Annotated in this window: 161 protein-coding genes and 1 other RNA gene (1 of these 162 cut by a window edge); 65 read left to right on the top strand and 97 right to left on the bottom strand. The window is 63.7% G+C overall.

Features of this window, described 5'->3' with window-relative positions:
• Positions 1 to 129 precede the first annotated feature (129 nt).
• The 9 genes from ACIP02_RS05820 to ACIP02_RS05780 form a co-directional block, all read right to left on the bottom strand.
• Positions 130 to 738 (bottom strand): START domain-containing protein, encoded by a 609-nt coding sequence (locus ACIP02_RS05820; protein WP_400614134.1) that lies wholly within the window; start codon positions 736 to 738, stop codon positions 130 to 132.
• 30 nt (positions 739 to 768) lie between these two features.
• Entirely contained in the window at positions 769 to 1,023 is a 255-nt protein-coding gene (locus ACIP02_RS05815; RefSeq protein ID WP_400614131.1) for a YkgJ family cysteine cluster protein, read from the bottom strand.
• 129 nt (positions 1,024 to 1,152) lie between these two features.
• Entirely contained in the window at positions 1,153 to 1,635 is a 483-nt protein-coding gene (locus ACIP02_RS05810) for a hypothetical protein (protein WP_400614129.1), read from the bottom strand.
• A 64-nt stretch (positions 1,636 to 1,699) separates the two neighbouring features.
• On the bottom strand, positions 1,700 to 3,142 hold the full coding sequence (locus ACIP02_RS05805; protein WP_012273358.1) for a PLP-dependent aminotransferase family protein: 1,443 nt from the start codon (positions 3,140 to 3,142) through the stop codon (positions 1,700 to 1,702).
• Between the two features lie 480 nt (positions 3,143 to 3,622).
• Complete coding sequence (locus ACIP02_RS05800; protein WP_400614127.1) at positions 3,623 to 4,435, bottom strand: OmpA family protein; 813 nt, start codon at positions 4,433 to 4,435, stop codon at positions 3,623 to 3,625.
• Positions 4,432 to 4,785, bottom strand: a complete 354-nt coding sequence (locus ACIP02_RS05795) for a DUF4398 domain-containing protein (RefSeq protein WP_400614124.1) — start codon at positions 4,783 to 4,785, stop codon at positions 4,432 to 4,434. Before ACIP02_RS05795 ends, ACIP02_RS05800 begins: the two co-directional genes overlap by 4 nt.
• Before the next feature lie 9 nt (positions 4,786 to 4,794).
• On the bottom strand, positions 4,795 to 5,616 hold the full coding sequence (locus tag ACIP02_RS05790) for a substrate-binding periplasmic protein (RefSeq protein WP_400614122.1): 822 nt from the start codon (positions 5,614 to 5,616) through the stop codon (positions 4,795 to 4,797).
• Between the two features lie 75 nt (positions 5,617 to 5,691).
• Complete coding sequence (locus ACIP02_RS05785; protein WP_400614120.1) at positions 5,692 to 6,621, bottom strand: electron transfer flavoprotein subunit alpha/FixB family protein; 930 nt, start codon at positions 6,619 to 6,621, stop codon at positions 5,692 to 5,694.
• On the bottom strand, positions 6,622 to 7,371 hold the full coding sequence (locus tag ACIP02_RS05780) for an electron transfer flavoprotein subunit beta/FixA family protein (protein WP_400614117.1): 750 nt from the start codon (positions 7,369 to 7,371) through the stop codon (positions 6,622 to 6,624).
• A 532-nt stretch (positions 7,372 to 7,903) separates the two neighbouring features.
• Between ACIP02_RS05780 and ACIP02_RS05775 the strand changes: the two genes are divergently transcribed.
• The gene (locus ACIP02_RS05775; protein ID WP_400614114.1) at positions 7,904 to 9,586 is read left to right on the top strand and encodes an electron transfer flavoprotein-ubiquinone oxidoreductase; all 1,683 of its coding nucleotides are present in this window, start codon (positions 7,904 to 7,906) and stop codon (positions 9,584 to 9,586) included.
• Positions 9,587 to 9,805: 219 nt separating this feature from the next.
• Here the strand turns inward: ACIP02_RS05775 and ACIP02_RS05770 are convergent, their stop codons facing one another.
• The 3 genes from ACIP02_RS05770 to ACIP02_RS05760 all read right to left on the bottom strand — a co-directional run bounded on the left by ACIP02_RS05770 (position 9,806) and on the right by ACIP02_RS05760 (position 12,343).
• A complete protein-coding gene (locus tag ACIP02_RS05770) occupies positions 9,806 to 11,131 on the bottom strand; it encodes an MFS transporter (protein ID WP_400614112.1) in 1,326 nt (441 codons plus the stop codon).
• An 88-nt stretch (positions 11,132 to 11,219) separates the two neighbouring features.
• On the bottom strand, positions 11,220 to 11,699 hold the full coding sequence (locus tag ACIP02_RS05765; RefSeq protein WP_400614110.1) for a histidine kinase: 480 nt from the start codon (positions 11,697 to 11,699) through the stop codon (positions 11,220 to 11,222).
• 167 nt (positions 11,700 to 11,866) lie between these two features.
• Complete coding sequence (locus ACIP02_RS05760; protein ID WP_400614108.1) at positions 11,867 to 12,343, bottom strand: sigma-70 family RNA polymerase sigma factor; 477 nt, start codon at positions 12,341 to 12,343, stop codon at positions 11,867 to 11,869.
• A 307-nt stretch (positions 12,344 to 12,650) separates the two neighbouring features.
• Between ACIP02_RS05760 and ACIP02_RS05755 the strand changes: the two genes are divergently transcribed.
• The 3 genes from ACIP02_RS05755 to ACIP02_RS05745 are packed head-to-tail and all read left to right on the top strand — an operon-like array spanning position 12,651 to position 17,195.
• Positions 12,651 to 13,823 (top strand): efflux RND transporter periplasmic adaptor subunit, encoded by a 1,173-nt coding sequence (locus ACIP02_RS05755; protein WP_400614106.1) that lies wholly within the window; start codon positions 12,651 to 12,653, stop codon positions 13,821 to 13,823.
• Entirely contained in the window at positions 13,824 to 15,788 is a 1,965-nt protein-coding gene (locus ACIP02_RS05750; protein WP_400614104.1) for a MacB family efflux pump subunit, read from the top strand.
• A 3-nt stretch (positions 15,789 to 15,791) separates the two neighbouring features.
• Positions 15,792 to 17,195 (top strand): efflux transporter outer membrane subunit, encoded by a 1,404-nt coding sequence (locus tag ACIP02_RS05745; RefSeq protein ID WP_400614102.1) that lies wholly within the window; start codon positions 15,792 to 15,794, stop codon positions 17,193 to 17,195.
• Between the two features lie 136 nt (positions 17,196 to 17,331).
• Here the strand turns inward: ACIP02_RS05745 and ACIP02_RS05740 are convergent, their stop codons facing one another.
• Positions 17,332 to 18,951, bottom strand: a complete 1,620-nt coding sequence (locus tag ACIP02_RS05740) for a PvdJ/PvdD/PvdP-like protein (RefSeq protein WP_400614100.1) — start codon at positions 18,949 to 18,951, stop codon at positions 17,332 to 17,334.
• A gap of 310 nt (positions 18,952 to 19,261) precedes the next feature.
• Between ACIP02_RS05740 and ACIP02_RS05735 the strand changes: the two genes are divergently transcribed.
• Together ACIP02_RS05735 and ACIP02_RS05730 are read left to right on the top strand one after the other, a co-directional pair.
• The gene (locus tag ACIP02_RS05735) at positions 19,262 to 20,608 is read left to right on the top strand and encodes a dipeptidase (protein WP_400614098.1); all 1,347 of its coding nucleotides are present in this window, start codon (positions 19,262 to 19,264) and stop codon (positions 20,606 to 20,608) included.
• 18 nt (positions 20,609 to 20,626) lie between these two features.
• Entirely contained in the window at positions 20,627 to 21,919 is a 1,293-nt protein-coding gene (locus ACIP02_RS05730; protein ID WP_400614096.1) for an aminotransferase class V-fold PLP-dependent enzyme, read from the top strand.
• Positions 21,920 to 22,042: 123 nt separating this feature from the next.
• On the opposite strand, the gene ACIP02_RS05725 is transcribed toward ACIP02_RS05730, so the two are convergent.
• Positions 22,043 to 23,011: an alpha/beta hydrolase gene (locus ACIP02_RS05725; protein ID WP_400614094.1), complete on the bottom strand. Its 969-nt coding sequence runs from the start codon at positions 23,009 to 23,011 to the stop codon at positions 22,043 to 22,045.
• A gap of 140 nt (positions 23,012 to 23,151) precedes the next feature.
• Between ACIP02_RS05725 and ACIP02_RS05720 the strand changes: the two genes are divergently transcribed.
• Entirely contained in the window at positions 23,152 to 24,273 is a 1,122-nt protein-coding gene (locus ACIP02_RS05720) for a cupin-like domain-containing protein (protein WP_400614092.1), read from the top strand.
• A gap of 57 nt (positions 24,274 to 24,330) precedes the next feature.
• Here the strand turns inward: ACIP02_RS05720 and ACIP02_RS05715 are convergent, their stop codons facing one another.
• The 8 genes from ACIP02_RS05715 to ACIP02_RS05680 form a co-directional block, all read right to left on the bottom strand.
• Positions 24,331 to 25,722, bottom strand: coding sequence for an aspartate aminotransferase family protein (locus tag ACIP02_RS05715; protein WP_400614089.1), 1,392 nt, complete (start codon positions 25,720 to 25,722; stop codon positions 24,331 to 24,333).
• Between the two features lie 205 nt (positions 25,723 to 25,927).
• The gene (locus tag ACIP02_RS05710; protein ID WP_400614086.1) at positions 25,928 to 27,250 is read right to left on the bottom strand and encodes an ATP-binding protein; all 1,323 of its coding nucleotides are present in this window, start codon (positions 27,248 to 27,250) and stop codon (positions 25,928 to 25,930) included.
• Positions 27,247 to 27,930, bottom strand: a complete 684-nt coding sequence (locus ACIP02_RS05705) for a response regulator (protein WP_400614084.1) — start codon at positions 27,928 to 27,930, stop codon at positions 27,247 to 27,249. Before ACIP02_RS05705 ends, ACIP02_RS05710 begins: the two co-directional genes overlap by 4 nt.
• A 533-nt stretch (positions 27,931 to 28,463) precedes the next feature.
• Positions 28,464 to 29,027, bottom strand: coding sequence for an NTP transferase domain-containing protein (locus tag ACIP02_RS05700; RefSeq protein ID WP_400614081.1), 564 nt, complete (start codon positions 29,025 to 29,027; stop codon positions 28,464 to 28,466).
• Positions 29,024 to 29,995 carry an XdhC family protein gene (locus tag ACIP02_RS05695; RefSeq protein ID WP_400614078.1) on the bottom strand — a complete coding sequence of 324 codons (972 nt, stop codon included), beginning with the start codon at positions 29,993 to 29,995 and terminating at the stop codon, positions 29,024 to 29,026. The genes ACIP02_RS05700 and ACIP02_RS05695 overlap by 4 nt, the downstream gene beginning before the upstream one ends.
• Positions 29,996 to 29,998: 3 nt before the next feature.
• A complete protein-coding gene (locus ACIP02_RS05690; protein WP_400614075.1) occupies positions 29,999 to 31,210 on the bottom strand; it encodes a cytochrome c in 1,212 nt (403 codons plus the stop codon).
• Positions 31,211 to 31,212: 2 nt separating this feature from the next.
• Positions 31,213 to 31,749, bottom strand: a complete 537-nt coding sequence (locus ACIP02_RS05685) for a (2Fe-2S)-binding protein (protein WP_400614072.1) — start codon at positions 31,747 to 31,749, stop codon at positions 31,213 to 31,215.
• Entirely contained in the window at positions 31,742 to 34,573 is a 2,832-nt protein-coding gene (locus ACIP02_RS05680; RefSeq protein WP_400614069.1) for a xanthine dehydrogenase family protein molybdopterin-binding subunit, read from the bottom strand. The genes ACIP02_RS05685 and ACIP02_RS05680 overlap by 8 nt, the downstream gene beginning before the upstream one ends.
• A gap of 618 nt (positions 34,574 to 35,191) precedes the next feature.
• On the opposite strand from ACIP02_RS05680, the gene dsbD reads away from it, so the two are divergent.
• Genes dsbD through dsbG form a run of 3 tightly spaced genes read left to right on the top strand, consistent with a single transcriptional unit; the run spans position 35,192 to position 38,503 of the window.
• The gene (gene dsbD / locus ACIP02_RS05675) at positions 35,192 to 36,907 is read left to right on the top strand and encodes a protein-disulfide reductase DsbD (protein WP_400614066.1); all 1,716 of its coding nucleotides are present in this window, start codon (positions 35,192 to 35,194) and stop codon (positions 36,905 to 36,907) included.
• Positions 36,907 to 37,743, top strand: coding sequence for a prolipoprotein diacylglyceryl transferase family protein (locus ACIP02_RS05670; protein WP_400614063.1), 837 nt, complete (start codon positions 36,907 to 36,909; stop codon positions 37,741 to 37,743). Before dsbD ends, ACIP02_RS05670 begins: the two co-directional genes overlap by 1 nt.
• A 1-nt stretch (position 37,744) precedes the next feature.
• Positions 37,745 to 38,503 carry a thiol:disulfide interchange protein DsbG gene (gene dsbG / locus ACIP02_RS05665; protein ID WP_400614060.1) on the top strand — a complete coding sequence of 253 codons (759 nt, stop codon included), beginning with the start codon at positions 37,745 to 37,747 and terminating at the stop codon, positions 38,501 to 38,503.
• Between the two features lie 316 nt (positions 38,504 to 38,819).
• Here dsbG and ACIP02_RS05660 read toward each other — a convergent pair whose 3' ends face one another.
• Positions 38,820 to 51,773 (bottom strand): non-ribosomal peptide synthetase, encoded by a 12,954-nt coding sequence (locus ACIP02_RS05660; protein ID WP_400614058.1) that lies wholly within the window; start codon positions 51,771 to 51,773, stop codon positions 38,820 to 38,822.
• A gap of 769 nt (positions 51,774 to 52,542) precedes the next feature.
• Between ACIP02_RS05660 and ACIP02_RS05655 the strand changes: the two genes are divergently transcribed.
• Positions 52,543 to 53,073, top strand: coding sequence for an RNA polymerase factor sigma-70 (locus ACIP02_RS05655; protein WP_400614056.1), 531 nt, complete (start codon positions 52,543 to 52,545; stop codon positions 53,071 to 53,073).
• 103 nt (positions 53,074 to 53,176) lie between these two features.
• On the opposite strand, the gene ACIP02_RS05650 is transcribed toward ACIP02_RS05655, so the two are convergent.
• Entirely contained in the window at positions 53,177 to 54,190 is a 1,014-nt protein-coding gene (locus tag ACIP02_RS05650) for a GNAT family N-acetyltransferase (protein ID WP_400614050.1), read from the bottom strand.
• Positions 54,191 to 54,253: 63 nt separating this feature from the next.
• Entirely contained in the window at positions 54,254 to 55,054 is an 801-nt protein-coding gene (locus ACIP02_RS05645; RefSeq protein WP_400614156.1) for a substrate-binding periplasmic protein, read from the bottom strand.
• Between the two features lie 171 nt (positions 55,055 to 55,225).
• Here ACIP02_RS05645 and ACIP02_RS05640 point away from each other — a divergent pair, with 171 nt between their 5' ends.
• A complete protein-coding gene (locus ACIP02_RS05640; protein ID WP_400614048.1) occupies positions 55,226 to 55,777 on the top strand; it encodes an exonuclease domain-containing protein in 552 nt (183 codons plus the stop codon).
• 73 nt (positions 55,778 to 55,850) lie between these two features.
• The gene (locus ACIP02_RS05635) at positions 55,851 to 56,135 is read left to right on the top strand and encodes a pyrimidine/purine nucleoside phosphorylase (protein ID WP_054894773.1); all 285 of its coding nucleotides are present in this window, start codon (positions 55,851 to 55,853) and stop codon (positions 56,133 to 56,135) included.
• A gap of 127 nt (positions 56,136 to 56,262) precedes the next feature.
• Here ACIP02_RS05635 and ACIP02_RS05630 read toward each other — a convergent pair whose 3' ends face one another.
• The gene (locus tag ACIP02_RS05630) at positions 56,263 to 56,955 is read right to left on the bottom strand and encodes an alpha/beta family hydrolase (RefSeq protein WP_400614046.1); all 693 of its coding nucleotides are present in this window, start codon (positions 56,953 to 56,955) and stop codon (positions 56,263 to 56,265) included.
• 50 nt (positions 56,956 to 57,005) lie between these two features.
• Here ACIP02_RS05630 and ccoN (ACIP02_RS05625) point away from each other — a divergent pair, with 50 nt between their 5' ends.
• From ccoN (ACIP02_RS05625) to ACIP02_RS05550, 16 genes are all read left to right on the top strand, one after another.
• Complete coding sequence (gene ccoN / locus ACIP02_RS05625; RefSeq protein ID WP_400614044.1) at positions 57,006 to 58,430, top strand: cytochrome-c oxidase, cbb3-type subunit I; 1,425 nt, start codon at positions 57,006 to 57,008, stop codon at positions 58,428 to 58,430.
• Positions 58,431 to 58,443: 13 nt separating this feature from the next.
• The gene (gene ccoO / locus ACIP02_RS05620; RefSeq protein ID WP_400614042.1) at positions 58,444 to 59,052 is read left to right on the top strand and encodes a cytochrome-c oxidase, cbb3-type subunit II; all 609 of its coding nucleotides are present in this window, start codon (positions 58,444 to 58,446) and stop codon (positions 59,050 to 59,052) included.
• 5 nt (positions 59,053 to 59,057) lie between these two features.
• Positions 59,058 to 59,252 (top strand): cbb3-type cytochrome oxidase subunit 3, encoded by a 195-nt coding sequence (locus ACIP02_RS05615; protein WP_400614040.1) that lies wholly within the window; start codon positions 59,058 to 59,060, stop codon positions 59,250 to 59,252.
• Positions 59,249 to 60,190: a cytochrome-c oxidase, cbb3-type subunit III gene (ccoP, locus tag ACIP02_RS05610; protein ID WP_400614038.1), complete on the top strand. Its 942-nt coding sequence runs from the start codon at positions 59,249 to 59,251 to the stop codon at positions 60,188 to 60,190. The genes ACIP02_RS05615 and ccoP (ACIP02_RS05610) overlap by 4 nt, the downstream gene beginning before the upstream one ends.
• A gap of 654 nt (positions 60,191 to 60,844) precedes the next feature.
• The gene (ccoN, locus tag ACIP02_RS05605) at positions 60,845 to 62,287 is read left to right on the top strand and encodes a cytochrome-c oxidase, cbb3-type subunit I (RefSeq protein WP_400614036.1); all 1,443 of its coding nucleotides are present in this window, start codon (positions 60,845 to 60,847) and stop codon (positions 62,285 to 62,287) included.
• The gene (gene ccoO, locus ACIP02_RS05600) at positions 62,287 to 62,895 is read left to right on the top strand and encodes a cytochrome-c oxidase, cbb3-type subunit II (RefSeq protein ID WP_264312282.1); all 609 of its coding nucleotides are present in this window, start codon (positions 62,287 to 62,289) and stop codon (positions 62,893 to 62,895) included. Before ccoN (ACIP02_RS05605) ends, ccoO (ACIP02_RS05600) begins: the two co-directional genes overlap by 1 nt.
• A 5-nt stretch (positions 62,896 to 62,900) precedes the next feature.
• The gene (locus ACIP02_RS05595; RefSeq protein WP_400614154.1) at positions 62,901 to 63,098 is read left to right on the top strand and encodes a cbb3-type cytochrome oxidase subunit 3; all 198 of its coding nucleotides are present in this window, start codon (positions 62,901 to 62,903) and stop codon (positions 63,096 to 63,098) included.
• Positions 63,095 to 64,075: a cytochrome-c oxidase, cbb3-type subunit III gene (gene ccoP, locus ACIP02_RS05590; RefSeq protein ID WP_400614033.1), complete on the top strand. Its 981-nt coding sequence runs from the start codon at positions 63,095 to 63,097 to the stop codon at positions 64,073 to 64,075. Before ACIP02_RS05595 ends, ccoP (ACIP02_RS05590) begins: the two co-directional genes overlap by 4 nt.
• 301 nt (positions 64,076 to 64,376) lie before the next feature.
• The gene (ccoG, locus tag ACIP02_RS05585; RefSeq protein WP_400614031.1) at positions 64,377 to 65,792 is read left to right on the top strand and encodes a cytochrome c oxidase accessory protein CcoG; all 1,416 of its coding nucleotides are present in this window, start codon (positions 64,377 to 64,379) and stop codon (positions 65,790 to 65,792) included.
• 15 nt (positions 65,793 to 65,807) lie between these two features.
• Positions 65,808 to 66,332, top strand: coding sequence for a FixH family protein (locus tag ACIP02_RS05580; RefSeq protein WP_400614029.1), 525 nt, complete (start codon positions 65,808 to 65,810; stop codon positions 66,330 to 66,332).
• A gap of 155 nt (positions 66,333 to 66,487) precedes the next feature.
• Positions 66,488 to 68,962: a heavy metal translocating P-type ATPase gene (locus ACIP02_RS05575; RefSeq protein ID WP_400614027.1), complete on the top strand. Its 2,475-nt coding sequence runs from the start codon at positions 66,488 to 66,490 to the stop codon at positions 68,960 to 68,962.
• Complete coding sequence (ccoS, locus tag ACIP02_RS05570; RefSeq protein ID WP_400614025.1) at positions 68,941 to 69,156, top strand: cbb3-type cytochrome oxidase assembly protein CcoS; 216 nt, start codon at positions 68,941 to 68,943, stop codon at positions 69,154 to 69,156. The genes ACIP02_RS05575 and ccoS overlap by 22 nt, the downstream gene beginning before the upstream one ends.
• Positions 69,149 to 69,832 (top strand): sulfite exporter TauE/SafE family protein, encoded by a 684-nt coding sequence (locus ACIP02_RS05565; RefSeq protein ID WP_400614023.1) that lies wholly within the window; start codon positions 69,149 to 69,151, stop codon positions 69,830 to 69,832. Before ccoS ends, ACIP02_RS05565 begins: the two co-directional genes overlap by 8 nt.
• Before the next feature lie 191 nt (positions 69,833 to 70,023).
• Complete coding sequence (gene hemN / locus ACIP02_RS05560; RefSeq protein ID WP_400614021.1) at positions 70,024 to 71,406, top strand: oxygen-independent coproporphyrinogen III oxidase; 1,383 nt, start codon at positions 70,024 to 70,026, stop codon at positions 71,404 to 71,406.
• Positions 71,407 to 71,592: 186 nt separating this feature from the next.
• On the top strand, positions 71,593 to 72,327 hold the full coding sequence (gene fnrA, locus ACIP02_RS05555) for a Crp/Fnr family transcriptional regulator FnrA (protein WP_400614019.1): 735 nt from the start codon (positions 71,593 to 71,595) through the stop codon (positions 72,325 to 72,327).
• Between the two features lie 55 nt (positions 72,328 to 72,382).
• Positions 72,383 to 72,931: an adenine phosphoribosyltransferase gene (locus ACIP02_RS05550; RefSeq protein ID WP_400614017.1), complete on the top strand. Its 549-nt coding sequence runs from the start codon at positions 72,383 to 72,385 to the stop codon at positions 72,929 to 72,931.
• Positions 72,932 to 73,064: 133 nt separating this feature from the next.
• Here the strand turns inward: ACIP02_RS05550 and recR are convergent, their stop codons facing one another.
• The 3 genes from recR to dnaX form a co-directional block, all read right to left on the bottom strand.
• Positions 73,065 to 73,667, bottom strand: coding sequence for a recombination mediator RecR (gene recR, locus ACIP02_RS05545; protein WP_400614015.1), 603 nt, complete (start codon positions 73,665 to 73,667; stop codon positions 73,065 to 73,067).
• 301 nt (positions 73,668 to 73,968) lie between these two features.
• A complete protein-coding gene (locus ACIP02_RS05540) occupies positions 73,969 to 74,304 on the bottom strand; it encodes a YbaB/EbfC family nucleoid-associated protein (protein ID WP_012315418.1) in 336 nt (111 codons plus the stop codon).
• A gap of 63 nt (positions 74,305 to 74,367) precedes the next feature.
• Positions 74,368 to 76,443 carry a DNA polymerase III subunit gamma/tau gene (gene dnaX, locus ACIP02_RS05535; RefSeq protein WP_400614013.1) on the bottom strand — a complete coding sequence of 692 codons (2,076 nt, stop codon included), beginning with the start codon at positions 76,441 to 76,443 and terminating at the stop codon, positions 74,368 to 74,370.
• A 123-nt stretch (positions 76,444 to 76,566) separates the two neighbouring features.
• Here dnaX and ACIP02_RS05530 point away from each other — a divergent pair, with 123 nt between their 5' ends.
• Positions 76,567 to 77,322, top strand: coding sequence for a substrate-binding periplasmic protein (locus tag ACIP02_RS05530; RefSeq protein ID WP_400614010.1), 756 nt, complete (start codon positions 76,567 to 76,569; stop codon positions 77,320 to 77,322).
• 157 nt (positions 77,323 to 77,479) lie between these two features.
• Here ACIP02_RS05530 and ACIP02_RS05525 read toward each other — a convergent pair whose 3' ends face one another.
• Positions 77,480 to 77,749: a hypothetical protein gene (locus ACIP02_RS05525; protein WP_400614008.1), complete on the bottom strand. Its 270-nt coding sequence runs from the start codon at positions 77,747 to 77,749 to the stop codon at positions 77,480 to 77,482.
• A gap of 454 nt (positions 77,750 to 78,203) precedes the next feature.
• Here ACIP02_RS05525 and ACIP02_RS05520 point away from each other — a divergent pair, with 454 nt between their 5' ends.
• Positions 78,204 to 78,398, top strand: coding sequence for a hypothetical protein (locus ACIP02_RS05520; protein WP_400614006.1), 195 nt, complete (start codon positions 78,204 to 78,206; stop codon positions 78,396 to 78,398).
• Between the two features lie 228 nt (positions 78,399 to 78,626).
• Here the strand turns inward: ACIP02_RS05520 and ACIP02_RS05515 are convergent, their stop codons facing one another.
• Entirely contained in the window at positions 78,627 to 79,115 is a 489-nt protein-coding gene (locus ACIP02_RS05515; RefSeq protein ID WP_400614003.1) for a DUF2938 domain-containing protein, read from the bottom strand.
• Between the two features lie 82 nt (positions 79,116 to 79,197).
• Here ACIP02_RS05515 and ACIP02_RS05510 point away from each other — a divergent pair, with 82 nt between their 5' ends.
• The 3 genes from ACIP02_RS05510 to ACIP02_RS05500 all read left to right on the top strand — a co-directional run bounded on the left by ACIP02_RS05510 (position 79,198) and on the right by ACIP02_RS05500 (position 80,368).
• The gene (locus ACIP02_RS05510; protein ID WP_400614000.1) at positions 79,198 to 79,644 is read left to right on the top strand and encodes a helix-turn-helix domain-containing protein; all 447 of its coding nucleotides are present in this window, start codon (positions 79,198 to 79,200) and stop codon (positions 79,642 to 79,644) included.
• 195 nt (positions 79,645 to 79,839) lie between these two features.
• Positions 79,840 to 80,073 carry a type II toxin-antitoxin system Phd/YefM family antitoxin gene (locus tag ACIP02_RS05505; RefSeq protein ID WP_400614152.1) on the top strand — a complete coding sequence of 78 codons (234 nt, stop codon included), beginning with the start codon at positions 79,840 to 79,842 and terminating at the stop codon, positions 80,071 to 80,073.
• Positions 80,074 to 80,083: 10 nt separating this feature from the next.
• Complete coding sequence (locus tag ACIP02_RS05500; protein WP_400613998.1) at positions 80,084 to 80,368, top strand: type II toxin-antitoxin system RelE/ParE family toxin; 285 nt, start codon at positions 80,084 to 80,086, stop codon at positions 80,366 to 80,368.
• Positions 80,369 to 80,468: 100 nt separating this feature from the next.
• Here ACIP02_RS05500 and ffs read toward each other — a convergent pair.
• From ffs to ACIP02_RS05475, 5 genes are all read right to left on the bottom strand, one after another.
• Positions 80,469 to 80,565, bottom strand: an RNA gene (gene ffs, locus ACIP02_RS05495) — signal recognition particle sRNA small type.
• A 176-nt stretch (positions 80,566 to 80,741) separates the two neighbouring features.
• The gene (ligA, locus tag ACIP02_RS05490) at positions 80,742 to 83,072 is read right to left on the bottom strand and encodes an NAD-dependent DNA ligase LigA (protein WP_400613996.1); all 2,331 of its coding nucleotides are present in this window, start codon (positions 83,070 to 83,072) and stop codon (positions 80,742 to 80,744) included.
• A 223-nt stretch (positions 83,073 to 83,295) separates the two neighbouring features.
• Complete coding sequence (gene zipA, locus ACIP02_RS05485; protein WP_400613993.1) at positions 83,296 to 84,189, bottom strand: cell division protein ZipA; 894 nt, start codon at positions 84,187 to 84,189, stop codon at positions 83,296 to 83,298.
• A 204-nt stretch (positions 84,190 to 84,393) separates the two neighbouring features.
• Positions 84,394 to 87,879 carry a chromosome segregation protein SMC gene (gene smc / locus ACIP02_RS05480; protein ID WP_400613990.1) on the bottom strand — a complete coding sequence of 1,162 codons (3,486 nt, stop codon included), beginning with the start codon at positions 87,877 to 87,879 and terminating at the stop codon, positions 84,394 to 84,396.
• 3 nt (positions 87,880 to 87,882) lie between these two features.
• Positions 87,883 to 88,542 (bottom strand): GntR family transcriptional regulator, encoded by a 660-nt coding sequence (locus ACIP02_RS05475; RefSeq protein WP_400613988.1) that lies wholly within the window; start codon positions 88,540 to 88,542, stop codon positions 87,883 to 87,885.
• Between the two features lie 268 nt (positions 88,543 to 88,810).
• Here ACIP02_RS05475 and xdhA point away from each other — a divergent pair, with 268 nt between their 5' ends.
• The 4 genes from xdhA to guaD all read left to right on the top strand — a co-directional run bounded on the left by xdhA (position 88,811) and on the right by guaD (position 94,979).
• Positions 88,811 to 90,265, top strand: coding sequence for a xanthine dehydrogenase small subunit (xdhA, locus tag ACIP02_RS05470; protein ID WP_400613986.1), 1,455 nt, complete (start codon positions 88,811 to 88,813; stop codon positions 90,263 to 90,265).
• A complete protein-coding gene (gene xdhB / locus ACIP02_RS05465) occupies positions 90,258 to 92,657 on the top strand; it encodes a xanthine dehydrogenase molybdopterin binding subunit (protein ID WP_400613984.1) in 2,400 nt (799 codons plus the stop codon). The genes xdhA and xdhB overlap by 8 nt, the downstream gene beginning before the upstream one ends.
• A gap of 161 nt (positions 92,658 to 92,818) precedes the next feature.
• Positions 92,819 to 93,664, top strand: coding sequence for a xanthine dehydrogenase accessory protein XdhC (xdhC, locus tag ACIP02_RS05460; protein ID WP_400613981.1), 846 nt, complete (start codon positions 92,819 to 92,821; stop codon positions 93,662 to 93,664).
• A 10-nt stretch (positions 93,665 to 93,674) separates the two neighbouring features.
• Positions 93,675 to 94,979 (top strand): guanine deaminase, encoded by a 1,305-nt coding sequence (gene guaD, locus ACIP02_RS05455; RefSeq protein ID WP_400613978.1) that lies wholly within the window; start codon positions 93,675 to 93,677, stop codon positions 94,977 to 94,979.
• Here the strand turns inward: guaD and aqpZ are convergent.
• Complete coding sequence (gene aqpZ / locus ACIP02_RS05450) at positions 94,976 to 95,674, bottom strand: aquaporin Z (protein ID WP_400613976.1); 699 nt, start codon at positions 95,672 to 95,674, stop codon at positions 94,976 to 94,978. The two genes, guaD and aqpZ, sit on opposite strands and share 4 nt — an antisense overlap.
• Before the next feature lie 310 nt (positions 95,675 to 95,984).
• Positions 95,985 to 96,740 carry a GntR family transcriptional regulator gene (locus ACIP02_RS05445; protein ID WP_201199125.1) on the bottom strand — a complete coding sequence of 252 codons (756 nt, stop codon included), beginning with the start codon at positions 96,738 to 96,740 and terminating at the stop codon, positions 95,985 to 95,987.
• Between the two features lie 282 nt (positions 96,741 to 97,022).
• Between ACIP02_RS05445 and ACIP02_RS05440 the strand changes: the two genes are divergently transcribed.
• Complete coding sequence (locus ACIP02_RS05440; RefSeq protein ID WP_400613974.1) at positions 97,023 to 98,372, top strand: NCS2 family permease; 1,350 nt, start codon at positions 97,023 to 97,025, stop codon at positions 98,370 to 98,372.
• A gap of 244 nt (positions 98,373 to 98,616) precedes the next feature.
• On the opposite strand, the gene uraH is transcribed toward ACIP02_RS05440, so the two are convergent.
• Positions 98,617 to 98,970: a hydroxyisourate hydrolase gene (uraH, locus tag ACIP02_RS05435; protein ID WP_008091641.1), complete on the bottom strand. Its 354-nt coding sequence runs from the start codon at positions 98,968 to 98,970 to the stop codon at positions 98,617 to 98,619.
• A 398-nt stretch (positions 98,971 to 99,368) separates the two neighbouring features.
• Here uraH and puuE point away from each other — a divergent pair, with 398 nt between their 5' ends.
• From puuE to ACIP02_RS05400, 7 genes are all read left to right on the top strand, one after another.
• The gene (gene puuE / locus ACIP02_RS05430; protein ID WP_400613971.1) at positions 99,369 to 100,295 is read left to right on the top strand and encodes an allantoinase PuuE; all 927 of its coding nucleotides are present in this window, start codon (positions 99,369 to 99,371) and stop codon (positions 100,293 to 100,295) included.
• Positions 100,295 to 100,810 (top strand): 2-oxo-4-hydroxy-4-carboxy-5-ureidoimidazoline decarboxylase, encoded by a 516-nt coding sequence (gene uraD / locus ACIP02_RS05425; protein WP_400613969.1) that lies wholly within the window; start codon positions 100,295 to 100,297, stop codon positions 100,808 to 100,810. The genes puuE and uraD overlap by 1 nt, the downstream gene beginning before the upstream one ends.
• Before the next feature lie 49 nt (positions 100,811 to 100,859).
• Positions 100,860 to 101,363, top strand: a complete 504-nt coding sequence (locus tag ACIP02_RS05420; RefSeq protein ID WP_400613966.1) for an ureidoglycolate lyase — start codon at positions 100,860 to 100,862, stop codon at positions 101,361 to 101,363.
• A 45-nt stretch (positions 101,364 to 101,408) separates the two neighbouring features.
• The gene (locus ACIP02_RS05415) at positions 101,409 to 102,722 is read left to right on the top strand and encodes a urate hydroxylase PuuD (protein ID WP_400613964.1); all 1,314 of its coding nucleotides are present in this window, start codon (positions 101,409 to 101,411) and stop codon (positions 102,720 to 102,722) included.
• A 209-nt stretch (positions 102,723 to 102,931) separates the two neighbouring features.
• Entirely contained in the window at positions 102,932 to 104,287 is a 1,356-nt protein-coding gene (locus tag ACIP02_RS05410) for a nucleobase:cation symporter-2 family protein (RefSeq protein WP_400613961.1), read from the top strand.
• Positions 104,288 to 104,424: 137 nt separating this feature from the next.
• Positions 104,425 to 105,210, top strand: a complete 786-nt coding sequence (locus ACIP02_RS05405; protein ID WP_400613959.1) for an outer membrane protein OmpK — start codon at positions 104,425 to 104,427, stop codon at positions 105,208 to 105,210.
• 352 nt (positions 105,211 to 105,562) lie between these two features.
• Positions 105,563 to 106,345 (top strand): outer membrane protein OmpK, encoded by a 783-nt coding sequence (locus tag ACIP02_RS05400; RefSeq protein ID WP_400613957.1) that lies wholly within the window; start codon positions 105,563 to 105,565, stop codon positions 106,343 to 106,345.
• Between the two features lie 126 nt (positions 106,346 to 106,471).
• Here ACIP02_RS05400 and ACIP02_RS05395 read toward each other — a convergent pair whose 3' ends face one another.
• Positions 106,472 to 107,386 carry a DUF808 domain-containing protein gene (locus ACIP02_RS05395; RefSeq protein WP_400613955.1) on the bottom strand — a complete coding sequence of 305 codons (915 nt, stop codon included), beginning with the start codon at positions 107,384 to 107,386 and terminating at the stop codon, positions 106,472 to 106,474.
• 132 nt (positions 107,387 to 107,518) lie between these two features.
• On the opposite strand from ACIP02_RS05395, the gene ACIP02_RS05390 reads away from it, so the two are divergent.
• Positions 107,519 to 108,130: a TetR/AcrR family transcriptional regulator gene (locus ACIP02_RS05390; protein WP_010955036.1), complete on the top strand. Its 612-nt coding sequence runs from the start codon at positions 107,519 to 107,521 to the stop codon at positions 108,128 to 108,130.
• Between the two features lie 143 nt (positions 108,131 to 108,273).
• On the opposite strand, the gene ACIP02_RS05385 is transcribed toward ACIP02_RS05390, so the two are convergent.
• The gene (locus ACIP02_RS05385; protein WP_400613952.1) at positions 108,274 to 108,714 is read right to left on the bottom strand and encodes a heme-binding protein; all 441 of its coding nucleotides are present in this window, start codon (positions 108,712 to 108,714) and stop codon (positions 108,274 to 108,276) included.
• Positions 108,715 to 108,971: 257 nt separating this feature from the next.
• Between ACIP02_RS05385 and gcl the strand changes: the two genes are divergently transcribed.
• From gcl to ACIP02_RS05335, 10 genes are all read left to right on the top strand, one after another.
• Positions 108,972 to 110,747: a glyoxylate carboligase gene (gene gcl, locus ACIP02_RS05380; protein WP_400613950.1), complete on the top strand. Its 1,776-nt coding sequence runs from the start codon at positions 108,972 to 108,974 to the stop codon at positions 110,745 to 110,747.
• Between the two features lie 54 nt (positions 110,748 to 110,801).
• Positions 110,802 to 111,626 carry a hydroxypyruvate isomerase gene (gene hyi / locus ACIP02_RS05375; RefSeq protein WP_400613947.1) on the top strand — a complete coding sequence of 275 codons (825 nt, stop codon included), beginning with the start codon at positions 110,802 to 110,804 and terminating at the stop codon, positions 111,624 to 111,626.
• Positions 111,627 to 111,713: 87 nt separating this feature from the next.
• Entirely contained in the window at positions 111,714 to 112,607 is an 894-nt protein-coding gene (locus ACIP02_RS05370; RefSeq protein WP_400613945.1) for a 2-hydroxy-3-oxopropionate reductase, read from the top strand.
• Positions 112,608 to 112,866: 259 nt separating this feature from the next.
• Entirely contained in the window at positions 112,867 to 114,141 is a 1,275-nt protein-coding gene (locus ACIP02_RS05365) for a glycerate kinase (protein ID WP_400613943.1), read from the top strand.
• Positions 114,138 to 115,553: a pyruvate kinase gene (gene pyk, locus ACIP02_RS05360; protein ID WP_201202117.1), complete on the top strand. Its 1,416-nt coding sequence runs from the start codon at positions 114,138 to 114,140 to the stop codon at positions 115,551 to 115,553. Before ACIP02_RS05365 ends, pyk begins: the two co-directional genes overlap by 4 nt.
• A 207-nt stretch (positions 115,554 to 115,760) precedes the next feature.
• Positions 115,761 to 116,633: an urea transporter gene (locus ACIP02_RS05355; protein WP_400613941.1), complete on the top strand. Its 873-nt coding sequence runs from the start codon at positions 115,761 to 115,763 to the stop codon at positions 116,631 to 116,633.
• 44 nt (positions 116,634 to 116,677) lie between these two features.
• A complete protein-coding gene (locus ACIP02_RS05350) occupies positions 116,678 to 117,499 on the top strand; it encodes an ion transporter (protein ID WP_400613939.1) in 822 nt (273 codons plus the stop codon).
• A gap of 206 nt (positions 117,500 to 117,705) precedes the next feature.
• Positions 117,706 to 118,704, top strand: a complete 999-nt coding sequence (locus tag ACIP02_RS05345; RefSeq protein ID WP_400613937.1) for a sulfate ABC transporter substrate-binding protein — start codon at positions 117,706 to 117,708, stop codon at positions 118,702 to 118,704.
• 405 nt (positions 118,705 to 119,109) lie between these two features.
• Positions 119,110 to 119,739 (top strand): DUF1062 domain-containing protein, encoded by a 630-nt coding sequence (locus ACIP02_RS05340; protein ID WP_400613934.1) that lies wholly within the window; start codon positions 119,110 to 119,112, stop codon positions 119,737 to 119,739.
• A gap of 33 nt (positions 119,740 to 119,772) precedes the next feature.
• Positions 119,773 to 120,525, top strand: a complete 753-nt coding sequence (locus ACIP02_RS05335) for a thioesterase II family protein (protein ID WP_400613932.1) — start codon at positions 119,773 to 119,775, stop codon at positions 120,523 to 120,525.
• A gap of 37 nt (positions 120,526 to 120,562) precedes the next feature.
• On the opposite strand, the gene ACIP02_RS05330 is transcribed toward ACIP02_RS05335, so the two are convergent.
• The 11 genes from ACIP02_RS05330 to ACIP02_RS05280 all read right to left on the bottom strand — a co-directional run bounded on the left by ACIP02_RS05330 (position 120,563) and on the right by ACIP02_RS05280 (position 145,810).
• Positions 120,563 to 121,318, bottom strand: a complete 756-nt coding sequence (locus tag ACIP02_RS05330) for a creatininase family protein (protein ID WP_400613930.1) — start codon at positions 121,316 to 121,318, stop codon at positions 120,563 to 120,565.
• On the bottom strand, positions 121,315 to 122,196 hold the full coding sequence (locus ACIP02_RS05325) for a hypothetical protein (protein ID WP_400613927.1): 882 nt from the start codon (positions 122,194 to 122,196) through the stop codon (positions 121,315 to 121,317). Before ACIP02_RS05325 ends, ACIP02_RS05330 begins: the two co-directional genes overlap by 4 nt.
• 49 nt (positions 122,197 to 122,245) lie before the next feature.
• Positions 122,246 to 122,755 (bottom strand): nucleoside 2-deoxyribosyltransferase, encoded by a 510-nt coding sequence (locus ACIP02_RS05320; RefSeq protein WP_400613925.1) that lies wholly within the window; start codon positions 122,753 to 122,755, stop codon positions 122,246 to 122,248.
• A gap of 66 nt (positions 122,756 to 122,821) precedes the next feature.
• Positions 122,822 to 124,477 (bottom strand): aminotransferase class III-fold pyridoxal phosphate-dependent enzyme, encoded by a 1,656-nt coding sequence (locus ACIP02_RS05315; protein WP_400613923.1) that lies wholly within the window; start codon positions 124,475 to 124,477, stop codon positions 122,822 to 122,824.
• A 38-nt stretch (positions 124,478 to 124,515) separates the two neighbouring features.
• Positions 124,516 to 125,808, bottom strand: coding sequence for a polyketide synthase (locus ACIP02_RS05310; RefSeq protein WP_400613921.1), 1,293 nt, complete (start codon positions 125,806 to 125,808; stop codon positions 124,516 to 124,518).
• On the bottom strand, positions 125,780 to 129,403 hold the full coding sequence (locus tag ACIP02_RS05305) for a beta-ketoacyl synthase N-terminal-like domain-containing protein (RefSeq protein ID WP_400613919.1): 3,624 nt from the start codon (positions 129,401 to 129,403) through the stop codon (positions 125,780 to 125,782). Before ACIP02_RS05305 ends, ACIP02_RS05310 begins: the two co-directional genes overlap by 29 nt.
• On the bottom strand, positions 129,396 to 132,647 hold the full coding sequence (locus tag ACIP02_RS05300) for an amino acid adenylation domain-containing protein (protein WP_400613917.1): 3,252 nt from the start codon (positions 132,645 to 132,647) through the stop codon (positions 129,396 to 129,398). Before ACIP02_RS05300 ends, ACIP02_RS05305 begins: the two co-directional genes overlap by 8 nt.
• A 37-nt stretch (positions 132,648 to 132,684) precedes the next feature.
• The gene (locus ACIP02_RS05295) at positions 132,685 to 137,835 is read right to left on the bottom strand and encodes an SDR family NAD(P)-dependent oxidoreductase (RefSeq protein ID WP_400613915.1); all 5,151 of its coding nucleotides are present in this window, start codon (positions 137,833 to 137,835) and stop codon (positions 132,685 to 132,687) included.
• Complete coding sequence (locus tag ACIP02_RS05290; RefSeq protein ID WP_400613913.1) at positions 137,832 to 142,871, bottom strand: SDR family NAD(P)-dependent oxidoreductase; 5,040 nt, start codon at positions 142,869 to 142,871, stop codon at positions 137,832 to 137,834. The genes ACIP02_RS05295 and ACIP02_RS05290 overlap by 4 nt, the downstream gene beginning before the upstream one ends.
• Positions 142,872 to 142,928: 57 nt before the next feature.
• Complete coding sequence (locus ACIP02_RS05285; protein WP_400613911.1) at positions 142,929 to 144,212, bottom strand: condensation domain-containing protein; 1,284 nt, start codon at positions 144,210 to 144,212, stop codon at positions 142,929 to 142,931.
• Positions 144,213 to 144,298: 86 nt separating this feature from the next.
• Positions 144,299 to 145,810 carry an MFS transporter gene (locus tag ACIP02_RS05280; protein ID WP_400613908.1) on the bottom strand — a complete coding sequence of 504 codons (1,512 nt, stop codon included), beginning with the start codon at positions 145,808 to 145,810 and terminating at the stop codon, positions 144,299 to 144,301.
• A 306-nt stretch (positions 145,811 to 146,116) separates the two neighbouring features.
• Here ACIP02_RS05280 and ACIP02_RS05275 point away from each other — a divergent pair, with 306 nt between their 5' ends.
• On the top strand, positions 146,117 to 148,141 hold the full coding sequence (locus ACIP02_RS05275; protein WP_400613906.1) for a mechanosensitive ion channel family protein: 2,025 nt from the start codon (positions 146,117 to 146,119) through the stop codon (positions 148,139 to 148,141).
• 123 nt (positions 148,142 to 148,264) lie between these two features.
• Here the strand turns inward: ACIP02_RS05275 and ACIP02_RS05270 are convergent, their stop codons facing one another.
• Complete coding sequence (locus ACIP02_RS05270; protein WP_400613904.1) at positions 148,265 to 149,191, bottom strand: class I SAM-dependent methyltransferase; 927 nt, start codon at positions 149,189 to 149,191, stop codon at positions 148,265 to 148,267.
• Positions 149,192 to 149,336: 145 nt separating this feature from the next.
• Entirely contained in the window at positions 149,337 to 150,233 is an 897-nt protein-coding gene (locus ACIP02_RS05265) for a DMT family transporter (protein ID WP_400613902.1), read from the bottom strand.
• A 133-nt stretch (positions 150,234 to 150,366) separates the two neighbouring features.
• On the opposite strand from ACIP02_RS05265, the gene ACIP02_RS05260 reads away from it, so the two are divergent.
• The 3 genes from ACIP02_RS05260 (at position 150,367) to ACIP02_RS05250 (ending at position 153,623) form a co-directional block, all read left to right on the top strand.
• Positions 150,367 to 150,804 (top strand): Lrp/AsnC family transcriptional regulator, encoded by a 438-nt coding sequence (locus tag ACIP02_RS05260; protein WP_400613900.1) that lies wholly within the window; start codon positions 150,367 to 150,369, stop codon positions 150,802 to 150,804.
• A gap of 541 nt (positions 150,805 to 151,345) precedes the next feature.
• Positions 151,346 to 152,878, top strand: coding sequence for an NCS1 family nucleobase:cation symporter-1 (locus ACIP02_RS05255; protein WP_400613898.1), 1,533 nt, complete (start codon positions 151,346 to 151,348; stop codon positions 152,876 to 152,878).
• Positions 152,879 to 152,894: 16 nt separating this feature from the next.
• The gene (locus ACIP02_RS05250) at positions 152,895 to 153,623 is read left to right on the top strand and encodes an aspartate/glutamate racemase family protein (protein WP_400613896.1); all 729 of its coding nucleotides are present in this window, start codon (positions 152,895 to 152,897) and stop codon (positions 153,621 to 153,623) included.
• Positions 153,624 to 153,743: 120 nt separating this feature from the next.
• Here the strand turns inward: ACIP02_RS05250 and ACIP02_RS05245 are convergent, their stop codons facing one another.
• The 18 genes from ACIP02_RS05245 to ccmA all read right to left on the bottom strand — a co-directional run bounded on the left by ACIP02_RS05245 (position 153,744) and on the right by ccmA (position 167,049).
• The gene (locus ACIP02_RS05245) at positions 153,744 to 154,937 is read right to left on the bottom strand and encodes a D-amino acid dehydrogenase (RefSeq protein WP_400613894.1); all 1,194 of its coding nucleotides are present in this window, start codon (positions 154,935 to 154,937) and stop codon (positions 153,744 to 153,746) included.
• A 44-nt stretch (positions 154,938 to 154,981) separates the two neighbouring features.
• Positions 154,982 to 155,644 carry a histidine phosphatase family protein gene (locus ACIP02_RS05240; RefSeq protein WP_400613892.1) on the bottom strand — a complete coding sequence of 221 codons (663 nt, stop codon included), beginning with the start codon at positions 155,642 to 155,644 and terminating at the stop codon, positions 154,982 to 154,984.
• Positions 155,645 to 156,081: 437 nt separating this feature from the next.
• Positions 156,082 to 156,369: a hypothetical protein gene (locus tag ACIP02_RS05235; RefSeq protein ID WP_400613890.1), complete on the bottom strand. Its 288-nt coding sequence runs from the start codon at positions 156,367 to 156,369 to the stop codon at positions 156,082 to 156,084.
• Positions 156,370 to 156,376: 7 nt separating this feature from the next.
• On the bottom strand, positions 156,377 to 156,559 hold the full coding sequence (locus tag ACIP02_RS05230) for a hypothetical protein (RefSeq protein ID WP_400613888.1): 183 nt from the start codon (positions 156,557 to 156,559) through the stop codon (positions 156,377 to 156,379).
• A gap of 100 nt (positions 156,560 to 156,659) precedes the next feature.
• Positions 156,660 to 156,998, bottom strand: coding sequence for an FKBP-type peptidyl-prolyl cis-trans isomerase (locus ACIP02_RS05225; protein ID WP_400613886.1), 339 nt, complete (start codon positions 156,996 to 156,998; stop codon positions 156,660 to 156,662).
• A 103-nt stretch (positions 156,999 to 157,101) separates the two neighbouring features.
• Positions 157,102 to 157,515, bottom strand: coding sequence for a GFA family protein (locus tag ACIP02_RS05220; RefSeq protein ID WP_400613884.1), 414 nt, complete (start codon positions 157,513 to 157,515; stop codon positions 157,102 to 157,104).
• Between the two features lie 184 nt (positions 157,516 to 157,699).
• The gene (locus ACIP02_RS05215) at positions 157,700 to 158,488 is read right to left on the bottom strand and encodes a PhzF family phenazine biosynthesis protein (RefSeq protein ID WP_400613882.1); all 789 of its coding nucleotides are present in this window, start codon (positions 158,486 to 158,488) and stop codon (positions 157,700 to 157,702) included.
• Between the two features lie 50 nt (positions 158,489 to 158,538).
• A complete protein-coding gene (locus ACIP02_RS05210) occupies positions 158,539 to 159,477 on the bottom strand; it encodes a 2-hydroxyacid dehydrogenase (RefSeq protein ID WP_400613880.1) in 939 nt (312 codons plus the stop codon).
• Between the two features lie 226 nt (positions 159,478 to 159,703).
• Complete coding sequence (locus ACIP02_RS05205; RefSeq protein WP_400613878.1) at positions 159,704 to 160,120, bottom strand: hypothetical protein; 417 nt, start codon at positions 160,118 to 160,120, stop codon at positions 159,704 to 159,706.
• Positions 160,121 to 160,132: 12 nt separating this feature from the next.
• Entirely contained in the window at positions 160,133 to 161,329 is a 1,197-nt protein-coding gene (gene ccmI, locus ACIP02_RS05200) for a c-type cytochrome biogenesis protein CcmI (protein WP_400613875.1), read from the bottom strand.
• A complete protein-coding gene (locus ACIP02_RS05195; RefSeq protein WP_400613873.1) occupies positions 161,322 to 161,798 on the bottom strand; it encodes a cytochrome c-type biogenesis protein CcmH in 477 nt (158 codons plus the stop codon). Before ACIP02_RS05195 ends, ccmI begins: the two co-directional genes overlap by 8 nt.
• Complete coding sequence (locus ACIP02_RS05190) at positions 161,795 to 162,331, bottom strand: DsbE family thiol:disulfide interchange protein (protein WP_201206476.1); 537 nt, start codon at positions 162,329 to 162,331, stop codon at positions 161,795 to 161,797. The genes ACIP02_RS05195 and ACIP02_RS05190 overlap by 4 nt, the downstream gene beginning before the upstream one ends.
• Positions 162,328 to 164,316 (bottom strand): heme lyase CcmF/NrfE family subunit, encoded by a 1,989-nt coding sequence (locus tag ACIP02_RS05185; RefSeq protein ID WP_400613871.1) that lies wholly within the window; start codon positions 164,314 to 164,316, stop codon positions 162,328 to 162,330. The genes ACIP02_RS05190 and ACIP02_RS05185 overlap by 4 nt, the downstream gene beginning before the upstream one ends.
• Positions 164,313 to 164,768, bottom strand: a complete 456-nt coding sequence (gene ccmE, locus ACIP02_RS05180; protein ID WP_400613869.1) for a cytochrome c maturation protein CcmE — start codon at positions 164,766 to 164,768, stop codon at positions 164,313 to 164,315. The genes ACIP02_RS05185 and ccmE overlap by 4 nt, the downstream gene beginning before the upstream one ends.
• Entirely contained in the window at positions 164,765 to 164,941 is a 177-nt protein-coding gene (gene ccmD, locus ACIP02_RS05175) for a heme exporter protein CcmD (RefSeq protein WP_012273475.1), read from the bottom strand. Before ccmD ends, ccmE begins: the two co-directional genes overlap by 4 nt.
• Positions 164,938 to 165,705 carry a heme ABC transporter permease gene (locus ACIP02_RS05170; RefSeq protein WP_400613866.1) on the bottom strand — a complete coding sequence of 256 codons (768 nt, stop codon included), beginning with the start codon at positions 165,703 to 165,705 and terminating at the stop codon, positions 164,938 to 164,940. The genes ccmD and ACIP02_RS05170 overlap by 4 nt, the downstream gene beginning before the upstream one ends.
• A gap of 46 nt (positions 165,706 to 165,751) precedes the next feature.
• Complete coding sequence (gene ccmB / locus ACIP02_RS05165; RefSeq protein WP_012051653.1) at positions 165,752 to 166,420, bottom strand: heme exporter protein CcmB; 669 nt, start codon at positions 166,418 to 166,420, stop codon at positions 165,752 to 165,754.
• Positions 166,417 to 167,049: a cytochrome c biogenesis heme-transporting ATPase CcmA gene (gene ccmA, locus ACIP02_RS05160; protein WP_400613864.1), complete on the bottom strand. Its 633-nt coding sequence runs from the start codon at positions 167,047 to 167,049 to the stop codon at positions 166,417 to 166,419. The genes ccmB and ccmA overlap by 4 nt, the downstream gene beginning before the upstream one ends.
• A gap of 266 nt (positions 167,050 to 167,315) precedes the next feature.
• Here ccmA and ACIP02_RS05155 point away from each other — a divergent pair, with 266 nt between their 5' ends.
• The 4 genes from ACIP02_RS05155 to ACIP02_RS05140 all read left to right on the top strand — a co-directional run bounded on the left by ACIP02_RS05155 (position 167,316) and on the right by ACIP02_RS05140 (position 174,920).
• The gene (locus tag ACIP02_RS05155) at positions 167,316 to 168,872 is read left to right on the top strand and encodes a flagellar hook-length control protein FliK (RefSeq protein ID WP_400613862.1); all 1,557 of its coding nucleotides are present in this window, start codon (positions 167,316 to 167,318) and stop codon (positions 168,870 to 168,872) included.
• Positions 168,869 to 169,210: an EscU/YscU/HrcU family type III secretion system export apparatus switch protein gene (locus ACIP02_RS05150; protein ID WP_400613860.1), complete on the top strand. Its 342-nt coding sequence runs from the start codon at positions 168,869 to 168,871 to the stop codon at positions 169,208 to 169,210. The genes ACIP02_RS05155 and ACIP02_RS05150 overlap by 4 nt, the downstream gene beginning before the upstream one ends.
• Before the next feature lie 69 nt (positions 169,211 to 169,279).
• On the top strand, positions 169,280 to 171,988 hold the full coding sequence (locus ACIP02_RS05145) for a dermonecrotic toxin domain-containing protein (protein ID WP_400613857.1): 2,709 nt from the start codon (positions 169,280 to 169,282) through the stop codon (positions 171,986 to 171,988).
• Positions 171,989 to 172,235: 247 nt separating this feature from the next.
• The gene (locus ACIP02_RS05140) at positions 172,236 to 174,920 is read left to right on the top strand and encodes a dermonecrotic toxin domain-containing protein (protein WP_400613855.1); all 2,685 of its coding nucleotides are present in this window, start codon (positions 172,236 to 172,238) and stop codon (positions 174,918 to 174,920) included.
• Positions 174,921 to 174,952: 32 nt separating this feature from the next.
• Here the strand turns inward: ACIP02_RS05140 and ACIP02_RS05135 are convergent, their stop codons facing one another.
• The 25 genes from ACIP02_RS05135 to ACIP02_RS05015 all read right to left on the bottom strand — a co-directional run.
• Positions 174,953 to 175,348 (bottom strand): DUF2802 domain-containing protein, encoded by a 396-nt coding sequence (locus ACIP02_RS05135; protein ID WP_300031043.1) that lies wholly within the window; start codon positions 175,346 to 175,348, stop codon positions 174,953 to 174,955.
• A 1-nt stretch (position 175,349) separates the two neighbouring features.
• Positions 175,350 to 175,829 carry a chemotaxis protein CheW gene (locus tag ACIP02_RS05130; protein ID WP_400613852.1) on the bottom strand — a complete coding sequence of 160 codons (480 nt, stop codon included), beginning with the start codon at positions 175,827 to 175,829 and terminating at the stop codon, positions 175,350 to 175,352.
• Positions 175,830 to 175,873: 44 nt separating this feature from the next.
• Entirely contained in the window at positions 175,874 to 176,767 is an 894-nt protein-coding gene (locus tag ACIP02_RS05125; RefSeq protein ID WP_400613850.1) for a chemotaxis protein CheW, read from the bottom strand.
• Complete coding sequence (locus ACIP02_RS05120; RefSeq protein ID WP_400613848.1) at positions 176,767 to 177,555, bottom strand: ParA family protein; 789 nt, start codon at positions 177,553 to 177,555, stop codon at positions 176,767 to 176,769. The genes ACIP02_RS05125 and ACIP02_RS05120 overlap by 1 nt, the downstream gene beginning before the upstream one ends.
• A 205-nt stretch (positions 177,556 to 177,760) precedes the next feature.
• Complete coding sequence (gene motD / locus ACIP02_RS05115) at positions 177,761 to 178,618, bottom strand: flagellar motor protein MotD (RefSeq protein ID WP_400613845.1); 858 nt, start codon at positions 178,616 to 178,618, stop codon at positions 177,761 to 177,763.
• A gap of 3 nt (positions 178,619 to 178,621) precedes the next feature.
• The gene (locus ACIP02_RS05110) at positions 178,622 to 179,362 is read right to left on the bottom strand and encodes a flagellar motor protein (protein ID WP_201206453.1); all 741 of its coding nucleotides are present in this window, start codon (positions 179,360 to 179,362) and stop codon (positions 178,622 to 178,624) included.
• Positions 179,362 to 180,492: a chemotaxis response regulator protein-glutamate methylesterase gene (locus ACIP02_RS05105; protein WP_400613843.1), complete on the bottom strand. Its 1,131-nt coding sequence runs from the start codon at positions 180,490 to 180,492 to the stop codon at positions 179,362 to 179,364. The genes ACIP02_RS05110 and ACIP02_RS05105 overlap by 1 nt, the downstream gene beginning before the upstream one ends.
• A 46-nt stretch (positions 180,493 to 180,538) precedes the next feature.
• On the bottom strand, positions 180,539 to 182,779 hold the full coding sequence (locus ACIP02_RS05100) for a chemotaxis protein CheA (RefSeq protein ID WP_400613841.1): 2,241 nt from the start codon (positions 182,777 to 182,779) through the stop codon (positions 180,539 to 180,541).
• Between the two features lie 12 nt (positions 182,780 to 182,791).
• A complete protein-coding gene (locus ACIP02_RS05095; RefSeq protein WP_400613839.1) occupies positions 182,792 to 183,580 on the bottom strand; it encodes a protein phosphatase CheZ in 789 nt (262 codons plus the stop codon).
• Between the two features lie 20 nt (positions 183,581 to 183,600).
• Positions 183,601 to 183,975: a chemotaxis response regulator CheY gene (locus tag ACIP02_RS05090; protein ID WP_010955070.1), complete on the bottom strand. Its 375-nt coding sequence runs from the start codon at positions 183,973 to 183,975 to the stop codon at positions 183,601 to 183,603.
• A 132-nt stretch (positions 183,976 to 184,107) separates the two neighbouring features.
• The gene (gene fliA / locus ACIP02_RS05085) at positions 184,108 to 184,848 is read right to left on the bottom strand and encodes an RNA polymerase sigma factor FliA (RefSeq protein WP_400613835.1); all 741 of its coding nucleotides are present in this window, start codon (positions 184,846 to 184,848) and stop codon (positions 184,108 to 184,110) included.
• Positions 184,845 to 185,687, bottom strand: coding sequence for a flagellar synthesis regulator FleN (fleN, locus tag ACIP02_RS05080; RefSeq protein ID WP_201206484.1), 843 nt, complete (start codon positions 185,685 to 185,687; stop codon positions 184,845 to 184,847). The genes fliA and fleN overlap by 4 nt, the downstream gene beginning before the upstream one ends.
• A gap of 84 nt (positions 185,688 to 185,771) precedes the next feature.
• Entirely contained in the window at positions 185,772 to 187,079 is a 1,308-nt protein-coding gene (flhF, locus tag ACIP02_RS05075; protein ID WP_400613833.1) for a flagellar biosynthesis protein FlhF, read from the bottom strand.
• Between the two features lie 11 nt (positions 187,080 to 187,090).
• On the bottom strand, positions 187,091 to 189,220 hold the full coding sequence (gene flhA / locus ACIP02_RS05070; protein ID WP_400613831.1) for a flagellar biosynthesis protein FlhA: 2,130 nt from the start codon (positions 189,218 to 189,220) through the stop codon (positions 187,091 to 187,093).
• A 528-nt stretch (positions 189,221 to 189,748) separates the two neighbouring features.
• The gene (gene flhB / locus ACIP02_RS05065; protein WP_400613829.1) at positions 189,749 to 190,891 is read right to left on the bottom strand and encodes a flagellar biosynthesis protein FlhB; all 1,143 of its coding nucleotides are present in this window, start codon (positions 190,889 to 190,891) and stop codon (positions 189,749 to 189,751) included.
• A gap of 2 nt (positions 190,892 to 190,893) precedes the next feature.
• Entirely contained in the window at positions 190,894 to 191,670 is a 777-nt protein-coding gene (fliR, locus tag ACIP02_RS05060) for a flagellar biosynthetic protein FliR (RefSeq protein ID WP_400613827.1), read from the bottom strand.
• Positions 191,671 to 191,677: 7 nt separating this feature from the next.
• Positions 191,678 to 191,947 (bottom strand): flagellar biosynthesis protein FliQ, encoded by a 270-nt coding sequence (gene fliQ / locus ACIP02_RS05055; protein WP_400613824.1) that lies wholly within the window; start codon positions 191,945 to 191,947, stop codon positions 191,678 to 191,680.
• Positions 191,948 to 191,968: 21 nt separating this feature from the next.
• Entirely contained in the window at positions 191,969 to 192,736 is a 768-nt protein-coding gene (gene fliP / locus ACIP02_RS05050; RefSeq protein WP_400613821.1) for a flagellar type III secretion system pore protein FliP, read from the bottom strand.
• On the bottom strand, positions 192,736 to 193,170 hold the full coding sequence (gene fliO, locus ACIP02_RS05045; protein WP_201203016.1) for a flagellar biosynthetic protein FliO: 435 nt from the start codon (positions 193,168 to 193,170) through the stop codon (positions 192,736 to 192,738). The genes fliP and fliO overlap by 1 nt, the downstream gene beginning before the upstream one ends.
• 12 nt (positions 193,171 to 193,182) lie before the next feature.
• Entirely contained in the window at positions 193,183 to 193,650 is a 468-nt protein-coding gene (gene fliN / locus ACIP02_RS05040; RefSeq protein WP_400613818.1) for a flagellar motor switch protein FliN, read from the bottom strand.
• Positions 193,651 to 193,697: 47 nt separating this feature from the next.
• Positions 193,698 to 194,666, bottom strand: coding sequence for a flagellar motor switch protein FliM (fliM, locus tag ACIP02_RS05035; RefSeq protein ID WP_003254418.1), 969 nt, complete (start codon positions 194,664 to 194,666; stop codon positions 193,698 to 193,700).
• A gap of 9 nt (positions 194,667 to 194,675) precedes the next feature.
• The gene (gene fliL, locus ACIP02_RS05030) at positions 194,676 to 195,173 is read right to left on the bottom strand and encodes a flagellar basal body-associated protein FliL (protein WP_400613816.1); all 498 of its coding nucleotides are present in this window, start codon (positions 195,171 to 195,173) and stop codon (positions 194,676 to 194,678) included.
• A 418-nt stretch (positions 195,174 to 195,591) separates the two neighbouring features.
• A complete protein-coding gene (locus tag ACIP02_RS05025) occupies positions 195,592 to 196,851 on the bottom strand; it encodes a flagellar hook-length control protein FliK (RefSeq protein WP_400613814.1) in 1,260 nt (419 codons plus the stop codon).
• A gap of 72 nt (positions 196,852 to 196,923) precedes the next feature.
• Entirely contained in the window at positions 196,924 to 197,271 is a 348-nt protein-coding gene (locus ACIP02_RS05020; protein WP_400613812.1) for an Hpt domain-containing protein, read from the bottom strand.
• 48 nt (positions 197,272 to 197,319) lie between these two features.
• A protein-coding gene (locus ACIP02_RS05015; RefSeq protein ID WP_400613810.1) for a SpoIIE family protein phosphatase crosses the window boundary here: on the bottom strand, positions 197,320 to 197,363 show its final stretch. 1,648 nt of this gene lie beyond the right edge of the window; the window shows 44 of its 1,692 coding nt (coding positions 1,649-1,692); the start codon falls outside the window, past its right edge; its stop codon occupies positions 197,320 to 197,322.

The following is a 197,363-nucleotide window of genomic DNA, read 5'->3' as shown; positions in this document are numbered from 1 at the left end:
CCCCCCCCCCCCCCCCCCCGCCCCCCCCCCCCCCCCCCCCCCCCCCCCCCCCCCCCCCCCCCCCCCCCCCCCCCCCCCCCCCCCCCCCCCCCCCCGCTCCTACAGGGGCAGCATTCCATCAGGCGACGCTCAGTTTTTTTCGGCTCGCTCCCGCAACCCTTTCAGAGTATTGAACGGCGCATCCACCACAAACTTGTTGGCCACCATCGCCGGCACGCTGCCACCTGGCTCGGTGTGCACCTGGTAGGTCACTTCAGTGCTGTCACCCTTGGGCACCAGCTTCCAGAAGCCTTCGACTTTCGCCACCCGCACAAAGCCTTTTTCCTCCGGCAGATAAGTCGGCTCTTCTTTCAAGTTACGGGTCAGGCTGCCATCTGCCTCCTTGACGGTGGTGATATGCAGCACGGAATCACGCGGCGTCACCGGCCATGGCGTATTGAACTGGGTATAGGTCCAGCTTTGGTCACCGTCATGCTTGAGCAGCTTCTGCGACTTGCATTCGTGAATCCATGCACAGGCCCCGGATACGTCTTCCTGCAGCGCCTCGACCTTGGCCAGCGGCGCCTTGATTACGGTCACACCGCGATAGGCCTTGTACTTGGACCCGGCCACTTCGCTGAGGGATACCTTGATCCCCTCCTCGTCCTTGGCCACTTGCCAGTTTTCGGCCCAGGCCGCAGGCGACAGCAGAACACCCACGCCACACAGCAGTGCAATACGCTTGAACGATCTCATCATGTTTATCCTTGTTGTCGAAGATCCAGCCGATTACGCCGCCGTCATCTGCTCCCACCAGCCAAGAATCCTGATCGCCTCGTCACGGTCACTGCCGCACACCTCGGCATCCGCCTTGAACCCGCCACACACTGCCGGCCGCTCAGGCTTGCCGAACAGGTCGCAGAGGTTGGCTGCAGTCAGGTGCAGGCAGCGCTCGCCCGCCGGCTTGCCATTGGGCATGCGCGGCATGGCAGAGGTGATGGACGGGGCAATGCAGCAGGCACCGCAGCCCTCACGGCAGTTCATGGCTATTCACCAAAATCAGGACTCCCTGGAACAAAACGGGACGAACGTCCCTGGATAGTAACCGCTCAAACAGGCGTTTGAAATTGCTGGCACGATGAAATGTGCCGTGACCCTGCAGTCAGTTTGCGCCTACTGGCGATACTCGAAATCGATGGCCGCCCCTTCCACGTCATGACGGCTATCATTGCGCAACTGCAGCTGCATTTCGTTGTTGATAAGCCGACCATTGAGCTGGAACGGGCTGTCGCTGGTCTCTGGCTTATCGGCAAACATTGGAGGCAGCAAAGGTTTGCGACGCTGGATGGGCGAAGGTGTACCTACATTCGGCTCAAGGTTGTCGACCATATCGGTTGGCAGGCTGAGGTCGAGCTTTGCCTTGGGCAATGGCTTGGCAACTGCCTTGCTGACCGGCTTGTGCGCAGGCTTGGCCTTGCTCTTGACGGCCGGCTTTGCCGCCGGTTTCTGCACAGGCTTGGCTGCCGGTTTTTTCTGCACCGGCTTGCCCTGGGCTGGCTGCGCCTGGCTGGCCGGCGGCGCAGCCAAGGCCGCGCCGCCCGCATAGCAGAACGGCGCAAGGCACAGGATCAGAACAATACGGCGTAAGGCATTCATGGCAAATGGACAGACTGACAGGAAAGGTGCGTATGCTCTCTGTTCCACAGGCTGCTGGCAAGCCTTACAAAAGTGTGAGTGCAGGCTCCCGGCACAACTGTTGTGCCAGCAAACCCAGCGTAATCACAGCGCGCTCGGCCTCTTTGTTCCACGGAATGCCGCAATTAAGGCGGATACAGTGGTTGAACTGCTCTGTGTTACTGAATATGAGCCCCGGTGCAATGCTGATGCCCTGCTCCAACGCGCGCACATGCAGCTCTTGCGTATTGACCCGCCCGGGCAGGCTCACCCAAAGGATGAAACCGCCGGTTGGCCGGGTCATCTGGGTACCTTCGGGGAAGTGTTGCTGCACCGCCAGCTGATAGGCACTGAGGTTCTTGCGATACTCCTGGCGTATGTAGCGCAGGTGCCGGTCGTAGCCGCCGTTTTCCAGATAGGCCGCCACGCCCATCTGCGTCACGCTGCAGGCCGAGTGGGTAGTGAAGGTTTGCAGGCGCTGGATCTCGTCCTGATATCGACCGGCAATCATCCAGCCCACCCGCACACCGGGAGACAGGGTCTTGGAGAAGCTCGAGCAGTAGATCACCCGGTCGAGCCGGTCGAAGGCCTTGAGCGCCTTGGTCTTGCCCTGCTCGAACATCAGCTCGCCGTAGATGTCGTCTTCGATGATCTGGATATCGAAGTCCGATGCCAGGCGCAGCAGCTGTTTCTGCCGCTCCTCAGGCACCGTGCCTCCCAGCGGATTACTCAGGCGCGCCGTCAGCACCAGGGCCTTGATCGACCACTGGTTGGCCGCCAGCTGCAAGGCTTCGAGGCTGATGCCGGTGGACGGGTCGCTGGGGATCTCGATCACTTTCAGGCCCAGCAAGTCCGCCAACTGCAGCAAGCCATAGTAGGTGGGCGACTCGGCGGCAATCAGGTCGCCGGGGCGGGTCAGCACGCGCAGCGACATCTGCAGCGCATCGACACAGCCATGGGTCACGATCACTTCACGCGGGTCGACCAGCACGCCAGCGTCGCGCATGCGAATGGCGATCTGCCGGCGTAGCGGCTCGAAGCCTGGGCTAAACATGTAGCTGAAGGCACGCGGGCTATGGAAGCGCGTCACTTTGGCAATCTGCTGGTGCAGGGCGCGCACTGGCAGGTAATCGACATGCGGTACTGCGGCACCGAACGGGAATACGCCGTCGCGGCGTGCTTCAGTCAACACCTGCTGGATGATGCTGGCCCGCGTTACCAGGCCAGGGCGCTCCACCCTGGCGATGTCCGGGGTTTGCGCGGTCAGGGCCGGGGTCTGGTGTACGTAGTAGCCCGACTGCGGTCGCGCCCGGATCAGCCCTTGGTCTTCGAGGTTGGCATAGGCCTGCAACACCGTGGCATGGCTGACATTGAGCTGGGCGCTCATCTTGCGCACGGAGGGTACCCGCTCGCCTGGCTGGTAGACACCGCGACGGATGTCATCGGCCAGTTGCTGGGCGATACGCTGGTACAGCAGCAGGTTGGTCATGGCTGGATCTCGACGCGCGGACGGGCTCGTTATTCTTGTGCGACTCACTGACGGTAGAGGATACCGTAACAGTTGCAAAGTGTACTGGGACAGATGGCAGGGTCGCCACAACATCTTAGGCGCCTGTGAGATCGAGCGCCGCGGGTGTTCGCCGAAACATTTTCTGCGCCTATGAGATCGAGCGCCGTCCGCGCGGCGCTTCGCGGCTAAAGCCGCTCCTACGTTTGTTTCTGGCCAGTATCGCCTGTGCCAGGCGCGCGCGACCGCCTTGTTCGTACGACGCGATATCGAGGCATGCGCCAAGGCGTTCGCGCGCAAATCCCACAGGAATGATTGGCCCGAAACAAACGTAGGAGCGGCTTTAGCCGCGAAGCGCCGCGCGGGCGGCGCTCGATCTCATAGGCGCAGAAAATGTTTCGGCGAACACCTGGCGGCGCTCGATTTCACAGGCGCTGATGGAGTCGAGGCGAGCCCCCACCCTCAGCGCGCGGGCGCGAGCTTGCCTTTTTCATCGGAAAACACAATCTCGACCCGGCGGTTCTGCGCCCTGCCCCGCTCCGAAGCATTGGCCTCGATCGGGTACTGGTCGCCATAACCTTCCACCTGCAGGCGCTTTTCGTCGATGCCCAGGTCCACCAGCATATCGGCCACGGACTGGGCCCGATCGCGCGACAGCTTGACGTTGTCCTCGGGGGCGCCGGTACTGTCGGTATAGCCCTCGATACGCACCACCCGGCGCGGGTTCAGTTGCAGGAACTGCACCAGCTTGAGCACGGTCCGGCTGGCAGAGTTCTTAAGGTCGGCACTGCCAGTGTCGAACAGCACGTCACCCAGGGTCATTACCAGGCCACGGTCGGCCTGTTCCGAGGCCAGCGCAGCAATCTGCGACTCGACCCACTTGCCCTGCTGCTGCACGCTGGCCAACTTGGCCTCGCGCAATGCCAACTGCAGGCGCTGACGCTCCAGATCGAGCTTGGCCTGGCGCTCCTGGCTCAGCGCCAGCTTGGCATGCTCGCTGGCAATTTCACTGTAGCGCTGGCTGAGGTAAGCGTAATGGCGCACATCGGAGCCGGTGCCGATGTAGCTGGACAGGCGCTCGGCGCGGGCCAGCGACTCACCCGCACGAATCACGTCACGCGGCGCACTGCGCAACACGTCAGAATCATCCTTGACCTTCTGGAAGGCGGCAGTGGCATCATCCAGTGCAGCGCTGCTGCGCTGGCTGGCGCAACCTTGCAAGCCCGCCGCCAGCATCAGCAAGGCCATTACGGCCAATGGCGAACGGCGGCTCATGGCTGCACCTCCAGCTGCTTGCGCAAACGCTTGACCCGCGACTGCAGCAACTGCAATTGCTCTTCGCTCTTCTGGTTCAGCACTTGGGCTTCGGCCAGGCGTGCATCCAGCTCGGCCTGCTCGGCGCGCATGCGCGCATCGCGGTAGTCTTCAGTCAGCATGTTGCTCTTGGCCCGGGCCAGCTTGTCTTCCGCCAGCTTCAGCGTTTCGACCTGCTCGGTGGCGCCAACGGCCCTGGCCTGCTCAAGCGCCTGCTCGGAAATGCGCATCTGCTCGACAGGGGCCGGGTCATTGGCGCAGCCAGCCAGGCCGAGCACGGCCAGGGCAAGGATTAGTGGTTGGGTTCTCACGCAATCTTCCTAGTGTTTGGGGGCGTCCGCCGGTACCTGCAACTGCGATTTCCAGCGCTCGACATTACGTTGCAGCACCGCCTCTGACGCACCGGAGATCGGCAATTCTGTCAGTTTTTTCGCCAATTGCCCACGCAACCAGCTGTCATTGCAGGCGGAATTGTGCGACAGCGCCAGGTACAGCCCCGGGCGATCCACCGGCAGGCCGCGGGCGATCAGGTCATCGCTCATGCCCAGGCTCTGCGCCATGGCCATGCCGGAGTAGCGGCCTGCCAGCACATAATCCACCTGGCCGAGCACCAGCTTCTGGAACGCCTGGGTCAGGTTTTGCGCCGGCACCAGCTTGAGCTGGGCCTTGGCGAAAGCGGTAAACGCCGGGGTCAACCGCGCGCGCTCGGACAAGCTGCCCTGGTAGCGGGCCAGATCGGCCGGGCCGTCGAAGGTCAGTTCGGCATCGTGGCGGGTCCACACCAGGTACTCGTTGAGCTGCAATGGCGGGTGGATGTAATCCAGCGCAGTCAGTTGCTCCACCTGCATGGGGGTGTCCAGCAGCAGGTCCATGCGCCCGCTGCGCACTTCTTCCAGTGCCTGGTCGCGGCGGCCGGCATTCAGCACCTCAACCTTTACGCCCAGCTCCCCAGCCACCTGGCGCAACAGGTCGACGTTGGCGCCGATCAAGTGTTTCGGGTCTTTTGGGTCTTGCCACGAATAGGGCGGCGCATCCGGGCTGCCGGTCGCCACCAGGCGCTCGCACTTGCCTGCTGCCGTAGCCAGCGGTGACATCAACGCCGCCATGCATGCCAGCACCCTGCCCGCTCCGTGCAACGTCATTCCTCACTCCTTAGCCCATAAAAAAACCCGCCCCTCAAAACGAGGGCCGGGTTCTTTATAAGTGAAGCAGCCGGATCAGACCAGCTTTTCCAGCTCCGGAACCGCTTCGAACAGGTCAGCGACCAGACCGTAGTCGGCCACCTGGAAGATCGGCGCTTCTTCGTCCTTGTTGATCGCAACGATCACCTTGGAGTCCTTCATGCCGGCCAGGTGCTGGATCGCGCCGGAGATACCGACGGCGATGTACAGCTGTGGCGCAACGATCTTGCCGGTCTGGCCGACCTGCATGTCGTTCGGCACAAAACCGGCGTCGACGGCGGCACGCGAGGCACCCACGGCAGCACCGAGCTTGTCGGCCAGGCTGTACAGGTGCTTGAAGTTGTCACCGTTGCCCATGCCACGGCCGCCAGACACGACGATCTTGGCAGCGGTCAGCTCTGGGCGGTCGGACTTGGCCAGTTCTTCGCCGACGAAGGCCGAAATGCCGGCGTTGTGGGCAGCGCCAACAGCTTCAACGGCAGCCGAACCACCTTCGGCAGCGACCGGGTCGAAACCGGTGGTACGCACGGTGATGACCTTGACCGCAGCGCTCGATTGCACGGTGGCAATGGCGTTACCGGCATAGATCGGGCGCTTGAAGGTGTCGGCGGACTCGACCGAGATGATCTCGGAGATCTGGTCCACGTCCAGCTGCGCGGCAACGCGCGGCAGGATGTTCTTGCCGTTGGTGGTGGCCGGGGCCAGCACGTGGCTGTAACCAGCAGCCAGCTCGACGATCAGCGGCGCGACGTTTTCCGGCAGCACATGGGCGTAGGCAGCATTATCGGCAACCAGCACCTTGGCCACGCCAGCGATCTTGGCGGCGGATTCGGCAACGCCACCGACGTTCTGGCCAGCGACCAGTACGTGCACATCACCACCGATCTTGGCGGCAGCGGCGACAGTGTTCAGGGTGGCCGGGGCTACGGCACCGTTCTCGTATTCAGCGACAACCAGGATAGTCATTTAGATTACCTTCGCTTCGTTCTTCAGCTTCTCGACCAGTTCGGCCACCGATTTGACCTTGATGCCAGCGCTGCGGGCAGCCGGCGCTTCAACTTTGACGGTCTTGTTGGTCGAAACGAGAGAAACGCCCAGATCGTCAGGCTTGACGGTCTCCAGCGGCTTCTTCTTGGCCTTCATGATGTTCGGCAGCGACGCATAGCGTGGCTCGTTCAGGCGCAGGTCGGTGGTGACGATGGCCGGCAGGTTCAGTGCCACCGTCTGCAGGCCGCCGTCGATTTCACGGGTGACGTTCAGCTTGTCGCCGGCGACTTCGACCTTGGAGGCGAAGGTGCCCTGGGCATAGCCAGTCAGCGCAGCCAGCATCTGGCCGGTCTGGTTGTTGTCGCTGTCGATGGCCTGTTTGCCGAGGATGACCAGCTGAGGCTGCTCCTTGTCGACAACGGCTTTCAGCGCCTTGGCCACGGCCAGGGAGTTCAGTTCATCGGCAGCTTCGACCAGGATGGCACGGTCGGCGCCCAGGGCCAGGGCGGTACGCAGTTGCTCCTGGGCAGTGGTCGGGCCGACGGAAACCACGACGATCTCGGTGGCCACGCCTTTTTCCTTCAGGCGCACGGCTTCCTCGACGGCGATTTCGCAGAAGGGGTTCATGGACATCTTGACGTTAGCAAGGTCGACGCCGGAGTTGTCCGCTTTGACGCGAACCTTGACGTTGTAGTCGACCACTCGTTTGACAGCTACAAGAACCTTCATGGATTCCTCGTTACTCTCCGGTGAATAGATAGTCGCCTGGGGCAGAGCCCAGCGATGCGCGTGGGTACAAGGGCACCTCTAAAAACGTACCGGGAGGCAGTATCTTCACTGTGACCGAACAGTCTTGTCCGGACTCTTGCGACAAATACTCACGGGTCATTTCCTGTCGTGGCGTGTAAACTCCACTACAAACCGGCCTAAGCCCGCAAAACCCTGCTCCACACCTGGTCTTTAGAGGTGTACCTGCGCCCGGCTGCAAGCCTACGGCGAACGTAAAACCGCTCGTATCTTGACCGTAACACCCAATCCGGTCAATACGGCAAATCGGTCACCCTCCAGCCGCGTTCCTGTGATTTTACTGGCCTGCGGCAAATTCAAACAAACGTTTGTATTGGACCCGCCAAGTGGTGTAGATATAATGCGCGGCCAAGACAAAACGGTGTAGTCCGTCATTTGCGCAGCTACAGTTTCGCTCCCGTGATGAGCCACTGCGCGCAAGCACCCATAAGACAAAGCAACAGCACGAGCCTTGATGAGTAGGAGAGAACCTGTGGAACGCGAATACATGGAATTCGACGTGGTCATCGTCGGCGCCGGCCCGGCGGGCCTGTCCGCCGCCTGCCGCCTGAAGCAGAAGGCCGCCGAAACCGGTAGCGAAATCAGCGTCTGCGTGGTGGAAAAAGGCTCTGAAGTCGGCGCTCACATCCTCTCCGGCGCGGTGTTCGAACCGCGCGCGCTGAACGAGCTGTTCCCCGACTGGAAGGCGCTCGGCGCCCCGCTGAACACCGAAGTGAAGCGCGACGACATCTACGTGCTCAAGGATGCCGGCAGCGCCACCAAGGTGCCTGACCTGTTCGTGCCCAAGACCATGCACAACCATGGCAACTACATCATTTCGCTGGGCAACCTGTGCCGCTGGCTGGCCCAGCAGGCCGAAAACCTCGGCGTGGAAATCTACCCGGGCTTCGCTGCCCAGGAAGCGCTGTTCGATGACAACGGCGTCGTCCGCGGCATCGTGACCGGCGACCTGGGTGTCGACCGTGAAGGCAACCCGAAGGACGGCCTGTACACCCCAGGCATGGAACTGCGCGCCAAGTACACGCTGTTCGCCGAAGGCTGCCGCGGCCATATCGGCAAGCAGCTGATCAAGCGCTTCAACCTGGACAACGAGTCCGACGTCCAGCATTACGGCATCGGCCTGAAGGAAATCTGGGAAATCGACCCGGCCAAGCACGAGCAGGGCCTGGTGGTGCACACCGCTGGCTGGCCGCTCGACGTAATGGCCAAGGACAACACCGGTGGTTCGTTCCTCTACCACCTGGAAAACAACCAGGTGGTGGTCGGCCTGATCGTCGACCTGTCCTATGCCAACCCGTACCTGTCGCCGTTCGACGAGTTCCAACGCCTCAAGCACCACCCGGTGATCAGCCAGTACCTCGAAGGCGGCAAGCGCATCAGCTACGGTGCCCGTGCAATTGCCAAAGGTGGCCTGAACTCGCTGCCGAAAATGGTCTTCGACGGCGGCGCGCTGATCGGTTGCGACCTGGGCACCCTGAACTTCTCGAAGATCAAAGGCAGCCATACCGCCATGAAGTCCGGCATGCTCGCCGCCGAGGCCGTCGCCGACGCACTGGCTGCCGGCAGCGAAGGCGGCGACAAGCTGAACGGCTATGTCAGCGCATTCAAGGCCAGCTGGTTGCATGAAGAGCTGTTTGCCAGCCGTAACTTTGGCGCGGCCATCCACAAGTTCGGCCCACTGCTCGGTGGTGCGTTCAACTATGTTGACCAGAACTGGTTCGGCGGCAAACTGCCGTTCACCCTGCACGACACCAAGCCGGACTACGCCTGCCTGAAGCTGGCGGCCGATTCGCAGAAGATCGACTACCCGAAACCGGACGGCAAGCTCAGCTTCGACAAGCTCAGCTCGGTATTCCTCTCCAGCACCAACCACGAAGAGGAACAACCCTGCCACCTGAAGCTGACCGACCCGAATGTGCCGATCGCCAGCAACCTGCCGCTGTACGACGAGCCGGCCCAACGTTACTGCCCGGCGGGCGTGTACGAAGTGGTCACCCAGGAAGACGGCAACAAGCGCTTCCAGATCAACGCGCAGAACTGCGTGCACTGCAAGACCTGCGACATCAAGGACCCGGCCCAGAACATCACCTGGGTTACCCCTGAAGGCGCTGGCGGGCCGAACTACCCGAACATGTAAGGCCCCCTGCCCTTGCGCTAACAAAAAGCCCCCGGTTCTCACGAGACGGGGGCTTTTTGTTGGCCCGTGTAGGAGCGGCCTCGTGTCGCGATCGGGCCGCATAGCGGCCCCAGCAATTTGTGCCGAGGCCGAGATCATGGGGCTGCTGCGCAGCCCGATCGCGACACAAGGCCGCTCCTACAAAGGCGGCGTAGTGCGGAAATCGGGACCGCTACATGTTCATTTGTCACCACACATGACCGGCATCGGCTCCGCCGCAAACACCAATGGCTCACGACGCCCGAAATACAAGGCCGTCAGCAGCCCCACCGCCCCCATGATCAGACAAAATCCGACACACACCCATGGGCTCCACGGCATCAGCGCAATCAGCGCCAGCGGCGTGGTACTGGCCCACAATGCGTAGGCCACGTTATAGGTGAAGGAAATGCCCGACACGCGAATTTCCGCAGGGAACAGGCCGACCATCACCGACGGCACCACCCCCACCACGCCACAGCTCAACCCCGCCAGCGCATAGGCCAGCCAGGTCATGCCCCACTGCCCCACCAGGCTGGCATACAACGCGCCGATACCTAGCGGTAGTAGCAGGCTGTAGAGCATCAGCGCACGCCAGGCGCCTACCCGGTCGACCAGCAGCCCGGCCAGCACACAGCCAATATTGAGGAAGACGATACCCACGCTGCTGAGGGCGAAGGTGTGCCCGGCAGTCATGCCGAAGCGCTGTTGCATCACTGTCGGGGTGATCACCACCAGCACCACCACGGCCGAAGTCAGCACGCAGGTCAGCAGCGCGGCCGGGATCAATGCCCGGCGGTGCTCGCCGAGCACACGCCGTAATGGAAACGTCACGGGTTGCGCCTGGCGCGCGCGCAGGGCCAGGAACACCGGTGTTTCGCTCAGCCAGCGACGCAACCACACACCCATCACACCAAACAGCCCGCCCAGCAGGAACGGATAGCGCCAGGCGTAGTCGAGGATTTCCTGTGGGCTGAACAGCTGCGCCAGCAGGGTCGCGGTCAACGCCCCCAGCAGATAGCCGAAAGTCAGCCCGGCCTGCAGAAAGCCAAGGGCATAGCCGCGCCGCCCGTTTGGCGCATGCTCGGCGACGAAGGTCCAGGCGCTTGGCACTTCACCGCCCACGGCGGCGCCCTGAAGGATACGCAGGGCCAGCAGGATCAGCGGCGCGGCGTAGCCAATGTCGGCGTAGGTCGGCATCACCCCGATCAGCAGGCACGGCAGGGCCATCATCAGGATGCTCAGGCTGAACACCCGCTTGCGCCCCAGGTGGTCGGCAAAGTGCGCCATCAGGATCCCGCCCAGTGGCCGCGCCAGGTAACCGGTGACGAAAATGCCGAAGCTTTGCAGCAAGCGCAGCCATTCGGGCATTTCGGGCGGGAAGAATAGCTGGCTGAGGGTTAGCGCAAAGAATACGAAAATGATGAAGTCGTAAATTTCCAGCGCGCCGCCCAACGCCGCCAGGCCCAAGGTCCGGTGGTCGCCGCGGCTGAACCGGGGCAGGCGAGCGGTATCGATGGCAGTCATGGCAGGGTCCGCAAATCGGCAAAGGGCAAAAGCATATCAAATAGCTGCCCTGTTGCACCCAATGCCAATCAGTCAGCACATTGGGGCGCTAGCGGTTGAACACCGTATGGGCGAAGTTGGCCCGTGGCCGCGGTCGCGCAGCATTGGCCGACAGGGTGCCCGGCAGCGGCAACTTGCCGACCAGCAGCGGCGCGTCAATGATCGCCATGAATGACTCGAGCGCCTCGCTATCGGGCGCCTGGGGCAGGCTCAGGCTGACCGCCTGGCGCTCGGCCTGCGACACCGCGGGCACTTTCAACTGGGCTGAGTGGTAAAGCAGGGCGTGCTGGATCTGCGAACTGACACGGCAAAAGCGCTCAAGGTCGACCCCGGCGTGGCTGGCCAGCTCGATATTGCCCAGCAACAGGTGGAAAGGCTGCAAGGCGCACTGCACCAGGCGCTGCAACTCCTCGAAGCTGTCCACGGGGGCTATCCGGTAATAGCCCAGGCCATTGAGCAGCCGCTCCAGCTGCAGGCGCTGGCACGGGTGTGCGTCGGCGATGAGGATGCGCAGGGTCTTGTTTGCCATGGACGGACCTGGGCAGTTGGGTAATGGGTGCATTCCATGACCTACTGCGCCAGTAACGGCTACTGCCAAGGCCACGCCTGGCAGCGGTCTTCTTTGATAGAAGTCGGGAAATACGCAGAAATCAAGTAATTGAGTGACGGAATTTGCAATCGTCTTTAATTCGCCACTCAGGAATCCCACTCACGCATGCGTACCCGGCAGTGCTTCATGGCATTGACGATGTGCTTTTCTACCAGGCTGCGCGAGATGCCCAGGTGCTGGGCAATCTGCTGGTGCGACAGGCCATCTAGCTTGCGCAGCAGAAAGCACTCGCGGCAGACCTTGCTCAGCTCGTTCAGCGCACGCTGCATCAGCGCCAGGCGCTGGTCAAGCTGCAAGGCGTGGGCAGGCGCGGCTGTGTGCCAGCGCTCATCACTGTCCAGCACCTCCAGTGGCTCGGCCTGACGCACCAGATGGCGCCGGTGGCGGTCGACCACCAGGTTGAGTGCGGTACGGTAGAGGAAGGCGCGAGGGTGCTCGATGCGCTCGGCGTCAGTGCGCTCCAGCACCCGCAGGTAAGCATCGTGCGCCACGTCCTCGGCGGCCTGGCGACTACCCAGACGCGCGGAAAGGAAGCCCACCAGTTCGCGATAGTAATGTTCCACGACGTTACCTGAGATCGTCCTGCCGGGACCGAGTGATGTCAACGTGCGATCTTACAAATTATAATTATTCTCAGCAAGAAGGACCAAGGTAGTTGCGATCCCTGTAGGAGCGGCCTTGCCGGGACGCCGGACCGGTCGGAAAGGGGTGCGAAGCGCCCCCGGGATTTTCGCAACACTGCACAATTGCCGGGGCCGCTTTGCGGCCCGATCGCGACACAAGGCCGCTCCTACACACGGACGCGCACCGTTTTCTAAATCCCTCCCCGCCACTTACGTCTATCTGGCACCCCCTTGGCTGGATGTCAGCATGAGACCTTTAACCACCACCCGTCGCCGTGCCCTACTCACTGGCCTTGGCCTGCTGAGCTTGGGCAGCCTGCTGGCTTGGAAGACCCTGCCCTACGGCGCCCAGCCGCTGAGCACGGTTGCCGTGACCCGCGCCGATATCGAAAGCAGTGTGACCGCCCTGGGCACCTTGCAACCGCGGCGCTATGTGGATGTCGGCGCGCAGGCATCCGGGCAGATCCACAAGCTGCACGTCGAAGTCGGCGACACGGTGAGCAAGGGTGAGTTGCTGGTCGAGATCGACCCCTCAACCCAGCAGGCGCGGCTGGATGCCGGGCGTTTCTCGATCGACAACCTCAAGGCCCAGCTGGCCGAGCAGCGTGCGCAATACCTGCTGGCCCAGCAGCAGCTCAAGCGCCAGCGCGACCTGGCCGCCGCCGGTGCCACCCGCGACGAGGACGTGCAAACTGCCGCGGCGCAGCTGAACGTCACCCAGGCACGCATCGACATGTTCCAGGCGCAGATCCGCCAGGCCCAGGCCAGCCTGCGCAGTGACGAAGCCGAACTGGGCTACACGCGCATCTACGCCCCCATGGACGGTACCGTGGTGGCCGTGGATGCCCGCGAAGGGCAAACCCTTAATGCCCAGCAGCAAACCCCGCTGATCCTGCGTATCGCCAGGCTTTCGCCGATGACCGTGTGGGCGCAGGTGTCGGAAGCCGACATCGGCAAGGTCCAGCCAGGCATGAGCGCTTATTTCACCACCTTGGCCGGCGGCAAGCGCCGCTGGGCCAGCACCGTACGCCAAGTACTGCCGATCCCGCCCAAGCCGCTGGAGCAGGCCAGCCAGGGTGGCGGCAGCCCGGCCAGCGTCAGCAATGGCAGCGCCGGTAGCCAGGTGGTGCAGTACAGCGTACTGCTGGATGTCGACAACCCGGACGGCGCGTTGATGGCCGAAATGACCACGCAAGTGTTCTTCGTCGCCGGCCAGGCCAGCCAGGTGCTGACCGTGCCGCTGGCCGCGCTGGAAGACGGTGACGGCCTGCGCCTGGCGCATGTCCTGACCGGTGACGGCAAGGTGGAACCGCGCAAGGTGCGTACCGGCCTCAGCGACCGCCTGCGGGTGCAGGTGCTGGACGGCCTCAGCGAAGGTGAACGCCTGGTCATCGGCGCCCCTGCCGTGAGTGGAGGCTGAATGAGCACACCCCTGATCGAACTGGTCGACATCCGCAAATCGTACGGCGGCGTCGACACCCCCAGGGTCGACATCCTCCACGGCATCAGCCTTGCCATCCACCCCGGCGAGTTCGTCGCCATCGTCGGCGCCTCCGGCTCCGGCAAGTCGACGTTGATGAACATCCTCGGCTGCCTCGACCGCCCCAGCGCCGGCAGCTACCGCTTTGCCGGCAAGGACGTGGCCGACCTGAACAGCGACGAGCTGGCCTGGTTGCGCCGTGAAGCGTTTGGCTTCGTGTTCCAGGGCTATCACCTGATCCCCTCGGGCTCGGCCCAGGAAAACGTCGAAATGCCGGCCATCTATGCCGGCATCGATGCCAGCGAGCGCCACGCCCGGGCCAGCGCCCTGCTCCGCCGCCTGGGCCTGGCCAGCCGCACCGGCAACCGCCCGCACCAGCTGTCGGGTGGCCAGCAGCAGCGGGTATCGATTGCCCGCGCCTTGATGAACGGCGGCCATATCATTCTTGCCGACGAACCCACCGGCGCCCTCGACAGCCACAGCGGCACCGAGGTGATGGCGTTGCTCGACGAACTGGCCAGCCAGGGGCACGTGATCATTCTGATCACTCACGACCGCGAAGTGGCGGCGCGGGCGCAGCGGGTGATCGAGATACGCGACGGCCTGATCATCAGTGACTCGGCTGCCGGGCATGCCCCGGCCAACAGCACACAAGGCCCGCAAGCCGACCAGCTGCGCCAGCGCCTGGACCGCGGCGCCACCCTGCGTGGCGCCTGGAAAGGCGAATTGCTCGAAGCCCTGCAGGCTGCCTGGCGGGTGATGTGGGTCAACCGCTTTCGCACCGCCCTGACCTTGCTGGGTATCGTCATCGGTGTGGCTTCGGTGGTAGTGATGCTGGCCGTGGGCGAAGGCAGCAAGCGCCAGGTCATGGCGCAGATGGCAGCCTTTGGTTCGAACATCCTCTACCTCAACGGCAAGCCGGCGACACTGGGCCAACCCGCCGGCACCATCACCCTGGACGATGTGGCGGCCATTGGCCAACTGCCGCAGGTCAAGCACGTGATGCCGGTGATCGGCGAAAAGCTGATGGTGCGCCATGGCAACAACAGCCAGAAGTTCTACGTAGGCGGCAACAACACCGACTTCCCGGAAATCTTCAACTGGCCGGCGGTGCAAGGCAGCTTCTACAGCGAAAGCGACGAAGCCAATGCCGCCGCCGTGGCAGTAATCGGCCAGAAAGTCCGGGAAAAAATGCTCGACCCCGGGCGCGACCCACTGGGGCAATACCTGCTGATCGGCAACGTGCCGTTCCAGGTGGTCGGCATCCTCGCCGGCAAAGGCGCCAGCTCCGGTGACCAGGACAGCGACGGGCGCATCGCCGTGCCCTACTCCGCCGCCGCAATACGCCTGTTCGGCCAGCGCGACCCTGACTACATCGCCGTCGCCGCCCTCGATTCCACCCGGGTCAACCAGGCCGAAGCCGCCATCGACCAGCTGTTGCGCCAACGCCACAACGGCCGCCAGGACTACGAACTGACCAATGACGCGGCGCTGATTCAGGCCGAAGCGCGCACACAGAACAGCCTGTCGCTGATGCTTGGCGCCATTGCCGCGATCTCGCTGCTGGTGGGCGGCATTGGTGTGATGAACATCATGCTGATGACCGTGCGCGAACGCACCCGCGAAATCGGCATCCGCATGGCCACCGGTGCGCGCCAGCGCGACATCCTGCGCCAGTTCCTCAGTGAGGCGGTGATGTTGTCGATGGTCGGCGGCCTGGCAGGCATTGTTCTGGCCCTGGCCATCGGCGGCGGCCTGATGCTGGCCGAGGTGGCCGTGGCGTTTGCCCTGCCTGCCATGCTCGGCGCCTTCGCCTGCGCCGTCGTCACCGGCATCGTGTTCGGCTTCATGCCCGCGCGCAAGGCCGCCCGCCTCGACCCGGTCAAAGCCCTTACCAGCGAATAACCCATGACATTGCCTAGCCGCATCAGCCTGTTGACCCTGTGCATTGGCCTTGCAGCCTGCAGCACGCCGCCCCCTCCCGCCAGCGGCATCGCCGCGCCCCCTACCTGGCAAGGCGAAGTTGCCGCGGCCTCGGCACACTCGCCAACGGCCCAGTGGTGGCACGCCTTTGCCAGCCGTGAGCTTGATCGCCTGGTGCAGCACGCGCTGCACAACGCCCACGACCTGGCCGCCGCCACCGCACGCGTACGCCAGGCCCAGGCCCGCGCGGTCATCGCCGGTGCCCCCTTGCTGCCCGAGCTGCAATTGGGCCTGAACGGTAGCCGGCAGCGCTTGTTGCATGGCGATGGCAATGACCAGCTCGACGTCAGCCGCAGCCAACCCACCAGCACCTCGTTCGACATGCAGCTCAGCGCCAGCTACGAGATCGACTTCTGGGGCGGCCTGCGCGCAACCCGCGACAACGCCCTGCGCAGCCTCGACGCCAGCCGTTTCGACCGCCAGACCGTGGAGCTGACCCTGGTCAGTGCGGTGGCTGACAGTTACCTGCAGGGCCTGGCCGTGGAAGAGCAGTTGCGTATCGCCCGCCTCAACCTGCGCAATGCCCAGGACGTGCTGGGCCTGGTCGAGGCACGCCAGCGCAGCGGCTCGGCCACGCGCCTGGAGCTGGCCCAGCAGCGCAGCCTGGTCGCCACCCAGCAACGCCAGCTACCGCTGCTGGAGCAGAAGTGGCAAGACACCCGGGTCACCCTGGCGACCCTGCTCGGCGACCCCGTGCAGTTGTTGCCGGCCAGTCAGGAAACGATCGCAGCCCTGCAATGGCCAGCCATTGGCAGCGGCGTCCCCAGCGCGCTGCTCACCCGTCGCCCGGACATTGCCGCAGCAGAAGCGCGGCTGGCCGCGGCCAGTGCCAACGTACAGGTCGCCCGTGCTGCCATGCTGCCCAAGCTGACCCTGGGGGCCAACCTGGGGGCGGGTGCCAACGCCTTTGCCCATTTGTTCGACAGCGCCTATTACACCCTCACCAGCGGCCTGGTCGCACCGATCTTCAATAACGGCCGGCTGCGTGCTGCCCGCGAGCTGGCCGAGGCGGAACAGGCGGAGTTGCTGGAGACTTACCGCAGCAGCATCCTGGCCGGCTTTGCCGATGTCGAGAAAGCACTGAACGCCATCCAAGGCGTGGACCGCCAACGGCAGTGGCAGGATGAAGAAGTCCAGCAGGCGCGACTGGCCGCCGACCTGGCACAGCAGCGATATGGCGCGGGGGCCGAGACCTTGTTGAGCGTGCTGGAGACCCAGCGCACCTTGTATGTGGCGCAGGACCAGCAGGCACAATTGCGCCTCGCCCGGTTGCAAGGCAGCGTGGCGTTGTACAAGGCTTTGGGTGGGGGGTGGCAAGTCAGGCAGTAGACCGCGTTGACTTCTGGGGCTGCTGCGCAGCCCATCGCGACGCAAGGCCGCTCCCACATTAACCGCGCTACTCTCACGCATGTGCGGATCTGTGAGAGCGGCCTTGTGTCGCGATAGGGGCGCAAAGCGCCCCCTCTCAACGTGAACGCTGTGCCACCTTGAGATTACGCGCATACCACGGCCGCTGCGGCACCTTGGGCCGCAGCTTGTCGAACAGGTCTTCATCGCTGTAGATAATGCGCAACGCAAGTTTCATGGTTTCCGGGTCCATCTCCACGCTGCGCCCGGGCCGCAGCCCGGGCACCGTCGAGCAGCCATGGGTGTCCGGCCCCAGCCACGGGTCGGCCACTTCCACCCAGCGCCCCGGAGCAAACCACGGCACGCCGTTGACCTCCAGGCGACGCACCTCACCCGGGTGCAGCCGCTCATGGGCATGAAACCAGTCCTCGATGCGGTCGTCGATCCAGCCATGGAAGTGCCAGAACACCGGGTTTACATGGGAGGAAAACGGGTCGCCGAGGAAATCGTTCTGCGCCGCAAACCAGCGCTCGGCAAAGTCGTCCGGTGTGCGCGCCGTCGGCACCGGCATGCCGTTGGAGGGGTCACGCGGCACCGATGCCCAGCGCATGTGCAACCAGTCGTGCAGGCCCAGCTCCACCTCCGAACCGAACTGGCCCAGGGTCAGAGTGCTCAGGTAGTCCGGGTCGGTATAACGCGATTCCCACACCTGGAAGTTGCCGTGAAACGTCTCCGGTGTCTTGATGTCGCGCACCCACTGGGTGTACTCGTCGTCGCCGCTGGCCAGCCAGGTGGGTGGCAGGGCATTGCCGTCGTGGTTGTCGAAGTAGCGGGCAAAACCTGCGCGGTCACGCTCAAGCTCGGGCTGCGGCAGCGGGAAGCGCGGCCAGGAAGGCAGGTCCTGCAGGGCACGGGCACTGCCCAGCATGTGCCGGTGCATGAAGAAAAAATCCTCGCCCGAACCGTTGCGGTCCTTGTGCCGCCCACGCGCGTCACGCTCGCGGTCACGTGGCCCCGGTTGCCAGCCCAGACCACGCAGGGCGCCCTGCTTGCGCTTGTCCAGCTTGTGCCATTTGTCCCGTGACGAATGCCACAGCTGGTGGAACAGACGATGCTCCGGGGCGATCAGCCAAGCCAGCAGCTGCGGGTTCAGCGGGGTGCGCTCGCGCGCCTCGGGAAAGGTGCGTTTCAAGGCCAGGAAGCGGTTGTCTTCCACGGGCAAGCTCAGCGCGCGGTCCATGCGTGCCAGGCTGCCATTGAGGGTTGCAGGCCCGGCATTGCCGAAGCGGCCCCAGACCTCATCAAGCACGATATGGCACTCATAGCGCGCCTGCCCGGAGAATAGCCGCCAGCGCAAGGTGCCCGGCTTGTCGGCCAACAGGTCGCCGACCACACGGTAGCGCGGTTCAGCGTCACCGCGCAGGCCCGCCGGGGTGTCCAGATAACCGCGCAACGCGCGACCGCTGGCGGCCACATCGAGAAACAGCTCCAACTCGCCGCTGGGCAAACCATCCAACCCGGCATCCTTGCCCTGCAAGGTGAAGCGCCAGATGCCGCGTAGGGTGTCGCCGAACTGCTGCAGGCGGGTATCGGCCAGCTCGACCACGGCTTCGCCTGGCGTTTCCGGGAACTCCTCGGCCTCCCGCTGGCGCTTCACATACAGCGCACCCAGGGCGCCAGGTACCACCACACCCGTCAATGCCACACCGGCGATGAAACCGCGTCGGGAAATCGTCATTGCATACCTGTGCATTCATTGCGGCCATGGAGCACGGCCCGTCCAAGGCTAGAACGTTGCACGGCAAGCGAAATTTAACGGCGCACCGACTGCATATGGGGGCATGTCTCAACATTTTTATCGCCTGTGAGATCGAGCGCCGCGCGGGCGGCGCTCGATCTGTGCATCAACCAAAATCCCAAGACATGCACTTGGAAGCCCTCACCCACTTTCCCGTGAAGAACCTAAATTCCCAAGGTGCAAACTCGTTCACTGCAGGTAGCGGCGGCCTCTGTGCCCATCCCTCGACGGTGAACCTACTGAGACCAAGATGACGACTCCACGCTGGAAGAAAGCCCTGTTTATCAGCCTGGCCGCGGCGGTTGCCGCCGGCGCCGGGTTTGCCGCCTGGCACTATTTCGCTACCCCTGCCGGCTACTCGCGTGAGGTGACCCGCCAGGCCAACGACCTGCAAGAGCGCATCATTTCGTTCGACAGCCACATCACCCTGCCATTGACCTTCGGCACCGAAGGCAGCGAGGCAGACAAGGATGGCAATGGCCGCTTCGACCTGGCCAAGGCCGCCAGCGGGCGCTTGTCGGGTGCTGCCCTGACCATCTTCGCCTGGCCCGAATCCTGGACCGGCAACCAGGGGCCGCACCGCCCTACCCCTGGTTTCGTCGAGGCCGCCCGGCACACCCAGGAAGTCCGCTACAACGCCATCAGCGCCATGGTCCGCGACTTCCCGCAACAGGTCGGCATCGCCTATACCCCACACGACATGCGGCGCCTGCATGGCGAAGGCAAGTTCGCAGTGTTCCTCAGCATGCTCAACGCCTATGCGCTGGGTGACGACATCGACCAGCTCGACCGCTGGGCCGCGCGCGGCGTACGCATGTTCGGCTTCAGCTATGTGGGCAACAACAGCTGGGCCGACTCCTCGCGCCCGCTGCCGTTCTTCAATGACACCGCCGATGCCCTCGACGGCCTGTCCCCTGTCGGCAAGCGCGCGGTGCAGCGGCTGAACGAATTGGGCGTGATCATCGATGTGTCGCAGATGTCGAGCAAGGCGCTGGCCCAGGTGGTCGCCCTCAGCCACGCGCCGGTGGTGGCTTCGCACTCGGCGCCACGCGCCATGGTCGACATCAACCGCAACCTTTCCGACAAGGAACTGCAACTGATCAAGGACAGCGGCGGGGTGATCCAGCTGGTGGCTTTTTCCACCTACCTGAAACCGCTGAGCAGCAAGACCCAGGACAAGCTCAATACCCTCCGCGCCCAGTACGACCTGCCACCGCTGGCCAACCTCAACTATGCGCTGATGCCCGGCGACCCGGTGATCGCCGGCTGGCCTGAACAGAAGGTCGGCCAGTACGCCAACGCGCTGTACGGCATTCTCGATGAAGAGCCGCCCGCTACGCTCAAGGACTATGGCGATGCCATCGACTACACGGTGCGCAAGGTCGGCATCGACCACGTCGGGCTCAGCTCGGACTTCAACGAGGGCGGTGGCATCGACGGCTGGCAGAACACCAGCCAAGCGCGCAACGTCACTGCCGAGCTGATCAGCCGCGGCTACTCCGAAGCGGATATTGCCAAGCTCTGGGGCGGCAACTTTCTGCGGGTGTGGGAGCAGGTACAACGCGCCGCGCAGCCTGTCGCCACGTCATCTCCCTGACCCCTTTCGAGCACCTCGATGAACGACCGTCGCACGTTTCTCAAGCAGGCCGGCTTGCTGGCCGCTGCCTTGCCCTTTACCAGCCCCGGCCCGCTGTTGCCCAGCGCCCAGGCTGCGCCGGCGAAACCCGCCTCGGCCAACGACTGGGCCGCTTTTCGCGACCTGTTCGAGCTGGACCCGAGCTACGCGCACTTCGCCAACTTCCTGATTACCTCGCACCCACGGCCGGTGCGTGAAGCCATCGAGGCCCTGCGCGCACGCTTCGACCGCCAGCCCGCACACATGGTCGACTGGGACAGCCAGTCAGAGTGGAAACACGAAGCCGCCGTGCGCGAATGGGCCGCGCGCTACCTGGAAGTGACACCGCGGCAGATCGCCCTGACCGGCAGCACCACCGAAGGCCTGGGGCTGATCTATGGCGGCCTGAAGATCGCCCCGGGGCAGGAAATTCTAACCACCGTGCACGAGCATTCGGCCGCGCGCCACACCCTGGGCTTTCGCACCGCGCGTGACGGCACGGCGGTACGCCGCCTGCGCCTGTTCGAAGACCCAGCCAAGGTCAGTACCGACCAGGTCCTGACAACGATTGCGGCGGCCATCAGGCCGAAAACCCGGGTGCTGGGTATGACCTGGGTACATTCGGGCAGTGGCGTGAAACTGCCCGTGGGCGAAATCGGCACACTGGTGCGCGAGGTCAACCGGCAGCGTGACGAGCAGGACCGGATCATCTACGTGATCGACGGTGTGCATGGCTTTGGCGTCGAGGACATGCGCTTCGCCGACTTCAACTGCGACTACTTCATTTCCGGCACCCACAAGTGGATGTTCGGGCCGCGAGGGACCGGGATCATCTGCGCGGCGTCGACCGAGATGAAGCAACTCACCCCGACCATTGCCACCTTCTCGGAGAACGAAGACTTCGCCACGGTAATGACGCCAGGCGGCTACCACGCGTTCGAGCACCGCTGGGCATTGGGCAAGGCCTTCGAACTGCACCTGCAGCTGGGCAAGGCGGCGGTGCAGGCGCGCATCCATGGGCTGAACGAGCAACTCAAGCAACGGCTTGAGGCAATGCCTGGGGTTGAACTGGTGACGCCGCGCAGTGCGCACTATTCGGCGGGGTTCAGCTTTTTCAGGGTCAAGGGGCAGGATGCCGATGAGGTAGCCAAGTACCTTAACCGCCAGCGTATCGTGGTGGATGCGGTGTCACGGGACGCGGGGCCGGTGGTGCGCACGGCGCCCGGGTTGCTGAACACCGAGGCAGAGATCGAGCGGTTGGTGGAGGTGTTAAGCAAACGCGTTCGCGGGTAAGGCCCTGGGGGCCGCTTTGCGCCCCTATCGCGACGCAAGGCCGCTCCTACAAGGGATCGTGGTCTCCTGTAGGAGCGGCCTTGTGTCGCGAAAGGGGCGCAAAGCGCCCCCGGCAATTTCAGGTCAGGACTGGCCACCAACCCGCGCCAACCATTCCCCGACATCCCGATAAATCCCCTCTACCTGCCCAACAATCCCCGACATGCGCAAAAAGTCATGGGTCAGCCCCTCCACCCGCGCAAATGTCACCGGCGTCCCCCCGGCCAGCAACCAGTCCCGGTAGGCAATGCCTTCGTCATGCAGCGGGTCGTACTCGGCCACCCACAGGTACGCCGGTGCCAACGGCTCACGCAACGTCGACAGCAACGGCGAAACCCGCCAGTCCAGGCGCTGCTCGGGCTGCGGTGCATAGTGCTGGTAGAACCACTCCAGGGTCGGCGTCTCCAGCAGGTACCCCTCGGCATGCTCACGGTGCGAATCGCGCTGGCAGGAAATATCGGTCACCGGGTAGAACAGCAATTGCGCGAGCGGCTTGAACGCCAGCGCTTCGGGCTGCTCCACCGCCATGATCGCCAACACCGCCGCCAGGCTGGCACCTACGCTGTCCCCTGCCAACACCACCCGGCGGTTGTCCAGGCCCAGCGCTGCCGCCTGCTCGGCCAGCCAGTTGGCAACATCCAGCACATCGTGCAGTGCCACCGGGAACTGCTGCTCCGGCGCCAGCCGATAGTCCGCCGCCAGCACTGCGTACTCGCCCAGTGCCGCCAGGCGGCGGCATACCGAATCGTGCGAGTCGAGGCTGCCCACCACATAGCCACCGCCATGCAGGTAGAAGATCACCGGCTGCAAGGCCGCACCGGCGTCGCCCTGGCGGTACAGGCGCGCCGCCAGGCTGGCGCCGTCACGCGCGGTAGCCTGCAATTCGCTGACCGTGACGCTGCCCGGTGGGCTTGGGTCGAGCACCTGCGAACTAGCGGCGAACTCGGCCCGCGCCTGGGCCACGTCCATCGCGTGCATGGGCAGGTTCCTGCCCGTCAGCCGGCCAAATTCGACCAGTTCCAGAAAAGCCGCCAGATCGGGGTGCAATGCCATGTGGGTTCCTTGGGTAAACAATGTGCTCAAAACATCCCTACGGGACGTAGCAGCAGCGCTGAAAATTACCACCACACGGCTAAATCGTTGGCGCGGGCACTCGTTATCCCTGCACAACGAAAGACCGCCAGAGGCACACCGTGGACCTTCAGAGCATCCTCAGCAAACTGTTCGCCAACGCCCATGCCGTCGGCATCGAAGGCGTATTCCAGTTCGTCTTCGGCCACGACCGGGCCTTCTGGTCGGAGGTACGCGAAAGCAGCCGTACCGGCGTCGGCCAGCACAGCACGCCGGACGTCACCATCGAAGTGGCCGAGCACGACTTCCTCGGCATCATGGCGGGCACCGCCAACGTCGAGGAACTGTTCGCCAGTGCCCGGCTGAAGATCACCGGCAACATGGGCCTGGCCACGCTGCTGCCGCAAATCATCAGCAACGCCCGTCGCGGCGCCACGGCGGCCAAGGTGTCGATGAACCAGCGCTACCCGACCCCCACGCGCCTCAGCGAACGGGTGTCGGCTGCGCAGCCGGTGCAGCGCGAAGTGGCAAGGGTTGCCCGTGCCGACATGCCGCTGGCGCGTTTTCAGCGCGAGTTCCTGGAGCACGGTACGCCCGTGGTCATCAGCGATGCGCTGCAGGACTGGCCACTGTTCACCATGGGCCGCCAGGCCTCGCTGGAGCATTTCGCCGAATTGCAGGGCATTACCCGGCACGGCGATTACGTGAAGAAGACCTTTTCCACTGACCGCGATTTCCGCTCCACCTCGATGGCCGAGTTCATCGCCTCGCTGGATACCCCGGCCAAACCCGGGGAAACCCCGGCCTACATGGGCAACAACATCGTGCCGGAAAAGCTGCTGACGCTGATCCGCCACCCGCAGTACTTCTGCCGCGACAAGTTCATTGCGCCACGTATCTGGATCGGCCCCAAGGGCACCCTGACGCCACTGCACCGCGACGATACCGACAACCTGTTCGCCCAGGTCTGGGGGCAAAAGTCGTTCATCCTCGCTGCACCGCATCACCGCCCGGCGCTGGGCACCTGGTCGACCAGCCCCAAGGGCGGCCTCGACGGTTGCGACTTCAACCCCGACGCACCGGACTACCAGCGCTTTCCAGCCGCACGCGAGGTACCGTTCCTGCGCGTGGTGCTGCAGGCGGGCGACTTGCTGTTCCTGCCGGAGGGCTGGTTCCACCAGGTGGAGTCGGTATCCACGTCGCTATCGGTGAACTTCTGGGTGAATTCCGGGCGCGGTTGGTAGCCAGGACTGGGGGCGCTGTGCGCCCCTATCCGACCGGTCCGGCGACCCGGCCAGGGTTCAGACTGCCGCGATCAACGCCTCGGCAAAGCGCTGCGCCACTTCATCGACCTGCTCGCCGCTGATGATCAACGGCGGCAAGAAGCGCACCACGGCGCCATGCCGCCCGCCCAGCTCCAGAATCAACCCGCGTTTCAGGCATTCACGCTGCACCTTGGCCGCCAGCTCTCGGTTGGCAACCGGGTGGCCCAAGGCATCCAGCTTGCCCTGCGGATCCACCAACTCCACCCCCAGCATCAACCCGCGCCCCCGCACATCACCCAACTGCGGATAATCGCGCTGCAACTGCAAGAGGTGCTGGCGCAGGCGCTGCCCCATGGCCTCGGCATGTTCAGCCAAACGGTGTTCGACCAGATAATTGATTACCGCCGAACCCGCCGCCATAGCCATCTGGTTGCCACGGAAGGTGCCGGCATGCGCACCTGGCTTCCAGGTGTCCAGCCAGTCGCGGTACACCACCACCGCCAGTGGCAGGCTGCCGCCAATGGCCTTGGACAGGGTGACCACGTCAGGCACGATGCCGGCATGCTCGAAGGCGAACATCCGCCCGGTGCGGGCAAAGCCGCTCTGGATTTCGTCGATGATCAAGGCCACGCCGGCCTGCTCGGTGATGCGTCGCACCCCCTTGAGCCATTCGATGTCCGCCGGAATCACCCCGCCCTCGCCCTGCACCACCTCCAGGATTACCGCCGCCGGTAGCGGCACACCGCTTTCCGGGTCGAGCAGCAGGTTTTCCAGGTAATGCAGGTTGGCCTTGACCCCGGCTTCGCCGCCCAGGCCAAACGGGCAACGGTAGTCGTACGGGTACGGCATGAACTGCACGCCATTACCCAGCAAGGCGCCCAGTGGCTGCTTCGGCCCATGGCTGCCCATCAGGCTCAACGCGCCCTGGCTCATGCCATGGTAGGCGCCGTGAAAGGCCAGCACGGTGCTGCGGCCCGTGGCACTGCGTACCAGTTTCAGCGCTGCTTCCACGGCGTCGGTGCCGGTCGGGCCGCAGAACTGCACCTTGGCTTCACGGCGCAACGCCTCGGGCAGGATGCCGAACAGGTCTTGCACAAAGCGGTCTTTGACCGGGGTGGTCAGGTCCAGCGTGTGCAGTGGCAGCTCATCGGCCAGCACGCGCTGGATCGCCTCGACCACCACCGGGTGGTTATGGCCCAGCGCCAGGGTGCCGGCACCGGCCAGGCAGTCGATGAACTGGCGGCCCTCGACATCTTCCACATGGAGGCCGCGGGCGCGCTTGAGCGCCAGCGGGATGCGCCGTGGGTAGCTGCGGGCGTTGGATTCCTGTTGCTGCTGACGTTGCAGCAACGGCGAGTCGGTGAATTCGTACAAGGCGTGCGGCACGCTGGCCGGCGGCAGCTGGGCAAGGCTGGAAGCGGTGGACATGGGTGAATCCTCGCAAGCAAGCGAATGGGCGGTTATCGCTTGGGAAACGCTTGAGTGCGGGGAGGATTTAGCGGTTGTTGTGGGATTTTCATTGGCCTGTGCTGGCCTCTTCGCGGGTAAACCCGCTCCTACACAGGTTTCGCGTACGGCGCGGACCTTGTAGGAGCGGGTTCACCCGCGAAGAGGCCAGCACAGGCGATAAAGATCAATGCCCAGGGCGCGCCGGCACCTGCAACAACACCCGCAACCCGTCGCTACGGCTGTCAAACCTCAGGCTCCCGGCACAGCGCTGCACGATCGCCTGCACAATCGCCAACCCCAACCCGCAGCCGCCGCTCTGACCATTGCGCCAGAAGCGCTCGGTCAAATGCTCAAGGTCGGCCTCTGCAATCCCCGGCCCATGGTCGCGCACCATGAACCCCACCTGCCCGTTGGCCATCTGCACTTCCAGTTCCACTGCCTCATCGCCGCCATGGCGCAAGGCGTTGTCCAGCAGGTTGCGTAACGCTGCCACTGCCAGCGGCGCCGGCATGCCCAGGTAGATCTGCGTCGCCTCTTCGGGCAAGCGCAGCACAATGCGCCGGTTGTCGCCGCCACCGGCATCCTGCACTGCCTGGCGGGCCACCTGCTCGGCGCTGCACTGCACACCGTCCTCGAACGACAGGCTGCCTTCGACCCGCGCCAGCATCAGCAATTGTTCCAGCGTGCGGTGCATGCGGTCGGCGCCCTGCTCGGCATGCTCCAGCGCCTGCTCGCGTACGGCGCCATCGGTCATGCGCGCGACCTGCAAGTGGGTCTTGATCGCGGTCAGCGGGCTGCGCAGCTCGTGCGCGGCATCGTCGGTCAGGCGCCGCTCGCGCTCGATGGTCTGGGCAATGCGCAGGAACAGCTGGTTCTGGGTGTCGAGCAACGGCTGCAGCTCGCTGGGCAGGCCTGCCACCTGCAGCGGCTCGACACTGTCCGCGCGCCTGCGGCGCAAGGCATCACGCATGCGGTTCAGCGGTTCCAGGCCTTTGCCCAGGCCGATCCACAACAGCCCCAGGCTGCCCAGCAGGGCCATCAGCACCGGCGCCGAAGCGGCCAGCAGAATCGACTGGTTCAGCGCCTCGCGCTCCATGTGCCGGTCGGCCGTGGTGATGCGCACATCGCCATGGTTGTAGGTGAAGGTGCGCCACAGGGCATCGTCGATGGTCTGGTCGCGGAAACCACTGCGCTCGTCGTCCATGGCACCATCGTGCTTGTGGTTGCTGGCGAGGATCTCGCCACGCAGCGAGCTGACCTGGCAGGCCATGCCATCCGGTACGCTGAACTGGTCGGCGGAAAAGTGCGCCTCGCCGTCCTTGGCAGTCAGCGGCTGCGGCAGCTGGTCGATCAGCCCGGCGACCATGCGCGCCGAAGCCACCAGGCGCTGGTCGAGGGAAAACATCATCTGCTGGCGCAGGTCACGCAGCATCCACGCGGCAGCCAGCACCCAAATAATCACGAAGGCACTGCCAAGGATCAGGCTCAGGCGTACCCGCAGGCTCATGATGCGGCCTCTTCCGGTGCCTGCGCCGGGCCCAGGCGGTAGCCCAGGCCGCGCACGGTCTCGACGATACTGTTGCCGAGCTTGCGCCGCAGGTGGTGGATATGCACGTTCAGGGCGTTGCTTTCGACTTCGTCGCTAAAGCCGTACACGCAGTCTTTCAGTTGCTCGCTGGACAGCACCCGCCCGGGGTTTTGCAGCAGCGCCTGCAGCAGCGCCTGTTCACGGCGGGACAGGTCGACGTGCTGGCCGGCCAGGGTGGCCTCGCAGCTGCTCGGGTCATAGCGCAGCAGGCCGTGCTCGATCACGTTCACCGCCCGCCCGGCCACCCGCCGCAGCAGGGTATGCAGCCGCGCAGCCAGTTCGCGCAGGTCGAAGGGTTTGAGCAGGTAGTCGTCGGCACCGGCCTGCAGGCCATCGACACGGTCGGTGACGGCGTCGCGGGCGGTGAGCACCAGCACCGGCAAGGTCTCGCCTTTTTCGCGCAGACGGCGCAGCAGCTTGAGGCCGTCTTCGTCAGGCAGGCCAAGGTCGAGGATCATCACGTCGAACTGCGCAGCCTGCAGCATCGCCCGCGCAGCCGCGGCGTTGCCCACCCGGTCCACGGTCAGGCCCTGGGCGGTAAGGCCGGCGCAGATGCCGGCGGCGATCAGGTCGTCGTCCTCGCAGAGCAGAACGTGCATGGTGGGGCTCCCGGAGTGGTGTGGCTGGCATTGCACCTTGGGCGGATTAAGGGGGGATTATGGACCTTTTGTGGGGGGGTGGGGGGTTCGCCTTGGGGGTGGTGATGGGCCGGGTATTCGCCATAACATTTTCTGCGCTGCGGAGGGTGTCCGCCACCACATTTTCTGAGCCTGTGGAGGGTGTCCGCCATCACATTTTCTGCGCCTGTGAGATCGAGCGCCGCCCGCGCGGCGCTTCGCGGGGCAAGCCCGCTCCCACATTTGTTTCGGGCCTGTTACTCCTGTGCCTTTTGCGCGCGCACCTTGGGTGCATGGCTGGAAATCGATAGAAAGCAGCGACACCTTCAATATCAAATGGAACAAACAAGGCGGATAGAGGTGATCTCACAGGAATAATTGGCCCGAAACAAATGTGGGAGCGGGCTTGCCCCGCGAAGCGCCGCGCGGGCGGCGCTCGATCTCACAGGCGCAGAAAATGGGGTGGCGGACACCCTCCACAGGCGCAAACGATGTTGTGGCGAACTCCCTGGGCCCTACACCAACCCCTGCGGCGTATCCACATCCCGCAACACCCCAACATCCGCCACCTCAATCACCACACAACAATCCCGCTGCGCCCGCACCACCGCCCGCGCCCCTTCATCCCCAGACAACTGCCCCAGCGCCGGCCAGAAATCGCGCCCGAAAATCACCGGATGCCCCTGCTGCCCCGCATGGCGCGGCAATACGATGTTCGAAGCACTGCAAGCCTCGACCAGGCGCCGCAAGGTTGCCGATTCGATCCACGGCATATCACCCAGCAAGATCGCCACCGCCTGCGCCTGGCTATCGCCTAATGACTGGGCACCGGCAGCCAGGCTATGCCCCATCCCCAGCGCCGCATCCGGGCTGTCGATGATCCGGCAGTCCGCAGGCAAACCAAAATCTTCGCCCCGCTCCCCCTCACGAAGCACGACGCGCACATCATCGAACACCGCCCTCGCCCGCTGCACGCTATGCGCCAGCATGCTGCGGCCATCAGCCAGGGTCGCCCGGCGCTTGTCAGCGCCGAAACGCGTGCCGCGCCCGGCCGCCAACAGCAGCGCGACCACACTCACAGCGCGGCCCGCCCGATGCCGTTGCGCAGGCGCAAGATATCGGCCAGCACCGCCAGGGCGATTTCGGCCGGGGTCTTGCTGCCCAGGTTGAGGCCGATCGGGGCATGGATGCGGCCCAGGTCGACCTTATCCAGACCACCAATGCGCTGCAAGCGTTCGCGGCGCTTGTCCGAGGTGGCCTTCGAGCCCATCACGCCAATGTAGAACGCTTCGGTACGCACCGCTTCAAGCATGGCCAGGTCATCGATTTTCGGATCATGGGTCAATGCAACCACCGCCGTGTCGGCATGGCAACCGCCATTGGCGATAAATTCCGACGGCAGCTCGCGGCGCACTTCGATGCCGTCCAGCCGCACGCCGTCGAGCACTTCGGCACGCGGTTCGCAGAGGATGACTTCAAAGCCCATGCCTTTACCGAACTCGGCGCAGAAATGCGCCACGCTGGAATAGCCGGCCAGCAACAGGCGCTGGGCGGCGCCGACACGCAGGCGCACCCGGTCACTTTGCCGCTCCACCCGCGGCCCCTGGCTAGGGTCGTCGGCCAGCTGCCGAGTGCCCTCGGGCAGGCACACTTCACGCAGCACCCGGCGCTGGCCCAGCAGCGCGCTTTCCAGGGCCCGCAGGTGCGCCTGCACTTCACACTCGGCCGCCAGGTTTTCCACCAGCACTTCAAGCACGCCGCCACACGGCAGGCGAATGCTCGAACGCGCGTCGCTGCCATCGCCGTACCGCACGATGGCGACCGGATCGGGGAATTCCCCCAGGGCCACGCGCTCGAGGAAGTCATCTTCGACACAGCCACCCGACAGCGAACCCAGCCATTGGCCGCTGGCGTTCACCACCAGCAGCGCGCCCGGCGCACGCGGCGCCGAGCCATAAGTGGCGAGCACGGTGCACAACCACACCCGCTGGCCGCTGCCCGACCACTGCAAGGCCTGGCGGATCACCTGAAGATCGAGATGTTGCACGGGTTACTCCGCCTTCAGCTCGGCGAGCTGCTGTACGTTCAGGTCGCCAGGCAATCCACCCCAGGCCTGGCGCAGGTAGTTGACCATGTCCGTCACTTGCTGGTCATCGAGCTTGCCGGCAAAGCCTGGCATCGGCTGCATGCGCTCGAAGCCGGTGAACTGCTGTTCACGGATGCCTTCGAGGGTGACCTTGACCAGGTTACGCGAGTCGGTCTGGCGCAGCACGGTGTTGCCGCGCATGGCCACGGCGATGTGCGGTTTGCCCTCGCCGTCAACCCCGTGGCAACCGGCGCAGACGTTCAGGTACTGCTGGTGGCCACGCTTGGCGCTGTCACTCATCTGCGCCAGGGCAACAGGCTGGATGGCCTTGGCCGGCGGCGGCTGGTCACCCAGCAAATAGGTGGCCATGGCCGCCAGGTCGGCGTCTTCAAGATGCCGGGTGCTGTGGTGCACCACCGGGAACATCTCGTTGAACATGCTGCCTTGTGCACTGATGCCGTGCTTGAGGAAGGTGGTCAGGTCTGGCTGGGTCCAGCCGCGCTCGGCCAGGTCCTGGGCCAGCAGGCTTGGCGCCAGGTAACCCGCCAGCAGGCCGCCGCGCAGGCGCTGGTCCTGCTGCAGCGCGCCGATCGGGTTGCGCGGGGTATGGCACTCACCGCAATGGCCCATGACCTCGACCATGTACTGGCCGCGCTGCCAGGCCGGGCTTTTGCCCTCGGTGGGCTGCAACTGCACGCGCTTGCCATACAGCATGTTCCAGCCGCTCAGCCCCATGCGCACGTTGAACGGAAAGCGCAGTGCGGTCTGTGGCGCCGGGCGGTTGATCGGCGGGATGGTCATCAGGTAGGCGAGGATCGCATCCGAATCCTCGCGCTTGATCAGGTGGTACGAGGTGTACGGCATGGCCGGGTAAAGGTTGGCGCCGTCCTTGCGCTTGCCCTCGGTGACCGCGGCGAAGAACTCATCGGCACTGTAGTTGCCGATGCCGTACTGCTTGTCCGGGGTGATGTTGCTGCCATATATGGTGCCGAACGGCGAATGAATCGGCAGGCCGCCGGCAAACGGTGCGCCGCCTTCGGCGGTGTGGCAGGCCATGCAGTCGGCCGCACGGGCCAGGTATTCACCGCGCTTGACCTGCGCCTCGTCGGCAGCCAGGGCAGCCGAACTGAAAGCAACGCCGAGGGCCAGCGCCAGTGCGCTACGTACGAAGCCCATGCTCAACCCTCCTTGACCAGGCCGAGGTCGTTGAGCACCGTGCGGGTGGCGTCGTAGTAACGCACATAGCCGGTGCAGCGGCAGATGTGGTGACCAAGGCTGGCCTCGATGCGGTCTTCCACCTCGCTCTTTTTCAGCGGCTGACGCTGGGCGGTCTCCACCAGCACAGTGGCGGCGTTGACGAAGCCCGGGGCGCAGTAGCTGCACTGGAAGGCGAACAGGTCGACGAACTTCTGCTGGATCGGGTTCAGCGTCAGGTTACCGGCCTCGTCCTTTTTGGCATGGCCTTCGATGGTGCGGACTTGCTTGCCTTCGAAGTAATGGGCACCGGTGATGCAGGTGCGCACTTCTTCGCAGGTACCATCGGGGTTGTCGACGATCACCACGCAGGCGTGGCAGATACCCTGGCCGCAGCCCAGCCGCGAGCCGGTGAGGTTCTGGTGTTCGTGCAGGTAGTCGAGCATTGCCAGGTCGTCGGGGACCTCGACCGGGCCGACCGGTTGACCGTTGAGGGTCAGTTGCAGTGGGCGGTTAGCCATTGAGGGCCTCCTTGATACGGGCTGGGGTGATAGGGAGATCGCGCACGCGCTTGCCAATGGCATGCGCGACGGCATTGCCGATGGCACCGACGACCGGGATCATCACCACTTCGGCGATGCCTTTGGACGGGTCGGTCGGTGACAGCGGCGGGAGGATTTCGCTGGTCTGCTGCCACACCGCCACATCGCGCGCATGCGGCAGGCGGTAGCGGTTGAAGTTCCAGTCGCCCTCCCCGGGCCCGCCCTCGTACAGCGGCATTTCTTCGGTCAGTGCGTGGCCGATACCCATGGCGATACCGCCTTCGAGCTGGCCCTTGACCAGCTCCGGCACCAGCACCCGGCCACACTCGACCCAGCTGTGGTGGTTGAGCACCTGAACTTCATGGGTGCCCTTGTTGACCTTGACTTCGACGAGGGTCGCCACCGGGCTGTAGTAGGTGACCATGGCGTTGTTCAGCTGGGTGTCGGGGTAGGCAGCGTTTTGCCGGTCAAGCAGGTGGTAGCCGTGGCTGCTCATCTGCGCTTTCTTGGCGTTTACTGCACCATCGCCGTATTTCACCGCCACGGCGTCGAGCGGGAAACGCTCGCGCACGCCGTCGATGACGAAATCAGCCTCGGCCCAGCTCCAGCGGTTGAAGCCGTGCACGCTGACGCCGGTGACCAGGCCCATGTCGTGGGCCTTCTGCGCCAGCTGGGCGAACGGGATCGGTGCCAGGCCGTTGCCGGTCAGTTCACCGTTGACCCACACCGCGTTCTCGCGGCGCACCACCAGCGGGTTGGCCTGCCCGCCGTGCGGCCCCTGGCTCCAGATGGCCATGGCCGCCGGCCACAGGCCATGATTGAACAGCACGCGTGCCGCTTCGCGGGTGGCATGGCTGAAGTAGAACGCCGAGTTGGTCGCCGACGACGGCGAGGCCAGCTTGCCGACCCAGCGCGGGTTACGCAGCGCGGCGTCCTGCTCGGCCTGGCTGATCAGGTATGGGTTGCCGCTGGTGCTCAGTTGCAGCTCCGGCCATTCGGTGACCGCCGTGCGTACCTCGTCGGCCGAGCGGCCAAGGAAGTCGCTGACCACCAACGCCTGCGAGGTGGACATGCCGGTGCCCAGTTCGGTGCCAATGTGGCGCAGGCTGATGCGCCCGTCACGGCTGAACTCGATGCTGGCCATCGGTGCTTCGGAGCCAGTGCCGAAGTCCTTCTGGCAGATGGCAAAGCCGACGCCGTACCAGTGGTCCGGGTCTTGCGCGTCCATCTGCTGCTTGCGCGCATCGCGGTTGCGCCACCCTTCATGCACGGCGGCCTTGTCGAGGATTTCGTACAGGCGCAGGGCACCGGCCGGGACTGCACCCTGGGTATTCTTCATGCCCGACTTCAGCGCGTTGGCACGGCGCAGGTCGATGGCATCGACACCCAGGCGACCGGCGATTTCGTCGACCATCATCTCGGTGGCGGCCATGGTCTGCAGGGTGCCGTAGCCGCGCATGGAGCCGGCCTCAACGCCACGTGAGTAATAGGCGGTCACCGACAGGTCGTTCTGCGGCATGTAGTAGATCGACTGCGCCGCAGTCGCCCCCACTGCGGCCACCGACGGGCTGTAGTTGATGCGCCCGCCGCCGTCGCAGCTCAGGTCGGCGCGGAAGATCTTGAAGCTGTTGTCCTGCTTGTCCACCGCCAGCTGGTAGCGAATGTCGAAGGCATGGCGCTTGATGCCGCTCTGGAACTGCTCGTAGCGGTCGTTGGCCAGGCGGATCGGCACCCCGCCGCCATACAGCGCGGCCACGGCGGCATAGAAGACAAAGATATTGTTGTCTTTCGAGCCGTAGCCGACGGTGTAGCCGGGGTGCATGTTCAGCGTGTGCAGGGCGAAGCGCGACGGTTTGATCATGTGCACGCATTCCTGCGCCACTTCAAACGGGCACTGGGTGGCAACCACGAAGTGCAGCGTGCCGGTGGCCGGGTCGTACCAGCCGTTGCCGTTGTCCGGCTCCAGTGCGGCGGGCTCGATGGACGGCGTTTTGTAGCGCTCGTCGAACACCAGCCAGCCTTCGGGCGGGTTGTCCAGCTGCTCGCCCATGCGCTTGGCGTAGAACAGCCCCTGTTCGGTCAGGTCACCGTGCTGGTTGGGTTCCTTGGACCACACCGGTTTGCGGTTGAGGATGGTCGGGAACAGCATGGAATTCTTCAGGCTGGAGAATTCATCGTCGTCGAACGGCGTGGCACCGCCCACCCGCACGAAGCGGAAGCTGCCATAAGGGTCGCGCTGGTACAGCGGTGCCTGGGCACCGTAACGGATCGCCTGGTCGTTGAACTGCAGCTTGCGCTTGGCCTGGCGGAAGCGCTCGAAGTCGTGCCAGATCAGGATCGCCACCGGGTGGCCGATGAACATCGGCACCTTGCCGGGCGGCAGCAGTGGGTCGGGCGAATGGGCCTCGGGCCAGGCGATACCGTCCTGCTCCAGGTCGGCGGCAGTGACGATGCGGTCCGGTTGCAGCTCGGCACCGAGCAGGCTCAGGTCGTGGCCGGCATAGATGCGGTCAGCCTTGGTCGCTTTGAGCAGCAGCGCATGGCCTTGCTGCGTGGGCCAGCCGGGCATGTCCTTGGCGCGGATGTCGCGGGCGAATACCTTGTCGCCGCAGACCTTGGACAAGGCATCGTTACGGAAACGCGCCTTGCCGTCGTGGTTCATCCACTTTTGCGGCGAGGTGGTGACGCGTTCCTCCATCAGCGCGGCGAACGCCTGGCTGCCAAGTGGCGCCATGGTTACGCCGACACCAGCAATCAGGCCGCCTTGCAGGAAGGCGCGCCGGGAAATATCACGGTTGGACATGCTTGATCCTCTGGGCAGCAGGGGGTCTGCCCATTTTTTTGATTCTTGTGCGGGGGACTCGGAAGGGTGAGAACCTTGTCGCACGAGTCAGAAAAATCTGACCTGTGCGTCAACTTTACAACAAGAATATGGGCATACGCAAAGTCAAGTCGACAATATGTCGCGGTGTGTCTGGGGTGACGGGTGGGGTTGCGTCGGGGCTGATAGGTGTTCGTCTTTGGGTTTTCAGCGCCTATGAGATCGAGCGCCGCCCGCGCGGCGCTTCGCGGGGCAAGCCCGCTCCCACATTTGTTTCGGGCCAGTTATTCCTGTGCCAGAGGTGCGCGCACCCTCGGTGCATGACAGGAAATCGAAAAAAAGCAGCGACACCCTCAATTTCGAATGGAACCAACAAGGCGGACAGAGGTGACCTCACAGGATTAACTGGCCCGAAACAAATGTGGGAGCGGGCTTGCCCCGCGAAGCGCCGCGCGGGCGGCGCTCGATCTCCCAGGCGCTAAAAAACCCCCGACAAACACCTGCAAGCCCTAACGCGCCCCCCCAAAAAACCACCGTTAACCTTCATTTAATCAACCCCATCCAGCATGGCCCCATTCCTGGATCTGCCAAGGCGAAGACATGCGCGTCCTCCTGCTCTTCCTCACATTACTTCTGGTCGGCCCGTTGCAGGCCAACCCGTTCGACGTAAAACCCGACTTCCTGCCGGTGAACCAGGCCTTCGTGCTGACCCACGAGCGCCAGGCCGATGGCCAGATGCGCCTGTACTTCCAGATCAAGCCGGGCTACTACCTGTACCAGAAGCGCCTGAAATTCGACGGGCTGCCGCCCGAGCAGCACCCGCAACTGCCCCCGGCGCTCAACCACCACGACGCGTTCTTCGGTGACAGCGCGGTGTACCGCGAGCAGCTCGAACTGCTGCTGCCGGCCAACGCCCAGGGCCAGTTGCGCCTGGGCTGGCAGGGCTGTGCCGATGCCGGCCTGTGCTACCCGCCGCAAACCACCGCGATCGACCTGGGCGGCAGCGTAGCGCCGGCGGCCGAGCAAGCCAGCGACCAGGCCTTGGCCAGCGGCCTGCAACAGGGCCACCTGGCCTGGAGCCTGTTGGCATTCTTCGGCCTGGGCCTGCTGCTGGCCTTTACCCCGTGCTCGCTGCCGATGCTGCCGATCCTTGCCGGGCTGGTGCTGGGCAACGGCGCCAGCGCCCGCCGTGGCTGGCTGCTGGCCGGGGTCTATGTGCTGAGCATGGCCCTGGTGTACGCCGCCCTCGGTGTGGTTGCCGCACTGCTGGGTGCCAGCCTGCAGGCATGGCTGCAGCAACCCTGGCTGCTGGGCAGCCTGGCGGGGCTGTTCGTGCTACTGGCACTGCCCATGTTCGGCGCCTTCGAACTGCAACTGCCTGCCGCCCTGCGCGACCGCCTGGACCGCGCCGGGCAAGGTACCCGTGGCGGCAACCTGTATGGCGCGGCGCTGCTCGGCGCGTTGTCCGGCCTGCTGATGGGGCCGTGCATGACCGCGCCGTTGGCCGGCGCGCTGCTGTACATCGCCCAGAGCGGCGACGTGGTGCAAGGTGCGCTGGTCCTGTTCACGCTCGGCCTTGGCATGGGCGTGCCGCTGCTGTTGCTGGTCACCCTGGGCAACCGCTACCTGCCACGCCCGGGCGCCTGGATGAACCGGGTCAAGGCTGTATTCGGCTTCGTGTTCCTGGCCATGGCGCTGTACACCCTGCGCAGCCTGCTGCCCGCCGCGCTGCTGCTCGCGCTAAGCGGCGCCTGGTTGATCGCCCTCGCCTGGGCGTCCTGGCCGGCCCTGCAACGGCTGCCGGCGCTGCGTGCAGTGCCACTGCTCGGCGCGCTGTGGGGTGGCTTGTTGCTGGTCGGTGCGGCCGCCGGGGGCGACGACCTGTGGCAGCCGCTGCGCCCATTTGCCGGTGGCGCCGGCACGCCGGTCGCCAGCCAGCACGCCGAAGACAGTTTCGTCACCGTCAGCCGCCCCGAAGACCTGCAACGTGAGCTGGATGCAGCCAAGGCCCGTGGCCAGTGGGTGATGCTCGACTACTATGCGGACTGGTGCGTGTCGTGCAAGGTCATGGAAAAACAGGTATTCGCCCGCAGCGACGTGCAAGCCGGCCTGGCCGGCGTGCACCTGCTACGCCTGGACGTGACCGCCGACAGCCCGGCCAGCAAGGCCCTGCTGCAGCGCTACCAGGTACCCGGGCCGCCGAGCATCATCTGGATCGGCCCGGAAGGCGAAGAACGCCGCGCGCGGCGCATCACGGGTGAAGTGGATGCGGCCGCGTTCCAGCAACACTGGGCCCAGACCAGGAGCCAAGGCTGATGCTCACCGTAACCCTCGGACCCCTGACCATGGCCCTCAACCACTTGTTGATGCTCACCGCCCTGGTGATCGCCAGCGTGGTCGGCTGGTGGGTCGCCCGGCGTGGCGGCGAAAGCCCGGAATCGGCACTGTTCAACCTGTTCCTGATCGGCCTGCTGTGCGCCCGCGCAGGCTTCGTGCTGGCCTACTGGCCGATGTACCAGGGCGACCCGCTGCAGATCATCGATATCCGCGATGGCGGCTTTCTGTTCTGGTCGGGCCTGGCGGGCATCGTGCTCGCTGCCCTGTGGCAAGGCTGGCGCCAGCCCGGCCTGCGCCGCCCGCTGGGCTGGGCGTTGTTCAGTGGTGCGCTGTTTTGGGGCCTGGCCAGCTTTGCCGGGCACCTGTACAGCAAGGGCACCGAGCTGCCCGAACTGAGCCTGCGCAATGTCGGCGGCCAACCGGTGGCGCTGCACAGCTACCGCGGCAAGCCGCTGGTGATCAACATCTGGGCCACCTGGTGCCCGCCGTGCCGCCGCGAAATGCCGGTGCTGCAACAGGCGCAGAGCGATTACCCGCACGTGACCTTCCTGTTCGTCAACCAGGGCGAGACCCCGGAAAACGTCAGCACCTTCCTCGCCACCACCGGCTTGAGCCTGACCCACGTGCTATTCGACGGCACCGGCCTGCTGGCCCAGCGCGTCGGCTCCATGGCCCTGCCTACCACACTGTTCTACGACGCTGACGGGCGGCTGGTCGGTAGCCACCTCGGCGAGCTGTCCCGGGCCAGCCTGCGCCACGCCCTGGAACCTTTCGACCGGGCCATCGCGCCCGCCCCTGCCGCACAAGGAAACTGACATGCGATTGACTGCACTGCTGCCCCTGTCCCTGGCCTTGCTGGCCGCCCCTGCCCTGCAAGCCGAAGAGCTGCCCAAGGCGGTTCAGCAACTGCAAGCCAAGGGTGCCGTGATCAAGGGTAGCTTCGACGCGCCCGACGGCCTGCGCGGTTATGCCGCCGAGTACCAGAACAACGCCCTGGCCCTGTACCTGACCCCCGACGGCAAGCACGTGCTGGTCGGCAGCCTGTTCGATGAACAGGGCAAGGATCTGAGCGCCGAGCCGCTGGAAAAGCTGGTGTATGCGCCGATGAGCAAGGAGATCTGGGCGAAGATGGAGAAAACCGCGTGGATCGCCGACGGCAAGGATGACGCGCCGCGCAAGGTGTACCTGTTCAGCGACCCGAACTGCCCGTACTGCAACATGTTCTGGGAACAGGCGCGGCCGTGGGTGGAGTCGGGCAAGGTGCAGTTGCGCCATATCATGGTCGGCATCATCCGCGAGGACAGCCCGGGTAAGTCGGCAGCGCTGCTGGCGGCGAAAGACCCGGCCAAGGCCTTGCAGCAACATGAAAAGGCCGGCAAGGCCAGTACCCTGAAGCCGCTGGACAAGGTGCCGGACGCCGTGCAGCAGAAGCTGGCGGCGAACATGGCATTGATGGAAGAGATGGGCTTGCAGGCCACCCCGGCGATTTTCTACCAGGATGAGCAAGGCCAGCTGCAGAGCCAGCAGGGGGCTCCGCGGCCGGAGATGTTGGGTAAGATTCTCGGCAAGCGCTAGCGCATGTCGTGAGTGTTGCAGTGATGCAGAAATCGAGCGCCGCCCGCGCGGCGCTTCGCGGGGCAAGCCCGCTCCCACTGTCTGTTTCGGGCCAGTCCATCCTGTGAGGTCACCGCTGTCCGCCTTGTTTGTTCCCCTCGATATCGGCTGCGCCGCTGCTGTTCTCAATCTCCAGCCATGCACCCAGGGAGCGAGTGCGCAGGTGGCAGGAGTAACTGGCCCGAAACAGATGTGGGAGCGGCCTTGTGCCGCGAAGCGCCGCGCGGGCGGCGCTCGATTTCCGCCACCCTGCAACCCTCAAGCCGAACCCTACCCCCTACAACCCCTCCAGCTCGGCCATCAGGTCACTCAGCCGGTCGACCTTGTCGTCATCCAGCGCACTGCCCTGTAACCCCTGCACATACGCGGCCAGTTCCTCCACCGTGCTGCACTCGAACATCGCCCGCAGCGGCACATTCAGCTGCAATTGCTTCTGCACCCGCGAGGCGATCTGCGTGGCCAGCAACGAATGCCCGCCCAGCTCGAAGAAGTTGTCGTGCACGCCGACCCGCTCAGCCTTGAGCACATCGGCCCAGATACCCGCCAATACCTCTTCCAGCGCGTTGCGTGGCGCCTGGTAGGCCTGACTGTGCTGGCCGCCAATGTCGATGGCCGGCAGGGCCTTGCGGTCGAGCTTGCCGTTGGCGTTGTGCGGCAGGCTGTCGAACCAGCCCCAGTGCAGCGGCACCATGTACTCCGGCAATTCGGCACGCAGCCGCTGCTTGATCTGCTCCAGCAATGCCGCATCGGCACTGGCGCCCTGGTGCGCCACCAGATAACCGACCAGGTGCTTGCCGTTGACGCCCTCTTGCACGCCCACGGCGGCATCGCGAATTTCCGCCTGCTCGTGCAGACGGGCTTCGATCTCACCCAGCTCGATGCGGTAACCGCGAATCTTCACCTGGTGGTCGATGCGCCCGACGTACTCCAGCACGCCGTCCGGGCGCTGCCGCGCCAGGTCACCGGTGCGGTACAGGCGCTCGCCCGGCGCACCGTATGGGTGCGGGATGAACGCCAGCGCCGTGCGCACCGGGTCGCCGACATAACCACGGCCAACCCCCGTGCCAGCGACGCACAACTCACCCACCGCACCCAGCGGCACCAGCATCTGCTGCTCGTCGAACAGGTACAGGCGGTTGTTGTCGGTCGGCGTGCCGATCGGCAGGTAGCTGCCTTGGGTCGAGGCAGCATCGACGCGGAAGAACGCCACGTCATCCGAACACTCGGCCGGGCCGTAGGCATTGACCAGGCCGATCTGCGGGTAGCGCTGCAGCCACTGCGCCGCCAGCTCCGGCGGCATGGCCTCGCCCGTCGGCAGCATCCAGCGCAGGCCATCGAGGGCCTGATGGTCGTTGGCCAGCATGCCCTGGATCAGCGACGGCACGCTTTCCAGCACGGTAATGCCGGTGGCCTGCACATGCGCCAGCAGGCCCTGCGGATCGTGGGCGATGGCATTCGGCACGATCTCGAGGCTGGCCCCGAACAGCGGCGCAGCAAGGAATTGCCACACGGAAATGTCGAAGCTCTGCGATGCAGTCTGGGCGATCACGTCCTGCTCGCTGAGCGCCAGGTACGGCACCTTGCTCAGCTGGTTGTTGAGCATGCCGCGCTGCTCGACCATCACCCCTTTCGGCAGGCCAGTGGAGCCTGAGGTGTAGATCACATAGGCAAGGTTATCCGGCCCGCTGTGGATGCCGGGATTGTGGCTGGCAACGGCGCTGGCCTGGATGCCTTCCCAAACCAGCAGCTGCGGCCGTGCCGCCAGTTCCAGCTCACCCAGCAACTGCCGCCCTTGCTCAGCACAGGCCGCACTGCACACCAGCACCGGCGTGCAGCTGAGCTGGATGATGCTTTGCAGGCGCGCTGCCGGCAGGCCCGGGTCCAGCGGCAGGTAGCCGGCGCCGGCCTTGAAGCTGCCGACGATCATGCCCAGCAGCGGCAAGCCGCGCTCGGCCAACAGCGCCACTGGTTGATCCACGCATACACCCGCCGCAATCAGCGCATGGCCCAGTCGGTTGGCCGCCAGGTTCAGGCCGGCATAGTCATAGGCGGCTTCCAGGCAGCGGGCCACGGTGCGCTGCGGATGCGCGGCAACCTGCGCCTCGAACTGCGCGACGTAGCTTTGCTCCAGTGGGTAAGCCCGCGCGGTGCGGTTGCAATCTTCCAGCAGAAAGCGCTGTTCTTCCGCGCCGAGCAACGGCAGGTCGCCCACTTCGCCATCAAAGCCCTGCACCAATGCCAGCAGCAGGCGCTTGAACTCGGCCAGCAGGCGCTCAACGGTCGGGTAGTCGAAGTAGCGTTGGTCGAACGACAGGTGCAGGCCCAGGTCATCGCCCGGGTAGCACACCGCGGTCAGCGGGAAGTTGGTGTGGGTACGGCCGGAATCCGAGCTGGCGTTCAGGTGCTGGGCATGGTCGAGCACGGCGGTTTCCACCGGTGCGTTCTCGAACACGAACAGGCTGTCGAACAGCGGCTGGCCCTTGGGCAGCTCGCTGCATTCCTGAATCGCCACCAGCGGCAGGTACTCGTACTCGCGCAATTCCATGTTGCTTTGCAGCAGGCCTTGCAGCCACTGGCGCACGCTGCTGCGCTCACCGGCCACCGGCAACTGCACGCGCAGGGCGACGCTGTTAATGAACAGGCCAACGGTACGCTGCATCTGCGGCATGCTCACCGGGCGCCCGGCCACGGTCACGCCAAAGGCCACGTCGCGGTCGCCACTGTAGCGCGCCAGCACCAGCGCCCAGGCCGCCTGGGCAAAGGTGTTGACGGTCAACTGGTGGGCCTGGGCCAGTTCGCGCAGGCGCACGCCTTCGCTGACCTCCAGGCGCGTGTAGCAATCGCCGACGACCATGCCGCTGCCGGCGTGGTCATGCCGCAATGGGCGGTCGCTGGGGAGCGCCGTGGCGCGTTCGAACCCGGCCAGGTTGGCCTGCCACCAGGCACGCGCATCGTCCAGGCCCTGGCGTTGCAGCCAGCCAATGTAGTCGCGGTAGCGCGGCGGTACCGGCAACTGCGCCTGGCGCCCTTCGCCGAGCGCCTGGTAGACCTCGAAGAAGTCGTTCATCAGCAGCGAGCGGCACCAGGCATCGATCAGGATGTGGTGGTTGCTCATCATGAACCAGTAGCGCTCGTTTGCCACGCGCACCAGGCGCAGGTGGAACGGTGCCTCGCTGAGCAAGGCAAAGCCGGCCTCGCGCTCCTGCTTGTGCAGGGCTTGCAGGCGCTGCTCCTGAGCATCGGCGTCAAGCTCGCGCCAGTCCTGGTAGTCGACCGCCAGGTTGCCCGGTTTGTGGATGATCTGCAGCATCGCTTCGCCGCTGTTCCAGCTGAACGAGGCGCGCAGTGCTTCGTGGCGCGCCACCACCGCTTGCCAGGCCAGGGCGAAGCGCTCGGGGTCGAGCGCGCTGTTGATGCGGTAGCGGTCCTGCATGTAGTACAGGCCGGTGCCCGGCTCCAGCAGGGTGTGCAGCAGCATGCCCTCCTGCATCGGGGTTAGCGGGTAGACATCCTCGATCTGCGCAGCCGGTACCGGCAGTGCGTCAATCTGCTCCTGGGTCAGGTGCGCCAGCGGGAAGTCCGACGGGGTGAAGCTGCCGTTGCCCTCGGCCAGGCAATGCGCGACCAGCGCCAGCAGCTCCTGCCGGTAGGCTTCGGCCAGGTTGGCGATGGTCTGCTCGTCATAGCGTTCGGCGCTGAAGGTCCAGCGCAGTTGCAGGGCACCGCCATACACCTGGCCATCGACGCTCAGCCAGTTGGGCAGCGGTGCATCACGGTCATGGGCCAGGCCGGCCGGGGCATCCAGCGGCTGGAACAAGGCCGCGCTGTCGAACTGCTGATCGAACTGGCCCAGGTAGTTGAAGGTGATGCGTGCCTGCGGCAAGGCCGCCATCTGCTCGCGCCCGGCATCATCGGCCAGATAGCGCAGTACGCCGTAACTCAGGCCTTTGTGCGGCACCTGGCGCAGGTGTTCCTTGATGTGCTTGAGCGAACCGCCCCGTGCCGCATCGTCATCCCCTGGCAACGGGCGCAGGCTCAGTGGATAGGCATTGGTGAACCAGCCAACGCTGCGGGTCAGGTCCATGTCTTCGAACAACCCGTCGCGACCGTGGCCTTCAAGCTGCACCAGCACGGCTTCGTCACCGCTCCAGCGGCACACGGCCCGCGCCAGCGCAGTCAGCAGCAGGTCGTTGACCTGGGTGTGGTAGGCCGCCGGGGCCTGTTGCAGCAACTGCCGGGTCTGCTCTGTGTCCAGGCCGATGGCCAGGGTGCGGGCATGGCGGTGCAGGTTGCCGCCCTGCGGGTGGTCGCACGGCAGTTCGCGGCGCACACCCCCCAACTGGCCCTGCCACCAGCCCAATTCGTCGCGCAGCGAATCACTGCCGGCATAGCTGGCCAGGCGCGCAGCCCAGTCACCCATGGCGTGGGTCTTGGCCGGCAGCGGCTGGCCACGGTACAGCGCTTGCAGGTCTTCCAGCAGTACTCGCCACGACACGCCATCGACCACCAGGTGGTGAATCGCCAGCAACAAACGCTGGCTGCCCTGCCCGTCAGCCACCAGCAAGGCACGCAACAGCGGGCCCTGGTGCAGGTCGAGGCTGCGTTGCACATCGCTGTACAGCGCCTGGCAATCGGCAAAATCGGCGACCGTGGCGGTCCACAGCAGTTGTTCGACGCCGGGCGGGGCATACTCGGCCTGCCGGCGGCCAGCCGCCTCGGCAAAGCGCAGGCGCAGGCTGTCGTGGTGTTGCACCAGCGCCGCCAAGGCGTGTTCAAGCAGCGCTTCATCCAGCGGCTGGCGCGCCTCCAGCAGGACCGCCTGGTTCCAGTGTTGCGGCTGTGGCACTTCGCTGTCGAAGAACCAATGCTGGATCGGCGTCAGGCCAATCTCGCCCCGGCGCAGGCCCTGGTCGATGCTGCTGGCGGCCTCGCTGTGCCGTACCACGGCGGCCAAGGTCTGAATGGTCTGGTGCTGGAACAGGTCACGCGGGGTGAACTGCAAGCCGGCCTGACGGGCGCGGCTGACCACCTGGATCGACAGGATCGAGTCGCCGCCCAGCTCGAAGAAATTGTCCTGCACACCGACTTGGGCAACGTTGAGCACGTCGCGCCAGATCTGCGCCAACTGTGCTTCCACCTCATTGCCCGGTGCCTGGTATTGCTGGCGTGCCTGCTCAAGGTCCGGCAGCGGCAGTGCGCGGCGGTCGAGCTTGCCGTTGCCCATCAGCGGCAGGCTGTCGAGCAGCACCAGATGCGCAGGCACCATGTAGTCCGGCAAGTGCTGGCGGGCATCGGCTTTCACCGCCTCGCGCAACAGGCTTTGCGCCGCATTGTCGGCAGTGGCCTGCTTGCACACCAGGTAGCCCACCAGTTGCTTGCCACCGGGCAGATCAAGGGCAAGTACCACGGCTTCGTCGACATCGGCATGCGCCTGCAGGCGGCTTTCGATTTCGCCCAGCTCAATGCGAAAACCTCGAATCTTCACTTGCTGGTCGGCACGGCCAACGTACTCGACCAGGCCATCCGTGCCCAAGCGCACCAGGTCGCCGGTGCGATACAAGCGCCCGCCTTCGCGGCTGAACGGGTCGGCGACGAAACGCTCCGCGCTGAGGCCCGGGCGATCGTGGTAGCCCTGCGCCAGGCCGGCACCCCCTACATACAGTTCGCCAATGCCACCCTGCGGCAACAAGGCCAGGTCTTCATCGAGGATGTAGGCCGTTCGGCTGCCGATGACGCGGCCGATCGGCACGCTGCCAAGTTCCGCCGGGAGCACTTCAGGCGCCAGACAGGCCAGCGGCATGACCACGGTCTCGGTCGGCCCATAAGCGTTGAAGAACTGCTGCGGGGCAAAGGCCTGGCGAATGCGCTGCAGGTGCTCGCCGGTCAATGCTTCACCACCGGTGATCACCAGGCGCACCGGCAGTTGCTCACCCTGCCCGCCCAGGTACTGCGCCAGCTGGCTGCCGTAGCTTGGGGTGAAGCCGAGGATGCTCACCTGCTGCTCGCGCACCAGTTGGCAGATTTCTTCGGCACCCCACTGCCCTTGGGCGCGCAGCACCACGCGGGCACCGCACAGCAGCGGTACCCACAGGCGCTCGCTGGCTGCGTCAAAGTTGATCGAATAGAAGTGCAGTTCGCAGTCATCGCTGCGCATGCCGAATTCGGCGATCACCGTCTGGCAGTGCATGGCGAACTCGCCATGGCTGACCACCACGCCCTTTGGCTTGCCGGTGGAGCCTGAGGTGTAGATCAGGTACGCCTGGTGTTGCGGCAGGTTGAGGTTATCCAGCGGCGCATCGCTGTAGGCCGACAGGCTGGCAGCGTCGTCTTCCAGGCTCCAGCGCGCCACGCCCTCGGGCAGCTCGCCCAGGGTTTGCAGCAACGCGCGCTGGCTCAGCAGCAGGCCGATGCGGCTGTCTTCGATCATGTAGCGCAAGCGGTCGAGCGGGTACTCAGGGTCCAGCGGTACATAGGCGCCGCCAGCCTTGAGGATGGCCAGCAGGCCGACGACCATTTCCAGCGAACGCTCCAGCGCCAGGCCTACCCGCACCTGCGGGCCGACACCGCGCTCGCGCAGGGCACGGGCCAGGCGGTTGGCCTGCTGGTCGAGTTCGGCGTAGGTCATGTGCTGGCCGGCAAAGGTCAGCGCCCCCGCCTGCGGCGTGCGTGCGGCCTGGGCCGCGAACAGGCCGTGCAGGGTCTGGTCGAGGTCGAAATCGTGCTCGCCCTGCAACTGGCCGACCAGCACCTGCTGCTCGGCGCTGCCCAGCATCGGCAGCTCACACAGGCGCTGTTGCGGGTTGTCGAGCAGGCCGACCAGCAATTGCTGCCAGTGCTCGGCCATGCGTGCGATGCGCGGCTCGTCGAACAGGTCGCGGCTGTAGGTCAGGCAGCAGCCCAGGCGGCCATCAAGGTCGGTCACCTCCAGGTACAGGTCGAACTTGGTGGCACTGGCGTCGTTGACCAGGTAATCCACGTGCATGCCGGCCAGCGTGCGGCTTTGTTGGAAGGCCCAGCGCTGCACGTTGCACATCACCTGGAACAGTGGGTTGTAGGCGCTGCTGCGTGGCGGCTGCAGGGCCTCCACCAGTTGGTCGAACGGCAGGTCCTGGTGCGACTGGCCTTCGATCGCGGCCTGGCGCATCTGCTCCAGCAGCGCGCTGGCGGTCATTTGCCCGTCCAGCTCGCAGCGCAGCACCTGGGTGTTGAGGAAGGCGCCGATCAGGCCTTCGCTTTCCGGGCGAATGCGGTTGGCCACCGGCGCGCCGATGCGCAGGTCGCGCTGGCCGCTGTAGCGGTGCAGCAAGGCGGCCAGGGTGGCAGTCATGGTCATGAACAAGGTCAGGCCACGCTGGCTGTTGAAGGCATGCACGCGCTTGACCAGCGCCGGGTCCAGCTCGAAGCGGTACAGCTCGCCTCGGTGGCTCTGTACTGCCGGCCGCGGGCGGTCGGCGGGCAAGGCCAATACCGGGTGTTCATCACCCAGGCGGCCTTGCCAGTAGGCCAGCTGGCGAGCGCCCTCGCCGCTTTCCAGCCATTGCCGTTGCCACACGCTGTAGTCCAAGTACTGCACCGGCAGCGGCGCCAGCGGCGATTCGCGGTCATCGACGAAGGCTTCGTACAGCTCGCCCAGTTCGCGGGCGAAAATGTCCATGGCCCAGCCTTCGGTGACAATATGGTGCAGGGTGAGGACGAAGACGTGCTCGCGCTCCTCGGCCTTGACCAGGCAGGCACGCAGCAGCGGGCCGCGCTCCAGGTCGAACGGCTGGTGCGCCTGGTCGTCGGCCAGCTGTTGCAAGCGTTGCTGGCGGGCATCGGCAGGCAATGCACTGAAGTCCTGCCAGTCCAGGTGCAGGCCGCTGTCTGCGGCTACACATTGGTACGGCACACCGTCGATGCTGGGGAAGGTGGTGCGCAGGGTTTCATGGCGCACGATCAGCGCCTGCAACGCGCGCTCGAACGCGTCCACATGCAGGGTACCGCGCAGGCGCGCCATGCCGCCGACGTTATAGGCCGGGCTGTCCGGTTCCATTTGCCAGAGGAACCACATGCGCTGCTGCGAGTACGACAGCGACACCGCCTGGCGCCGGTCGACGCGGGTGATTTCGCCTTGCAGGTTGTGTTCGCCGGCAGCGCGGATACGCGCGATCTCGGCACAGAAGGCGCCCAGCTCGCTGGCTTCGAACAGCGCCTTGAGCGGCAACTCGACGTCGCAGGCCTGGCGGCTGCGGGAAACGATCTGGGTGGCCAGCAGCGAGTGGCCGCCGAGGGCGAAGAAGTCGTCCTGCAGGCCGACGCGCGGCAGGTTCAGCACTTCGCGCCAGATGGCGGCGACCTGCTGTTGCAGTTCGCTTTGCGGCTCAACGTGTTCACGCTGCTGCCACACCGGCGCCGGCAGCGCCTTGCGGTCGACCTTGCCGCTAGGGCCCAGTGGCATGTGTGCCAGCGGGATGAGTTGCGCCGGCACCATGTACGTCGGCAACTGTTCACCCAGCGCCGCCAACAAGGCTTCGGGCTGGGCACTGCCGCTGTAGTAGCCGACCAGTTGCGCGCCAACGGCGTCCATGTGGATCAGCACCAGTGCCTGTTCGACACCGGCCTGCGCCAGCAGGCACGCCTGCACCTCTTCGGGTTCGACGCGGAAGCCCCGCACCTTCACCTGCTGGTCAAGGCGGCCGAGGTACTCCAGCGCCTCCAGCTGTACCTGCCAACGGGCACGGTCGCCGCTGCGGTACAGGCGCTGGCCATTGCCGTCGGCCTGGGGCACGAAACGCTCGGCGGTAAGGCCAGGGCGGCCCAGGTAGCCACGGGCCAGGCCTGCACCACCAAGGTACAGCTCGCCCGGCACGCCTGGGGCAGTGAGTTCAAGCTCGTCGTCAAGCACGCGGCACAACACATTGCCCAGCGGGCGGCCGATGGGCGAGCGTTCACCGTCCGTGGCCTGGCAGTGCCAGTGGGTGACGTTGATGGCGGTTTCGGTCGGGCCGTAGCGGTTGTGCAGTAGCACCTGCGGCAGCAGTTGCAGTACGCGGTCGCGCAGCGCAGCAGACAACGCTTCGCCACCCGAGAACACCCGGCGCAGGCTGCTACAGGCAGCCGCCTGCGGCTCCTGGACGAACACCTGCAACAGCGGCGGCACGAAGTGCAGCGTGGTCACAGCATGGGCCTGGACCAGTTCGGCGATACGCTGCGGGTCGCGGTGTTCGCCAGGGCCGGCCAGCACCAGTTTGCAGCCGGTGACCAATGGCCAGAAGCACTCCCACACCGACACGTCGAAGCTGATCGGCGCCTTCTGCATCAATACGTCACTGTCGTTCAGCGCATAGGTGGCCTGCATCCACTGCAGGCGCTCGGCCAGCGCCGCGTGGGTATTGCCCACGCCTTTGGGTTGGCCGGTGGAGCCGGAGGTGTAGATCACATAGGCCAGGCTGTCACCGTGCAGGTGCAGGCCAGGGGCATGGCTGGGCCAGCTGTCCAGGTGCAACTGGTCGAGGGCAATGGCGCTGACGCCGTCGACCTGGGGCAGCTTGCCCAGCAGGCTGCTGTGGCTCAGCAGCAGGCCGGCATTGCAGTCGGCAAGCATGTAGGCCAGGCGTTCGGCGGGGTAATCGACGTCCAGCGGCACATAGGCACCACCGGCCTTGAGAATGGCCAGCAGGCCGACCAGCAACTGCGGCGAGCGCTCGATGGCAATCGCTACACAGGTGTCGGGGCCGACGCCTTTGTCGCGCAGGTAGTGGGCCAGGCGGTTGGCTTGCTGGTGCAGCTCGGCGTAATCCAGGCTGCCGCCCTCCCACGCCAGCGCGGTGCGCTGCGGGGTCAGGCGTGCCTGCTCATTGAGTTGCTCGACCAGCAGCTGCTGTGGCGCAGCGGTCGCTGCCTGGCCCCAACCCAGCAGCTGGGCGCGGCCCGCCTCGTCGAGCAATTGCACTTCGCCCAGCGCCCGTTGCGGCGCAGCGCACACCTGCTCCAGCAGCGCCAGCAAATGCCCGGCCAGGCGCTTGATGGTGCTGGCGTCGAACAGTTCGCTGGCATAATCAAAGGCCAGGCTCAGGCGGCCCTGGTGGTCTTCTTCGCTGTGCAGCTGCAAGTCGAACTTGGCTTCGCGGCTGTGCCACGGCAGTTCCACGGCCAGCAGGCCCGGCAGGCGGCGCAGCGTCGACAGGTCGCGCTGCTGGTGGTTGAACATGACCTGGAACAGGCCCTGTTCGCGGGCTTCGGGCAGGGCTTCGACCAGTTGTTCAAACGGCAGGTCCTGGTTGGCCTGGGCCTGCAGGGTGGCCTGGCGCACCTGGGCCAGCAACTGGGTGAACGGCAAGCGGCCATCGAGCTGCGCACGCAGTACCTGGGTGTTGATGAAGAAACCGACCATGCCTTGGGTTTCCAGGCGCGGGCGGTTGGCGTTGGGCACGCCGACGCGGATGTCGGCCTGGCCGCTGTAGCGTTGCAGCAATGCCTGCCAACCGGCCAGCAGGACCATGAACAGGCTGGCCTGCTGCTCGCGGGCCAGGCCCTTGAGCGCGTCGCCGAGCTTGGCGGGCACCTTCAGGTTGAAACGCGCAGCGCTGTGCTCGCGCTGGCTGGCACGTGGGTGGTCGGTACACAGGTCGAGTACCGGCAGTTCATCGCCCAGCTGAGCCTTCCAGTAGTCCAGTTGGCGCTCGGCTTCGCCGTCGGCCAGCCACTGGCGCTGCCACTGGCCATAGTCGGCGTAACCCAGGGGCAGCGGTGCCAGGTTCGCCTGCAGGCCTTGGCAGTGGGCCGCGTACAGTTTGGCGAACTCGTCGAGCAGGATGTTCAGCGACCAGCCATCGGCAACGATATGGTGCAAGGTCACCCACAGCTGATGGTCTTCCTCGTCCAGTCGAACCAGGGTCACCCGCAGCAAAGGGCCTTGAGTCAGGTCGAACGGCTGGCGGGCCTCGGCTTCACGTTGGGCGGTGACCTGTTCGGGCGCCTGGCCTTCGAAGTTCAGGCGGGCCAGGTTGAAAGGCTGCTGCGCCAGCACGTGCTGCAGCGCCTGGCCGCCCTCTTCACTGAACACGGTACGCAGTGATTCGTGGCGCGCCACCAATGCCTGGAACGCAGCTTCCAGGGCAGTTTCATCCAGCTCGCCACGCAGGTGCAGGCCGGCCGGAATGTTGTAGGCCGCCGATTGCGGTTGCAGTTGCCACAGCAACCACAGGCGGTTTTGCGCCAGCGACTGGGGCAGCGCCTGGCCGCGTTCAAGGCTGGCGATAGCTGCCGCCTGTGCACCGCCTTCGGCGAGTATCGCGGCCACGGCATTGCTGTAGTCGGCCAGCACCGGTGCTTCGAACAAGGTGCGCAGGCTAAGGTTGATGCCCAGCTCATCGGCCAGCCGCGCAGTGGCCTGGGTGGCCGCGATGGAGTTGCCACCCATCAGCAGGAAGTGGTCGTCTGCCGCCACTGCGCTGACCTTGAGGATGTCGCGCCACACGGCGGCGATGCGCGCCGGCAATTCATCACTTGCTGCCTCAGCGGCAACGGCCTCGCTTGCGTCAGGGAAACGGGCATAGCAATCCAGGCTGCCATCGTCCATGCGCAGGCGGCAGGCCGAGCGTTGCAGCTTGCCGCTGGAGGTCTTCGGCAGCGCGCCCGGGTTCAGCAGCAGGACCACCGCCGGCGCCTGGCGGCAGGCGTCGGCGATCACCTGGCGCAGGGTCTTGATCAGCGCCTGGGGCTTGATGGCTTTCTGCACGTTGCGGCTGATCTCCACCGCCACGCCGATGCCCTCCTCGCCCTGGTGCTCCACGGCAAACACCGCCACCCGGCCTTTGCGCAGCACCTCCACTTCGCGTTCGAGGGTTTTTTCCAGGTCCTGCGGGTAGAGGTTCTGCCCGCGTACGATCAGCATGTCTTTCAGGCGCCCGGTGACGAACACCTCGCCGTCACGCATGAAGCCCAGGTCGCCGGTGCGCAGCCAGGTCTGGCCGTCCATCTCGACGAAGGTACGGGCACTGGCTTCAGGGTTACGCCAGTAGCCCAGGGCGATGCTCGGGCCACCGGCCCAAATTTCGCCGACCTGGTTGTCGCCCAGCGCGTGCAGCTGTTGCGGCTCGACAATGCGTACCGCATGCTCCGGTTGCGGGTAGCCACAGCTCATCAGCACGCTGCCTTTGCCGGGCTCGGCGCGGTTGGCGGCGAAGGCTTCGGCATCCAGCTCCAGCGCCGGGATGCCCTGGCCACGGCGGCTGCCGCTGACGAACAGGGTGGCTTCGGCCAGGCCGTAGCTGGCGAAGAAACTTTGCGGGTCGAAACCGCAGGCCTGGAACTTGTCGGCGAAGGTGGCCAGGCTGTCCTGGCGGATCGGCTCGGAGCCGGAGTAGGCCACGCGCCAGCGACTCAGGTCGAGCCCGGCCAGCGAAGCTTCGCTGACCCGCTCGCTGCACAAACGGTAGGCGAAGTCAGGGCCGCCGCTGATGGTACCGCCGTACTCGCTGATGGCCTGCAACCAGCGCAGCGGCCGGGCCAGGAAGTAACCCGGCGACATCAGCACGCAGGGCACGCCGCTGAAGATCGGCTGCAGCAGGCCACCGATCAGGCCCATGTCGTGGTACAACGGCAACCAGCTGACGATCACGTCGTCGGGGTTGAGGTCGATGCCGAAGCCACAGCGAATCAGTTGCTCGTTGGCCACCAGGTTGCCATGGCTGACCTGCACGCCTTTGGGCAGTGCGGTGGAGCCGGAGGTGTACTGCAGGAAGGCGATGTCTTCGCCCTTGAGTGCCGGTTCACGCCAATTCGCGGCCAGCATCGGGTCCAAGCCGTCCACGGCCAACAGCTCGGGCGCGTTGTCCGCTGCCAGGGCTGCCAGGCCCTGCAGGTTGTCGTGCAACGCCGCCACGGTCAGCAGCAGGCGCGGCTCGGCGTCGGCGATGATCGACAGCAAACGCTCCTGGTGGTGCTGGCGTGCGGACTCTGGCGGGTAGGCCGGCACCGCGATCACGCCCGCATACAGGCAGCCAAAGAACGCCGCTACGTAGTCTGGCCCGCTGGGGAACAGCAACACGGCACGGTCACCAAAGCTGGCGCGCGCCTGCAAGGCCGCGGCGATGGTGCGCGCACGCTGGTCGAGGTCCCGGTAGCTGAGCACGGCCTGCTCGCCGGGGGCGTCGGCGAGAAAGCGCAGGGCGATCTTGTCCGGGGTCTGCGCGGCGCGTTGCGCCAGGGCCTGGACCAGCGAGAGCGGGAGTTCGAAGGCGTCCGTCATGGGGTGTTCCTGCCAGTGTCTGTTGGGGCGTGCCGGCTGCGCCGCGAACGTGGGCGGGCAGCGGTTGGCGGCCGGGATGTACACAGGGGAACGGATGGGCGGGGGGAGAAATTAGCGGGGTTGGAAAGTGCCTGTCTTGAGAGAGTGTCAGGGCGATAGAGTGCCTGCCTTGCAGAGAGCGCCAGGTTGAAGGTGCCTGCCATGAGGGAGTATCAGGGCAACACGGTGCCTGCCATGAGAGGTGTGCCGCCTGTGAGATCGAGCGCCGCCCGCGCGGCGCTTCGCGGGGCAAGCCCGCTCCCACATCTGTTTCGGGCCAGTTATTCCTGTGCCAGAGGTGCGCGCACCCTTGGTGCATGACAGGAAATCGAAGAAAAGCAGCGCCGCAGTCGATATCCAAGGGAACACACAAGGCGGACAGAGGTGGCCCCCACAGGAGGGACTGGCCCGAAACAGATGTGGGAGCGGGCTTGCCCCGCGAAGCGCCGCGCGGGCGGCGCTCGATCTCACAGGCGGCACACCCCTCATGGCAGGCACCTTGTTGCCCTGACAATCTCTCAAGACAGGCACCCTATCGCCCTGAAATCCCCTCAAGGCAAATACCCTCCAGCCCCACCCCCACCACCCAGAACCCTTAGAACCGAAAGATACAGATACTAATTACATTTCGCATTTGACAATCATTATCATTCTGAATAGCTTGTCGCACGTCGTAGGAAGCTTCCCAGCCCTGGGTGCCTCCTTTCCCCTCTGTGACAAGGTGATTTCCATGGCGGAACAACTATCCACAAGTAAGTGCGATTCACCATTACTGCAGGCCTTCGTCGACAACCGCAGCATCCTGGTCAAGATCGCTGCCCGCATTACCGGCTGCCGTTCTCGCGCCGAAGATGTGGTGCAGGACGCCTTCTTCCGGCTCAGCGCCGCGCCGCAGATCACCTCGTCGTTCAAGGCGCAGTTGAGCTACCTGTTCCAGATCGTGCGCAACCTGGCGATCGACCATTACCGCAAACAGGCGATGGAGCTGAAGTACTCCGGCAGCGAGGAGGAAGGCCTGAATGTGGTCATCCAGAACGCCTCGCCCGAAGCCACTCACATCAACCTGGCGGCGCTGGACGACATTGCACAGGCGCTGAACGAGCTGCCGCAGCGTACCCGCTATGCCTTCGAGATGTACCGCCTGCATGGCGTGCCGCAGAAGGACATTGCCAAGGAGCTGGGCGTGTCGCCGACCTTGGTCAACTTCATGATCCGCGATGCGCTGGTGCATTGCCGCAAGACCGCCAACCGGCAGGTCTGAAGATAGCTGCAAGCTGCAAGCTGCAAGCAAAAACCAATCGCGTTCTGCCCTTGCTTTTTCTTGTAGCTTGTAGCTTGTAGCTTGCAGCTTGCAGCTCTCGCCATCAGGCGAGCTTGCATCTATCGAAAAACCGCTCCCGCCCCAGAATCATCAGCGCCGCCCGTTTGTGCGGGAAATCGAATTCCTTGTCGCAATGGAAACACTGGTCGTGCATGTAGCCGATCATCTTGCCGTTGTCGGCACGCGGCTCAGCCACCACCCGCTGGGTGCGTGGGTCATCCAGGAACAGGTAATGCACCAGCGCCGATAGCCAGCTGGCCACCTTGTGCGGCCCGCGATGGCTCTGCTCGCCTACCAGCATGTGGATGCCGCGGTCGTAGTCATCGGCCGGGTAGAACGGCGCAATGCGGTCTTCCTTGGCCCAGTACGCCTCGAAGTAGGCAAACGGCTGGTCATCAAAGCAACCGATCAAGGTCAGGGTATGCGGGTCGGCTTCAAGCTTGGCCAGGTACTCGCGGTGCTGCGCCAGCGTGCCGCCCTCCTGCCAGAACGCTTCTACCCGTGGGTTGTTCTGCCAGCGGTTGAAGCGCTCCAGGTCATGCTCGATTTCCAGGGTGCGCAGCGACACCCAGCTCCCCAGGCGCGCATCGAAACGCCGGTACACCTCGCCCCGGGGCTTGGGCGCGCGGCGCGGGTGGCGCTTGCCGTTGCTGATCTGCATCTGCTGTGGGTACGCCGCAGCCACTGCACCGCCCAACCACGGCAGCGGCAATTGCCAGAACAGCGCCCGCTCGCACAGGTATTGGCCAGGCTGTTCAGCCACCAGCAAAAGGCCGCTGGCCAACGCTTGCGGCAGCGCCTCGGGCAAATGCCAGGCCAGGCGCTGGCAGGCCGTGTCGCGCGACAGCAGCCAATAGCAGGCAGCCCACAAGGCCTGGTAGGGGCGCTCGGGGCAGAGGCTTTCAAGGTGAACCTGCAAGGTGGCACCCGCCTCCAGGCGCACCTGGATCAGCGGGCGGCCCTCAAGGGTCAGGCTCAGCCAGCTGTCGCCCTCCTCGGCACTGAGACTGCGCCAGCGTGGCGGTGACTGTGGCTGCGAAGCGGCATCGAAGGGCATTGGCTTGTCTCGCGAAAATGAAGAATAGGCTCACTGTCGAGAACGATGCCGTCAGGTACGAATTTAGTCCTTGGGCACACTGACGGTGATGCGGTAAGGCTCGAATATGCGCGCCAGCTCACCACTGTCACGCAGGCCGCGCAGCAGGTCGGCAAATGACTGCTCGCCGATGGGGGCATCGGGGCGCAACAACGCATAGTGGTGGTAAACCTGATCGATACGCTGCGAAGGCACCAACTGCGGGCGGCTGGCCGGATTACGCGCCAAGAAATCGCTGAGGTAGGACCGCGTGACCAGGGCGATGTCGGCACGACCTGCCTGCACCATCAGCAGGTTGCTGTCGTGCGAATAGGTCAGCGTCGCGCTGTAGGCCTTGCGCAGGTAGCCCGGGTCGGAATTGAAGCCCGCGAACGCATAATGGTAGCCATTGAACAGCGCCAGGCGCTTGTCCTTCAGGTCGTCGAAGTAATGCGGGTCACGCCCGTTGGCCTGACGGGCGACAAACACTTCGGCGTCTTCCAGGCCCATGTCCACGCTCTGGTGGGCAATCTGCTGCCAGCCCCATTGCGGGTTTTCGAAAATGGCCATGTCGGTACGGCCCTGCTGGAAATCACCAAAGCGCCGCTGGATGGACGTGGGCACCAGCACGAAGTGGTAAGCCTGCTGCATGCGGTTGAGTGCGTCGATCAGTTGCGGCAGCAGACCGGTGTCGGCGCCCTGCTCGGGGCGCACGGTATACGGCGGAAAATGCGCAGCGCCAACCCTGACTTCGATCGCGTCGGCAGCCCATGCCGGCACCGCCAGCCAGTACACGGCCAGCAGCATCAGGGTGGACAGGGCCTTGAGGCCGGGCGCTGGAGTCAAGACGGACACTCATCACGGTTCATGCCTGGGTCCGCTTAAGCTAGGCGTTTTCCGGGGGCGGCACAACTGCTGGCGCCTGCTCTTTGCGCCAAAGCAGGCGGCAAAATGCCATGGGGTGCCGGATGCCCCGACTTTGGCTACGCTCTAGCAGGATCTGCAAGGGAGCCTGGTATGGGCCATTGGTTGGTGATCGACCTGGAAGCCACGACCGATGAGGGTGGGTGGCCGGTCACAGAGATGGAAGTCATTGAAATCGGTGCCAGCCTGGCCACCCGCGAGGGCCGTGAGGTCGACCATTTCCAGCGTTTCGTGCGGCCACGGCGGCGACCGCAACTGACCCCGTTCTGCCGCGAGCTGACCCACATCAGCCAGGCCGACGTTGACAGCGCCGCGCCGTTTCGCGAGGTGTGGGCAAGCTTCGAGCGCTGGCTCGGGTACCACCGCGAGCACCTGCAAGCCTGGGTCAGCTGGGGCGACTACGACCGCCAGCAATTGCACCAGGAGTGGCAACAGCACGGGCTCGACAGCCTGCTGCGAACCCTGCCGCACATCAACCTCAAGCAACGCTTCGCCAAGGCCCGCCACCTGCAGCGCCCTGCCGGCCTGAACGGCGCCTTGCAGCTGGCCGGCATGCACTTTTGCGGGCAGCAGCACCGAGCCCTGGAAGATGCGCGCAATACGGCGCGGCTGTTGCCCTTGAGCCTGCCCGCCGACAGTGCCTGAAAGCAGATGACGGGGCTTGTGGGCTTGGGCATACTGGCCAGCCCTTTTTCATCCCCTTTTTCAGGAGTCGCCCATGTTCCAGGTCAACGAGTACTTCAACGGCACCGTCAAGTCGATCGCGTTCGCGGGCGAAGAAGGCCCGGCCACTGTCGGCGTGATGGCACCGGGCGAATACGAGTTCGGCACTGCCAAGCGTGAAATCATGCACGTGGTGTCGGGTGCGTTGATCGTAAAGCTGCCAGGTAGCGACAACTGGGAAACCTTCAATGCCGGCGACAAGTTCAATGTGCCGGCGGACAGCAAGTTCCAGCTGCAGGTGAAGGTGGATACCGCTTACCTGTGCGAGTACCGCGACTAAGCGTCAGCCTGTTCCGGCCTCTTCGCGGGTGAACCCGCTCCTACATTGGCTTGTATCCCCCTGACAGGGCGCGGTTAATGTAGGAGCGGGTTCATCGAGGCGTCGAACCGCCGCGAAGAAACCAGCACTAATCCTTCAGGAATGCGGCAACCCTTTCAGCCGCCGCCTGCAAATGCTGCGCATGGCTGAACCCTGAAGCCTTCAGCGGCTTCAGGTCATGGTCCCCCGCCACTAGCCAGCTCACCTCGATCGCCGGCGACAACGTATAACCCGCCACCGCCTCGCGGTTACCCAGCGCATCGCGCTCACCCTGCACGATCAACGTCGACGTCTTCAATTCAGCCAGGTGCTCGACCCGCGGCTTCTCCGGCTTGCCCGCCGCATAGAACGGATAACCCAGGCACACCAGCGCGTCCGCGCCCAGTTCGTCGGCCAGCAGGCTGGCCATGCGCCCGCCCATGGACTTGCCGCCCACCGCCAACTTGCCCGCGACCAAAGGTCGCACCTGCCGGTACACCTCGCGCCAGCACTCCAGCAATACCTTCTGCGGGTTCGGCGGCCGCCTGCCGCCGCCAACCCTGCGCTCGGCCATGTACGGGAACTCGAAGCGCACCACCGCGACCCCAAGTGCCGCAAGCCTTTGCGCCATTTCGTCCATGAACCCGCTGTCCATCGGCGCCCCTGCGCCATGGGCCAGGATCAGGCAGCCCTTGTAGCCGTCCTTACCTTCAACCTGCGGAAGATCGCAGCGCAAGCCTGGGACATTTCCGACCTTCGCCCATTGATCCCCGTCAATACCGGCACTTTGCCCATTAATCATGCTTGCCTCGCTGTAAAGCCTGCCAAATAACCGTGGATGGGAACCCATACATGAACACAACCAGCAGTACCGCCTATAACTACAAGGTGGTCCGCCAATTCGCCATCATGACGGTGGTGTGGGGAATCGTCGGGATGGGGCTCGGCGTCTTCATTGCCGCCCAGCTCGCCTGGCCTTCCCTCAACTTCGACCTCCCCTGGACCAGCTTCGGCCGCCTGCGCCCCCTGCATACCAATGCGGTGATCTTCGCGTTCGGCGGCTGCGCACTGTTTGCCACCTCCTATTATTCGGTGCAACGCACCTGCCAGACCACCCTGTTCGCGCCCAAGCTGGCCGCGTTCAGCTTCTGGGGCTGGCAACTGGTGATCGTACTGGCGGCCATCAGCCTGCCGCTGGGCTACACCAGCTCCAAGGAATACGCCGAACTGGAATGGCCGATCGATATCCTGATCACCATTGTCTGGGTGAGCTACGCCATCGTGTTCTTCGGCACGCTGATGAAACGCAACACCAAGCACATCTACGTGGGTAACTGGTTCTTCGGTGCTTTCATCCTGACCGTGGCAATGCTGCACATCGTCAACAACCTGGAACTGCCGGTCAGCCTGACCAAGTCGTACTCGGTGTACGCCGGCGCCACTGACGCCATGGTGCAGTGGTGGTACGGCCACAACGCGGTGGGCTTCTTCCTGACCGCAGGCTTCCTGGGGATGATGTACTACTACGTGCCCAAGCAGGCTGAACGCCCGGTGTATTCCTATCGCCTGTCGATCGTGCACTTCTGGGCGCTGATTACCCTGTACATCTGGGCCGGCCCGCACCACCTGCACTACACCGCACTGCCTGACTGGGCGCAGTCGCTGGGCATGGTGATGTCGCTGATCCTGCTGGCGCCAAGCTGGGGCGGCATGATCAACGGCATGATGACCCTGTCGGGGGCCTGGCACAAACTGCGCAGCGACCCGATCCTGCGCTTTTTGGTGGTGTCGCTGGCGTTCTACGGCATGTCCACCTTCGAAGGCCCGATGATGGCCATCAAGACCGTCAACGCCCTGTCCCACTACACCGACTGGACCATTGGCCACGTACACGCTGGGGCCCTCGGCTGGGTCGCCATGATCTCGATCGGCGCGCTGTACCACACCATCCCCAAAGTGTTCGGCAAGGCGCGCATGTACAGCATCGGCCTGATCAACGCGCACTTCTGGCTGGCCACCATCGGCACCGTGCTGTACATCGCCTCGATGTGGGTCAACGGCATTGCCCAAGGCCTGATGTGGCGTGCGGTCAACAGCGACGGCACGCTCACCTACTCGTTCGTGGAAACCCTGGTGGCCAGCCACCCAGGCTTCATCGTGCGCTTCGTCGGTGGTGCGATCTTCCTCAGCGGCATGTTCCTGATGGCCTGGAACACCTGGCGCACCGTGCGTTCGCCGGCGCTTGATGTCGCCCCTGCGAACGCCCAGCTGGCTTGAGGAGACCTGCCTGATGAAACATGAAGTCATCGAGAAAAACGTCGGCCTGCTGGCCTTGCTGATGGTGTTTGCCGTCAGCATCGGCGGCCTGACCCAGATCGTCCCGCTGTTCTTCCAGGACGTCACCAACAAGCCGGTCGAAGGCATGAAGCCCTACACCGCGCTGCAGCTGGAAGGTCGCGATATCTACATCCGCGAAGGTTGCGTGGGCTGCCACTCGCAGATGATCCGCCCGTTCCGCGCCGAAACCGAGCGCTACGGCCACTACTCGGTCGCCGGTGAAAGCGTGTGGGACCACCCGTTCCTGTGGGGTTCCAAGCGTACCGGCCCGGACCTGGCCAGGGTGGGCGGGCGCTACTCGGACGACTGGCACCGCGCACACCTGTACAACCCGCGCAACGTGGTACCGGAGTCGAAGATGCCATCGTACCCGTGGCTGGTCGCCGAACAGGTGGACAACAGCCATACCGACGTGAAGATGCGCACCCTGCGCACCCTCGGCGTGCCGTACACCGACGAAGACATTGCCGGTGCCCGCGACGCGGTCAAGGGCAAGACCGAGATGGACGCGCTGGTCGCCTACCTGCAGGTGCTCGGCACCGCGATCAAGAACAAGAGGTGAGTGCGATGGAAATCGACATCGGCATGATCCGCGGCCTGGGCACCCTGGTGGTGGTGATCGCCTTCATCGGCCTCTCCCTGTGGGTGTTCAACCGCCGCCGCGACCGTGATTTCGCCGAAGCGCGCCTGCTGCCCTTCGACGACGACCGCCTGCCCACCGCCGGGCAGGAACCTGCTGCAAAAAGGAGTAACGGGCAATGACCACCTTCTGGAGTACGTACATCTGCGTACTGACCATCGGTAGCCTGATTGGCTTGACCTGGCTGTTGCTCGCCACCCGCAAGGGCCAGAGCCACAACACCACCGACCAGACCATGGGCCACAGCTTCGACGGCATCGAGGAGTACGACAACCCGCTGCCCAAGTGGTGGTTCTGGCTGTTCGTCGGCACCCTGGTGTTCTCGGTCGGCTACCTGATCCTCTACCCGGGCCTGGGCAACTGGAAAGGCATCCTGCCGGGCTATGAAAATGGCTGGACCGGGGTCAATGAATGGCAGAAGGAAATGGACAAGGCCGATGCCAAGTTCGGGCCGATCTTCGCCAAATACGCCGCCATGCCGGTGGAGGAAGTGGCCAAGGACCCGCAGGCGCTGAAAATGGGCGGTCGCCTGTTTGCCTCCAACTGCTCGGTGTGCCACGGCTCGGACGCCAAGGGCTCGTTCGGCTTCCCCAACCTTACCGACAAGGACTGGCGCTGGGGCGGTGAAGCGGAAACCATCAAGGCATCGATCATGAACGGCCGCCACGGCGTGATGCCGGCGTGGGCCGAGGTGATCGGCGAGCAGGGCGTGGCCGATGTGGCCGCGTTCGTGCTGACCAGCATGGAAGGCCGCGAACTGCCGGAAGGCGCCAAGGCCGATCCGGCCAAGGGCAAGGAGCTCTTTGCCGGCAACTGCGTGGCCTGCCACGGGCCGGAAGGCAAAGGCACCCCGGCCATGGGCGCGCCCGACCTGACCCACCCACAGGCGTTCATCTACGGCTCGAGCTTTGCCCAGTTGCAGCAGACCATTCGTTACGGTCGCCAAGGGCAGATGCCGGCGCAGGCTGAGATTCAGGGTAATGACAAGGTGCACTTGCTGGCGGCGTATGTGTATAGCCTGTCGCAGGATGGCACGGCTGAAACGGTGACTGCCCAGTGAGTTCGCCGGGAGAGATGCAGCGCCTGTGAGATCGAGCGCCGCCCGCGCGGCGCTTCGCGGGACAAGCCCGCTCCCACATCTGTTTCGGGCCAGTTACTCCTGTGGCAGGTTCGCGCGCCCCCTTGGCGCATGGCTCGATATCGAGTCATACAAACAAGGCGGACAGAGGTGACCTGACAGGCAGAACTGGCCCGAAACAGATGTGGGAGCGGGCTTGTCCCGCGAAGCGCCGCGCGGGCGGCGCTCGATATCCGCCCCACCACAACCCTCAAACCGTACACCCCGCCACACCACAACACTCCCCCCCAACACTCAAACCTCCCCGCCCCCCCCCTCCCTTGCACCCCCTCCGAACAGAACTAAGCTTGTTGCCTCAGCGGGCATCGCTACGAAAGGACCGATGCAGACGCGGCGCATGGCCTGTCGCCGTCCCGATAAAAAGCTTGACCGATCGATCAGAAAAAGGTGAAAAACGGTACACATTACAAATATTTATTTGTGTACAATCGTTCGGACCCGATCACTGCGGGACATCAGTGAACGGGCCCGGACACGGGTCGGCGTACCAAAGTTGCGTTGCGGTAACCCGAGCGGTTATCAATACTGGCGCCGATTTTTCGACCAACAAGAACATCAAAACCGTGGAACCTTAGAATGAGCACAGCAATCAGTCCGACTGCTTATAACTATAAGGTCGTCCGCCAGTTCGCCATCATGACGGTGGTCTGGGGGATCCTTGGCATGGGCCTCGGCGTCTTCATCGCCTCGCAGCTGGTGTGGCCGCAACTGAACCTGGACCTGCCCTGGACCAGCTTCGGCCGCCTGCGCCCGCTGCACACCAACCTGGTGATCTTCGCCTTCGGGGGCTGTGCGCTGTTCGGCACCAGCTACTACGTGGTGCAGCGCACCTGCCAGACCCGGCTGATCTCCGACAGCATGGCCGCCTTCACCTTCTGGGGATGGCAGGCGGTGATCGTCGGCGCGCTGATCACCCTGCCGATGGGCTACACCACCACCAAGGAATACGCCGAGCTCGAGTGGCCGCTGGCAATCCTGCTGGCCATCGTCTGGGTCACCTACGGGCTGGTGTTCTTCGGCACCATCGTCAAGCGCAAGACCAAGCACATCTACGTCGGCAACTGGTTCTACGGCGCCTTCATCGTAGTGACCGCGATGCTGCACATCGTCAACCACATCTCGCTGCCGGTCAGCCTGTTCAAGTCGTACTCGGCCTACGCCGGTGCCACCGACGCGATGATCCAGTGGTGGTACGGCCACAATGCCGTGGGCTTCTTCCTCACCACCGGTTTCCTGGGGATGATGTACTACTTCGTGCCCAAGCAGGCCGAGCGGCCAATCTACTCGTATCGCCTGTCGATCGTGCACTTCTGGGCGCTGATCACCCTGTACATCTGGGCCGGCCCGCACCACCTGCACTACACCGCACTGCCTGACTGGGCGCAGTCGCTGGGCATGGTGATGTCGATCATCCTCCTGGCTCCCAGCTGGGGCGGCATGATCAACGGCATGATGACCCTGTCCGGTGCCTGGCACAAACTGCGCACCGACCCTATCCTGCGCTTCCTGGTGGTGTCGCTGGCGTTCTACGGCATGTCCACCTTCGAAGGCCCGATGATGGCCATCAAGACCGTCAACTCGCTGTCGCACTACACCGACTGGACCATCGGCCACGTTCACGCCGGTGCCCTCGGCTGGGTAGCGATGATCTCGATCGGTGCGGTGTACCACATGATCCCGCGCCTGTATGGCCGCGAGCAGATGCACAGCGTCGGCCTGATCAACGCGCACTTCTGGCTGGCCACCATCGGTACCGTGCTGTACATCGCCTCGATGTGGGTCAACGGCATTACCCAGGGCCTGATGTGGCGCGCCATCAACGATGACGGCACCCTCACCTACTCGTTCGTCGAAGCCCTGCAAGCCAGCCACCCTGGCTATATCGTCCGCGCCCTGGGCGGTGCGTTCTTCGCCAGCGGCATGCTGCTGATGGCCTACAACGTGTTCCGTACCGTACGTGCCGCCAACCCGGCACAGGCTGAGGAAGCCGCCAAGATCGTCGTTGTGGGAGCGCACTGATGAAGCATGAAGCCGTCGAGAAGAACATAGGCCTGCTGGCCTTCTTCATGGTCATCGCCGTAAGCATTGGTGGCCTTACCCAGATCGTCCCGCTGTTTTTCCAGGACGTCACCAACAAGCCGGTCGAAGGCATGAAGCCGCGCACCGCACTGGAGCTGGAAGGCCGCGATATCTACATCCGCGAAGGCTGCGTAGGCTGCCACTCGCAGATGATCCGCCCGTTCCGCGCCGAGACCGAGCGCTATGGCCATTACTCGGTGGCCGGCGAGAGCGTGTGGGACCACCCGTTCCTGTGGGGCTCCAAGCGCACCGGGCCGGACCTGGCCCGCGTCGGTGGCCGCTACTCCGATGACTGGCACCGTGCGCACCTGTACAACCCGCGCAACGTGGTACCTGAATCGAAGATGCCGTCCTACCCATGGCTGGTCGAGAACAAGCTCGACGGCAAGGACACCGCGAAGAAGATGGAAGTGTTGCGCACACTCGGCACGCCGTACACCGACGCCGACATCGCCGGCGCCCGTGACGCGGTCAAGGGCAAGACCGAAATGGACGCCATCGTCGCGTACCTGCAGGGTCTTGGCACCATCATCAAGAGCAAACGGTGACGCTGATGGATATCGGGATGATTCGCGGCCTGGGCACCGTCGTGGTGATGGTGGCCTTCGTGGGCCTGGCGCTGTGGGTGTTCAACCCACGGCGTAAAAAGGACTTCGACGAAGCGACCCAACTGCCCTTCGCGGATGATCCCGAGGCCAGCCGCCACGTCGAGCACGAGCACGCAAAAGCTTCTGGGAGCAAAAAACAATGACAACCTTCTGGAGTCTGTACGTTACCGTCCTGACCCTGGGCACTATCTTCTCGTTGACCTGGCTGCTGCTGTCGACCCGCAAGGGCCAGCGCGAAGAGGTCACCGACGAAACCGTCGGGCATGCCTTCGATGGTATCGAGGAATACGACAACCCACTGCCGAAATGGTGGTTCTGGCTGTTTGTCGGCACCATCGTCTTCGCCCTCGGCTACCTGGTGTTGTACCCGGGCCTGGGCAACTGGAAAGGCATTCTGCCAGGCTATTCGTACCTGGATAACGACAAGCAGACCGAGTTTTCCAACGGCCAGCCGGGCTGGACCGGCGTGCACGAATGGGAAAAGGAAATGGCCAAGGCCGACGCCCGCTTCGGGCCGATCTTCGCCAAGTTCGCCGCCATGCCTATCGAAGAAGTGGCCAAGGACCCGCAAGCCCTGAAAATGGGCGCGCGGCTGTTCGCCTCGAACTGCTCGGTGTGCCACGGCTCCGACGCCAAGGGTGCGTTCGGCTTCCCCAACCTGACCGACAACGACTGGCGCTGGGGCGGCGAGCCGGACACCATCAAGACCACCATCATGGGCGGCCGCCATGGCGTGATGCCGGCCTGGGCCGAGGTCATCGGTGACCAGGGTGTGGCTGACGTGGCGGCGTTCGTGGTCAGCAAGCTGGAAGGCCGCACGCTGCCGGAAGGCGCCAAGGCCGATGCCGAAAACGGGCAGAAGATCTTCGCCGCCAACTGCGTGGCCTGCCATGGGCCGGAAGGCAAAGGCACGCCGGCCATGGGCGCGCCGAACCTGACCCACCCGCAGGCGTTCATCTACGGCTCGAGCTTTGCCCAGTTGCAGCAGACCATCCGTTATGGCCGCCAGGGGCAGATGCCGGCCCAGGAACAGCTGCAGGGTAATGACAAGGTGCACTTGCTGGCGGCTTATGTTTATAGCCTGTCGCATCAGGAACAGGCGCCGGCCAAGGCTGAGTAAGGCAGGCCTGGCCTCTTCGCGGCTAAAGCCGCTCCTACAACGATCGCGGTCAATTGTAGGAGCGGCTTCAGCCGCGAAGAGGCCGGTACATCACTGCATTTCTTGCAGGCTGATGACCTGGATCAATTGACACCCGCCATAACACGTTTCACACCCCAAACCCAACGCGACTAAAAGTCGCAGTGCAGCCCCATCCCGCCAACAGCGGCGTATCATGGACCGCAGCGCGCTAGCAGATTGCGCGAGACCGCGGCCGGCACGCACTGGCCGCGGCGTTTCTCCACTGCCGTGGGACTTGATGATGAGCAAGCAAATTCCGGTACATGATGTGACCCCGCCTGCCAACAAAGGGAAGGATTCCGTCGACCTCTACGCCTCCCGCGAAAAAATCTATACCCGCGCCTTCACCGGCCTGTTCCGTCGCCTGCGCATGGTTGGCGGTGCAGTGCTGTTCCTGCTGTACTTCGGCACCGTCTGGCTGAACTGGGGTGGCCACCAGGCCGTATGGTGGAACCTGCCCGAGCGCAAGTTCTACATCTTCGGCGCCACCATCTGGCCGCAGGACTTCATCCTGCTCTCGGGTATCCTCATTGTCGCCGCCTTCGGCCTGTTCTTCGTTACCGTCTATGCCGGCCGGGTCTGGTGCGGCTACACCTGCCCGCAAAGCGTGTGGACGTGGATCTTCATGTGGTGCGAAAAAGTCACCGAGGGTGACCGCAACCAGCGCATGAAACTCGACAAGGCGCCCATGAGTGGCAACAAGTTCCTGCGCAAGTTCGCCAAGCACAGCCTGTGGCTGCTGATCGGCTTCGTCACCGGCATGACCTTTGTCGGCTACTTCTCGCCGATCCGTGAACTGGTCATCGAATTCTTCACCGGCCAGGCCGATGGCTGGGCCTATTTCTGGGTCGGTTTCTTCACCCTCGCCACTTACGGCAACGCCGGCTGGCTGCGCGAGCAGGTGTGCGTGTACATGTGCCCTTACGCCCGCTTCCAGAGCGTGATGTTCGACAAGGACACGCTGATCGTCTCGTACGACCCGCGTCGCGGCGAAACCCGTGGCCCGCGCAAGAAAGACACCGACTACAAGGCCCAGGGCCTGGGTGACTGCATCGACTGCACCATGTGCGTGCAAGTCTGCCCCACCGGCATCGACATCCGCGACGGCCTGCAGATCGAGTGCATCGGCTGCGCCGCCTGCATCGACGCCTGCGACAGCATCATGGACAAGATGAACTACCCCAAGGGGTTGATCAGCTACACCACCGAACACAACCTGTCAGGGCAGAAGACCCACATGCTGCGCCCGCGCCTGATCGGCTATGCCGCCGTGCTGCTGGTGATGATGATCGGCCTGGCCACCGCCTTCGCCACCCGTTCGCTGGTCGGCTTCGACGTCAGCAAGGACCGCGTGCTGTACCGCGAGAATGCCCAGGGCCGAATCGAGAACGTGTACAGCCTGAAGGTCATGAACAAGGACCAGCGCGACCATGTATACGTACTGGACGCCGCCGGCCTGCCGGACCTCAAGCTGGAGGGCCAGCGCGAGATTCGCGTGGCCGCCGGTGATATCGTCAGCCTGCCGGTGCAGCTGTCGGTTGCCCCCGAGAAACTGCCATCGACCACCAACGAAATCACCTTCATCCTGAAAAGCGCCGACGACAGTAACGCCCAGGTTGAAGCCAAGAGCCGTTTCATCGGCCCACAGATCCGCTGAGAGAGATAACGCACAATGCCTGCCACCGCCGCCGACCCCTGGTACAAGCACCTTTGGCCCTGGATCATCATCGGTATCCTCACCACGTCGGTGTGCCTGAGCCTGAGCATGGTCAGCATCGCCGTCAGCAACCCGGACAACCTGGTGAACGACAACTACTACGAGGCCGGCAAGGGCATCAACCGCTCGCTGGACCGTGAACTGCTGGCGCAGAACCTGGGCCTGAAGGCCAGTGTGCTCCTGGATGAACTGACCGGCGAAGTGGACCTGCGCCTGGCCGGCAGCAGCGACCCGCAGAACCTGGAACTGAACCTGATTTCGCCCACCCAGCCGGACAAGGACCGCAAGGTGCTGCTGAGCCGTGTTGAGGCCGGGCGTTATGTGGGGCAGCTGGAAGACAAGGTTGACGGGCGGCGCTTCGTTGAATTGCTGGGTAGCGAGGGCGGCCAGGTGTGGAGGTTGTTCGAAGAGGAAAAGGTCGAGCACGGTGTGACCTTGCAACTGGGTGATGAAGCCATCCAAGGCGCCGAGCACTTGTAGGAGCGGCCTTGTGTCGCGAAAGGGCTGCGCAGCAGCCCCGGCAACCTATGCTGCGAAGCTGAGATCGTGGGGCCGCTTCGCGCCCCTTTCGCGACACAAGGCCGCTCCTACAGGGATGCGCGCCAACCGGCCGATATGTGTAAGGCAATGATGCAATGACCCAACCCACCCCCTGCTACCACTGCGCCCTGCCCGTCCCCGCTGGCGGCCGCTTCACCGCCGTGGTCCTCGGCCAGCCCCGGCAGTTCTGCTGCCCCGGCTGCCAGGCGGTGGCCGAGTCGATCGTTGCCGGCGGCCTGGAGCACTACTACCAGCACCGCAGCGACACCAGCGCCAACCCCGAAGCCCTGCCCAAACAGCTGCAGGACGAACTGGCCCTGTACGACCGCAGCGATGTCCAGCAAACCTTCGTCCGCCATCAGGGCGAGCTGGCCGAGACCACCCTGCTGGTCGAAGGCATCAGTTGCGCCGCCTGCGGCTGGCTGATCGAAAAGCACCTGCGCAACCTGCCCGGCGTCGCCGAGGCACGCCTGAACCTGTCCAACCACCGCCTGCTGTTGAGCTGGGACGACAAGCAACTGCCGTTGTCGCGCCTGCTCGCCGAGCTGCGCCAGATCGGCTACGCCGCCCACCCCTACCAGCCGGACCAGGCCGCCGAGCAACTGGCCCGGGAAAACCGCAGCGCCCTGCGCCGCCTGGGTGTGGCCGGGCTGCTGTGGTTCCAGGCCATGATGGCAACCATGGCCACCTGGCCGGAATTCAACATCGACCTGTCGCCCGAGCTGCACACCATCCTGCGCTGGGTGGCGCTGTTCCTGACCATCCCCATCGTGTTCTACAGCTGCGCGCCGTTCTTCAAGGGCGCGGCACGCGACCTGCGCACGCGGCACCTGACCATGGACGTTTCGGTGTCACTGGCCATCGGCCTGGCCTTCGGCGCCGGCATCTGGACAGCGATCACCGGCAGCGGCGAGCTGTATTTCGACACGGTGGGCATGTTCGCTCTGTTCCTGCTCACCGGCCGCTACCTGGAGCGCCGCGCCCGTGAACGCACGGCAGCGGCCACTGCGCAGCTGGTCAACCTGCTGCCGGCCTCGTGCCTGCGCCTGGACGCCATCGGGCGCAGCGAGCGCATTCTGCTCAGCGAACTGCACCGCGGCGACACCGTGCAAGTGCTGCCCGGCGCGGTAATCCCTGCCGACGGGCGCATCGTCGAAGGCCGTTCCAGCGTCGATGAGTCGCTGCTGACTGGCGAATACCTGCCACAACCACGGCGGGTGGGCGAACGGGTCACTGGCGGCACGCTGAATGTCGAAAGCACGCTGAATGTGGAAGTTGAAGCCCTCGGCCAAGATTCCCGGCTATCAGCCATCGTCCGCCTGCTGGAGCGCGCCCAGACCGAAAAACCCCGCCTGGCAGAAATCGCCGACCGCGCGTCGCAAGGGTTCCTGCTGTTCTCGCTGCTGGCCGCCGTCGCCATCGGTCTATGGTGGTGGCACCTGGACCCGACCCGGGCATTCTGGATCGTGCTGGCAATGCTGGTGGCAACTTGCCCCTGTGCGCTGTCGCTGGCGACGCCAACCGCACTGACCGCTGCCACCGGCACCCTGCACAAGCTCGGCCTGCTGGTTACCCGTGGCCATGTGCTGGAAGGCCTGAACCAGATCGACACAGTCATTTTCGACAAGACCGGCACGCTGACCGAAGGCCGCCTGACCTTGCGCAGCATCCGCCCGCTCGGCAGCCAGCCCGCCGACCGCTGCCTGGCCCTGGCCGCAGCACTGGAAAACCGCTCAGAACACCCCATCGCCCGGGCCTTCGGCCGCACCGCCACGCCTGCCGAGGATGTGCAGACCGTGCCCGGCCTCGGCCTGGAAGGGCTGGTTGACGGCCAGCGCCTGCGCATTGGCCAGGCCACTTTCGTCTGCGCGCTGAGCGGCGCAGAAATCCCTGCCGTGCCCGAGCCCCGCGGCCAGTGGCTGCTGCTGGGCGACCGCCAGGGGCCCATGGCCTGGTTCGGCCTGGACGACCGCCTGCGCGACGACGCCCCAGCCCTGCTTGCCGCCTGCAAGGCGCGCGGCTGGCGTACCCTGCTGCTGTCGGGCGACAGTTCGCCGATGGTGGCTGAAGTGGCCGCGCAACTGGGCATCGACCAGGCCATTGGCGGGCTGCGCCCGGACGACAAGCTGGACCGGCTGAAGACCCTGCAAGCCGAGGGGCGCAAGGTGCTGATGCTGGGCGACGGGGTCAATGACGTGCCCGTGCTGGCTGCAGCCGACATCAGTATCGCCATGGGCAGCGCCACCGACCTGGCCAAGACCAGCGCCGACGCCGTGCTGCTGTCCAACCGCCTGCAGGCGCTGGTGCAGGCCTTTGAGCTGGCCCGTCGCACCCGCCGCAACATCGTCGAGAACCTGCTGTGGGCGACCCTGTATAATGGCCTGATGTTGCCGTTTGCCGCGCTCGGCTGGATCACCCCGGTGTGGGCCGCCATCGGCATGTCGGTCAGCTCGCTGATCGTGGTGCTCAATGCCCTGCGCCTGACCCGCATGCCGCAGGCCACGGCCTTGGCGAAAACCGAAGCACCCCAGCCCGGGAGGAAGTCACCATGCCCGCCCTCTATGTCATGATCCCCGCAGCCCTGCTGCTGGTCGGCGTGGCCGTGTACATTTTCTTCTGGGCCGTGGACAGCGGCCAGTACGACGACCTTGACGGCCCCGCCCACAGCATCCTGTTCGACGACCAGGACCCGCGCCACCAGGCGGCGGTAAAGCCTGAGGACACCCCGGCCGAAGCCGACAAGGAACCCCCACCCCGTGCCTGACCTGCTTCCCCTGCTGGGCTCGGCACTGATCCTTGGCCTGCTTGGCGGCGGCCACTGCCTGGGCATGTGCGGCGGCCTGATGGGCGCACTGACGCTGGCCATCCCCCCCGAACAACGCGGCAAGCGCCTGCGCCTGCTGCTGGCGTACAACCTGGGGCGCATTTTCAGCTATGCCTGCGCCGGCCTGTTGCTGGGCCTGGCGGGCTGGGCCGTGGCCAGCAGCCCGGCAGCGCTGGCACTGCGGGTTGTGGCGGCGCTGCTGTTGATTGCCATGGGCCTGTACCTGGCCGGCTGGTGGAGCGGGCTGACCCGTATCGAGGCGCTCGGGCGCGGGCTGTGGCGGCATATACAGCCAGTGGCGTCACGCTTGCTGCCGGTGTCCAGCCTGCCCCGCGCGTTGCTGCTGGGGGCCTTGTGGGGGTGGCTGCCGTGCGGGCTGGTGTACAGCACGCTGTTGTGGGCCGCCAGCCAGGGCGATGCCGGGTACAGCGCGGCGTTGATGCTGGCATTCGGGGTGGGAACCTGGCCGGTGCTGCTGGCTACCGGATTGGCGGCCGAACGGGTAAACGCTTTGTTGAGACGGCGCAGTGTGCGGGTGGCTGGCGGGGTGCTGGTGATGCTGTTTGGCGTGTGGACCCTGCCTGGGCCGCACCAGCATTGGTTGATGGGGCATTGAGAGCTACAAGCTACAAGCTACAAGCTACAAGCTACAAGCTACAAGATGAAGCCGATCTGCTTTGCTTGCAGCTTGCAGCTTGCAGCTTGCGGCTTGCGGCTCGCGGCTCGGCGCTTGATACAAATCAACACAGATTCCTACAGACGCCCATAGACTCCGGTGCACTGCTGCTCTTTCCGGGGACCGCCCACATGCTCGACGACATTCGTTGGGATACCGACCTGATCCGCCGCTACGATCTCGCCGGGCCACGCTACACCTCCTACCCGACCGCCGTGCAACTGCACAGCGAGGTGGGCTCGTTCGACCTGCTTCACGCCCTGCGCGACAGCCGTCGGGCGGTGCGCCCGCTGTCGCTGTACGTGCATGTGCCGTTCTGCGCCAACATCTGTTACTACTGCGCCTGCAACAAGGTCATCACCAAGGACCGCGCCCGCGCCGCGCCGTATCTGCAGCGCCTGGAGCAGGAAATCCAGCTGGTCGCCTGCCACCTGGACCCTAAACAACGTGTTGAACAGCTGCATTTCGGCGGCGGTACGCCAACCTTCCTCAGCCATGTGGAATTGCGCCAGCTGATGGCCACCCTGCGCCAGCACCTCCACTTGCTGGACGATGATTCAGGCGACTACGGCATCGAGCTCGACCCGCGAGAGGCCGACTGGTCGACCATGGGCCTGTTGCGCGAACTGGGCTTCAACCGCGTCAGCCTGGGCGTGCAGGACCTTGACCCGGCCGTACAGCGCGCGGTCAACCGCCTGCAGAGCCTGGAACAGACCCGCACCCTGATCGAGGCAGCGCGCACCTTGCAGTTCCGCTCGGTCAACCTCGACCTGATCTACGGCCTGCCCAAGCAAACCCCGGAAGGCTTTGCCCGCACCGTCGACGAAGTGATCCGCCTGCAACCCGACCGCCTGTCGGTGTTCAACTACGCGCACTTGCCCGAACGCTTCATGCCGCAGCGGCGCATCGACAGCAACGACCTGCCCAGCGCGGCCGCCAAGCTGGAGATGCTGCACGCCACCATCGACCAGTTGACCGCCGCCGGCTACCGCTACATCGGCATGGACCACTTCGCCCTGCCCGACGACGAACTGGCCATCGCCCAGGAAGAAGGCACCCTGCAGCGCAATTTCCAGGGCTACACCACCCACGGGCACTGCGACCTGATTGGCCTGGGCGTGTCGGCGATCAGCCAGATCGGCGACCTGTACTGCCAGAACAGCAGCGACCTCAACACCTACCAGGACAGCCTGTCCAACGCCCAGCTGGCCACCCAACGCGGCCTGGTCTGCAACCATGACGACCGCATTCGGCGGGCGGTGATACAGCAGCTGATCTGCCATTTCGAGCTGGATTTCGAACCGATCGAACAGGCCTTCACAATTGATTTCCGTGGCTACTTCAACGACCTCTGGCCCGAGCTGCTGACCTTGCAGCGCGACGGCCTGATCAGCCTGGACGACAAGGGCATCCGCATCCTCCCGGCCGGCCGCCTGCTGGCGCGCTCGGTGTGCATGGTGTTCGACGCCTACCTGGCCATGCAGAACCGCCAGCGTTTCTCGCGGGTGATCTGAAAACCGAGGCGTTCAACCGCATGGACAAGCCTCCTTGCCAAGCACACTATGGGCGTACAAGGACTCCCGGCAGGCCGTCTGCCGGGGTTTCGCCAGCGCGCACCATCATCGCGCACACTGGCCTACACCCTGTGTCGTAGGTTACCCTTACGACTTATGTGTGCTTTCCCACAAGGATCGATTCAAATGTCCGAGCCAGTCAAACTGCGCGCCCACAACCAGGCCCATTGCAAGGACTGCAGCCTGGCCCCCCTGTGCCTACCTCTTTCGCTCAACCTGGAAGACATGGATGCACTGGATGAAATCGTCAAACGCGGCCGCCCGCTGAAAAAAGGCGAGTTCCTGTTCCGCCAGGGTGACAATTTCGGCTCGGTCTACGCCGTACGTTCCGGCGCCCTGAAAACCTTCAGCCTCAGCGACAGCGGCGAAGAGCAGATCACCGGCTTCCACCTGCCCAGCGAGCTGGTCGGCCTGTCGGGCATGGACACCGAGGCCTACCCGGTATCGGCCCAGGCGCAGGAAACCACCTCGGTCTGCGAAATCCCCTTCGAGCGCCTGGACGAGCTGTCGGTACAGCTACCACAACTGCGCCGCCAGCTGATGCGGGTAATGAGCCGGGAGATCCGCGACGACCAGCAAATGATGCTGCTGCTGTCGAAGAAGACCGCCGACGAGCGCATTGCCACCTTCCTGGTCAACCTGTCGGCACGCTTCCGCGCCCGTGGCTATTCGGCCAACCAGTTCCGCCTGAGCATGTCGCGCAACGAAATTGGCAATTACCTGGGCCTGGCGGTGGAAACCGTGTCGCGGGTATTCACCCGCTTCCAGCAAAACGGCCTGTTGCGCGCAGAGGGCAAGGAAGTGCACATCCTCGACCCGATCCAGCTGTGTGCGCTGGCCGGTGGTGCAATCGAGGCCTGAGGCCGGCGTTTAGCGGGTATACTTGGGCATTCGTTTCCCCAGGATACCCGCAACAATGCACAGCGACGCCTTCGACCTCAAAGCCTTGATCCGCCCGGTGGTGGACTTCCCCAAACCGGGCGTGATCTTCCGCGATATCACGCCGCTGTTCCAGTCGCCGCGCGGGCTGCGCTATGTGGCCGACCAGTTCATCGAGCGCTATGTCGAGGCAGATTTCAGCCACATTGGCGCGATGGACGCGCGAGGTTTCCTGATCGGCTCGATCATCGCCCACCAGCTGAACAAGCCACTGATCCTGTTCCGCAAGCAAGGCAAGCTGCCGGCTGACGTGCTGAGCGAGGGCTACCAGACCGAATACGGCGAAGCCTTCCTGGAAGTGCATGCCGACAGCCTGTGCGACGGTGATTCGGTGCTGATCTTCGATGATCTGATTGCGACCGGCGGTACGCTGCTGGCGGCGGCCAACCTGGTGCGCCGCACCGGGGCGCAGGTATTCGAGGCGGCGGCAATCATTGACCTGCCGGAGCTGGACGGGTCGCGTCGGTTGCAGGCGGCTGGGGTGCCTACTTTCTGCCTGACCGAGTTTTCCCTCAGCGAGTACTGAGTTGGCTTTTGGGGCTGCTTTGCAGCCCATTCGCGGGTAAACCCGCTCCTACAAAGACCGCGAAAAAAATGCGATCTTTGTAGGAGCGGGTTTACCCGCGAATGGGCCGCAAAGCGGCCCCAACAACTCTGGTTCAGAGCGAAATCGGCCGACGCCCGGCAAAAGCATGGGCCAAAGTCCCACCATCGACCATCTCCAGCTCGCCTCCCAGCGGTACGCCATGGGCAATCCGCGAAGCCACCAGCCCCTTCTCGTTCAGCAACTGCGCAATGTAATGCGCCGTCGCCTCGCCTTCCACCGTCGGGTTGGTCGCCAGGATCACTTCGGTAAAGGTGCCCTGCTCCTCGATCCGCGCCATCAGCTGCGGAATACCGATTGCCTCCGGCCCCAGGCCGTCCAGCGGCGACAGGTGACCCTTGAGCACGAAGTAACGGCCACGGTAGCCGGTCTGCTCCACGGCATACACATCGGTCGGCCCCTCTACCACACACAGCTGAGCGTCGTCACGGCGCGGGTCGGCGCACTGCGGGCACAGCTCCTGCTCGGTAAGGGTGCGGCACTGGCGGCAATGCCCTACCCCTTCCATGGCCTGGGTCAAGGCCTGAGCCAGGCGCAGGCCGCCGCTGCGGTCACGCTCGAGCAACTGCAAGGCCATGCGCTGGGCGGTTTTCTGGCCGACACCCGGCAGGATGCGCAGGCCGTCGATCAGTTGGCGGATGAGGGGGCTGAAGCTCATGGGGAAGGCCTGACAATTCAATAAGAGGCGGTTTATACCCAGCGGGGGCGGTGGCGTCAAATCAGACTCCAGCCCTATGCCGTCCCTGTAGGAGCGGCCTTGTGTCGCGATGGGGCGCGCAGCGGCCCCAGGATCTGAGCTTCGCAGCATGAATTGCCGGGGCTGCTGCGCAGCCCTTTCGCGACACAAGGCCGCTCCTACACGGTCCGCGCCGGGTTCTAGAATAATGACCACGCCAACTGCGAGAGCGCACAAAAAAACCGCCGCTGTTGTCAGCGGCGGTTTCGGTATCGCAATGCCCTTAGAACGGCATCTTGAAGCCCGGCGGCAGTTGCATGCCAGCGGTCATGCCGCCCATTTTTTCCTGGCTGCTCTGCTCGACCTTGCGCACAGCGTCGTTCAACGCAGCGGCGATCAGGTCTTCCAGCACTTCCTTGTCGTCTTCTTCAGTCGACATCAGGCTCTGGTCGATGCTGACGCGCTTGACGTCGTGACGACCGGTCATCACCACACTCACCAGGCCGCCACCGGACTGGCCGGTGACTTCGGCGTTGGCCAGCTCTTCCTGCATCTTGGCCATCTTTTCCTGCATCTGCTGGGCCTGCTTCATCAGGCCGGCCATGCCACCTTTCATCATGGGGTATACCTCGATTGGGTCATGTGATGCGGCCCGGCACCGGGCCGGCCGCATGGTTATCCGTTACTGGCCCTGATGGGTCAGGGCTTCTACAGGCTCAATAGTATCCTGCCGCACCTTGGCACCGAACAACTTGATCATCTGCTGGATCAACGGATCCTGCTCGATCGAGGTGACGGCGTCCTGCTGGCGCTCGGCACGCTTGCGCGACGCTGCCTGGGCCGGGGTTTCCTGCTCGGGCAAAATCAGCTCGATACGCAGGTTCAGCGTGCGCCCCAGGTGCTGATTGAGTGCATCGTTCAGGCGCCGTTGCTGGGTGGCGTTGAACAGCGCGCCCTGGCCCGGGTCCAGGTGCAGCAGCCAGTCGTCGCCATCGGCGGCAATCAGCGTACAGTTTGCCGCGATGTTGCCTGTCATCCCGGACACAGGCAACTGCGGGAATAATTCCAGCCATTGCAGGGCCAGGCCAGTGGCCGGCTTCGCTGCCGGCAGCGGTTCGGCTGCAGGCTTGGGCGCCTCTTCCTGAACGTGCTCGGCCAGCTCGTCCAGGTAGCTGAAACCGACCGGGGCGCTTTCAACGTCGTAATAGTCGTCATCCAGCGGCGGCTCGTCGTCGCGGTCCATGCCTACGGCAACGTAGGCGGACGGGTCGAACGGTGGCGCATCATGCATCACAGGCGCAGCTGGAGACGCTGGCTGCGGGGCGGGCTGAGGGGCTGCCGCCGGCTCTGCTACAGGCTCGATGGGCGCAGGTTGGACTGCCGGCACCGGGTCTTCCCATGGCAGGTCGACGACCTCGGCAACTGGCTCGGGTACCGAGATGGCCTCTATTTCGGCCTTCAGCTCAGCGTCGGGCTCCAGCTCAGGCTCATGGTCGACCGTCGCAGGCGGGGGCACCACCAGTTGCGGGGCAGCCACCGCAGGTTCCGGCGCCACAGCCTCGACAGGCGACGGTGCCACGGCAACCGCTGGCGCTGCCACCGGCGTTGCAGGATCAGCTGTGGCCTGGCTGATCCCCACTGGCTTTAGCACCGGTTTCGGCGCGTCATCAGTGTCGGCCGGGCGGAACGCCAGCATGCGCAGCAGGACCATTTCAAAGCCGCCACGCGGGTCCGGCGCCAGGGGCAAATCGCGACGGCCGATCAGGCCCATCTGGTAATAGAACTGCACGTCCTCGGCCGGCAGCGCCTGGGCCAGCGCCAGCACCCGGTCACGATCGCCCTGGCCATTGTCCACGGCCTCCGGCAGCGCCTGGGCAATGGCCACGCGGTGCAACACGTTGAGCATCTCGGCCAGCACGCCAGCCCAGTCCGGCCCCTGCTCGGCCAGGTTGCGCACGGCCTCCAGCAAGGCCCGGGCGTCACCTTCAAGCAGGGCCTGCAGCACACCATAGACCTGGCCGTGATCAAGGCTGCCAAGCATGGCCCGCACATCGGCGGCCATTACCTTGCCTTCACCAAAGGCGATGGCCTGGTCGGTCAGGCTCATGGCATCACGCATCGAGCCGTCAGCGGCGCGGCCCAGCAACCACAGGGCATCCGCCTCGAACGGCACGTTTTCAGCGGCCAACACGTGGCTGAGGTGCTCGACGACCCGCTCCGGGCTCATGTTCTTCAGCGAGAACTGCAAGCAACGCGACAGGATGGTGGCCGGCAGCTTCTGCGGGTCGGTGGTGGCGAGGATGAACTTGACGTAGGGCGGCGGCTCTTCCAGCGTCTTGAGCAAGGCGTTGAACGAGTGGGTCGAGAGCATGTGCACTTCGTCGATCAGGTAGACCTTGAAGCGCCCACGGCTGGGGGCGTACTGCACGTTGTCGAGCAGTTCACGGGTGTCTTCGACCTTGGTGCGGCTGGCGGCGTCGATCTCGATCAGGTCGACAAAGCGGCCCTCGTCAATCTCCCGGCATACCGAACAGGTGCCGCACGGCGTGGAGGTAATGCCGGTTTCGCAGTTCAGGCACTTGGCAATGATACGGGCGATAGTCGTCTTGCCCACGCCACGGGTACCGGTGAACAGGTAGGCGTGGTGCAGGCGCTGGTTGTCCAAGGCATTGATCAAGGCCTTGAGCACATGGGTCTGGCCGACCATTTCGCGGAACGAGCGCGGACGCCATTTACGTGCAAGAACCTGATAACTCATCGAAAAACCATCGTAGCCTGATCGAGCGGAAGATCGCTAATGCTAGCGGAGCGGGGGCAAAATTGCACCCTGCGCGAGTCGTCTAAGCTTTGATACTGGCGCGCTATCCAGGGAGGACTGCCTTTGCGAACACTGCTGGCCCTGTTGCTGCTCTGGACCACCTCCAGCCTGGCTGAGCAGCCCGTACTGCGTTTTTCTGTCGCCGAAAGTTGGGGCATGCCACTGGCGCGCATCGAAGGCGACCAGCCGGTGGAAGGCCTGGTGTACGACCTGATGCAAGCCATGGCCAGGGAAGTCGGCGTACGCCCGGAGTTTCACGTAATGGCCCGCCTGCGCTTGCAGGAGGCCATGGACAGCGGCGATATCGATGTGCGCTGCTATGTGAGCACCCAGTGGTTCAACGACCGCCCGGGCGATTTTGTCTGGAGCATCCCGCTGATTCACCAACGTGACCTTCTGGTGGGGCGCGTCGGCGACAGCACGCCGATGCCACCGGAGCAACTGCCGCCCCAGGCTATCGGCACGGTGCTGGGCTACACCTACTCGACCCTGCAACCGCTGCTGGTACAGGGTCGGCTGCACCGTGAGGACAGCCGCAGCCAGTTGTTGGTGCTGCAAAAGCTGCAGGCCGGGCGCTATCGGCATGCGGTGAGCAACCAGCTGTCGTTGCAGTGGTTCAACCAGGCTCAGCCGGCAGATCGGCAATTGCAGACGCTGGCCGTGCTGGAGGAACAGGACCTCGGGTGCATGGTGCGCAATGACCCGGCGATACCGACCCAAGCGCTGCTGCGGGCGCTGGTGCGGATGAAGCAGTCGGGGGAGATCGAGCGGATTGTGCAGCGGTATGGGGGGATGGGGGTTTTGGCGACTCGGCCTTGATTTGGGTGGGGCTGACAGGTGTACGACGACAGTTTTTTATTGCCAGTTAGATCGAGCGCCGCGCGGGCGGCGCTCGATCTCGCTGGCACCAAACAACCCAAGCCAAACACCTGGCAGTCAGCACGCGATCACCTATAAGTCACCAGCGCCTATGATTTCAACGCCGCTCAACCGCCAGAGCTACAGCATCCGCCTGCCCCCAGGCAATCTGCATGGCCCGCAACCCATGCTCCAGCAACTGCCGCGTCTCTTCGTCCTCGATGCGCTCCAGCGCCCGCCGGCTGTCGCTATAGGCAAACATCAGGTAGTGGGTGACATTCATCAGCGCGAACTCAATCGGCACGATGCCTTCGTGGATGGCACGGGAAAGGGATTTACCTTGGGGAAGGTCGAAGACGTGGGGTGGATCGGGGACCAGTTTTTTCATGAATTTACCATACCGGGCTGAGGACACCCTTTCGCTTCCACACGTAGGGTGACAGTTGTACGCGGGGTGGAAGACCAGGGGTACGGTGAACCCGGCAGGCGCAATGGCCTCCCACGTACAACTGTCATGACGACAGCTACCACACCCCAGGCTTCCACACCCGATCGCTGAACCGACAGCGACCGCAAAAGCCTAGTGGGCGGGGTTTCCCGGGACAATCAGACGGGAGTCGACGCAGATCGTAGGATAATTCGCCGCACCTAACTGACACGTAGGAGGTTTCTTGGATTCATGTCAGATCCGTCTAGTACTCACTCCGTCGTGACCGCCGCGACGATGTTGAGGGCAATTGGACTACAACACTCATTGGAAGACGGCGGTTTCGCTCCCGACCCAAACCGCACAGAATCATCCACACCCATGGCACGTTTGCCGCAATTGAAAAGACAGGCCGATGCTTCAGGATGATCGTGAACACCTCGAACTCGAAAAGTTACAAAATGAAGGTCGGAAGCTAGGCGCCGAGACGCAGAAATTCGTGGCAGAAGCGCGTAAGCTCAGACAAGAAGCATTCTGGTACCCCATCGCAACAGGTTCAGCGGTTGTCACGACCATCGTTGGCATCATGGCCTTGGCCAGCAAGCTCTGAGCTTTACATCGACCCAATCACAAGGAGTCGCAAATGCGCTTTACTACCCCGAGTCACGCTGAGAACGCACGAAGTGAAGCTGAGGCGTTCGCCGAGGAAATGCGCAAGCTCAGAACATCTTCCCCTTGGACAGGCGTGCTCCTGTTTTACCTGGGCGCAGCTTCTACAGCGATAATGCTGCTAGCAGCCATGTTTATCCTACGCTCGCTTTGACTGAAGGCCCTGCTCTCATATCAAGGCCAGAAAACCCGCGCTCAAGAACAGCCCCACGCCAAACACGCAATGCGTCGCCAGGCTCTTCAGGCAGTTGCGCGCAGGCGTAGGCGTCTTCGACGCAAAGAACCCCGCCCCCATCACCGGCTGCATGAAGCACAGCGGCGCCACGACCGTAGCCACACCCACCACCACCGCAGGCAACAAGGTAGGCGCCATCAACCACCCCTCCCCCACAAACCCAACCAGCAACATCGCGAACAGCACGCCGATGGCGTAATGAATTGCCCACCCTAACGCCAGTTCATGCCTCATAGGCTCCGCCCTGGCAATAGCCTGATGCCGCACACGCCCCTTCAGCAAATGCCCCGCCCAACGCCCGACCATGGCAAAGTTCAACGTGGCAACACCCAAACGCCTCAGCAGCAATCCCCACAAGTCCATCACCACTGTGGCACCGATGCCAATTGGCAAGGCCGCTGAAAACATCGCAGTAAACGTCATTGAAAAATCCCTCGCAGATTGACGGCCATCACCATGCCGCGCAGCATAGAAGTTGAAGTCAACTTCAAGTCAAGGGCCCGAAATGGACATTGCCGACGTCGCCAAACGCACAGGCGTACCCGCCTCGACACTTCGTTACTACGAGAAGAAAGGGTTGCTCAAATCACTCGCCGGGCACGGCCAACGGCGGCAGTTTGCAGCGGATGTGGCAGACAGGCTGGCGTTGATTGCCCTGGGCCAGGCTGCGGGGTTCTCGCTGGATGAGGTGGGGGCGATGCTGGTGGACTTGCAGGTCGACCGGCAGATGCTGATTGCCAAGGCAGATGAGCTGGATGCACGGATCAGGCGCTTGCAGGCGATGAGCAAAGGCTTGCGACATGCGGCGCAGTGCCCTGAGGAAGATCACCTGGCATGCCCGAAATTTCAGCGACTGATGAAGCTGTCGGCGGCAGGGGCATTGAGCAACAAAAATAGCAGGGGCAAAGCAATCATTGAGAAGCACCAAGGCACCGCAAGCGAACGCCCATAGCTGCAAGCCGCTAATCCAGCGCCATAGAGCCTGCATTGTTTTACGCATTATTTTGCGTATACTCAGCAATGCAATGCGACGTGAGCGATTCCGATACCGATACCGGTTGCTCACACCAACCTTACCGACAAGTCGAGGCAAAAGCGCATGAGTGCACTCCTAGACCGAGCTGAACAGGCAGTGTCCGCCACAGCAATGGTCCGAGGCTTCAGTGCGAAACTGAAGGAGGTTACCAGCGGCGACGTAAGCCATCTGGTGATTTTCAAGGACAACGAACCAGCAGCTGTACTGGTGGGAGTCGAAGCCTACCAAGCCCTGCAGGATGAACTTGAGGACCTTCGCGCTGAACTCTTGGCCATTGAACGCCTGGCCACATTAGACAATACGACCACCGTGAGCCTTGAGGACATGGAGGCTCGCTTCAAGTAGGCAAGTACCCATGATTTGGAGCGTCCGGTTTCACCCAGATGTCGAGCAAGATCTTGTTCTGTTAGGCAAGGCCGAGGCAAAACGGGTCCTGAAAGTTATACGCGAGCGGATCGTAGAAGGAGAGCCGGACAAGATCGGCAAACCGCTTCGGGGAGCACTCGCAGGGCATCGTCGCATTCGGACCGGCGATATCCGCATCGTTTACCGAATCGAAGGCAACGAGATAGTGCTAGCCCTATGCCTGGGAGCTCGACGAAATGATGAAGTCTATGAGGCTGCAAACAGGCGAGTTTGAGCACTGGCCATGCTTGGGCAGGATTGCGACGTCAAAGATGAGCAAGGAACATTGCTACAACGCTAGGCCTTGAAAATTCAAGGACCTGAAATGGAGGCAGCCCCACCAGCCACACCCCGGCACTCGATGTTCCCGCTATGGCTGCTCCCTTCCGGGCCTGACCAGGTTAACGGGTAATCAATGCGGGGGGACCGATGGGGCCACCACTACATGCCTCGCTGAGCAGCGAGTGGCGCCATTGTACCGGTCTTGGGGGCAGATACAACCTCTAGGAGGAGAAAAAGTCATCATTTCTCAATGACTTGTCCGGGTTGGGGTGGCAGGACCGGCCTATTCGCGGGTGAACCCGCTCCTACACAGGTCACGCAAGCTTTTAGACGGCGATGCCCTGCCCGGCCAGGAAGGTGACGAAGGCATCTTCATCGAGCACCTTCACCCCCAGTTCGCTGGCTTTGGCCAGCTTCGAACCCGCCCCCGGCCCGGCCACTACGCAGTGGGTCTTGCCAGAAACAGAACCGGCCACTTTGGCCCCCAGGCTTTCCAGCTTGTCCTTGGCAATGTCGCGGCTCATGCGCTCCAGGGTACCGGTCAGCACCCAGGTCTGGCCGGCCAGCGGCAAGCCTTCGGCGACTTTCTTCTCGCTGCTCCAGTGCATGCCGAACGCCAGCAACTGCGCTTCGATGTCCCGCGCCAGTTTCTGGTTGGCTTCATCCTTGAAGAACTCGCGCACCGCATCGGCCTGCTTGGCCGCCAAGGCCTGGCGCAGGTCGATGCCGTCGGCGGCGATGATCTTGTCCAGGCTGTCGAGCTTGGCCACCAGCTTCTCGGCGCCGGTCGGCCCGACCGAGGCGATGTCGAGCTTGGCGATCATGCCGGCCAGGGTGGTGCTGGCGGCGAATTCGGCAGCCAGCTCGCCTTCGTCCTGCAACTGCATGCCGCTGTCGAGCAGTTGTTGAATCACCTTCTGGTTGTGCTCGTCTTCGAAGAAGTTGTGGATCTCGTAGGCGACTTCCAGGCCGATGTCGGGCAGGTAAGTCAGCACCTGCGGCAATGCCTGCTGCACGCGCGCCAAGCTGCCCAGCGAGCGGGCCAGTACCTTAGCGGTTTCTTCGCCTACGTCGGGGATGCCCAAGGCGTAGATGAAGCGCGCCAGGCTCGGGCGCTTGCTGGCTTCGATAGCATCCAGCAACTTCTGGGTAGACACCTCGGCGAAGCCTTCCAGGCCAACGACCTGCTCGAACTCAAGCTTGTACAGGTCAGCCGGCGAGCCTATAAGGCCTTCGTCCACCAGTTGCTCGACGCTTTTTTCACCCAGGCCATCGATATCCATGGCACGACGCGACACGTAGTGAATGATCGCCTGTTTGAGCTGGGCGCCACAGGCCAGGCGACCCACGCAGCGGTATACCGCACCTTCGCTGGTGGTTTCCTTGCCTTTGCTGCGTTTGACCAGCTGGGTGCGCTCGACCTGCGAGCCGCACACCGGGCACTCGCTGGGCACTTGTACCGGGCGGGCATCTTCCGGGCGACGCTCAAGCACCACCTGCATCACCTGCGGGATCACGTCACCGGCGCGACGAATGATCACCGTGTCGCCAATGCGCAAGCCCAGACGGGCGATTTCGTCCATGTTGTGCAGGGTGGCGTTGGACACGGTCACACCGGCCACCTTGACCGGCTTCAGGCGCGCCACGGGGGTTACCGCGCCGGTGCGGCCGACCTGAAACTCGACGTCCAGCACCTCGGTCAACTCTTCCATTGCCGGGAACTTGTGGGCAATCGCCCAGCGCGGTTCACGGGCGCGGAAGCCCAGCTCACGCTGGGCGGCCAGGCTGTTGACCTTGAACACTACGCCATCGATTTCATACGGCAGGCTGTTACGCCGCTCGCCAATGTCGCGGTAGTAGTCCAGGCATTCTTCGATCCCCGCCGCATGCTTGAGCTCACGGCTGATCGGCATGCCCCAGGCCTTGAGCTGCTCAAGGATGCCGATGTGGCTGTCGCCGATGCTCTCGGACAGCTTGCCGACGCCATAGCAGCAGAACTCCAGCGGGCGGCTGGCAGTGATCTTCGAGTCCAGCTGGCGCAGGCTGCCGGCGGCAGCATTGCGCGGGTTGGCGAAGGTCTTGCCGCCAGCTTCGGCCTGGGCAGCATTGAGCCGGTCGAAACCGGCCTTGCTCATGTAGACCTCGCCGCGCACTTCCAGCACCGCCGGCCAGCCCTCGCCCTGCAGCTTGAGCGGGATGTTGCGCACGGTGCGCACGTTGGCGCTGATGTCTTCGCCGGTAGTGCCGTCGCCACGGGTGGCGCCCTGCACCAGCTGGCCGTCGCGGTACAGCAAGCTCACGGCCAAGCCGTCGAGCTTGGGTTCGCAGCTATAGTCGACCGCACCCGGCTGGTCGAGGCCTTCCACAACGCGGCGACCGAATTCGCGCAGGTCCGCTTCTTCGAAGGCGTTGCCCAGGCTGAGCATGGGCACTTCGTGGCGCACTTGACTGAATGCGGCCAGCGCCGTACCGCCAACGCGCTGGGTGGGCGAGTCGGGGGTTACCAGGTGCGGGTGTTCGGTTTCAAGCGCCTTGAGCTCGTTGAACAGGCGGTCGTATTCGGCATCGGGCACGCTGGGCTCGTCGAGCACGTAGTAGCGGTAGTTGTGCTGATCGAGCTCGTGGCGCAGTTCGTGGATACGGGTTTCGGCGGTCATGGGATTTGTCTTCTCTTGCAAAGCAAAAGAGCAGCGTGGGGGTGGTGCATGGGGTTCAAGGTAATCGTTGCCTGTGCCGGCCTCTTCGCGGGTGAACCCGCTCCTACATCGAGGCGTGTGATGCCCTTGTAGGAGCGGGTTTACCCGCGAAGAGGCCGGAACAGGCTACAACCATACCCGAACCGACCAGCACGCCCTCAGGCTGCTCTTTCGTCTGGATCTGTCAGCGCTTCTGGGTCAGCGCACGGCGCTCGAACTCGACGATGCGCTGGCGGTAGTGCTCGATGGTCTGGGCGGTCAAAACGCTGCGCTGGTCGTCCTTGAGTTCACCGTTCAGTTCATGCGCCAGCTTGCGCGCCGCTGCCACCATCACGTCAAAGGCCTGTTTCGGATGACGCGGGCCCGGCAGGCCCAGGAAGAAGCTCACCGCACGGGTGCTGAAGTGGTCGATGTCGTCCAGGTCGAACACGCCAGGCTTGACCGCGTTGGCCATGGAGAACAGCACTTCGCCGTGGCCGGCCATGCTCTCGTGGCGATGGAAGATGTCCATTTCGCCGAAACGCAGGCCGCTTTCAAGGATGTTCTGCAGCAACGCCGGGCCCTTGAAGCCGCCTTCGTCGCGGGAGATCACGCTGATCACCAGCACTTCCTCGGCCGGCGGCAGGTCCTTGACGCTGCTGCTGGCAGACGGCGCAGCATTGCCACGGGTGTTGTCGGCGGCAAAATCGTCGTCGCTGTCGGCAAACAGGTCAGGCTCACGCGCCTCGGCGCTCAGGCTCAGGTCGCCCTGCTGCACATCGGCAGCCGCGGTGGCACGCTTGGCACGTTTGCTGGCCTTGGCCGGCTTCGGCTCGCGCTCGCGATCACGCGCAGAAGCGCTGAGCGACGGCAGGTCGCTTTCGTCCAGCTCGGGCTCCTTGTGGTTATCCAGCACCCGCGACGGGCCGAGTACTTCGGCACTGCCGCCCTCTTCGTCCGGCAGATTGGAATAACTGCGGTCCAGACGGAATTTCAACTTGCCTTTGCCGCCGCGCATGCGGCGCCAGCCGTCGAAAAGAATACCGGCAATGACAATGATGCCGATGACGATCAGCCACTCGCGCAGACCGATTTCCATGTAATCCCGTGCCTCTATAAAAATATGCTTGAAAACAAAGGGTTCAAAGCCCTTTAACACGTGGCGCCAACTCTATGTTCTGACAGGCGTTTTACCCACGCAAAAAACGAGTGACATTAAGCTAGCACGACCAAAGACAACTTTACACCGTCTGTCGCACATGACGGGGGCATTTCGCTACAGAATGTGCCCCATCGTCGCGTATCAGGCGTCGACCATGGCCATGGCGGCCTCCACATCAACTGCAACAAGACGTGAACAACCGGGTTCATGCATGGTGACCCCCATCAATTGGTCCGCCATTTCCATGGCAATCTTGTTATGGGTGATGTAGATGAACTGCACGCTTTCACTCATTTCCTTGACCAGGCGCGCGTAGCGCCCGACGTTGGCATCGTCCAGCGGTGCATCGACCTCGTCGAGCATGCAGAACGGTGCGGGGTTCAACTTGAAGATGGTAAACACCAGCGCCAACGCGGTCAGTGCCTTCTCGCCGCCGGACAGCAGATGGATGGTGCTGTTCTTCTTGCCCGGTGGTCGCGCCATGATCGTCACCCCTGTATCGAGTAGATCTTCGCCCGTCAGTTCCAGATAAGCGCTGCCACCACCGAAAACTTTTGGGAAAAGTGCCTGTAATCCGGCATTTATCTGATCAAAGGTATCCTTGAAGCGATTGCGGGTTTCCTTGTCGATCTTGCGAATGACGTTTTCCAGGGTCTCCAGCGCCTCGACCAGGTCGGCGTTCTGGGCATCCAGGTAGCGTTTGCGCTCGGACTGCTGCTCGTACTCTTCGATGGCGGCGAGGTTGATCGCCCCCAGGCGCTGGATGCGCGCTTCAAGTTGTTCCAGCGCTTGTTCGGTGCCCTGTTCGCTGGCGTCGGCCTCCAGTGTGGCGAGAACCCCTTGCAGGTCGTAGCCATCGGCCAGCAACTGCTCCTGCAGGGTCTTGCGCCGCACATCCAGGCCCTGGCACTCCAGCCGTAGCTGCTCCAGTTGCCCGCGCAGCAACTGCGCCTGCTGCTCGGCCTGGGTGCGGCGCTTTTCGGCGTCGCGCAATTCGCGGTCGGCTTCGTCCATGTGCAGACGGGCCAGGCGCATTTCCTCGTCGACGCTCATGCGCAGCTCCAGCAGCCCTTCCAGCTTCAGTCGCAGCTCTTCCTGGGGGGCCTCGCCCTCCTCCAGGTTCAGGCTCAGTTGCTCCTGACGCTCGCTTAGCCGTGCCGCCTGCTGCTCCAGGCGCTCCAGTGCCTGGCGGGTGGAGTCGTGCTGGGCACGCAGCGAGCCCAGGCGCACGGCCAGCTGATGGGCGTGGTCCTTGTGCTGGCGGGCTTCCTGGCGCACCCGGTCGAGGCTTTCGCGCAGGGTGTCGCGGCGGGCCATCAACTGCTCGCGCTGCTCGGTGTCCTGGGCCATCAGCTCCAGGGCTTCTTGCAGCAACAAGCGGGCTTCACCCAGTTGTTCATGTTCAAGGGCGCGCTGTTCTTCCAGTTCGGTCAGTTCTTCCTGCAAACGCCGGCGGCGCAGCTCGACCTGCTCGGCGCGCGCGCGGCTGGCCGACAGGTTGGCTTTCAGCTCGCCGTGCAGGCGGTTTTCTTCCTGGCTGCGGCGGCGCAACTGCTCGCGCTGCTCTTCCAGGTCCAGCTGCTGCTCGCGCAGGGCTTGCAGTTGCTGCTCCAGTTGCTCCAGCGCCGCTTCCTGTTCCAGTTGCTCCTGGCCCAGGCGTTCGATTTCCTGGCCACGCGCCAGCACACCACCCTCGGCCTCACTGCCCCGGCGCACCCGCAGGAAGTGCCGGCCAACCCAGTAGCCATCGCGGCTGACCAGGCTCTGGCCTTCGCCAAGCGACGCACGTTGCGCCAGCGCCTGGGCCAGGTCTTCCACCGGCTTGACCTGGCCCAGCCAGGGCGCCAGATCAACGCGGCCTTCAACCTTTTCCAGCAGGCTGCCGGGTAACGACTCGCCGGCATCACTGGCCAGCAGCAAGCGCAACTCGCCCTGCTCCAGGCCAGCAAAATCGAGGCCGTTGAAATCGTCCACCAGCACAGCCTGCAGATCAGCGCCGAGCACGGTTTCTGCTGCAAGCTCCCAGCCCGGTTCTACCCGCAAGCCTTCGGCCAGGCGTGGCTGTTGCGCCAGGCCCTGGCCATGCAGCCAGTCTGCAGCGCCCGCCCCCGGCTCCAGGGCCTGCTGCAAGGCTTCCAGCGAGGCCAGACGGCCACCCAGACGCTGCAGGTCGCCCTGTGCCTGCTGTTGGGCCTGGGTAGCCTGCTGCAGCTGCCCGCGCGCGCCTTCCAGGCGCTCGACCACCTGCTCTTCGGACAGCTGCAGTTCTTCCAGCAACATTTCGCTGCCGGCCAACTGCTCGGCCAGTTCCAGCAGGGAGGCGTCCTGCGGATCGCTACCCAGCTGCTCGCGCTCTTCGCCCAGCTTGCGCTGGCGCTCGGCCTGGCGCTCCAGGCTGGTTTCCAGCTGTTGCAAACGCGCTTGCTGCACTTCGGCCTGGCGGCGCGGCTCGGCGGAACGGCTGTTGAAGCTGTCCCATTGCTCCTGCCAGCCGTGCATGCCCAGCTCGGCCTCTTCAAGCGCGGCGGCAGCCTCTTCGGCGGCAGCAAGGGTCATTTCCTGCTCGGGCTCGAGCATCGCCAGTTCTTCGCCCAAGGTGGCCAGCAAGGTGCGGTCGTGGCCCAGGTGCGATTCGGTTTCCAGGCGTGTGCGCTCGGCTTCCTTGAAGTCGTCCTGCAACTGGCGCAGGCGCTGCTGGCCGTGCTGGATGCTCTGCTCGACCCGGGCGATGTCGCCGGCTACCGAGTAGAAGCGCCCCTGCACCTGGTTGAAGCGTTCGGACAATTCGTGATGGCCGTCGCGCAGGCGCTCGATGCTGGCATCGGCATTGCGCTGCTCGGCCACCAGCGCCTCGTGGGACACGTCCTGGTCGCCGATCACCGACTCGCGCTGGCGCACGCGTTCGTCCAGGTCGCGCCAGCGCAGGGCCGACAGGCGCGCTTTCATCTGCCGTTCCTGGGCCTTGTACTCACGGTACTTCTCGGCCGCCTGGGCTTGCCGGTGCAAGCGCTCCAGCTGGCGTTCCAGCTCTTCGCGCAGGTCGGTCAGGCGCGCCAGGTTTTCCTGGGTGCGGCGGATGCGGTTCTCGGTTTCGCGGCGGCGTTCCTTGTATTTGGAGATGCCGGCGGCTTCTTCGATAAAGTTGCGCAGCTCTTCGGGCTTGGCCTCGATCAGCTTGGAGATCATGCCCTGCTCGATGATCGAATAGCTGCGCGGCCCCAGGCCGGTACCCAGGAAAATGTCGGTAATGTCGCGTCGGCGGCACTTGGTGCCGTTGAGGTAATAGCTGTTCTGCCCGTCGCGGGTGACCTTGCGGCGGATGGATATTTCGGCGTAGGCGGCGTATTCGCCGACCAGGGTGGTTTCGCTGTTGTCAAACACCAGTTCGATGCTGGCCTGGCTGACCGGCTTACGGCCACTGGAGCCGTTGAAAATGACGTCGGTCATCGACTCGCCGCGCAGGTTCTTTGCCGAACTTTCGCCCATCACCCAGCGCACCGCGTCGATGATGTTGGACTTGCCGCAACCGTTGGGGCCAACCACCGCCGCCATATTGCTGGGGAAATTGACCGTGGTCGGGTCGACGAACGACTTGAAGCCGGCCAGGCGAATGCACTTCAGGCGCATCGGTCAGCCCCGGGCCAGCGCCGCCAGCACCAGTTCGCAGCTGCGCTGGCCATAGGCGGTAAGCACCTCGCGAATACGCGGCAGGTCACGGGCGACCACGGCTTCGAGCAGGCGGGCGAACAGGTCGAGGTAGTCGATCATGTTGGCCTGGCGCTGGTCCAGCGACAGGTAGTAGGCACGGCTCATGGCGGGCTGCAGGTTCTCTACGGTTTCCTGCAGGTACGGGTTGTCGGCGAACGGGAAGGCCGCGCGCATGACCGCGAAACTTTCGGCGACAAAGGTCTTGATGTCCAACTGGTCATGAGCGCGCTGCAGACGCTGCTGGATCTCCAGGAACGGGCGCAGGTCGGCTTCGGTGCGCCATTTTTGCGCAACCGCGTTACCCAGCAGGATATAGAACTCACCCATCAATGAGCACAGGCTGCGCACGCTGCGCTCGTCCAGTTCGGTTACGTGGGCCCCGCGACGCGGCAGGATCGCCACCAAATGCCGGCGTTCGAGGATCAGCAGCGCTTCGCGCACCGAGCCGCGGCTGACGTTGAGCGCCTGGGTAACCTTCTGCTCCTGGATGCGCTCGCCTGGCGCCAGTTCGCCGCGGATGATGCGTTCGGCCAGGTAATCGGCAATCTGCTCGGAGAGGCTGTCCGGGGCCTTGAACGTCATGGTTTTCCTTCAAAATCATTGAACTGGGCACAAGTGGCGGATTGTAGCGTACTTGGGCGGTAATCGCGCAGAGGGGCCAGGCGGTTTATTTGACCCTGCAGACAGCCACGCGCCCGGCGCGATCTATGCTTGGTAGATGGGCAATGCGTTCGTCCGGGCGTGGACATGCGTATTTTCTTGACCTTTGAGTCAGAAAAATATTGACCTGCTAGACAGGTGTTGCTTAGAGTCCGCCCAACAACAATAAAACCATTGCGAGGCCATCCCCGTGATCCAGTTTCTCGTCAACCAGGAGCTGCGTAGTGAGCACGCCCTGGACCCGAACATGACGGTGCTGCAGTACCTGCGCGAGCACCTGGGCAAACCCGGTACCAAGGAGGGCTGCGCCAGTGGTGACTGCGGCGCCTGCACCGTGGTGGTCGGTGAACTGACCCTGGACGACCAGGGCCACGACAGCCTGCGCTACCGCAGCCTGAACGCGTGCCTGACCTTTGTTTCGTCGCTGCATGGCAAGCAACTGATCAGCGTCGAAGGCCTCAAGCACCAGGGCCAGTTGCACAGCGTGCAGCAGGCGATGGCCGATTGCCATGGTTCGCAATGCGGCTTCTGCACCCCCGGCTTTGTCATGTCGCTGTTCGCCCTGCAGAAGAACAGCAGCGGCCCCGACCTGCACCAGGCCCAGGAAGCCCTGGCCGGCAACCTGTGCCGCTGCACCGGCTACCGGCCGATCCTCGACGCTGCCGAGCAGAGCTGCCGCCAGCCCTGCCGCGACCAGTACGATGCCCAGCAGGCGCAGACTATCAGCCGCCTCAAGGCCATCACCCCGACCCAGACCGGCGAGCTGAACAGCGGCGACAAGCGCTGCCTGGTGCCGCTGACCGTTTCCGACCTGGCCGACCTGTACAGCTCACACCCCGAAGCGCGCCTGCTGGCCGGCGGTACTGACCTGGCGCTGGAAGTGACCCAGTTCCACAAGACCCTGCCCGTGATGATCTACGTCGGCCATGTGGCCGAGCTCAAGCGCATCGAGAAAACCGCCAGCCACCTGGAAATCGGCGCCGCCACCCCGCTCACCGACTGCTATGGCGCGCTGAACGAAGAATACCCCGACTTCGGCGCCCTGCTGCACCGCTTTGCCTCGCTGCAGATCCGCAACCAGGGCACCCTTGGCGGCAATATCGGCAACGCTTCGCCGATTGGCGACTCGCCGCCCCTGCTGATCGCGCTGGATGCCCAGGTGGTGCTGCGCCAGGGCGAGCGCCAGCGAGTGATGCCGCTGGAAGACTATTTCATCGACTACCGCATCACCGCCCGCCAGGACAGCGAGTTCATCGAGAAGATCATCGTGCCGCGCGCCAGCAATGACTGGTCGTTCCGTGCGTATAAAGTGTCCAAGCGCCTGGACGATGACATCTCCGCCGTGTGCGCAGCGTTCAACCTCAGCATCGAAGACGGCGTGGTCAGCGGTGTGCGCATCGCCTTCGGCGGTATGGCGGCGATCCCCAAGCGCGCCCGTGCCTGCGAGGCAGCGTTGCGCGGCAAGCCGTGGGACCAGGCCGCCATCGAGCGCGCCTGCCAGGCGCTGGCCGAAGACTTCACCCCGCTCAGCGACTTCCGCGCCAGCAAGGAATACCGCCTGCTGACCGCGCAGAACCTGCTGCGCAAGTACTTCATCGAACAGCAAACACCGCACATCGAAACCCGGGTGACCGCTTATGTCTAACCATCACGTAGCCAAGAGCCAGGCCGAGATGGCCGAGCTGTTCAGCCAGGACCTGACCACCGGGGTCGGCCGCAGCGTCAAGCACGACAGCGCCGACAAGCATGTGTCCGGCGAGGCGCTGTACATCGACGACCGCCTGGAATTCCCCAACCAGCTGCACGTCTATGCACGCACTGCCGACCGCGCCCACGCTCGCATCCTGCGCATCGATACCACGCCATGCTACGCCTTCGAGGGCGTGCGCATCGCCATCACCCACGAGGACATCCCCGGCCTGAAGGACATCGGCCCGGTGGTAGCCGGCGACCCGCTGCTGGCCATCGACAAGGTCGAGTTCTTCGGCCAGCCGGTACTCGCCGTTGCCGCCCGTGACCTGGAAACCGCGCGCCGCGCCGCCATGGCCGCGATCGTCGAGTACGAAGACCTGGAACCGGTACTGGACGTGGTCAAGGCACTGCGCAAAAAGCACTTCGTGCTCGACAGCCACACCCACCAGCGCGGCGATTCCGCTGCCGCCTTGGCCACGGCCCCGCACCGCATTCAAGGCACCCTGCACATCGGCGGCCAGGAGCATTTCTACCTGGAAACGCAGATTTCTTCGGTGATGCCCACCGAAGACGGCGGCATGATCGTCTACTGCTCCACGCAGAACCCCACCGAAGTGCAGAAGCTGGTCGCCGAAGTGCTCGACGTGCCGATGAACAAGGTGGTGCTGGACATGCGCCGTATGGGTGGCGGTTTTGGCGGCAAGGAAACCCAGGCTGCCAGCCCGGCGTGCCTGTGCGCCGTGGTGGCACGCCTGACCGGCCAGCCGACCAAGATGCGCCTGCCTCGGGTCGAGGACATGACCATGACCGGCAAGCGCCACCCGTTCTACGTCGAGTACGACGTGGGCTTCGACGACACCGGCCGCCTGCACGGTGTCAACTTCGACCTGGCGGGCAACTGCGGCTATTCGCCCGACCTGTCCGGCTCCATCGTCGACCGCGCCATGTTCCACTCCGACAACGCCTATTACCTGGGCGATGCCACCGTGCATGGCCACCGCTGCAAGACCAACACCGCCTCCAATACCGCCTACCGCGGCTTTGGCGGCCCACAGGGCATGGTCGCCATCGAGCAGGTGATGGACCACATTGCCCGCCACCTGGGCCGCGACCCGCTGGCAGTGCGCAAGGCCAACTACTACGGCAAGACCGAACGCAACGTCACCCATTACTACCAGACCGTCGAGCACAACATGCTCGAAGAGATGACCGCCGAGCTGGAAGCCAGCAGTGACTACGCCGAACGCCGCGAGTCGATCCGCCGCTTCAACGCCAACAGCCCGGTACTGAAGAAAGGCCTGGCGCTGACCCCGGTCAAGTTCGGCATCTCGTTCACTGCCACCTTCCTCAACCAGGCCGGTGCGCTGATCCACATCTACACCGACGGCAGCATCCACCTGAACCACGGCGGCACCGAGATGGGTCAGGGCCTGAACACCAAGGTGGCGCAAGTGGTGGCGCAGATCTTCCAGGTGGATTTCAGCCGCATTCAGATCACCGCCACCAACACCGACAAGGTGCCCAACACATCGCCGACTGCAGCGTCCAGCGGTGCAGACCTGAATGGCAAGGCAGCGCAGAACGCCGCCGAGATCCTCAAGCGGCGCCTGGTCGAGTTTGCCGCGCGGCACTACCAGGTGACCGAGGAAGACGTCGAGTTTCGCAACGGCCATGTGCGCATGCGCGACCAGATCGTCAGCTTCGAGCAGTTGGTGCAGCAGGCCTACTTTGCCCAGGTGTCACTGTCCAGTACCGGTTTCTACCGCACACCGAAGATCTTCTACGACCGCAGCCAGGCGCGCGGCCGGCCGTTCTACTACTACGCCTTTGGCGCCGCGTGCGTGGAAGTGATCATCGACACCCTGACCGGCGAGTACAAGATGTTGCGCGCCGACATCCTGCACGACGTTGGCGACTCGCTGAACCCGGCGATCGACATCGGCCAGGTGGAAGGTGGCTTCATCCAGGGCATGGGCTGGCTGACCACTGAAGAACTGGTGTGGAACGCCAAGGGCAAGCTGATGACCAACGGCCCGGCCAGCTACAAGATCCCGGCGGTGGCTGACATGCCGCTGGACCTGCGGGTAAAGCTGGTGGAGAACCGCAAGAACCCGGAAGACACCGTGTTCCATTCCAAGGCCGTGGGCGAGCCGCCGTTCATGCTTGGCATTGCCGCCTGGTGCGCGATCAAGGACGCCGTAGCCAGCCTCGCCGACTACCGCGTGCAGCCGCAGGTGGATGCGCCGGCAACGCCGGAGCGGGTGTTGTGGGGCTGTGAGCAGATGCGCAAGGCGGTGGCCGCCGCGCAACCTGCCGAGCCTGAACTGGAAACCGTTACCCACTGACAATGCAAGACCCCTGTAGGAGCGGCCTTGTGTCGCGATCGGGTCGCGAAGCGGCCCCAGGATTTGTGCCACAACGAAGATTTCTGGGGCTGCTGCGCAGCCCGATCGCGACACAAGGCCGCTCCTACAGGAACTGCGGCGCTGTTGAGAGAGGTTCAAACATGCACCAATGGATCAACGCCCTCGCCGACCACCAGTCCCGTGGCGAAGCCTGCGTACTGGTGACCATCATCGAGGAGCGCGGCTCAACCCCGCGCAATGCCGGCTCGAAGATGGTGGTCAGCGCCAGCGGCCTGTTCGACACCATCGGCGGTGGCCACCTGGAATACAAGGCCCTGCACATCGCCCGGCAGATGCTTGAAGAACAACGCACCACCCCGCACCTGGAGCGCTTCAGCCTCGGTGCCAGCCTGGGCCAGTGCTGCGGAGGCGTCACCGTGCTGCTGTTCGAACCCATGGCCGCCGTGCAGGCGCAGATCGCCGTATTCGGCGCGGGCCATGTCGGCCGGGCTCTGGTACCCTTGCTCGCCGCCCTGCCCTGCAGGGTGCGCTGGATCGATTCGCGTGAACAGGAATTCCCCGAACTCATCCCCCACGGGGTGACCAAGGTCGTCAGTGAGGAACCGGTCGACGAAATCGCAGAGCTGCCGCCAGGCTGCTATTGCATCGTCATGACCCACAACCACCAGCTCGACCTGGAACTGACCGCCGCCATTCTCAAGCGCAACGACTTCACCTGGTTCGGCCTGATCGGCTCGAAGACCAAACGGGTCAAGTTCGAGCACCGCCTGCGTGAGCGTGGCTTCGACGACGCGCTGCTGGCGCGCATGCGCTGCCCGATGGGCCTGGCCGAGGTCAAAGGCAAGCTGCCCATCGAGATTGCCGTGTCCATCGCCGGTGAAATCATCGCCACCTACAACGCCTGCTTCGGCCAGCACGATGCTGCCGCCAATGCCGGCCCCATTGCCCAGTTGCTGCCGCCCTCCCGGCGCAGCCAAGCCATTTGACGAGTGTGTTATGACCGTTACCCGCAAAGCCTACCGTGCCGCCATTCTGCACAGCATCGCCGACCCGGCCGAGGTGGGCCTGGAGGCTTCCCATGAATACTTCGAGGACGGCCTGCTGGTGGTCGACGATGGCCGTATCAGCGCCGTTGGCCACGCCAGCGAGCTGCTGCCGACGCTGGCTGCCGGCATCCCGGTCGAGCATTACCAGGACGCCCTGATCACCCCGGGTTTCATCGACACCCATATCCACTTCCCGCAGACCGGCATGATCGGCTCGTACGGCGAGCAGTTGCTGGACTGGCTGAACACCTACACCTTCCCGTGCGAAAAGCAGTTCGCCGATAAAAGCCACGCCGACCAGGTGGCGAGGATCTTCCTCAAGGAACTGCTGCGCAATGGCACTACCACGGCACTGGTGTTCGGCAGCGTGCACCCGGAGTCGGTGAATGCCCTGTTCGAAGAGGCCGAGCGCCTGGACCTGCGCCTGATCGCCGGCAAGGTGATGATGGACCGCAACGCCCCAGACTACCTGACCGACACCGCCGAATCCGGCTACGCCGAAAGCAAGGCGCTGATCGAACGCTGGCACGGCAAGGGCCGCCTGCACTATGCCGTTACCCCGCGTTTTGCCCCGACCAGCACACCTGAACAGCTGACCCTGGCCGGCCAGTTGCTCAAGGAACACCCGGGTGTGTACATGCACACGCACCTGTCGGAGAACCTGAAGGAAATCGACTGGGTCAAGTCGCTGTTCCCCGAGCAGAAAGGCTACCTGGACGTCTACGACCACTTCGAGCTGCTGGGCGAGCGCTCGGTATTCGCCCATGGCGTGCACCTGTGCGACGACGAGTGCCAACGCCTCGCAGAAACCGGCTCAGCCGTGGCGTTCTGCCCCACCTCCAACCTGTTCCTCGGCAGCGGCCTGTTCAACCTGCCGCAAGCCGAGCGCTTCAAGGTCAACGTGGGCCTGGGCACCGACGTCGGCGCCGGCACCAGTTTTTCGCTGCTCAACACCCTGAACGAGGCGTACAAGGTGATGCAGCTGCAGGGCGCGCGCCTGCACCCGTACAAATCACTGTACCTGGCCACCCTCGGCGGCGCCCGCGCCTTGCGCCTGGACGACCGCATCGGCAGCTTGCGCCCAGGCAACGACTCCGACTTCGTGGTGCTGGACTACAAGGCCACGCCGCTGCTGGACTACCGCATTCAGCAGTCCAACAGCATTGAAGAAACCCTGTTCGTGCTCACCACCCTGGGCGACGATCGCACGGTGCGTGAAACCTATGCTGCCGGGCGTTGCGTGCACCAGCGTTAAGGCTCTTTGGCCAGGCCTCGGTACAGCGCGCCGCCGATTGCAGCACCGATCAGCGGGGCCACCCAGAACAGCCACAGCTGTTGCAGGGCCCAACCACCGACGAACAAGGCTGGCCCCGTGCTACGCGCGGGGTTGACCGAGGTGTTGGTGACCGGGATCGAGATCAGGTGGATCAACGTCAGGGCCAGGCCGATGGCGATCGGCGCGAAGCCTGCCGGTGCCCGGGAATCGGTCGCGCCCATGATCACCACCAGGAACATGGCGGTCATCACCACCTCACTGATAAAGCCGGCGCCCAGCGTGTAGCCGCCGGGTGAGTGGTCGGCGTAACCGTTTGAAGCCAGCCCGGAAGACAACTCGAAGCCCGCCTTGCCGCTGGCGATCAGATAAATGACACCTGCGGCCAGGATCGCGCCGATGACTTGGGCGATCACATAGGGCAGTAGCTCTTTGGCCGGGAAACGCCCACCTACAACCAGCCCGAACGACACGGCAGGGTTGAGATGGCAACCGGAGATATGGCCGATGGCGAAGGCCATGGTGAGCACGGTGAGACCGAAGGCAAAGGCGACACCAAGAACACCGATGCCAACGGGGGAACTGGCTGCGAGTACCGCACTGCCACAGCCGCCAAGTACTAACCAAAAGGTGCCAATCAGCTCGGCACCCATGCGTTTACCCAGAGACATGGTCATGAACCTTTCCTCAGCAAGTAGTGGAACGCAATGCATGCGCAAGCCCAACTGCTTGATGAAGGTTTGCCCACAAGAATTTAGCAGACCTTTGGTTAATGGCCAGCGAAGGGTCGGTGCAGATACTGTGCATACCAGAAACCTGCACGATCCCTGTAGGAGCGGCCTTGTGTCGCGATGGGCTGCAAAGCAGCCCCAACAATTTTGGCATCAGCGCTGAAACCCTGGAGCTGCTGCGCAGCCCATCGCGACACAAGGCCGCTCCTACAGGTACGACGTATGCCTACAGCGCCAAAGCTACCCTGGCAAACGATCAACCCTTGGCGGAAACCTTGGGCTTCTTCAGCAAATGCGAGAACACCGCATGCAAGTCATCCGAGGCGCTCTCTTCGTCCAGGTTCAACTTGCTGTCGATGTGGTCCATATGGTGCATCATCAGGCTTACCGCCTGCTCGGCGTCGCGCGCTTCAATGGCGTCGATCAACTGCATGTGCTCGTCATACGAGCAGTGCGAGCGGGTGCCGGTTTCGTACTGGGCAATGATCAGCGAGGTCTGCGATACCAGGCTGCGCTGGAAGCTCACCAGCGGGGCATTGCCCGCCGCTTCGGCCAGTTTGAGGTGGAACTCGCCGGACAGGCGAATACCGGCACCACGGTCACCCCGCGAAAAACTGTCGCGCTCTTCACGTACCATCTGGCGCAGCTCGTTCAGTTGGTCCAGCGTGGCGTGCTGCACGGCCAGTTCGGTGATGGCGCGTTCGACCATGCGCCGCGAGAAGAACACCTGGCGCGCCTCTTCCACCGTCGGGCTGGCCACCACCGCACCGCGGTTCGGCCGCAGCAGCACCACGCTCTCGTGGGCCAGGCGCGACAAGGCGCGGCGGATGATGGTGCGGCTGACGCCGAAGATTTCGCCCAGCGCTTCCTCGCTCAACTTGGTGCCCGGGGCCAGACGCTGCTCGAGGATCGCCTCGAAAATGTGCGCGTAGACGATGTCGTCCTGGGTACCGCTGCGGCCGGCCTTGCCGACACGTGCAGGTTTCTTCAGAGGTTGCAGCTGTTCGTTCATGGGCTCTCGAGGCACGAAGAGAAAGTATGGCGCCATTGTACACAGGCTGAGGCGATTCCGCAGGGGGCGTTTTACCTATATAGCCGTTGTACGACGCATTGCGCACACAAAACATAAAACATTATTTGCATTCTTTGTACACAAAAGCATAATCCATCGAGCAACTTCTTGACCCATGAGTCAACAAAACGGTCAGACGCTGCCTTCCCTCGTGGGGCCACCAAGTGCATTGCTCAGGAACTGGCTCCAACAACAACAAGAAAGACTTGAGGAGTACTCGCTGTGGAAAGCCGCAAATCCGAAGCCCCTGCGCTGGATCTTGCCCCACCGCTCGAAACGAGCTGGCTGGAGCGGATTTTCAAACTCAAGCAACACGGCAGCACCGTCAAGACCGAGCTGATTGCCGGGGTGACCACCTTTATCACCATGGCCTACATCATCTTCGTCAACCCCAACATCATGGCCGACGCCGGCATCGACCATGGTGCCGCCTTCGTCGCCACCTGCATTGCCGCCGCGCTGGGCTGCCTGCTGATGGGCCTGTACGCCAACTGGCCGGTGGGGCTGGCGCCGGGCATGGGGCTCAACGCCTTCTTCACCTACACCGTGGTCGGCACCATGGGCTACAACTGGGAAACCGCGCTGGGCGCCGTGTTCGTCTCGGGCGTGCTGTTCATGTTCCTGACGTTGTCGAAAGTGCGCGAATGGTTGCTCAACAGCATCCCGGTCAGCTTGCGTCATGCCATGGGGGCCGGCGTCGGATTGTTTCTCGGGCTGATCGGCCTGAAAACCGCCGGCATCATCGTCGACAGCCCGGCCACCCTGATCAAGCTGGGCTCGCTGCATGAGCCGGGGCCGCTGCTGGCGGCGGTGTGCTTCCTGCTGATCGCCATCCTCAGCTACAAGCGGGTGTTCGGTGCGATCCTGATCAGCATCATCGGCGTCACCCTGGCCGGCTGGGGCCTGGGGCTGGTGAAGTTTGGCGGGGTGATGTCGATGCCGCCGAGCCTGGCACCGACCTGGATGGCCATGGACGTGGCTGGTGTGTTCAACGTCAGCATGATCAGCGTGGTGCTGGCGTTCCTGTTCGTGCACATGTTCGACACCGCCGGCACGCTGATGGGCGTGGCCCAGCGGGCCAACCTGGTGGCGCCGGACGGGCGAATCGAGAACCTCTCTAGGGCATTGAAGGCAGACAGTGCCTCCAGCGTGTTCGGTGCCGTGGTCGGCGTGCCGCCCGTTACCAGCTATGTAGAGAGCGCGGCGGGTGTGGCCGCCGGTGGGCGTACCGGTCTCACGGCAGTGGTGGTCGGCCTGCTGTTCGTCGCAGCCATGTTCTTCGCCCCGTTGGCCGGGATGATTCCAGCCTATGCGACTGCCGGCGCGCTGATCTATGTGGCGATGCTGATGATGGGCAGCATGGCGCACATCCATTGGGATGAAGCCACCGACAGCATTCCGGCGATCGTCACGGTGATCATGATGCCGCTGACCTTCTCGGTCGCCGATGGTATTGCCCTGGGCTTTATCAGCTATGTGGCGTTGAAGGCAGGCACCGGCAAGTACAAGGAGATCTCCGCCAGCCTGTGGGTGCTGTGCGCGATCTTCATTGCCAAGTTCGTGTTCCTCTGACCCGCACTGCACCAACCAAGGGCGCTTCGGCGCCCTTTCTTTATTTGTGCCGCCTGCCAGGGCCTCTTCGCGGGTAAACCCGCTCCTACATGGATATCACCGCTCTCAGGCTCAGCGCCGCATTTGTAGGAGCGGGTTCACCCGCGAAGAGGCCGGCACAGGCATTACAAAAACACCAGACGAAAAAAAGCCCGCCAGTGTGAGAGCGGGCCAAAGGACCTACGAAGATTCTTCTAGCGACCAACTAGCTTCCGCGGTAGGTCGAATAGCTGTACGGCGAGATCAGCAGCGGCACGTGGTAGTGCTCCTGCTGTTCATCGATGCCGAAACGCAGCACGACAACATCCAAAAATGCAGTGTCCGGCAGCTGCACGCCGCGGGCACGGTAGTAGGCGCCGGCGCTGAATTGCAGCTGGTAAACGCCGGTACGGTAGTCGTCACCCTGCAACAGTGGCGCGTCGACGCGGCCATCACTGTTGGTCAGAGCGGTGTTCACCAGCTCCAGTTGCTGGCCTTCGACACGGTACAGCTCGACCTTGATCGAGCTGCCCGGGCAGCCATGCGCGGCATCCAGTACGTGTGTGGTCAAACGTCCCATTGCTTGTCGCCTCTTGTTCAATCTGTGGGCAAAAAATACACAGCCATCAACACGGCATGGGGCCTGCGATGTGCGGGAATGACGCCATTAAGACATTCCACCGCAAAATTGTACACAATTTTTTGACCCTTTCTGTCGCACCCGAGGATTCTTGCCCAGAAACGACCCATCGGTCGCAAATACAAGGGCGGTGCTGACCCCAATGTCATTAGCTGACCAATCAGGCAGGTTTCTTGCACTGTTTTTCCAGCCCGCTGCAAGGCGATAAAAGGGAAGAAATGCGGAAAAACAGGCTTACAAAAGATTTCAGAAGTTGTATACAATCAGCCCATCCGGTGGTGCGACATACCGACGCGGCCCGCCCACCCCCGCACTAACGCACAAGAAGGAAGACTGCAGTGAGCGCTGACTACCCTCGCGACCTGATCGGTTACGGCAACAACCCTCCTCACCCGCAATGGCCGGGCAACGCTCGCATCGCGCTGTCTTTCGTCCTCAACTACGAAGAAGGTGGCGAACGCAACATCCTGCACGGTGACAAGGAATCCGAAGCCTTCCTCTCCGAGATGGTCGCTGCCCAGCCGCTGCAGGGCGCACGCAACATGAGCATGGAGTCGCTGTACGAATACGGCAGCCGTGCCGGCGTGTGGCGCCTGCTGAAGCTGTTCAAGGACAGCGGCGTACCGCTGACCATTTTCGCCGTGGCCATGGCTGCCCAGCGCCACCCCGACGTGATCCGCGCCATGGCCGAAGCCGGCCACGAGATCTGCAGCCACGGCTACCGCTGGATCGACTACCAGAACATGGACGAGGCCCAGGAGCGCGAGCACATGCTCGAGGCCATCCGCATCCTCACCGAACTCACCGGCGAACGCCCGCTGGGCTGGTACACCGGCCGCACCGGCCCGAACACCCGCCGCCTGGTGATGGAAGAAGGTGGTTTCCTGTACGACAGCGACACCTATGACGACGACCTGCCCTACTGGGAGCCGAACAACCCCACCGGCAAGCCGCACCTGGTGATCCCGTACACCCTCGACACCAACGACATGCGCTTCACCCAGGTACAGGGCTTCAACTGCGGCGAGCAGTTCTTCCAGTACCTGAAGGACGCCTTCGACGTGCTGTACGAAGAAGGTGCCGAGGCGCCGAAGATGCTGTCGATCGGCCTGCACTGCCGCCTGGTGGGCCGCCCGGCACGCCTGGCTGCCCTGAAGCGCTTCATCGATTACGCCAAAAGCCATGACCAGGTCTGGTTCGCCCGTCGTGTGGACATCGCCCGCCACTGGCACACCACCCACCCGTACAAGAAAGAGAACGCCTGATGACCGCCTTCAACACCCTCAAGCCCTCCGCCCTGGACCGTGACGCCTTCGTCAAGGCCTTCGCCGACATCTACGAGCATTCGCCGTGGGTTGCCGAAAAGGCCTACGACCTGGGCCAACTGGGCGAGCTGGACGAGATCGAGGCGCTGCACCAGCGCATGAGCGACATCCTGCTCAGCGCCAACCACGCTGACCAACTGGCGCTGATCAACGCTCACCCGGACCTGGCAGGCAAGGCCGCCGTGCAGGGCGAGCTGACCGAATCGAGCACCAACGAACAGGCCGGTGCCGGCATTCACCAGTGCACCGCAGAAGAGTTCGCACGTTTCACCGAACTGAACGACGCCTACAAGGCCAAGTTCCAGTTCCCGTTCATCATGGCGGTCAAGGGCAGCAATCGGCACCAGATCCTCGCCTCCTTCGAAAAACGTATCCACAACGATACCGATGCCGAATTCAAGGAAGCCCTGGCGCAGATCAACCTGATCGCCCTGTTCCGTCTGCTGCAACTGTAAGCGACAGCAGAACCCCATTCAGTACAACGAACATATAAGAGAGACCCGCATGCGCACCCTAGTGATCGAGCCCCTGACCAAAGAAGCCTTCGCCCCATTCGGAGACGTGATCGAAACCGACGGCAGCGATCACTTCATGATCAACAACGGCTCGACCATGCGCTTCCACAAGCTCGCCGCGGTGGAAACCGCCGAGCCGGAAGACAAGGCGATCATCAGCATCTTCCGCGCCGACGCGCAGGACATGCCGCTGACCGTACGCATGCTGGAACGCCATCCGCTGGGCAGCCAGGCTTTCATCCCGCTGCTCGGCAACCCCTTTCTGATCGTGGTCGCGCCCGTTGGCGATGCACCTGTATCAGGCTTGGTCCGTGCCTTCCGTAGTAACGGCAGGCAGGGCGTTAATTACCATCGCGGCGTCTGGCACCACCCGGTGCTGACGATCGAAAAGCGGGATGACTTCCTGGTGGTTGATCGCAGTGGTTCTGGCAACAACTGCGATGAGCATTATTTCACCGAGGAACAGATGCTGATCCTCAATCCCCACCAATAAGAAAAGGTCGGTCATCGTTTGCGGTGATCGGCAGAGGTACATACTGTGGAAGCACACCTTCACGAATGGCTGAACCTGAGCATTCGCTGGGTTCACATGATCACCGGGGTCGCCTGGATCGGTGCATCGTTCTACTTCGTCTGGCTGGAGAACCACCTGAACCGAAGCAACCCGCGCGATGGGTTGTCGGGTGATCTCTGGGCAATTCACGGCGGTGGTATCTATCACCTGGAGAAATACAAGCTCGCACCCCCGAAAATGCCCGAGAACCTGCACTGGTTCAAATGGGAAGCCTACTTCACCTGGATGTCCGGTATCGCCCTGCTGTGCGTGGTGTTCTACTGGAACCCGGCGCTGTACCTGCTGGCCCCTGGCAGCACCCTGAGCGGTGCCGAAGGCGTGGCCATCGGTATCGGCTCGCTGATTGCCGGCTGGTTCATCTACGACTTCCTGTGCGACTCGCCCCTGGGCAAGAAGCCAGCGCTGCTCGGTGGTGTACTGTTCGTGCTGATCATCGCCGCCTGCTGGGGCTTCAGCCTGGTGTTCAGCGGCCGTGGCGCTTACCTGCACACCGGCGCGATCATCGGCACCATCATGGTGGGTAACGTGTTCCGCATCATCATGCCGGCCCAGCGCCAGCTGGTGGCGGCGATCGAGAACAACCAGACGCCCGACCCGGTATTGCCGGCCAAGGGCCTGCTGCGCTCGCGTCACAACAACTATTTCACCCTGCCGGTGCTGTTCATCATGATCAGCAACCATTTCCCGAGCACCTACGGTAGCCAGTACAACTGGCTGATCCTGGCCGGTATCGCAGTAGCCGCGGTGCTGATCCGCCACTACTTCAACACCCGCCACGACAGCAACAAGTACGCCTGGACCCTGCCTGTCGGCGCCCTGGCAATGATCTGCCTGGCCTACGTCACCGGCCCCAAGCCGATGGCCGTCAGCCCAGAGCAGGCCGCCGCGAAGGTCGAGTACCAGCCGCTGCCGGCTACCGCTGTAGGTGGCAAGACCGCTGCCGAGCTGCGCGCCGAAGAGGCTGCCAAGCCTGCTGAAGCGCCGGCAGCTGCCCCGGCAACCGCGCAGGCCGGCGGTGAAGCTTTTGACAAGATCCACAATGTCATTCAGGAACGCTGCACCGTGTGCCACTCGTCGAAACCGACCAGCCCACTGTTCAGCGCCGCCCCTGCCGGCGTGATGTTCGACACCCCGCAGCAGATCCAGGCCCAGGCCGCGCGCATTCAGGCGCAAGCGGTCGCCAGCCAGATCATGCCGCTGGGCAACATCACCCAGATGACCACCGAAGAGCGCAAGCTCGTCGGTGACTGGATCGCCAAAGGCGCCCAGGTCAACTGAAACACAATTGTCGGGATGACACCGCTCCCTGTAGGAGCGGGTTCACCCGCGAAGAGGCCGGCATGCCCGGCCTCTGTTTCAAGAGATACGCAACAAGCAAGCATCGAGCGTCCAGCCTCAAGCGGGAACCCCAGGCTCTCTTAACCGGGAGCCTGCCGCTTGAGACAGGCGCTTGGATCCGAGAATAAAAACAAAACTCGAGGTGCTGCATGTCCGAGTCACGCAAGGCGTATATCCCTATTGCGCCGCCGCGCGAACCCTTGCCCTTGTTCCAACTGATCCTGGTTGGCCTGCAACACGTTCTGCTGATGTACGGTGGCGCCATCGCCGTACCGCTCATTATCGGCCAGGCTGCCGGGTTGTCCCGTGAAGAAGTCGCTTTCCTGATCAACGCCGACCTGCTGGTCGCTGGCGTCGCTACCATCATCCAGTCGTTCGGTATCGGCCCGGTGGGCATCCGCATGCCGGTGATGATGGGTGCCAGTTTCGCTGCCGTTGGCAGCATGGTGGCCATGGCCGGCATGCCCGGCGTGGGCCTGCAGGGGATCTTCGGCGCAACCATCGCTGCCGGGTTCTTCGGCATGCTGATCGCGCCGTTCATGTCCAAGGTCGTACGTTTCTTCCCGCCACTGGTCACCGGTACGGTGATCACCTCGATTGGCCTGTCACTGTTCCCGGTGGCGGTCAACTGGGCCGGTGGTGGGGAAGCCGCGGAACACTTCGGTGCGCCTATCTACCTGCTGGTGGCCAGCCTGGTGCTGGCCGTGATTCTGCTGATCAACCGCTTCATGCGCGGTTTCTGGGTCAACGTGTCGGTACTGGTGGGCATGGGCCTGGGCTACATCCTGGCCGGCTCCATCGGCATGGTCGACCTGACAGGCCTGAATGAGGCGCCATGGCTGCAAGTGGTAACCCCACTGCACTTCGGCATGCCAACGTTCAGCCTGGCGCCGATCCTGTCCATGTGCCTGGTGGTGGTGATCATCTTCGTCGAGTCCACCGGCATGTTCCTGGCCCTGGGCAAGGTCACCGATCGCGAAGTCACCCCAGGGATGCTGCGCCGCGGCCTGCTGTGCGATGCCGGTGCGTCGTTCATCGCCGGCTTCTTCAACACCTTCACCCACTCCTCGTTCGCCCAGAACATCGGCCTGGTGCAGATGACCGGGGTGCGCTGCCGCTTTGTCACCATCGTGGCCGGTGCACTGTTGATTCTGCTCAGCCTGTTGCCCAAGGCAGCCTTCCTGATTGCCTCGATCCCGCCTGCAGTACTGGGCGGTGCGTCCATCGCCATGTTCGGCATGGTCACCGCTACCGGGATCAAGATTCTCCAGGAAGCGGACATCGGCGACCGCCGCAACCAGCTGCTGGTTGCCGTGAGCGTCGGCTTCGGGTTGATCCCCGTGGTACGTCCGGAGTTCTTTGCCCAGATGCCACAGTGGATGGAACCCATCACCCACAGTGGTATCGCCATGGCCACGGTCAGTGCCCTGGTGTTGAACGTGCTGTTCAACATCCTCGGGGGTGCCGACCGCGCGGTGCACAACGACGCCTGTCACCAGCACTGAGCAAAAGGGGGCGGCGCACTGCCGCCCCTGCCTCGACTTAGCCGTAACGCTTCACCGTCGGCCTGCCGGAATGGGCCGCCCGGGGCGCCTGCGCGCCGAAAAAACCCAAAAAAAACAATAAGTCCGGGAAACACAACATGAAACGCATCACCACGTCCCTCTTGCTGGGCAGCAGCCTGCTGGCCACCGTCCCCGCCCACGCTGGCGAATGGCTGCAGTGGCATGGCGAAAGCCTGACCTACCTGTACGGCAAAGACTTCAAGGTCAACCCCAGCATCCAGCAGACGGTTACCTTCGAGCACGCCAACAAATGGAAGTACGGCGACACCTTCATGTTCGTCGACAAGATTTTCTACAACGGCAAACCCGACCCGGGTAAAGGTGTGACCACCTACTACGGTGAGTTCAGCCCGCGCCTGTCGTTCGGCAAGATCTTCGACCAGAAGCTGGCCTTCGGCCCGATCAAGGACGTGTTGCTGGCCATGACCTACGAGCGTGGCGAAGGCGACAACGAGGCCTACCTCATCGGCCCGGGCTTCGATCTGGATATTCCTGGCTTCAACTACTTCACCCTCAATTTCTATGTGCGCAACACCGAGGGCAGCCGCCCCGGTGACAACGTCTGGCAGATTACCCCCGGCTGGTCGTACACCATCCCGGTGGGCCGCTCCGACATTCTGATCGACGGTTACATGGACTGGGTCACCGATAATGACCAGAACCGCCGCGGCACCTACCACGCCAACCTGCACTTCAACCCACAGGTCAAGTACGACCTGGGCAAGGCGCTGAATCTAGGCGCCAAACAGCTGTATGTGGGCTTTGAGTACAGCTACTGGAAGGACAAGTACGGCATCGACAGCCGCGGCAACCTGGACAGCAACCAGAGCGTTGCCAGTGCGCTGATCAAGGTACACTTCTAGGAAGTTGACCAAACGCACAAGTTTGATTCACCCCGCTCCAGGAAGGAGCACTTGAGGCGCGGCGCGCAAGCCAGTAATCTGCGCGCCCCCTCGATCAGGGCAGAACGGATTCTGCCTGCGTTTACTGACCGCTCAGTCAATGAATACGGGCGGTTGGCCAACGTGTTGCCAGCCTGAAAGACCCTTTTCATCCGTTCAGAACGAAGTCGAGCAGGAAGGTTTTGCCAACCCGGAAAAGTTGGCCCAACCCTTGCCAAACAGCTGTGGCCTATCGAAAAAAGCTGACTCGCAAGACAAAAAAGCGCCGCCAACGAGCGCTGACAACAGATCAATCAAGGGAGCGACACTCGCAATGCGTACCATCAACAGCCTGATCCTCGCCGGCGGCCTGCTGGCCTGCGGCGCCACCCACGCCGACGACCTGCTGCAGTGGCAGAACAACAGCCTGACCTACCTGTGGGGCAAGAACTTCAAGGTCAACCCGTCGATCCAGCAAACCGTTACCTTCGAGCACGCCGATGGCTGGAAATACGGCGACAACTTCATCTTCGTCGACAAGATTTTCTACCAGGGGCAGAAAGACGCCGGTAATGGCCCGAACACTTACTACGGTGAAATCAGCCCGCGCCTGTCGTTCGGCAAGATCTTCGACCAAAAGCTGGAGTTCGGCCCGGTCAAAGACGTGCTGCTGGCGATGACCTACGAGTTTGGCGAGGGTGACACCGAGTCGTACCTGATCGGCCCCGGCTTCGACCTGGCCATCCCCGGCTTCGACTACTTCCAGCTGAACTTCTATAACCGCACCACCGACGGCAGCCGTGCGGGCGACAACGTCTGGCAGATTACCCCGGTGTGGTCGTACACCATTCCGGTGGGTGATTCCGATGTGCTGATCGACGGCTTCATGGACTGGGTGGTGGACAACGACGAGAACCGCCGTGGCACCTACCAAGCCAACCTGCACTTCAACCCGCAGATCAAGTACGACCTGGGCAAGGCGCTGCACCTGGGCGAGAAACAACTGTACGTGGGTGTCGAGTACGATTACTGGAAGAACAAGTACGGCATCAAGGACAGCGATGCGTTTACGACCGACCAGAACACCATGAGCTTCCTGGTTAAAGTGCATTTCTGATCTGAGAATCAGCACTGTGGGAGCGGGCTTGCCCCGCGAACACCGGCGCAGCCGGTGCCATGCACCGCGTGAGCACTTCGCGGGACAAGCCCGCTCCCACAATGATCAACCCCCGGCCATGCAGCTTTATGTGGCAGGCCGGATCGCCCGCCACAATTTGCCGGCCACCGCCACCACCGCCAGCACCACGGCACCGGCAACCACCCCGACCCCAGCGTTTAGTAGCGCCCCAGTCAGCGCACCACCACGCCCTTCGCTGAACGCCTCGATGGCATGATGCAGCGGCGCGGTGCCGTGTACCAGAATCCCGCCGCCGACCAGAAACATCGCCGCCGTGCCAATCACCGAGAGGCTCTTCATCATGTACGGCGCTGCGCGCAGGATTGCGTTGCCAATAGCTTGCGCTACCGTGGAAGCCTTTTTGGTCAGCCAGAAGCCAAGGTCGTCAAGCTTGACGATGCCACCGACCAACCCGTACACGCCAATGGTCATGACCACCGCGATGCCAGACAAAACGATGATCTGCTGCGTCAGCGGCGAGTCGGCAACGATGCCCAAGGTAATGGCAATGATCTCTGCCGACAGAATGAAGTCGGTACGCACTGCGCCTTTGATCTTGGCTTTCTCGTACGCCACCAGGTCGACGTTCGCGTCCGCCACCGCCTCCTTGCGCGCCGCGTGTTGGGCGTCGTCCTCCTCCTTGCTGTGCAAGAATTTGTGCGCCAGCTTCTCGAAGCCCTCGAAACACAGGTAGGCGCCGCCCAGCATCAACAGCGGCGTCACCGCCCAAGGGATGAAGGCACTGATCAGCAGCGCCGCCGGCACCAGAATCGCCTTGTTCAGCAACGACCCTTTGGCCACCGCCCATACCACCGGCAACTCGCGGTCGGCGCGCACGCCGGTGACCTGCTGGGCATTGAGCGCCAAGTCGTCACCCAACACGCCGGCGGTTTTTTTTGCCGCGACTTTGGTCATTAAAGAGACGTCGTCCAGCAGCGTGGCGATGTCGTCGATCAGTACCAGTAGACTGCTTCCTGCCATATTGGGATGTTTCCAGATGTGTGAATGAGCCGGAGTCTAGCCCAAAGCCGCTGCCTTGAGCGCCCGTCGAGCGCGGTGCTACCATGCCCGATCCCTCTTAGAGGTGGCCAGACACGAGGAAGATCCCTGACCATGAGCACCATTCGCGAGCGCAACAAGGAACTGATCCTGCGCGCGGCCAGCGAGGAATTCGCCGACAAGGGCTTCGCCGCCACCAAGACCAGCGATATCGCGGCCAAGGCCGGCCTGCCCAAACCGAACGTGTATTACTACTTCAAGTCCAAGGACAACCTCTATCGCGAGGTCCTGGAAAGCATCATCGCGCCGATCATGCAGGCTTCTACGCCGTTCAATGCCGACGGTGATCCGAAAGAAGTGCTGAGTGCGTACATTCGTTCGAAGATCCGCATTTCGCGTGACCTCCCGCATGCCTCCAAGGTATTCGCCAGCGAGATCATGCACGGTGCCCCGCACCTGTCGCCGAACCAGGTGGAGCAGTTGAACGAACAGGCCCGGCACAACATCGAGTGCATCCAGCGCTGGATCGACCGCGGGCAGATCGCCCATGTGGATGCGCATCACCTGATGTTCAGCATCTGGGCGGCGACCCAGACCTATGCCGATTTCGACTGGCAGATTTCTGCGGTGACCGGCAAGGCCAAGCTGGCCGACAGCGATTATGACGCGGCGGCCGAGACCATCATCCGCATGGTTTTGAAAGGTTGTGAGCCTGAGGCAGCCTGACAGGGCCAGTGGGGCTGCTTCGCAGCCCATCGCGACACAAGGCCGCTCCTACAGGAGATCGCGTTTGATCTGCGATCGCGGCCCCCTGTAGGAGCGGCCTTGTGTCGCGATGGGCTGCGAAGCGGCCCCGGCTATCTTGAGCCTTACGCAGCTACCCCGGCATCCGCCCGCAACCCCACCTCCTCGATCGCACTGATCGCGCACTGCTCGTCGATATCCGACGTATCACCGCTGATCCCGACAGCACCCAACACCTTGCCGTCCTGATCACGAATCAGCACGCCCCCCGGCGCCGGCACCACCGGCCGTTCACCCATCCCGTTCAGTGCGGCAAAAAACGCCGGCCGCTGCTGCGCATCCAGCGCCAGCAGCCGCGAGCCCTTGCCCAGGGCAATCGCACCCCAGGCTTTGCCCGTGGCCACTTCAGGGCGAATCAGGCTGGCGCCATCCTCGCGCTGCAACGCCAGCAGGTGCCCGCCGGCATCCAGCACCGCCACGGTCAACGGCGCGGCATTGATCTTGCGGCCCGCCGCCAACGCGGCGTTCACCAGGCTGACAGCGATTTTCAGGTTTAAAGCGTTCATGGAAAGGTCCTCTTCTTGTTGTGAGAAGCCCTGAGGGCAGTTGAAAACCGATAGCGTAAATAGAACACAACGAGAGGTATTTTTGTATACAATATTTTGAAACGATCGTATGCGATGACGCAAACCCCCGTTTTCACGGGCGCTCTAACGAAACCCGGCTCAGCTGATGAAAACCCATTGACCTGAGCCGCCAGGCGTGAATACACTCTGTCGCAAAGCAAGTTGTATACAATTACAAAATCGATGAGGCACAACCCATGAGCAAAATGAGAGCAATCGATGCAGCCGTTCTGGTCATGCGCCGTGAAGGTGTAGATACCGCGTTCGGCATCCCAGGGGCTGCCATCAACCCGTTGTACTCGGCCCTGAAGAAAGTCGGTGGCATCGATCATGTCCTCGCTCGCCACGTCGAAGGTGCCTCGCACATGGCCGAGGGCTACACCCGTGCCAACCCGGGCAACATCGGTGTGTGCATCGGCACCTCCGGCCCAGCCGGTACCGACATGGTCACCGGCCTGTACAGCGCCTCGGCCGACTCCATCCCGATTCTCTGCATCACCGGCCAGGCCCCACGTGCGCGCCTGCACAAAGAAGACTTCCAGGCTGTCGACATCACCAGCATCGTCAAGCCGGTGACCAAGTGGGCCACCACCGTTCTGGAGCCAGGCCAGGTGCCTTACGCCTTCCAGAAGGCCTTCTATGAAATGCGCACCGGCCGCCCAGGCCCGGTCCTGATCGACCTGCCGTTCGACGTGCAGATGGCCGAAATCGAATTCGATATCGACGCCTACGAGCCACTGGCAATCAACAAGCCGTCCGCCACCCGCGTACAGGCCGAAAAAGCCCTGGCCCTGCTCAATGACGCCGAACGCCCACTGCTGGTAGCCGGTGGCGGTATCATCAACGCCGACGCCAGCGACAAGCTGGTCGAGTTCGCCGAACTGACCGGCGTACCGGTGATCCCGACCCTGATGGGCTGGGGCACCATCCCGGACGACCACGCACAGATGGTCGGTATGGTCGGCCTGCAGACTTCGCACCGCTACGGCAACGCCACCCTGCTGAAATCCGACCTGGTGTTCGGTATCGGTAACCGCTGGGCCAACCGCCACACCGGTTCCGTCGACGTCTACACCGAAGGCCGCAAGTTCGTCCACGTAGACATCGAACCGACCCAGATCGGCCGTGTGTTCACCCCGGACCTGGGCATCGTTTCCGACGCTGGCAAGGCACTGGACGTGTTCCTCGAAGTGGCCCGCGAGTGGAAAGCCGCCGGCAAGCTGAAAGACCGTGCTGCCTGGCTGGAAGACTGCCAGCAGCGCAAGGCCAGCCTGCAGCGCAAGACCCACTTCGACAACGTGCCGGTGAAGCCGCAGCGCGTCTACGAAGAAATGAACCAGGTATTCGGCAAGGACACCTGCTACGTCAGCACCATCGGCCTGTCGCAGATCGCTGGCGCGCAGTTCCTGCACGTATACAAGCCACGCCACTGGATCAACTGCGGCCAGGCCGGCCCGCTGGGCTGGACCATCCCTGCTGCCCTGGGCGTGGTCAAGGCCGATCCAAAGCGCAAGGTTGTCGCGCTGTCGGGTGACTACGACTTCCAGTTCATGATCGAAGAACTGGCAGTGGGTGCGCAGTTCAACCTGCCGTACGTCCACGTGCTGGTGAACAATGCCTACCTGGGCCTGATCCGTCAGGCGCAACGTGGCTTCGACATGGATTACTGTGTACAACTGGCGTTCGAGAACATCAACTCGACCGATGCTGCCACCTACGGTGTCGACCACGTTGCCGTGGTCGAAGGCCTGGGCTGCAAGGCCATCCGCGTCTTCGAGCCGGCAGAAATCGCCCCTGCCCTGATCAAGGCGCAGAAAATGGCAGAAGAGTTCCGCGTGCCGGTGGTGGTCGAAGTGATTCTCGAGCGTGTGACCAACATTTCCATGGGCACCGAGATCAACGCGGTCAACGAATTCGAAGACCTGGCGCTGGTCGGCAACGACGCGCCAACCGCCATCTCGATGCTGGACTGATCGCCTGACGCCCCCAGGCTTGCCCTGGGGGCCTTCATCGCAAGGAGACAACTCATGCCTCGCTTCGCTGCCAACCTGTCCATGCTGTTCACCGAACAGGACTTCCTGGCCCGCTTCAAGGCTGCCGCCGATGCTGGTTTCAGCGGTGTCGAATACCTCTTCCCGTATGATTTCAGCGCTGCCGAAATCAAGCAGCAGCTGGACGCCAACGGCCTGACCCAGGTGCTGTTCAACCTGCCGGCGGGCGACTGGGCCAAGGGCGAGCGCGGGATCACCTGCCACCCTGACCGCATCGAAGAGTTCCGCGCCGGGGTCGACAAGGCCATTGAGTACGCCAAGGTGCTGGGCAACACCCAGGTCAACGCCCTGGCCGGCATTCGCCCGCAAGGCCTGCAGTGCGCCGACGTGCGCAAGACCTTCGTGGAAAACCTGCGCTACGCCGCCGACAAGCTCAAAGCCGCCGGGATCCGCCTGGTCATGGAAATGATCAACACCCGCGACATCCCCGGCTTCTACCTGAACACCACCCAGCAGGCCCTGGAAATCCAGGCCGAAGTGGGCAGCGACAACCTGTTCCTGCAGTACGACATCTACCACATGCAGATCATGGAAGGTGACCTGGCTCGTACCATGGAAACCAACCTGAAGCTGATCAACCACATCCAGCTGGCCGACAACCCCGGCCGCAACGAGCCAGGCACCGGCGAGATCAACTATCGCTTCCTGTTCGAGCACCTGGACCGCATCGGTTACCAGGGCTGGGTGGGCGCGGAGTACAAGCCGCTGACCACCACCGAAGCAGGCCTGGGCTGGCTGAAGACCCATGTGGGAGCGGGCTTGCCCCGCGAAAGCGCCCGCAAAGACACCTCCATTGCCTGATCTACCGCATTCGCGGGACAAGCCCGCTCCCACAGGGTATGGGCAGGCCCGCGATCAGGATAAACAAATACAAAGAGGCACATTGTCATGGCTAAAATCGGTTTCATCGGCACCGGCATCATGGGCAAGCCCATGGCCCAGAACCTGCAAAAAGCAGGTCACAGCCTGTTCGTTTCCACTCACCACGACGCGGCTCCCGCCGAGCTGGTAGCCGCCGGTGCAGTGGCCCTGGCCAACCCGAAGGAAGTGGCTCAGGAAGCCGAGTTCATCATCGTCATGGTCCCGGACACCCCGCAGGTCGAAGCCGTCCTGTTCGGTGAAAACGGTGTGGCCGAAGGGGTTGGCCCGAACAAGGTAGTGATCGACATGAGTTCGATCTCGCCAACCGCGACCAAAGCCTTCGCCGAAAAAATCAAGGCCACCGGTGCTGCCTACCTGGACGCCCCGGTATCTGGCGGCGAAGTCGGTGCCAAGGCCGCGACCCTGAGCATCATGGTCGGCGGCTGCCCGAAAGCCTTCGAGCGCGCCCTGCCGCTGTTCGAAGCCATGGGCAAGAACATCACCCGCGTGGGTGGCAACGGTGACGGCCAGACTGCCAAGGTCGCCAACCAGATCATCGTCGCCCTGAACATCCAGGCCGTCAGCGAAGCACTGCTGTTCGCCGCCAAGAACGGCGCGGATCCTGCCAAGGTGCGTGAAGCCCTGATGGGCGGTTTCGCTTCGTCGAAAATCCTCGAAGTGCACGCCGAGCGCATGATCAAGGGCACCTTCGACCCAGGCTTCCGCATCAACCTGCACCAGAAAGACCTGAACCTGGCCCTGCAAGGCGCCAAGGAACTGGGCATCAACCTGCCCAACACCTCCAATGCCCAGCAAGTGTTCAACACCTGCCAGGCCCTGGGCGGCGGCAACTGGGACCACTCGGCGCTGATCAAAGGCCTGGAGCACATGGCCAACTTCTCGATCCGCGGCGACAAGTAATTCGAATTCGGGGGCTGCTGCGCAGCCCGATCGCGACGCAAGGCCGCTCCTACAAGCGGTACGCGATCCCTGTAGGAGCGGCCTTGTGTCGCGAAAGGGGCGCAAAGCGCCCCCAGAATTCCAGATTCAACACCGATGAACCTGCGACCACAGGCTCATAAGGTGGCACCGAGCAACACCCGCCCCTGGTTCGGCCTGCACGGAGGCAGTTCCAGGGGCGTTTTTGATTCTGCAGAACAACAATAATTGGGAGCCTGCCATGTCGGTCGATCCGCAAAAAATTCTCCGCGACCTGTTCGACACAGCCATCGCCGCCGCCCACCCCCGTCAAGTCCTCGAACCCTACCTGCCCGCCGACCGTAGCGGCCGGGTCATCGTCATCGGCGCCGGCAAGGCCGCAGCCGCCATGGCCGAAGTGGTCGAGAAAAGCTGGCAGGGTGAAGTTTCCGGTCTGGTCGTCACCCGTTACGGCCACGGCGCCAACTGCCAGAAGATCGAGGTGGTCGAAGCCGCCCACCCGGTCCCTGACGCCGCCGGCCTGGCCGTGGCCAAGCGCGTGCTGGAGCTGGTCAGCAACCTCAATGAAGACGACCGCGTCATCTTCCTGCTTTCCGGCGGTGGCTCTGCCCTGCTGGCCCTGCCGGCCGAGGGCCTGACCCTGGCCGACAAGCAGCACATCAACAAGGCGCTGCTGAAATCCGGCGCCACCATCGGCGAGATGAACTGCGTGCGCAAGCACCTCTCGGCGATCAAGGGCGGCCGCCTGGCCAAGGCCTGCTGGCCAGCCACGGTCTACACCTATGCTATCTCCGATGTACCCGGCGACCTCGCCACGGTGATCGCTTCCGGCCCCACCGTGGCCGACCCGAGCACCTCGGCCGATGCCTTGGCCATTCTCAAGCGCTACAACATCGAAGCGCCAAAAGCGGTGATCGACTGGCTCAACAACCCAGCCTCGGAAACCCTCAAGGCCGACGACCCGGCCCTCGCCCGCAGCCACTTCCAGCTGATCGCCAAGCCCCAGCAGTCGCTCGAAGCCGCCGCAGTCAAAGCCCGCCAGGCAGGCTTCAGCCCGCTGATCCTCGGCGACCTGGAAGGCGAATCGCGCGAAGTGGCCAAGGTGCATGCCGGCATCGCCCGACAAATCGTGCTGCACGGCCAGCCGCTGAAGGCGCCCTGCGTGATCCTGTCCGGTGGCGAAACCACCGTGACCGTGCGCGGCAATGGCCGTGGCGGGCGCAACGCCGAGTTCCTGCTCAGCCTCACCGAAAGCCTCAAGGGCCTGCCTGGCGTGTACGCCCTGGCGGGTGACACCGACGGCATTGACGGTTCGGAAGAAAACGCCGGCGCCTTCATGACCCCGGCCAGCTACGCCCGCGCCGAAGCCCTGGGCCTGTCGGCCAGCGACGAGCTGGACAACAACAACGGCTACGGCTACTTCGCCGCGCTGGATGCGCTGATCGTCACCGAGCCGACCCGCACCAACGTCAACGACTTCCGCGCCATCCTGATCCTCGAGACTGCCCAATCATGACGCCTGATAAAAAAGTCAAAATCCTCGCCACCCTAGGCCCTGCGATCAACGGCATCGACGACATCCGCCAACTGGTAGAAGCCGGGGTGAACATCTTCCGCCTCAACTTCAGCCACGGCGAACACGCTGACCACGCCCTGCGCTACCAGTGGATCCGCGAAGTCGAGCAGCAGCTGAACTACCCGCTGGGCATCCTCATGGACCTGCAGGGGCCGAAGCTGCGCGTCGGCCGCTTTGCCGAAGGCAAGGTGCAGCTGCAACGCGGGCAGGCCCTGCGCCTGGACCTGGACAAAACCCCGGGCGACAGCCAGCGGGTCAACCTGCCGCACCCGGAAATCATCGCCGCACTGGAGCCCGGCATGGACCTGCTGCTGGACGACGGCAAGCTGCGCCTGCGGGTAACCGCCAAGCACAGCGACGCGATCGACACTGAAGTGCTGAACGGTGGCGAGCTGTCCGACCGCAAGGGCGTCAACGTGCCGCAAGCGGTGCTCGACCTGTCCCCGCTCACCGAAAAAGACCGCCGCGACCTGGCCTTTGGCCTGGAACTGGGCGTGGACTGGGTGGCACTGTCGTTCGTGCAGCGGCCGGAAGACATCGTTGAGGCGCGCCAGCTGATCGGCGACCGCGCCTACCTGATGGCCAAGATCGAGAAGCCTTCGGCAGTCGAACAGCTGCAAGCCATCGCGGAACTTGCAGACGCGATCATGGTGGCCCGTGGCGACCTGGGCGTGGAAGTGCCGGCCGAAAGCGTGCCGCAGATCCAGAAGCGCATCATTGGCACCTGCCGCCAGCTGGGCAAGCCGGTGGTGGTGGCCACGCAGATGCTCGAATCGATGCGTTTCTCGCCAGCGCCAACCCGCGCCGAAGTCACCGACGTGGCCAACGCCGTGGCCGAAGGTGCCGATGCGGTGATGCTGTCGGCCGAGACTGCCTCGGGTGACTACCCGCTTGAAGCCGTGCAGATGATGAGCAAGATCATCCGCCAGGTAGAGAACGGCCCGGACTACCAGGCCCAGCTCGACGTTGGCCGGCCAAAAGCCGAAGCCACCGTGTCGGATGCCATCAGCTGCGCGATCCGCCGTATCAGCGGCATCCTGCCGGTGGCCGTGCTGGTCAACTACAGCGAGTCGGGCGCCTCGACCCTGCGCGCAGCGCGCGAGCGGCCACGGGCACCGATCCTCAACCTGACGCCGAACCTGAACACCGCACGCCGCCTGAGCGTGGCCTGGGGTGTGCACTCGGTGGTCAACGACCGCCTGCGTCAGGTTGATGAAGTGGTGTCGACCGCCCTGGAAATCGCCCAGGCACAAGGCATGGCCAGCCGTGGCGACACGCTGCTGATTACTGCCGGTGTGCCTTTCGGCAAGCCGGGGTCGACTAACACGCTGCGGATCGAGACTTTGATCTGAGATTTTGGGGGCGCTTTGCGCCCCATCGCGACACAAGGCCGCTCCACAGGGACCGCGATACCTTCAGGCTAACGCGATCTATTTGTAGGAGCGGCCTTGTGTCGCGATCGGAGGGCGTAGCCCTCCCCGAACACCGATCTACCAGACCTGCGGAAAACCGAGGCCCAAAGAGGCCCACCGCTCACCATCCACCTCACTGACTGCCCCATGTACACCAAAAATTTCGTCAACCCGTGCCCCGACTGGGCCACGGCGTTACTCAACGGTTTCAGCCAGGTGCTGCTGCTGCGCAACCCCCTGTGCGGCCTGTGCTGCCTGCTGGCCATTCTGCTGACCGCGCCCGGCCTGGTCGGCGGCGCCCTGCTCGGTGCCCTCGCCGGCCTGCTCACCGCTCAGCGCCGCGGCTACGACCGCGCCGACCGCCAGGCTGGCCTGTACTGCTACAACGGCGTGCTGATCGGCATCCTGATCAGCGCCGTACTGCCCTGGTCGGCCATCCTGCCGCCACTGATCATCGCTGCTGGCGGCCTGTCCAGCATCATCACCCACCAATGGCGCAAGCGCGGCGGCAAGCTGCTGATCGCCTACACCGCGCCCTTCGTGCTGCTGGGCTGGGCCACCCTGCTGATGGCCAGCCCCGCCCCCAGCGGCTTCGTCGAAGCCGACCCGCTGTCTGCCCTGGCGCGAGGTGTGGGGCAGATCTTCCTCCTCGACCAGCCATTGGCCGGTTTGCTGATCATCGTCGGCATGTTCATCGCCAACCCGTATGCGGCCATGTGGGCCGTGATCGGCTCGGCCATCGGTGGCGGCGTGGCGCTGCTAGCCGATCAGACCCAAGCCGCCTGGCTGGGCCTGTACGGCTTCAATGCCGCACTGGCGGCATTGGCGTTCAGCCGACAAGGTGAGAAACCGTGGGTGACGCTATTGGCGATTGCCTTGGCATTGCTGCTGCAACCGCTGTTCAAGCTGTTACCGCTGCCCGGCCTGACCGCACCCTTCGTCGCCGCCTGCTGGCTGATGCATGTAGGCAACCACCTGGCTCAGCCCAGGCAGCGCAACGCCAGCCGCTTGCACAGCTGAAACGCAGCCCCTAGGCTCAGCCCATCGCAATTCGGATTGAGCCAATGAACAACCCTGCAAGCCTGCGTGAGCGGCTTTACATCATGGTCTTCCAGACCGACACCGTAGCCGGCCGCCGCTTCGACAAAATCCTCCTGCTGATCATCCTGGCCAGCCTGGTCACGGTAATCCTCGACAGCATCGACGAGGTACACCAAGGCTACGCCGGCCTGCTGGCCGGCATCGAATGGGGCTTTACCGCGATCTTCCTGGCCGAGTACATCACCCGCCTGTACTGCTCGCCCAAGCCACTGCGCTACGCCTTCAGCTTCTATGGCCTGGTCGACCTGCTGGCGATCGTGCCGGGGATCATTGCGCTGTACTACAGCGACGCCCAATACCTGCTGATCATCCGGGTGATCCGGATGTTGCGGATCTTCCGCGTGCTCAAGCTCAGCCCGTACCTCAAGCAGGCCCATTACCTGATGGAGGCACTGCGGGGCAGCAAGCAGAAGATCATCGTGTTTCTGGTGACGGTATCGACCCTGGTGACGGTGTTCGGCACGCTGATGTATGTGATCGAAGGGCCGGAGCATGGCTTTACCAGTATCCCCAAGGGCATCTACTGGGCCATCGTTACCCTGACCACCGTGGGCTTTGGCGACATCGTGCCGAAGACGCCGCTGGGGCAGGTGCTGTCGTCGCTGGTGATGATTACCGGTTATTCGATCATTGCGGTGCCGACCGGGATCTTTACCGCAGAGCTGGCCAATGCCATGCGCGGGGAACAGCTGCAGCATGATTGCCCGACCTGTCACAAGAAGACCCATGAGCATGGGGCGGCGTTCTGTTCCCGGTGTGGGAATGGGTTGTTTCCCAAGCTTTGATGTTGCCTGTACTGGCCTCTTCGCGGGTGAACCCGCTCCTACATTACCAGCGTATCACCGGCCATTGTAGGAGCGGGTTCACCCGCGAAGAGGCCGGCAATGCCACCGATATAACGAAAGTGTTTTTTGTTCTTTAACCCGCACAAACCCACCCGCTATAGTCGCTGGCAATCTGCCCCAATAACCTTCAAGAACAAGGAAGCAACGTGAAAAAACTCTTCACCGCCTCGCTGCTCGCCGCAGGCCTGGCCCTGGGCAACCTCGCCCAGGCCGCCCCTACCCTGCTCAACGTTTCCTACGACGTGATGCGCGACTTCTACAAGGATTACAACCCGGCCTTCCAGAAGCACTGGGAGGCCGAACACAAAGAGAAGGTCAACCTGCAGATGTCCTTCGGCGGCTCGAGCAAGCAGGCGCGTGCGGTGATCGATGGCCTGCCGGCCGATGTCATCACCATGAACATGGCCACCGACATCAACGCCCTGGTCGACAATGGCAAGCTGGTGCCGGACAACTGGGTGACCCGCCTGCCGAACAACAGCGCGCCGTTCACTTCGGCCACCGTGTTCATCGTGCGCAAGGGCAACCCGAAAGCCCTGAAAGACTGGCCCGACCTGCTCAAGGACGGCGTGCAGGTAATCGTGCCCAACCCGAAAACCTCGGGCAACGGCCGCTACACCTACCTATCGGCCTGGGGTTATGTGCTCAAGCAAGGCGGTGACGAAGCCAAGGCCAAGGACTTTGTCGGCAAGCTGTTCAAGCAGGCCCCGGTGCTGGACACCGGCGGCCGTGCCGCGACCACCACCTTCATGACCAACCAGATCGGTGACGTACTGGTTACCTTCGAGAACGAGGCCGAGATGATCGCCCGCGAGTTCGGCCGCGACCAGTTCGAAGTGGTCTACCCGAGCGTGTCGGCCGAAGCCGAACCCCCTGTCAGCGTGGTCGACAAGGTCGTGGCGAAAAAAGGTACCCAGGCCGTGGCCGAGGAATACCTGAAATACCTGTGGTCCCCAGAAGCCCAGGAGATCGCCGCCAACAACTACCTGCGCCCACGTAACGCTACGGTGCTGGCCAAGTACACCGACCGTTTCCCTAAAGTGGACTTCCTGTCAGTGGAGAAAACTTTTGGTGACTGGCGCACCGTGCAAAAGACCCACTTCAATGATGGTGGGGTGTTTGACCAGATCTACACCAATCAATAACCGTAAGGGGGCATCTGGCCCTAATGCCCGTCAGTTAAGCGGTATGAGCGTCAGGTGCTTGCCTTGAGACTTTTGGTGCCTGTGCGATCGAGCGCCGCCCGCGCGGCGCTCGATCGCACAGGCGCTGCAAACATCCTGACAAACCTGTTCAGAATCTTAACTGAGACATTTGGCTTCTGGCCCCCTTTTTTCGCCCCCTTCCTTACCCCCTTTCGCTATTCCTGATAGTCAAGAAACCATTTGAAATAGCACACTCCACCCCCAACACCAAACCTATAACTTACAAACAAGTAAGAAATTTCTGACATATAGAAATATCTCGTACACACCTGCCTTTCAAGCCACCTTGCCGATAAAATCACAAAGCGCTAAGGTACCGTCGACAACTTGAAAAGGATCAACCCAATGATAAATGGACGTATCAATTGGTTGATAAAGCCGCTCGGCTATCAGCCAATTACCAAGCGATGCCCTTCGTGCGAAGTCAAAAAACTGTTTCTACCCGCCGGCACTTTCAGGGTCAACGCCCAGAAAAAAACTCTTGACGTCTGGAACATCTACAAATGCGAGAAGTGCGACTACACATGGAACATTGACATCCACGCCCGCATCAACACCAACAAGCTCGACCCTGAACTTCATCAACGCTTTCTGCACAATGACCTTGATGAAGTTCGTCGTTACGCCTACAACTACAGCTTATTGAAACGCAACCATGCCGAACTCGGCCCGACCCCAGGCTATGAGATACAGGGGCCATCACCGTATGCGCTCACTGACACCGAACAGGTGACCATCACCCTTGACTTCGAGCAACCGATTCCTGTACGCCTGATCAATATCCTCACCCGCAAGCTCTGCCTTTCCCGCGGCCAAGTCGCTCGCCTGATCGACGAGGGCGTGTTGCTCGACTTGTCGCCAAGCGACCTCAATCGCAAGTTCAAGCAGAGCATGACGCTGCGCATGAACCTGGCACGCCTCTACCAACTCGATCCACCGTTCGTGGAAAGCCCGGCCAATGTGGAAGTCTCCTGACATCAATGCTTTTTCAAGGAGGAGGACACTGTCATGTTGTTTGCAAAACCCGCCCATCCCGACAAACTCAATCTGCTGTGCTTTCCCTTTGCGGGTGGCAGTGCCGATTTCTACAATCGCTGGAAGCTCCCGGCGTTCGATGATATTGTTGTCCACCCGATTCAATTACCGGGGCGCGGCCAACATATAAACCTGCCACTCATCAGTAGCATGTCGCTGTTGATAGATCTGATAACCAACGAACTACATCGCTTTCGCGATTGCCGCTTTGCATTACTGGGCACCAGTATGGGCGGGTGGCTCGCCTTCCAACTTGCACAACAACTCAAACACCAAGAAAGTTCGCTGCAACCGGAATGCCTGGTCATATGTTCCACGGCCCATCCTGCTTTCCGCAAACATTTGCCGCAGATCGATAACATTGATCGTAACGCCGCGATCAGGCGGCTGGGCGAATTCAATCCCTCCTGCCTGGTCACGTTGAAAAACCCAGAACTGGCGTCGTTGTTCCTGCCCATCCTACAAGCCGACTTTACCCTGTGCAGAACCTGGCAATTCAATTCGAACATTGGCGTCGACTGCCCGATCTGGGCATTTCATGCCCATGACGATCACATCGTCGACCACAGCATGATGCTGCCCTGGAAAAACCTCACCTGCGGCGCGTTTCAGATGACCCGCGTCGACGGTGATCATTTTTTCACCGAACACCCCTCGCCCGCGTTTCTCGAACAACTGCATCGCATGCTTCACGTGACGCAACGCCAACCTCTGCTACTTCCTTGAATAGCGCCGGCAGTCACTGCCGGCGCCCACCTCATCCCTAACCATCGACTTCTTCGAGCAAGCCACTGATCTGCTGGCACACATGCTCGAACAACCGCCTGCCGATATCCGCGCTGGCCGTCGAGGTTTTCGACAACACCCCTTGGGTCGATGCGCCTTGCGAAAGCGGCAACCGGTAAACACCGCAGCGTGGCGGATGCTCATGATCGGGACGCGGCGCACGTACCAGATGAGGGTGCAAGTGCAGCATCAAACTGGTCTCCGTGATCCCCGCATGCTCTGCATGCCAGCCAGGGAACTCGGGCAGGTGCTCGCCGACCCATCGTTCATCGACCAGGCTCCACCAACTGAACGCCAGAACCGAGCGCTGGCCAAGCAGCCCACGCTCGCGCACTTTATCGAGCGCCTCGAAGACGAACGCTTCATTTTCATAGTGGCCGTTGATGATCACCAACTGCCGGAACGGCAGGCTGGCCAGGCTGCGAAGCGATTGTTCCAGGTAGTCGATGAAGGTGCCCCCTTCGACGAACACCGTACCTGGAAACTGCAACCCTCCCCCACTCTGTGGCAGCGAACGCACGGAGATGGGCAGCAGTGGCAGCATGATCGCCCGACGCTCGGCACACAGCGCCTCGGCGAATGCCTCGGGGATCAACGCATCCACATTGAGCGGCAAGTGCGGCCCATGCTGCTCGATGCCGCCCACCGGCCACACCAGCACCTGGCCCTCCACGGCCTGCCGCACATCCTGGCTGGTCAGCTCGCTGAACCGCACGATGTTGAGCCCGCTCATCCTGCCACCCTCCGTGCAGATCCCAGATCGAGATCGAAGTATTCATCGGTGATGCGTTCAAGCGTGCCGAACATGTCCTGGTGCAGCGCCGAATACACCTGTGCCGTCTGCGCGCCGGCCAACTGGTACTCGCGCACATCACGGCCGCTCTGCACGCCTCCGCAGCCCATGATCGGCAAGTCAAAACCGCGCTGGCGCAGTTCGTAGATCGCGGCAAGCACCAATGGCTTGATCCCCGCACCGGAATAACCGCAAACCCCTCCCAGCACCACGTCCCTGCACTCAGGGTCGAACGCCAGCCCAGAGATGGTGTCGCTCAGGGTCAGCGCCGACGCGCCGCCACGCTGTGCCGCCATGGCACGCTCATGCAAGCCCTGGCCAAGGGCCAGCTTGACCGCGAATGGCGCGTCGGTGCTTTGCCTCACGGCCTGTGCATAGGCCTCGACACGCTCGGGCGTGTCTTCGGTAACATCCTCCGCGTGCAGGCAGGAGATGCCCAGCTCCAATGGACAATCGCTGGCTTGCGCTACCTGCGCGGCCAGTTCGCCAAGCGCTGCAGGGGTGGCGGCGTGGATCGAGGCAATGATCGCCAGCCCCTCACGCTGGAACTGGCCGAGCAATATCAGCCAGTCGGCGACCGAGCGCTTGGAGTAGGTGGTGTTGTTCAGCATGCCGGTACCAATGACATGGATCCGCTCGGCATGGGTCTTTTCGCAGCCCGGGAAGATGGTCTTGGTGACCACTGCCCCAGCCCCGCGCGCCAGCAGCTGCCGGATGTTTCGCGCCTGGTCCGACAGCAGCCCCGATCCTACGATCAGCGGCGACGCCAATTGCAGGCCAAGTACCGAGTAGCCACTGCGTTGTTGTTCAATGTTCATCACTGCATCCCTGTGACAAGAATCGAAGAGGTGGAGCGTGGGCAGGTGCTTACACCTGAACCGCGCAAGGTTGCCTGGCGAGCAGCCCCTGGAAGATCTCGCCGATCTGCCAAGGGTTGGCGCGAAAATCACGGACATCGAGTCGGGCAACCGTACCCACATGCTCCAGCCCCTTGAGCAGGTGACTGGCGTTGTCGACGATCGGCATTTCGGTGACCAGCAACACCGGCCGACGCAACGCCGAAGCCCAACCCAGTTCGATATGCGTGCCGTCGGTGCGCAACAGTTCTCCATTGGCCAACACCGGCAGGATAGGCATGAATACATCGCACTCCTGCATCCAGGCAAAATCACGTCGCGAGACCATTTCCGGGGTGAAGGCTGGCGTATCGACACCGAACTTCTCGGCCAGGTGAGCCGACAGCACCTGGCCGTTGAGGTCTCTGACCGCTTCGACCGCCAACTCGATGGTCTGCCTGAGTTCCTGATTGAAACCCTCTTGGCGGATGGCGAACTGGATCGGGCCACCAATAAACACTTTCAGGTTGCGCAATGGCATGGGAACACTCCTTGTTGAGGTACTGGATGAACCACCGAGGGTGCACGGCAAGGCAGCCCCGCCGGGTTAGATCAAGCCTTGGCCACGCAGCTCTGCAAGGCTGTCAGCGAATGCCTGGTGTACCTGGTCCAGGTGCCGGTCCTGGTGCGCAGCGCTGAGGAACCAGCAGCGCCACTCCCAGATGTAGACGCCGCGAAGCAGCAGGTTGTAATAGAGCAGGTCCATGTTTTCGCGATGCACCAGGCGCATGAACGACGAGAAACTGCGCGCCTCGATGGCCACCTGATAGGTCGCGAACAGCTCGTTCAAGCGCGCCGCGAAAACCTGTGTCCGCAGGTTGAGCGCCTCGGTGAACGCCGCACCGCGGCGCTTGACCTCAAGTAGCGAAGCCTTGGCGGTGGCCATCGCCAACGGGTGCTGGAAGAAGGTCCCGCCAAAGAACGTCGGCTCCACCGCCGGGAAACTGTCGTCCCCGTACTGCCAGGGACCACCATCGATGGCATCCAGCGTTCCGCAACGCCCGGCGACCACGCCAAGCGGCATGCCTCCACCTATGGTCTTGCCATAGGTCACGATGTCCGCATCGATGCCGAACAGCCCTTGCACCCCCGCAGGGTGCGCGCGAAACCCAGTGACGATCTCGTCGAAAATCAGCAAGGCGCCCACGGCGCGGGATGCATCACGCAAGGCGCGCAGGTAGGCTGGGTCGGCGAGGCCCGGGTCGCGGGTCGGCACCGGCTCTATCAACACCGCGGCGACCTGCTGGCCATGACTGGCAAGAAAATCAAGCGCCGCCTGCGAGCCGAACTCGAATACCGATACATCCGCCACCATGCCTGCGGGGATACCGATCGAGACCGGGCTGGTCGCGCCCGCGCGCGATGGGTCGGCGCTGGCCAGTACCGCATCCCAATGCCCGTGATAGCTGCTGGAAAACATCACCACGTGGTTGCGCCCGGTCGTCGCCCGCGCCGCGCGCACGGCATTCATGATCGCCTCGGTGCCGCTGTTGACGAAGGCCACTCGGTCCATACCTGTGACCTCGCACAGCAGCTCGGCTACCTGCAGCGCCGTCTCGTTGCGCGCGCCCAGGCCAAAGCCCTGCTCAAGCTGGCTTTCCAGCGCCTGGCGGACGAAGCCCGGGGCATGCCCGAACAGATGGGTACCGAAGCCCAAGGTCATGTCGATGTAGTCATTGCCATCGAGGTCGCGCACCCTGACGCCCTCGTACTCAGTGCACACCAGCGGGTATAGCAGCTCCTTGACCGAACCCTTGAAGCCGATGCCCGAGCGGCTGTCGGCGATTCGCTGGCGAACGGCCGTGGCATGGGCCTTGGACATTTCGGTGCGCTGGGTATAACGCGGGATGAAGTTCGCCAGGTAGCGGCGCCGGACATCCGACTCGATCGGCCCCGAACCACGCCGCATCCACTTGAACGCCCCCTCCGGGCGCTCGCCCGCCACCTGCTGCCCTGGCAAGCCCGACTGCGCCTGCAAGTGCTCGCATAACTGACGGATGGTTTGCAGCTCGGCGAAGAACTGCCGCACCGACAGCTTGACACCGAATTGGCGCTGGATCGGCGCCAACACTTCGAACAACTGCAGCGAGTCGGCCCCCATCTCAGTGAGCGTCGCATCGATATCGACCGAACGGGCCGGCAGGCCAAAGGCCTCGGCAAACACCTCGATCAGTTCCTGTTCCCTGGATTGCACGGCTTTCATGGGTATTTCCCTCCTTGACTATCAATCCGCGTGTCTGTTCATGCCACGCCCGTTGCGCCGCCGACGATGACGTGCGCGTTGGTTCCGCCGATGCCGAACGAACTGACGCCAGCCAGACGCTCATGCACCGCCCGCTGCCACTGTCGGCTCCTGCCGCTCACGTCGAAGGGCGACAATGGGTCGCGCAACTCGCTGCAAGGTTGCTCGCAGTTGAGGGTCGCGGGCAGGACACCCCAGCGCACGGCCTGAATGGCCTTGATCAAGCCGACGATGCCTGAGGCGCAGTCCGCGTGCCCCAGCGTCGCCTTGACCGACCCAAGCGCACAGCTGCGTGGGGGCAAACCCTCGAAGATTCGCGACAGCGCCCGCAGCTCCACGGCGTCGCCTACCGGCGTGCCGGTACCGTGGGCCTCGAGAAGGCCGATGTGCTCGGGTTGCACGCCCGCACGGCGCATCGCCTCGCGGATGACCCGCTCCTGGGCCTTCACGTTCGGCGCGCTGTAACCCGCCTTCTCCAGGCCGTCGTTATTGACCGCCGAGCCCTTGATCAGCGCCAGCACCGGGTTGCCGTCGCGCCGGGCATCAGCCAGGCGGCGCAGGCCGACGAAGGCGGCGGCATCGGCGAACAGGGTGCCGTCGGCACGCTGGTCGAATGCTCGCACCCGACCCGACCGGGAAAGAATGCCGCCTTCGTGGTGCAGGTAGCCGACGTGCGCCGGGTAGCGCACGCACACACCGCCGGCCAGCGCCAGGTCGCACTCGCCGGCCCGCAGGCTGGCGCAGGCCAGGTGCACCGCCACCAGCGAGCCCGAGCAGAAATTCGCCACATTGATCGCAGGCCCCGTGCAATCGAGCTTGTAGGCCACTCGTGTGGCCATGGCGTCGCTGCTGCGGCCACCGAGGGTGAGCATCGCATCGGAGGGGCTGTGATCTTCGAGGCGCTGAAGGTCATGCCAGGTGTCGGCTCGCGTGCCGACGAACACCCCACAATGGCCGGCCTCGCGTCCCGTGCGGTAACCCGCGCCCAGCAATGCTGCCTGGCACAGCACCAGGCATTGACGTTGCTGCGGGTCCATGCGCGAAGCCTCACGCGGGGTATAACGAAATGCGCCATGGTCGAACTGCTCCGGCGCCTCGAGAAACGCACCACGCGGGACCAGCACCTGGCCTTCGCCGGCAGGCACCGGCCCACACCCCGGTCCATAGGTGGCTACCAGCTCCTGGGCGTCCTGGATCGCCTGCCACAGCGCATCGCAGTCAGCGGCTCCGGGAAAACGTCCCGCCAGGCTGACCACGGCAATCTCATCGGCGTTGTTGATGATGGCCTGCATCGCCCTCTTCCTCCTTGGTCACATTAGGTTGCTGTGCCTTCACCCGCTCGGCCAGTGCACGCGCACTGGCGAATTCGAACAGATCGACCATCGACAGGCTCACGCCAAACTGCAGATTGACCTGTCGGATCAATTCAGCCCCGACCAGCGAATCCCCTCCCAGATCGAAGAAGTTCGCCTCGTCACTGACCTGGCAGCGCAGCACCTGCTGCCACAAAGCTGTCATCGTCTGCGGCACCTGGCGTTGCGCGGTATTCGGCACGCACACGCAAGCTGGCGTGTGCGCGGCTGGCGCCGCGGCCAGTCGAGCGGCCAACGGGGTGCTGGAAACGACGAACCGGTGATGGCCTGTCAGCGCGGCGAAGATCGCATCCAGCAGGCCATCGACCTCCTCGGCCACCAGACCGGCGCTGCGACTTGCGCCATAGCGCAAACCCTCGTTGTGCTCCCAGCCCTCCCAGCCATCCCAGTCGATGGCGAAATAGTTCGAGTGCCCGGCCCCGTGTCCACTCCAGAAGGCACAGGCTTCATTCGCCGCAGCATAGGGGCCCAGGCCAAGACCACCGGCCAGCACCGCCAGCGAAGAGACAAAGCAGCCAAAGTGCAGGGGGCGCTCAGCGAACCACGCATGCAATGAACAGGCGCCCTCCCACTTGGCAGCCATCAACGCCTGCCACTGCTCGACCGTCGAACGCATTAGCCACTGCTGTGTGCTGTTGCCCGACAGCCCGGCCGCATGCACGAAGGCATTGGGCACGATGCCGCCCGCCTGCAAGCGGTCGAGCGCGGCGAACAGCGCCTCGCGGTCGGTGATGTCGGCGTCGACCACCTCCACACGCACGCCTAGTTCACGCAGGGCCGCCAGGCGCTGCTGGCGTGTCCGGCGACGTTCGCCATCGGTGCCTTGCGGGCGTTGCACCAGCACCAGGTCGGCAGCGTGACGCCGCGCCAGATAGCTGGCCATGCCAAAACCCACCGTACCGAGTCCGCCGGTGACCAGGCAGACCAAAGGCTGGGCAAACGTCGGCGCCTCGGGGGTGTTCGCCAGCACCGCATGGCCCCGCGTCCATACCTGCCCTGAGCGCAACGCGCAGAGCATCGGCAACGAGCCCGCCCGCGCCAGCACCTCGGCTAGGGCACCGGCCTGTTCGGGGTCATCGGTCAATGCCGGGGGGACATCGATGCCCCTGATCTTCAGCGCGGGATGTTCATGCCCGATGGCCGCGACACACGCCAGCGCAGCGGCGGGGCCGATGCGCACCTCAGCGATAGCCAGGGGATCGACGAAACCCGCCCCGACCAACACCAGCTCCAGGGCCTGGTGGCCTTGCTCGATCAATTGCCTGACCTTCTCGCACAAGCGCCAGGCCAGGCTCGGATCATCCATCGACGGTGCTCGGCTTTCCCACAACCAGACAAGCCGTTCGCCACCTTGTCCGGCTTGCCCTTCGGCCAAGGTTTGCCCCCCCCGCCGCCGCAGTGCCTCGCACAAGGGCCCATGCATGCCCGGCGCCCCGCCGAGCAACTGCACGGGATCGGCAGCCCCGCCAAGGGCGAACCCCTGCAAGCGCCCCTGCCGCCGCCACTGCTCCACATAAACTTCGGGGCCACGCTGTGCCGCGTCAGGGATCGGTTGCGTGTACCAGCACTGCCTGCGCCGCAACGGCGCGAACGGCAGCTCACGGTGCGTCGCCTGCCGCCCCCCTGCGAGCACGGCCCAATCCACCTGCCCGCCCATCGCCCAGAAGCGGCCCAGCCAGGCCCGCAATGGCGACCCGCACGCCTCCAGGTCCAGCACCAGCGCCGCCTGCCGCTGAGCAGCGAGGGGTGCCTCTTGTGGCTCGAACGCGAAGGCCAGCGCGTGCCCCGGCAGCAAGCGTTCAAGAAAGCCGGCCAGCGCCCGAGCCGGCACTTCACCTTCAAGCTCGTCACCCTGCACGCCTGCCTCGCCCTGCAATTGCCGCAGGCAACGCTGATAGCCAGGCTCATGGGAAAGTGCCAGCGACAGCGCGTTATTGACCACGACACGCAGCGTGCGGGGCTCGGCTTCGACCTTGGCCACGCTAAACTCACGCGCGCGCAGGGCGTGGCTCAGTTGCTCGAGGTCATCGACATGCAGCGCCGCTCGCCAGGGCAGGCTGGCACGGCCCTGCGCCAGTCCATCGGCGACGTGTTCGAGGTGCAGGTCCGACGCCTGGCCAATCCGCTCGCCCAGTGCATCAGCCAGGGCCAGCACATCCTGCTGGTCACGCCCGCTGAGCAGGATCGCCTGTGGCAACCCGAGGGCCACCTGGACGGGCCGCTCGGGCGCCTGCTCGAGCACCATGTGCACATTGCTGCCACCCGCGCCGAACGAACTGACACCGGCCCTGCGCACCTGGCCTGGCTGCCAGCCCTTCGGCTGGGTATTGACCAGGAACGGGCTGCGCTCGAAATCGCAAGCCGGGTTGGCACGCGAAAAGGTCGGGTGTGGCGCGATACAGCTATTGCGCAGGCACAACACGGCCCTGGCAAGCCCGGCAAAACCAGCCGCGGCAGCCAGGTGGCCAAGGTTCGCCTTCACCGAGCCCAGCGCGCAAAAGCCTCGACGGTCCGTGTGCTGGGCGAAAGCCCGGCACAGGGCATCGAACTCGACCGGGTCACCGAGCGTCGTGCCGGTACCATGGGCCTCCACCATGCCGATCGTGTGCGCCTCGACCTGGGCCAGGGCCATGGCCTGAAGGATCAACTGCCGCTGCCCCTCCATGCCAGGCGCGGTGAAACCGGCGCGCCCGGCACCGTCGTTGTTGGCCGCCGAACCCAGGATGACCGCCTGGATGCTGTCGCCGGCCGAAAGGGCGTCCTCCAACGGGCGCAGCGCCACCAGGCCGACGCCGTCACCAAAGAACGTGCCGCTGGCCTGGGCGTCGAAAGGCCGACAACTGCCGTCACGCGAAAACATCAGGCCCGGTTGGTAGAAGTAACCTGGGCGCGCCAGGGCATGAAACGAAACGCCCCCGGCGAACGCGACTTCGCACTCCCCCAGCAACAGGCTGTTGACCGCCAGGTGCAGGGCGCTCAGTGAAGAGGAGCAGCCCGTCTGCACACTCATGCTCGGCCCCTCCAACCCAAGCTTGTAGGACACCCTAGCGGTCATGTAGTCCTTGTCGTTGGCCAGCATGCGTTCAGTACCGGCGGCGGACATCAGGTCACATTCCCCGCCGATCACATTGAGCTGGTAGGTGTTCATCGAGCACCCGGCGAACAGCCCGATTCGCGGGCGCCGAAGCGGGTTACCCAGCCCACAGGTCTGCGTCAGCTCCCAGGCGCACTCGAGCAACAGACGATGCTGCGGGTCGAGCAGCTCGGCTTCGCGTTGGGTCATGGCGAAGCATTCAGGGTCGAACTGCGCGGCATCGGCAAGCCGCGCGTCGACCGGGACGAAGGCGGGGTCATCGATCACCGCGGCACTCAACCCCATGCGCCTCAGTTGCGCCGCCTCGTACCGGGTGGAGCAAACCTTGCCTTGCACCAGGTTGCGCCACAGCTGGCGAGGATCCTGCGCGGCCGGCAACCGGCAACTCATGCCGATGATGGCAATGGCTTGATCATTCATGGCGGCCTCCTTCGGCGACCTGCATCCCGGGCCGCTGCCTGCGCCGCAACAAGGTATCGAGCCGCCGCTCGGGCTCGAGAACCGGCGCGCTGGCCAAGTGGCCCTGCGCTTGCAGCGCCTCGGCCAACATCCTTGGCGTCACCCAGCGGAACAGGTCCGAGGGGCGCAGCTGTCGACCCTCGGGCCACTGTTGCAAGCGGCCGTGCACTTGCAGCAGCGCCATCGAGTTGCCGCCCAGGTCAAAGAACGCATCGTCCAAGCCCACCTGGTTCCGCCCGAGTACCTGGGCCCAGATTGTCCGGACTCGTTCGCGCCAGTCGTCACTGTCCGCCGAGGATGGCGCTGGCGCCGCGTTGATGGTCTCGAACAGTTCGTCGACGGCCTTGCGATCGAGCTTGGCGTGACGGTTCAGCGGCAGCTGCGCCACTGCCAGCAACCGCGTAGGCTGCATGTAGGTCGGCAGCCTTCGGCGCAGGTGCTCGCGCAAGGCTTTCTCGTCGAAGCCGGTAACCGTGTCATGGCACTGCACCAGCACAACAAGTCGCGCATGCCCCGCCACAGCTTCCAACAGCGCCGCCGCCTGACGCACTTGAGCGTGGGTTTCCAGGCAGCACTCGATCTCGCCAAGCTCGATGCGATGCCCGTTGAACTTCACTTGCTCGTCGAGCCGCCCCGCAAAGCGCAGCCGTTCACCATCCCAGTAGCCCAGGTCGCCGGTACGATAGGCGATGGCGTCCCCGCGGTAGGGGTCGACGATGAAGCGCTCGCGGTTGTACTGGGCCAAGCCGACATAACCCAACGACACCCCCACCCCACCGATCACGATTTCGCCCACCCTGCCCATGGCGGGGCACGCCTCGTCGTTGAGCAGATAAAGCGTTGCAAATGGTAGTGGCCGGCCGATCGGCACGATCACCTCCTGCGCCAGCGCGGGGGTAACGCGCTCGATACTGGCGAACACGGTGGTTTCCGCCGGTCCATACAGGTTCCACAGCGCCCAGCGCTCGCTCAGAAAACACCTGGCGGTCGCACCGGGCAGTGCCTCGCCGCAAACGATCCAATGCCGGGCGGCGAGCTGCGCCGAATGCCTGGGCAAGTCAGCCGACAGCTGCCGCAACCCGGAAGGTGTCTGGGTGATCACATCGACCTGATGCCGGACCAGCCACTCGAACAGTTGGTCCGGACGCGAGCGCACCGCCTGCGGGATGACCAGCAGGCACCCGCCAGAGCACAGCGCACCCCAGATTTCCCAGATCGAAAGATCGAAGCTGGCCGCGTGGGACCAGCTCCATACCAGGCACTGCGGCATCTGCAGCGTCGTGTACATGGTTTCGAGCAGCGCCACCACGTTGTGCTGCGCCACATCGATCCCCTTGGGCTGGCCGGTGGACCCGGAAGTGAACACGCTGTAGGCGCAGGTGCCGGGCGCACTCAGGTCGAACAGTGGCCCCTGAACATGCTCAAGACCTGGGCCTGCAACCGGGCAGCAGCGAACGCCGTGCTCATCACGCCATGGCAATGGCCCCTCGGCGACCACCAGGCTTATCGCCGACTGCCGGACGATCATGGTCAGGCGCTCGGCCGGCAGGTTCGGATCCAGCGGGACATAGGCGGCTCCAGCGCGCATGGCCGCAAGCATCGCCACCACCGCCTCGATGCCGGGTGCGAGCAGCACGCCGACCCGATCACCGGGCATCACGCCGAACTCGGCCAACTGCCGGGCCAAGCGCACGCTGCGCTCCTGTACGGTGCGATAATCCAGCTCGTTGTCGTGGTCTCGCAGCGCCGCCGCGTGCGGATCGCGGGCGGCATGGGCATCGAACCAGGCCACCAGCGAGGGCTGGCGCACCCTCTGGACCGGCTCGCTGTTCAACGGCCCGGGGACACGGTTGTAGTCGCTGTGCCAGGCGATGTGATGCGCGTCGCCGCACACCGCCTGCTCACCCAGCAATGCATCGACGACACCCAGCCAATGCGCCGCGAAGCGCTCCAGGCCCCTGGTGGAAAAGCTCCGAGGATCACCTTTGATGACGCAGCGCAGGCTATCGTGAGCATCGACCAGCTCCAGTGCGATATCCACCTGGCCCTGCTGTTGCGCCAATGGCCAGGGGACGATACGCAACCCGGCCCATTGGGCACACGCCTGCGGCCCTGCCATCTGCAAGGCCAACCAGCGCGAATGCTCCACCCGGCCAAGCAGGTTGACGGTGGTCTGGAACAACGGGTTGCGCCCTTCGGGGCGCGGCACGCCCAGAGCATCCACTACCGCGGCCAGGTCGAACCCCCGATTGTCCAGTGCCATATGCAGGTCTGCGCGGATGGCACCGATCAGGTCATGCCAAGACTGCGCCGGGCGCACGCGCAAAGGCAGCACGTTGAACAAGCTGCCAAGGGTATGGGCGAATGTCGCGTCGCGCATCGACATGGGCATGCCGACCACGATCTCCTCTTGGGCGCAGGTCCTGGCCACCGCCGTCGCCCAGGTTGCCAGGATCACCGCATACAGCGACGCCTGCCGTTCTTCGGCCACGCGCCTGAGGCCACGCAGGCGCTCACCGTCGACATCCAGGTAGTGGCTGTCACCTGCCGCGATCCCCTGTCGCCAGTGGTTCGGCCAGTCGAGGGGCGCCGGTACCTGGCCCAGGTAGCGATGCCAGTAGGTTTGCTCGCAACCCACGGATGAATCGCCGGTTCCGTGGGTACGGCGACGGTAGTCGCCGAACGGCACGGGCGTGTCGCGCCAGTGCTCGACCTCACTGCCGGTTTCGTCCAGGTACAGCGATTCCAGCTCATCGAGCATCAGGCCAAGGGAGGTGAAGTCGGCGATCACGTGGTGCGCGCATAGCACCAGGACATGCGCCTGCGCCCCCCGTGCGAAGCAGCCCAGGCGCAGGCAGGGGCCCTGGCGGAGTTCGAAGGGGGTGTCGAACCAGCTATCGATCCGCGCCTTGATGGCGGCATCGTCCAGGCCCTGCCCATCGATGAACGCGACTGGCACGTCCAGCTCGGCGTGGCAAACGGCCGTTGGGCCACTGCGACCGCCGTCATAGGTCGTGCGCAGGATGTCGTGCCCGGCCACCAGCCTGTGCCAGGCGAAGCGCAGTGCCTCCAGGTCGAGGAAACCGGTGATGGCCGTGGCCAGCCCGATGTTGTAGCGCGTGTCGTCCGGTTGCACCTCGGCCATCAGCCACTGCGCATGCTCTTGGGCCGTCAGCCGCGTCTCCAGGGTTTGCGATGTGTCCATGAACGGTACCAACTCCTTGTAATGGGGCGTGTTCGAATCAGACTTGAGGTAGCAGCTTGGCCACCACGTCCTGCAGTGTCCGGCTATCGAAGAACGCAGTGATCGGCAGCGACTTGCCGGTGCGCTCGCGGATACGCTGGACAATCGCAACCGCGCCGAGCGAGTCCAGGCCAAGCCCGGCCAGCGTGGTGTCGCTGGTCAGTGTCAGGTTGCGCGTGGCCGTGCCCAGTTCTTCGATCACCAATGCGGTCATCGCGGCATGCTGCTGCTCAGGGCTGCCCTGCATGGCCACCGCTTCACCCAGCGGCTCGGCCTGCACAGCCACACCGCGCAGGCCCACGCGCTGGCGCAGGACACCCGGCGCTGCCTGGGCGACCATCACGTTCGGATGGGCGTCGAGCCCAGAGCAACCCAGGGCCCAACGCACCACCTCCTCGATCGGCATTTGACCCAGCCCCGCTGCCTGCAAGCGTTGTTGGTGATCCGCCGCAAGGCGTGCGGTCATGCCCGCGGCCCACGGCCCCCAGGCAATCGCCTGGCCGACCAGGCCCATGGCCGTACGCTGGGCCATGAAGGCCTGGGCGAAACCGTTGGCCGCCGCATAGGCGGACTGCCCAGCCAGGCCGATGCACGCCGACAGCGATGCGAAGGTCACAAACCACTGCAACGGCTGCCCTTGCAGGGCGTGGTGCAAATTGACCGTACCGGTGACCTTGGGCGCCAGTACACGGTTGACCACTTGCGCATTCAGGCATGTCAGAAGGGCGTCCTCGACCACGCCCGCCAGATGCAGTACCCCCGAAAGCGGCTGCCCTCGGCGCGCCACTTGGCGCATCAGCGCCGCGACATCGGCGGTGCTTGCCACATCGCCCTGGAACAGGTGCACATCAAGACCCTGCTGGCTCAGGCTCCTCGCCTCTTCGACCAAGGCCGGCGACGGCCGGCTGCGCCCCATCAGCGTGATCTGTCGCGCGCCACGTGCGATCAAGCCTCGGCACAACGCCTGCCCGGTGTCGCCAAAGCCACCGGTAATCAGGTAACGGCTGCCCGCTCGCACCGTCATCGCCTCGTCAGGTGCATATGCCAGGGGCTCCAGGACTTGCTCGAACACACGTCCGTTTTCCACCCGCAGCAATCCAGCGCCAGGCGCACCGCCCAGCAACCCCAGCAGCACATCGAGGTCGGTTGGCGACGGTGGCCACGGCGCGGGCAAGTCGATCGCCTGGCAACGGATCGCCGGATACTCGTTGGCAATCACTTTCAGAACGGCAAGCGTCGCCGCGCCGAGCAGGTAGTTGTCGCCCGCCGACGGCTCATGGGCGCCCCGTGTCACCACGCAGAGGCGCGCTTCGCTCACCCCCGCGTCCTCGATCTGCCCGCACAGACGGCGCAACTGCTCCAGGCGCCCGCTGATCGCCACCGACCAATCCGCCATGGTTTCACCCACTTGCCCGCCGGTATCCACCCATTGTCCGGGCCCGCCAGCCATACCTGCTGAGGGGAGTGCGGACTGTTCGAGCCTGGCGGCCAGCAGGTTCGCCAATGGATCATTACCCAGCACCACAGGGCATGCGGCGACCGGCGTCAGCAGCGCCGACGGCATTTCACGCCAGGTGAACCCACACGCCTGGGTGACGCCCCTCGATTCGCTTTTGAGCAAAGCATCGCGCTGGGCGCGCTTGAGCTGGACATTGCGCAACGTACCCACCCGCCGCCCCTGATCGTCGTGCAGCTCGATGTCGCCTTGGACGATCTGGCTGTGTTGATCGAAGTCTGCAGTGGTCAGGCGGATCGTCGCGCGCAGCTCACCGTGCACAGCGTGAGCAAGCGTTAGCTCCCCAATTGCCAGGGGAATGTAGAGATCCATTTCCGGGCATTGCTGCCAGTAGCCAGCAAACAGCGCCTGGAAACAGGCATCCAATACGCCAGGGTCGAGCACCAGCCCTTGGTCTTGCGACATGGCGCTACTGGCGAGCAGGCGCACTTGCATGAGCTGCGTGCGACTGTCGAGCCACATCGACTCGATCCGCTGGAACAGCGGTCCCAGTTGCAAACCCCTGGCATAGGCCTGGGTGTAGAACGCCGCGCAGTCCAGTTGCCGGGCGTCGGCGCCAGGTGCTGACGGCAGTTCATCCGCCACCAAGGACGATGACGGCATGGCCTGCACCACTGCGCTGGACAACACTTGGGGATTGCCTTCGTTAGCCACGGCGACCCCTACCTGGTACTCGCCTTGTTGTGATGTACCGGCCCACTCGATGACCACTTCACGCCGCTCGCCAGGGGCCATGAGCAACGGCCGCAGAAAGCGCACGTCACGGATACATACCGCAGGCATGTGCAGGCCCCGCAACGCCTGGGTGACCAAGGCACTCAGGTGCATCGCTCCAGGCACCACGACGCGGTCGAACATGCGATGGTCAGCCAGCAGCCCGGTGCCTGGCCAGCTGGCCTCGAACCGCTTGGCCTTCGCGCCATCGCTCACCCGCGTGCCGGCAAGGCCCAGCAGCAAAGGCGGTGCCTCGCTCACCAATGGAGGCAGCTCGTAGGTGGCGTGCTGCCAGGTGTGCAGCCGTGGCGTGGGATCGAGCTCGACTCCCAGCGTCTGTCCCGTCTCGTAGAGGCCGGCGAGCAAGGTGTTCAGCGATTGCTGCAACGGCTTGTGCCGATTGAGTACCGCCATGGCCCGCAGGCCAGGCCGCGAAGCGGCCAGGCAACGCTGCATGTGCTGGACCAGTGACACATGCGGCCCCAGCTCGACGAACGTGTCACAACCCAGTTCCGCCAGCCGCGCCATGGCAAGGTCGAAGCGCACGGGGCGCAGGGCATTGCGCACCCAGTAGCCGGCGTCCCGTGGCACAGCCGCCTCGTCATCGCCATGGCTGGTCGAAACGAATGGCACCACACCCTGGCCGTGGCGCAGGTGCGCGAACGCTTCCTGCAGGTCCTGGGCTAGCGGTTCGAGTTGGCTGCAATGGAAGGGATAATGCTCATTGACCATGACCGGCTCGACACCGGCGGTGGCGCAACACGCCTGAAACCGAGCCAACGACGACGCCGCAACCGAAACGATGCTGGCGCCGGGGCTGTTGTAGGCGCTGATGGAGACACCTGGGCAGTATTGTACGATTCGCTCGACCGTTTCCGACGGCGCCAGAAGCGCATGCATACTGCCCTGCCCGTGCAGCACGGCCATGCAGCGCCCCCGGGCCAGGGCCGCCTGCAATGCCTGTTCACGGCTCAGCAGGCCGGCGCAGCAGGCGGCGGAAAGTTCGCCGATGCTGTGCCCGCTGACTGCCGCAGGCTTCACGCCCCAGCTGATCAGCATGTCGAACAATGCCAGCTGGATCGCCACCACGCAGGGTTGCGCCCATTGGGTAAGCGCAAGGTCGGTGTCGCTGCGGGCGGCGATCGCACCGAGCAACGACCACCCGGCCAAGCGTTGCACGATTGCCTCGCTCTGTTGCAGGCTGCGTCGGAACGCTCCGTTCTGCGCCAACAGCTGGTCGACCATCCCTGGCCACTGGCTGCCCTGGCCGGAGAACACCAACGCCAGCTTTTCGCCCGGCCCTTGGGGCTGGCCGTCCTGCGCCAACCATGTGCGCATGTCGTTGGCCAGCGCACCGGCCGTGCTGGTCACGAAGGCCTTGCGGAACGCCCCTGTCGCGCCGGGCGAGTTCGGCTCGACGCGCTGATCGCCTGGCAGCGCGGCGAGCGCCGCGCAAGCGCGCGCCACCTCCTCGCGCAAGCCATCGCGGGTCTGTGCGGCAATCCTGAACAAAGGGTCAGGCATCTTCGCAGCGCCTTGGGAGGCACTGGCGAGGATCACCTGGGCATTGGTGCCCGACCAGCCGAAGGAGCTGACAAGTCCGTACAACGGCTCGCCACCGGCATCCGGCCAGGCCAGGTTGGTGCGTGGAAATGCCAGGCTGGTGTGCGCGTCGATATGCTGGTTGAGTGACCTGAGGTCGGCAAGGCCCGGCACGCTTCGATGCTGCAGGCACAGGACGGTCTTGATCAACGAGGCGATACCTGCAGCCGCTTCGCAATGGCCGATATTGCCTTTGACCGAACCGATCAGGCACGGCGGCGATTCTCGCCGGGTGCCCAGCACCTTGGCCAAGGCCGCCACCTCGATCGGATCGCCTAGCTTGGTGCCCGTGCCATGCGCCTCGACATAGCCGAGGCTGTCGGCACTGATGCCGGCCCGGGTGAGCACGCCACGCAGCAGGGCCTCCTGGGCCAGACCGTTGGGTGCGGTCATGCCGTTGGTGCGGCCATCCTGGTTGACCGCCGAAGCCTGGATCAACGCCAGCACTCGATCACCGTCACGGGTCGCATCGCTCAACCGCTTGAGCACTATCACCCCACAACCATCACTGCGCACGATACCGTCGGCACGCTCGTCGAACGGTTTGCAGCGGCCATCCGCCGCCATCAACCCCATGCGTGAGGTCGCCACGGTGAACTCGGGGCTCAGGACAAGGTTCACGCCGCCAGCGACGGCCTGTTCGCACTCGTCGTTGCGCAGGCTCTGGCACGCCTGGTGAACCGCGACCAACGACGAGGAGCAGGCGGTATCGATCGCTAGGCAGGGGCCTTTGAGATCGAACAGGTAGGCCAGGCGCCCCGCCAGCACACTGTTGGAGACCCCGGGGCCACTGAAGGCGTTAACCCGTTCGATGTCATCGAACAGCCGACGCGCATACCCATCGTTGTAATTGACCGCCCCGACATAGACACCCGTCTGGCTGCCGCGCAAGCGTTCACGGGTCTGCCCTGCGTTCACCAGCGCCTCCCAGGCGACCTCCAGGAAGATCCGCTGCTGGGCATCCATGTGCGCGGCCTCGGTGTCGCTGATACCGAAGAAAGCAGCATCAAACGCCCGCTCATCGATCACCCCGGCCCAGCGGGTCGCGAGCTTGCCCATGGCCATCGGGTCGGGGTCGTAGTACCGCGCGTTGCTCCAGCGCGATGCAGGCACCTCCTCGATCGCATCGCGCTGTTGCGTCAACAGCGACCAGAACGCCTCCAGCGAGTCGGCCCCAGGCAAGCGGCAGGCCGCTCCAATGATGGCGATGGGTTCTTCGTTGCGTTGCAGTACGGCCTTGAGCTTGCGGACACTCGCCAGCGCCTGCTGCAATGCCGATGCCGATGCCGTTTCGGGTTTGGCTGATCCTTGTGTCATTTCATGTTCTCCCTGAATTTGTCCTTGAGCGTGGCCAGCTCCCTGAGCAGCTCCGCCATCAACGCATCGTCATCCTCGTCAGGCTCCGTGATCGGCTCGGCCTCGCCGAACCCTGCGCCTTCAATGGGCCACAACAACGATTCGAGGTAGCAGGCCAGTGCAGTGATGGTCGGGTAGTTCCACAGCACCGTGGCGGGCATGCGCACCTCCAGCTCGGTTTGCAGGCGATTACGGATTTCCACGCCCAGCAGCGAGCTGACCCCCAGTTCGCTCAGCGGCGCGTCCACCGGGATCCGCTCAAGCGGCACCTGAAGCAGCGACGCCACGAAACGACTGACGATGGAGCACAGTTGCCTATGGCGGTCCGCCGTGTTGGCCAGCACGTCATCGCGCTCCGCCAAGGTTGGCAGGTCACTTGCCAATGCTGCCGGGCCGCGATAGCACATGATCAGTGGGTGGCCATGGCCCTCAGGCCATTGCTCCAGGTACCGCAAGGCCTCGCGCATGTCGATCGCCGGCAAGTGCTCGAACACCTGTGCAGCGCCACCCTGAACCAGCAACCCCTCGTCAGCGAACGGGCCGAACCTTGCACTGATGGCGGGTAACCCCAGGCTCAAGCGGTAGTCGGCCAGGCCATCGAGGTAAGCATTGCCGCTGGCGTAGGCAGCATGGCCGGGAAACCCGAACAGGCTCGAGACGGACGACACCAGAAGGAAGCGACGCACCGGCCACCGCAAGCTGACCTGGTGCAGGTTCCAGGCGCCCTCGCGCTTGGCGCGTACGCCGCCAAGAAAACCGGCCAGGGTCATCCCCTCGAGTGCCCCTGAGTGCAGCACGCCCGCCGCGTGGCTGATACAGGTCAGCGGCCCGAGTTGCCGGGCGGCACGCTCGATCGTCTCGTCCAGGTGGGCAGCGTCGGCGACATCGAGCCGCTCGATGATGATCGTCGCGCCTTGGCTGCACAACGCCTCCATGGCTTCCATGGCCTGCTGGCTTGCCGGGCTGCGGCCCAGCAAAAGGAAACGGCGCTCGCCCTGATCGAAATAGCGACGCAGCATGACTTGCCCCAGCGCCCCGAAGCCTCCCGTGATCAGGTGGAAACCTGCCTCCTCCTCAACAGGGGTATTGGTTACCAGCGCCTGCGCGGGCACAGGCTGCAACGCCGGTACGTAGCGCACACCCACACGCCAGGCGCTTTGCGATACAGGCGTGGCAAGGCTGGCCAGCGTCGCCTGGACGAGGTCGCATTCAGCCGCATCTGCATAGGCCGAGCCGACATCGGTGATGCACAAGCGCTGGCCATCCAGTTCCAACTGCGCCGTCCTGAGCAGCCCCCACAGCAAGGTGGCGTCTGCGACCACCCGGGTATCCATGGGCAACCGCTGGGCGGCACAGGTGACCACGTGCAACGTCGCAGCGCCTGCACGCATCCTGCCCAGCGCCTGCAGCAGGCCCCGGACGCACGCGACCTCGGCCGGCTCGGCCAGCAGCACGATAGTGTCGAACGCAGCACCTTCGAGCAGTTCGAGAAAGTCCCGCTGATAGGACTGGCAGGTACCGCCGGGGGCAAACTCATGCCATGTGGCCCTGGCGAAGCTCACATGTGCGCGCAGCGCCGACCATCCAGGCGCACACCCGACAACCAACAGACCCTGCGCATCAACACCAGCCACTGGCGAGCAGTCGGTTGGCAGCCAGGCCAGGCGATAGCCACTCGCACCGTTCGTTGGTGCAGATTCACGGGCTGGCCGTGTACCAGGCAGGGAGAGCGGCGGCTGTCGTGCGGCCGGAAGCGCCATAACGCCGACGCCGGCCAGGTAACTGCGCACCTTCAACTCGGCGAGCAACTGCGCGGCCGTGCTGCCCTGAAGGTTTTCGAAGCACAGCAGCGCACCGTCGCCGACGCCTTCGGCTCGCGGCCAACCCCGCGCATCCCGCTCAGCGACGGCACGGACCAGCACGCTCAAGCCGGACCGCCCCGCCACCAGGTCTTCAATGCTGCCAACCGTGTCGCCTGCACGATAGCGCGTGACCATCAGGCCTTCATGACGCAGTAATTCGGTACAACCGATGTACATGGCCACGCCCTCGACCAGGTGCGCCTCGATGCCCAGGTCGTGCGCGACCTGCATGACCCGACCGTATCCGTTGGCGAATGCGGGCAAGGCCTGAAGCACGTCCCTTTGTGCGGGGGAAAGTGGCGCACGCGGGCACACACGCAACAAGGGCGCAGCGCACACCCTGCTGGCTGCGAGCTCTGCCGCCAGTGCCGAGCGCAGGCAGGCCAGCGCCTGGGCTGGCGTCTCGGCCATGAATGCCAGGCGATGGCACTCATGGCTGCCGGCGCCTTGCAGAGCCTGGGCGCAATCGGCCAGACGCAGTGTCGTATCCTGCTCGATCCAGCGCGCGATGCTGGCGCAACGTGCGAGCAGTGCTGCATGGCTGTGGCCACTGAGCAGCACTGCTTGCGGGCTGTCGCCCAGCGAAGGCACCACTTCGTGGCAATCGTCCAGTGCCTGTGCCATGACATGGACGTCGCAGCCTCCACGCCGGGCAGTGGCCAGCAGCCCCCTGCCCGGCGCAATCGCCGCCAGTGCTTCGCGCAGACTGCCTTGCAGCACGGGATGACTTGAGACTTCCACGACCACCCCGTCACTGGCCCGCAAGGCCGTGCACATCGCATCGAACCAACGCACCGGCCGGGCCACCGCATCCGCCCAGTAGTGCGGGCGCAAGCAGCCATCGGCCGCTGCGACCGAACAGGTCCCCAGGAAAGGCAGGTGCGGGGCGCTCGGCACGATGTCCTTAAGCGCCTCGCACAGCGCCTGGTAGCCGTCTTCTTCAGCCCCGGTATGCACGGCAACTTCACACCTGATCTGGTTGAAGCGCACGCCGTTGTGCCGGCAATGCTGTTGCACCTGGGCGATGGCGTCAGCCGAACCGCTGATGACCGTCGCCTGGTCAGCATGCTGGATTGCCACGCTGGCGGTCACTTCAAGCGTGGCGAGCAGCGCCTCGGCGGCGTTCCAGCCAAGGCCCAGCAAAGCCATTGCCCCTGGCCGCAGAGCAGCCCATCGTGCCTGCGCAAGAATGACCCGCAAGGCATCGCGAAGGCTCAGCACGCCACACACATGCGCCGCTGCCACTTCACCGATGCTGTGGCCGATTGCCGCGACCGGGCGCAGGCCCTTGGCGAGCCATACTTCGGCCAACGCTACCTGGAGGGCGAATTGGCAGGGCCAGGCGACTTCGACATCGCTGAAACATTCCTCGGCGTCATACAGACGCTCGGCCAGGGACCAGCCTGCCATCGCCGTGAACAGCTGGTCGCATCTGGCCACGCACGCGCGGAAAACCGGGTCAAGCCGGGCCAGCCGCAGCCCCATGCCCGGCCATTGCGCCCCTTGTCCGGAAAACACCAGCAAGGCACCTTTCGCCTTGCTGGCGGGCTGCACCAGGATCAGGGAAGGATCACTGCCATCAAGCGTGTCATCAGCCGGCACCGACCATTGACGGCCCACGATCACATGGGCATTGGTGCCACCGAAACCGAAGGAGCTCACCCCCGCCAGTGGCTGCGCCGAAGCCCAGGGCGTGTTCTGCAACACCGGTTGCAAGGACAGGCGCGACCAGTCGAGCGCAGGGTTGGGAGCGCGGTAGTTGAGGTGGGCAGGTATCACTTCATGCTGCAGCGCAAGCAACACCTTGATCAGCCCGGCCATCCCCGCCGCCGCCTCGGCATGGCCGATGTTGGTCTTCACCGAACCGATGAGCAGGGGGTGGCGACGGGCGCCGCGCGGGCAATAGGCTGCGGCGATGGCAGTGGCCTCGATCGGGTCGCCCATGGCCGTGCCGGTACCGTGGGCCTCAACGTACTCGACATCGCCCGGAGCGATCCCGGCCTGGCGCACAGCCTCGTCCAGCAATGCTTGCTGGGCTTGCATCGACGGCGCCGTGAGGCTGTTGTGAAAGCCGTTGTTGTTGACCACCGACGCGCGGATCACCCCCCAGATCGGCGATGCCGCCTGCAACGCGTCGGGTAGCCTGCGCAGTACCACCACGCCCGCGCCTTCGGCCCGTACATAGCCGTCGGCCGCCGCGTCGAAGGTATGGCAGGTCGCCGTCTCCGAGAGCCCGCCAAATCGGCGCATAGCGGTAAAGCTGTGCGCCGCAAGCATCAGGTTGACCCCTGCGACGATGGCGAAGTCGCATTCACCCTGCCGCAGGGCCTGGCAAGCCAGGTGCAGGGCGACCAGCGAGGAGGAACAGGCGGTGTTGACCGTCAAGCTGGGCCCTCCGAGCCCCAGGGCGAACGAGATCCTGGCCGAGAGGATGCTGGTATCCAGGCCCGTGGCGCTCTGCGCCGTCATATGTTGCGGCGGCACATGATGGGCGAAGTCCGACCACATGGCGCCGACATAGACCCCACCGGGTTGTCCGCGCAATGCCACAGGCGGCATCCCGGCCTGTTCCAGGGCAGCCCAGGCCAAGGTCAGCAGCAAACGCTGTTGCGGATCCATCTGCGACGCCTCGTGGCCACCCAGCCCGAAACGCTCGTGGTCAAAGTCGCACGCACCGTCGATAAAACCACCGATCTCGTCAGGCGCCACATGCCAGCCACTTTCCGCTCGCTCGGTGAAATGATCGTGAGCAACCGGCCCGATGCCTTGGCCGCCGTTTTCGAGCAAGCGCCAGAAGGCAAGGTTGTCGTCGGCCCCGGGGAAACGGCAGGCGAGGCCCGTGATCGCCACCGCCTGTCGGAGATCTGCAAGCCTTGATGCCTGCGGTTCGGCACGCTCGCCCTCGTCACCACACAGGTGCCGGCACAACTGCGCGGGGGTCGCGAAGCGCCAGAACAAGGTAGGTTCCAGGTCCCGTTCCAGCTGTGCTCCCAAGGAAGCCAGTAGGCCGGTCACGGCGATCGAATCCAGGCCGAGGCTACCCAGCCGGGTGTCCTCCTCTACGCGCTCCCCATCACAGGCCGACGCCAGTTGCGTTAGCACCACAGCCAGTACTTGCTCGTATCCAGCACTCATGCAGATATCCCTTTAGGTTTGCCATGGCTTCCTGTCATGGCGGCGAGTCGGTCATGCTCAACTTTCTGCCATTGCGATCGGCCGCATGTCCTCGAACAATCGATGGACCAATGCCTCGATGGGGAGCACTCGGGCGATCTCAGGCGCCACCAGCACGGTGAGGCGCAAGCGACGCTCGTACAGTTCGGCCTCGAAACTCAATGGCAGGTCGGCCACCTGCCGAGGATCGCGCGCGATGTGCAGTTGCCCCGGGGCAGGCCGGTAACCAATCAGGCTGCCGCCCGGCTTGTGCGCCGAGACGAAGTTGAAACCGATGGCAGGCAAGTCGGGCACCGGCGCGCCCGCGACACCGCTGAAATACCGGATTGCGAAGGCGTGTGCCTGCGCCATGGCCTGTTCTACCTCGGCCCTGACCGACCGCGCGGTTTCTCGCAGGCAGCGTCCGGCCTGAAGCGTCAAGCGCACCGGGAGCGGGAATGACACCGACCCCACCAGCTGGGTGACGGGTGTCTGCCATTGGCCAACGAAATGCGGGCTGACCCACATCAGCAGCGCTACCGAACCGTGAGCCTGGGCTTGGCTCAGCACTTGCAGCCAGCAACCGAGCAGGTAGTCGCTCAAGCTCACCTGCCACTCGGCCGCGCATCGACGCAGCTCATCCACAGCCTCAGGTTCTAAATGCAGGCAATGCCGCACGAGGGTGTGCTCGAGGGCCTTGCCGGCCTGTTCCCCTGCCGCCTGGTCCAACACCCCGGCAAGTGCCGGGGTGCCGAGCGCTAGCGACACCTCGGCGGGTAGTGCCCTGTAGCGCTGGGCAAGTTCCTGTGCGAAAGCCGGATAACTGTCGCAGGCCTCGTCGTCGAGCGGGCAGCCCTGCATTGAGGCGCGATAGGCCCTGGAAAGGTCCCGCCAGAGTATCCGGCTGGAGATGCCATCGCAGACCAGGTGATGGAAGATAAGCACCAAGCGCTGGTCCTCGGCCTGGTCGGCATCATGCAGGATGTACCTCAGCAAGGGAGGGACCAGGGTCGAGGTCGCGAGCAGTGCGTCGACGCTGGCCTGGGCCTGTGCATCAGGCAACACCCCGGGTGCGGCGGCAACTACCTGCAACGCCTGGTCCACGGGAAATGCGTCCACGGCAAGAAAGTCCATGCGCCATTCGCCTTCGCTGCGCGTGAAACAGCCACGAAGTGCCGGATACTTCTTCACGACAAACCGCACGGCCTCACGCAGATGATCAGCACAAAGACGCTCCTGCGGTATCAGGACTTCACCGACATAACGCTGTTCCAGATGCAAGGCCGCACGCTGATCATACAATTGCCCCAATAACAGGCGCATGCCATCCCTCCAAGTTTAAAGCAGCACAAATCCGGATCTGGAACTATTCAATTGAACAGTTCCGGGCCGAGCATTATTTGACTGAATCAAGAAGAAACTTGCTGTTCGGCAGAAACTGTCGGATACCTTCGAAAGTTCACAAATACCAACAGTGCGATCACCACCAGCACCCCCACGGTGGCCATCATTACCGAGGACACCGCCTGGTCGAACGCCAATCGCGCATTCGCCGCGATTTCCTGCCCCAGCGGTGCGGGCATCTGCGCGGCAGCAGCCAGCGCGCTGTCGATCCCGTCCTGCAGGCGCACCGCGTCGGCGGCCTGCTCGGGCACTACCAGGGAGCGGCTGTATACCACCGACATCAGGCTACCCATGAAGGCGATGCCCAACCCCCCTCCCAACTCGTAGGAGATTTCCTCGGCCGACGCGGCCATGCCCGCTCGCTCCGGCGGCGCGCTGACCATGATGGTGGTGGACGCCCCGGTCATGCTCGCCCCTACGCAAGCGCCCATGACGAACAGCAGCAGCAATTGCAGGGCGACCGAATGGCTGAAACTGTACATGAACAGGCCAATGGCACCGGCGTAGATCAGCAGTGCGAGCACCAGGAATCGGTCACAGCGAACCTTGGGCAGCATCCAACCGCTAAACGGACCTGCCACGATCGCCCCCACAGAAAGGGGCAGGAAATACACGCCGGTCTCGAGCGGGGATAGCCCGACTACCAGTTGCAGGCGCTGGCTCAGTACCAGGTTGATGCCCATCAGGCAGCCGGCTGCGGCCAGGCTGGCGATGACCGCAGAGGAGAACGCGGGACTGCGGAAAATCTGCAGGTCGATCAACGGAAAACCGCGCTTGCGCTGCCCGCGCACGAACAACCAGCCGAAGCCCGCGCAGAGGACCAACGCACCTAGCGCCGCAGCCAGCGAGGGCTCAGGCTTGGCAAATTCCTTGATGAGGTACGCCAGGCTGATGAGCCCTACCATTGCCTGCAGGGAACCAAGCAGGTCCCATGGGCCGGCGTTGGCCTGCGGCGTGTTCCTGATCAGGAGCAGAGACAACACCAAGGCCACCAGCACAATGGGCACGTTGATCAGGAATACCGAGCCCCACCAGAAATGCTCGAGCAGCGCCCCCCCTATCAGGGGGCCTATCGCTGCACCACCGGAAGCCACCGCCGTCCAGACGCCAATGGCCAAACCGCGCTCACGCTCATCCTCGAAGGTCAGGCTGATGATCGCCAGCGTGGCCGGCATCATGGCCGCCGCACCGACGCCCAGTGCCCCCCTGGCCAGGATGAGCAGCGCGGAAGATGGCGCGAATGCAGCCAGAAGCGACGCCGCCCCGAACAGCACAAGGCCGATCACGAACAAGCGCTGGTGACCGATACGATCACCCAAAGTGCCGGCGCCCAGTAACAGGCCAGCAACTACCAGGGGATACATATTTATGATCCACAGCTTTTCGGAGGTAGATGCCCCGAGCGCATGGGTAAGTGTGGGCAAGGCGATATAAAGGACCGTCATATCGATCGCGACCAATAGCAAGGCGAAGGACAGAACGACCAATACGAGCCATCGCTGGTAACCATTGAACATTGGCATTCTCCCTGCCTGATAACGCCGATCACTAATTGTCGGCAGCGCTTCTAAATAGGAACTCGGATCCTAGTAGACAGCCAACTGCATTGCAAAAAATCAAATATTAAAAATTGTAAACCAATTAATCTTCACACAATAAATATAAACAAATAAATTATATTCGTAAGATAAATCCTACATTAACAACGTGTCGTTCATCTCGGCTCCTGCAAGGGATGCGCCGACATTTCATCGAACTTTTCCCTCGCCAATCAGTTCCTTGAGTAACCGAGCCCCACTCACCCCGGCCCAAGGAGTACTCCAGTGCTGCGTTTTATCTCTACCCTACTGCTCGGCTGCCTGCTGAGCACCCACCTGTTGGCCGCTGACCCCACCCCCACTGAAGAACAACCCACCGAACCCGAACCGGTACTGCAAGGCGGACTGCTTGGCGCCCTGGCCGACGGCCTGGACAGCGCCGCCCAAGAGCTGGACCTGGACGCCCAGCTGGTGGATGCCTGGCGCCTGCGCACCGACCGCGCCGCCAAGGAAGTCGAGCGCCTGTTAGACCGCCATTCGGCCACCGACTCGCTGCAACTGGCCGGCAACTTCCTGATACTCACCCTTGCCTGGGCCGCCAGTTTCGCGGTACTCACCAGCCTCGGCCGTTGGGCCGCCAAACGCACTGCAGGCACGCCCTGGCTACGCGAACGTAAACGCGCCAGCAGCCTGCTTGGCTACCTGCTGCCCTACACCCTGCCGGCCCTGGCCAGCCTGCCGCTGACACTGTATGCCAGCCGCTTTCTCGACCCGTCAGTGGCCCGCGCGTTGGGCCTGAGCCTCGCCTATGCCACCAGCAGCGGCCTGTTCTCGACTTCGATCATCCTCTGCCTGGTGACCCTGTTCGATGCCGGCCACAAACGCGACGCCGTAGCGGTGATCAAACGCCTGGCACCCCGCCCGCTGTTCATGATCGGCTTTCTCGCGGCCTGGAGCGATGCCCTGACCAGCCCGCAGATCGCCCGCCAGCTGGGCGGCAACATCACCGCCAGTATCGCCGTGGCCACCGGCCTGATTGCCACCTTCATCTTCGCCAGCCTGGTGATCCGCCTGCGCCGCCCGGTCGCACACCTGATCCGCAACCGTGCCTTCAAGGACCGCGTGCAGCACCGTGCCGTGCAGGAGACCCTGCGGATCTTTTCGGTGTTGTGGTACTTGCCGATTCTGCTGATGATCCTAGTTTCGGCCATTCACCTGATCGGTGCCGGCGCAGAAAGCCAGAAGGCACTGCAGAAGGCCTTGCTGACCACCGTGCTACTGGTCTCGACCGTGTTCCTCAGCACCTTGCTGCAACACTTGCTGGCCCAGCGCGAAACCGACCCGGCGCAGCGGGTACGCCCCTACAAGGAACTGCTGCGCAGCCTCGCCCATGCGCTACTGCGCATCTCCATGGCGGTCACCTTCATCGAACTGCTAGGGCGCATCTGGGGCTTCTCGGTGGTCGATTTTGCCCTGAGCAACAGCCTGGGCCAGGCGATCAGCAACTCGCTGTCGAGCATTGGCTTGATCCTGCTGGTCACCTGGCTGCTGTGGGTGGTACTCGACACGGCCATCCAGGAAGCCCTCAAGCCACCCGTCGGCCGCCGCAGCGCACGCCAGCCGAGCACCCGGGTGCGGACCATCCTGCCGATGCTGCGCAATGCGATCAAAGTGATCCTTATCGTCATCTGCACCATCACCACCATGGCCAACCTTGGGATCAACGTCGCGCCATTGCTGGCCGGTGCCGGGGTGATCGGGCTGGCCATCGGCTTCGGCTCGCAACAGCTGGTGCAGGATGTGATTACCGGGTTGTTCATCCTCATCGAAGACACCATTTCCATCGGCGACTGGGTAGTGCTCGATTCCGGCCATGCCGGTACTGTCGAAAGCCTGACGATCCGTACCTTGCGCCTGCGCGATGGCAAAGGCTTCGTGCATTCGGTGCCGTTCGGTCAGATCAAGGCGGTTACCAACCAATCGCGGCAGTTCGCCTATGCGTTCTTCTCGGTGCAGTTCACTTACGACAGTGATGTGGATGCGTCACTGGCGCTGATTCATGAAGTGGGCAAATCAATCAGCGAAGACCCGCTGCTGCGCATCAACTTGCAAGGGCCGCTGCAGGTGTTCGGGGTGGACCGCATGGACTTGAACGGGTTTGTGCTGACGGCGCAGTTCCGCACCATTTCCGGCGGGCAGTATGCGGTGAGCCGGGCGTTCAATGAGCGGCTGAAGAAGCGGGTGGACCAGACTGAGAATGTGAGTTTTGCCCAGGTGTATCCGTTGCCGGTGCAGGCTCTGGGGGCTTGATGTTGCCTGTGCCGGCCCTTTCGCGGCTAAAGCCGCTCCTACACAGGGACCTCGCAACATTCGAGCCTGAGGTGATCCCTTGTAGGAGCGGGTTTACCCGCGAAAGGGCCAGCAATGGCAACATCAAACTTGCCGGAATACCAAGGCCTTGAGCCCGCCCGCCGGGTCCACATCCGGAAACTCCGGCGGGTTTTCCAGCCGCTCGACAAACACCAACGAAGGCGCCTGCTCGGCCATCCCTTCAATCAAAAACTCCGGCCCGATCCCCGGGTCGTTCACACACGCCAGTACCGTCCCACCCGCGCTCAACAACTCCGGCAAACGCCGCAGGATCTTCGCGTAATCCTGAGTCAGCACAAAGCTGCCGCGTTGGAAGGTCGGCGGGTCGATGATAATCAGGTCGTATGGCCCGTACTTGCGCACCTTGCCCCACGACTTGAACAGCTCATGCCCCAGGTAGGCCACCCGCGAAGCATCATGGCCATTCAGGCGATGGTTGTCCCGGCCCCGCGACAGGGCCGACTTGGCCATGTCCAGGTTCACCACCTGCTCGGCGCCGCCGGCAATGGCTGCCACCGAGAACCCGCAGGTGTAGGCAAACAGGTTCAGCACACGCTTGCCCGCCGCCTGCTCACGCACCCAACGGCGGCCATAGCGCATGTCGAGGAACAGGCCGTTGTTCTGCCTCACGCCCAGGTCCAGCAGGTAGGTCAGGCCGTCCTCGACCACTTCGCGTTGCTGGCACGGTTCGCCCAGCAGCCACTGGCCCGGGCTGTCGGGCAGGTAGCGGTGCTGGATGATGATGGCCTGGCCGGCCCACTGCGGGCGCTCGGCCACTCTGCGCAACATGGCTTCCAGCTCGGCCAACTGGCCCTCGGGCGGTTCGCGGAACAGGGCCACCGACAGCACGCCTTGCAGCCAGTCGACGGTGACCTGCTCCAGCCCCGCCCAGCAGCGGCCGCGGCCGTGGAACAGGCGGCGGGTTTCCTGCGGGGCAGGGTCGAGGGCGGCGAGCAGGTGTTGCTCGAGGGTGGCGATTGGCGAGGTCATGGTGGGTCGCAGGCTGGCAAAAGCGGCATTCTACCTTGCGGGCCCTTTCGCGGGTAAACCCGCTCCCACAGGATCACCACAGTTCTGAATACCGTGCGCGCTCTGTGGGAGCGGGTTTACCCGCGAAGAGGCCCTTAAAGTCACCTCACTCTTTAATGGCAACCCGCGAAGACCGAAACCACCACCCCTGCTGCATCCCCGCCGCCGCCAGCAGAATCAACCCCACGCCCAGCCACTGCAACGGCGCCAGGCGGTGCCCGAACGCCACCCAGTCGACCAAGATCGCCGCAATCGGATAGATAAACGACAACGCCCCGGTCAACGCCGTCGGCAAACGCTGGATAGCGCTATACAGCAGCACATACATCAAGCCGGTATGCACCATGCCCAAGGTCAGCAAACTGGCCAGCGCCGGTACTTCACCCGGCAACCCGCCAAGCTTGACCCACGGCGCCAGCAGCAACACACCGGTGCTCACCTGTATCAACGCAATCAGGTGCGGCGGCGTACCGCTCAGGCGCTTGATGATCAACGCCGCAATGGCATACAGCAACGCCGCCCCCAACGCGAAGGCAATGCCTTGCAAATAGTCCCCTCCACCACCCTGCCCCGCACCATGGGCACTGACGATGGCCAGCATGCCAAGGAAAGCCACGCTCAGCCAGGTCACCTTGGCCAGGGTGATCTTCTCACCCAGAAACAGCGCCGCCAGCCCCACCAGCATGAACGGCTGCACGTTGTACACCGCCGTGCCGATGGCAATCGACGCACGCGAGTACGAGGCGAACAACAGCAACCAGTTGCCGACAATGGCCACGCCGCTGGCAATCGCCAACAGGAACGCCGTGCGGCTGATCACACCTGGGCGCAGATAGCCGAAAGCGGCGCAAATCACCAGCAGGGTCAGGGCTCCAAATACGCAGCGCCAGAACACCACCTCCAGCACCGGTTGGCCCGACACCAGCACGAACCAGCCGATGGTCCCGGAAATCAGCATGGCAGCGACCATTTCCAGCGAACCACGGCGCAATGAACTGTCCATCTCACACCTCCCGTTGACGATGGCACTAGTATGCAAAGGCAGCCCGCCCCCCTTCCAGCGGATATCCAAGGCAAATCGACAAGCTTGCCTTTACTATCAAGGCAAATACCCTGAATTACCTGTTGAGGTAAGCATGACCGACAGCATCGACCAACTGCTGATCAACGCACTGATGGAAGACTCGCGCCGCTCGCTAAAGGCGTTGGCGCAAATCAGTGGGTTGTCTGCGCCCAGCGTCAGCGAACGCCTGCGCCGCCTGGAAGAGCGCGGCGTGCTGCGCGGCTATACCGTGGAAGTCGACCCGCGCGCCTTTGGCTACCAGTTACAGGCCATCGTGCGCATTCGCCCGCTGCCGGGGCAGTTGCAAGAAGTGGAGCGACAGCTCATTGCCATCCCCGAGTTCACCGAATGCGACAAGGTTACTGGCGAGGACTGCTTCATCGCCCGGCTGCATGTGCGCTCGATGGAACAGCTGGACACCCTGCTCGACCGCATCAATGTGCTGGCCGAGACCAACACCGCCATCATCAAGAAAAGCCCGGTGAAGCGGCGGTTGCCGCCGATGGATTGATTTCCTCCTGTTCTGGCCTCTTCGTGGGTAAACCCGCTCCTACAAGGTGCCACGTACCGATGTAGGAGCGGGTTTACCCGCGAAGAGGCCAGAACAGGAAAAAGCTGACTATTTTTTGTACACAAGAATGTCACCATAAGTGCCATTTTTGTGTGCACTTTTCAAGATAACGCCCCAATACGTTACACCTTCCCCGCAACTTATTCTGACCAAATGATCAACTAAATGGTTATTATCAAAATTAAACCTGTTCATTTGGTCAACTTATAATTCCCGCATTTCATTAACTTATCTTTCAACAAGATAGAGTCCAGATACCGCCCCGCCGAAAGTTGACTTTTCCTTGGCACAGAAATGGCTTTTGTGTGTTCGTGTTTTGTATACAACCCAAGCAAAACATAAATACACAAGAACCCGCGACGCCGACCCAATGGTGGCCGCCGCGCCCAGAACCCTGTGATGCCAACGCTGCACCGACGAGATGGCGAGCCCGTGCGCATGCCCGCTCATCGCAGTCCATGTGCATCAGGAGCCCGCCGGAATGAGTAGCAGCCTCGACCTTGCCCCTGAACAATCCGTCGCCAGCACCCACCCCGCTGCCAGCCTCGCCGGCCAACAGCCGGAACTTGCCCTGAGCCCGCGCCTGCACAACCGCGACCTCGCGCCAACCCGCAGCGAAGGACGGCGCTGGGGCGGCTATAGCATCTTCGCGTTGTGGACAAACGATGTGCACAATATTGCCAATTATTCGTTCGCCATGGGCTTGTTCGCCCTTGGCCTGGGTGGCTGGCAAATACTCTTGTCGCTGGCCATCGGCGCGGCGCTGGTGTACTTCTTCATGAACCTGTCCGGCTACATGGGGCAGAAAACCGGCGTGCCGTTCCCGGTCATCAGCCGCATCGCCTTCGGCATCCACGGCGCGCAGATCCCGGCGCTGATCCGCGCGGTCATCGCCATCGCCTGGTTCGGCATCCAGACCTACCTGGCCTCGGTGGTGCTGCGCGTGCTGCTCATCGCCGTATGGCCGCAACTGGCCGCCTACGACCACGACAGCATCCTTGGCCTGTCGAGCCTGGGCTGGGTGTGTTTCGTGGCAATCTGGCTGGTACAGCTGGTGATCCTTGCCTATGGCATGGAGATGGTGCGCCGCTACGAAGGCTTCGCCGGCCCGGTGATACTGCTGACTGTCGCGGCGCTGGCAGTGTTCATGTACGTCAAGGCCGATGCGCGCATCGCCTGGTCGGTGGCCGAGCCGCTGAGCGGCTACGAGATGTGGCGCAACATCTTTGCCGGTGGCGCCCTGTGGCTGGCGATCTATGGCACCCTGGTGCTGAACTTCTGTGACTTCGCCCGTTCCTCGCCGTGCCGCAAGACCATCCGCGTCGGCAACTTCTGGGGCCTGCCGGTAAACATCCTGGTATTCGCGGTGATCACCGTGGTGCTGTGCGGCGCACAGTTCCAGATCAACGGCAAGATCATCGACAGCCCGACGCAGATCGTCGCCGCCATCCCCAGCACACCGTTCCTGGTACTCGGTTGCCTGGCCTTCCTGATCGTCACCGTGGCGGTGAACATCATGGCCAACTTCGTCGCGCCGGCCTTCGTACTCAGCAACCTGGCGCCACGCCACCTGAACTTCCGCCGCGCCGGGCTGATCAGCGCCACCCTGGCGGTGCTGATCCTGCCGTGGAACCTGTACAACAGCCCATTGGTGATCGTGTACTTCCTGTCAGGCCTGGGCGCCCTGCTCGGCCCGCTGTACGGGGTGATCATGTCCGACTACTGGCTGCTGCGCAAAGGCTGCATCAACGTGCCACAGCTGTACAGCGAAGACCCGGCCGGCGCCTACCACTACAGCAAAGGCATCAACCTGCGCGCCGTGGCCGCCTTTGTACCGGCCGCACTGCTGGCCATCATCCTGGCCCTGGTGCCCAACTTCCACAGCGTCGCGCCGTTCTCCTGGCTGATCGGTGCCGGCATCGCCGCCGCTATCTACCTGCTGATCGCACCACGCAATCGCCAATACCACGACGTCAGCGGAGAGTGCATCGCCGTCGACCACAGCAGCCATTAATCAGGGAAGACTGCCCATGCGTATTCTGATCGCCAACGTCAACACCACCGAAGCCATCACTGAAGCCATTGCCGAGCAGGCCCGTGTGGTCGCCGCGCCCGGTACTGAAATCATCGGCCTTACCCCGTGGTTCGGCGCCGAGTCGGTAGAAGGCAACTTCGAAAGCTACCTGGCCGCCATTGCGGTGATGGACCGCGTGTTGGCCTACGATGGCCCCTATGACGCCGTGATCCAGGCTGGTTACGGCGAGCACGGCCGCGAGGGCTTGCAGGAACTGCTCAATGTCCCGGTGGTGGACATTACCGATGCCGCCGCCAGCACGGCCCTGTACCTGGGCCATGCCTACTCGGTGGTAACCACCCTGGACCGTACTGTGCCGCTGATCGAAGACCGCCTGAAACTGTCGGGCCTGTACGACCGCTGCGCCTCGGTGCGGGCCAGCGGGCTGGCGGTACTGGAACTGGAAGCCGACCCGCAGCGGGCCGTGGAGGCGATTGTCGAGCAGGCCGAGCGCGCCGTGCGTGACGACAAGGCCGAGGTGATCTGCCTGGGTTGCGGCGGCATGGCCGGGCTGGACGAGCAAATTCGCCAGCGCACAGGGGTGCCGGTGGTGGATGGGGTAAGTGCGGCGGTGACCATTGCCGAATCGCTGGTGCGCATGGGGTTGAGTACCTCAAAGGTGCGCACCTATGCCACGCCGCGGGTGAAGAAGGTGATCGGCTGGCCGATGCGGTTTGGCCGTTAAGGCATCTTTAGCCTGTACCGGCCTCTTCGCGGCTAAAGCCGCTCCTACAGGGATGCCACAATATTCAGGCCTGTGGAGATCCTTGTAGGAGCGGCTTTAGCCGCGAAGAGGCCGGCCCTGCTAACCCATCATCCTGGCCAACCGCTGCGCACTGCCGCAGGCCAGGGTGAACCCCAAAGCCCCATGCCCCAGGTTCAGCCACACATTGCGATACACCGTGCCACCTATGATCGGCACCCCGGTCGGGGTCGCCGGCCGCATCCCCGCCCACTCCACCGCCTGGCCATAATCCGCTGCCTTCGGCAACGTCTCCAGCGCCAGCCGCCGCATGCTTTGCAACCTGCGCCGCTCCACCGACTCGTCGAAGCCGACAATATCCACCATCGCCGCCACCCGCAGCTGCTGCCCCAGGCGGGCGTAGACGATCTTGCGCTCATAGTCGGTAAGGCTCACCTCCGGCGCACAGTGATCGGCAGCGATCGGCGCCGTCAGGCTGTAGCCTTTCAAGGGGTAGACCGGAATCTGCAAACGCGGCAACGCCAGCCCCGGGCCGCGGTGCCCGGCGCACAGTACCAACTGCTGCACGGCCCACTGCTCCTCGCCCACTTGTAGCGCTACGACTTGGTCCTGGCGCGAAACCAGCTTCGTCACTGTCTGGCCAAGCACAAAGCGGCACTGGCCCGAAGCGCGTAACAGCGCCTCCAGACGCTGGCAAAACAAGTGACAATCGCCGACTTCTTCGTCTGGCGTGTACACGCCACCCACGAACGGTGCGCCATCCAGTGCAGGTTCCAGTGCCCGCAGCTCGGCAGCCGTCAGCACTCGCTGGCCTGCTGGATCAGTCAATTGCTCTCGACCATGGGCAAAAGCCTTCTCACTGCGGAAAGCCACCAGCTTGCCATTGCGCCGCCAGGCAAAATCACCCAGGTTCTGCTGTGCGCGCCATTGCGCCAGCACGCGTTGGCTGTACAACGCCAACTCCAGCAATTGCCCGGCATTGCGCCGATTGACGCTGCGTCGGCACGCCAGGGTAAACGCCAGCAACCAACGCCACTGCGCCGGGTCCAGGCGCAAACGCAGGCGCAGCGGCGATTCACCTTGCAGCAACCAGCCCAGTGCTTGCCACGGCACCCCGGCATCGGCCAGCGGCGCCACGTAGCGATAGGACAACTGCCCGCCGTTGGCGAAGCTGGTGGCCGAAGCCAGGCTGTCGCGGGCCTCGATCAGGTCTACGCAGTACCCCTCACGAACAAGCGCGTAGGCCGTCGCCAGCCCCACCACCCCACCACCGATTATTGTTACCTGCTGCGTCATCGCTCATCCCTGTTCCAACGCCATGCCTGAACAGTAACAGCGGATCAGGTCGGGCAGCTATGCGCACCGTCATTCAAGCCCTGGCGCACGTTACGGCTGAGCAGGCTGGCCTTACCGTCATGCCAGGTCAGGGTCAGCACGTAGAGGGTGTCGAAGTCATCGCCGCTCCAGTCTTCGGTGATCACCCGGTCTTCACCCAACGCCTTGCCGGCCACGGTGTTGATCAGCTCCGGCAGGTAGCCATGGGACCAGGCGGTATACACGGTCGCGTTGCGATACTTGTCGCTGAGCAACTCATCGGCCAGTTCGTCGGTGTCGTTGGCACCGTAGTCGATGTTCACCGGCAAGCCGAGGCGGATGGCACTGGGAGTGATGGTCATCAAGGGGCGAATGTAGCTGTAGCTTTCGTCCTTGCTGCCTTCCTCGACATGCCGCGAGGGGTTGGCGGCAAACACGTAATCGGCCTTGCCGAAGCGCTCGGGCAGCAGCGTGGCGAGGTCCAGCGCCCGGTTGAGCCCCTGGCAGTTCAACTGGCCCAGGCCCTCGCCCGGCTTCTCGGCATGGCGCAGGAATACCAGCGTCTGAGTACCGTCCACCGGTTGCGCACGGCTTTCGACAGCCTCCAGCGCCAGCGGTACGGCGACGGCTGTAAGCACCAGGCTCAGCAGCAAGTGACGGCGACGGCGGAAGAATGTTGGCAACTTCATCAAAACAGGCTCGTGTGGCAGAGAAATCAGGTTACCCGCCACATCGCCCCGGCATTGCGGGGCGCCATCAGTAGTGAATGCCATCCTTGGCAACGCGTGAGGGTCAGAGTGCCCTGAACCCGTTTGGTTCCTCCCTGGAGGTGGATGCCGTTCCCTAGGCAAGGCCTAGATTAGGGGATGGGTGTTGCACAAATGTGTCCGTTGTCTGCCTAGCGCTCTTACTATGAACCTGCTGGCTCTCCGTGAGAAACCGAATCGAGGATGGTTACATCGAACACTTGCTCGATGACCTGCTTCGGCCCTTGGTTCAAACTCCATGTGAAAAACACCAAGAAACCCAGCAAGAATACGAAAAGAATCGACCCCACCAGACTTTGCGTTACACCCAGCCAGAACCCAGGCTTGGCTTGCCTGATTTCGGTACTGGCCTTGTCGGATTAGTATTGCTCAAGCTCTAAAGCCTGAGCCGCAACCGAGGCATCAAGAAACCCTTGAGCAAGCTGACTGGCCTGATTACGGTAGCCCTCGATCTGCGAGGGGCTGTTGCTGACGTCGTGAAAAGGAGCCAGGTCTTCATCCCTCGGCTCCCTGCCATTCTTTTCCTTGAAGGCCTGTATGAACTCGATTTTTTGCCGCTTGTACAATGAGTAGGCAATGATACCGAGCGTATCCTGCTCATTCTCCACAAGCACCGAATAGATGTGGTTGTAGCAGCCGCCAGCCATGGGGCTCTTATTCCTTGCGCAAGCGGGAATACGCTGCCGCAAACGCAGCCTTCAGTTCCGAGCGTGTTTTTCGGGGATTGGTCACTACATTCGTCAGTTCACGCGGTAACGAAATTTCCATTCGTGCGCCCGATGCCACCAGCAACGCGTTTGCTTCACGAACCACTCGTGATGAAAAGTGCGATTTCATGGATTGGCTACCCTTGCTGTTTCGAAGAGTCTGCAAGGTTAGCCGACCCGGACCACCACCTCAATCAGGCCGCAGTCGACAGCGTGTGTAGTCCTTTTCATCAATCATCCCGCGTCAGCACTTCCAGCAACTCGATCTCGAAGGTCAGGTCCGAATTCGGCGGAATCGCCCCGACGCTGCGCTCGCCGTAGCCCAGGTGCGCCGGTACCAGCAGCTTGCGCTTGCCGCCCACGCGCATGCCCATCAGGCCTTGGTCCCAACCTTTGATCACCCGGCCGGTGCCGATCACGCACTGGAACGGCTTGCCGCGCGACCAGGACGAATCGAACTCGCTGCCATCGGCCAGCCAGCCGGTGTACTGGGTAGTGATCAGGGCGCCTTTGACGGCGGCTTTGCCATCACCCTCGACCAGTTCGATGATCTGCAGTTCTCGGCTCACGGGCATACTCCAACGCTTGAAAACAAAGCCGATCTTTTCTCAGGAATGCACTGGTTTGGCAAGCTCGCGTGGCGTTTCGTGCCGGGGCATCGACCACATCCCCCTACTGCCCGCTGTTCTGCTCGAACACTTCCTGGCCGGTCAGTTCCTTGGTCTGGTTGGCGAAGCAGTACCAGGCGGGTTTCTCTTCGACGAAAATCTGCATGTTGAAATCCCAGTCCTGGTCGCCGTCGAGCAGGCCGACCGGTATGGCATGGAAGTCATTGGCCTTGAGCCGGTAATACAGGTGCGTGCCGCACTGGCCGCAAAAAGCGCGCTGTGCCCAGTCGGACGAGTCATAGACGCTGGGCGCACGCCCCTCGATCAGCGGCGGCTTGCTGCAATCAACCACCAGCAGTGGGCCGCCGGTCCACTTGCGGCACATGCGGCAATGGCAGGCGCTGATGTGGGTGTTGTCGACGGTGACGGTGAGCCGGGTAGCGCCGCACAGGCAGGTGCCGTGTTTTTCCAGGGCCATGGCTGGCTCCTTGAACGGGGGTTGGGCCAGCAATTATAGATGCGCGCTTTTCTGTAGGAGCGGCCTTGTGTCGCGATGGGCTGCAAAGCAGCCCCAGGGTTTATGCATTAACGCGAAAATCGCGGGGCCGCGTTGCGGCCCGATCGCGACGCAAGGCCGCTCCGACAAGGACAGCGTTGGCCTGTCAGATATAGACCGTACCGCGCAGGTACAACGCCGCCCGCCCGCTGATGATCACCCGACCATTGCCCGGTACTTCACACTGCAACTGCCCTTTGCGCGCCCCGCCCTGCTCACAGCTGAGCACGTTCTTGCCCAAGCGCTCGGCCCACACCGGCGCCAGCGAGGTGTGCGCCGAACCGGTCACCGGGTCTTCGTTCACGCCTACCCGTGGGCCGAACCAGCGGGTGACGAAATCAAAGCCACGCCGTGCTGCAGTCACGGCAATGCCGCGCACATCAAAGGCCGACAGTGCAACGAAGTCTGGCTTAAGTGTGTCGAGCAGCAAGGCGTCGTCAATCACCACCACGTAATCGTCACTGCGGTACAGTGCCTGCGCCTGGCTCAGGCCCAGCGCCTGCAACAGGCCCGCCGGGATATCCTCGGCGATGGGCTGTTTGGCCGGGAAATCCATGGCCAGCAGGCCATCGGCGCTACGGCTGACGCGCAGCTCGCCGCTGCGAGTATTGAAGCGCAGCACCTGCGCCTGCTCCCCCAGTTGCTCGAACAGTACATAGGCCGAGGCCAGGGTGGCGTGGCCACACAGGTCGACTTCCACGGTCGGGGTAAACCAGCGCAGGTCGAAGGTCTCGCCATTGCGCACGAAGTAGGCGGTTTCCGACAGGTTGTTTTCTTCGGCGATGCGCTGCAGTACATCGTCCGGCAGCCAGCTTTGCAGCGGGATCACCGCCGCCGGGTTGCCACCGAACGGCTCAGCGGAAAAAGCATCGACCTGGAAGATTTCGAGTTGCATGCACACGCTCCTTGTAGCCCGGGCGCTGCCGGGCAGATGTCTGAATAGGGTTACGGGCGGACCGGGGTCAGCACCGGCTCACCGGCAAAGAACGCCTGCAGGTTGCGCAGCACCAGGGTCACCGTGTCGCGCGCCGCCTCAGGCGACTGGCCGGCCACATGGGGCGTTAGCACGGTGTTGGCCAAGGCTTTCAGTGCATCGGGCACTGCCGGCTCGTCGTCGAACACATCCAGCGCGGCGCCGGCCAGTTGGCCACGTTGCAGTGCGCCAACCAGGGCCTGGGTGTCGACCACGCTGGCCCGGGCGATATTCACCAGGTAGCCCTCGGCGCCCAGCGACTCCAGCACCTGGGCATCGACCAGATGCTGGGTGTTGGCACCACCCGGGGTGGCTACGACCAAGATATCCACGGCATCGGCCAGCTGTTGCGAGCTGTCGTACCAGGTGTAGGGCACATCGTGGCGGGGCGTGCGGCTGTGGTAGCTGATGGGCATGTCAAAGCCGAGGTGGGCGCGTTTGGCGATGGCCAGGCCTACTGCGCCCAGGCCGAGAATGCCCAGGCGCTTGCCACTTACCGAGGGGCTGATCACCCGGTTCCACTCGCCGCGTCGGGTGCTGGCATCTGCGCGGGGGATGTCGCGCAGCAGGGCCAACAGCAGGGCCAGGGTGTGGTCGGCAACGGCAGCAGCATTGGCCCCCGCGCCGTTGGTAACGGTGATGCCGCGTGCGGTGGCGGCGGGCAGGTCGACTTGCTCGTAGCCCGCGCCGATTACGCAGATGATCTGCAGGTTAGGCAATGCGTTGATTTCGGCAGCGGACAGGCCCAGCGGGCCACGGGTAAGCACCGCGTCGATTTCGTTGGCGCGGCGCTGGATGGCATTGGCCCGCTGTTGCGGTGATGGAGCCCGGATGAGGCGGTAACCGGCCTCTTCGAGCATAGGCAGGTAATCATCGACGGTTTCCACCAGGACCAGGACTGTCTTGTGCATGCCACCTCCATAGTTGAAGGGGCATTATGCGGATTTACCGTGCAGTACAGTCAATCGGTATTTGCGGGTAAAACTGTACTGTATTGGTGTAATACGCCGGGAGATTGTGTGAGGGCTTCGGGGTGCTCGCCGCTAGTAATGCGGCGCCTGGCCGATCGAGCGCCGCGCGGGCGGCGCTCGATCTCGCAAACCCTACAAAACTCACGACGAACGCACTGATAGCTCTCTACTGGGCGAACGCCCGCCCCAACCCACCCGGCACCCCACTGCTGTCCGTCTCCTGCCAAGGCCCATTCGGGCTCAGCGACCAGCTCCAGCCGTTATCGAACCGGTAATAGGTCCGCTGCCGGTAAAAAGTGTTGGGCTGCTTCTCAAGGACATACACACCCAGTTTCGGGTCCCAGTGGCTCGCCCCGCCAGGCGGCGGCGCAAAGCTCGCCGAGGTCCGCGGCATGGGCTTGGGAATCGCCGCTGGCTTGCTCGGTTGAGTAGAAGGCTGCCCGCCCGGCAAGGGCTTGACCACCGGCCCCTGCGGCGGCACCCGCTCTATCGGTGGCTCGGGCTGCTCATACGGCTGCTGCACCGTACACGCGGACAAACCCAGGGCCAGGGTGATCAGGGTCAGGCGGACAGTGCTGTGCATGGCGTTGCTCTCTTACGGGTCGGGGCTGTCAATGGTCAGGTGCTGGGTGGCCTGGGTAGCGCTCGGCAGCGGCGCCCCTTGGCCAATCCACTCACCGTGGGTCGGCTGGCCAGCACGCGAAACACGTGCAACCAGTTGGACTTCGGCAAAGTCGGACAGTTTCATCTGCGGCATCATCGCATCAGCATCGGACAACTCTACCTCGATCGGCAACTGCGCCACCGTCACTCGCTTGGCCGCCAGCGGCATCGGCGGGCCATTGCTGGCGCGGGCAAAGATAAACACGGTGTCGTCGGGCTTGACCTTGCCCTGCAACGCTGCCGCCAGCTCGACTCGCACCTTCAGGCGCGCGGCCACCGGCGCAGGCTCGGCAGCCTGGGCTGGCGCCCCCCCCAAACGCTCGGCCGCGCGGTCGATACCGCCCTGCAGGGCCGCGCGCGAGGCATCGCCTTCCGGCAACTGCGCCAGCAGGCGTTTCCAGTAATCGATGGCTTCCTGGTAACGCTCACCCTCAAAGGCAGCGATACCACGCAGGCCCAGGCTGGTGACTTCGTTGGGGTCGGCCTTCAGCGCTTCGTCAGTCAGGCCTTGCACCTGCGGGCTCCACTGCTTGTCAGCGGCAAAATACAGGGCCTGCGCCCACTGCCCCAACAGCTCTGGCTGGCGACCGGCCAAGGCCACGGCGCGCTCGAAGGTGCGCGCGGCATCGGCCGGGCGCTGCTCGGCCATGTAGGCACGGCCGAGGAAGTACATGGCCTCGGCCGAATCCGGCTGGGCCTGCACCACACGCTCCAGGCGCGCGGTCATTTCTTCCATCGACTTCGGCGCCTCGGCAAACTCCTGGGTCAGCTCCACCTTGTCGGCCGCACCAAAATGCAGGTACAGGCCCAGCGCCATCAGCGGGACAAGCACGGCCGCCAGCAGCGGCAGCGTTTTGCCCAGATGGCCCTGGCGCGGGGCGTCTGCGCCTTCGGTATCGGCCAGCAGTTCACGGGCAGCCTCATCACGGCCCTTGGTCAGTTGCGCCTGGTCCAGTACACCGGCGGCCTGCTGGGCGGCGAGTTCGGCGACGCGTTCCTGGAACAGGGCCACGTTCAGGGCCGTGCGGTCTTCTTCCGGCTGGCGACGACGGCCACGCAGGATCGGGATCAGCAAGAAGCTGAGTGCAGCGAGCAGCAGCAGGCCCGCGCTAAGCCAGAATTCAATCATGGGTCTGTTCTTTTTCCAGCAGTTTGGCGAGACGCTCGCGTTCTTCGGCAGACAACTCGTTGGCGCCCTGCACGGTGCTACCGCGGCGCCGGCGCACGATCACCGCCAACACCACGAAACCACCGGCCAGCAGTATCCCGGGGCCGAACCACAGCAGCCAGGTACGCCCGCTGAGCGCCGGTTTGTAGCGCACAAAATCGCCATAGCGGTCGACCATGAAATCGACGATCTGCTCGTTGTTTTTGCCCTCACCCAGCATGCGGAAGATTTCCCGACGCAGGTCGGCGGCAATCGGCGCGTTGGAGTCGGCAATGTCCTGGTTCTGGCATTTGGGGCAGCGCAGTTCCTTGGTCAGCTGCTGGTAGCGCTCCCGCTCGGCATCGTCGCGGAACTGGTAGGTGTCGATGGCCGCCTTGGCTACGCCCATCACGCTCAGGCCCAGCACGGCGGCTGCCAGCCAGCGCTTCATGGCTTGGCCTCATCGACCAGGCCCTGGTACAGCGGTGCCAGCTGCTCACGCCACACGGTGGCATCGACGATGCCCACGTGCTTGTAGCGGATGACGCCCTTGGCATCGATCAGGAAGGTTTCCGGTGCGCCGTACACGCCAAGGTCCAGGCCCAGGCTGCCCTGCTCGTCGCGGATGTCCAACTGGTAGGGGTTGTGGAATTCGGCCAGCCACTTCTGTGCAGCGGCGTTGTCGTCCTTGTAGTTAACCCCGTGAATCACCACGCCCTGCTGGGCCAGCTGGTTCAGGTACGGATGCTCGACCTTGCACGACGGGCACCAGGTGGCCCACACGTTGACCAGGGCCGGGCGGCCGTGCAAATCGGCCTGGGTCAGGGTGCGATCGCCCTGGGTCGAGGCCAGGGAAAACGCCGGGAACGCTTTGCCGATCATTGCCGAAGGCAGCTCGTCGGGCTTGAGAAAAAGCCCCTTGTAGAGGAACACCGCCACCAGCAGGAACACTGCCAGGGGGACTACCATGATCCAACGCTTCATGCAGCTGCTCCAGACACGCCCAGGGCCTCACGCACCCGGGTCTTGACCTTGACGCGGTAGCGCCGGTCGAGGGCCGCCAACAACCCGCCCAGGCCGGTCAGCAGACCGCCTAGCCAGATCCAGCGGACATAAGGCTTGATGTGCACGCGCACCGCCCAGGCTCCGTTCTCCAGCGGCTCGCCAAGGGCAACGTACAGGTCACGGGTAAAACCGGCGTCGATGCCGGCTTCGGTCATCATCGACTGCTGCACGGTATACAGGCGCTTCTCCGGGTGCAGGGTGGACACTTCGCGGCCATTGCGGCTGACCACGATGGTGCCCTTGTCGGAGATGAAATTCGGCCCTTCGAAGTGCTTGGCGCCCTGGAACAGGAAGTGGTAACCGCCCAGTTCCACGCTTTCGCCCGGGGCCATGCGCAGGTCGCGTTCGGCGCTGTTGTTGCTCGACAGCACCACGCCCAGCGCGCACACCGCCAGCCCCAGGTGCGCCAGCTGCATGCCCCAGTAGCTGCGGCCCAGGCCCGGCAGGCCCTTGACCAGGCCCTTGTGGCGGGTCTTGTCGAGAATGTCGCGCAACCCGCCGAGCACCACCCAGGCGGCCAGGGCGAAGGCGGTCAGGGTCGGCCAGTCGAAGTCGTCGACGATAAAACCGGCTACCGGCGCGAGGATGGCGCTGCCGATCATTACCGGGGTCATCATGCTGACCAGCCACTTGCCCGGGGTGTCCTTCCAGCGCACCACCACGCCAATGCTCAGCACCACCATGAGCAGCGCCATCAGCGGCAGGAACAACGCGTCGAAGTACGGTGGGCCGACCGACAGCTTGGCCCCGGTCAGCGCATCGAGCACCAGCGGGTACAAGGTGCCGAGCAGAATCATCGAGGCCGCCACCACCAGCACCAAATTGTTGGCCAGCAGCAGCGTTTCACGCGACCACAGGGCAAAGCCGACCTGGCTCTTGACCACCGGCGCGCGCAGGGCGAACAGGGTGAGTGAGCCACCGACCACGAACAGCAGGAAGATCAGGATGAAAACACCGCGCGAAGGGTCGGCGGCAAACGCATGCACCGAGGTCAGCACGCCGGAACGGACCAGGAACGTACCCAGCAGGCTCAACGAGAACGCGGCAATTGCCAGTAACACGGTCCAACTCTTGAAGACCCCGCGCTTTTCGGTCACTGCCAGCGAGTGGATCAGCGCCGTGCCCACCAGCCAGGGCATGAACGAGGCGTTTTCCACCGGGTCCCAGAACCACCAGCCGCCCCAGCCCAGCTCATAGTAGGCCCACCACGAGCCGAGGGTGATACCTACGCCAAGGAAGGCCCAGGCGACAATGGTCCACGGCCGCGACCAGCGTGCCCAGGCGGCGTCCAGGCGGCCGCCGAGCAAGGCGGCGATGGCAAAGGCAAAGGCGACCGAGAAACCCACGTAGCCCATGTACAGCATTGGCGGGTGAACGATCAGGCCAAAATCCTGCAGCAATGGGTTGAGGTCACGGCCATCGGTCGGCACCTGCGGCAACAGGCGCTGGAACGGGTTGGACGTAATGATCAGGAAGCTCAGGAAGCCCACGCTGATCATGCCCATCACCGCCAGCACACGGGCCAGCATCACCTGCGGCAACTGCCGCGAGAACACCGACACGGCAAAGGTCCAGCCACCGAGGATCAGCGCCCACAGCAACAGCGAGCCTTCGTGGGCGCCCCAGACGGCGCTGAACTTGTAGTACCACGGCAAGGCGCTGTTGGAGTTGCTGGCGACATAGGCGACCGAGAAGTTGTCGGTCATGAAGGCATGGGTCAGGCAGGCGAAGGCAAACGCCAGGAAGGCGAACTGCCCCCAGGCCGCCGGCCGCGCCAGGCTCATCCACAGGCTGTCGCCGCGCCAGGCACCGAGCAGCGGCACGCTGGCCTGCACGGCGGCAAAGCAGATGGCCAGGATCATCGCCAGTTGGCCCAGTTCGGGTATTACCAGTGCGGCGTTCATGGCTTGGCCTCCCCGCCGGCAGCGGCCTGGCCGCTTTCCTTCAGGGCTTTGGTAACCTCGGGCGGCATATATTTTTCGTCGTGCTTGGCCAGCACTTCATCGGCCACTACCACGCCTTCGCCATTGAGTTTGCCCAGGGCGACGATGCCCTGCCCTTCGCGGAACAGGTCGGGCAGGATGCCCCGGTAGGTGATCGGCACCGACTTGTTGAAGTCGGTTACCACGAAGCGCACGTCCAGCGAGTCGGACGAGCGTTGCACCGAGCCTTTCTCGACCATGCCGCCGGCACGGATGCGGGTATCCAGCGGCGCTTCGCCGTTGGCAATCTGGGTCGGGGTGTAGAACAGGTTGATGTTCTGCTGCAATGCGCTCAAGGCAAAGCCGACGGCAACCCCGACGCCGACCAGCAGGCCGACGATGAGCAACAGGCGTTTCTTGCGCTGCGGATTCACTGGTTGTTCTCCCGGCGCAAACGGCGCGCCTCTTCTTGCAGGTAGCGACGGCGGGCCAGCAGCGGTGCGGCGACATTCAGCGCCAGCACGGCCAGGCAGATGCCATAGGCCGACCACACGTACAGGCCATGGTGGCCCATGGCGAGAAAGTCACCGAAGGTGGCAAAGCTCATTGTGCGGCCCTCCGCCCCAGGCTGTTCAACACTTCGTCCCTGACCCAACTGGCGCGTGCTTCGCGCTTGAGCACTTCAAGGCGCATGCGCAACAGCAGCACGGCACCGAAGAAGCAATAGAAGCCCAGGGCCGTGCACAGCAGCGGCAGCCACATTTCGGCGGGCATCGCCGGTTTTTCGGTGAGGGTGAAGGTGGCGCCCTGGTGCAGGGTGTTCCACCACTCCACCGAGTACTTGATGATCGGGATGTTCACCACACCGACAATCGCCAGCACTGCACAGGCCTTGGCCGCACTGTCACGATTACTGATCGCCTGGCCCAGCGCAATAATGCCGAAGTACAGGAACAGCAGGATGAGCATGGACGTAAGGCGGGCATCCCACACCCACCAGCTGCCCCAGGTCGGCTTGCCCCAGATGGCACCGGTAACCAGCGCCACGGCGGTCATCCAGGCGCCGACTGGCGCGGCACATTGCAGGGCGACGTCGGCCAGTTTCATCTTCCACACCAGCCCCACCACACCGGCCACCGCCAGCATCACATAACAGGACTGCGCCAGCATCGCCGCCGGCACGTGGATATAGATGATGCGGAAGCTGTTGCCTTGCTGGTAGTCCTGCGGGGCGAAGGCCAGGCCCCAGGTGATGCCCACCAGCAACAGGAGCACGGCGGCGCCGGCCAGCCACGGCAGCATGCGGCCGCTGATGGCATAGAACCATTTCGGGGAGCCCAGCTTGTGGAACCACGTCCAGCTTATTTTCATCAGGGTACATCCAGGGTATTTGCCGGGCTTGAAAGCCCGGGACTCGTTATTCGCCGACGCTGATCTTCAGGCCGGCCGCTATCGCAAAGGGTGCCAGGGTCACAGCCAGGGCCGTGAGGCTGGCGAGCCAGAGCAGGTGGCCGGTTGCCGGCATATTTTGCAACGCCGCTTGCAACGCACCACTGCCCAGGATCAATACAGGGATATACAACGGCAGAATCAGCAACGCCAGTAACAAACCACCACGCTTCAGGCCGACTGTCAGCGCTGCGCCCACCGCACCCAGCAGGCTCAACACCGGCGTGCCCAGCAACAGCGAGCCGAGCAGCACCGGCAGGCAATGGCTGGGCAGCCCCAGCATCAGCGCCAGCAGCGGCGCCAACAATACCAGCGCCAGCCCGGAAAAGATCCAGTGCGCCAGCACCTTGGCCAGCACCAGCAGTGCCAGCGGGTGCGGCGACAGCACCCACTGCTCCAGCGAGCCGTCCTCGAAATCGCTGCGGAACAGGCCGTCCAGCGACAGCAGCACCGCGAGCAATGCGGCGACCCAGACCAGGCCTGGCGACAAGGTTTGCAACAATTGGCTTTCCGGGCCGACGGCGAGCGGGAACATGGCCACGACGATGGCGAAGAACACCAGCGGGTTGGCAAGCTCCGCCGGGCGGCGGAACAACAGGCGCGCTTCGCGGCGCAACAACAGGATGAATACGCTCATGCCGCCCATTGCCCCAGGTTCAGTTCACGGTAACCGGAGGGCTTGCGGTCCAGCGTATGGTGGGTGGTCAGCACCACCGTGCCGCCTTGCTCGCAGTGGGCCGCCAGGTGCGCTTCGAGTTGCGCCACGCCCTGCTTGTCGAGGGCGGTGAACGGTTCGTCGAGAATCCACAGCGGCGGGCCGGCCAGGTGCAGGCGGGCCAGGGCCACGCGGCGCTGCTGGCCGGCCGACAGGGTGTGACAGGGGACGTCTTCGAAACCGCGCAGGCCTACCGCCGCCAGTGCCGCCCAGATTGCCTCGCGGCTGGCCGGCTGGTGCAGGGCGCACAGCCAGGTGAGGTTTTCCTCGGCAGTGAGCAGGTCCTTGATGCCGGCGGCATGGCCGATCCACAGCAGGATGCTGGCCAGGGCATGGCGCTGCTCGGCCAGCGGCTTGCCACCCAGCAGGATCTGCCCGGCGGTGGGCTGCATCAAGCCGGCCAGCAGGCGGAGCAGGCTGGTCTTGCCACTGCCGTTGGGGCCGCTGATCTGCAGCATGTCGCCAGCACCCAGCTCGAAATCGAGCTGCTCGAACAGCAGGCGCCAGTCGCGCTCGCAGGCCAGGCCTGCGGCTTGGAGGTGAAGGGTCACGGTTTCGCCTTATCTTTTGTAGGGCTTTGGATCGGTGTTGCCTGGTTCGCGGGTAAACCCGCTCCTACAGGTACAGCGCAGCCCTGGAAGGCTGCACAACCCGTTGTAGGAGCGGGTTCACCCGCGAACCAGGCAACACCAACCTGAAGCCTTGTGTCTCAAGTCGCCCCCTACGCTGCCGTTATACTGGCAACCACGGGCGCCCGGCATTATTACACGCGCCGCCGCGCTGCCAAGAGGCCGGGTTCGACAGGTTGTATACAATCATGACTGAAATCAATAGTCTCGGCGCACAAACCGCGATCAACAGCCAAGCCATGAAGGCGGGCATGACCGGCGAACTGCTGCGCCTGATCCAGGCCCAGCCCGGTTTGCTGGCGCCTGGCGAGACCGCGCAAGCCGAAGTCGTGTCGTTGCGCCAGGCCGGTCAGGACTTTCAGCTGGTGCTGCGGCTGATTCAGGCCAACGGCGTACAGACCCAACTGCAGGCCAGCGCCAGCCAGCCACTGCCCCCGGGCAGCCAGGTCACCGTCAGCCAGACCGAAAGCAATCGCCTGGCAATCATGCTGCAGCAGGCCAACGCCAGCCAGGTCGCCATCCTCACCCGCCTGGACATCAGCAAAGTCCCAGTCGGCACCTTACTGCAAGGCAAGGTCGTGACCAACCAGGCCTTGGCCCAGGCGCCCGGGCAAGCACCGGTCTACCGGGCGCTGGTCAGCCTGCTCAACAGCGCCCAGGCCGGCGCCACCCTGAGCATCGACAGCCCTCGCCCGCTGGCCATCGGCAGCCTGCTCAGCGCACTGGTGCAGGGCGACCAGTCGCTGCGCTTTGTGCCGCTCAGCGGCAGGCAGGACCAGTTGAACATCGCCCAGCAGTTGCTGACCCAGCAAAACCGCCAGGCCTCGCTGCCCGGCCTGCTCAATGCCCTGCAACAGCTCACCCGCGCCCCGGACGCCGCGGGCGACCTGCGCGCCAGCGCCGAACGCCTGCTGGCCAGCCTGCCCGACGCCCGCCAGCTGGGCGACGCCAAGGGTGTGGCCCAGGCCCTGAACAACAGCGGCGCCTTCCTTGAAGCAAAACTGCTGGGCGGTTTCCCTGCCAGTGTCGCCACCGACCTCAAGGCGCACCTGCTGCGGCTGGTAGCCCAGGCCCAAAGCCTGCCGGCAGGCACCCCTAACCTGGCACCTGCCAGCTTGGCCGTGACCATGCCGGCACTGGCACGCAGCGCCCTGGGCATGCTCGAACGGGTCAGCCCCAAGCCTCAACCCGGAGCGTTCCCGCTGCCCTCCCGCCTGCTCAAGGCCCTGGAAGACGAAGGGGACCTGCAGCAGCTGCTACGCTTGGCTGCGGCGGCCGTTTCGCGCCTGCAGAGCCACGCCATGAGCAGCCTGCAACAGTCCGGCACGCTGGAAAACGGCAACCTGCAGACCACCTGGCAGACTGAAGTGCCGATTCGTTATGGCCAGGAGTTCATCCCGCTACAGGTCAAACTGCAACGCGAAGAAACCCCGCAACAACAGGCCGACCGCCAGCATGAGGCTCAAGACCCGCTGCAAGCCCTGTGGCGCATCGAACTGGCTTTCGACCTGGCACCACTCGGCCCCATGCAGGTGCAGGCGCAACTGAGCCAAGGCCGTCTCAACGGGCAGCTGTGGGCAGAGCGCGAGCCAACCGCGCGGCTGATCGATACCCAGCTCGGCGCCCTGCGCGAGCGCCTGCTGGCCCGAGGCCTAGACGTCGGCGACCTGGCGTGCCACCCCGGCACCCCGCCACAAGGCCCGCGCACGCGGGTGGAACAACGCTGGGTGGATGAAAACGCATGACACAGCAGCACGCCCGCCAGGCCATTGCCCTGAGCTACGACGGCCAGCAAGCCCCCACCCTCAGCGCCAAGGGTGACGATGCGCTGGCCGAGGCCATCCTGGCCCTGGCACGCGAGCACGAGGTGCCGATCTACGAAAACGCGGAGTTGGTGCGCCTGCTGGCGCGCCTGGAACTGGGCGAGCAGATCCCCGAAGCGCTGTACCTGACCATTGCCGAAATCATTGCCTTCGCCTGGCAACTACGGGGCAAGGTGCCCGCCGGTTTCAGCGACGAGCCCGAGGCGCCGCGCGACATCACCCCAGTAACCGCGCTGCTGCCACCTGGGGGCCATCGGTAGCTATCTACCACCCCGGTCGGCACCCGCCGTTCAGCCTTGTCATTCCCGTCAATGAGCAAGGTGAATACCATGTCCTCAAGCCGTATCAATGCTGCCGGCGTGCAATACGTCCGCGATCATCTCAGCCATGTGCCCCGCCCGGACCGCGAAGCCAGCCGGGCAATCCGGCAGTGGCTCAAGCAGCAAGGCCATGACCTCGACCCCGAGCAGATCGACGTCGTGGCGCTGCATTACTGCCCAGATGGCCACACTGGCTACCTCGCAGCTGTTACACAATGCATGAGCTTGCCCCAGGCGCTGCTGAGCAACTGGCAAGGAGAATCCAACAATGACCTGTTCGGTACCCTGTTTCGCACGCCATGGGCGGGCCATTTGCCCAATGGCCCGCTGCGGCTTGTAGAAACCTTGCCGGCGCCTGGCTTCAACCATTACGGAGCCTCGCATGAGGTGTTCAACGGTTTGTTCCGCCGCACCACGCCGCAACGCTATGACACCTCTACCCACCTGCCGGTAGCCGCCGAAGCCTTTCAGCACTTTATCGAAGCCCTGGACTTCCATACGCCATTCAAGGCCCAGCTGGACCGCTACTGGGGCGAGCATTTGCACAACCACCGCCTGGCCTGCAAACTCAATTTCATCGCCGCCTGTAACCAGCAGGTCGCTGAAGGCAGCCTCAGCGAAGCAGCCAGAAAGCTCATATGGCAAGCCGCCGGGCTGATGCCAGGTGGCATCACCCTGCGCTTGAGCATGCTGAACATCTATGGCTACGTCGCCACCGACCTGCTGTACCTGAACGACCCTGCCAGTGACCTGAGCGTGCTGTACGTACCCGGCAACAGCTCGCCGTTGCTGGAGTTCAGCAGCCACACGCAGTTGCAGGACTGGGTTGGCCAGCAGTGCAAAGACCCGCTCAAGCGCCAGGCCCTGAAGCAGCATTTCCGGCTGGCCGACCGCCCGCAGGGCCTCGACTTCAGCGGCCTGGATACCGCCCTCGAAGGGCTGGCCGAGTACCCCAGACGCCATCAGCTACCACCTGAGCATGGCTATTTCAACGACGACGGCACTTGGCCACCGCGCACCTACGTGAACTACCGGCCCGACACCTACAGCCCGAGGATTGACGGCGACCTGTTCCAGGCCCTGGCCGAGCGCCAGCGCCAGTGCAGTTACGATGACGCCGATTTCCTCATTACCCGCGACAGCCAGGTCAGCAAAGCGCGCTGGCTCGGTTACCTGACTACCACGCTCAACCTGCTGGCCCCGCTGTGCCTGGTAGTCCCAGGCCTGGCCCCGCTATTGGCCGTGGGCGGTATCGTGCAGCTTGGCCTGGGGCTGGACCAAGCGATCAACGGCGCCACGCTACAAGAGCAGCAAGACGGCGTTGGCACTATCACCTGGGGCCTGTTCAATGCCGCGCCGCTAGCAATCGTTGGCGCTACCAGGGCCAAGGCACTGTTCGAGTTCAAAACCGATGGTTTCGTCCCGCCAATACGACTGAACGAGCAGATCGGCTACCCATTGAGCCCAGTCTCGCCGCCCCGCGTCCCCGAGCCTGAAGGTGCGCAGTACTTCCACATGCCTGAGGCCATTGCACCACTGCCGGACGGCGACCAGGCCATCGCCGATTCGGTTATCCGCATGCCGCTCTACAGCCGCGATATCGACAACCTCGATGCCAGCATCGACACCTATAACGAACGCGTGGTCTACGACTTGGAACGCGATGTCTTCATTCGTGAACAGGACCTCAACGAAATCGACCCGGTCGGCTACGTCGCCAGGGCTGGAACCAGGGACCTGCAGCCTGTTCGCAGCACCCGCGTAGTCACCAACGCCATGCGCACCCGCAGCCTGCGCGCACTGGGCGTCGACCTTGCGCTGCCAGTGGAAATCCCGGCATTGGCCGTAGAAAGCCAACCGATCCCCAAGCAGGTCGCATGCCTCTGGGTGGGTGACAAAGTCATCAGCTCTGAACTGCTGGCCAACCTGGGCAGCAACGCCGAGCGCCTCAACGACAGCCAATACAGCCTGCGCCTGTACCTGTCCAGCGCCGCCCCCGAGGCCTACGCCGAGAACCTGCGCCTGCTGGCTGAACAAGCGCCCGGGCTACAGGTGCTGCCATTGGAAGAGCAAGCTTTCTTCAGGGCTTTTCGCCAGAGCAAATACTACCCCCAGTACGACGCCGCACTGGACGGCAATGGCGGTATCGCCAGCAACTACGCCTCGGCCTCGGATGTGCTGCGCTACCCGATGCTGCACCATGAAGGGGGCTTGTACATGGATGTGGACGACACCCTGCTGGCCACTGGCGAAACCATCGACCAGGTCGAATTGCGCACCACGCCCAACGGCCTGCTGCTGGCACCGCCCATGTCCAACGAAAAGTTGGGCATGAACTGCCTGTACAACACCAGCCTGATTGGCAGCCACCCCGGTAACCCCACCCTGGTAGCCATTTCCGAAGAGATGCATGCGCGGTACCAGACCAACCAGGATTTCTATGACAGCAAGCCAAGCCTGGCCGATGACCCGGCAAACTTTTACCGCTATGCCAACCGACTCAGCCGCATGACCGGCCCAGCCATGTTCAGCGATGTAGTCGACCGCCACCTGCCGGCGCTGCGTACCTTGCGCCAGCTTATCAACCTGTACGGCATGCCGCGGATCAACGCCTACAAGTTCGTCGACCTGCCGCGCAGCCAGGAAGCGATCCGCACACTGTTGCCACTGAACCGCTTTGCCAAGGTTGGCGGCAATCATTCCTGGAGCAGGACTTAAGCTGTGCCAGCCTTGCGCGGTCCCTGTAGGAGCGGCCTTGTGTCGCGATAGGGCCGCAGAGCGGCCCCGGCAATATAGGCGGCGAAGCTGAAATCTGGGGCCGCTCTGCGGCCCTATCGCGACACAAGGCCGCTCCTACAGGGATGGCGCAAGACGAACAGTCGCGCAAGGTGGTAACCATGTAGAACAGCCTGAACCCTCAGCCTGGATACCGTAGTGCCTCACTTATCCGCACAGGCAGACCCCCATGGCAGGCACCCTGGTAAACCACGCGGGCGAGCAGTTTGTCCGCACCCACCTGCAGCACATTCCCCGCCCTGACCGCCTGGCTTGCCAGGCTATCCGTGAATGGGCCAGACAACAGGGCCATGACCTAGACCCCGATAAGACCGACGTCGTCACCCTGCACTACCGTGGCGACAAGGCCGTCATCACGCAGCACCTTTCGCTCACCCAGGCGGTACTCGCGAACTGGCAAGGTGAAACCGACAAGAACTTGATCGGCCAGCTGTTCCCCGGCCACTGGGCAGGCACTTTGCCAAATAGACCGTTGACTATCGTCGAACGCCTGCCAGAACCCGGTGTGCTTGACAGCGGTGGCCACTACGCGGTTTTCAACGGCCTGTTCTGCAGGACTACTCCGGCCCGCTACGACAGCACCACGCACCTGGCGGTCGATGTCGAGGCCATGCAGCAGTTCATCCGGAACCTGGACTTCCACAAGCGCTTCACCAACATGCTGGACGGTTACTGGAACAAGGCCAGGGAAACTCATCGACAGTCCCTGCAAATCAGCTTCATCGCTGCCTGCAACAAACAGGTCCAGGAAGGCTCGTTGAGTGATGCAGGCCGCCAACTGATCTGGCAGGCTGCGGGCATCATGCAAAGCGTTCCCGGCTTGGAGGTCAGGGCCTTGAACGTTTATGGCTACACCGCCACTGACTTGATTTACATCGCTGCCCCGGCACAGCAGCCAGTACTGCTGTACGTGCCTGGCAACTCATCGCCCTTCCATGAATTCGACGACATGGATGGCCTGAAGACCTGGTTCGCTGACCAATGCGGTGATGATGAAAAACGTCAAAGCCTGCGCCAGTATTTCAAACTGGCCGACACCCCTGACGGCCTGGACTTCAGCGGCCTGGACACAGCCCTGGACGGCCTTGGCGCCTATCCGGGCATGCACCATCGATCGCCCAACCGGCCAGGGTTTACCGTTGATGGCCACTGGCCTCCGAGCGAGTACGTCAACTACAAGGCCGACAAGTACAGCCCGCAGCTGGAGGGCGACCTGTTCGCCGCCCTGACACAGCGCCAACACGAACGCAGCTATGCCGATGCCGACTTCATCATTACTAGCGATGCGCAAGTGACCAAGGCGCGCTGGCGCGGCTACCTGGTGACCACGCTCAACCTGCTGGCGCCGCTGGCCCTGGTAGTGCCCGAGCTCATACCGTTACTGGCGGTCGGCGGTATCGCGCAGGTTGGCCTGGGGCTTGATCAGGCGATCAACGGTAAAAGCCTTGCAGACAAGGACGCAGGCGTTGGCGACATCGCCTTCGGCCTGCTCAATGCCGCCCCGTTCGCCATGCTCCCGGCAGCCCGCCCGCGAATGCTGTTCCCAGGCAAAAGCTCGCGCTTCATCGTGCCCACGCGCTTGAACGATCAGTGGGGTTACCCCATGAGCCCCAATAGCCCTCCGCGGTTGCCTGAAGAGGCAGTGGCAGACTTCTTCGTGCCGGCCGAACCACCGGTGGCCGCTGCACGAATAGCCAGAGGCCCGTTGAATCATGCAACGGGGACCACCGCGCTGCTGGCACTCAAGGACGGCAACGAAGTCGAAGTTCTGTACGACATTCAACACGATGCCTTCATCCTCAAAGAGGATGCCAACGAAGTGCTGCCCAACTATTACCAGGTAACTGCGGGTACTCGCGATCTGTACGAGGTCAACCCGGTCACGCGGGGCGCCAGCGATGCGATGCGCATGTACACCTTGCGTAATCTGGATGTCGAGCTGCAACTGCCACTCAGCGTGCCACTGGTCGACAGCGCGCACGTAACGCCGCTGCCGAAGCGAATCCTCAGCATCTGGGTCGGCAACAAAAGCATTCCCGATGAGCTGGTAGAGAACATCGCCAGCAATGCCAAACGCCTTGAGGGCACGGGCTTCACCTATGACTTCTATCTGTCCAAGGCCAACCCCAAAGCGTTCATGAAGAACCGGGCCAAGCTGACCGCGGCGTCGAACCTTCAGGTCAAGACCCTGGAAGAACAGCCCTTCTACACCGCTTTCGAGCAGTCTGACTTCTACCATCAGTACCGCCAGGCCCTGGACAGCGACGGGGCAAACTTCGCGTCAGCCTCCGACATCCTGCGCTACCCGTTGCTCGATGCGCAGGGCGGCATTTACATGGACGTCGATGACACCTTGCGCAGCTTTGAAGACAACCCCGACAGCTTCGCGATGATCAGCTCGGTGGCCTTGAAAACCACGCCCGATGGCCTGGTCCTCGGCAGCCCGGTGAACAACGAGCTGGTGGGCATGCATTGTGACTACAACAGCAACATCATCGGCAGCCACGCCAACAACCCTACCCTGCGCGCGATTTCCGCCGAGATGAACGCACGCTTGTGCAGCAACCCGTCGTTCTACGACACCAGGCCGCTGGCCGGCACCCACGGTTACGAAGCCTACGCTCAGGAACTGAGCCGTATGACCGGCCCTGGCCTGCTCAATGATATGGTTGCCCGGCACCTGCCCAGGCTGCAGTTCCTGCGGCAACTGAGCAAGCTGGAGTCGATACCGGAGACCGGTTATCGCTCCCTTATGGCAGATCTGGCCTTACCTGTTGCCCAGGCGCGCAACATCGACCAGGCGTTGGGCAGCGTAGCGACTATCGGCAACTACCACTCATGGGGCAGGCCCTGAAACAAACCGGGCGACTTGCGTCGCCCGTTTCCTCAGCCGCTGCGGTGCAGCTTGCTCATCAGCTCGGCTTCAGCCTGGGTCAGGCCGCAGCTTTCGGTCAGCTCGGCGACACTGGCCCCCATGCCCACCAGTTTGGCGGCCTGGCTGAAGGTGACATTGCTGGGGTCGCGCTGCTCCAGCTGCTGGATCTTGTCTGTCAGCGGTGCCACCGTCACGCTCAGCTCGTGCAGCGCCTCGCCCATGCGCACGGTACCGTTCTGGTAGTCGTCCAGGCGCTTGGCCAGGTCCTTGATGCGCTGGTCGCGCAGCGCATCGCCTTCGGCCTGTTGTGCGGCCAGCTCGCGCTGGCGCTTGCTGTAGTTGAGGAAGAACCACAGGCTCAGCGCCCAGACCAGCGCCAGGAAGATGACAGCAACCTGTAGGATCAACTCAGATGTTCTCCAGCTCGGACCACTCTTCCTCGGTCATCATCTTGTCCAGTTCGACCAGAATCAGCAGCTCGCCGTTCTTGTTGCACACGCCCTGGATGAACTTGGCCGACTCTTCGTTGCCCACGTTCGGCGCGGTCTCGATTTCCGACTGACGCAGGTACACCACCTCGGCCACGCTGTCGACCAGAATGCCGACCACTTGCTTGTCAGCCTCGATGATGACGATACGGGTGTTGTCGGTGACTTCGGTCGGCATCAGGCCAAAGCGCTGGCGGGTGTCGATCACGGTCACCACGTTGCCGCGCAGGTTGATGATGCCCAGCACGTAGCTTGGCGCACCCGGCACCGGGGCAATCTCGGTGTAGCGCAGCACTTCCTGCACCTGCATCACATTGATGCCGTAGGACTCGTTGTCCAGCCGGAAGGTGACCCACTGCAGGATCGGATCTTCGGTACCTTGTGCAGACGACTTTTTCATTCCCCTAGCCCTCTAAATCCGCTGTCTGGCGGTTGTGTTCGGTGTCATTTGTGTTTGGCATGCAGCTGCTTGACCGCGCCGCTGGCGATCAGCTCGGCCAGTGCGGCGACGTCGAGCAATGCACACATGTGTTCTATTACCGTGCCGGCCAGCCACGGGCGCTGGCCCCGCTGGCTGCGCCACTTGATCTCGGACGGGTCCAGGCGCAACGAGCGGCTGACCTGGTGCACCGCTAGCCCCCATTCGTAGCCCTGCACGGAAATCACGTATTGCAGGCCCTGGCGGAAATCATCGCGGTAGCGGTCTGGCATCACCCAACGCGCGGTGTCCAGCACCTTCAGGTTGCCGGCCTGGCAGGTCAGGATGCCGAGAAACCAGTCGGGCTGGCCGAACAGCGGCGTCAGTTCCTGGCCGGCCAGGTTGTAGATCGAGCCCAGGCACACCAGCGGCACGGCCAGGGTCAGCCCGGCCACATCGAACAGCAGGCATTCGAACGGTTCAGCCGCCCACACCGGGCGACCGTCGACGCTGGCAGGCGGCACCGGAAAATCGGGCGCCGGCAGGTGCACATCAACCAGCGGCACGGCCGGTTCCACCACCGGTTCTTCGACCAGCACCGGTATGGCCGCCTCGGCCACCACCGTTTGCTCGACCACTGTCACTACCGGGGCTTCCAGCGGTACCCGGCTGGGCAACACCACCGGCCGGGGCTCGGCGAAGGGCCGCGGGGCAAGGCTTGCCAGGGCTTCGGCAGGTTCAGGCCGGGCCGGTTGGCGGGCATCGCGGGCCTGCTCTTCGCGCACGGCCTCGGCGAACTCGTCCGTCGCGGCCGGCAGCTCGTCCAGCACTTCGGCTTCGGTGGCCTCTTGCAGCAGGCCATCCAGGTACGACTGCAGGGCCATCTGTGGCCGAGTGCCGGTTTGTTGGATTCGGGTCATCAGGCCACCTGCGCTGCAGTTTTGTAGGTCAGCAGGTGCTTGAGCAGCGCCCGGTAGGCAACCAGCCCGCGGCTCTTGCTGTCGAACTGCGAAGGCGTGACACCCTTGCGGCTGGCATCGCGCAGGCGCGTGTCCACCGGGATGTAACCTTGCCATACCTGTTGGCCGTAGCTGTCACGCAGCTGCTTGAGGGTGCCCAGCGAGGCCTGGGTGCGGCGGTCGAACAGGGTCGGCACGATCTGGTACGGCAGCGCCTGCTTGCGCGAGCGGTTGACCATGGCCAGGGTACCCACCATGCGCTCCAGGCCCTTGACCGCGAGAAACTCGGTTTGCACCGGAATGACCAGCTGCTGGCTGGCGGCCAGGGCATTGACCATCAGCACACCCAGCAAGGGCGGGCTGTCGATCAGGGCAAAGTCGAAATCCTGCCACAGCTGCGCCAGACTCTTGGCGATCACCAGGCCCAGGCCATTCTGCCCCGGCGACTGGCGCTCCAGCACGGCCAGCGCGGTGCTCGACGGCAACAGCGAAATGCGCTCGTCACTGGTAGGTAGCAACAGTTGCCCGGGTAAGCCCTCCGGCACCGTGCCCTTGTGCAGGAACAGGTCGTAGCAACTGTGCTCCAGGGCATCCGGGTTGTGCCCGAAATAGCTGGTCATCGACCCGTGCGGGTCGAGGTCGACAACGACCACGCGCTTGCCGGCCTCGGCCAGCAGGCCGGCCAGGGCGATGGTCGTGGTGGTCTTGCCGACGCCACCTTTTTGATTGGCTACTGCCCAGACTCTCATCAAGCAAACTCTATCTATTGATTTGGCAGGGACTGTCTTGCTCAAATTTCGAAAGCGCACGCGCTCAATGTAGGAGCGGGTTTACCCGCGAACACCGGCGCAGCCGGTGCCATACACCGCGTCGTCTGATTCGCGGGTAAACCCGCTCCTACACAGATCGGCGGTAATCCTACCTACCCTGCAACGGTGACAGAGAATTGACGAGTTACTGCCCCGCCACCGTTGCTGCCGTTGCCGGTGCACTTTGTGTGCCAGCCCGGCGTAATGCAGCATCCGGTGTGGCGTTGGCACTGCCCGAGCCGGTCAGGCTACGGCGCACTTCGAGGTTACGGGAAATCACCAGCACCACCCGGCGGTTACGCGCACGGCCGTCGGCGGTGTCGTTGCTGGCCACCGGCTGGTACTCGCCGTAGCCGACCGAGGCCATGCGCGCCGGGTTCACCCCTTCCATGGCCAGCAGGCGCACGATGCTCGCCGCCCGCGCCGACGACAGCTCCCAGTTGGTCGGGTACTGCGCGGTGCGGATCGGCAGGTTGTCGGTGAAGCCCTCGACGTGCACCGGGTTGGCGAACGGCTTGAGAATGTTGGCGACCTTCTCGATGATGGCAAACGCCTTGTCACTGGGCATGGCATCACCGCTGCCGAACAGCAGCGACGAATTGAGCTCGATCTCGATCCACAGCTCGTTGCCGCGCACGGTCATCTGGTCGCTGTTGATCAGGTCGCCAAAGGCATCGCGCACGTCGTCACTGATGGTTTTCAACGGGTCGACATTGGTCGCCGCAAGGCCGGCCTCGGTCTGCTCGCTGTCATTGACCAGCGGCTCGGCCGGGCGCACGCTCAGCGGCTTCTCTTCGCCGATGGGGATCGGCTTGACCGCCCGCTCAGGGTCGTTGAACACCCCCAGCAATGCCTGGGAAATGACCTTGTACTTGCCCTCGTTGATCGAGGAAATCGAGTACATCACCACGAAAAAGGCGAACAGCAAGGTAATGAAGTCGGCGTAAGACACCAGCCAGCGTTCGTGGTTTTCGTGTTCCTCGGTATGACGACGGCGACGCATGGGTTACTCCATGAAGCCTTGCAGCTTCAGCTCGATCGAGCGCGGGTTCTCGCCTTCGGCGATCGACAACAAGCCTTCGAGCAGCATCTCGCGGTAGCGCGACTGGCGCATGACAATGGCCTTGAGCTTGCTGGCAACCGGCAGCAGGATCAGGTTGGCACTGGCCACGCCATAAATGGTGGCCACGAAGGCTACAGCAATGCCGTTACCCAGCTGCGACGGGTCGGCCAGGTTGCCCATCACGTGGATCAGGCCCATCACCGCGCCAATGATACCGATGGTCGGTGCGTAACCACCCATGCTCTCGAATACCTTGGCCGCCTGGATGTCACGGCCTTCCTGGGTCAGGAAATCGACTTCGAGGATGCTGCGGATGGCTTCCGGCTCGGCGCCGTCCACCAGTAACTGCAAGCCCTTGCGCGCATAGGGGTCGGGCTCGCTGTCGGCCACTCCTTCCAGGCCTAGCAGGCCCTCCTTGCGTGCAGTCAGGCTCCAGTTCACCACGCGGTCGATACCGCCCGCCAGGTCAACCCGCGGCGGGAACAGGATCCAGCGCAAAATCTGCAAGGCGCGCTTGAACGACGACAGCGGCGACTGCAGCAAAGCCGCCGCCAAGGTACCGCCCAGCACGATCAAGGCCGCAGGGCCATTGATCAGGGCACCGACATGGCCGCCCTCAAGAAAGTTGCCACCGACGATGGCAACAAAGGCGAGGATCAGGCCGATCAGGCTAAGGACGTCCATCAGACGCACGCCTCTACCAGGTGCTTGCCGATCTCGTCCAGGCTGTACACCGCGTCGGCCAGGTTGGCCTTGACGATGGCCATGGGCATGCCATAGATCACGCAGCTGGCTTCATCCTGAGCCCACACCGTGCTACCGCCCTGCTTGAGCAGGCGTGCGCCTTCGCGGCCATCGGCGCCCATGCCGGTGAGCACCACCGACAGCACCTTGTCGCCATACGACTTGGCCGCCGAACCGAAGGTGATGTCCACGCATGGCTTGTAGTTCAGGCGCTCGTCACCGGGCAGGATCTTCACCGTGCCACGGCCGTCGATCATCATCTGCTTGCCACCAGGCGCCAGCAGGGCCAGGCCCGGGCGCAGCATGTCGCCGTCTTCGGCTTCCTTGACGCTGATGCGGCACAGTTTATCGAGGCGTTCGGCAAAGGCTTTGGTGAACGCCGCCGGCATGTGCTGGATCAGCACGATCGGCGCCGGGAAGTTGGCTGGCAACTGGGTCAACACCCGCTGCAAGGCCACCGGCCCCCCGGTGGAGGTACCGATAGCCACCAGCTTGTATGGCTTGCGCTTGGGGGCTGGCGAATGCGCTGGCGCGGCGGCTGGGGCCAGCGCACGGGCAGGCACAGGGGCGCGTGCCGCTGTCGGGCTGCTGAAATTGCTGGCAGGCGCGTGGCTGCTGGCGGGCGCGGCTGCAGCCACCGGTGCATGGCTGGCATAGCTGCCAAAACGGCGGTTGCTGCGCGAAAGGGTATGCACCTTCTCGCACAGCATCTGCTTGACCTTGTCGGGGTTGCGCGAGATGTCCTCGAAGTTTTTCGGCAGGTAATCCACCGCGCCGGCATCCAGCGCATCGAGGGTGACCCGGGCACCTTCATGGGTCAGCGAGGAAAACATCAACACCGGCGTCGGGCAACGCTGCATGATGTGCCGCACCGCGGTAATGCCATCCATCATGGGCATTTCGTAGTCCATGGTGATGACATCGGGCTTGAGCGCCAGCGCCTGGTCAATTGCTTCCTTGCCGTTGGTCGCGGTACCTACTACCTGGATCGTTGGATCCGCCGAGAGGATTTCCGAGACGCGGCGGCGGAAGAAACCGGAATCATCCACCACCAGGACCTTGACTGCCATAAACACTCCATTAGGCGGCGCAACCCGCCAGGGTGCGCCACCGAAATCAAATACGCCGCGCGGCGTAACGCTTGAGCATGCTCGGGACGTCGAGAATCAACGCGATGCGACCGTCGCCGGTAATGGTGGCCCCGGACATGCCCGGGGTACCCTGCAGCATCTTGCCCAGCGGCTTGATTACCACTTCTTCCTGGCCCACCAGTTGATCGACGACAAAGCCGATGCGCTGGGTGCCGACCGACAGGATCACCACGTGGCCCTCGTGCTGCTCTTCGTGCACCTGGCCCTGCACCAGCCAGCGCTTGAGGTAGAACAGCGGCAGCGCCTTGTCGCGCACGATCACCACTTCCTGGCCGTCGACCACGTTGGTGCGCGACAGGTCGAGGTGGAAGATTTCGTTGACGTTGACCAGCGGGAAGGCAAACGCCTGGTTGCCCAGCATCACCATCAGGGTGGGCATGATCGCCAGGGTCAGCGGCACCTTGATGACGATCTTCGAGCCCTGGCCCTTGGCCGAGAAGATGTTGATCGAGCCGTTGAGCTGGGAGATCTTGGTTTTCACCACGTCCATGCCCACGCCACGCCCCGACACGTCGGAAATCTCGGTCTTGGTCGAGAAACCCGGGGCAAAGATCAGGTTGTAGCAGTCCGATTCGCTCAGGCGATCGGCGGCGTCCTTGTCCATCAGGCCCTTTTCCACCGCCTTGGCGCGCAGGATGTTCGGGTCCATGCCCTTGCCGTCGTCCGAAATCGACAGCAGGATGTGGTCGCCTTCCTGCTCCGCCGACAGCACTACGCGGCCGGTGCGTGCCTTGCCCGACGCTTCGCGCTCATCGGGCATCTCGATGCCGTGGTCGACGGCGTTGCGCACCAAGTGCACCAACGGGTCGGCCAAGGCCTCGACCAGGTTCTTGTCGAGGTCGGTCTCTTCACCGACCAGCTCCAGGTTGATCTCTTTCTTCAGCTGGCGGGCCAGGTCGCGGACCAGGCGCGGGAAGCGGCCGAAGACTTTCTTGATCGGCTGCATGCGGGTTTTCATCACCGCGGTCTGCAGGTCGGCAGTGACCACATCGAGGTTGGACACGGCCTTGGACATGGCCTCGTCACCGCTGTTCAGGCCCAGGCGTACCAGGCGGTTTCGCACCAGCACCAGTTCGCCGACCATGTTCATGATCTCGTCCAGGCGCGCGGTATCGACGCGCACCGTAGTTTCTGCTTCGCTGACGGCATGCTTGTCGGCGGCCGGGGCCGGCGCGCGCGGTGCCGCTGCCGGTTTGCTGGCAGGCACGGGTGCCGGGGCGGCGGTTGGCTTGGCCACCGGCTGGCTGTCGGCCTTGGCTGCGGCCGGGGCTTGCACCTTGGCCGCAACCGGGGCTTCGACAGCCGCTGCATCGCCACCGAACTTGCCCTTGCCATGCAACTGGTCCAGCAGTGCTTCGAACTCGTGTTCGCTGATTTCGTCGCTGGCCGATGCGGCAGGCTCTGCCACGTCAGGCGCTGGCGCCTTGGCCGCAGGCAAGGCATCGGCCTGGAAGGTGCCCTTGCCATGCAGCTGGTCGAGCAGCGATTCGAATTCGGCGTCAGTGATTTCGTCACTGAGCGGTTCGGCACTTGCGGCAGCCACCGGCGCAGCAACCTCGGCGCTGAACTGGCCTTTGCCATGCAACTGGTCCAGCAGCGATTCGAACTCGGCATCGGTGATTTCATCACCTGCACCACTTACAACCTCACCCTGCATCTGCTCGTCGGCCGCAGCCTGAGCCTTGACCGCGTCGAGCGAATCGAGCAGCTGCTCGAACTCGCTGTCGGTGATGTCCTGGTGCTGCTCCTCGGCCACCACCGGCGCCTCGGCGACCGGCTCCGGGGCAGGCACTGGCGCTGTAGCAGCCTCGGCACCGCCCGGCTCGGCCAGGCGCGCCAGCGCCGCCAGCAGCTCGGGGGTGGCCGGGGTCACTTCGGCGCGCTCGCGCACCTGGCCAAACATGCTGTTGACCGTGTCCAGTGCTTCGAGCACCACGTCCATCAGTTCCGCGTCGACCCGGCGCTCACCTTTGCGCAGGACGTCGAACACGTTCTCGGCGATATGGCAGCACTCCACCAGCTCGTTCAGCTGAAGGAAGCCGGCGCCCCCTTTTACAGTGTGGAAACCGCGAAAGATCGCATTGAGCAGGTCGGCATCATCGGGTCGGCTTTCCAGCTCGACCAGTTGCTCGGACAGTTGCTCAAGAATTTCGCCGGCTTCTACCAGGAAATCCTGGAGGATTTCTTCATCGGCGCCGAAGCTCATCAAACGTGCTCCTTAAAAACCCAGGCTGGACAGCAAATCATCGACATCGTCCTGACCGGACACGACGTCTTCACGCTTATCGGCATGAATCTGCGGACCTTCACCCCGAGTCGGATGTTTTTCTGCATCTTTTTCTGCGCGCAATTGATCGTGGTCATGCTGGATGCCGGCAAAGCGGTCGACCTGGCTGGCCATCAACACCAGTTTGAGCAGGTTGCTTTCCACTTCGGTCACCAGGTTGGTGACGCGCTTGATCACCTGCCCGGTCAGGTCTTGATAGTCCTGGGCCAACAGAATGTCATTGAGGTGGCCCGCGACCTTGCGGTTACCGGTGGCGCTGTGCGTCAGAAAACTGTCGACCCGTTTGACAAGGTCACGGAATTCCGGCGCCGCCACTTCGCGGCGCATGAAGCGCTGCCAGTCGGTGCTCAGGGCCTTGGCCTCGCTGGCCAGGTCGTTGAGCACCGGAGTGCTTTCTTCGACCAGGTCCATGGTGCGGTTGGCCGCGCCTTCGGTGAGCTTGACCACATACGACAGGCGCTCGGTGGCGTCGGTAATCTGCGACACCTCCTCGGCCTGCGGCATGGTCGGGTCGATCTGGAAGCTGACAATCGCACTGTGCAGCTCGCGGGTCAGCTTGCCGACTTCCTGGTACAGGCCGCGGTCGCGAGTCTGGTTCAGCTCGTGAATCAGCTGCACCGCCTCGCCGAAACGGCCCCGCTCCAGGCTTTCGACCAACTCCTGGGCATGTTTCTTCAGGGTCGATTCGAACTCGCCCAAAGAGTTTTGTGATGAATCCATGGCGCGCCCCCTGACGTGACTCAGCCGTTGACGCGTTCGAAGATCTTCTCGATCTTTTCTTTGAGCACCTGGGCGGTGAACGGCTTGACCACGTAACCATTGACGCCGGCCTGGGCCGCTTCGATGATCTGGTCACGCTTGGCTTCGGCGGTCACCATCAGTACCGGCATGCTTTTCAGCTTGTCGCTGGCGCGCACTTTGCGCAGCAGGTCGATGCCGGACATGCCAGGCATGTTCCAGTCGGTCACCAGGAAGTCGTAATGGCCGTTCTCCAGCATCGGCAGCGCCGTGGTGCCGTCGTCGGCCTCGTCGGTGTTGGTGAAGCCCAGGTCACGCAACAGGTTCTTGATGATCCGCCGCATCGTCGAAAAGTCGTCAACGATGAGGATTTTCATGTTTTTGTCCAATCTAGACCTCCATGCAGTCTCAAACGCGCCCGGCCTACCGGGCACGCACTCATTCAATTCGGTACAACGTGGAAATGCACGTGGCAACACACGTGGAAAACGACTGCAACGACAGCAGGCTCAGCGTGCCCGCCATTCCCCCAGGCGGCTGCGCAAACGCGCGGCACACTGGCTGTGCAACTGGCTGACCCGCGACTCGCTGACCCCCAGCACCTCACCGATTTCCTTGAGGTTCAACTCTTCGTCGTAGTACAGCGCCAGCACCAGGCGTTCACGCTCCGGCAGGTTGGCAATGGCCTCGGTCAGGGCGATCTGGAAGCGCTCGTCCTCCAGCCCACGGGCAGGTTCGACCTGGCCGCTGGCGCCATCCTCATGCAGCCCTTCGTGCTCGCCGTCCTGCAGCAGGTCGTCGAAGCTGAACAGGCGGCTGCCCAAGGTATCGTTCAAGATCCCGTAGTAATCATCGAGACTCAATTGGAGTTCGGCAGCAACTTCATGATCTTTAGCGTCACGGCCTGTTCTGGCTTCAACTGCACGCATCGCGTCACTGACCATGCGGGTGTTGCGGTGCACCGAACGCGGTGCCCAGTCGCCTTTGCGTACTTCATCCAGCATCGCCCCGCGGATGCGGATGCCGGCGTAGGTTTCAAAACTGGCGCCCTTGCTGGCGTCATACTTGTTGGCCACTTCCAGCAGGCCGATCATGCCGGCCTGGATCAGGTCCTCGACCTGAACGTTGGCCGGCAAGCGCGCCAGCAAATGGTAGGCGATGCGCTTGACCAGCGGTGCGTAGCGTTCGATCAGTTCGTACTGGGCGTCTTTCGCCGCCCGGCTGTACATCTTGAAGCCACTGGCGCTCATAGCACGGGTCCCGCGCTGGTGGGTTGCACCAGGCGCTCGACAAAGAACTCCAGGTGGCCACGCGGGTTGGCCGGCAGCGGCCAGCTGTCGACCTTCTGGGCAATCGCTTTGAAGGCCAGCGCACACTTGGAGCGAGGGAAGGCTTCGTACACGGCGCGCTGCTTCTGCACTGCCTTGCGCACACACTCATCGTATGGCACGGCGCCCACGTACTGCAGGGCAACGTCAAGGAAGCGGTCAGTGACCTTGGTCAGCTTGGCAAACAGGTTGCGCCCTTCCTGCGGGCTCTGCGCCATGTTGGCCAGCACGCGGAAGCGGTTCATGCCGTAATCGCGGTTGAGCAACTTGATCAGCGCGTAGGCGTCGGTAATCGAGGTGGGTTCGTCGCACACCACCAGCAGCACTTCCTGGGCGGCGCGAACAAAGCTGACGACCGAGTCACCGATACCCGCAGCGGTATCGATCACCAGCACGTCGAGGTTGTCGCCAATTTCGCTGAACGCCTGGATCAGCCCGGCATGCTGGGCCGGCGCCAGGTGCACCATGCTCTGGGTGCCCGAAGCTGCCGGCACGATGCGTACACCGCCAGGGCCCTGCAGCATCACGTCACGCAGCTCACAGCGCCCTTCGATGACATCGGCGAGGGTACGTTTGGGGGTAAGGCCCAACAACACGTCAACATTGGCCAGGCCCAGGTCGGCGTCCAGCAGCATGACCCTGCGGCCAAGCTCGGCCAGCGCCAGGGACAGGTTCACTGAAACGTTAGTCTTACCGACGCCACCTTTGCCACCGGTCACGGCGATCACCTGTACGGGATGCATGCTACCCATGTCTGAAATTCACCTTGTCTCGCTGGGGCTCGGGCCACACGTAGGGCAATTCTGCGTACCCTTTGGTATAGCTACTTTGCACACGCTTCATGCTCAACCCGCTCGCCGTGGGTTGTGATAGAGATCAGCGAACATGTCGGCCATGGCCTCTTCGCTGGGCTCGTCCTGTTGTTGCACATTAACCGCCCGGGTGACCAGCTGGTGGCCCCGTGGCAGGTGCAGGTCGTCAGGAATGCGCGGGCCGTCGGTCAGGTAGGCCACGGGCAGTTCATGACTGATGGCAAGGCTCAGCACGTCGCCAAGGCTTGCCGTTTCATCGAGTTTGGTCAGGATGCAGCCGGCCAGGCCACAGCGCTTGTAGCTGTGGTAGGCGGCGGTCAGCACCTGCTTCTGGCTGGTGGTGGCCAGCACCAGGTAATTCTTCGCGGCTATGCCACGCCCGGCCAGGGTTTCCAGCTGCATGCGCAGGGCCGGGTCGCTGGCCTGCAGGCCGGCGGTATCGATCAGCACCACGCGCTTGCGCAGCAGCGGTTCCAGTGCCGCGGCCAGCGACTGGCCCGGGTCGACATAGGTGACCGGCACATTGAGGATGCGGCCGAGGGTCTTGAGCTGCTCCTGGGCACCGATGCGGAAGCTGTCCATGCTCACCAGCGCCAGGTTCTGTGCGCCGTACTTGAGCACGTAGCGCGCGGCCAGCTTGGCCAGGGTGGTGGTCTTGCCCATGCCGGCCGGGCCGACCATGGCAATCACGCCGCCCTCTTCGATCGGCTCGACCTCAGGGATTTCAATCATGCGCGCCAGGTGCGCCAGCAGCATGCGCCAGGCCTGGCGTGGCTCTTCGATCTCGGCGGTCAGGTCGAGCAGTTCGCGGGCAATCGGCCCGGACAGGCCGATGCGCTGCAGGCGCCGCCAGAGGTTGGCCTGTTGCGGCTTGCTGCCTTGCAGCTGGGTCCAGGCCAGCGAGCCGAGCTGCACTTCGAGCAGTTCGCGCAGGCCCGACAGCTCGGAGCGCATGGCATCGAACAGGCGCGGGTCGACTGGCGCGGCAGCCGGGGCAACGGGCGTATCAGGGGCATCCACGTGCGGCTCGACCAACGGCTCGGCGGCGGTCAGCGACTGCCCGGCAAACAATTGGCGGTTGTTGTCGCTGCTGTCCTGGCGGTGATCCAGCTCGGCCTGGGCAGTGGCAATGCGCGTGTGGGTCTTGCGCAGCTCTTCTTCCAGCTCGGCGTTGGGCACACGCGGGGCCAGGGCGGACAGCTTGTAGTCCAGCGCGGCCGTCAGTTCGACACCGCCGGCAATGCGGCGGTTGCCAATGATCGCGGCATCGGCGCCCAGCTCATCACGGACCAGTTTCATGGCCTGACGCATATCGGCGGCGAAAAATCGCTTAACTTGCATTATCCACTACCTCAGCCGTTAGGGCCCACGGTGGCAACGATGGTGACTTGCTTGTTGTCCGGTATTTCCTGATACGCCAGAACATGCAAATTCGGTACAGCCAGGCGACCGAAACGCGACAGCATGGCGCGGATCGGGCCGGCGACCAGCAGGATGGCCGGTTGGCCCTGCATTTCCTGGCGCTGGGCCGCTTCGATCAGCGAACGTTGCAGCTTCTCGGCCATGCTAGGCTCCAGAAGAACACCGTCTTCCTGACCCTGCCCGGCCCTTTGCAGACTATTGAGCAAAATCTGTTCCAACCTTGGCTCCAGGGTAATCACTGGTAGCTCGGACTCAACGCCGACAATGCTTTGCACGATGGCGCGACACAATCCGACGCGCACCACCGCCACCAGCGCGGCGGTATCTTGACTCTTGCCGGCGTTATTCGCGATGGCCTCGGCAATACTGCGAATATCGCGTACTGGCACCTGTTCCGACAACAGGGCTTGCAACACCTTGAGCAGCCCCGACAAGGAAATGACGCCCGGCACCAGCTCTTCTGCAAGTTTAGGCGAGGCCTTGCCCAGTACCTGCAACAGTTGCTGGACCTCTTCATGGCCGATCAGCTCATGGCAGTGCTTCTGCAGGATCTGGTTGAGGTGGGTGGCCACCACGGTACTGGCATCGACCACGGTGTAGCCCAACGACTGCGCCTGCGAACGCTGGCCAACGTCGATCCACACCGCCTCCAGGCCAAACGCCGGGTCGCGCGCGGCAATGCCGTTGAGGGTGCCGAACACCTGGCCCGGGTTGATCGCCAGCTCGCGGTCTGGGTAGATCTCCGCTTCGGCCAGGATTACCCCCATCAGGGTCAGGCGATAAGCGCTGGGCTGCAGGTCGAGGTTGTCGCGGATGTGCACGGTTGGCATAAGGAAGCCCAGGTCCTGCGACAGCTTTTTGCGCACGCCCTTGATCCGCGCCAGCAGCTGGCCGCCCTGGTTGCGGTCGACCAGCGGGATCAGCCGGTAGCCGACTTCCAGGCCGATCATGTCGATCGGCGTGACGTCGTCCCAGCCCAGTTCCTTGGTTTCCTGCGCACGCTGCGGTGAAGGCAGCAGGTCCTGCTGGCGCTGCGCCTCCTGCAATGCCTGGGCCTTGGCTTTCTGCTGTTTTTTCCACACCAGGTAAGCCCCGCCGCCGGCCAGCAGACCCAAGCCGATGAAGGCGACATGCGGCATGCCCGGGACCAGGCCCATGACAATCATCAACGCCGCCGACACGGCCAACGCCTTGGGCGAGTCGAACATCTGCCGGTTGATCAGCTTGCCCATGTCCTCGGAGCCCGAGGCGCGGGTAACCATGATCGCGGCGGCCGTGGACAGCAGCAGTGATGGCAATTGCGCCACCAAACCGTCACCAATGGTCAGCAGGGCGTACACTTTGCCGGCATCGCCGAAGCTCATGCCATGCTGCAGCATGCCGATCAGCATGCCGCCGATCAGGTTGATGAACAGGATCAGCAGGCCGGCGATGGCGTCACCGCGGACAAACTTGCTGGCACCGTCCATCGAGCCGTAGAACTCGGCCTCCTGGGCCACCTCGGCACGGCGGTGCTTGGCCTGGGCCTGGTCGATCAGGCCGGCGTTGAGGTCGGCGTCGATGGCCATCTGCTTGCCGGGCATGGCGTCGAGGGTGAAACGCGCGCTCACTTCCGAGATACGCCCGGCACCCTTGGTCACCACCACGAAGTTGATGATCATGAGGATGGCGAAGACCACGCCCCCGACCACGTAGTTGCCGCCGATCACCACCTCGCCGAAGGCCTGGATCACCTTGCCCGCCGCGCCGTGACCCTCCTGGCCGTGCAGCATGACCACCCGGGTAGAGGCCACGTTCAGCGCCAGGCGCAGCAACGTGGCCACCAGCAGGATGGTGGGGAACGCGGCGAAGTCCAGCGGGCGCAGTGCATAGACGCAGACCAGCAGCACCACGATCGACAGGGCGATGTTGAAGGTGAAGAACACGTCGAGCAGGAACGGCGGTATCGGCAACATCATCATTGCCAACATCACCAGCAGCAACAGCGGCACACCCAGGTTGCCCCGGCCGAGCCCGGCCAGGTTGTTACGGGCGTTGCTGATTAACTGAGTGCGATCCACCGCGAGTCCTCTTGATGCAAAACTTTGACGCCCAGAGGGCGCCTGGGCGTGGCTTTGCAAGAAGCCTTCCAACTTTGTGGTTTGGGTGAGATTGGGTGTGGCCGCGGATGTTCGCCTTGAGGTTTTTGTTGTCCGTGAGATCGAGCGCCGAGGTGTTCGCCTCTACACATTCTGCGCCTGTGAAATCGAGCGCCGAAGCGTTCGCCTCGACCCATTCAGCGTCTGTGAGATCGAGCGCCGCCCGCGCGGCGCTTCGCGGCTAAAGCCGCTCCTACATTTGTTTCGGGCCAGTCCATCCTGTGGCAGGCGCGCGCGACCGCCTTGTTTTTACGACGCGATATCGAGGCATGCGCCAAGGCGTTCGCGCGCAAATCCCACAGGCATAATTGGCCCGAAACAAACGTAGGAGCGGCTTTAGCCGCGAAGCGCCGCGCGGGCGGCGCTCGATCTCATAGGCGCAGAATGTGTAGAGTCGAACACCTCGGCGCTCGATCTTACAGGCGCTAAATAAGCTGTGGCGAACACCTGTCAGCTATCACGCCGCAAGTCCGGCGGAATCGGCAGGTCATCTTTCAACGGCTCCGGCCGCTTGCCCTTGCCCGCGCGGTACTGGCGGATCTGGAACACATAAGCCAGCACCTGCGCCACCGCCAGGTACAAGCCGGCCGGGATTTCCTGCTCGATTTCAGTGGAGTAATAAATTGCCCGCGCCAGCGCCGGCGACTCGAGGATCTGCACCTTGTGCTCCACGCCAATCTCGCGAATCTTCAAGGCCATGAAGTCTGTGCCCTTGGCCAACAGCAACGGCGCCACCCCACCCTTTTCGGGGTCATACTGCAAGGCCACCGCATAGTGCGTCGGGTTGGTGATGATCACATCGGCCTGCGGTACCGCCGCCATCATGCGCCGCTGCGACATTTCACGCTGCAACTGGCGAATGCGCTGCTTGACCTCGGGCTTGCCCTCGCTGTCCTTGTACTCGTCCTTGACCTCCTGCTTGGTCATCTTCATTTTCTTGTGCGTCTGGTACAGCTGGAACGGCACATCTGCCGCCGCAATCAGCAGCAGCCCGGCCGACATCCACAACGCACTCCAGCCAACCACCTGCAGACTGTGGATGATCGCTTGCTCCATCGGCTCATTGGCGATGGACAGCAACGCCTGACGGTCGTTGACCAGTACCACGACCGCCACGATAAGAATCACGAAAAACTTGGCCAAGGCTTTCAATAGCTCGGTCAGGGCATTCATCGAGAACATGCGTTTGATCCCAGACAGCGGGTTCATGCGGCTGAACTTGGGCTGCAGCAGGCTACCGGAGAACAAGAAACCGCTGAGGGCGATAGGTGCCACGAAGGAAATCACGAACAACAGGATGAGTACCGGCTGCACCGCCCAGATCGCCATCTTGCCCGAGGCCAGCAGGAAGGCGCCCATGGCCCGTTCGTCGACGATCACCTCACGGGTCAGGCTGAAGTTCATGCGCATCAGGGCCAGCAACGTTTCGGCCAGATGGCCGCCGAATGCCAACAGGCCGCCGGCACCCGCCAGGGTCACGGCCACCGTATTCAGTTCCTTGGAGCGCGCAACCTCGCCCTTTTCGCGGCTGTCGCGCTTGCGCTTATCGGTGGGGTCTTCTGTCTTGTCCTGGCCGCTCTCGCTCTCTGCCATGCTCAGCCCGCCTTCGCCAGTTCACGCAGCCATTGCAGCGCTTCGCTGGCCAGCGCCTGGTAGTGCGACAGGATATCGGCTAGGCCGACCCAGAAGATGAACATGCCCATGACCAGGGTCAGCGGAAAACCGATAGAGAAAATGTTCAGCTGCGGCGCCGCGCGGGTCATCACGCCAAAGGCGATGTTCACCACCAGCAACGCAGCGATCACCGGCAGGATCAGCAGCAAGCCGGCCGCAAACACCCACCCCATGCGCCCGGCCAGCGCCCAGAAGTGGTTGACCACCAGCGCACTGCCCACCGGCAAGGTGGTAAAGCTTTCGGTCAGGACCTCGAACACCACCAGGTGGCCGTTCATCAGCAGAAACAGCACGCTCACCAACATGGTCATGAACTGGCTGATCACCGTGACGTTGACGCCGTTGGCAGGGTCGACCATCGAGGCGAAGGCCATGCCCATCTGCACCGCAACAATCTGCCCGGCAACCACAAAGGCCTGGAACAGCAACTGCAGCGCCAAGCCGAACAGCGCACCGACAATGATCTGCTCGGCGCACAGCAACAGGCCACGCAAGCTCAGCGGGTCGAATTCGGGCAGCGGCGGCAACGCCGGTACGATCACCACGGTAATGGCCACAGCCACGTACAGGCGCACCCGCGCCGGCAGCATGCGGGTGCCGAAGATCGGCATGGTCATCAACACCGCCGTCACCCTGAACAACGGCAGGATGAAGGTGGCGACCCAGGTGCCGATCTGCGTGTCGGTCAGCTCCAGCATTGCCGCATCAACCTATGAGCTGCGGAATGTTGGTGTAAAGCGTGGTGATGTATTCCATGAACTTCTGCACCAGCCACGGCCCGGCAACGATCAGGGTGATCAGCATCACCAACAGGCGCGGCAGAAAGCTAAGGGTCTGTTCGTTGATCTGCGTGGCCGCCTGGAACATCGCCACCACCAGGCCCACCAGCAGGCTCGGCACCACCAGCACGGCCACCATCAGGGTGGTCAACCACAGGGCGTCACGGAACAGGTCGACAGCAATTTCAGGTGTCATCGGCGGCTCTCCTTGACGGCGTCAGACGCCGCCGAAACTGCTGGCCAGGGTGCCCATGATCAGCGCCCAGCCATCGACCAGCACGAACAGCATGATCTTGAACGGCAACGAGATGATCAGCGGCGACAGCATCATCATACCCATGGCCATCAGCACACTGGCCACCACCATGTCGATGATCAGGAACGGGATGAAGATCATGAAGCCGATCTGGAACGCGGTCTTCAGCTCGGAGGTGACGAACGCTGGCACCAGAATGGTCAGCGGCACCTGGTCGGGGCCGGCGATGTCAGTACGCTTGGACAGGCGCATGAACAGGTCAAGGTCGCTTTGCCGGGTTTGCGCCAGCATGAAGTCCTTGAGTGGCCCCTGGGCTTTGTCGATGGCCTGCTGGGCCGTCAGCTGCTCGTTCAGGTACGGCTGCAGCGCGCTCTGGTTCACCCGGTCGAACACCGGGGCCATGATGAACATAGTCAAGAACAGCGCCATGCCGGTCAGCAACTGGTTCGACGGCGTCTGCTGCAGGCCCAGGGCCTGGCGCAGGATCGAGAACACGATGATGATGCGGGTGAAGCTGGTCATCAGGATGACGAACGCCGGGATGAAACTCAGCGCGGTCATGATCAGCAGAATTTGCAGGCTGACCGAATACTCCTGCTGCCCGTCCGCAGTATTGGACAGGGTAATGGCCGGGATCGACAGCGGGTCGGCGGCCAGGGCCAATGGCGCGGCCAGCAGCAGCGCCACCGCCAATAACGAGCCCAACAACGTACGCAGCGCGCCGCTCATCACTTGTTGTCCTTAGGGTTCTTGCCCATCAACTCGATCAACCGCTGGGCAAACTCCGGCGTCGCCTGACGGGCGTTATCCGGCACCTGCACAGGTTCGGCCAGCACATGCAGGGCCTCGATGCTGCCGGGGGTATGGCCGATCAGGATCTGCTCCTTGCCTACCTGAACCAGCAGCAGGCGGTCACGCGGGCCGATGGCCCGGCTGCCGACAATCTCGATCACCTGCCCGCCCTTCACCGCCGTGCTCTGCAGGCGCCGCAGCAACCAGGCCAGGAAGAAGATCAGGCCCACCACCAGCAGCAGACCGAACACCATCTGTGCCAGCTGCCCGCCGAGGCTGCCGGGTGCAGCCACCGGGGTGGCGGCTGGCGTAGCGGCGGCAAGGCAGGCGTGGCTGACCAGCAGCGCGGCAAGCGCCGCGATGGCGCGCATCGTGCCCTTCACTCAGCGCAGCTTCTTGATGCGTTCGCTAGGGCTGATCACGTCGGTCAGGCGGATGCCGAACTTCTCGTTGACCACGACCACTTCGCCATGGGCGATCAGCGTACCGTTGACCAGCACATCAAGTGGCTCGCCGGCCAGGCGGTCGAGTTCGATCACCGAACCCTGGTTGAGCTGCAGCAGGTTGCGGATGTTGATCTCGGTGCTGCCCACTTCCATGGAAATGTTTACCGGGATGTCCAGGATCACGTCCAGGTTCGGGCCTTCGAGGCTGACGTTTTCGTTCGGCTTCGGCGAGCTGGCGAACTCTTCCATCGGCAGGCGGCCGGGGCCACCGCTGCTGCCGGTGTCACCGCCCAGCAGTGCATCAATGTCGGCCTGGCCGGCCGCACCGGTTTCTTCCAGCGCGGCAGCCCACTCATCGGCCAGCGCCTGGTCATCTGGGGAGGTGATCTCGTTTTCGTTAGCCATGGTTTCCTCGACAGGCATTCAATTCGTTGTAAGCGACCGGCACGCCGTCAGCGGCGTTCGATCGGGTCGATGATCTGCAGGGCCAGGTTGCCCTTGTGCGAGCCCAGCCGCGCCTTGAACGCCGGCACGCCGTTGGCGCGCAGCACCAGGTGCTCGGGCAGCTCCACCGGGATTACATCGCCAGGCTGCATGTGCAGGATGTCGCGCAGCTTCAGTTGGCGCCGGGCGACCGTGGCGGTCATTGGCACGGCGACATCCAGCACGTCTTCGCGCAGGGCCTTGACCCAACGCTCGTCCTGGTCGTCCAGGTCGGACTGGAAACCGGCATCGAGCATTTCCCGTACCGGCTCGATCATCGAGTACGGCATGGTCACGTGCAGGTCGCCGCCACCGCCATCCAGTTCGATGTGGAAGGTGGAGACCACCACCGCCTCGCTGGGGCCGACGATGTTGGCCATGGCCGGGTTGACCTCGGAGTTCATGTACTCGAAGGACACCGGCATGATCGCCTGCCAGGCTTCCTTGAGGTCGACGAAGCACTGGTCCAGCACCATGCGCACCACGCGCAGCTCGGTCGGGGTGAACTCGCGGCCTTCAATCTTGGCGTGGCGGCCATCGCCACCGAAGAAGTTGTCCACCAGCTTGAACACCAGCTTGGCGTCGAGGATGAACAGCGAAGTGCCGCGCAGTGGCTTGATCTTGACCAGATTGAGGCTGGTCGGCACATACAGCGAATGCACGTATTCGCCGAATTTCATCACCTGCACGCCACCCACGGCCACGTCGGCCGAACGGCGCAGCAGGTTGAACATGCTGATACGGGTGTAACGGGCGAAACGCTCGTTGATCATTTCCAGGGTCGGCATGCGACCCCGCACGATACGGTCCTGACTGGTCAGGTCGTAGCTTTTGATACTGCCAGGCTCGGATGCACTCTCGGTCTGCACCAGCCCGTCGTCGACGCCATGCAACAGGGCATCGATCTCATCCTGGGACAGCAGGTCCTGTACGGCCATTGCGGACTCCTACTGCAATACGAAATTGGTGAACAGCAGCTGGTCGATGACCGGCTTGCCAAGTTCCTTCTGCGCCACTTCCTGAACCACGGCGGTCGCTTTCTGGCGCAGCATTTCCTGGCCTACCGGGCTGCTGGCGAGGGTGTCGAAACCTTGCCCGGAGAACATCATCACCAGGTTGTTGCGAATCACCGGCATGTGCACCTTGAGCGCGTCCAGGTCGGCCTGGTTGCGCGCCTGCATGGCGATGCTCACCTGCATGTAGCGCTGGCGGCCGTTCTGGTTGAAGTTGACCACGAAAGCCGGGGTCAGCGGCACGTAGATGGCCGCAGGCTTGGCGTTGCTGGCTGCTGCTTCGGCGGCCGGCGCCGGCTCGCCCTTGTGCATGATGAACCAGGTAGCGCCCACCGAAAGGCCGATCGCCAGCAACAGGCCTACCACGGCCATGATGATCAGCTTGAGTTTGCCTTTAGTGGCGGGGTCTTTGACTGCTTCGCTCTTCGCCATGCCAATAATCCGTCGTCCATCGGGGGTTCAAGGGAGGATGGCTTGGCTTGAGCAAGTGTTATGCCAGTTTTGGGCTTGTTAGATTGTGTTGGGGTCGGGATGGGTCCACCGGCAGAGGTGTGGCGCCTGTGAGATCGAGCGCCGCCCGCGCGGCGCTTCGCGGGACAAGCCCGCTCCCACATCTGTTTCGGGCCAATTATTCCTGTGCCTTTGGCGCGCCCCCCGGGTGTATGGCTGGAGATTGATGAAGAACAGCGGCACAGCCGATATCGAGTGAAACAAACAAGGCGGCCAGAGGCAACCTCAAAGGAGTAACTGGCCCGAAACAGACTGTGGGAGCGGGCTTGCCCCGCGAAGCGCCGCGCGGGCGGCGCTCGATCTCACAGGCGCTAAAAACCTAAAGGCATGCACCCCGGCCTCAAGCGTAATAATCGACCGCGCTGTCACCCACAACCACCTGCTGCTCCACCGGCCGGGCACTGTCGGCCACCTCACCGCCCCCCTGCCCGGCCTGGCGTGCAGCCACCCCGGACAGGTTGCTGCCCTGCGCCTGCCCCTGCTGCTGTTGCTGCCCGCGTGACTGGTCGGCAACATTGACATCCGGCTGTGCCAGCCCCTGCTGGGCGAACAGCTCACGCAGGCGGTGAACCTGGCTGTCGAGGGCGTCACGCACACCGGCGTGGCCGCTGATGAAGGTGACCTGGGTGGCCTGGTCCGCCGCAACATTGACGCGAATGTCCAGGCGACCCAGCTCGGCCGGCTCCAGCTGAATGTCAGCCGACTTGAGGTTCTGGCTGGACAGGTACATGACCCGGTTGACCAAGCCCTCGGCCCAGGCGCTCTGGTTCATCGGCAACGGCTGGTGCAGTGGGCTGGCACCGGCTGGCACGGCGTTGGCGGTCTTGGCCGTGGCCGCCTGGGTCAGGCTGGCCAGGCGGTTGGCGAAATCGTCGACACGGGTGTCGCTGCTGGCGCTCTTGGTATCCTTCAGGCCATCTTCAAGCAAGGCGCCGAAGGCCTTGTCACCCGCCTCGCCGCTATCGCCCTCGGCATTCTCGACCAGATTCGCCAAGGTATTGACGGCTGCCCGCCCTTCCTCGCCTTGAGCCTGAGCAGGATCCAGGGCATGTGCTGAGGTACTGCCCTTGGCCTGGGCACTGTGCTCCAGCGCCAGGCGCAGGGTGGGCAGGTTGGCCAAGGGGTCGGCATCCGGGTCGAAGGCTTCTTCCACAGAAGGCGCTTCAGGCAGCGCCACCTGGGCTTGCGCCGTAGCGGCCTGCAGCACCGGCGCCACCGCCTCGGCCTGGGCCTGGATCAGTTGCGCGCCCGGCTGGGCGTCGGTGACCTGCCCAGCCACCAGGCTGGCATCACGCAAACCGGTATCGGCCTGCGCCGCATCGTCTGCTGGCAATTTATTGCCGTCATCGGCAACAGCGTTTTTGTCGGCCGGGTCTTTCTTGCCGCCCGCTGCCGCATCAGGCTTGTCCTTGGGCTTGGCCTGGGCCACCTTGTCATCCGCCCCAGCAGCCTTGTCGCGGCCCTGCCTGGCCATCACCTGGCCAAAGGCATCACCCTTGTCGCCCAGCGCCTGCAGCGGTTTGTCCGCCTGCACAGCGGCCGAACGCGAGGTGTTGGCAATGGCATTGGCTTGCAACAATGGGTTGGGTGCGACAGGCATCGAGCGGTCTCCGCGCCAGGAACTTGAAAATCATCCGGGCAGAGAAATGCAAGACTCGCGCCAACTCGCCTATCAACCGGCGGAAATACCTTGTTGCTCACCGCGATAGAAGCGCTGCACCTCGACGAATTCCTGATCAATGCGGCTGATCAGGTCTTCAATGCCATACAACGGGCGATCCCGCGCACGCTCTTCCAGCTGGTGGCACAGGCTGGCCAGGATCAACGCCCCCATGTTGCTGCTGCTGCCCTTGAAACTGTGGGCGGCCGCGCCAAGCTCCTCGGCACTCTTGGCCGCATGCAGCTGGCCCAGGCGGCGCTCAGAGTCGTCGAGAAACGTCTGCACCAACTGCAGGTAACCATCCTCCATGACCTCACGCAGGTCACTGATTACCTTCTGGTCAATATGCTTTTCAGCCACTTGTTCACTCCTTGATCAAGCCAGATTATGCCCGAGCCACCCAGTGGCTCACCAGACGAACGCCACATGCGCGCAACGCCCGCCATCACTCC

It is taken from the genome of Pseudomonas sp. NPDC089408, from assembly GCF_044749445.1.
Classification (GTDB): domain Bacteria; phylum Pseudomonadota; class Gammaproteobacteria; order Pseudomonadales; family Pseudomonadaceae; genus Aquipseudomonas.
The sequence above is the reverse complement of the archived record's forward strand: the minus strand, read 5'-3'. Positions and strand labels throughout refer to the sequence as shown.

Excerpts from the sequence above, each read along its gene's own strand:
- ACIP02_RS05820 (WP_400614134.1), bottom strand. The coding sequence starts at position 738 with ATGATGAGATCGTTCAAGCGTATTGCACTGCTGTGTGGCGTGGGTGTT.
- ACIP02_RS05815 (WP_400614131.1), bottom strand. The coding sequence starts at position 1,023 with ATGAACTGCCGTGAGGGCTGCGGTGCCTGCTGCATTGCCCCGTCCATC.
- ACIP02_RS05810 (WP_400614129.1), bottom strand. The coding sequence starts at position 1,635 with ATGAATGCCTTACGCCGTATTGTTCTGATCCTGTGCCTTGCGCCGTTC.
- ACIP02_RS05805 (WP_012273358.1), bottom strand. The coding sequence starts at position 3,142 with ATGACCAACCTGCTGCTGTACCAGCGTATCGCCCAGCAACTGGCCGAT.
- ACIP02_RS05800 (WP_400614127.1), bottom strand. The coding sequence starts at position 4,435 with ATGAGCCGCCGTTCGCCATTGGCCGTAATGGCCTTGCTGATGCTGGCG.
- ACIP02_RS05790 (WP_400614122.1), bottom strand. The coding sequence starts at position 5,616 with ATGACGTTGCACGGAGCGGGCAGGGTGCTGGCATGCATGGCGGCGTTG.
- ACIP02_RS05785 (WP_400614120.1), bottom strand. The coding sequence starts at position 6,621 with ATGACTATCCTGGTTGTCGCTGAATACGAGAACGGTGCCGTAGCCCCG.
- ACIP02_RS05780 (WP_400614117.1), bottom strand. The coding sequence starts at position 7,371 with ATGAAGGTTCTTGTAGCTGTCAAACGAGTGGTCGACTACAACGTCAAG.
- ACIP02_RS05775 (WP_400614114.1), top strand. The coding sequence starts at position 7,904 with ATGAGTAGGAGAGAACCTGTGGAACGCGAATACATGGAATTCGACGTG.
- ACIP02_RS05770 (WP_400614112.1), bottom strand. The coding sequence starts at position 11,131 with ATGACTGCCATCGATACCGCTCGCCTGCCCCGGTTCAGCCGCGGCGAC.
- ACIP02_RS05765 (WP_400614110.1), bottom strand. The coding sequence starts at position 11,699 with ATGGCAAACAAGACCCTGCGCATCCTCATCGCCGACGCACACCCGTGC.
- ACIP02_RS05755 (WP_400614106.1), top strand. The coding sequence starts at position 12,651 with ATGAGACCTTTAACCACCACCCGTCGCCGTGCCCTACTCACTGGCCTT.
- ACIP02_RS05750 (WP_400614104.1), top strand. The coding sequence starts at position 13,824 with ATGAGCACACCCCTGATCGAACTGGTCGACATCCGCAAATCGTACGGC.
- ACIP02_RS05745 (WP_400614102.1), top strand. The coding sequence starts at position 15,792 with ATGACATTGCCTAGCCGCATCAGCCTGTTGACCCTGTGCATTGGCCTT.
- ACIP02_RS05740 (WP_400614100.1), bottom strand. The coding sequence starts at position 18,951 with ATGACGATTTCCCGACGCGGTTTCATCGCCGGTGTGGCATTGACGGGT.
- ACIP02_RS05735 (WP_400614098.1), top strand. The coding sequence starts at position 19,262 with ATGACGACTCCACGCTGGAAGAAAGCCCTGTTTATCAGCCTGGCCGCG.
- ACIP02_RS05730 (WP_400614096.1), top strand. The coding sequence starts at position 20,627 with ATGAACGACCGTCGCACGTTTCTCAAGCAGGCCGGCTTGCTGGCCGCT.
- ACIP02_RS05725 (WP_400614094.1), bottom strand. The coding sequence starts at position 23,011 with ATGGCATTGCACCCCGATCTGGCGGCTTTTCTGGAACTGGTCGAATTT.
- ACIP02_RS05715 (WP_400614089.1), bottom strand. The coding sequence starts at position 25,722 with ATGTCCACCGCTTCCAGCCTTGCCCAGCTGCCGCCGGCCAGCGTGCCG.
- ACIP02_RS05710 (WP_400614086.1), bottom strand. The coding sequence starts at position 27,250 with ATGAGCCTGCGGGTACGCCTGAGCCTGATCCTTGGCAGTGCCTTCGTG.
- ACIP02_RS05705 (WP_400614084.1), bottom strand. The coding sequence starts at position 27,930 with ATGCACGTTCTGCTCTGCGAGGACGACGACCTGATCGCCGCCGGCATC.
- ACIP02_RS05690 (WP_400614075.1), bottom strand. The coding sequence starts at position 31,210 with ATGGGCTTCGTACGTAGCGCACTGGCGCTGGCCCTCGGCGTTGCTTTC.
- ACIP02_RS05685 (WP_400614072.1), bottom strand. The coding sequence starts at position 31,749 with ATGGCTAACCGCCCACTGCAACTGACCCTCAACGGTCAACCGGTCGGC.
- ACIP02_RS05680 (WP_400614069.1), bottom strand. The coding sequence starts at position 34,573 with ATGTCCAACCGTGATATTTCCCGGCGCGCCTTCCTGCAAGGCGGCCTG.
- dsbD (WP_400614066.1), top strand. The coding sequence starts at position 35,192 with ATGCGCGTCCTCCTGCTCTTCCTCACATTACTTCTGGTCGGCCCGTTG.
- ACIP02_RS05670 (WP_400614063.1), top strand. The coding sequence starts at position 36,907 with ATGCTCACCGTAACCCTCGGACCCCTGACCATGGCCCTCAACCACTTG.
- dsbG (WP_400614060.1), top strand. The coding sequence starts at position 37,745 with ATGCGATTGACTGCACTGCTGCCCCTGTCCCTGGCCTTGCTGGCCGCC.
- ACIP02_RS05660 (WP_400614058.1), bottom strand. The coding sequence starts at position 51,773 with ATGACGGACGCCTTCGAACTCCCGCTCTCGCTGGTCCAGGCCCTGGCG.
- ACIP02_RS05655 (WP_400614056.1), top strand. The coding sequence starts at position 52,543 with ATGGCGGAACAACTATCCACAAGTAAGTGCGATTCACCATTACTGCAG.
- ACIP02_RS05650 (WP_400614050.1), bottom strand. The coding sequence starts at position 54,190 with ATGCCCTTCGATGCCGCTTCGCAGCCACAGTCACCGCCACGCTGGCGC.
- ACIP02_RS05640 (WP_400614048.1), top strand. The coding sequence starts at position 55,226 with ATGGGCCATTGGTTGGTGATCGACCTGGAAGCCACGACCGATGAGGGT.
- ACIP02_RS05635 (WP_054894773.1), top strand. The coding sequence starts at position 55,851 with ATGTTCCAGGTCAACGAGTACTTCAACGGCACCGTCAAGTCGATCGCG.
- ACIP02_RS05630 (WP_400614046.1), bottom strand. The coding sequence starts at position 56,955 with ATGATTAATGGGCAAAGTGCCGGTATTGACGGGGATCAATGGGCGAAG.
- ccoN (WP_400614044.1), top strand. The coding sequence starts at position 57,006 with ATGAACACAACCAGCAGTACCGCCTATAACTACAAGGTGGTCCGCCAA.
- ccoO (WP_400614042.1), top strand. The coding sequence starts at position 58,444 with ATGAAACATGAAGTCATCGAGAAAAACGTCGGCCTGCTGGCCTTGCTG.
- ACIP02_RS05615 (WP_400614040.1), top strand. The coding sequence starts at position 59,058 with ATGGAAATCGACATCGGCATGATCCGCGGCCTGGGCACCCTGGTGGTG.
- ccoP (WP_400614038.1), top strand. The coding sequence starts at position 59,249 with ATGACCACCTTCTGGAGTACGTACATCTGCGTACTGACCATCGGTAGC.
- ccoN (WP_400614036.1), top strand. The coding sequence starts at position 60,845 with ATGAGCACAGCAATCAGTCCGACTGCTTATAACTATAAGGTCGTCCGC.
- ccoO (WP_264312282.1), top strand. The coding sequence starts at position 62,287 with ATGAAGCATGAAGCCGTCGAGAAGAACATAGGCCTGCTGGCCTTCTTC.
- ACIP02_RS05595 (WP_400614154.1), top strand. The coding sequence starts at position 62,901 with ATGGATATCGGGATGATTCGCGGCCTGGGCACCGTCGTGGTGATGGTG.
- ccoP (WP_400614033.1), top strand. The coding sequence starts at position 63,095 with ATGACAACCTTCTGGAGTCTGTACGTTACCGTCCTGACCCTGGGCACT.
- ccoG (WP_400614031.1), top strand. The coding sequence starts at position 64,377 with ATGAGCAAGCAAATTCCGGTACATGATGTGACCCCGCCTGCCAACAAA.
- ACIP02_RS05580 (WP_400614029.1), top strand. The coding sequence starts at position 65,808 with ATGCCTGCCACCGCCGCCGACCCCTGGTACAAGCACCTTTGGCCCTGG.
- ACIP02_RS05575 (WP_400614027.1), top strand. The coding sequence starts at position 66,488 with ATGACCCAACCCACCCCCTGCTACCACTGCGCCCTGCCCGTCCCCGCT.
- ccoS (WP_400614025.1), top strand. The coding sequence starts at position 68,941 with ATGCCCGCCCTCTATGTCATGATCCCCGCAGCCCTGCTGCTGGTCGGC.
- hemN (WP_400614021.1), top strand. The coding sequence starts at position 70,024 with ATGCTCGACGACATTCGTTGGGATACCGACCTGATCCGCCGCTACGAT.
- fnrA (WP_400614019.1), top strand. The coding sequence starts at position 71,593 with ATGTCCGAGCCAGTCAAACTGCGCGCCCACAACCAGGCCCATTGCAAG.
- ACIP02_RS05550 (WP_400614017.1), top strand. The coding sequence starts at position 72,383 with ATGCACAGCGACGCCTTCGACCTCAAAGCCTTGATCCGCCCGGTGGTG.
- recR (WP_400614015.1), bottom strand. The coding sequence starts at position 73,667 with ATGAGCTTCAGCCCCCTCATCCGCCAACTGATCGACGGCCTGCGCATC.
- ACIP02_RS05540 (WP_012315418.1), bottom strand. The coding sequence starts at position 74,304 with ATGATGAAAGGTGGCATGGCCGGCCTGATGAAGCAGGCCCAGCAGATG.
- dnaX (WP_400614013.1), bottom strand. The coding sequence starts at position 76,443 with ATGAGTTATCAGGTTCTTGCACGTAAATGGCGTCCGCGCTCGTTCCGC.
- ACIP02_RS05525 (WP_400614008.1), bottom strand. The coding sequence starts at position 77,749 with ATGAAAAAACTGGTCCCCGATCCACCCCACGTCTTCGACCTTCCCCAA.
- ACIP02_RS05520 (WP_400614006.1), top strand. The coding sequence starts at position 78,204 with ATGCTTCAGGATGATCGTGAACACCTCGAACTCGAAAAGTTACAAAAT.
- ACIP02_RS05515 (WP_400614003.1), bottom strand. The coding sequence starts at position 79,115 with ATGACGTTTACTGCGATGTTTTCAGCGGCCTTGCCAATTGGCATCGGT.
- ACIP02_RS05510 (WP_400614000.1), top strand. The coding sequence starts at position 79,198 with ATGGACATTGCCGACGTCGCCAAACGCACAGGCGTACCCGCCTCGACA.
- ACIP02_RS05505 (WP_400614152.1), top strand. The coding sequence starts at position 79,840 with ATGGTCCGAGGCTTCAGTGCGAAACTGAAGGAGGTTACCAGCGGCGAC.
- ACIP02_RS05500 (WP_400613998.1), top strand. The coding sequence starts at position 80,084 with ATGATTTGGAGCGTCCGGTTTCACCCAGATGTCGAGCAAGATCTTGTT.
- ligA (WP_400613996.1), bottom strand. The coding sequence starts at position 83,072 with ATGACCGCCGAAACCCGTATCCACGAACTGCGCCACGAGCTCGATCAG.
- zipA (WP_400613993.1), bottom strand. The coding sequence starts at position 84,189 with ATGGAAATCGGTCTGCGCGAGTGGCTGATCGTCATCGGCATCATTGTC.
- smc (WP_400613990.1), bottom strand. The coding sequence starts at position 87,879 with ATGCGCCTGAAGTGCATTCGCCTGGCCGGCTTCAAGTCGTTCGTCGAC.
- ACIP02_RS05475 (WP_400613988.1), bottom strand. The coding sequence starts at position 88,542 with ATGACGTTCAAGGCCCCGGACAGCCTCTCCGAGCAGATTGCCGATTAC.
- xdhB (WP_400613984.1), top strand. The coding sequence starts at position 90,258 with ATGTCTAACCATCACGTAGCCAAGAGCCAGGCCGAGATGGCCGAGCTG.
- xdhC (WP_400613981.1), top strand. The coding sequence starts at position 92,819 with ATGCACCAATGGATCAACGCCCTCGCCGACCACCAGTCCCGTGGCGAA.
- guaD (WP_400613978.1), top strand. The coding sequence starts at position 93,675 with ATGACCGTTACCCGCAAAGCCTACCGTGCCGCCATTCTGCACAGCATC.
- aqpZ (WP_400613976.1), bottom strand. The coding sequence starts at position 95,674 with ATGACCATGTCTCTGGGTAAACGCATGGGTGCCGAGCTGATTGGCACC.
- ACIP02_RS05445 (WP_201199125.1), bottom strand. The coding sequence starts at position 96,740 with ATGAACGAACAGCTGCAACCTCTGAAGAAACCTGCACGTGTCGGCAAG.
- uraH (WP_008091641.1), bottom strand. The coding sequence starts at position 98,970 with ATGGGACGTTTGACCACACACGTACTGGATGCCGCGCATGGCTGCCCG.
- uraD (WP_400613969.1), top strand. The coding sequence starts at position 100,295 with ATGACCGCCTTCAACACCCTCAAGCCCTCCGCCCTGGACCGTGACGCC.
- ACIP02_RS05420 (WP_400613966.1), top strand. The coding sequence starts at position 100,860 with ATGCGCACCCTAGTGATCGAGCCCCTGACCAAAGAAGCCTTCGCCCCA.
- ACIP02_RS05410 (WP_400613961.1), top strand. The coding sequence starts at position 102,932 with ATGTCCGAGTCACGCAAGGCGTATATCCCTATTGCGCCGCCGCGCGAA.
- ACIP02_RS05405 (WP_400613959.1), top strand. The coding sequence starts at position 104,425 with ATGAAACGCATCACCACGTCCCTCTTGCTGGGCAGCAGCCTGCTGGCC.
- ACIP02_RS05400 (WP_400613957.1), top strand. The coding sequence starts at position 105,563 with ATGCGTACCATCAACAGCCTGATCCTCGCCGGCGGCCTGCTGGCCTGC.
- ACIP02_RS05395 (WP_400613955.1), bottom strand. The coding sequence starts at position 107,386 with ATGGCAGGAAGCAGTCTACTGGTACTGATCGACGACATCGCCACGCTG.
- ACIP02_RS05390 (WP_010955036.1), top strand. The coding sequence starts at position 107,519 with ATGAGCACCATTCGCGAGCGCAACAAGGAACTGATCCTGCGCGCGGCC.
- ACIP02_RS05385 (WP_400613952.1), bottom strand. The coding sequence starts at position 108,714 with ATGAACGCTTTAAACCTGAAAATCGCTGTCAGCCTGGTGAACGCCGCG.
- gcl (WP_400613950.1), top strand. The coding sequence starts at position 108,972 with ATGAGCAAAATGAGAGCAATCGATGCAGCCGTTCTGGTCATGCGCCGT.
- hyi (WP_400613947.1), top strand. The coding sequence starts at position 110,802 with ATGCCTCGCTTCGCTGCCAACCTGTCCATGCTGTTCACCGAACAGGAC.
- ACIP02_RS05370 (WP_400613945.1), top strand. The coding sequence starts at position 111,714 with ATGGCTAAAATCGGTTTCATCGGCACCGGCATCATGGGCAAGCCCATG.
- ACIP02_RS05365 (WP_400613943.1), top strand. The coding sequence starts at position 112,867 with ATGTCGGTCGATCCGCAAAAAATTCTCCGCGACCTGTTCGACACAGCC.
- pyk (WP_201202117.1), top strand. The coding sequence starts at position 114,138 with ATGACGCCTGATAAAAAAGTCAAAATCCTCGCCACCCTAGGCCCTGCG.
- ACIP02_RS05355 (WP_400613941.1), top strand. The coding sequence starts at position 115,761 with ATGTACACCAAAAATTTCGTCAACCCGTGCCCCGACTGGGCCACGGCG.
- ACIP02_RS05350 (WP_400613939.1), top strand. The coding sequence starts at position 116,678 with ATGAACAACCCTGCAAGCCTGCGTGAGCGGCTTTACATCATGGTCTTC.
- ACIP02_RS05340 (WP_400613934.1), top strand. The coding sequence starts at position 119,110 with ATGATAAATGGACGTATCAATTGGTTGATAAAGCCGCTCGGCTATCAG.
- ACIP02_RS05335 (WP_400613932.1), top strand. The coding sequence starts at position 119,773 with ATGTTGTTTGCAAAACCCGCCCATCCCGACAAACTCAATCTGCTGTGC.
- ACIP02_RS05330 (WP_400613930.1), bottom strand. The coding sequence starts at position 121,318 with ATGAGCGGGCTCAACATCGTGCGGTTCAGCGAGCTGACCAGCCAGGAT.
- ACIP02_RS05325 (WP_400613927.1), bottom strand. The coding sequence starts at position 122,196 with ATGAACATTGAACAACAACGCAGTGGCTACTCGGTACTTGGCCTGCAA.
- ACIP02_RS05320 (WP_400613925.1), bottom strand. The coding sequence starts at position 122,755 with ATGCCATTGCGCAACCTGAAAGTGTTTATTGGTGGCCCGATCCAGTTC.
- ACIP02_RS05315 (WP_400613923.1), bottom strand. The coding sequence starts at position 124,477 with ATGAAAGCCGTGCAATCCAGGGAACAGGAACTGATCGAGGTGTTTGCC.
- ACIP02_RS05310 (WP_400613921.1), bottom strand. The coding sequence starts at position 125,808 with ATGCAGGCCATCATCAACAACGCCGATGAGATTGCCGTGGTCAGCCTG.
- ACIP02_RS05305 (WP_400613919.1), bottom strand. The coding sequence starts at position 129,403 with ATGAATGATCAAGCCATTGCCATCATCGGCATGAGTTGCCGGTTGCCG.
- ACIP02_RS05300 (WP_400613917.1), bottom strand. The coding sequence starts at position 132,647 with ATGGACACATCGCAAACCCTGGAGACGCGGCTGACGGCCCAAGAGCAT.
- ACIP02_RS05295 (WP_400613915.1), bottom strand. The coding sequence starts at position 137,835 with ATGACACAAGGATCAGCCAAACCCGAAACGGCATCGGCATCGGCATTG.
- ACIP02_RS05290 (WP_400613913.1), bottom strand. The coding sequence starts at position 142,871 with ATGAGTGCTGGATACGAGCAAGTACTGGCTGTGGTGCTAACGCAACTG.
- ACIP02_RS05285 (WP_400613911.1), bottom strand. The coding sequence starts at position 144,212 with ATGCGCCTGTTATTGGGGCAATTGTATGATCAGCGTGCGGCCTTGCAT.
- ACIP02_RS05280 (WP_400613908.1), bottom strand. The coding sequence starts at position 145,810 with ATGTTCAATGGTTACCAGCGATGGCTCGTATTGGTCGTTCTGTCCTTC.
- ACIP02_RS05270 (WP_400613904.1), bottom strand. The coding sequence starts at position 149,191 with ATGACCTCGCCAATCGCCACCCTCGAGCAACACCTGCTCGCCGCCCTC.
- ACIP02_RS05265 (WP_400613902.1), bottom strand. The coding sequence starts at position 150,233 with ATGGACAGTTCATTGCGCCGTGGTTCGCTGGAAATGGTCGCTGCCATG.
- ACIP02_RS05260 (WP_400613900.1), top strand. The coding sequence starts at position 150,367 with ATGACCGACAGCATCGACCAACTGCTGATCAACGCACTGATGGAAGAC.
- ACIP02_RS05255 (WP_400613898.1), top strand. The coding sequence starts at position 151,346 with ATGAGTAGCAGCCTCGACCTTGCCCCTGAACAATCCGTCGCCAGCACC.
- ACIP02_RS05250 (WP_400613896.1), top strand. The coding sequence starts at position 152,895 with ATGCGTATTCTGATCGCCAACGTCAACACCACCGAAGCCATCACTGAA.
- ACIP02_RS05245 (WP_400613894.1), bottom strand. The coding sequence starts at position 154,937 with ATGACGCAGCAGGTAACAATAATCGGTGGTGGGGTGGTGGGGCTGGCG.
- ACIP02_RS05240 (WP_400613892.1), bottom strand. The coding sequence starts at position 155,644 with ATGAAGTTGCCAACATTCTTCCGCCGTCGCCGTCACTTGCTGCTGAGC.
- ACIP02_RS05235 (WP_400613890.1), bottom strand. The coding sequence starts at position 156,369 with ATGGCTGGCGGCTGCTACAACCACATCTATTCGGTGCTTGTGGAGAAT.
- ACIP02_RS05230 (WP_400613888.1), bottom strand. The coding sequence starts at position 156,559 with ATGAAATCGCACTTTTCATCACGAGTGGTTCGTGAAGCAAACGCGTTG.
- ACIP02_RS05220 (WP_400613884.1), bottom strand. The coding sequence starts at position 157,515 with ATGGCCCTGGAAAAACACGGCACCTGCCTGTGCGGCGCTACCCGGCTC.
- ACIP02_RS05215 (WP_400613882.1), bottom strand. The coding sequence starts at position 158,488 with ATGCAACTCGAAATCTTCCAGGTCGATGCTTTTTCCGCTGAGCCGTTC.
- ACIP02_RS05210 (WP_400613880.1), bottom strand. The coding sequence starts at position 159,477 with ATGCACAAGACAGTCCTGGTCCTGGTGGAAACCGTCGATGATTACCTG.
- ACIP02_RS05205 (WP_400613878.1), bottom strand. The coding sequence starts at position 160,120 with ATGCACAGCACTGTCCGCCTGACCCTGATCACCCTGGCCCTGGGTTTG.
- ccmI (WP_400613875.1), bottom strand. The coding sequence starts at position 161,329 with ATGATTGAATTCTGGCTTAGCGCGGGCCTGCTGCTGCTCGCTGCACTC.
- ACIP02_RS05195 (WP_400613873.1), bottom strand. The coding sequence starts at position 161,798 with ATGAAGCGCTGGCTGGCAGCCGCCGTGCTGGGCCTGAGCGTGATGGGC.
- ACIP02_RS05190 (WP_201206476.1), bottom strand. The coding sequence starts at position 162,331 with ATGAAGCGTTGGATCATGGTAGTCCCCCTGGCAGTGTTCCTGCTGGTG.
- ACIP02_RS05185 (WP_400613871.1), bottom strand. The coding sequence starts at position 164,316 with ATGAACGCCGCACTGGTAATACCCGAACTGGGCCAACTGGCGATGATC.
- ccmD (WP_012273475.1), bottom strand. The coding sequence starts at position 164,941 with ATGAGCTTTGCCACCTTCGGTGACTTTCTCGCCATGGGCCACCATGGC.
- ACIP02_RS05170 (WP_400613866.1), bottom strand. The coding sequence starts at position 165,705 with ATGAAAATAAGCTGGACGTGGTTCCACAAGCTGGGCTCCCCGAAATGG.
- ccmB (WP_012051653.1), bottom strand. The coding sequence starts at position 166,420 with ATGAGCGTATTCATCCTGTTGTTGCGCCGCGAAGCGCGCCTGTTGTTC.
- ACIP02_RS05155 (WP_400613862.1), top strand. The coding sequence starts at position 167,316 with ATGACTGAAATCAATAGTCTCGGCGCACAAACCGCGATCAACAGCCAA.
- ACIP02_RS05150 (WP_400613860.1), top strand. The coding sequence starts at position 168,869 with ATGACACAGCAGCACGCCCGCCAGGCCATTGCCCTGAGCTACGACGGC.
- ACIP02_RS05145 (WP_400613857.1), top strand. The coding sequence starts at position 169,280 with ATGTCCTCAAGCCGTATCAATGCTGCCGGCGTGCAATACGTCCGCGAT.
- ACIP02_RS05140 (WP_400613855.1), top strand. The coding sequence starts at position 172,236 with ATGGCAGGCACCCTGGTAAACCACGCGGGCGAGCAGTTTGTCCGCACC.
- ACIP02_RS05130 (WP_400613852.1), bottom strand. The coding sequence starts at position 175,829 with ATGAAAAAGTCGTCTGCACAAGGTACCGAAGATCCGATCCTGCAGTGG.
- ACIP02_RS05125 (WP_400613850.1), bottom strand. The coding sequence starts at position 176,767 with ATGACCCGAATCCAACAAACCGGCACTCGGCCACAGATGGCCCTGCAG.
- ACIP02_RS05120 (WP_400613848.1), bottom strand. The coding sequence starts at position 177,555 with ATGAGAGTCTGGGCAGTAGCCAATCAAAAAGGTGGCGTCGGCAAGACC.
- motD (WP_400613845.1), bottom strand. The coding sequence starts at position 178,618 with ATGCGTCGCCGTCGTCATACCGAGGAACACGAAAACCACGAACGCTGG.
- ACIP02_RS05110 (WP_201206453.1), bottom strand. The coding sequence starts at position 179,362 with ATGGACGTCCTTAGCCTGATCGGCCTGATCCTCGCCTTTGTTGCCATC.
- ACIP02_RS05105 (WP_400613843.1), bottom strand. The coding sequence starts at position 180,492 with ATGGCAGTCAAGGTCCTGGTGGTGGATGATTCCGGTTTCTTCCGCCGC.
- ACIP02_RS05100 (WP_400613841.1), bottom strand. The coding sequence starts at position 182,779 with ATGAGCTTCGGCGCCGATGAAGAAATCCTCCAGGATTTCCTGGTAGAA.
- ACIP02_RS05095 (WP_400613839.1), bottom strand. The coding sequence starts at position 183,580 with ATGGATTCATCACAAAACTCTTTGGGCGAGTTCGAATCGACCCTGAAG.
- ACIP02_RS05090 (WP_010955070.1), bottom strand. The coding sequence starts at position 183,975 with ATGAAAATCCTCATCGTTGACGACTTTTCGACGATGCGGCGGATCATC.
- fliA (WP_400613835.1), bottom strand. The coding sequence starts at position 184,848 with ATGAGCGCCAGTGGCTTCAAGATGTACAGCCGGGCGGCGAAAGACGCC.
- flhF (WP_400613833.1), bottom strand. The coding sequence starts at position 187,079 with ATGCAAGTTAAGCGATTTTTCGCCGCCGATATGCGTCAGGCCATGAAA.
- flhB (WP_400613829.1), bottom strand. The coding sequence starts at position 190,891 with ATGGCAGAGAGCGAGAGCGGCCAGGACAAGACAGAAGACCCCACCGAT.
- fliR (WP_400613827.1), bottom strand. The coding sequence starts at position 191,670 with ATGCTGGAGCTGACCGACACGCAGATCGGCACCTGGGTCGCCACCTTC.
- fliQ (WP_400613824.1), bottom strand. The coding sequence starts at position 191,947 with ATGACACCTGAAATTGCTGTCGACCTGTTCCGTGACGCCCTGTGGTTG.
- fliP (WP_400613821.1), bottom strand. The coding sequence starts at position 192,736 with ATGAGCGGCGCGCTGCGTACGTTGTTGGGCTCGTTATTGGCGGTGGCG.
- fliO (WP_201203016.1), bottom strand. The coding sequence starts at position 193,170 with ATGCGCGCCATCGCGGCGCTTGCCGCGCTGCTGGTCAGCCACGCCTGC.
- fliN (WP_400613818.1), bottom strand. The coding sequence starts at position 193,650 with ATGGCTAACGAAAACGAGATCACCTCCCCAGATGACCAGGCGCTGGCC.
- fliM (WP_003254418.1), bottom strand. The coding sequence starts at position 194,666 with ATGGCCGTACAGGACCTGCTGTCCCAGGATGAGATCGATGCCCTGTTG.
- fliL (WP_400613816.1), bottom strand. The coding sequence starts at position 195,173 with ATGGCGAAGAGCGAAGCAGTCAAAGACCCCGCCACTAAAGGCAAACTC.
- ACIP02_RS05025 (WP_400613814.1), bottom strand. The coding sequence starts at position 196,851 with ATGCCTGTCGCACCCAACCCATTGTTGCAAGCCAATGCCATTGCCAAC.